Origin of the sequence: Renibacterium salmoninarum ATCC 33209 (assembly GCF_000018885.1) — a bacterium.
Lineage (GTDB): Bacteria > Actinomycetota > Actinomycetes > Actinomycetales > Micrococcaceae > Renibacterium > Renibacterium salmoninarum.
Map to the genome: position 1 here is coordinate 739,419 of NC_010168.1, position 225,055 is coordinate 964,473.

The 225,055-nt window shown below is 56.4% G+C and carries 230 protein-coding genes, 5 tRNA genes, 26 pseudogenes and 4 riboswitches (2 of these 265 only partly in view); of the genes and pseudogenes, 152 read left to right on the plus strand and 109 right to left on the minus strand.

From position 1 onward, the window contains the following. A protein-coding gene (locus tag RSAL33209_RS03745; RefSeq protein WP_012244310.1) for an agmatine deiminase family protein crosses the window boundary here: on the plus strand, positions 1-718 show its 3' portion. Its footprint begins 305 nt before the window's first position; only the last 718 of its 1,023 coding nucleotides appear in the window; its start codon lies beyond the left edge, outside the window; its stop codon occupies positions 716-718. A gap of 8 nt (positions 719-726) precedes the next feature. Here RSAL33209_RS03745 and RSAL33209_RS03750 read toward each other — a convergent pair whose 3' ends face one another. Together RSAL33209_RS03750 and alr are read right to left on the minus strand one after the other, a co-directional pair. Next, entirely contained in the window at positions 727-1,824 is a 1,098-nt protein-coding gene (locus RSAL33209_RS03750) for a D-alanine--D-alanine ligase family protein (protein ID WP_012244311.1), read from the minus strand. A 37-nt stretch (positions 1,825-1,861) separates the two neighbouring features. Beyond that, complete coding sequence (gene alr, locus RSAL33209_RS03755) at positions 1,862-3,019, minus strand: alanine racemase (protein WP_012244312.1); 1,158 nt, start codon at positions 3,017-3,019, stop codon at positions 1,862-1,864. Positions 3,020-3,125: 106 nt separating this feature from the next. Between alr and RSAL33209_RS03760 the strand changes: the two genes are divergently transcribed. Both RSAL33209_RS03760 and RSAL33209_RS03765 read left to right on the plus strand, forming a co-directional pair. After that, positions 3,126-3,575: a MarR family winged helix-turn-helix transcriptional regulator gene (locus RSAL33209_RS03760; RefSeq protein ID WP_012244313.1), complete on the plus strand. Its 450-nt coding sequence runs from the start codon at positions 3,126-3,128 to the stop codon at positions 3,573-3,575. A 72-nt stretch (positions 3,576-3,647) separates the two neighbouring features. Further along, positions 3,648-4,796 carry an MFS transporter gene (locus tag RSAL33209_RS03765; protein WP_080503860.1) on the plus strand — a complete coding sequence of 383 codons (1,149 nt, stop codon included), beginning with the start codon at positions 3,648-3,650 and terminating at the stop codon, positions 4,794-4,796. 26 nt (positions 4,797-4,822) lie between these two features. Here RSAL33209_RS03765 and RSAL33209_RS03770 read toward each other — a convergent pair whose 3' ends face one another. From RSAL33209_RS03770 to RSAL33209_RS03785, 4 genes are read right to left on the minus strand one after another with little or no spacing between them, the layout of a single operon-like run. After that, complete coding sequence (locus tag RSAL33209_RS03770) at positions 4,823-5,647, minus strand: ABC transporter permease subunit (protein WP_012244315.1); 825 nt, start codon at positions 5,645-5,647, stop codon at positions 4,823-4,825. Beyond that, positions 5,644-5,844 carry a hypothetical protein gene (locus tag RSAL33209_RS19520; protein ID WP_012244316.1) on the minus strand — a complete coding sequence of 67 codons (201 nt, stop codon included), beginning with the start codon at positions 5,842-5,844 and terminating at the stop codon, positions 5,644-5,646. The genes RSAL33209_RS03770 and RSAL33209_RS19520 overlap by 4 nt, the downstream gene beginning before the upstream one ends. A 39-nt stretch (positions 5,845-5,883) precedes the next feature. Continuing rightward, the gene (locus RSAL33209_RS03780) at positions 5,884-6,645 is read right to left on the minus strand and encodes an ABC transporter ATP-binding protein (protein ID WP_012244317.1); all 762 of its coding nucleotides are present in this window, start codon (positions 6,643-6,645) and stop codon (positions 5,884-5,886) included. After that, a complete protein-coding gene (locus RSAL33209_RS03785; RefSeq protein WP_114597567.1) occupies positions 6,642-7,319 on the minus strand; it encodes a TetR/AcrR family transcriptional regulator in 678 nt (225 codons plus the stop codon). The genes RSAL33209_RS03780 and RSAL33209_RS03785 overlap by 4 nt, the downstream gene beginning before the upstream one ends. A gap of 104 nt (positions 7,320-7,423) precedes the next feature. Then, positions 7,424-7,608, plus strand: a riboswitch (M-box (ykoK) riboswitch). Positions 7,609-7,690: 82 nt separating this feature from the next. Between RSAL33209_RS03785 and RSAL33209_RS03790 the strand changes: the two genes are divergently transcribed. Together RSAL33209_RS03790 and RSAL33209_RS03795 are read left to right on the plus strand one after the other, a co-directional pair. Continuing rightward, positions 7,691-8,401, plus strand: a complete 711-nt coding sequence (locus RSAL33209_RS03790) for an MgtC/SapB family protein (RefSeq protein WP_041684400.1) — start codon at positions 7,691-7,693, stop codon at positions 8,399-8,401. A 193-nt stretch (positions 8,402-8,594) separates the two neighbouring features. After that, complete coding sequence (locus tag RSAL33209_RS03795) at positions 8,595-8,972, plus strand: thioredoxin family protein (protein ID WP_041684402.1); 378 nt, start codon at positions 8,595-8,597, stop codon at positions 8,970-8,972. Positions 8,973-8,990: 18 nt separating this feature from the next. Here the strand turns inward: RSAL33209_RS03795 and RSAL33209_RS03800 are convergent, their stop codons facing one another. The 4 genes from RSAL33209_RS03800 to RSAL33209_RS03815 form a co-directional block, all read right to left on the minus strand. Beyond that, on the minus strand, positions 8,991-9,269 hold the full coding sequence (locus RSAL33209_RS03800; protein ID WP_012244321.1) for a putative quinol monooxygenase: 279 nt from the start codon (positions 9,267-9,269) through the stop codon (positions 8,991-8,993). Between the two features lie 4 nt (positions 9,270-9,273). Further along, a complete protein-coding gene (locus tag RSAL33209_RS03805; protein WP_012244322.1) occupies positions 9,274-9,675 on the minus strand; it encodes a DUF952 domain-containing protein in 402 nt (133 codons plus the stop codon). A gap of 52 nt (positions 9,676-9,727) precedes the next feature. Continuing rightward, positions 9,728-10,483: a DNA-3-methyladenine glycosylase family protein gene (locus RSAL33209_RS03810; protein ID WP_233494267.1), complete on the minus strand. Its 756-nt coding sequence runs from the start codon at positions 10,481-10,483 to the stop codon at positions 9,728-9,730. A gap of 208 nt (positions 10,484-10,691) precedes the next feature. Next, positions 10,692-11,828, minus strand: coding sequence for an SLC13 family permease (locus RSAL33209_RS03815; protein ID WP_012244324.1), 1,137 nt, complete (start codon positions 11,826-11,828; stop codon positions 10,692-10,694). A gap of 150 nt (positions 11,829-11,978) precedes the next feature. Between RSAL33209_RS03815 and RSAL33209_RS19125 the strand changes: the two genes are divergently transcribed. From RSAL33209_RS19125 to RSAL33209_RS03835, 5 genes and pseudogenes are all read left to right on the plus strand, one after another. Beyond that, entirely contained in the window at positions 11,979-12,101 is a 123-nt protein-coding gene (locus RSAL33209_RS19125; protein WP_267895924.1) for a hypothetical protein, read from the plus strand. Positions 12,102-12,256: 155 nt separating this feature from the next. Then, positions 12,257-13,424, plus strand: a pseudogene (locus RSAL33209_RS03820) (RtcB family protein). 151 nt (positions 13,425-13,575) lie between these two features. Further along, entirely contained in the window at positions 13,576-14,781 is a 1,206-nt protein-coding gene (locus tag RSAL33209_RS03825) for a M20 metallopeptidase family protein (protein ID WP_041684406.1), read from the plus strand. 2 nt (positions 14,782-14,783) lie between these two features. Next, entirely contained in the window at positions 14,784-14,999 is a 216-nt protein-coding gene (locus RSAL33209_RS03830) for a toxin-antitoxin system YwqK family antitoxin (protein ID WP_012244327.1), read from the plus strand. Between the two features lie 16 nt (positions 15,000-15,015). Then, positions 15,016-15,405, plus strand: coding sequence for a DUF4260 domain-containing protein (locus tag RSAL33209_RS03835; RefSeq protein WP_012244328.1), 390 nt, complete (start codon positions 15,016-15,018; stop codon positions 15,403-15,405). Here RSAL33209_RS03835 and RSAL33209_RS18015 read toward each other — a convergent pair. Together RSAL33209_RS18015 and RSAL33209_RS03840 are read right to left on the minus strand one after the other, a co-directional pair. Continuing rightward, complete coding sequence (locus tag RSAL33209_RS18015; protein WP_199533194.1) at positions 15,402-15,620, minus strand: type 2 periplasmic-binding domain-containing protein; 219 nt, start codon at positions 15,618-15,620, stop codon at positions 15,402-15,404. The two genes, RSAL33209_RS03835 and RSAL33209_RS18015, sit on opposite strands and share 4 nt — an antisense overlap. Before the next feature lie 5 nt (positions 15,621-15,625). Next, on the minus strand, positions 15,626-16,303 hold the full coding sequence (locus tag RSAL33209_RS03840; protein WP_012244330.1) for a LysR family transcriptional regulator: 678 nt from the start codon (positions 16,301-16,303) through the stop codon (positions 15,626-15,628). Between the two features lie 87 nt (positions 16,304-16,390). Between RSAL33209_RS03840 and RSAL33209_RS03845 the strand changes: the two genes are divergently transcribed. From RSAL33209_RS03845 to RSAL33209_RS03875, 7 genes are all read left to right on the plus strand, one after another. Beyond that, entirely contained in the window at positions 16,391-17,341 is a 951-nt protein-coding gene (locus tag RSAL33209_RS03845) for a DMT family transporter (protein ID WP_049758813.1), read from the plus strand. Positions 17,342-17,431: 90 nt separating this feature from the next. Beyond that, a complete protein-coding gene (locus tag RSAL33209_RS03850; protein WP_080503861.1) occupies positions 17,432-18,457 on the plus strand; it encodes an acyl-CoA desaturase in 1,026 nt (341 codons plus the stop codon). A 104-nt stretch (positions 18,458-18,561) separates the two neighbouring features. Beyond that, the gene (locus RSAL33209_RS03855) at positions 18,562-19,938 is read left to right on the plus strand and encodes a cystathionine beta-synthase (RefSeq protein WP_012244334.1); all 1,377 of its coding nucleotides are present in this window, start codon (positions 18,562-18,564) and stop codon (positions 19,936-19,938) included. Between the two features lie 86 nt (positions 19,939-20,024). Then, complete coding sequence (locus RSAL33209_RS03860; RefSeq protein ID WP_041685146.1) at positions 20,025-21,185, plus strand: cystathionine gamma-synthase; 1,161 nt, start codon at positions 20,025-20,027, stop codon at positions 21,183-21,185. A 333-nt stretch (positions 21,186-21,518) separates the two neighbouring features. Then, on the plus strand, positions 21,519-22,259 hold the full coding sequence (locus RSAL33209_RS03865; protein ID WP_049758814.1) for a S1 family peptidase: 741 nt from the start codon (positions 21,519-21,521) through the stop codon (positions 22,257-22,259). Positions 22,260-22,489: 230 nt separating this feature from the next. Continuing rightward, complete coding sequence (locus RSAL33209_RS03870; RefSeq protein ID WP_041684408.1) at positions 22,490-23,224, plus strand: S1 family peptidase; 735 nt, start codon at positions 22,490-22,492, stop codon at positions 23,222-23,224. 50 nt (positions 23,225-23,274) lie between these two features. Beyond that, on the plus strand, positions 23,275-24,012 hold the full coding sequence (locus RSAL33209_RS03875) for a S1 family peptidase (RefSeq protein WP_049758815.1): 738 nt from the start codon (positions 23,275-23,277) through the stop codon (positions 24,010-24,012). 74 nt (positions 24,013-24,086) lie between these two features. On the opposite strand, the gene RSAL33209_RS03880 is transcribed toward RSAL33209_RS03875, so the two are convergent. Genes RSAL33209_RS03880 through RSAL33209_RS03895 form a run of 6 tightly spaced genes read right to left on the minus strand, consistent with a single transcriptional unit; the run spans position 24,087 to position 29,657 of the window. Continuing rightward, the gene (locus RSAL33209_RS03880; RefSeq protein WP_012244340.1) at positions 24,087-25,268 is read right to left on the minus strand and encodes an acyl-CoA dehydrogenase family protein; all 1,182 of its coding nucleotides are present in this window, start codon (positions 25,266-25,268) and stop codon (positions 24,087-24,089) included. Further along, entirely contained in the window at positions 25,265-26,482 is a 1,218-nt protein-coding gene (locus RSAL33209_RS03885; RefSeq protein ID WP_012244341.1) for an amidohydrolase, read from the minus strand. The genes RSAL33209_RS03880 and RSAL33209_RS03885 overlap by 4 nt, the downstream gene beginning before the upstream one ends. Before the next feature lie 42 nt (positions 26,483-26,524). Further along, positions 26,525-28,342 (minus strand): glycoside hydrolase family 38 C-terminal domain-containing protein, encoded by a 1,818-nt coding sequence (locus tag RSAL33209_RS15920; RefSeq protein ID WP_080503754.1) that lies wholly within the window; start codon positions 28,340-28,342, stop codon positions 26,525-26,527. Next, a complete protein-coding gene (locus RSAL33209_RS17415; RefSeq protein WP_049758817.1) occupies positions 28,228-29,085 on the minus strand; it encodes a hypothetical protein in 858 nt (285 codons plus the stop codon). Before RSAL33209_RS17415 ends, RSAL33209_RS15920 begins: the two co-directional genes overlap by 115 nt. Next, positions 29,057-29,470, minus strand: a complete 414-nt coding sequence (locus tag RSAL33209_RS15930) for a hypothetical protein (RefSeq protein ID WP_049758818.1) — start codon at positions 29,468-29,470, stop codon at positions 29,057-29,059. Before RSAL33209_RS15930 ends, RSAL33209_RS17415 begins: the two co-directional genes overlap by 29 nt. After that, on the minus strand, positions 29,454-29,657 hold the full coding sequence (locus RSAL33209_RS03895) for a hypothetical protein (RefSeq protein ID WP_080503755.1): 204 nt from the start codon (positions 29,655-29,657) through the stop codon (positions 29,454-29,456). Before RSAL33209_RS03895 ends, RSAL33209_RS15930 begins: the two co-directional genes overlap by 17 nt. 70 nt (positions 29,658-29,727) lie before the next feature. On the opposite strand from RSAL33209_RS03895, the gene RSAL33209_RS03900 reads away from it, so the two are divergent. The 9 genes and pseudogenes from RSAL33209_RS03900 (at position 29,728) to RSAL33209_RS03935 (ending at position 41,621) form a co-directional block, all read left to right on the plus strand. Further along, positions 29,728-30,762, plus strand: coding sequence for a LacI family DNA-binding transcriptional regulator (locus tag RSAL33209_RS03900; RefSeq protein WP_041684411.1), 1,035 nt, complete (start codon positions 29,728-29,730; stop codon positions 30,760-30,762). Then, positions 30,759-31,688, plus strand: coding sequence for an ROK family protein (locus tag RSAL33209_RS03905; protein WP_041684413.1), 930 nt, complete (start codon positions 30,759-30,761; stop codon positions 31,686-31,688). The genes RSAL33209_RS03900 and RSAL33209_RS03905 overlap by 4 nt, the downstream gene beginning before the upstream one ends. Further along, a complete protein-coding gene (locus tag RSAL33209_RS03910) occupies positions 31,685-33,427 on the plus strand; it encodes a class I mannose-6-phosphate isomerase (protein ID WP_012244346.1) in 1,743 nt (580 codons plus the stop codon). Before RSAL33209_RS03905 ends, RSAL33209_RS03910 begins: the two co-directional genes overlap by 4 nt. A 293-nt stretch (positions 33,428-33,720) precedes the next feature. Next, positions 33,721-33,825, plus strand: coding sequence for a K(+)-transporting ATPase subunit F (gene kdpF / locus RSAL33209_RS16875; RefSeq protein WP_080503756.1), 105 nt, complete (start codon positions 33,721-33,723; stop codon positions 33,823-33,825). A 4-nt stretch (positions 33,826-33,829) separates the two neighbouring features. Beyond that, positions 33,830-35,478, plus strand: a pseudogene (kdpA, locus tag RSAL33209_RS03915) (potassium-transporting ATPase subunit KdpA). A 10-nt stretch (positions 35,479-35,488) separates the two neighbouring features. Further along, positions 35,489-37,628 (plus strand): annotated as a pseudogene (gene kdpB, locus RSAL33209_RS03920) (potassium-transporting ATPase subunit KdpB). 1 nt (position 37,629) lies between these two features. Further along, entirely contained in the window at positions 37,630-38,226 is a 597-nt protein-coding gene (gene kdpC / locus RSAL33209_RS03925) for a potassium-transporting ATPase subunit KdpC (RefSeq protein WP_012244353.1), read from the plus strand. Between the two features lie 141 nt (positions 38,227-38,367). Further along, the gene (locus RSAL33209_RS03930) at positions 38,368-40,941 is read left to right on the plus strand and encodes a DUF4118 domain-containing protein (RefSeq protein ID WP_041684415.1); all 2,574 of its coding nucleotides are present in this window, start codon (positions 38,368-38,370) and stop codon (positions 40,939-40,941) included. Next, positions 40,938-41,621, plus strand: a complete 684-nt coding sequence (locus tag RSAL33209_RS03935) for a response regulator (protein ID WP_012244355.1) — start codon at positions 40,938-40,940, stop codon at positions 41,619-41,621. The genes RSAL33209_RS03930 and RSAL33209_RS03935 overlap by 4 nt, the downstream gene beginning before the upstream one ends. Positions 41,622-41,748: 127 nt before the next feature. Here RSAL33209_RS03935 and RSAL33209_RS19945 read toward each other — a convergent pair whose 3' ends face one another. Further along, on the minus strand, positions 41,749-42,090 hold the full coding sequence (locus tag RSAL33209_RS19945) for an ArsR/SmtB family transcription factor (RefSeq protein WP_411740993.1): 342 nt from the start codon (positions 42,088-42,090) through the stop codon (positions 41,749-41,751). A gap of 12 nt (positions 42,091-42,102) precedes the next feature. Continuing rightward, positions 42,103-42,836, minus strand: a pseudogene (locus RSAL33209_RS18025) (DUF5937 family protein); the annotation flags it as partial. 202 nt (positions 42,837-43,038) lie between these two features. Here RSAL33209_RS18025 and RSAL33209_RS19525 point away from each other — a divergent pair. The 3 genes from RSAL33209_RS19525 (at position 43,039) to RSAL33209_RS19135 (ending at position 46,465) form a co-directional block, all read left to right on the plus strand. Beyond that, complete coding sequence (locus tag RSAL33209_RS19525) at positions 43,039-45,252, plus strand: PhzF family phenazine biosynthesis isomerase (protein ID WP_012244357.1); 2,214 nt, start codon at positions 43,039-43,041, stop codon at positions 45,250-45,252. A 99-nt stretch (positions 45,253-45,351) separates the two neighbouring features. Further along, positions 45,352-46,050, plus strand: a complete 699-nt coding sequence (locus RSAL33209_RS19130) for a serine hydrolase domain-containing protein (protein WP_012244358.1) — start codon at positions 45,352-45,354, stop codon at positions 46,048-46,050. Positions 46,051-46,114: 64 nt separating this feature from the next. Beyond that, entirely contained in the window at positions 46,115-46,465 is a 351-nt protein-coding gene (locus tag RSAL33209_RS19135; RefSeq protein WP_012244359.1) for a serine hydrolase, read from the plus strand. A gap of 33 nt (positions 46,466-46,498) precedes the next feature. Here RSAL33209_RS19135 and RSAL33209_RS15935 read toward each other — a convergent pair whose 3' ends face one another. Next, positions 46,499-47,431: an alpha/beta hydrolase family protein gene (locus RSAL33209_RS15935; protein WP_158539288.1), complete on the minus strand. Its 933-nt coding sequence runs from the start codon at positions 47,429-47,431 to the stop codon at positions 46,499-46,501. A 489-nt stretch (positions 47,432-47,920) separates the two neighbouring features. On the opposite strand from RSAL33209_RS15935, the gene RSAL33209_RS03970 reads away from it, so the two are divergent. The 4 genes from RSAL33209_RS03970 (at position 47,921) to RSAL33209_RS03985 (ending at position 50,876) form a co-directional block, all read left to right on the plus strand. Then, positions 47,921-49,822 (plus strand): DEAD/DEAH box helicase, encoded by a 1,902-nt coding sequence (locus RSAL33209_RS03970; RefSeq protein WP_114621291.1) that lies wholly within the window; start codon positions 47,921-47,923, stop codon positions 49,820-49,822. 275 nt (positions 49,823-50,097) lie between these two features. Further along, positions 50,098-50,499, plus strand: coding sequence for a LysM peptidoglycan-binding domain-containing protein (locus tag RSAL33209_RS03975; RefSeq protein WP_012244362.1), 402 nt, complete (start codon positions 50,098-50,100; stop codon positions 50,497-50,499). 166 nt (positions 50,500-50,665) lie between these two features. Beyond that, positions 50,666-50,737, plus strand: a tRNA-Thr gene (locus RSAL33209_RS03980). Between the two features lie 65 nt (positions 50,738-50,802). Then, positions 50,803-50,876 (plus strand) — tRNA-Met (locus RSAL33209_RS03985). 318 nt (positions 50,877-51,194) lie between these two features. Here the strand turns inward: RSAL33209_RS03985 and RSAL33209_RS03990 are convergent. Then, positions 51,195-51,761: a TetR family transcriptional regulator gene (locus RSAL33209_RS03990; protein WP_012244363.1), complete on the minus strand. Its 567-nt coding sequence runs from the start codon at positions 51,759-51,761 to the stop codon at positions 51,195-51,197. A 120-nt stretch (positions 51,762-51,881) separates the two neighbouring features. Between RSAL33209_RS03990 and RSAL33209_RS18545 the strand changes: the two genes are divergently transcribed. From RSAL33209_RS18545 to RSAL33209_RS04000, 3 genes are all read left to right on the plus strand, one after another. Then, the gene (locus RSAL33209_RS18545) at positions 51,882-52,415 is read left to right on the plus strand and encodes an NAD-dependent epimerase/dehydratase family protein (protein ID WP_233494269.1); all 534 of its coding nucleotides are present in this window, start codon (positions 51,882-51,884) and stop codon (positions 52,413-52,415) included. Beyond that, positions 52,387-52,776 carry a Rossmann-fold NAD(P)-binding domain-containing protein gene (locus RSAL33209_RS18550; RefSeq protein WP_233494270.1) on the plus strand — a complete coding sequence of 130 codons (390 nt, stop codon included), beginning with the start codon at positions 52,387-52,389 and terminating at the stop codon, positions 52,774-52,776. Before RSAL33209_RS18545 ends, RSAL33209_RS18550 begins: the two co-directional genes overlap by 29 nt. Positions 52,777-53,263: 487 nt before the next feature. Continuing rightward, the gene (locus RSAL33209_RS04000; RefSeq protein WP_199533198.1) at positions 53,264-54,316 is read left to right on the plus strand and encodes a lipase family protein; all 1,053 of its coding nucleotides are present in this window, start codon (positions 53,264-53,266) and stop codon (positions 54,314-54,316) included. 70 nt (positions 54,317-54,386) lie between these two features. On the opposite strand, the gene RSAL33209_RS04005 is transcribed toward RSAL33209_RS04000, so the two are convergent. Both RSAL33209_RS04005 and RSAL33209_RS04010 read right to left on the minus strand, forming a co-directional pair. Further along, on the minus strand, positions 54,387-55,412 hold the full coding sequence (locus RSAL33209_RS04005) for a nucleoside hydrolase (RefSeq protein WP_012244369.1): 1,026 nt from the start codon (positions 55,410-55,412) through the stop codon (positions 54,387-54,389). A 39-nt stretch (positions 55,413-55,451) separates the two neighbouring features. Beyond that, positions 55,452-55,839 (minus strand): annotated as a pseudogene (locus tag RSAL33209_RS04010) (glyoxalase superfamily protein). A 176-nt stretch (positions 55,840-56,015) separates the two neighbouring features. On the opposite strand from RSAL33209_RS04010, the gene RSAL33209_RS04015 reads away from it, so the two are divergent. From RSAL33209_RS04015 to RSAL33209_RS04025, 3 genes are read left to right on the plus strand one after another with little or no spacing between them, the layout of a single operon-like run. After that, a complete protein-coding gene (locus RSAL33209_RS04015; protein ID WP_080503757.1) occupies positions 56,016-56,921 on the plus strand; it encodes an HpcH/HpaI aldolase/citrate lyase family protein in 906 nt (301 codons plus the stop codon). Beyond that, on the plus strand, positions 56,899-57,804 hold the full coding sequence (locus tag RSAL33209_RS04020) for a DUF2797 domain-containing protein (protein WP_114597571.1): 906 nt from the start codon (positions 56,899-56,901) through the stop codon (positions 57,802-57,804). The genes RSAL33209_RS04015 and RSAL33209_RS04020 overlap by 23 nt, the downstream gene beginning before the upstream one ends. 46 nt (positions 57,805-57,850) lie before the next feature. Next, entirely contained in the window at positions 57,851-58,090 is a 240-nt protein-coding gene (locus RSAL33209_RS04025) for a DUF3188 domain-containing protein (RefSeq protein WP_012244373.1), read from the plus strand. 4 nt (positions 58,091-58,094) lie between these two features. Here RSAL33209_RS04025 and RSAL33209_RS04030 read toward each other — a convergent pair whose 3' ends face one another. Next, on the minus strand, positions 58,095-59,627 hold the full coding sequence (locus RSAL33209_RS04030) for an MFS transporter (protein ID WP_012244374.1): 1,533 nt from the start codon (positions 59,625-59,627) through the stop codon (positions 58,095-58,097). Positions 59,628-59,733: 106 nt separating this feature from the next. On the opposite strand from RSAL33209_RS04030, the gene RSAL33209_RS04035 reads away from it, so the two are divergent. The 6 genes from RSAL33209_RS04035 to RSAL33209_RS04060 all read left to right on the plus strand — a co-directional run bounded on the left by RSAL33209_RS04035 (position 59,734) and on the right by RSAL33209_RS04060 (position 63,874). Next, entirely contained in the window at positions 59,734-60,279 is a 546-nt protein-coding gene (locus RSAL33209_RS04035; RefSeq protein WP_012244375.1) for a TetR/AcrR family transcriptional regulator, read from the plus strand. A gap of 9 nt (positions 60,280-60,288) precedes the next feature. Next, positions 60,289-60,915, plus strand: a complete 627-nt coding sequence (locus tag RSAL33209_RS04040) for a hypothetical protein (RefSeq protein WP_012244376.1) — start codon at positions 60,289-60,291, stop codon at positions 60,913-60,915. Positions 60,916-61,158: 243 nt separating this feature from the next. After that, positions 61,159-61,605 carry an FAS1-like dehydratase domain-containing protein gene (locus RSAL33209_RS04045; protein ID WP_012244378.1) on the plus strand — a complete coding sequence of 149 codons (447 nt, stop codon included), beginning with the start codon at positions 61,159-61,161 and terminating at the stop codon, positions 61,603-61,605. Continuing rightward, entirely contained in the window at positions 61,605-62,033 is a 429-nt protein-coding gene (locus tag RSAL33209_RS04050) for a MaoC family dehydratase (RefSeq protein WP_012244379.1), read from the plus strand. Before RSAL33209_RS04045 ends, RSAL33209_RS04050 begins: the two co-directional genes overlap by 1 nt. Continuing rightward, entirely contained in the window at positions 62,034-63,083 is a 1,050-nt protein-coding gene (locus RSAL33209_RS04055; RefSeq protein ID WP_012244380.1) for a UDP-N-acetylmuramate dehydrogenase, read from the plus strand. It abuts the gene before it with no gap. Next, on the plus strand, positions 63,080-63,874 hold the full coding sequence (locus RSAL33209_RS04060; protein WP_012244381.1) for an SAM-dependent methyltransferase: 795 nt from the start codon (positions 63,080-63,082) through the stop codon (positions 63,872-63,874). Before RSAL33209_RS04055 ends, RSAL33209_RS04060 begins: the two co-directional genes overlap by 4 nt. A gap of 32 nt (positions 63,875-63,906) precedes the next feature. Here the strand turns inward: RSAL33209_RS04060 and RSAL33209_RS04065 are convergent, their stop codons facing one another. From RSAL33209_RS04065 to RSAL33209_RS04085, 5 genes and pseudogenes are all read right to left on the minus strand, one after another. Then, entirely contained in the window at positions 63,907-64,296 is a 390-nt protein-coding gene (locus RSAL33209_RS04065; protein ID WP_145962037.1) for a hypothetical protein, read from the minus strand. 48 nt (positions 64,297-64,344) lie between these two features. Further along, complete coding sequence (locus RSAL33209_RS04070) at positions 64,345-64,626, minus strand: hypothetical protein (RefSeq protein ID WP_012244383.1); 282 nt, start codon at positions 64,624-64,626, stop codon at positions 64,345-64,347. After that, entirely contained in the window at positions 64,623-65,507 is an 885-nt protein-coding gene (locus tag RSAL33209_RS04075) for an ABC transporter ATP-binding protein (RefSeq protein ID WP_012244384.1), read from the minus strand. The genes RSAL33209_RS04070 and RSAL33209_RS04075 overlap by 4 nt, the downstream gene beginning before the upstream one ends. Next, positions 65,504-66,160, minus strand: a complete 657-nt coding sequence (locus RSAL33209_RS04080; protein ID WP_012244385.1) for a SagB/ThcOx family dehydrogenase — start codon at positions 66,158-66,160, stop codon at positions 65,504-65,506. The genes RSAL33209_RS04075 and RSAL33209_RS04080 overlap by 4 nt, the downstream gene beginning before the upstream one ends. A 30-nt stretch (positions 66,161-66,190) precedes the next feature. Then, a pseudogene (locus RSAL33209_RS04085) lies at positions 66,191-67,456 on the minus strand (IS3 family transposase). A 687-nt stretch (positions 67,457-68,143) separates the two neighbouring features. Between RSAL33209_RS04085 and RSAL33209_RS04100 the strand changes: the two are divergent. Next, complete coding sequence (locus tag RSAL33209_RS04100) at positions 68,144-68,995, plus strand: winged helix DNA-binding domain-containing protein (protein ID WP_158541130.1); 852 nt, start codon at positions 68,144-68,146, stop codon at positions 68,993-68,995. A gap of 282 nt (positions 68,996-69,277) precedes the next feature. Beyond that, entirely contained in the window at positions 69,278-70,360 is a 1,083-nt protein-coding gene (locus RSAL33209_RS04105) for a fatty acid desaturase family protein (RefSeq protein ID WP_049759056.1), read from the plus strand. Positions 70,361-70,382: 22 nt separating this feature from the next. Here RSAL33209_RS04105 and asd read toward each other — a convergent pair whose 3' ends face one another. From asd to RSAL33209_RS04160, 13 genes and pseudogenes are all read right to left on the minus strand, one after another. Next, complete coding sequence (asd, locus tag RSAL33209_RS04110; RefSeq protein ID WP_012244392.1) at positions 70,383-71,501, minus strand: aspartate-semialdehyde dehydrogenase; 1,119 nt, start codon at positions 71,499-71,501, stop codon at positions 70,383-70,385. 66 nt (positions 71,502-71,567) lie between these two features. After that, positions 71,568-72,092, minus strand: a complete 525-nt coding sequence (locus RSAL33209_RS04115) for a dihydrofolate reductase (protein WP_012244393.1) — start codon at positions 72,090-72,092, stop codon at positions 71,568-71,570. Next, positions 72,089-72,892, minus strand: coding sequence for a thymidylate synthase (locus RSAL33209_RS04120; RefSeq protein ID WP_041684419.1), 804 nt, complete (start codon positions 72,890-72,892; stop codon positions 72,089-72,091). Before RSAL33209_RS04120 ends, RSAL33209_RS04115 begins: the two co-directional genes overlap by 4 nt. Further along, positions 72,774-73,652 carry a DUF1648 domain-containing protein gene (locus RSAL33209_RS16885; protein ID WP_012244395.1) on the minus strand — a complete coding sequence of 293 codons (879 nt, stop codon included), beginning with the start codon at positions 73,650-73,652 and terminating at the stop codon, positions 72,774-72,776. The genes RSAL33209_RS04120 and RSAL33209_RS16885 overlap by 119 nt, the downstream gene beginning before the upstream one ends. 9 nt (positions 73,653-73,661) lie before the next feature. Further along, positions 73,662-74,054: a GntR family transcriptional regulator gene (locus tag RSAL33209_RS04125; RefSeq protein ID WP_012244396.1), complete on the minus strand. Its 393-nt coding sequence runs from the start codon at positions 74,052-74,054 to the stop codon at positions 73,662-73,664. 231 nt (positions 74,055-74,285) lie between these two features. Further along, positions 74,286-74,438, minus strand: a complete 153-nt coding sequence (locus tag RSAL33209_RS17420) for a hypothetical protein (protein WP_155116071.1) — start codon at positions 74,436-74,438, stop codon at positions 74,286-74,288. Next, a complete protein-coding gene (locus tag RSAL33209_RS04130; RefSeq protein WP_041684421.1) occupies positions 74,419-74,718 on the minus strand; it encodes a hypothetical protein in 300 nt (99 codons plus the stop codon). The genes RSAL33209_RS17420 and RSAL33209_RS04130 overlap by 20 nt, the downstream gene beginning before the upstream one ends. A 6-nt stretch (positions 74,719-74,724) precedes the next feature. Next, positions 74,725-75,327, minus strand: coding sequence for a hypothetical protein (locus RSAL33209_RS04135; RefSeq protein WP_012244398.1), 603 nt, complete (start codon positions 75,325-75,327; stop codon positions 74,725-74,727). Between the two features lie 90 nt (positions 75,328-75,417). Next, entirely contained in the window at positions 75,418-75,744 is a 327-nt protein-coding gene (locus RSAL33209_RS04140; RefSeq protein WP_012244399.1) for a hypothetical protein, read from the minus strand. Positions 75,745-75,967: 223 nt separating this feature from the next. Next, positions 75,968-76,915: an NUDIX hydrolase gene (locus RSAL33209_RS04145; RefSeq protein ID WP_012244400.1), complete on the minus strand. Its 948-nt coding sequence runs from the start codon at positions 76,913-76,915 to the stop codon at positions 75,968-75,970. Further along, a complete protein-coding gene (locus RSAL33209_RS04150) occupies positions 76,915-79,155 on the minus strand; it encodes an RNA degradosome polyphosphate kinase (RefSeq protein WP_012244401.1) in 2,241 nt (746 codons plus the stop codon). The genes RSAL33209_RS04145 and RSAL33209_RS04150 overlap by 1 nt, the downstream gene beginning before the upstream one ends. A 73-nt stretch (positions 79,156-79,228) precedes the next feature. Next, the gene (mshD, locus tag RSAL33209_RS04155; protein ID WP_012244402.1) at positions 79,229-80,245 is read right to left on the minus strand and encodes a mycothiol synthase; all 1,017 of its coding nucleotides are present in this window, start codon (positions 80,243-80,245) and stop codon (positions 79,229-79,231) included. A gap of 124 nt (positions 80,246-80,369) precedes the next feature. Continuing rightward, positions 80,370-81,070: pseudogene (locus RSAL33209_RS04160) on the minus strand (winged helix-turn-helix transcriptional regulator). 190 nt (positions 81,071-81,260) lie between these two features. Between RSAL33209_RS04160 and RSAL33209_RS04165 the strand changes: the two are divergent. The 3 genes from RSAL33209_RS04165 (at position 81,261) to ygfZ (ending at position 83,891) form a co-directional block, all read left to right on the plus strand. Continuing rightward, a complete protein-coding gene (locus RSAL33209_RS04165) occupies positions 81,261-81,995 on the plus strand; it encodes a permease (RefSeq protein ID WP_041684423.1) in 735 nt (244 codons plus the stop codon). 164 nt (positions 81,996-82,159) lie between these two features. Further along, positions 82,160-82,792 carry a heme-binding beta-barrel domain-containing protein gene (locus tag RSAL33209_RS04170; protein WP_041684426.1) on the plus strand — a complete coding sequence of 211 codons (633 nt, stop codon included), beginning with the start codon at positions 82,160-82,162 and terminating at the stop codon, positions 82,790-82,792. A gap of 28 nt (positions 82,793-82,820) precedes the next feature. Further along, positions 82,821-83,891, plus strand: a complete 1,071-nt coding sequence (gene ygfZ, locus RSAL33209_RS04175) for a CAF17-like 4Fe-4S cluster assembly/insertion protein YgfZ (protein WP_041684428.1) — start codon at positions 82,821-82,823, stop codon at positions 83,889-83,891. 101 nt (positions 83,892-83,992) lie between these two features. Here ygfZ and RSAL33209_RS04180 read toward each other — a convergent pair whose 3' ends face one another. Both RSAL33209_RS04180 and RSAL33209_RS04185 read right to left on the minus strand, forming a co-directional pair. Continuing rightward, a complete protein-coding gene (locus tag RSAL33209_RS04180; protein WP_012244408.1) occupies positions 83,993-84,685 on the minus strand; it encodes a GNAT family N-acetyltransferase in 693 nt (230 codons plus the stop codon). A gap of 114 nt (positions 84,686-84,799) precedes the next feature. Further along, a complete protein-coding gene (locus RSAL33209_RS04185; RefSeq protein ID WP_012244409.1) occupies positions 84,800-85,822 on the minus strand; it encodes a 6-phosphofructokinase in 1,023 nt (340 codons plus the stop codon). A 202-nt stretch (positions 85,823-86,024) separates the two neighbouring features. Here RSAL33209_RS04185 and aqpZ point away from each other — a divergent pair, with 202 nt between their 5' ends. Next, entirely contained in the window at positions 86,025-86,801 is a 777-nt protein-coding gene (gene aqpZ / locus RSAL33209_RS04190) for an aquaporin Z (protein WP_012244410.1), read from the plus strand. A 46-nt stretch (positions 86,802-86,847) separates the two neighbouring features. Here the strand turns inward: aqpZ and RSAL33209_RS04195 are convergent, their stop codons facing one another. The 3 genes from RSAL33209_RS04195 to RSAL33209_RS04205 are packed head-to-tail and all read right to left on the minus strand — an operon-like array spanning position 86,848 to position 88,747. Next, the gene (locus RSAL33209_RS04195; RefSeq protein ID WP_012244411.1) at positions 86,848-87,096 is read right to left on the minus strand and encodes a PspC domain-containing protein; all 249 of its coding nucleotides are present in this window, start codon (positions 87,094-87,096) and stop codon (positions 86,848-86,850) included. 9 nt (positions 87,097-87,105) lie between these two features. Continuing rightward, complete coding sequence (locus RSAL33209_RS15940; RefSeq protein ID WP_012244412.1) at positions 87,106-87,402, minus strand: DUF3995 domain-containing protein; 297 nt, start codon at positions 87,400-87,402, stop codon at positions 87,106-87,108. 13 nt (positions 87,403-87,415) lie between these two features. After that, positions 87,416-88,747: a PspC domain-containing protein gene (locus tag RSAL33209_RS04205; protein WP_158539289.1), complete on the minus strand. Its 1,332-nt coding sequence runs from the start codon at positions 88,745-88,747 to the stop codon at positions 87,416-87,418. A gap of 125 nt (positions 88,748-88,872) precedes the next feature. Here RSAL33209_RS04205 and RSAL33209_RS04210 point away from each other — a divergent pair, with 125 nt between their 5' ends. The 6 genes and pseudogenes from RSAL33209_RS04210 to RSAL33209_RS04230 all read left to right on the plus strand — a co-directional run. Next, on the plus strand, positions 88,873-89,868 hold the full coding sequence (locus RSAL33209_RS04210; RefSeq protein WP_325050100.1) for an ATP-binding protein: 996 nt from the start codon (positions 88,873-88,875) through the stop codon (positions 89,866-89,868). 25 nt (positions 89,869-89,893) lie between these two features. After that, positions 89,894-90,082, plus strand: a pseudogene (locus RSAL33209_RS19530) (histidine kinase); the annotation flags it as partial. Next, positions 90,079-90,708, plus strand: coding sequence for a LuxR C-terminal-related transcriptional regulator (locus tag RSAL33209_RS04215; protein WP_012244415.1), 630 nt, complete (start codon positions 90,079-90,081; stop codon positions 90,706-90,708). The pseudogene RSAL33209_RS19530 and the gene RSAL33209_RS04215, both read left to right, overlap by 4 nt. A 388-nt stretch (positions 90,709-91,096) precedes the next feature. After that, positions 91,097-91,407, plus strand: a pseudogene (locus RSAL33209_RS17425) (transposase); the annotation flags it as partial. Between the two features lie 272 nt (positions 91,408-91,679). Further along, positions 91,680-92,753: an IS3 family transposase gene (locus RSAL33209_RS15945; protein WP_012243778.1), complete on the plus strand. Its 1,074-nt coding sequence runs from the start codon at positions 91,680-91,682 to the stop codon at positions 92,751-92,753. A 30-nt stretch (positions 92,754-92,783) separates the two neighbouring features. Then, positions 92,784-93,709 (plus strand): annotated as a pseudogene (locus RSAL33209_RS04230) (IS3 family transposase); the annotation flags it as partial. Between the two features lie 116 nt (positions 93,710-93,825). On the opposite strand, the gene RSAL33209_RS04235 reads toward RSAL33209_RS04230, so the two are convergent. Beyond that, on the minus strand, positions 93,826-95,010 hold the full coding sequence (locus RSAL33209_RS04235; RefSeq protein WP_012244418.1) for a pyridoxal phosphate-dependent aminotransferase: 1,185 nt from the start codon (positions 95,008-95,010) through the stop codon (positions 93,826-93,828). 178 nt (positions 95,011-95,188) lie between these two features. Between RSAL33209_RS04235 and RSAL33209_RS04240 the strand changes: the two genes are divergently transcribed. The 11 genes from RSAL33209_RS04240 (at position 95,189) to rplL (ending at position 101,791) form a co-directional block, all read left to right on the plus strand. Beyond that, a tRNA-Trp gene (locus RSAL33209_RS04240) sits at positions 95,189-95,261 on the plus strand. A 51-nt stretch (positions 95,262-95,312) separates the two neighbouring features. After that, positions 95,313-95,609: a preprotein translocase subunit SecE gene (gene secE, locus RSAL33209_RS04245; protein ID WP_012244419.1), complete on the plus strand. Its 297-nt coding sequence runs from the start codon at positions 95,313-95,315 to the stop codon at positions 95,607-95,609. Between the two features lie 74 nt (positions 95,610-95,683). Further along, positions 95,684-96,478, plus strand: a complete 795-nt coding sequence (gene nusG / locus RSAL33209_RS04250; RefSeq protein ID WP_012244420.1) for a transcription termination/antitermination protein NusG — start codon at positions 95,684-95,686, stop codon at positions 96,476-96,478. A 140-nt stretch (positions 96,479-96,618) separates the two neighbouring features. Then, complete coding sequence (gene rplK, locus RSAL33209_RS04255; protein ID WP_041684431.1) at positions 96,619-97,050, plus strand: 50S ribosomal protein L11; 432 nt, start codon at positions 96,619-96,621, stop codon at positions 97,048-97,050. Positions 97,051-97,153: 103 nt separating this feature from the next. Then, positions 97,154-97,861 carry a 50S ribosomal protein L1 gene (gene rplA / locus RSAL33209_RS04260; protein WP_012244422.1) on the plus strand — a complete coding sequence of 236 codons (708 nt, stop codon included), beginning with the start codon at positions 97,154-97,156 and terminating at the stop codon, positions 97,859-97,861. Between the two features lie 81 nt (positions 97,862-97,942). Next, positions 97,943-98,482: a GNAT family N-acetyltransferase gene (locus tag RSAL33209_RS04265; protein WP_041684433.1), complete on the plus strand. Its 540-nt coding sequence runs from the start codon at positions 97,943-97,945 to the stop codon at positions 98,480-98,482. Continuing rightward, a complete protein-coding gene (locus RSAL33209_RS04270) occupies positions 98,479-99,012 on the plus strand; it encodes a GNAT family N-acetyltransferase (protein ID WP_012244424.1) in 534 nt (177 codons plus the stop codon). The genes RSAL33209_RS04265 and RSAL33209_RS04270 overlap by 4 nt, the downstream gene beginning before the upstream one ends. Before the next feature lie 68 nt (positions 99,013-99,080). Beyond that, on the plus strand, positions 99,081-99,923 hold the full coding sequence (locus RSAL33209_RS04275; protein ID WP_012244425.1) for a GNAT family N-acetyltransferase: 843 nt from the start codon (positions 99,081-99,083) through the stop codon (positions 99,921-99,923). 75 nt (positions 99,924-99,998) lie between these two features. Then, entirely contained in the window at positions 99,999-100,166 is a 168-nt protein-coding gene (locus RSAL33209_RS17430) for a hypothetical protein (RefSeq protein WP_012244426.1), read from the plus strand. A gap of 497 nt (positions 100,167-100,663) precedes the next feature. Next, complete coding sequence (gene rplJ / locus RSAL33209_RS04280; protein WP_012244427.1) at positions 100,664-101,311, plus strand: 50S ribosomal protein L10; 648 nt, start codon at positions 100,664-100,666, stop codon at positions 101,309-101,311. 99 nt (positions 101,312-101,410) lie between these two features. Then, positions 101,411-101,791 (plus strand): 50S ribosomal protein L7/L12, encoded by a 381-nt coding sequence (gene rplL, locus RSAL33209_RS04285; protein ID WP_012244428.1) that lies wholly within the window; start codon positions 101,411-101,413, stop codon positions 101,789-101,791. Between the two features lie 136 nt (positions 101,792-101,927). On the opposite strand, the gene RSAL33209_RS04290 is transcribed toward rplL, so the two are convergent. The 4 genes and pseudogenes from RSAL33209_RS04290 to RSAL33209_RS16895 form a co-directional block, all read right to left on the minus strand. After that, positions 101,928-104,105 carry an endo-beta-N-acetylglucosaminidase gene (locus tag RSAL33209_RS04290; RefSeq protein WP_012244429.1) on the minus strand — a complete coding sequence of 726 codons (2,178 nt, stop codon included), beginning with the start codon at positions 104,103-104,105 and terminating at the stop codon, positions 101,928-101,930. A 119-nt stretch (positions 104,106-104,224) separates the two neighbouring features. Further along, entirely contained in the window at positions 104,225-105,145 is a 921-nt protein-coding gene (locus RSAL33209_RS04295) for a carbohydrate ABC transporter permease (RefSeq protein ID WP_012244430.1), read from the minus strand. A 2-nt stretch (positions 105,146-105,147) separates the two neighbouring features. After that, a complete protein-coding gene (locus tag RSAL33209_RS04300; RefSeq protein WP_012244431.1) occupies positions 105,148-105,792 on the minus strand; it encodes a carbohydrate ABC transporter permease in 645 nt (214 codons plus the stop codon). A 58-nt stretch (positions 105,793-105,850) separates the two neighbouring features. Continuing rightward, positions 105,851-107,116: pseudogene (locus RSAL33209_RS16895) on the minus strand (IS3 family transposase). 151 nt (positions 107,117-107,267) lie between these two features. Here RSAL33209_RS16895 and RSAL33209_RS04315 point away from each other — a divergent pair. The 5 genes from RSAL33209_RS04315 (at position 107,268) to RSAL33209_RS04335 (ending at position 112,343) form a co-directional block, all read left to right on the plus strand. After that, positions 107,268-107,528 (plus strand): DUF4235 domain-containing protein, encoded by a 261-nt coding sequence (locus tag RSAL33209_RS04315; RefSeq protein ID WP_012244433.1) that lies wholly within the window; start codon positions 107,268-107,270, stop codon positions 107,526-107,528. Between the two features lie 99 nt (positions 107,529-107,627). Continuing rightward, positions 107,628-107,739, plus strand: a riboswitch (TPP riboswitch). A gap of 37 nt (positions 107,740-107,776) precedes the next feature. After that, positions 107,777-108,382, plus strand: coding sequence for an ECF transporter S component (locus RSAL33209_RS04320; RefSeq protein ID WP_012244434.1), 606 nt, complete (start codon positions 107,777-107,779; stop codon positions 108,380-108,382). Positions 108,383-108,384: 2 nt separating this feature from the next. Continuing rightward, positions 108,385-109,890, plus strand: coding sequence for an ABC transporter ATP-binding protein (locus RSAL33209_RS04325; RefSeq protein ID WP_012244435.1), 1,506 nt, complete (start codon positions 108,385-108,387; stop codon positions 109,888-109,890). Beyond that, on the plus strand, positions 109,887-110,696 hold the full coding sequence (locus RSAL33209_RS04330; RefSeq protein ID WP_012244436.1) for an energy-coupling factor transporter transmembrane component T family protein: 810 nt from the start codon (positions 109,887-109,889) through the stop codon (positions 110,694-110,696). Before RSAL33209_RS04325 ends, RSAL33209_RS04330 begins: the two co-directional genes overlap by 4 nt. Before the next feature lie 99 nt (positions 110,697-110,795). Continuing rightward, a complete protein-coding gene (locus RSAL33209_RS04335; protein ID WP_012244437.1) occupies positions 110,796-112,343 on the plus strand; it encodes a UDP-N-acetylglucosamine 1-carboxyvinyltransferase in 1,548 nt (515 codons plus the stop codon). 107 nt (positions 112,344-112,450) lie between these two features. Here RSAL33209_RS04335 and RSAL33209_RS04340 read toward each other — a convergent pair whose 3' ends face one another. The 8 genes and pseudogenes from RSAL33209_RS04340 to RSAL33209_RS04375 all read right to left on the minus strand — a co-directional run bounded on the left by RSAL33209_RS04340 (position 112,451) and on the right by RSAL33209_RS04375 (position 118,551). Beyond that, positions 112,451-112,789, minus strand: a complete 339-nt coding sequence (locus RSAL33209_RS04340; protein WP_012244438.1) for a helix-turn-helix domain-containing protein — start codon at positions 112,787-112,789, stop codon at positions 112,451-112,453. A gap of 12 nt (positions 112,790-112,801) precedes the next feature. Continuing rightward, the gene (locus RSAL33209_RS04345) at positions 112,802-113,449 is read right to left on the minus strand and encodes a hypothetical protein (RefSeq protein WP_012244439.1); all 648 of its coding nucleotides are present in this window, start codon (positions 113,447-113,449) and stop codon (positions 112,802-112,804) included. Positions 113,450-113,525: 76 nt separating this feature from the next. Continuing rightward, positions 113,526-114,251 carry an alpha/beta hydrolase gene (locus RSAL33209_RS04350; protein ID WP_012244440.1) on the minus strand — a complete coding sequence of 242 codons (726 nt, stop codon included), beginning with the start codon at positions 114,249-114,251 and terminating at the stop codon, positions 113,526-113,528. 9 nt (positions 114,252-114,260) lie between these two features. Continuing rightward, positions 114,261-114,467: a hypothetical protein gene (locus RSAL33209_RS04355; RefSeq protein WP_041684438.1), complete on the minus strand. Its 207-nt coding sequence runs from the start codon at positions 114,465-114,467 to the stop codon at positions 114,261-114,263. A 143-nt stretch (positions 114,468-114,610) separates the two neighbouring features. Continuing rightward, positions 114,611-115,834: pseudogene (locus RSAL33209_RS04360) on the minus strand (O-succinylhomoserine sulfhydrylase). Then, positions 115,831-116,253 carry a rhodanese-like domain-containing protein gene (locus RSAL33209_RS04365; RefSeq protein WP_012244444.1) on the minus strand — a complete coding sequence of 141 codons (423 nt, stop codon included), beginning with the start codon at positions 116,251-116,253 and terminating at the stop codon, positions 115,831-115,833. Before RSAL33209_RS04365 ends, RSAL33209_RS04360 begins: the two are co-directional and overlap by 4 nt. Continuing rightward, complete coding sequence (locus RSAL33209_RS04370) at positions 116,250-116,462, minus strand: DUF1737 domain-containing protein (protein ID WP_041685181.1); 213 nt, start codon at positions 116,460-116,462, stop codon at positions 116,250-116,252. Before RSAL33209_RS04370 ends, RSAL33209_RS04365 begins: the two co-directional genes overlap by 4 nt. Positions 116,463-116,496: 34 nt before the next feature. Next, a riboswitch (SAM riboswitch) is annotated at positions 116,497-116,624 on the minus strand. Between the two features lie 61 nt (positions 116,625-116,685). Continuing rightward, entirely contained in the window at positions 116,686-118,551 is a 1,866-nt protein-coding gene (locus tag RSAL33209_RS04375) for an ABC transporter ATP-binding protein (RefSeq protein ID WP_041684440.1), read from the minus strand. 615 nt (positions 118,552-119,166) lie between these two features. On the opposite strand from RSAL33209_RS04375, the gene RSAL33209_RS15955 reads away from it, so the two are divergent. The 6 genes from RSAL33209_RS15955 to RSAL33209_RS17435 are packed head-to-tail and all read left to right on the plus strand — an operon-like array spanning position 119,167 to position 124,117. Continuing rightward, positions 119,167-119,766, plus strand: a complete 600-nt coding sequence (locus tag RSAL33209_RS15955) for a carbohydrate ABC transporter permease (protein ID WP_012244447.1) — start codon at positions 119,167-119,169, stop codon at positions 119,764-119,766. An 8-nt stretch (positions 119,767-119,774) separates the two neighbouring features. After that, on the plus strand, positions 119,775-121,085 hold the full coding sequence (locus RSAL33209_RS04385) for an extracellular solute-binding protein (RefSeq protein ID WP_012244448.1): 1,311 nt from the start codon (positions 119,775-119,777) through the stop codon (positions 121,083-121,085). Next, positions 121,075-122,010 carry a carbohydrate ABC transporter permease gene (locus tag RSAL33209_RS04390; RefSeq protein ID WP_012244449.1) on the plus strand — a complete coding sequence of 312 codons (936 nt, stop codon included), beginning with the start codon at positions 121,075-121,077 and terminating at the stop codon, positions 122,008-122,010. Before RSAL33209_RS04385 ends, RSAL33209_RS04390 begins: the two co-directional genes overlap by 11 nt. After that, positions 122,007-123,350: an MBL fold metallo-hydrolase gene (locus RSAL33209_RS04395; RefSeq protein WP_012244450.1), complete on the plus strand. Its 1,344-nt coding sequence runs from the start codon at positions 122,007-122,009 to the stop codon at positions 123,348-123,350. Before RSAL33209_RS04390 ends, RSAL33209_RS04395 begins: the two co-directional genes overlap by 4 nt. 38 nt (positions 123,351-123,388) lie before the next feature. Next, positions 123,389-123,946, plus strand: coding sequence for a siderophore-interacting protein (locus tag RSAL33209_RS04400; protein ID WP_012244451.1), 558 nt, complete (start codon positions 123,389-123,391; stop codon positions 123,944-123,946). A 33-nt stretch (positions 123,947-123,979) separates the two neighbouring features. Beyond that, positions 123,980-124,117: a siderophore-interacting protein gene (locus RSAL33209_RS17435; protein ID WP_012244452.1), complete on the plus strand. Its 138-nt coding sequence runs from the start codon at positions 123,980-123,982 to the stop codon at positions 124,115-124,117. A 7-nt stretch (positions 124,118-124,124) separates the two neighbouring features. Here RSAL33209_RS17435 and RSAL33209_RS04405 read toward each other — a convergent pair whose 3' ends face one another. The 7 genes and pseudogenes from RSAL33209_RS04405 to RSAL33209_RS16905 form a co-directional block, all read right to left on the minus strand. Beyond that, the gene (locus tag RSAL33209_RS04405; protein ID WP_012244453.1) at positions 124,125-124,904 is read right to left on the minus strand and encodes an alpha/beta hydrolase family protein; all 780 of its coding nucleotides are present in this window, start codon (positions 124,902-124,904) and stop codon (positions 124,125-124,127) included. 72 nt (positions 124,905-124,976) lie between these two features. Then, positions 124,977-125,822, minus strand: coding sequence for an aminodeoxychorismate lyase (locus RSAL33209_RS04410; protein ID WP_411740994.1), 846 nt, complete (start codon positions 125,820-125,822; stop codon positions 124,977-124,979). Beyond that, entirely contained in the window at positions 125,708-126,496 is a 789-nt protein-coding gene (locus RSAL33209_RS19950) for an LLM class flavin-dependent oxidoreductase (RefSeq protein ID WP_012244455.1), read from the minus strand. Before RSAL33209_RS19950 ends, RSAL33209_RS04410 begins: the two co-directional genes overlap by 115 nt. Continuing rightward, a complete protein-coding gene (locus tag RSAL33209_RS19955) occupies positions 126,493-126,963 on the minus strand; it encodes an LLM class flavin-dependent oxidoreductase (RefSeq protein WP_425313887.1) in 471 nt (156 codons plus the stop codon). The genes RSAL33209_RS19950 and RSAL33209_RS19955 overlap by 4 nt, the downstream gene beginning before the upstream one ends. 106 nt (positions 126,964-127,069) lie before the next feature. Next, positions 127,070-129,088, minus strand: coding sequence for an aminodeoxychorismate synthase component I (pabB, locus tag RSAL33209_RS04420; protein ID WP_012244457.1), 2,019 nt, complete (start codon positions 129,086-129,088; stop codon positions 127,070-127,072). Further along, complete coding sequence (locus tag RSAL33209_RS04425) at positions 129,081-129,611, minus strand: low molecular weight protein-tyrosine-phosphatase (protein WP_012244458.1); 531 nt, start codon at positions 129,609-129,611, stop codon at positions 129,081-129,083. Before RSAL33209_RS04425 ends, pabB begins: the two co-directional genes overlap by 8 nt. A gap of 78 nt (positions 129,612-129,689) precedes the next feature. After that, positions 129,690-130,955 (minus strand): annotated as a pseudogene (locus RSAL33209_RS16905) (IS3 family transposase). On the opposite strand from RSAL33209_RS16905, the gene RSAL33209_RS17440 reads away from it, so the two are divergent. Together RSAL33209_RS17440 and RSAL33209_RS04440 are read left to right on the plus strand one after the other, a co-directional pair. Further along, the gene (locus tag RSAL33209_RS17440; protein WP_258000504.1) at positions 130,949-131,197 is read left to right on the plus strand and encodes a hypothetical protein; all 249 of its coding nucleotides are present in this window, start codon (positions 130,949-130,951) and stop codon (positions 131,195-131,197) included. The pseudogene RSAL33209_RS16905 and the gene RSAL33209_RS17440 overlap by 7 nt on opposite strands. 187 nt (positions 131,198-131,384) lie before the next feature. Then, positions 131,385-132,152 (plus strand): SGNH/GDSL hydrolase family protein, encoded by a 768-nt coding sequence (locus RSAL33209_RS04440; RefSeq protein WP_012244462.1) that lies wholly within the window; start codon positions 131,385-131,387, stop codon positions 132,150-132,152. Positions 132,153-132,230: 78 nt separating this feature from the next. Here the strand turns inward: RSAL33209_RS04440 and RSAL33209_RS18035 are convergent, their stop codons facing one another. The 4 genes from RSAL33209_RS18035 to bcp form a co-directional block, all read right to left on the minus strand. Then, positions 132,231-132,605, minus strand: coding sequence for a hypothetical protein (locus RSAL33209_RS18035; RefSeq protein WP_199533199.1), 375 nt, complete (start codon positions 132,603-132,605; stop codon positions 132,231-132,233). Positions 132,606-132,615: 10 nt separating this feature from the next. After that, positions 132,616-133,053, minus strand: coding sequence for a metallophosphoesterase (locus tag RSAL33209_RS18040; RefSeq protein ID WP_199533200.1), 438 nt, complete (start codon positions 133,051-133,053; stop codon positions 132,616-132,618). A 33-nt stretch (positions 133,054-133,086) separates the two neighbouring features. Beyond that, positions 133,087-133,168, minus strand: a tRNA-Leu gene (locus RSAL33209_RS04450). 27 nt (positions 133,169-133,195) lie between these two features. Continuing rightward, a complete protein-coding gene (gene bcp / locus RSAL33209_RS04455) occupies positions 133,196-133,669 on the minus strand; it encodes a thioredoxin-dependent thiol peroxidase (protein ID WP_041685187.1) in 474 nt (157 codons plus the stop codon). A gap of 255 nt (positions 133,670-133,924) precedes the next feature. Here bcp and RSAL33209_RS18555 point away from each other — a divergent pair. Together RSAL33209_RS18555 and RSAL33209_RS19140 are read left to right on the plus strand one after the other, a co-directional pair. Then, positions 133,925-134,014, plus strand: a pseudogene (locus RSAL33209_RS18555) (MarR family transcriptional regulator); the annotation flags it as partial. Between the two features lie 86 nt (positions 134,015-134,100). After that, complete coding sequence (locus RSAL33209_RS19140) at positions 134,101-134,223, plus strand: hypothetical protein (protein WP_267895955.1); 123 nt, start codon at positions 134,101-134,103, stop codon at positions 134,221-134,223. Positions 134,224-134,254: 31 nt separating this feature from the next. Here the strand turns inward: RSAL33209_RS19140 and RSAL33209_RS04460 are convergent, their stop codons facing one another. The 3 genes from RSAL33209_RS04460 to RSAL33209_RS04470 all read right to left on the minus strand — a co-directional run bounded on the left by RSAL33209_RS04460 (position 134,255) and on the right by RSAL33209_RS04470 (position 136,909). Continuing rightward, positions 134,255-135,250: a Gfo/Idh/MocA family protein gene (locus tag RSAL33209_RS04460; protein ID WP_012244466.1), complete on the minus strand. Its 996-nt coding sequence runs from the start codon at positions 135,248-135,250 to the stop codon at positions 134,255-134,257. A 200-nt stretch (positions 135,251-135,450) separates the two neighbouring features. Then, positions 135,451-136,215, minus strand: coding sequence for a S1 family peptidase (locus tag RSAL33209_RS04465; protein ID WP_012244467.1), 765 nt, complete (start codon positions 136,213-136,215; stop codon positions 135,451-135,453). A 73-nt stretch (positions 136,216-136,288) separates the two neighbouring features. Continuing rightward, positions 136,289-136,909 (minus strand): S1 family peptidase, encoded by a 621-nt coding sequence (locus RSAL33209_RS04470; RefSeq protein ID WP_012244468.1) that lies wholly within the window; start codon positions 136,907-136,909, stop codon positions 136,289-136,291. Between the two features lie 456 nt (positions 136,910-137,365). On the opposite strand from RSAL33209_RS04470, the gene RSAL33209_RS04475 reads away from it, so the two are divergent. Continuing rightward, on the plus strand, positions 137,366-137,797 hold the full coding sequence (locus tag RSAL33209_RS04475; RefSeq protein ID WP_012244469.1) for a phosphatase domain-containing protein: 432 nt from the start codon (positions 137,366-137,368) through the stop codon (positions 137,795-137,797). A 68-nt stretch (positions 137,798-137,865) separates the two neighbouring features. Here the strand turns inward: RSAL33209_RS04475 and RSAL33209_RS04480 are convergent. After that, positions 137,866-137,938: transfer RNA gene (locus RSAL33209_RS04480), tRNA-Lys, on the minus strand. Positions 137,939-138,098: 160 nt separating this feature from the next. On the opposite strand from RSAL33209_RS04480, the gene RSAL33209_RS04485 reads away from it, so the two are divergent. From RSAL33209_RS04485 to metG, 11 genes are all read left to right on the plus strand, one after another. Beyond that, positions 138,099-139,043 (plus strand): 2-hydroxyacid dehydrogenase, encoded by a 945-nt coding sequence (locus RSAL33209_RS04485; protein WP_233496577.1) that lies wholly within the window; start codon positions 138,099-138,101, stop codon positions 139,041-139,043. 80 nt (positions 139,044-139,123) lie between these two features. Further along, positions 139,124-140,845 carry a dihydroxy-acid dehydratase gene (ilvD, locus tag RSAL33209_RS04490; RefSeq protein ID WP_012244471.1) on the plus strand — a complete coding sequence of 574 codons (1,722 nt, stop codon included), beginning with the start codon at positions 139,124-139,126 and terminating at the stop codon, positions 140,843-140,845. Between the two features lie 438 nt (positions 140,846-141,283). Next, a complete protein-coding gene (locus tag RSAL33209_RS04495; protein WP_012244472.1) occupies positions 141,284-143,182 on the plus strand; it encodes an acetolactate synthase large subunit in 1,899 nt (632 codons plus the stop codon). 3 nt (positions 143,183-143,185) lie between these two features. Continuing rightward, positions 143,186-143,698: an acetolactate synthase small subunit gene (gene ilvN, locus RSAL33209_RS04500; protein WP_012244473.1), complete on the plus strand. Its 513-nt coding sequence runs from the start codon at positions 143,186-143,188 to the stop codon at positions 143,696-143,698. Between the two features lie 43 nt (positions 143,699-143,741). Continuing rightward, on the plus strand, positions 143,742-144,767 hold the full coding sequence (ilvC, locus tag RSAL33209_RS04505) for a ketol-acid reductoisomerase (protein ID WP_012244474.1): 1,026 nt from the start codon (positions 143,742-143,744) through the stop codon (positions 144,765-144,767). Positions 144,768-144,905: 138 nt separating this feature from the next. Beyond that, positions 144,906-146,498 carry a phosphoglycerate dehydrogenase gene (gene serA / locus RSAL33209_RS04510; RefSeq protein WP_012244475.1) on the plus strand — a complete coding sequence of 531 codons (1,593 nt, stop codon included), beginning with the start codon at positions 144,906-144,908 and terminating at the stop codon, positions 146,496-146,498. Positions 146,499-146,545: 47 nt separating this feature from the next. Further along, the gene (locus RSAL33209_RS19145; protein ID WP_049758829.1) at positions 146,546-146,926 is read left to right on the plus strand and encodes an MFS transporter; all 381 of its coding nucleotides are present in this window, start codon (positions 146,546-146,548) and stop codon (positions 146,924-146,926) included. Then, entirely contained in the window at positions 146,919-147,479 is a 561-nt protein-coding gene (locus tag RSAL33209_RS19150; RefSeq protein ID WP_049758830.1) for an MFS transporter, read from the plus strand. Before RSAL33209_RS19145 ends, RSAL33209_RS19150 begins: the two co-directional genes overlap by 8 nt. Positions 147,480-147,655: 176 nt before the next feature. Continuing rightward, a complete protein-coding gene (locus tag RSAL33209_RS15970; RefSeq protein ID WP_145962158.1) occupies positions 147,656-147,901 on the plus strand; it encodes an MFS transporter in 246 nt (81 codons plus the stop codon). Next, the gene (locus RSAL33209_RS04520; RefSeq protein ID WP_012244479.1) at positions 147,898-148,638 is read left to right on the plus strand and encodes an ArsR/SmtB family transcription factor; all 741 of its coding nucleotides are present in this window, start codon (positions 147,898-147,900) and stop codon (positions 148,636-148,638) included. Before RSAL33209_RS15970 ends, RSAL33209_RS04520 begins: the two co-directional genes overlap by 4 nt. 60 nt (positions 148,639-148,698) lie before the next feature. Next, entirely contained in the window at positions 148,699-150,288 is a 1,590-nt protein-coding gene (gene metG / locus RSAL33209_RS04525; protein ID WP_012244480.1) for a methionine--tRNA ligase, read from the plus strand. A gap of 78 nt (positions 150,289-150,366) precedes the next feature. Here metG and RSAL33209_RS04530 read toward each other — a convergent pair whose 3' ends face one another. The 6 genes and pseudogenes from RSAL33209_RS04530 to RSAL33209_RS19960 form a co-directional block, all read right to left on the minus strand. Beyond that, positions 150,367-152,805, minus strand: a complete 2,439-nt coding sequence (locus tag RSAL33209_RS04530; RefSeq protein ID WP_041684445.1) for an ABC transporter permease — start codon at positions 152,803-152,805, stop codon at positions 150,367-150,369. A gap of 1 nt (position 152,806) precedes the next feature. Continuing rightward, entirely contained in the window at positions 152,807-153,565 is a 759-nt protein-coding gene (locus RSAL33209_RS04535) for an ABC transporter ATP-binding protein (RefSeq protein ID WP_012244482.1), read from the minus strand. A gap of 93 nt (positions 153,566-153,658) precedes the next feature. Further along, positions 153,659-154,383: pseudogene (locus tag RSAL33209_RS04540) on the minus strand (response regulator). A 31-nt stretch (positions 154,384-154,414) separates the two neighbouring features. Then, positions 154,415-154,912, minus strand: coding sequence for a sensor histidine kinase (locus RSAL33209_RS19535; protein WP_012244485.1), 498 nt, complete (start codon positions 154,910-154,912; stop codon positions 154,415-154,417). A gap of 33 nt (positions 154,913-154,945) precedes the next feature. Further along, on the minus strand, positions 154,946-155,131 hold the full coding sequence (locus RSAL33209_RS19540; RefSeq protein ID WP_325050102.1) for a histidine kinase: 186 nt from the start codon (positions 155,129-155,131) through the stop codon (positions 154,946-154,948). Then, positions 155,128-155,610: pseudogene (locus tag RSAL33209_RS19960) on the minus strand (DUF7134 domain-containing protein). Before RSAL33209_RS19960 ends, RSAL33209_RS19540 begins: the two are co-directional and overlap by 4 nt. A 172-nt stretch (positions 155,611-155,782) precedes the next feature. On the opposite strand from RSAL33209_RS19960, the gene RSAL33209_RS04550 reads away from it, so the two are divergent. The 7 genes from RSAL33209_RS04550 to RSAL33209_RS17445 all read left to right on the plus strand — a co-directional run bounded on the left by RSAL33209_RS04550 (position 155,783) and on the right by RSAL33209_RS17445 (position 161,481). Continuing rightward, positions 155,783-156,832 (plus strand): 3-isopropylmalate dehydrogenase, encoded by a 1,050-nt coding sequence (locus tag RSAL33209_RS04550; protein WP_012244489.1) that lies wholly within the window; start codon positions 155,783-155,785, stop codon positions 156,830-156,832. A 140-nt stretch (positions 156,833-156,972) separates the two neighbouring features. Beyond that, positions 156,973-158,085 carry a branched-chain amino acid aminotransferase gene (locus RSAL33209_RS04555; protein ID WP_041685193.1) on the plus strand — a complete coding sequence of 371 codons (1,113 nt, stop codon included), beginning with the start codon at positions 156,973-156,975 and terminating at the stop codon, positions 158,083-158,085. A 133-nt stretch (positions 158,086-158,218) separates the two neighbouring features. Continuing rightward, positions 158,219-158,989, plus strand: a complete 771-nt coding sequence (locus RSAL33209_RS04560) for a fumarylacetoacetate hydrolase family protein (RefSeq protein WP_012244491.1) — start codon at positions 158,219-158,221, stop codon at positions 158,987-158,989. Between the two features lie 25 nt (positions 158,990-159,014). Beyond that, positions 159,015-160,505: a glutamate--tRNA ligase gene (gene gltX / locus RSAL33209_RS04565; RefSeq protein ID WP_012244492.1), complete on the plus strand. Its 1,491-nt coding sequence runs from the start codon at positions 159,015-159,017 to the stop codon at positions 160,503-160,505. Continuing rightward, the gene (locus RSAL33209_RS19555) at positions 160,502-160,819 is read left to right on the plus strand and encodes an HAD family hydrolase (protein WP_325050105.1); all 318 of its coding nucleotides are present in this window, start codon (positions 160,502-160,504) and stop codon (positions 160,817-160,819) included. Before gltX ends, RSAL33209_RS19555 begins: the two co-directional genes overlap by 4 nt. After that, on the plus strand, positions 160,803-161,213 hold the full coding sequence (locus tag RSAL33209_RS19560) for an HAD family hydrolase (protein WP_325050106.1): 411 nt from the start codon (positions 160,803-160,805) through the stop codon (positions 161,211-161,213). Before RSAL33209_RS19555 ends, RSAL33209_RS19560 begins: the two co-directional genes overlap by 17 nt. Positions 161,214-161,325: 112 nt before the next feature. Next, entirely contained in the window at positions 161,326-161,481 is a 156-nt protein-coding gene (locus RSAL33209_RS17445; RefSeq protein WP_155116072.1) for a hypothetical protein, read from the plus strand. A 220-nt stretch (positions 161,482-161,701) separates the two neighbouring features. Here the strand turns inward: RSAL33209_RS17445 and RSAL33209_RS04575 are convergent, their stop codons facing one another. Together RSAL33209_RS04575 and RSAL33209_RS04580 are read right to left on the minus strand one after the other, a co-directional pair. After that, positions 161,702-162,064 (minus strand): hypothetical protein, encoded by a 363-nt coding sequence (locus RSAL33209_RS04575; RefSeq protein WP_012244494.1) that lies wholly within the window; start codon positions 162,062-162,064, stop codon positions 161,702-161,704. A 9-nt stretch (positions 162,065-162,073) separates the two neighbouring features. Beyond that, positions 162,074-162,550 carry a hypothetical protein gene (locus tag RSAL33209_RS04580; RefSeq protein WP_012244495.1) on the minus strand — a complete coding sequence of 159 codons (477 nt, stop codon included), beginning with the start codon at positions 162,548-162,550 and terminating at the stop codon, positions 162,074-162,076. A gap of 118 nt (positions 162,551-162,668) precedes the next feature. On the opposite strand from RSAL33209_RS04580, the pseudogene RSAL33209_RS04590 reads away from it, so the two are divergent. From RSAL33209_RS04590 to RSAL33209_RS04605, 4 genes and pseudogenes are all read left to right on the plus strand, one after another. Continuing rightward, positions 162,669-163,934, plus strand: a pseudogene (locus tag RSAL33209_RS04590) (IS3 family transposase). 69 nt (positions 163,935-164,003) lie between these two features. Next, positions 164,004-165,191 (plus strand): signal recognition particle-docking protein FtsY, encoded by a 1,188-nt coding sequence (gene ftsY / locus RSAL33209_RS04595; RefSeq protein WP_012244496.1) that lies wholly within the window; start codon positions 164,004-164,006, stop codon positions 165,189-165,191. Between the two features lie 222 nt (positions 165,192-165,413). Then, positions 165,414-166,715 (plus strand): annotated as a pseudogene (locus RSAL33209_RS04600) (ammonium transporter). After that, a complete protein-coding gene (locus RSAL33209_RS04605; RefSeq protein WP_012244499.1) occupies positions 166,712-167,050 on the plus strand; it encodes a P-II family nitrogen regulator in 339 nt (112 codons plus the stop codon). The pseudogene RSAL33209_RS04600 and the gene RSAL33209_RS04605 overlap by 4 nt, the downstream one beginning before the upstream one ends. Positions 167,051-167,155: 105 nt before the next feature. Here the strand turns inward: RSAL33209_RS04605 and RSAL33209_RS04610 are convergent, their stop codons facing one another. Next, on the minus strand, positions 167,156-168,568 hold the full coding sequence (locus tag RSAL33209_RS04610; RefSeq protein WP_012244500.1) for a glucose-6-phosphate dehydrogenase: 1,413 nt from the start codon (positions 168,566-168,568) through the stop codon (positions 167,156-167,158). A gap of 135 nt (positions 168,569-168,703) precedes the next feature. Here RSAL33209_RS04610 and ffh point away from each other — a divergent pair, with 135 nt between their 5' ends. Next, the gene (gene ffh / locus RSAL33209_RS04615; RefSeq protein WP_012244502.1) at positions 168,704-170,272 is read left to right on the plus strand and encodes a signal recognition particle protein; all 1,569 of its coding nucleotides are present in this window, start codon (positions 168,704-168,706) and stop codon (positions 170,270-170,272) included. Positions 170,273-170,292: 20 nt separating this feature from the next. After that, positions 170,293-171,012, plus strand: coding sequence for an alpha/beta fold hydrolase (locus RSAL33209_RS04620; RefSeq protein ID WP_012244503.1), 720 nt, complete (start codon positions 170,293-170,295; stop codon positions 171,010-171,012). Positions 171,013-171,135: 123 nt separating this feature from the next. Here the strand turns inward: RSAL33209_RS04620 and RSAL33209_RS04625 are convergent, their stop codons facing one another. Both RSAL33209_RS04625 and thiC read right to left on the minus strand, forming a co-directional pair. Beyond that, positions 171,136-171,795 (minus strand): hypothetical protein, encoded by a 660-nt coding sequence (locus RSAL33209_RS04625; protein ID WP_012244504.1) that lies wholly within the window; start codon positions 171,793-171,795, stop codon positions 171,136-171,138. A 369-nt stretch (positions 171,796-172,164) separates the two neighbouring features. Next, positions 172,165-173,905 (minus strand): annotated as a pseudogene (thiC, locus tag RSAL33209_RS04630) (phosphomethylpyrimidine synthase ThiC). Continuing rightward, positions 173,904-174,014, minus strand: a riboswitch (TPP riboswitch). It overlaps the preceding pseudogene by 2 nt. A 139-nt stretch (positions 174,015-174,153) precedes the next feature. Between thiC and RSAL33209_RS19965 the strand changes: the two are divergent. The 15 genes and pseudogenes from RSAL33209_RS19965 to RSAL33209_RS17745 all read left to right on the plus strand — a co-directional run. Next, positions 174,154-174,354, plus strand: a pseudogene (locus RSAL33209_RS19965) (GNAT family N-acetyltransferase); the annotation flags it as partial. Positions 174,355-174,382: 28 nt separating this feature from the next. Continuing rightward, entirely contained in the window at positions 174,383-174,562 is a 180-nt protein-coding gene (locus RSAL33209_RS18565; RefSeq protein WP_233494272.1) for a hypothetical protein, read from the plus strand. Positions 174,563-174,698: 136 nt separating this feature from the next. Continuing rightward, on the plus strand, positions 174,699-175,127 hold the full coding sequence (locus RSAL33209_RS04640) for a hypothetical protein (protein WP_041684448.1): 429 nt from the start codon (positions 174,699-174,701) through the stop codon (positions 175,125-175,127). Positions 175,128-175,306: 179 nt separating this feature from the next. Next, on the plus strand, positions 175,307-175,738 hold the full coding sequence (gene rpsP, locus RSAL33209_RS04645; RefSeq protein WP_041685195.1) for a 30S ribosomal protein S16: 432 nt from the start codon (positions 175,307-175,309) through the stop codon (positions 175,736-175,738). Between the two features lies 1 nt (position 175,739). Beyond that, the gene (locus RSAL33209_RS04650; RefSeq protein WP_012244509.1) at positions 175,740-175,982 is read left to right on the plus strand and encodes an RNA-binding protein; all 243 of its coding nucleotides are present in this window, start codon (positions 175,740-175,742) and stop codon (positions 175,980-175,982) included. A gap of 112 nt (positions 175,983-176,094) precedes the next feature. After that, positions 176,095-176,622 carry a ribosome maturation factor RimM gene (rimM, locus tag RSAL33209_RS04655; protein WP_080503763.1) on the plus strand — a complete coding sequence of 176 codons (528 nt, stop codon included), beginning with the start codon at positions 176,095-176,097 and terminating at the stop codon, positions 176,620-176,622. Then, positions 176,623-177,414, plus strand: coding sequence for a tRNA (guanosine(37)-N1)-methyltransferase TrmD (gene trmD, locus RSAL33209_RS04660; RefSeq protein WP_012244511.1), 792 nt, complete (start codon positions 176,623-176,625; stop codon positions 177,412-177,414). 220 nt (positions 177,415-177,634) lie between these two features. Further along, entirely contained in the window at positions 177,635-177,997 is a 363-nt protein-coding gene (rplS, locus tag RSAL33209_RS04665) for a 50S ribosomal protein L19 (RefSeq protein ID WP_041684451.1), read from the plus strand. A gap of 15 nt (positions 177,998-178,012) precedes the next feature. After that, positions 178,013-178,693, plus strand: a complete 681-nt coding sequence (gene lepB, locus RSAL33209_RS04670; RefSeq protein ID WP_012244513.1) for a signal peptidase I — start codon at positions 178,013-178,015, stop codon at positions 178,691-178,693. Further along, complete coding sequence (lepB, locus tag RSAL33209_RS04675; RefSeq protein ID WP_012244514.1) at positions 178,694-179,602, plus strand: signal peptidase I; 909 nt, start codon at positions 178,694-178,696, stop codon at positions 179,600-179,602. Positions 179,603-179,656: 54 nt separating this feature from the next. Beyond that, positions 179,657-180,310 carry a ribonuclease HII gene (locus tag RSAL33209_RS04680; RefSeq protein WP_012244515.1) on the plus strand — a complete coding sequence of 218 codons (654 nt, stop codon included), beginning with the start codon at positions 179,657-179,659 and terminating at the stop codon, positions 180,308-180,310. 7 nt (positions 180,311-180,317) lie between these two features. Next, positions 180,318-180,656 carry a DUF2469 domain-containing protein gene (locus RSAL33209_RS04685; RefSeq protein ID WP_012244516.1) on the plus strand — a complete coding sequence of 113 codons (339 nt, stop codon included), beginning with the start codon at positions 180,318-180,320 and terminating at the stop codon, positions 180,654-180,656. Between the two features lie 252 nt (positions 180,657-180,908). Next, entirely contained in the window at positions 180,909-181,265 is a 357-nt protein-coding gene (locus tag RSAL33209_RS04690) for a YraN family protein (protein ID WP_041685198.1), read from the plus strand. After that, positions 181,262-182,796 (plus strand): annotated as a pseudogene (locus tag RSAL33209_RS04695) (YifB family Mg chelatase-like AAA ATPase). Before RSAL33209_RS04690 ends, RSAL33209_RS04695 begins: the two are co-directional and overlap by 4 nt. After that, entirely contained in the window at positions 182,793-182,987 is a 195-nt protein-coding gene (locus tag RSAL33209_RS17745; RefSeq protein WP_041684453.1) for a hypothetical protein, read from the plus strand. The pseudogene RSAL33209_RS04695 and the gene RSAL33209_RS17745 overlap by 4 nt, the downstream one beginning before the upstream one ends. Here RSAL33209_RS17745 and RSAL33209_RS04705 read toward each other — a convergent pair. Then, positions 182,977-184,242, minus strand: a pseudogene (locus tag RSAL33209_RS04705) (IS3 family transposase). The gene RSAL33209_RS17745 and the pseudogene RSAL33209_RS04705 sit on opposite strands and share 11 nt — an antisense overlap. A gap of 154 nt (positions 184,243-184,396) precedes the next feature. Here RSAL33209_RS04705 and dprA point away from each other — a divergent pair. The 4 genes from dprA (at position 184,397) to RSAL33209_RS04730 (ending at position 187,680) form a co-directional block, all read left to right on the plus strand. Continuing rightward, positions 184,397-185,311 carry a DNA-processing protein DprA gene (gene dprA, locus RSAL33209_RS04715; protein WP_325050108.1) on the plus strand — a complete coding sequence of 305 codons (915 nt, stop codon included), beginning with the start codon at positions 184,397-184,399 and terminating at the stop codon, positions 185,309-185,311. Positions 185,312-185,376: 65 nt separating this feature from the next. Next, positions 185,377-185,976, plus strand: coding sequence for a dihydrofolate reductase family protein (locus tag RSAL33209_RS15975; protein ID WP_049758833.1), 600 nt, complete (start codon positions 185,377-185,379; stop codon positions 185,974-185,976). Positions 185,977-186,052: 76 nt separating this feature from the next. Continuing rightward, positions 186,053-186,979, plus strand: coding sequence for a tyrosine recombinase XerC (locus tag RSAL33209_RS04725; RefSeq protein WP_012244522.1), 927 nt, complete (start codon positions 186,053-186,055; stop codon positions 186,977-186,979). Positions 186,980-187,176: 197 nt separating this feature from the next. After that, the gene (locus RSAL33209_RS04730) at positions 187,177-187,680 is read left to right on the plus strand and encodes a DUF3145 domain-containing protein (protein WP_041685201.1); all 504 of its coding nucleotides are present in this window, start codon (positions 187,177-187,179) and stop codon (positions 187,678-187,680) included. A 109-nt stretch (positions 187,681-187,789) separates the two neighbouring features. Here RSAL33209_RS04730 and RSAL33209_RS04735 read toward each other — a convergent pair whose 3' ends face one another. The 5 genes from RSAL33209_RS04735 to RSAL33209_RS04755 form a co-directional block, all read right to left on the minus strand. After that, positions 187,790-189,025, minus strand: coding sequence for a beta-ketoacyl-[acyl-carrier-protein] synthase family protein (locus tag RSAL33209_RS04735; protein ID WP_041685203.1), 1,236 nt, complete (start codon positions 189,023-189,025; stop codon positions 187,790-187,792). Between the two features lie 127 nt (positions 189,026-189,152). Then, positions 189,153-189,398: an acyl carrier protein gene (locus tag RSAL33209_RS04740; protein ID WP_012244525.1), complete on the minus strand. Its 246-nt coding sequence runs from the start codon at positions 189,396-189,398 to the stop codon at positions 189,153-189,155. A gap of 129 nt (positions 189,399-189,527) precedes the next feature. Then, positions 189,528-190,589, minus strand: a complete 1,062-nt coding sequence (locus RSAL33209_RS04745; protein WP_012244526.1) for a beta-ketoacyl-ACP synthase III — start codon at positions 190,587-190,589, stop codon at positions 189,528-189,530. Then, positions 190,589-191,539, minus strand: coding sequence for an ACP S-malonyltransferase (locus tag RSAL33209_RS04750; protein ID WP_012244527.1), 951 nt, complete (start codon positions 191,537-191,539; stop codon positions 190,589-190,591). The genes RSAL33209_RS04745 and RSAL33209_RS04750 overlap by 1 nt, the downstream gene beginning before the upstream one ends. 113 nt (positions 191,540-191,652) lie before the next feature. Beyond that, positions 191,653-192,876: a PucR family transcriptional regulator gene (locus RSAL33209_RS04755; RefSeq protein ID WP_012244528.1), complete on the minus strand. Its 1,224-nt coding sequence runs from the start codon at positions 192,874-192,876 to the stop codon at positions 191,653-191,655. A gap of 250 nt (positions 192,877-193,126) precedes the next feature. Here RSAL33209_RS04755 and RSAL33209_RS04760 point away from each other — a divergent pair, with 250 nt between their 5' ends. Then, entirely contained in the window at positions 193,127-193,651 is a 525-nt protein-coding gene (locus RSAL33209_RS04760; RefSeq protein ID WP_145962042.1) for a hypothetical protein, read from the plus strand. 319 nt (positions 193,652-193,970) lie between these two features. Here RSAL33209_RS04760 and aceE read toward each other — a convergent pair whose 3' ends face one another. Then, a complete protein-coding gene (gene aceE / locus RSAL33209_RS04765; protein WP_041684455.1) occupies positions 193,971-196,724 on the minus strand; it encodes a pyruvate dehydrogenase (acetyl-transferring), homodimeric type in 2,754 nt (917 codons plus the stop codon). A gap of 288 nt (positions 196,725-197,012) precedes the next feature. Between aceE and RSAL33209_RS04770 the strand changes: the two genes are divergently transcribed. The 5 genes from RSAL33209_RS04770 to RSAL33209_RS04790 all read left to right on the plus strand — a co-directional run bounded on the left by RSAL33209_RS04770 (position 197,013) and on the right by RSAL33209_RS04790 (position 199,498). Continuing rightward, positions 197,013-197,435, plus strand: a complete 423-nt coding sequence (locus RSAL33209_RS04770; RefSeq protein ID WP_012244532.1) for a DUF3052 domain-containing protein — start codon at positions 197,013-197,015, stop codon at positions 197,433-197,435. A 13-nt stretch (positions 197,436-197,448) separates the two neighbouring features. Further along, on the plus strand, positions 197,449-197,973 hold the full coding sequence (locus tag RSAL33209_RS04775) for a peroxiredoxin (protein WP_012244533.1): 525 nt from the start codon (positions 197,449-197,451) through the stop codon (positions 197,971-197,973). A gap of 447 nt (positions 197,974-198,420) precedes the next feature. Next, positions 198,421-198,630 carry a hypothetical protein gene (locus RSAL33209_RS17750; RefSeq protein WP_145962159.1) on the plus strand — a complete coding sequence of 70 codons (210 nt, stop codon included), beginning with the start codon at positions 198,421-198,423 and terminating at the stop codon, positions 198,628-198,630. Next, complete coding sequence (locus RSAL33209_RS04785) at positions 198,631-199,194, plus strand: hypothetical protein (protein ID WP_012244535.1); 564 nt, start codon at positions 198,631-198,633, stop codon at positions 199,192-199,194. Positions 199,195-199,204: 10 nt separating this feature from the next. Next, entirely contained in the window at positions 199,205-199,498 is a 294-nt protein-coding gene (locus tag RSAL33209_RS04790) for a hypothetical protein (RefSeq protein WP_041684457.1), read from the plus strand. A gap of 225 nt (positions 199,499-199,723) precedes the next feature. Here the strand turns inward: RSAL33209_RS04790 and RSAL33209_RS04795 are convergent, their stop codons facing one another. Continuing rightward, entirely contained in the window at positions 199,724-200,797 is a 1,074-nt protein-coding gene (locus tag RSAL33209_RS04795; RefSeq protein ID WP_012243778.1) for an IS3 family transposase, read from the minus strand. A gap of 622 nt (positions 200,798-201,419) precedes the next feature. On the opposite strand from RSAL33209_RS04795, the gene RSAL33209_RS15980 reads away from it, so the two are divergent. From RSAL33209_RS15980 to RSAL33209_RS15995, 4 genes are read left to right on the plus strand one after another with little or no spacing between them, the layout of a single operon-like run. Beyond that, entirely contained in the window at positions 201,420-201,899 is a 480-nt protein-coding gene (locus tag RSAL33209_RS15980; RefSeq protein WP_012244537.1) for a type IV secretory system conjugative DNA transfer family protein, read from the plus strand. A 48-nt stretch (positions 201,900-201,947) separates the two neighbouring features. Continuing rightward, the gene (locus RSAL33209_RS15985) at positions 201,948-202,181 is read left to right on the plus strand and encodes a hypothetical protein (RefSeq protein ID WP_012244538.1); all 234 of its coding nucleotides are present in this window, start codon (positions 201,948-201,950) and stop codon (positions 202,179-202,181) included. Then, positions 202,150-202,890, plus strand: a complete 741-nt coding sequence (locus RSAL33209_RS15990) for a type IV secretory system conjugative DNA transfer family protein (RefSeq protein WP_049758834.1) — start codon at positions 202,150-202,152, stop codon at positions 202,888-202,890. Before RSAL33209_RS15985 ends, RSAL33209_RS15990 begins: the two co-directional genes overlap by 32 nt. 42 nt (positions 202,891-202,932) lie before the next feature. Next, entirely contained in the window at positions 202,933-203,343 is a 411-nt protein-coding gene (locus RSAL33209_RS15995) for a DUF4913 domain-containing protein (RefSeq protein ID WP_049758835.1), read from the plus strand. Between the two features lie 146 nt (positions 203,344-203,489). On the opposite strand, the gene RSAL33209_RS16000 is transcribed toward RSAL33209_RS15995, so the two are convergent. The 3 genes and pseudogenes from RSAL33209_RS16000 to RSAL33209_RS19970 form a co-directional block, all read right to left on the minus strand. Further along, positions 203,490-204,746 (minus strand): hypothetical protein, encoded by a 1,257-nt coding sequence (locus tag RSAL33209_RS16000; protein WP_049758837.1) that lies wholly within the window; start codon positions 204,744-204,746, stop codon positions 203,490-203,492. After that, positions 204,710-205,150 carry an AAA family ATPase gene (locus RSAL33209_RS16005; RefSeq protein WP_233494273.1) on the minus strand — a complete coding sequence of 147 codons (441 nt, stop codon included), beginning with the start codon at positions 205,148-205,150 and terminating at the stop codon, positions 204,710-204,712. The genes RSAL33209_RS16000 and RSAL33209_RS16005 overlap by 37 nt, the downstream gene beginning before the upstream one ends. A 41-nt stretch (positions 205,151-205,191) precedes the next feature. Beyond that, positions 205,192-205,539 (minus strand): annotated as a pseudogene (locus tag RSAL33209_RS19970) (AAA family ATPase); the annotation flags it as partial. Between the two features lie 143 nt (positions 205,540-205,682). Here RSAL33209_RS19970 and RSAL33209_RS04825 point away from each other — a divergent pair. After that, positions 205,683-207,359, plus strand: a complete 1,677-nt coding sequence (locus RSAL33209_RS04825) for an IPT/TIG domain-containing protein (protein ID WP_012243595.1) — start codon at positions 205,683-205,685, stop codon at positions 207,357-207,359. Positions 207,360-208,157: 798 nt separating this feature from the next. Here the strand turns inward: RSAL33209_RS04825 and RSAL33209_RS04835 are convergent. Further along, on the minus strand, positions 208,158-208,472 hold the full coding sequence (locus RSAL33209_RS04835; protein ID WP_012244544.1) for a recombinase family protein: 315 nt from the start codon (positions 208,470-208,472) through the stop codon (positions 208,158-208,160). Between the two features lie 81 nt (positions 208,473-208,553). Between RSAL33209_RS04835 and RSAL33209_RS04845 the strand changes: the two are divergent. Beyond that, positions 208,554-209,819, plus strand: a pseudogene (locus RSAL33209_RS04845) (IS3 family transposase). A 27-nt stretch (positions 209,820-209,846) separates the two neighbouring features. On the opposite strand, the gene RSAL33209_RS04850 reads toward RSAL33209_RS04845, so the two are convergent. The 3 genes and pseudogenes from RSAL33209_RS04850 to RSAL33209_RS04860 all read right to left on the minus strand — a co-directional run. After that, positions 209,847-210,200, minus strand: a complete 354-nt coding sequence (locus tag RSAL33209_RS04850; RefSeq protein WP_041684459.1) for a hypothetical protein — start codon at positions 210,198-210,200, stop codon at positions 209,847-209,849. A gap of 135 nt (positions 210,201-210,335) precedes the next feature. Continuing rightward, positions 210,336-210,590 (minus strand): hypothetical protein, encoded by a 255-nt coding sequence (locus RSAL33209_RS04855; RefSeq protein ID WP_012244548.1) that lies wholly within the window; start codon positions 210,588-210,590, stop codon positions 210,336-210,338. Positions 210,591-210,669: 79 nt separating this feature from the next. Further along, positions 210,670-211,563 (minus strand): annotated as a pseudogene (locus tag RSAL33209_RS04860) (SDR family oxidoreductase); the annotation flags it as partial. A 122-nt stretch (positions 211,564-211,685) separates the two neighbouring features. Here RSAL33209_RS04860 and RSAL33209_RS17455 point away from each other — a divergent pair. The 4 genes and pseudogenes from RSAL33209_RS17455 to RSAL33209_RS04870 all read left to right on the plus strand — a co-directional run bounded on the left by RSAL33209_RS17455 (position 211,686) and on the right by RSAL33209_RS04870 (position 213,317). Next, on the plus strand, positions 211,686-211,808 hold the full coding sequence (locus tag RSAL33209_RS17455) for a TetR family transcriptional regulator (RefSeq protein ID WP_012244550.1): 123 nt from the start codon (positions 211,686-211,688) through the stop codon (positions 211,806-211,808). Positions 211,809-211,902: 94 nt separating this feature from the next. After that, complete coding sequence (locus RSAL33209_RS19975) at positions 211,903-212,085, plus strand: hypothetical protein (protein WP_158539293.1); 183 nt, start codon at positions 211,903-211,905, stop codon at positions 212,083-212,085. 4 nt (positions 212,086-212,089) lie between these two features. Next, positions 212,090-212,248, plus strand: a complete 159-nt coding sequence (locus tag RSAL33209_RS16010; protein ID WP_155116073.1) for a hypothetical protein — start codon at positions 212,090-212,092, stop codon at positions 212,246-212,248. A gap of 86 nt (positions 212,249-212,334) precedes the next feature. Beyond that, positions 212,335-213,317, plus strand: a pseudogene (locus RSAL33209_RS04870) (aldo/keto reductase). 165 nt (positions 213,318-213,482) lie between these two features. On the opposite strand, the gene RSAL33209_RS04875 reads toward RSAL33209_RS04870, so the two are convergent. The 3 genes from RSAL33209_RS04875 to RSAL33209_RS04885 form a co-directional block, all read right to left on the minus strand. Beyond that, entirely contained in the window at positions 213,483-214,160 is a 678-nt protein-coding gene (locus RSAL33209_RS04875; protein WP_012244554.1) for an aldo/keto reductase, read from the minus strand. 220 nt (positions 214,161-214,380) lie between these two features. Continuing rightward, complete coding sequence (gene corA, locus RSAL33209_RS04880) at positions 214,381-215,376, minus strand: magnesium/cobalt transporter CorA (RefSeq protein ID WP_012244555.1); 996 nt, start codon at positions 215,374-215,376, stop codon at positions 214,381-214,383. A 14-nt stretch (positions 215,377-215,390) separates the two neighbouring features. Next, positions 215,391-215,861, minus strand: a complete 471-nt coding sequence (locus tag RSAL33209_RS04885) for an Lrp/AsnC family transcriptional regulator (RefSeq protein WP_041684461.1) — start codon at positions 215,859-215,861, stop codon at positions 215,391-215,393. 179 nt (positions 215,862-216,040) lie between these two features. Between RSAL33209_RS04885 and RSAL33209_RS04890 the strand changes: the two genes are divergently transcribed. The 3 genes from RSAL33209_RS04890 to RSAL33209_RS17460 all read left to right on the plus strand — a co-directional run bounded on the left by RSAL33209_RS04890 (position 216,041) and on the right by RSAL33209_RS17460 (position 218,218). Next, positions 216,041-217,276 carry an MFS transporter gene (locus RSAL33209_RS04890; RefSeq protein ID WP_012244557.1) on the plus strand — a complete coding sequence of 412 codons (1,236 nt, stop codon included), beginning with the start codon at positions 216,041-216,043 and terminating at the stop codon, positions 217,274-217,276. 143 nt (positions 217,277-217,419) lie between these two features. Next, entirely contained in the window at positions 217,420-218,034 is a 615-nt protein-coding gene (locus RSAL33209_RS04895) for an ArsR/SmtB family transcription factor (RefSeq protein ID WP_114597580.1), read from the plus strand. Beyond that, positions 218,027-218,218, plus strand: coding sequence for a hypothetical protein (locus RSAL33209_RS17460; protein ID WP_012244559.1), 192 nt, complete (start codon positions 218,027-218,029; stop codon positions 218,216-218,218). Before RSAL33209_RS04895 ends, RSAL33209_RS17460 begins: the two co-directional genes overlap by 8 nt. Before the next feature lie 23 nt (positions 218,219-218,241). Here the strand turns inward: RSAL33209_RS17460 and RSAL33209_RS04900 are convergent, their stop codons facing one another. From RSAL33209_RS04900 to RSAL33209_RS18575, 3 genes are read right to left on the minus strand one after another with little or no spacing between them, the layout of a single operon-like run. Continuing rightward, a complete protein-coding gene (locus RSAL33209_RS04900) occupies positions 218,242-218,742 on the minus strand; it encodes an Lrp/AsnC family transcriptional regulator (protein ID WP_041684466.1) in 501 nt (166 codons plus the stop codon). Positions 218,743-218,756: 14 nt separating this feature from the next. Next, positions 218,757-219,374: an NAD(P)H-dependent flavin oxidoreductase gene (locus RSAL33209_RS18570; protein WP_012244561.1), complete on the minus strand. Its 618-nt coding sequence runs from the start codon at positions 219,372-219,374 to the stop codon at positions 218,757-218,759. Between the two features lies 1 nt (position 219,375). Further along, a complete protein-coding gene (locus RSAL33209_RS18575; protein WP_244862351.1) occupies positions 219,376-219,744 on the minus strand; it encodes a nitronate monooxygenase in 369 nt (122 codons plus the stop codon). Positions 219,745-219,772: 28 nt separating this feature from the next. On the opposite strand from RSAL33209_RS18575, the gene RSAL33209_RS04910 reads away from it, so the two are divergent. Beyond that, positions 219,773-220,714, plus strand: coding sequence for an N-acetylglucosamine kinase (locus RSAL33209_RS04910; RefSeq protein ID WP_012244562.1), 942 nt, complete (start codon positions 219,773-219,775; stop codon positions 220,712-220,714). Here RSAL33209_RS04910 and RSAL33209_RS04915 read toward each other — a convergent pair. Beyond that, positions 220,711-221,715: a pirin family protein gene (locus RSAL33209_RS04915; protein ID WP_012244564.1), complete on the minus strand. Its 1,005-nt coding sequence runs from the start codon at positions 221,713-221,715 to the stop codon at positions 220,711-220,713. The genes RSAL33209_RS04910 and RSAL33209_RS04915 overlap by 4 nt on opposite strands. A 50-nt stretch (positions 221,716-221,765) precedes the next feature. On the opposite strand from RSAL33209_RS04915, the gene RSAL33209_RS04920 reads away from it, so the two are divergent. The 5 genes from RSAL33209_RS04920 to RSAL33209_RS04935 form a co-directional block, all read left to right on the plus strand. Further along, positions 221,766-222,248: an NUDIX hydrolase gene (locus RSAL33209_RS04920; RefSeq protein WP_012244565.1), complete on the plus strand. Its 483-nt coding sequence runs from the start codon at positions 221,766-221,768 to the stop codon at positions 222,246-222,248. 156 nt (positions 222,249-222,404) lie between these two features. Then, entirely contained in the window at positions 222,405-222,755 is a 351-nt protein-coding gene (locus tag RSAL33209_RS16015; RefSeq protein ID WP_012244566.1) for a ribosome small subunit-dependent GTPase A, read from the plus strand. A 3-nt stretch (positions 222,756-222,758) separates the two neighbouring features. After that, positions 222,759-223,253, plus strand: coding sequence for a GTPase RsgA (gene rsgA, locus RSAL33209_RS16020; protein ID WP_325050115.1), 495 nt, complete (start codon positions 222,759-222,761; stop codon positions 223,251-223,253). Positions 223,254-223,712: 459 nt separating this feature from the next. Continuing rightward, positions 223,713-224,780, plus strand: a complete 1,068-nt coding sequence (locus tag RSAL33209_RS04930) for an ABC transporter ATP-binding protein (RefSeq protein ID WP_041685213.1) — start codon at positions 223,713-223,715, stop codon at positions 224,778-224,780. 15 nt (positions 224,781-224,795) lie between these two features. Beyond that, positions 224,796-225,055 carry the start of an ABC transporter permease gene (locus RSAL33209_RS04935; protein ID WP_012244569.1) on the plus strand. The gene runs 445 nt beyond the window's last position, so 260 of the gene's 705 nt are visible here — the first part of the coding sequence; it begins with the start codon at positions 224,796-224,798; the stop codon falls past the right edge of the window.

Here is a 225,055-nt window from a genome sequence, read left to right on the forward strand (position 1 = left end):
CGTGCTGTGGCATTTCAACGGCTGGGGGCAGCAGGGCTGGGCGCAATGGGGCAAAGATTCGTTGATCAATGCCGAAGTTGCCAGGCTTGCCGGGGCTGTTCCAGTGCCGGCACGAATCGTCGATGAAGGCGGTGGCTTCCAGCTGGACGGCGAGGGTACAGTGCTGTTGACCGAAACGGTACAGCTGGATCCGTCGCGTAACCCCGGCGCGAGCAAAGCCGAAATTGAGTCTGAAGTCCATGAGCTTTTAGACACCCGGCATGCAGTATGGCTGCCGCGAAGTTTAGCTCGCGACACGCAAGCGCTAGGCACCAAAGGCCATGTAGATATCGTTGCCTCGATTCCAGCGCCGGGTACGGTTTTGTTGCACGATCAACAGAATCCTGCGCATCCAGATTTTGAGATTTGTGCGCAAATCCGCGCCGTTTTTGACGCCAGCACCGATGCCGCCGGACGGAAATGGAACATTGTCGCAGTGCCGGCGCCGCAGGTTCTCGAAGACGAATTTGGCTTCGTTGACTTCAGCTATATCAACCATTTAGTGATCAACGGTGCGGTTATCGCTTGCACTTTCAACGATCCGAACGATCAATCTGCGCTAGATATTCTGGCCGAGGCGTATCCGGGCAGGCAGATCATCGGCGTTGACGCCCGCGAAATATTTGCCCGTGGCTGCGGCATCCATTGCATTACCCAGCAGCAGCCAGCGCTGAATTAGTCAGCCTATCAGTGCGTTCTGGCCAGTGCTGTTTCGATTATGATGGCCACTAAGCCTTCATAATTAACCCCTGCTGCAGCCCAGATGCGTGGAACTTGTGAGTGCGAAGTAAAGCCTGGCAGCGTATTGATTTCATTCAGCGTGGCCGTGCCGTCATCATCGACAAAGAAGTCCACTCGGGCCAGGCCTCGGCAGCCAAGAGCGGTAAAAACGGCCTTAGCCTGGGCACGGATTGCGGCACTGGCTTCGTCGCCGATTGGCGCCGGGACCAAGAACCGAGTTTCGGTGGAGGAGTACTTGGCCTCGGTGGAGAAAAACTCTTCCTTACTGTCTGCAAGCACTTGCAGGCATGGCCCCACGATGACGCTGCAATCGGGTAGCTCAAGGACTCCGACGTCAACTTCCTTGCCCCGAACCTCGGGTTCGATCAAAACGTCTTGCTCAACCGGTCCGTGTGCGGCTAGTTTTACGGCATCTGCGAGATTGAGCTGTTCGGTGACTTTGCTGATGCCAAAACTGGAACCGCCACGCAAAGGCTTCACGAAAACTGGCAACTCAATTTTTGCCGACTTCAGCAGGTTTTCAGCCTGGTCCGGAGTCTCTGCGAGTTGATCGCGCAACGTGGCGTCAATAGTCAGGCCAGGTGCGGTGCGCACGCCCACGGTATGCGCAACCAATTTAGTGACTTGTTTGTCCAGACCGACGGCACTTGAAAGTACGCCGCTGCCAAAGTAAGACACTCCTACGGTTTCTAGGAAGCCCTGCAGCACGCCGTCTTCGCCGCCGGCCCCGTGCACCATCGGGATGGCCAAATCGCAGCTGCGTAATTTTTCCCAAGCCGCGGTGGTGCCAGGGACGCCGTCCACCGACCATTCGCCGTCGCTATCGATCAAGAAGAAGTGCACGCGGTGACCTAGTGCGGCTGCTGCCGCCCGAGTGCCTTCGGAGCTGGCCAGCGAGACGTCGTGCTCAGAGCTGACACCGCCGCCAATGACCGCAATGGTTTTGGCTGGTAGTTTTCTGGCATTAGCTGCTACTTGCTGCACTATTGCCGCGGTTGCGGCCTCGTCTTCAACCTGCGGACATACCATGTTCGAGTCGATCATTGCGTTGCGGTTCCCCTGCTTCAGGCGATTGAGCTGGTCAATTCTTGTCGTTGAGATAGCGTCGGGCGACGCGCGGACCTAAACCAGTGTAAATCTCATGCTCAATAGTTCCGGCCCACTGCGCCCATTCAAGCGCCGTCGGCTCACCGAGCTCCCCGGTGCCAAATATTAGCACTTGGTCACCCACCTCTAACTGCAGGTCACCGGTATCAACTACAAACTGGTCCATCGCAATGCGGCCCACAATGGGCAGCCGCTGGCCGCGGCAGAACACTGAGGCGCCCTTGATACAGCGCGGAATACCATCGGCATACCCTAGCGGTACCAGGGCAAGATTTGTGGCGCGGTCGGAAACCCAATCTCCGCCGTAGGAGACTGCGGAACCCGCGGGCACCCGACGGAACTGCATAATTCTTGATTCCAGCGTCATGGCAGGTTTCACGCCGACGCCGCGATCATCAATGCCATACAGCCCGGCACCCGCGCGGGATAAGTTGAGTTGTGCTGTGCCTGGGCTAGCTTTGCCGAATCGACCGACCGAGGCGGAGCTGGACAAATGCAAGTACTCCGGCTTGATGCCGAAGCTGGCGGCAACGGCAACTGCTTCGGTAAAGGCCTGGTATTGGATTCCATTTGCCTTTCCCTCAGCTTCGCCGGGGTCAGAAAGATGCGACCAAATCCCGGCAACATGCAGGCTCTTTGCCCAATCGGCGCTGCTGATCTCGGCTAGCAGCTGGGGCCATAACTCCACTGGGCTGCCTGCGCGGTGCAAGCCGGTATCGATTTTTAGGTGGACTTTCGCACTCATGCCTACTGAACTAGCCGCCTCGGCAATCCGGACTGCGTCTAACCGCGAGGAGATCGAAAGGTCAATGTTGGCTTCGATGCCTGGGTGGTAGTCAGTGTCTAGGGTGGCCAGCCAAGCAAAAATCGGTGCCGTGATGCCAGCTTCGCGAAGTTCCATCGCTTCGCTGAGATGGGCGACTCCCAGCCAATCAGCTCCGGCGCGCAGCATTGCATGGCTGATGGGGATCATGCCATGACCAAAAGCGTCGGCTTTCACGATTGCAATCAATTCGCGCTCGGCATCCGGCAGCGATTTCAGGAAACGTACGTTTGATTCAATGATTCCGAGGTCGACGGTTGCTGTGGCCAGGTCATGCTGAACCCGAGCGGTCGAAGGAATCCCGTTCATTCCGGAAACATATCACGACTGAAATACTCGGTATGCGGTACACGCCGGAGTCGCTTTGAGGTTCAGCTATTGTAGTTAGGCAACCAAACTGTTAGGATACCTAAGTATGAACGCAAAAGAGCCAGTAGACGTAGAACTAGCTTCCGCCTTTCGCAGTGCCCTGCGGCAGACAGTGTTCTTAACTCGCAAGCTCGACCTTGACGCGGATCTTACCGCCGCCCAGCTTTCAGTGCTGGATATGGTTGCTGACGGTGGCATGCGAGTTAGTCTCATTGCCGCGAATATGGGAGTTCGGGTGCCCAGTGCCACCGAACAAATCATCCGACTTGAGGCGGCCGGGATGCTGACGCGTGAATCGGATCCCACGGATTCTCGCGCTGTTGTAGTGCGTCTTACCTCAAAAGGTAGTGCAGCAACCGAAGCGTCCAATCGCCGTCGCAATGAATTGATGGCGGCGATTCTCGGTCGCTTAGAAACTCAAGAACAAGAGCTCCTCCGTGCCGCGCTACCAGTCTTTGCCAAGCTCAAGACTTACTTCGACGATTCAAGAAACTAGGCAGTCATTTTGTCCGTAGAACATTCATCACTTCAAGAAGCTGAGGAAACCCTTCACGAGGAAAAAGTCTCTATGCTGAGGCAGCCTGTGGCGGTTTGGGCTACCGCAATCGCCGCGGTCTTCGCCTTTATGGGTATTGGTCTAGTTGACCCGATCCTGCCCGCGATCGCTAAGAACCTGCAAGCAAGCACCTCCGAAGTTTCGCTGCTCTTCACCAGTTATTTCTTAGTCACCGCAATTGCCATGCTGATCACTGGCTGGGTATCGTCCCGGATTGGCGGTAAAAAGACCCTGCTCATTGGCTTGGGGCTCATTGTAATCTTCGCTTCGTTGGCGGGTCTGTCCGGCAGTGTTTCTCAACTTGTTGGGTTCCGCGCTGGTTGGGGGCTGGGCAACGCACTGTTTGTTGCGACCGCCCTTGCGGTGATCGTGGGTGTTGCTAGCGGAGGAACTGCTACCGCGATCATTCTTTATGAAGCTGCCCTAGGCTTAGGCATTTCGCTCGGGCCGTTGCTAGGAGCTTTATTAGGCGGCTGGCAATGGCGTGCACCGTTCTTTGGCACCGCCACAGCGATGGCAATTTCTTTCATAGCCCTGATGGTCCTGCTGCCTAAGATGCCTCGGCCCGCGGTAAAAACTCGGCTCCGCGACCCATTGCTCGCTTTAGGCCATAAAGGGCTTCGGTTTACCGCTGGCAGCGCATTGTTTTACAACTACGGATTCTTCACGATCCTGGCCTTCACGCCATTTATCTTGGGCATGGATGCTTATGGCATCGGGGCGGTGTTCTTTGGCTGGGGCATTTGTTTGGCCATCACTTCAGTCTTCTTGGTACCGGTTTTGCAGCGGCGATTCGGCACGGTAAACGTAGTTATTGCCACGCTTATTGGCCTGGCCATTGTGCTTGCTTTGATGGGTTTGGCGGCGGGGCATTCGGTGCCGCTGGTGGTAGTGATGGTGGTGCTCTCCGGGGCGTTGCTAGGTGTCAATAACACGTTATACACCGAGCTTGCGATGGGAGTTTCCGATGCGCCTAGGCCAGTAGCGAGCGCTGGTTATAACTTTGTTCGCTGGATGGGTGGCGCCTTGGCACCGTTTATCGCTGCGCAACTAGGGGAGCACTTCGGTGAGCAAGTTCCATTCTTTGCCGCCGGCGTCGCGATCGTGATCGGCATTGGCGTTGTGGTGATGGGCCGTAAGCATCTTACGGTTTCGCACTGATGGCCCATCACTGAACTCGTTGAAGGTTAGACGCCGACGTCGCGCTTGCGCAGTGCGAAGGCGGACACAATCAAGAACAGCAACGAGAGCCCGTAGAGGCCCAGGAACGGCCAACCTTCAAATCCGTTAGCCAACGGTTTAGCTGCGTAGGCCCAGCTATAAGGCGACACCGCGTGCAACCAGTCGAGATCCTTCGACTGGTTGCCCAGTGCGTTGAAAATATAGCCGACGACGGCAACAAAAGCTCCGGCCCCGACGCCCCAGATTCGGCGGCCGCTGAGTGCGCCAGCCATGAAGGCCGCTGAACCAGCGAGTAAGGCCAAGCCAGCGCATAGCGCGCTTCCTACGGCCAGATTGCCCAGGTTTAGGTTCAACTGTGCTGAATTATTTAGTGCGGAAATCACCAAAAATACCCAAACGCCCAAAAGCAAAATCTTCGCTAGCATCGCGGCGTACCGTTCAAAGACGATCTGCAAGCGCGTCACGCCGTGCGCCAGCGTCAGCTCCAGTTGACCGGCTTCTTCGTCGCCACCAATCGCAGCTGCTCCCCAACTAATCGCTGCGATGCACGAGAGTAAAAAGCCAATCAGGCCAAAGACCGTGGCTTGCACCCAGCCCGTGCCGGAGGATATGTCGTCGTAACCGATTGTTTTTGTCAGCTGCGCCGGGAGCGAGTTCAGCAATTGCTGCATCTGCGAATTTGTGCCCGCCATCGAAGGGTAGAGCGGCAAGTACAAGAACATTGCCGCACTGAGGCCAACGATCCAGCCGATAAGCGAGCGCCAAGTGTCCCGGAACGCTTTACCAAAAAGCGGCAACGGTGCGCGGCGAACTGAAGCGGTAGTGCTCATTTTGCACTCTCCTTTTCTGCTGAATTCTTCGCCGGATCTGAGGTGTACAGCTTCAAAACGGATTCCTCCAGGTCAGGCTCTTCGAGTACCAGGTCGGTCAAGGCCAGCGTCGAGAGTGCCTGGATCAGGGGCGGGATTTCGCCTTCGAGCGTGGCATTTGCTTCGACTGAATCTGGGGTTGAGTCGAAAGGTTTCACGCTGAGATTATTGACGCCGTCGAGCCCAGCGAGCCGGGCCTAAAGTTCGGTGATGGATATCCCGCTGGCGACCAATCTCAGATGTCTGATGGCTGAGGCGCGAAGTTGCTCAACGCCGGCAATCGTGACGATCTTGCCGTCCCGCAAAATTGCAACGTTGTCTGCAGCTTGCTGAATCTCGCTAATGACGTGGCTGGAGAGGAAGACACTTTGTCCGGCCTCGCGAGCTTCACATACTAGGTCCAGAAAGACTTGCTGCATGAGTGGATCCAGGCCAGAGGTCGGCTCATCCAAAACCAGCAGATCCGGTTGGTGCATGAAGGCCTGAACAATGCCAAGTTTTTGCTTATTGCCCTTGGAGAGCTTGCGCACGGGTCGATTGAGATCAACGCCAAGGCGTTCAGCAAGTTCCTCAATTTTTCCCTTGCGCACGGTTCCGGAGATATCCGCGTAATGCTGGAGTAGTTTTCGGCCCGTACTGCGTCCGTCCAGAATGAGTTCGCCGGGCAAGAAGCCGATCCGTCGTCGGAGTGCGGGGCCGGCTTCGCGAGGGTCTTCGCCTAGTACCACGGCGTGTCCTGAGCTGGGCCGAATGATGTCCAGCAAAGTGCGCATTGTGGTGGTCTTGCCAGCTCCATTTGGCCCGATGACGCCGAAGACGCTTCCCCGGGGCATGCTGAAGCTGACTCCTTTGAGAGCCAAATTATTGCCGTATTTCTTCGTCAGTTCGTGGGCTTCGATCGCATGATCTTGGCTCATTGCAGCCGGAGTATCGGTAGTGACAGTTGCGGTGTGGCTCATGATGCAGAGTCCTTTCGCGTGCTGGGCTGATCCCCAAGAGCTTGATCGACTGCCTGGAGGAAGACGTCGTTGGTGTAAAGGCCGTAGGTGTAGAGCTCCAGCATCGGCCGGGACATTCGTTTCATCATGTCTGGGGAAAATTCGTCGAAACCAAGGGCTCGGCCAAGGTAGGCGGGCATAGTCAGCATCGACATACTGGTCATGACGAGCATTGCGGCGGTTACCCGAACATCAGAGATTTCCCTCATGGTGCCGTCGGCCATGCCGGCTTTGAGAATTGCTTCGGTTTCATCGGTCATGATGTCCATGAACTTGCGGCCCGCAGGGGAGTCTTCCGCAATTGCTTTGCCAAGGTATCCGACGCTGTCGTTGTATTCGGCTGGATCTGCGAGGTACTCCCGGATGAGCCCTTGCAGGCCCGCCGGGTTGGTCTTGGCATTGGCGCGGGCCAGGAGCGCGGACAAAACGTAGTCATCGCAGATGGCTCGGAGTTTGTCCTTACTGCCGAAATGGTGAATGACCAGTCCTGGGCTGACTCCGGCCGCGCTAGCGATGCCGCGCACGCTAGTTTTCCGGAATCCGCCTTGCACGAAGAGGTGAATGGCCGCATCGCGAATTTTCGCCGGCGTATTGAGGTCCTCGCCCGGCGGTCGGGGTGTATATGTTGAACGCATGTTTAATATGCTAAACGCGTGTTCAGCTACGCGCAATACCCCTTTACGAATCCTTGATGCGGGATCATTTGACGCAACATGGATTTCTCTGTCACCCTGGATATGCAGCACCTCGTTAGGCGAGGCTCCTGCGCGAACACAGGCCACTGATCTGACGACATCGAGAGATGCCCAAGATCAGGACAGGCCGCCTCGGCTTAAGGGGCGGTCCCAAGTGGCTTCCGGTGCCAGTAAATATTGCCAGCCCAGATACGTCGCGCAGCGCCGAAGCTCTACGTGGGGGTGACTCTCAATTTTTCATGGACGCATCAGGTGTGCGCCCAAGTCTCCCGCGCTGTCGTGCATAAACGATCGATACGGAGGTGGACGCCATGGAATTCTTCGACGTGGTTCTGCGGATTTTGGCTGGCTTGGGCTTTGGCGCGTTGGTGGGCTTCGAACGGCAATGGCGAGCACGTCTGGCCGGCCTTCGTACCAATGCGTTAGTCAGCTTAGGCGCCGCGCTTTTCGTGATTTTTGGCGGCTACACCTTTACCGGTCCTGGCGCCGATCCCACCAGGGTGGCTGCGCAAATCGTCTCCGGAATTGGCTTCCTCGGCGCAGGCGTCATTATGAAACAAGGCGCAAATGTCACCGGCCTCAATACGGCAGCGACGCTCTGGGCCACTGCCGCCGTCGGCGCTTTGGCTGGTGCGGGCGAGTACGCAATTGCGGCAGCGGGCACGGTGGCGATCATGATCGCCAATATGTTGCTGCGCCCGCTCGGTCGGTTTATGGACAAAGGTCCAGAGGGTGGCCGCGAGCCCCAATCGGTTGACTATCTCTTTGAAGTTCGATGCGCTGAGGATGCTGAAGCGCACCTGCGCACCCTGATTGTGCACGCGGTAACCCTGCCGGAATTCAGGCTACGTTCGGTGCAATCGTCGGATACCGCAACTCCCGGCGAAGTTCGGATCGCTGCGGAACTCACCGCGCACGAGCGTGATGACCGGCAGTTGGAAGCGGCAGTGAGTCGGCTCAGCTTGGAGCCAAGGGTCACATCGGTGCGCTGGACCATCGCCGAGCCCGCCGTACTGGACTAATCTGAAGCCTCCCGTGCTGGCATCCCGCCCTCAGCCTTGCGCCGAGTGTCGAGTTGTGGCTGGTTTCGAGTCCCGAAACCAGCCACAACTCGACACTCGGCGCAAGGCTGAGGGAGAGGGGTGGCGGTGTTTTGGGGAATATCGAATCGCCGCCAACTGTTCAGCTGGGCATAGGAAAGGATACGTTGTAACCATGGCGACTATTGATATCACCGGTGAAACTTTCGGCTCTACGGTAGAAGGCAACGACATCGTGCTCGTGGACTTCTGGGCAGATTGGTGCCAGCCGTGTAAACGCTTCGCGCCCACCTACGATGCTGCTTCGCAAAAGCACGACGACGTCGTGTTCGGCAAGGTGGATACCGAGGCTGAGCAGCAGCTAGCTGCCGAGGCAAATATCACCTCGATCCCGAGGCTGATGGCGTTCCGCGAAAAAGTTCTGGTATTTGCGCAGCCAGGTGCCTTGAACCCAACGCAGCTTGAAGAAGTTATCACCGCGGTCAAAGCTCTGGACATGAAAGAGGTCCACGAGCATGTTGCGGCTCAGGCCGCTGAGGCTCAAGAAAGCTAACCAGGAAAGCTAAAAAACCTAGAGGCGTTCGAGCTTCACAGGCGCGGCTAGCAAGGCAGAGAGCGATTCGTTCAAGTCTTGCACGGCCGCGCCCTTTCCATGCGCCGATAGCGCTTCTTCCGAGGCCCATTGCTCGGTCAGCACAATGCGTTCAGGCGTGTCTTCGGTGACCTCATATTGGATGCAGCCTGGTTCAAGGAGAACCTGTTCAATGGCAATATCCAGCGCTAATCGGACGCGGAATTGCTCGCCATCGTTAGGGACGAAAGTTGCTTGGAGATTCACCATGTCGCTCATGAACTTAGCCTAGCTGTTGTGGCGGATTGTTCAGCACTCCGAGCCCGGTAAGGTCCGGCATTTGGAAATGTGCGCCGTCAAAACCGGCAGGCAGGGCAGCTTTCACCATGGCGGCTGTGATGGGGCCGTAGATATGTGGGTAGAGCTCTCCAGCGCCGCCGTCTTCCCATTTCACTTCGGTGCCGGCTGCATCAACCGCGGTTAGATCTACCACCAGCACGACGAGCTCTGCCGGATCGCCGGTGTAAAGAAATTCCGCCACGACCGGCAACTGAGCTGCGGTAGAGCCATGGATAAATCCAGTTTCATTCAGTGTCGCGCCACGGGTGGAGATTTGATAGCCCAGCGGGTTGGTCAGAGCGGCGGTCCAGTCGTGTAGCCGGGCAAGATGCAATATCGACGTCATGACGAAAGCCTAGCTCTAGGGCTAGAAAAGCCTCGACCCATGCCGGGAAGGGTCAGATATTTCGATAGTCGCGAACCGACATTCGTGGACCATGGCGCTCTTTGATGATTCCGGACAGATACAACATCCGAACCACTCGTTGACGGTGCCCGCGCCAGGGCTCCAGCAGCTCCATCATGGCGCTGTCATCAACCGGATTGCCGGTCAGCGCAATACCAACAAACCCGGCCAGATGGTAGTCGCCCACCGAGACCGAATCTGGATCACCGTGACTTGACTGGGTAACCTCTGCTGCGGTCCACGGACCAATTCCGGAGATGCTCATCAGACCCTTTGCGGCATCGATCGCGTTGAGCTCGCCAAGTCGTGCCAAACCGGGGGCGCGCTTCAAGGCGCGCATTATGGTGTCCGATCGTTGCGGCCCTACACCAGCCCGATGCCATTCCCAGGAAGGGATTAAAGCCCATTCCTCCGGGCGCGGGGCCAACCGCAACTGGGCCGGAAAACCTGTACTGTCCGCTCCCGGTGGGATGGAACCATATTTGAAAATCAGCCTTCGGTAGCCGCTGAATGCCTCTTTACCAGTAACTTTTTGTTCCAAAATCGCTGGAATCAAAGTATCCATGATGCGGCGGCTGCGCGGCAGGCGCAGGCCCGGATGCCGCCGTCGGGCAAGTTGGACGTGTTCCGGTAGCAATGCCTGGAACGAGGCGGAGTCGAACTCTGACCAATCATCATCAGCGCCAGCCATCGAGGGTGCCAAGGCCAATGCGGCATCAGCGCCAGGGCCAAAAGCTGTGACCTGCACCCCAGCGTGTTCTGCTGCATCCGCAAAGTCGTAGGCCCATCTGCGGTGTGGAATGCGAACCACCAGGCGCCGTGATGGAATACCGCGCAGGGATCGGAAGGACCTCTGCTAATAGCCCCAACGGTGGAATTGAGGTCGTAACTGCCCTGTGGATTCCAGAGCATTTCCCGAATCGTCATCGCGGCGCGCCTGCGCTAGCCCACAACACCTAAACGGCCAAAGGCAACATCACCAGAGCCATCAGCAAACCAAGGATCGCGAAGCGAGGCCAGGAGATTCGAACGCCAATGCTTTTGAGTCGTTCATGCCATAGCAGCGTCGCCAATGACGCCCAGGGGGTGATGAGCGGACCAAGATTGACGCCAATCAGCACCGCAGCTAGTCGCAATGGCGAGCCGGCGACAGGTTCCAAGGCCAAATATGCTGGCAAATTATTTACTATGTTTGCCGAAGTGGCGGCCAATCCGGCGAGTTGCAACAAGGCTAAAAAGCCGTTGCCTTCGCCGGCCGAATGGGAGAGTAGCGCAGGTAAACCACGCGCGTGCAGCGTAGCGACGATCAGAAATAGGCCAATCGTCAAAACAACCGGTCGCCAAGGCAACATTTGCCAAGACAGCGCCGCGCGACGACGAAAGAGGAACACCAACAAGAGCACGACGGCGGCCACTAATGCGGGGTACTCAACAGGAATGCCGCTGATCAGGGCTGGGAGCAACAACAGCAGGACGACGGCGCATACGATCAAAAGCGGTCGATCCGCCGGTTTGCTGACGGGGTCCGGCCGGTAGCTTCCCGTGAAGTCCTTCCGAAACAGAAGCCAAAGTGCCGCGACCGGAATCGCGATGCCGATAAGGGCCGGCGCCCACAGCAGATTAGCGAACTGCCACGGTGTCATGGCTAGCTGATGTTGCGCCAGTAGATTCGTGAGATTGGAAACCGGCAACAGTAATGAGGCGGTGTTAGCCAGCCATACCGTGGTCAAGGCGAAGGGCAACGGGCGAATCCCAGCGTGCATAGCCAGAAGAACCACGACCGGAGTGATGAGCACCGCAGTAGTGTCCAGGGATAAAAAGATCGTGCTCACGGTAGATAAGGCAACGACGAAGAGCCAGAGCACGATGATGCGGCCACGCCCAGAGCGGCCAGCTGTTTTGGCTGCCAACCAGCCGGTCAATGTCCGGAACACCCCGGCGTCGTTGGCCATTTCGGTCACTAACGTCATGGCGATCACGAACAGCAAAATGGGTACGGTGCGCTGCGCCAGCAGCAAAGCATCTGCAGTTGGCAGTAATCCGGTGAGGAGGCAAACAAGGCCAAGTAGCAGCACCACCCCCGTACCGCCCACGATCGCAATCCAACCTTCACCAGCGACATCTTGCCATGGAGCGCAGACAGCTAGAGAACTAGCGCGGGCTTCACAGCTTGTGCAGTTACTGGTACGGTAATAACTCCGTCGGTAGGCGGAACCCGAATGATGAAACGAAAGGAGCCTCCAATGAACTGCATGAACAACCTCACCGGATCGCCCCTAGGCGCCAAAAAACAAGCGGAACAGTTGCGAGAGCAATCGTTCAACGGCGTTCGCTTCGACGCATCCGGGTTATCGGCCACGGTCTAGACACAACAGACCAGTAGCCCCGTAACCAATTGAAGGTACGGGGCATTTTTCATTTTTGAATGCTGCTCGCTGCAGGTCAACAGAACTGGTTGGGCAGATGCTGGCCAGCGGCCTCGTACCTTTTCACTCAGAAAAATCTAGAGAGAATAAGGACCATGAAGAAGATCAATTCAAAGCTCTACAGTTGGGCGTCCATCATTGATGATGCGACGCTGGGGCAGGCCGAAACGGCCTCAACAATGCCGTTCATCTACCCACACCTGGCGTTGATGCCGGATGCGCACTTGGGTAATGGGGGCAACCGTTGGCTCGGTGATCCCTACCCTTGGCGCGATTATTCCGGCCGCCGTCGGGGTAGATATTGGCTGCGGCATGATCGCAGTCAAAACGCAGTTTCAGGCCAGCGAACTGCCCGAGGACCAGAAGATTTTGCGGGAACAGATTGAACGAGCTGTGCCGCTTTCCGCAGGCAGTTACAACCGCAAGGTTGTTGCCACCGCGGCGCGGCGGATTGAATCGTTGAAGGAATTGGCTGCGAAGGCCGATTTCGATCCGGGAAGTTACGCCGGGAATTGGGAGCTGCAGCTGGGCACGCTGGGCAGCGGGAACCACTTCATTGAAGTCTCCCTAGACGAGGACGACGGCGTGTGGTTGTTTTTGCACTCCGGCTCAAGGGGAGTGGGCAACCGGATTGCGCAGAAGCACATTAAGGAAGCACAGCGACTTGCCAAGCAGTATTGGATTGAACTTCCTGATCCAGATCTGGCCTATTTGGTAGAAGGGACGCTGGAATTTGCGGCCTATATTCGGCAGCTGAAGTGGGCACAGCAGTTCGCTTTGTTGAATCGGGAAGAAATGATGGACCGGGTGATCCGGCAGTTCTCCGATTGGGTAGGTGCTGCGGTTATTGAGCAGGATCGGATCAACTGTCATCACAATTTCACCGAAAAGGAAACGTATTTTGGAAAGTCAGTATGGCTTTCCCGGAAGGGTGCGATTAAGGCCAGCCCGGGCACCCCTGGGCTGATCCCGGGTTCTATGGGCACGGCGTCGTACGTAGTGGTTGGCAAGGGCAACGCGATGGGCATGGACTCCTCGCCGCACGGTGCTGCCCGGGAATACTCTCGGTCCCGGACTCGGAAGAGCTTTACCCATGACCAGCTGCGCGCTGCGATGGTTGGCATTGAATACCGGGATACTGACGCGTTTATTGATGAAATTCCGCAGGCATATAAGCCGATCGACACCGTGATGGCGGATGCTACAGATCTGGTGGAAATCAAGCACACCCTGCGGCAGATCATTAACGTCAAGGGTGACTAGCCGTTGCGCCACCCAAACCGGAAACGCTGCACCACTTTTCGGGGTTAAAACACCCTTTTAACCCCGAAAAGTGGTGCAGCGTTTCCGGTTTGGGTGGCATAGGCTGAGGGGGTTGCCACTGAAGCCAAATCTCTGCGAAGGAGCACTACGCATGACTACCCGCACTCAGGATCTTGCTGCTGGATTTTCCGAAGAAATCGTTGCCCTACGACGTGAATTGCACCAGAATCCGGAAATCGGGTTGGACCTGCCGGAGACTCAGCGACGGATTTTAGCGGCGTTGGAACCCCTTGACCTAGAGATCACGCTCGGTAAAGGGTTGAGCTCAGTCACGGCAGTGCTTCGTGGCGGTGCAACTTCTACGGGAGATCGCCCAGTAGCGCTGCTGCGTGGCGATATGGATGGCCTTCCGGTCGATGAACTTGTTGACGTTCCCTTCAAATCCACGAACGGCGCGATGCACGCCTGCGGTCACGATCTGCACGTTGCTGGTTTGGTCGGTGCCGCGAAGATTTTGCACGCGATACGCGATGAACTTGCTGGCGACGTTATCTTCATGTTCCAGCCCGGTGAGGAAGGCCCCGGCGGCGCAAAGCCGATGATCGATGAAGGCCTTCTCGACATTGCTGGTAAACGAGCCGATGCCGCCTATGGTTTGCACGTGATGGCGGATCATGCGCCGCTCGGAGTCTGGACCGGCCGGCCCAAAACACTTATGGCCGCGCCAGATACTTTGCACGTCAAATACATTGGTCAGGGTGGGCACGGTTCTACGGCCTTCCGGGCAAACGATCCGATTCCTGCGCTCTGCGAAGCGGTAACTGCGCTACAGACCATGGTCACCAGGCACTTCGACATCTTTGATCCGGTTGTAGTGACCGTGGGGCACATTGCTGGTGGCAGCAAAGAAAACATCATCCCGGATAGTGCGCAATTCAATGCGACAGTTCGCTCATTCAGTGCGGAGACTCGGGCAAAGGCCGAGCAGCTAAGTGTTCAGTTGCTCGAAGGTATTGCGGCCGCACACGGACTGAAATCGGAGGTCGTCTTCGAACACATCTACCCGGTTACCGTGAACGATGAGGCGGAATTCGCCTTCACCCGTGGCGTGATCGAAGAACTCTTTGGCGTCGAGCGCTTTCACCTGATGGAAAATCCGGATCCGGGCGGCGAAGACTTCTCGTATGTGCTCGAAGAGGTTCCTGGAACTTACGTCTTCTTGAGCGCTTGCGCCTTCGATTACCCTCAGGATGCCGATGGCAACCACTCACCGCGGGCCGCGTTCAACGACGTCGTGCTCGCGGACGGTGCCGCCTTACTCGCGGAACTTGCTGTGCGCCGAATCAATCGAAGCTAAACATGACCGCTGCGGAGGAGCACCTCGAATATCACAAAGGTGGCACCATTCATGCGCGTGGACAGACGGTCGACGGCGTTCCGGAGGGCTACTGGGAATGGTTCCGGCCAGACGGAGTGATTAAGCGTTCTGGCTACTTCACTGCGGGCGAGCAAAGCGGTGAGTGGACTACCTATGACAAAGACGGCGTGGTCTACAAAGTTACGCAGATGAAATGACCGGGGTGGTAGTCGGATGACGAAAATGGCGAAAATTCTGCGCCTTGAGGCGCTGCTCGTTGCTGCCGTCACCGTTGTGGTGTTCATCGCGCTCGGCTTTGGCTGGTGGTGGCTCCTAGTATTTTTTCTCGTCTTTGACCTTTCGGCGCTCGGCTACCTTCGTGGACCTCGGATCGGTGCATTCGCTTACAACCTGGTGCATAGTTATGCGGCGCCGGTGTTGTTGGCTGGAATCTACGCGGTGCTCCGAATGACTGGCCACGATCTTTGGCTGCTGGCATTCGCTTCCGGGTGTTGGATGTTCCAGGTCGCGGCAGACCGAGCCCTTGGCTATGGACTAAAGCACGACGATGCCTTCGAACATACGCATCTGGGCCTGATTGGAAAGAGTCGCCAAAAAACCTAGGCAGGAACTAGCTCGGCCGAGGCCAGTGCGGGCACGTCCAAACCATTGGTTGCGTTAATGAGCGCTTCGGTAAGTGGGTGCCATGGCCGGTTGACTGGCCGGGTCAACACGAGGTCGCGCGTTAATCTGGGTAGCAACGGCACTAACGTCAGGTCCGCCGAAAGCATGCCTTGACCCAGGCTGGGCATCACACCAACGCCGATGCCCTGCCGCACCAAACTTAAAACGTTGCCAATTCGCGCACTCGCTGAGTAGCGGTATAATGAATCCCGGCAAGTTCGTGGATTCTGCGCACCTGCATTTCACAACCTCCAGTGGAGGAAATGAGCCCATCCTCAAGCAGCTCAGCCAAAGTAATCCTGGCTTCCTGCGCCAGCGGGTGATCTTTACGGATCAAAGCTTGAAAGTCATCAGTAGCGAGCAGTCGGGATGCTTTGTGGCTCTCACTCGGATCAACAAGAATCGCGGCATCGACCAGGCCGGTTTCCAGCCAATCGGAGAGCTCTTCGTCGTCGCCTTCGTAAACTTGCACGTCTACCTCGGGCAACCTCGCCGCCCAAAGTTGCAGCAATCCAGGGAGTAGCCCCTGGCAGGCGGTGGGAACGGCAGCAAGTCGGACCATTCCGGAGTGCACGCCGGAATGGTCCCGAACGCTAGCCTCCAAAGCGTCGACGGCGGCGAGCACGGTCCGGGCGCGAACAATCAGTAAGCTGCCCAGTACGGTAGGGATAACGCCGTTCGCTCGGTCAAAAACCTGCCCGCCTACTTCGCGTTCCAGACTTGAAACAGCGTGCGAAACCGCAGACTGACTAATGCCTAGAGTATTCGCGGCGATCGAGAAACTATTGTGTTTGAGCACAGCCGTGAAAGCGCGAAGTTGAGCGATGGTCACTGCCATGAGTTCTCCTCATACCTGCATCAGTATTAGCTATTTGATTCATGCCTCTTGGGGTTCGATAATAGTCCTGAAACTAAGGAGCACACAATGGCTGGAAACCCGGTGGCAGCAGATCGAAAATCGTACACACTGTTCGCATTTTTAGGCCTCGCCATCGTTTGGGGCGGCAGCTTTTTGTTTATCAAAGTTGGCCTGCAAGGTCTTTCCGCGCCGCAAGTTGTCTTCGGTCGGATTGGCTTCGGGGCACTCACCTTAACCGCGATCATGGTGATTTCCAGGCGGCGCTGGCCCAGAGAAGGCTGGATCTGGGCGCATATGTTGGTTGTCGCGGTGAGCTTTTGCTTGTTGCCGTTCATGTTGTTTTCCTGGGCGGGTGAAAGTTTGCCGTCGGGGCTTTCCAGCATTCTCAATGCGACCACGCCGATTATGACCTTAGTTATCGCGGCAATCATGTTGCCCGCAGAGCGGTTGAGTCGGTTACAGATTGCCGGGCTTGGCCTGGGAATTTTGGGTGTGCTCCTCATCGTCGGACCGTGGGAACTGCTTTTGGACCCTGCGTTTTACCAATCGGTGCCCGCGCAGTTGGCTTGTTTGGGTGCTACAGCTTGTTACGGATTTTCACTCTGTTATCTGCGCAAGTTCATCTCTGGAAAGCATCCTTACGATGCGCCCACCATTGCCTCGGTGCAAATGGTCTTGGCGTTCGCCGTCGTACTGCTCATAACGCCGTTTACGATGCTGACGCCGATCGAGCTGAGCTGTCCAGTAGTTCTGAGTATTGCTGCCTTGGGTATTTTTGGTACCGGAATCGCTTACATTTGGAACACTTTGGTGATCTCGCGCTGGGGTGCGAACGCCGCCTCCACGGTGACCTATCTAGTGCCGGTTGTGGGAGTTCTTTTAGGCGTGTTGATTCTGCACGAAACATTGCATTGGAACGAACCGGTAGGTGGTGTGGTGGTGGTGCTCGGGATTTTGGTGAGCCAGGGACGACTCCGGTTGCCCAGCCGTAAAACACCGGTCGAAGTGCAGGTGTAGGCAGGCCCATCTGAACGGCCAGCAGTTTCGAATGGCTTCGGTGAACTGAGCGATGCTGCTCAGGCCTTTCCGTGAGCCGTGGAGGAACAAATGCGCCATCGAAACACTGAGTCGAAGACGGTGACTAAGCCCGGCTTTCGACCAGCCAAAGCAGAGTCAGCAGTTGATTTGGTTAGCCATGCGGTCGATGCGCCAGAGCAGACCGGGCCGCGGCCGATTATTCATGGCCCGCGTACCCTCACAGCCCAACTGAGTGTTTATGCCGGAGTCTTGTTACCGCTCATCGCCTTGATCGCGGCCATCCCGCTGTTATGGGGCCATGGGCTGGACTGGGTCGACGTCGGCCTGGCGCTGGTCTTTTATCTGATCAGCGGATTGGGCGTGACGATCGGCTTCCATCGCTATTTCACGCATGGCTCCTTTAAAGCCAACCGGACACTCCGGGCGGCGCTCGCGATCGCCGGCTCGCTCTCGGTGCAAGGCTCGATTATTACCTGGGTTGCGGATCACCGTCGCCATCATGCCTTTTCAGATACCGACGGCGATCCGCATTCGCCGTGGGCTTTTGGCACCTCGCCGTGGGCTTTGACTAAGGGCTTCTGGCATGCGCATATGGGCTGGCTTTTTGAGCGAGATGTGACTAACCGCAGCCGGTTTGCCCCGGACCTGTTGAAGGATCCGATGATAGTTCAGATCGACAAGCTTTTCCCGTTGTGGGTTGCCATAACGCTGTTCTTACCCGCGACTCTAGGTGGGATTATCAGCCAGAGCTGGTGGGGGTTCTTGAGCGCGTTCTTTTGGGCTGGTTTGGTACGTGTTGCAGTGCTGCACCACGTCACGTGGTCGGTGAACTCGATTTGCCACATGATCGGCGAGCGGCCGTACGCATCGCGAGACAAAGCGGCGAATTTCTGGCCGTTAGCGATCGTCTCGTTCGGTGAGTCATGGCATAACTCGCACCATGCGGATCCAACCTGCGCCAGGCACGGCGTCCGGCGAGGGCAGATTGATATTTCTGCCAGAACCATCTGGATCTTCGAGAAGTTCGGTTGGGCGACTAATATCAAGTGGCCTAACGCCGAAAGATTCGCCAAATTGAGCATTAAGGAACGTTAGATTCGGATTATGGTGTTTAAGCTGATTTCTTTGGTGTTTCTCAAGATGACTCCACGGCAGAAAGTTTTTGCTGCGTTGCGCCCGGGCCAGCTAGCGTTGGTGTTATGAAATACGCCAACTCGGTGCTTGACCTGATCGGCAAGACGCCACTGGTCAAACTCAATAAGGTCACCGACGGCATCAAAGCCACGGTTCTGGCCAAAGTCGAATACCTCAATCCGGGTGGGTCTGCGAAAGATCGCATCGCGGTCAAAATGCTGGACGAAGCGGCAAAAGCTGGGCTGATTGGCCCCGGTGGCACCGTCGTCGAACCTACCTCGGGGAATACCGGGGTTGCGATGGCGCTAGTTGCGCAGCAACGTGGCTACAACTGCGTCTTTGTGGTGCCAGACAAGGTCGCCGAAGACAAACGTGCAACCATTCGTGCCTATGGCTCAGAGGTTGTGGTCACGCCAACCGCTGTTGCCGCCGATTCGCCGCAGTCTTATTACGGCGTCTCAGACCGTTTGGCCGCTGAAATTCCGGGTGCCTATAAGCCGGATCAGTTCTCGAATCAAAACGGACCGCTGAGCCACTATGAAACTACCGGGCCGGAAATCTGGCAAGACACAGACGGGAAAGTTACCCATTTCGTAGCCGGCGTTGGCACGGGTGGCACTATTACCGGAACTGGGCGCTATTTGCGTGAAGTCTCCGCAGATAGGGCAAGCGGCGAGGTGCAAATTATTGGTGCAGACCCGGAAGGCTCGGTATATTCCGGCGGAACTGGGCGACCGTACTTGGTCGAGGGCGTCGGCGAAGACATTTGGCCCGGTTCATATGATCCTGCGGTGCCGCACGAGGTCATTGCCGTTTCAGACGCTGAAAGCTTTGCGATGACCCGACGGCTAGCCAAAGAAGAAGGTCTTTTGGTTGGCGGTTCCAGCGGCATGGCCGTGGTGGCTGCTTTGCGGGCGGCTCGAGATCTGGGCGAGGACGACGTCGTCGTGGTGCTATTGCCGGACTCTGGTCGAGGCTATTTGGCCAAGATATTTGATGATGACTGGATGCAGTCTTATGGCTTCCTCAAGACCACTGATGAGCCCGCGGTTGGCGAAGTTTTGCGCACTAAAACCGGTCAACTTCCAGACTTAGTACACATGCATCCGAACGAGACCGTCCGCGATGTCATCCGGTTGATGAACGAATACGGCGTGTCGCAGATTCCAGTGTTGACGGCAGAGCCGCCCGTGGTGATGGGCGAGGTTATTGGCTCGGTCGACGAGCGTGATTTGACTGCTAAGTTGTTCCGCGGTGAAGTAAAGATGACGGACAAAATCACCGAACATATGACTGCCACTTTGCCGATGATCGGTTCGTTGGAACCGATTTCGGCTGCTCGATCAAAGCTTCAGGACGTTGATGCGTTACTGGTGACATTTGTTGGCGCGCCAGTGGGAATTCTGACGCGGCAAGATTTGCTGTTCTATTTACAAGACTAAGCGCCCCCCTATTTCAAACGCTGCACCACTTTTGGGCCTTAAGGCCCAAAAGTGGTGCAGCGTTGGCAGAAAGAGAAATGATTTTCATGGATACCAGTAATCTTGGCTTCAACACCCGGGCGGTTCACGCTGGGCAGGAACCTGACCCGGTTACCGGCGCCGTCGTCGGCGGAATCATCCAGTCTTCAACTTTCGCCCAGGACGGCATTGGCCAGTTGCGCAACGGTTACGAGTACGGACGCGGCACCAACCCGACGCGTGATTCCCTGCAGCAGCAGCTTGCCGCCGTCGAAAAGGGAAAGCATGCCTTTTCTTTCTCCTCGGGTCTGGCGGCAGAAGACTCACTTATTCGAGCAGTACTGCGGCCAGGGGACCACATTGTCTTGGGCAATGACGCATACGGTGGTAGCTACCGGCTAATCAATCGTGTGCTTGGGCCGTGGGGAGTGCAACATTCGACGGCGAATATGGCTGACCCGGAAAGCGTGGCTGCCGCAACCACCAGTGCCACGAAGTTGTTTTGGGTAGAGACTCCGTCAAACCCGATGATGAAAATCACCGACATTGCTGCTTTGGCGGAAGTGGCTCACGCTCAAGGCGCTCTGCTTTTGGTCGACAACACCTTCGCCTCGCCGTACTTGCAGAACCCGCTAACCCTTGGCGCAGATATCGTGGTGCACTCCACGACTAAATACATCGGTGGGCACGCGGACGTTATTGGCGGTGCCGTGATCGTGAACGATGACGAGCTCGCGGAGAAAACCGGGTTTGTGCAGTTCGCGGTAGGCGCAGTTTCTGGGCCAATGGATGCGTTCTTGACCACGCGCGGCCTGAAAACTCTAGGTATCCGGATGGATCGGCATTCGTCGAATGCCTTGCAGATCGCCGAATGGTTGCAGGGCAGGCCAGGTGTAGAACGTGTGCTTTATCCAGGGCTGCAGGATCATCCTGGTCATGAACTTGCCGCGCGTCAGATGCGTAGCTTTGGCGGCATGATCTCGGTGCAGTTCTCCGGCGGCGCGGCGGTTGCACGCGCCGTGGCCGAATCCACCAAGTTATTCACGCTAGCTGAGTCGCTGGGCGGCATCGAATCATTGATGAACTATCCCTCGGAGATGACGCACGCTTCAGTGAAAGGCACCGAACTGGCAGTGCCAGAAAATCTCATCCGACTTTCAGTAGGAATCGAAGAAGCTGAAGATCTGGTAGCGGATCTCGATCAGGCTTTGACCGCCGTCACTGGCTAAACTCTTTTCTCGACCTCATCAAGCTATCAAGCAGGGCACAGTGTTTTTTGAAAAGACTGCGCCCTGCTTTGTGCCCAAATATCGGTAATAAATGTGGCGAAGTGTGAGTCAACTCACAGCTCGTTGTCAGCCTGAGAGGGCTTGACTGCGTAGCCCATCCTTATTGGTTTTGAGTTACCTGAAAATCGTTTCTGGTCATGAAATTACGGGGTAGCGTTCAAGCCGTGGGGCAAGAGTTAACGCTTGTTGCTTTCTCGTGTTGGAAAACCTTCCGGCCAACAAAGAGGTTTGCCGGAACTGATCATCCAAAAAATGACTAAGTCAAGGATAAGAATGAACAAGATCTTCAAGTCAGTCCTGGTTGGGGCTGCTGCAGCATCGATGGCATTCCTCGGCACGGGCGTAGCATCAGCCGCTCCGGTCGGCAACGGCAGTGCCACCCCCGACATTGTGGGTGGCACCAAGGCTCCTGCAACTCCGTGGGCCGTACAGCTGGTATTCGTCCAGAACGGTAGCAGCTATGGCTGCACCGGTGAGGCAATTTCCAAGGATTACATCCTGACTGCCAATCACTGCATCGACGGCATCTCTTCGATGAACGTCTACTACAGCAACAGCAACAGCACCGCAAACCGCGGAACCGCGATCAAGGCGGATAAGTGGACGACTTCGGGCAAGGGCGACGTTGCCCTGGTGCACCTGTCCGCCTCGAAGGACCTTGGTTCTTACCCCGCACTGGCTGACAGCTACACCGCCAAGTCCGGTGACGCGGGCAAGATCATGGGCTACGGATTGCGTGCAAACCAGGTTCGCCCGGACGGCTTGTACCAGGCCAACGTTAGCGTCCTAGGCGCTAGCAGAGATGCCTACAACGGCACCGCAGTACACATCAAGGGTGGCGATGGCGCTGCTAACCACAGCGATTCCGGCGGCCCCTTGATCATTGGTGGCAAGATCGTTGGCGTTTGCTCCACTGGCGACAGCAGCGATCCGGGTGCTGACATCCACGCAGGCAGTAGCTATGCGAACCTCACGGCTTCGCGTAGCTGGATCAAGTCCACCTCGGGCGTCTGATCCTTTAGAAGTAACACGTTGGTTGGCCTTACTGAAAAAGCAAGGCCAACCAACGGCACCAGGAGTGAGCTCCCGCCAATATTGATCTGAAACCATTCGTTTCTTGGTACGACGGTTGAGCCATTTCATTCAGCTTGACAATTTTCCAAAATTTCACGCGGTCATTACATATCGCACTCTAATTGCTGTGCCTTTTTATCAACTATCTGAACAAACAAAAAAGGATTCTCATGAACAAGGTAATCAAGTCAGTTTTGGTCGGTGCTGCTGCAGCTTCGATGGCGTTCCTCGGCACCGGTGTTGCCTCGGCTGCTCCAGTGGGCGGCGGTGCTGCTAGCCCGGATATTGTTGGCGGTACTAAGTCTGCGGCCACGCCGTGGGAAGTTCAGCTGATCTTCGTGCAGAACGGCAACACCTACGGCTGCACCGGTGAAGCCATCTCGTCCGAGTGGATCTTGACCGCTCAGCACTGCATTGACAGGACCTCTTCGATGAACGTTTACTACAGCAACAGCACCACCAACCGGGGCACCGCAATCAAGGCTGACAACTGGGTTGGTTCGGACAACGGTGACGTTGCGCTGGTTCACCTTTCCCAGTCCAAGAACCTCGGTTCCTACCCGACGGTTGCAGACAGCTACTCCGCAAATGCTGGTGATAAGGGCATCGTGATGGGTTACGGACGACGCGCAAATGCTGCCCAGTCTGACGGCCTGTACCAGGCAAATGTTCAGGTTCTTGGTTCCAGCACTGACGCGTACAACGGCACTGCAGTGCACATCAAGGGCGTCAATGGCGCATCCAACCACGGCGATTCCGGCGGCCCCTTACTCATTGGCAACCAGATTGTTGGCGTTTGCTCCACTGGTGACAGCAGCGATCCGGGTGCTGACATCCATGCAGGCAGCAACTACGCAAACCTGACCGATTCACGTCAGTGGATCTCTGACACCGCGGGCGTCTAGTCCAAGCGTTGGTTTCTTCCCACCAAGTTTTTCAAGATAAAGGGAATATCATGAAAAAGGTTCTTAAATCTGTTCTCATTGGTGCCGCGGCCGCTTCATTGGCTCTTGTTGGCGCGGGTGCGGCTACTGCAGCTCCAGTGGGTAGCGGTAGCGCTAGCCCGGATATTGTTGGCGGCACCAAGTCGGCTCCCACCCCGTGGGCTGTTCAACTGATCTTCCAGCAGCCCGGCGAATCTGGCAGCTTTGGCTGCACCGGCGAAGCCATTTCGTCCGAGTGGATCCTGACCGCAGGACACTGCGTCAAGGGCGATACCGGCATGAAGGTGTACTTCTCCAATAGCACGAGCGATCGTGGCGTCGGTATTGCGGTTGACGACTTCTACTCTCAGCCAGACAACGACGACGCACTTGTGCACTTGTCTCAGGCCAAAGAGCTGAGCGCGTACCCGACGATGACTGATGGGTACCAGATCAACACCAACGATGCTGCACTCATCATGGGTTACGGACGTCGGGCTAACAGCGTTAACTCAGATGGTCTGTACCAAGCCAAGATGAGGGTACCCGGCGCCAGCAGCGACACCGCTGGTGGCCCCGCGATCCATCTTCAAGGCATTAACGGCGGCGCAAACCACGGCGATTCCGGTGGCCCGCTGATCATTGGTAACAAGATCGTTGGCGTTGCCTCCACGGTTGATTCCGGGCCTGGTGCAAGCACCACCGGCAAGAGCAACTACGCGAGCGTGAGTGACGCTCGCGACTGGATCCAGAACACTACCGGTATCTGATTCCAGTAATCCCGACTGCGTAGCAGTTGCCAAGCCACAACGCGTTTGTGCTGGCAACTGCTAGGCAGCGTGGTTTAAGCCGAGTGGAACGCCGAATAACAAGTGAGGTATTGGCCCAAGATGAGTGTATGCACCTCGTCTGTGCCCTCATAGGTGCGTACAGATTCTAAATTGTTGGCATGCCGCAAAGGCGAGTAATCCAGCGTGATGCCGTTGCCGCCCAGAATGCTCCGTGCTTGGTGGCAAATCTCCAATGCCTCGCGGACATTATTGAGTTTGCCTACTGAGATCTGTTCCGGTCGCAATGTGCCTGCATCTTTGAGCCTGCCAGTGTGTAGCGCGAGTAGCTGGCCTTTTTGCAACTCGAGCATCATGTCCACCAGCTTTGCTTGAGTCAACTGGTAGGAGCCGAGCGGCGAACCAAATGGTTGCCGCTCGGCCGCGTACGCCAAGGCCACCTCGAAAGCATCTCGTGCCGCACCCATCGAGCCCCACATGATGCCGTACCGGGCTTCGTTCAAACACGAGAACGGCCCGCGGAGGCCTTTGGCCAACGGCAAGATTGCGTCTTCAGGCAGCTCGACCTCGTTGAACTGGACATCGCATTGGATAGAGGCCCGCATTGAAAGCTTGCCAGTGATTGGTTCCGCGCTAAATCCCGGGGTCGAAGTCGGTACCAAAAAGCCTCGTACGCCCTCCTCTGGCACCGCAGCCCAGATAATCGCGACGTCGGCTATTGAGGCCAGCCCAATCCAGCGTTTTGCGCCATTGAGCCGCCACCCCTCAGCGGTGCGTACCGCCGTCGTGCGCATTGCGCCGGGATCGCTACCGGCCTCCGGCTCGGTCAAAGCGAAGCAGCCAATCAGCTCACCACGAGCCATTGGCTGCAGATACTTTTCCTTCTGCGCTTCACTTCCCCATTTATGGATTGCGGTCATGGCGAGTGAACCCTGGACCGAGACGAAGGTTCGGATGCCGGAGTCGCCTGCCTCGATTTCCATGGCAGTCAGGCCGTATTCGACGGCGGAGGCGCCCGCGCAACCGTAGCCGTCTAAGTGCATACCCAGGACGCCTAGGGCACCAAGCTCGGGCACCAGTTCAAGCGGAAAATGGGCGTTATCGAACCAGCGCGCAATGTTCGGTTTAATCCGACGATCGGTAAATTCGCGGACCTTATCGCGTTGAGCCAGCTCGGCGTCGCTGAGTAGCGCATCGAGATTCAGCACATCGTGCTTGCCGCGAATATTCTCGCTCACAGACCGGTCATTTCGCGCGAAGCCACCACGCCTTGCCGAGTCTCCGCATCATAGTGATACACGGACTTACCAGCAATGAAGACTTGCTGCGCGCGCTGCATCACGTCCAGCGGATCGCCGCTCCAGAGCACAAAATCGGCGTCCTTGCCCGTTTCCAGCGAGCCAATTCGGTCCGCCAGGCCTAGTACTTTCGCCGGGTTGATCGTGATTGAACGTAGCGCGGTGTCCCGGTCCAGGCCTTCTTTGATGGCCAGCGTTGCTTGGTGCACCAAGAAATGAATCGGCACCACGGGATGATCAGTGATGATGGAAATTTCGACGCCGGCCGCCGCAAGTTTGCCAGGATTAGCCAGTGAGCGGTTACGCAGTTCCATCTTGGAGCGCGAGGTGAACAGTGGCCCAATCAGCACCGGAATCTTCTTTTCCGCGAGCATCGGTGCCAGCAAATGAGCCTCGGTGCCGTGATCAATAACCAGCTCGTAGCCAAATTCTTCGGCGATGCGCACTGCAGTGGCAATGTCATCGGCACGGTGCGCGTGCTGGCGCCAAGGGATTTCGCGACGTAGCACCATGCCGAGTGCTTCGAGCTTCAAATCCTTACCTTTGCGGTCCTTGGCCGGAGTATCCAAATAGTCGCGAGCTTCTTGAAAGGCCTTACGGATAACCAGTGCGGCGCCCAAGCGGGTGGACGGCGTCTGCTTCTTTTCCCCGTAGACCCGCTTGGGATTCTCACCCAAGGCTGCTTTCAAGCCACTAGGGCTACGCAGCACCATCTCGTCTACATAGCCGCCGTGTGTGTGCAGCGCGACTGCCAAACCACCCACCGGGTTTCCGGAGCCAGGATTCACATTGACCGTGGTGATGCCGCCGGCCAAGGCATCACCAAAACCCATTTCACGCGGGTTGATGGCGTCTAAGGCCCGGACCGCGGCCATGATCGGGTCGGTCATCTCGTTGGTGTCATTGCCCATCGCGCCTTCAGCCTCTTCGTGCACGCCCAAATGGGTATGCGCGTCGATGAAACCGGGCACCAGCCACTGCCCCTCCGCATCAATGACTTCGGCACCGCGCGGTGCTTTCAGAGAAAGGCCAATGTCGGTAATCTTTCCCGCTTTGACGATCACGCCGCCGTCGAACGCTTCTCCGGTGACCGGGACGATATGCGCATTAAAAATCGCAAGAGTTGAACTGGACTTGGTGGGCTTCGTGGGCACGATGGACCTCTCTGGTTGGCACTTTGCAGATGTTCTCCCAACCTACTCCGTCCGCAACTCCACCGCGAGAACGCCCGCACCGGATGAACTAATTCGGGCTTTGCCCGCCAGCACCTCCAACTCAGCCAATCGCTCGCCTAGGAAGTTGGTCCGGAAGGCGGATACCAGGCCAGGTAGGCCGATTTCGCAGCTGCCACCATCTGGATTGCTCCACAGTAGCCGGGCAACAACCGAACCATTCCCGGGCAGGACGTCAATGAGTTGGACCTGCTCGCTTTCAATTGTGAGCAGCTCTGCCGAGGTAGCGGCGGCCTTGCCGGGCAGCGCAATCAAGGGCTGGGCAAAGTCGGCTGCTGCATGCAGAGCCGCTACCGTGCTGAGCGGTTCACCAGCACTGATGCAGTAGCGGAAATCCATTTCGAAGGCTTGTTGCACTGGGAAATTGGTGTCCCAGATATTGTTATGGATCCATGAGTAGATAGTGCCGGGCTCGGTAACGGGGAGCGAGTTCGGGAACGGGATATAGGGCAGGCTGATGGTGCCAACTTCGACGAGTGGCGCCTCCGCAGTAGCCCAACCGATCGAGCACTCTGCGCCCTGGATTCTCGCCCAATGCCGGATTCCGTGCATATATTCGGCGCTACCGGGAATCGATGCGGCGCCGGGCTCGGCGAGGCCGCCAGCACTTTCAAGCAAAACGCGCGCGTTTTCGATGGCAAAGGGGAAGGCAAAGAAGGCGCTTTCTTTGGTGTAAGTCGATTCCTTAGAGACCCGATTGCGGATTTCCAATCGAGCCGCGCCGTGCGGAAGCGTGTAGGTGCTTTCAACCCAGTTGGCCCCTGGTGCAATCGAACGGACGGTGAGGTGGCGGCCCAGCGCTTCCGAGCTGGAGGTAATCAGTGCGGCAGCAGTGCTGATTGAGCGGCCGGCGAGCAAGGTGAGCTTTCCGGGTGTTTCGTATTGTTTGGAGCTATTGTGATTCTGTGCGCCAGCACTGGCATAGGTGTCGTAGACATATCCGTTGAAGCCGAATACGGCATCCTGATTGACCAGCTCTTTTTCCGCGCGCTTATCGAATATCGAGCTCACGGTTCCGGCGCGAGCATCGATCCGCACTGCAAAGAATTCGTTAGCTAGCAGGTACGGGTTTGCGCCGTCGGAGTGTTGAATTTCAACTGGCGTAGCCGGGGAATTTTGTGCCGGTTCCACCCGGATCGAGACGCTGCCGAGGGCCGGGATATTTTGCAGCGCAACGCGGACAGTACGGCCTAAGGACCTAAAGTTTTCTTGCTCTACGAGGTATTCGACGGGGAGCAAATTCTCATCGCGGAGGTCACGCACCGCAAGGGGCAGTTGCACTGGGAGGACGCTGTCCGAGAGGAAAAAATCGACTACGCCATTGCGGTTTTGGTTCGCCGTATTGAATACCGTGAACTCCAATGGATCCGCGGGGTCCAGTTGTGCCGCAAGGATTTCGCGTGACTGCGCCAGGGCGAGCTGGGATTCGTCAAGCGCTTCATAGGCTCGGGCGGCTTTCCAATGCCACTGGCGTTCCCCGGCTGATGGGCCGTGATCCTTGTGCAGCCACGAATCGGCAGCGCCCCAAGTGTGCTCATCCCAGAGCGCGAGCTGCCGATAGCCGCGCTCGGTATTGACCGTGGCAGTCTGGTTGGCCTCAGCGCCAAGGAGTTGACCAAAGCTTGTGAGCGTGTGTGCCTGCGCGAGCTGGCTCTGCGCTTGGCGGCTTAGCGCCATTTCCGAGGCCGCGGAACCGATGCCGTGGCCCCACCAGTCATTCCAGTCACCGGCAATATCTTCGATCTGCTCGCCGTGACGTTCTTGAACTTCTTCGAAGAACATTTCATTGGTGGACAGCCGGATTTTCGGGTAATCCCAAGCGTCGTTCCAAGCCGTAACCAGCTCACTGATCCGCCCGTTCGGCGGAGCGTTGTCCGCCCAGCGGCCCTGAAGTCGCAAATGTAAGACATCCAGCGGGTACGGAGCTTTTCCGCTTCAGCCACTTCCGGCAGCCACCCAAAAACAGTCTCGGCCACCAAGGGAAATGGCTTTGTTGCGAGGTTGCTCAGGTAGCAAGGCAGCACATCCGAGGCCGCCATCAGGTTTTCACTCAGACCAACCGTGTTGCCTTCCATATAGGAACCACCGTGCGGGCTGTCAGTGCGCCACACCAGGACGGAATTTCCTGCTGGGCCCAACCAGCGGAAGATCCGGGGCACCTTGAGCTCGCCAAATCCGTTCGGGTGTGATCGACCCGCCCAGTTATGCGCCACGGAAAGGTACTTGACGCCATTGGCGCCCAGTGCGTCCGGGAATCCGACGACGTGGCCGGGTACATCGGTTTGCATTGCAGCTTCGATTTTCAGGCCGTACTTGCTTCGGAGCTGCGAAGCTGGGCGGAGCAGTTCATGCAATTCGTCAGTAGAACAGGCTTCGGTGTGCAGGTTGAACGGCATTGCGGAAAACCCCAGCCGGCCTTCTTTGACGCGGCGGATCAGCTCTTCCGCTTGTTCGGGCGTGCGGTGCGCCAACCAAGCTTCGACGGCGTACAGCGCCTCATTCGTTCCAGCGAAACTTCGCCTCATCGGGCAGGTCGTCGGTGGCGCGCATCTGTGCCAATACCGAATCCAGGTATTCCAGGTGGTTTGCCCGGACGATGTGTTGTGGATCGGTGTAGCCAATGTCGTAATGCGAATGGTGGATTAGGTGCACTGACCAGCGGCGCTGCGGTACCAAAGTGAAGGGAATAGTGACCGGAACGCCGTCGAGATCGAATCTGAGCTCGGCCTCAGCACTTGCGGTGACGGCAGGTACCAAGACTCGCCAGGAGCCTTCTGGTGCAGCAGCCCAGCGCGGGGTTAGTTCTTCGCCGCTGATTATTACGCGAGTGTTCGGCAAAGTCGCCACGGCCGAGTCGCTGAAGGTGTCGTATGCGTCGTCGAACTGGTTCGTGTCATTGCCCTCGGGCAATGTCCAACCACTGCAACCGAACGGACTGGCGGAGTACGCCGTCGTCGGTGCGCAGCATTGGCTCACAGATGACACCAAGCGCGCGGCCGGCGATTGTCACCGTTGCCGTGGTCGAAAGTTCGACAATTTTCTGTCGTTGGGTTGAGATGTCCCAAACCTGGTCCGCGACCAAAGCGTGAGCGCGCATGTAGATCTCCCTGGAGCGTTCGATGAAAACTAAGCTGTGTCCGATTGACTTTGTGGTAACGTTACCATTCGTGAACAGAAAGACAAGCCCCACGATCAAATCGGTTGCCACGCTCGCTGGCGTGAGCCCGATGACCGCCTCTCGGGTGATTTCTGGCAGTGCTACCGTGAGTCCAGCGGCCGCCCAGAAAGTGCTTGCAGCCGCGGAACAACTGGGCTATCGCCGGAATGAGCAAGCTAGAGCGCTGCGCCCGGGCCAGAGCTCCGGCCTGATCGGCATTGCCATCACAAATATCGCCAATGCCTACTATGCGGATTTCGTCCTAGGGGCCGAAAGCGTGGCCAATGAGCACGGTAGAAGGATTTTGCTCGGCAGTAGCCGGGGTGAGCCGGAACGGGAAAAGCAACTGCTCGCAGATTTTGAAGGCCGCCAAGTTGAAGGGTTGATCTTGGTTCCCACCGATCAAGCGCCAAGCCCTGGGCCGCTTTCGGCGCCACGGGTATTAGCGTCGCGAACTCGGGCGGGCGGGAACGAAAGCGCTGTTTTGGTTGACGACGTCGGCGGCGCTCGCCAGGTGGTCACTGGACTGATCGACGCGGGTTGCCGCAGCGTTGGCTTTGTCGGCTCAACCTCAATGTTTACGGGCCGACGCCGGCACAGCGGATACCTGCAAGCGTTGGCTGAGCGCGGTCTAGTCGCGCGCGCCGAGCATCAATTGCTTGACGGCAACGCAGCTCAGCCGATCGAAGAAACGATTGCGGCCCTGCAAGCTCTGATGGCATCGCCGGAGCCGCCGCAGGCCTTGTTTTGTGCAAACAACGTATTCACTTCCGCGGCTTTACTGGCGATCCATCGAAATGCCGAGCAGAAAAACGCCGGCCGAGCGCCGCGGATGCTTGGTGGCTTCGATGCCCTCGCTTTGGCCGAGTTGAGCCCAGTGCCATTGCTATTGGCTGAGCACGATGGCCGTGAATTGGGCCGGCGCTCCGCGGTGAAACTCTTCGAAGCGTTGGCGCCGACTAAGCCGGAAGCCTCCGAGCAGCCTTCACCTGAAGCTGGTGCAGATGAGGTGCCGGTGTCCCTGAAATGGTTTGGAAAACCATGAGCAGCTCGGAAACGGTCAGCGCCGCATTAGCTTGGTCGGTGCTTTGTCTCGACTTTGGCGGCACCACGATCAAAGTGGCCCTCGCGCGCAATGGCGAGCTATTGGCCAGCACTGAAATTGGTGCGGTGCGCGAAATCGCCGAACTCACTGTGGTCGCTAAGCTTGCCGATGATTTGCTCCGCAGCGTGCAGCTGGACCGGGTTGCCGCCCTCGGAATGGCGCTGCCCGGCATCGTCGAACGAAACAGCGGGCTGTTACTTAGCGCCGCTGGAAAGTACGACTTTGCCGCGAATTTTAGCCTGCGAGATTGGGCCGAACAGCAATTTTGCGCTCCGGTCGCGATCGAGTTGGATTCCCGTGCCGCACTTGTCGGTGAGCTGGAATATGGCGCACTCCGCGGCGAAAAGGACGCTGCGTTATTGGTTCTTGGCACGGGGATTGGCGCCGCGGTGATGCTCGACGGCGTGGTGCTTCAAGGCAGTTCGGGCCATGCCGGGGTGCTGGGCGGTCATCTGCCCGTTGACGCTCGGGGTGAGCCTTGCCGTTGCGGTTCGTACGGCTGCGCCGAATCGGCAGGAAGTGGCTGGGATTTAGCGTCCTGGCCGCATCCGGCAGCGCCACTTGACTTGATTAGTTTGCTCCAGCTCATGGACGACGGCGATCTGCTGGCCGGGCGCTATTGGGACCGGCTGGTATCGGCATGGGCGCTGGCCGCGGTCGGACTGATTCAGAGTTTTGATCCAGCGGTTCTGGTCGTCAGTGGTGGCATGTTGCGGGCTGCTGATCGAATTCTGCCAGCGCTTCAGGAACAGATTGCGCCGCGGTTGTGGCCCAGCCTGAAAATGCCTGAGATCCGAGTTGCGAAGCAGCCAGAATTTTCGGTGCTACGCGGCCTAAATGTCCTAGCGGAGTTGAAAATAGCATGAGCCGAGTCCCAAATTACGACAGATTCCCTTCGATCCGGGTGCCCGGTGAGCATCTCGTGGCCGATGGTGCCGAGATTGCTAAGGCACTCGATGCTGCCGCGCGGGCCAAGGCGCTAAGTACTAGTACCTCTAGCGCTAACGACATGCAGCCGCTGCTTATCATCGATAGCTACCCTGGCGTTGAGCTCGATGAGCTGTTGCCCTGGGGTTCCGCACAGCTGCCGGAGTACGAAGTCATTGACCTTGAAAGTTCCGCAGCCCGCTCGGAACATGAGCTCGCTGAGCGCTTTGCGCCCTTTCTGACCGATGATCGTGTCTTCGGCGTGATGGGCCATTTCAGTATCGAATCCGTGTACCTAAGGTCCGCACTGACGCAACTCCAAAGCAAGCTGGCCAGTCGGGTTCGACCAACCGTCGTCGTTGGTTGGGGCGCGGCGCTGTGTGCCGATGCCGCGGCGGTGCTAGTTCTAGCCGATCTGCCCCGTTGGGAAATTCAACAGCGACAGCGTCGGGGTGCGAGCAATTGGCGGGCGGCTGCGGAGCCGGACAATCTCAAGAAATTCAAGCGCGGCTATTTCATTGAATGGCGCATTGCCGATCGGCACAAAAACGAAACAGTGATACCGGCCGCTGATTTCCTACTAGATACCGTGCGTGGTGTAAGTAATGCGTTATTGACCAGCGGAGCCGCCCTGCGAGCAGGGTTGCAGGCAGCAGTGCATCGGCCCTTCCGAGTGGTGCCATTTTTTGACCCGGGAGTTTGGGGCGGCCAATGGATGAAAGACACCTTTGGTCTAGCTTCAGATGCTGAAAACTATGCCTGGTGCTTTGACTGTGTGCCCGAGGAAAACAGCCTGCTTTTGGAAGTGCACAGCCTGGATGGCGCGGTGGCGAAGATCGAAATTCCGGCCCAGAATCTGGTTTTGCAACATCCCAGTGAACTATTGGGGGCGCTGACGCGCAGCCGCTTTGGTGCCGAGTTCCCGATCCGCTTCGACATGCTGGACACTATGGGCGGTGGCAATCTTTCCCTTCAAGTGCATCCGCTCACGGAGTACATCAATTCCCGTTTCGGTATGAGATATACCCAGGATGAAAGTTACTACTTGCTCGACGCGGAACCGGACGCCGTCGTCTATTTGGGCCTAACCGACTCCAGTATCCCGGCGGCTATGGCTACCGATTTGCGCGCGGCTCAAGCCGGGGAAGCGGAGTTTCCCGCGGCAAAACATGTGAATACTTTTCCGGCTCGCAAACACGACCATTTTTCGATTCCGGCCGGCACGGTGCACTGCTCCGGCGCCGGTTCAATGGTGCTTGAGATTTCTGCGACCCCGTACATCTTCACCTTCAAAATGTGGGATTGGGGCCGCCTTGGCCTGGACGGGCTTCCCCATCCGATCCACCTGGACCACGCATTGGCCAATCTGCAGTGGGATCGGCGCTCGGAGTGGACTCAGCAACATTTGGTCAACCAGGTCCAAGCTGTGGGTTCTGGTGCTGGCTGGGCAGCTGAAAGGACTGGCCTGGCGGAACTGGAATTTATTGAGGTAGTTCGTCATTGGTTCAGCGCCCCCGTACAGCACGACACTCGGGGGACTGTGCACGTGCTGAATCTGGTTGAGGGCGAGTCGGCCTTGGTGGAAAGCCCTAGTGGGGCCTTGCACCGTTTGAGGTGCATTATGCGGAGACGTTCATTGTGCCAGCGGTCGTGGGGCGCTATCAGATCAGCCCACTAGTACCTAATAAAGATGGTTGCTGTGCGACGGTAAAGGCATGGGTTCGAGGCACCGAAAGACCTTGGAGGCTTGCACGCGATAAGGATTGCGTAAAGGGTTCACAGCGAAGCGTAAAGGTCTTGTAAAGACCGGGTCTTATCGCGGAAACAAGGCGTTGCATAGAACTGCCGCCCCATTGGGCGGCGCACGTTTTCCGTGAAAGGACAGGACATGTCTGACGTAATCGTCGTCGTGATTTTCCTTGCTGCTGCCGCCGCCGTGATGTGGCTGGCGAAAGGGGTGGCCAAGCTCTAATGCCCGCCGTATCCGCATTGTTTGTTTGGGTGCCACTAGCAATCCTTGGATTAGCTCTGTGTGGTTACCTCATTGCTGCCCTGATTCGACCGGAGAAGTGGTAGCCCGATGACCTTTTCACTCGCATCTTTTCTGACTCAAGCGGCAATCCTGTTGCTGCTGCTCGCCGTGACGCACAAGCCCTTGGGTCTTTATATGGCCAGGGTTTTTGAGAGCAAAAAGAACTATCTGCCAGAACGGATCTTTTACCGGATCGCAGGGGTCGACGCCGGTACGGACCAGAAGTGGTCAACTTACCTACGCAGCGTGCTCGCCTTTTCCGTGGTCGGCATCCTCATTTGTCTTTCTCTTGCAGCGGTTGCAAGGATGGGGTGCGGGTCAAGGCGATCCGGTAGACCCATGGGTTGCCATGAATACCGCAATTTCCTTTGTCACCAACACCAACTGGCAAACCTATGCACCGGAAACTACGGTTGGCATCCTGGTCCAGATGCTGCTGCTAGCGGTGCAGAATTTCCTATCAGACGCTGTTGGTATTGTCGTGGCGATTGCGCTTGTTCGGGGGATCAAGCGCAGTAAGACCGATGAAATTGGCAACTTCTGGGTTGACCTGTCCCGGGCGGCATTCCGAATCTTGCTACCAATTGCCATTATTGGCGCGATAGTCTTCATCGCCACTGGAATTGTGCAGAACTTCAGCGGTACCTCGGTAACTAACGCGGCCCTTGGCGTGCAACAGCAAATCCCCGGTGGCCCGGTCGCCTCACAAGAGGCAATCAAGCTGCTGGGCACAAACGGTGGTGGCTACTTCAACGCCAACTCAGCGCACCCGTTTGAGAATCCGAACGCCTATTCCAATCTTTTCTCGGTCTTCCTGATCCTGGTCATCCCGTTCTCCCTGCCGTATACCTACGGTCGGATGGTCGGGCAGTAACGCCAGGGCTACACGATCTTGACTGTGATGGGCGGCCTTTGGGCGATCAGCACCGGGCTGATGGCCTGGGCGATGGCGGCGGCCAGCGCTTTGGGCTCCCTGGGTGAGGGCTTCGAACAGCGGTTTGGCCCGGCAGCCAGTTCACTTTTCGCCTCAGCAACTACGCTGACTTCCACCGGCGCGGTTGACGTTGCGCATGATTCCTTGCCGCCACTAGCTGGCGGCATGGCGCTGCTGAACATGATGCTGGGCGAAATTGCACCTGGCGGTGTGGGATCTGGGCTTTACGGCATGCTCGTACTGGCCATCATCTCGGTTTTTATCGCCGGGCTCATGGTTGGCCGTACGCCGGAGTTCATGGGCAAAAAAATCACTGCCAAAGCAGATGAAACTTGCCGCGATGTACATTCTGGTGACGCCAACTCTGGTGCTGGTATTCACCGGTATCACCATGCTGATTCCAGATCAGCTGGCGAATGCGCCGGCTAGCGGTCCGCACCAGTTCTCCGAAGTGCTGTACGCCTTCACCTCGGCGGCCAATAACAATGGTTCCGCCTTCGGTGGCATTACCAGTTCCGGGCCTTACTTTGCCACGCTGTTAGGCCTAGCAATGTTTTTGGGGCGATTCATTCCGATCGTCCTGGTACTGGCGCTCGCCGGCTCCTTAGCAAAGCAAAAAGTGGTGCCGGCGTCCTCCGGAACCGCGCCAACCCATGGGCCGCTTTTCGCCACGCTCTTGCTGGGTATCTCCGTGGTGCTCACCGCTTTGACCTACTTCCCGGCCCTCGCTTTGGGCCCGCTTGCCGAAGGCCTAGTGAAATGAAAACTGTGAAATGACAACAACTCTTACCCCAGCAGAAGCGTCTGAATCTGCTGCTCCTCATCGTGTGAAGGCACCTGCGAAACTTTCAGCAAGCGCCGTGAAATCGGCGTTACCGCTGGCATTCAAGAAGCTGTCACTGCGCCAAATGGTGCACTCACCGGTGATGTTCACGGTGCTGCTCGGCGCTGCGGTATGTACCGTAGTTGCGGTGCTGGCACCCAGTGATTTTAGTATCGCGGTGACCATCTGGCTTTGGCTCACAGTGCTCTTTGGCACCTTGTCAGAAGCGATTGCCGAAGGCCGCGGAAAGGCGCAGGCCGCGAGTTTGCGTGCTGGCCGAACGTCTGTGATGGCGCGGCAAGTTAAACTTGAAGCCGGTCGGGCTCCGGCCACAATGGCCGACTTGGCGCGAGCCGAGTTCGTGCAGGTGGCAGCGACCGACCTGACCGTGGGCGACGTCGTCGTCTGTTCTGCTGGGGACACTATCCCGTCAGACGGCGAGATTATCGCTGGGGTGGCCAGTGTGGACGAGTCCACGATCACTGGTGAATCCGCACCAGTTATCCGCGAATCCGGTGGCGACCGTAGCTCGGTCACCGGCGGTACGAAGGTGCTCTCCGACCAGATCCTGATCAAGATCACCGCCTCTCCCGGCCAAACCTTCATCGACCGGATGATCCGGTTGGTCGAGGGCACAACCCGGCAAAAGACGCCGAATTAAATCGCGCTGAATGTGTTGCTGGTTTCATTGACCATCGTGTTTGTGATCGTGGTGATGGCACTGGCACCGATGGCTTCGCTGGCCAACGCTGTGCCATCACCGATCATTTTGGTCGCGTTGCTGGTTTGTCTCATTCCCACCACGATTGGCGCCCTGGTGCCAGCCATTGGCATCGCTGGAATGGATCGTTTGGTGCAGCACAATGTGTTGGCTACCTCGGGCCGTGCGGTAGAAACCGCTGGTGACGTGGATACTTTGCTGCTTGATAAGACCGACACCATTACCTTTGGTAATCGTCGGGCCGTGGGTTTCTACCCCGTACCGGGTGTGAGTGCCGAAGAGCTGGTGAGCGCAGTACGGCTCTCCTCGCTTGCCGATGAGACTCCGGAAGGTCGCTCGATCGTTGAGCTGGCCGCACAACGTGGCGTCAACGAGCCAACGCTGGAATTCCTAGAGTCGCGGGCCAGGGTGGGTAGCTTGGACTTGCTGGCGGTTGAATTCACTGCGAGTACCCGGATGAGTGGTCTCGATTTGGTGGAAGACGGAAACCGCCGCGAGATCCGCAAGGGCGCCGCCTCCGCCGTCGAACGGTACGTTGCCGAAGCTGGCAATAAACTGCCCGAAGCTGCTGCGGCGCAAGTGCAGCGGATCGCTGAATCTGGCGGCACGCCGCTGATTGTGGCGGATAATGGCAAGGCGCTGGGCGTCATTGAACTGGCTGATGTGGTAAAATGCGGCATGCGCGAACGCTTCGAACAGCTACGCACCATGGGCATTCGGACCATCATGATCACCGGCGACAATAAGGTGACTGCTGCGGCAATTGCTGCCGAAGCTGGCGTTGACGACTTTGTGGCTGAGGCGACTCCGGAGGACAAGCTCGCGGTGATCAAGCGTGAGCAAGAAGCCGGGCACTTGGTGGCAATGACGGGGGACGGCACGAATGATGCCCATGCCCTCGCGGCGGCCGACGTCGGCGTGGCAATGAACTCCGGTACTCCGGCTGCCAAAGAGGCAGCCAATATGGTGGACTTGGATTCGGATCCAACTAAGTTGATCGACATCGTTGGCATTGGTAAGCAGCTGCTCATCACTCGTGGTTCGCTGACAACCTTCTCGGTGGAAAATGATGTGGCCAAGTACTTTGCGATTGTGCCGGCTTTGTTTGCCGCCGCGTTCCCTGGGCTGGGCCTGCTGAACATCATGGGCCTGTCCTCCCCGAACTCGGCGATTCTTTCCGCAGTGATTTTCAATGCTTTGATCATCATCTTGGTGCCGCTGGCCTTGAAAGGCGTCAAGTACCGCGCGGTGACCGCTGGCCAAGCGCTGGCTCGGAACCTGCTGATTTACGGCGTCGGCGGCTTGCGCACCGTTTATTGGCATCAAAATCATCGATCTGCTCATCTCACTCATTCCGGGGCTGAATTAATATGAATACCTTCACCTCTTATTTGCGCCAATTCGGTACCGCATTTCGGCTGTTAATTGCTGCCACGGTGGTCCTGGGATTGGGCTATCCGGCTGTGGTTTGGGGGATTGGCCAACTGGCATTCCCCAATCAAGCAAACGGTTCCATCGTCTCGGTCAATGGCCAACAAGCGGCGAGCTCGTTGATCGCCCAGTCGCCAAAAGATGGTTTAGGGCCGGAATGGTTTCACCCGCGGCCTTCAGCAGTGAATTGGGACCCGGCGTCGTCCAGAGCTAGCAACTTGGGTCCAAACGATCCGAAATTGGCCGAATCAATTGAGACATTGCGCGCGCAAATTGCCGAGGATGAGAACGTTTCGGAATCGAAGGTGCCGATGGATGCGCTAACCGCTTCCGGTTCCGGGCTCGATCCGCAGATTTCGCTGGCTTATGCACAATTACAGATTCCGCGAATTGCTGACAAGACCGGGCTTTCGGAGACTGCCTTGCAAGATTTGGTCAGCAAGAACACGACTTCTGAGCTGGAATCATTACTCGGTCAGCAATCAGTCAACGTGACAAAACTGAACATCGACCTAGCCGCAGCCGTCAAAAAATAGCCCACGTCCTTTCGCCCCTCCCCGTCGAGTGTCGAGTTGTGGCTAATTTGCACCGTTCAAACCAGCCACAACTCGACACTCGACGGAGGGTGGCGGGGCATAACGACGGCGGAAAAGGCGGGAATAGGTGAAGATGGGATCATGGCAAGAGGCACACTGCGGATTCTTCTCGGCGCGGCACCGGGAGTGGGCAAGACTTTCGCGATGCTCGAAGAGGCCCATCTCAAGATTGGCCAAGGCGTGGATACCGTGGTCGCCATCGCATTGCACCACGGCAGGAAAGACACCCAGGCATTGTTGGCCGGGCTAGAAGTTATCCCCACCAAACAAGTCGAGTACCGAGGTTCACACTTCGAAGAAATGGACGTCGACGCCGTATTAGAGCGAGCTCCGCAGCTGGCCTTAGTGGACGAGTATGCGCACACCGTGGTGAGCGAGCACGGAACCAAAGCTTCCAGGAAACGTTGGGAAGACGTCGAGCTGCTTTTGGACGCCGGAATTGACGTCATCTCCACACTGAACATTCAACACTTAGCTTCGCTTGGCGACGTCGTGAGCCAGATTACTGAAACAAAACAGGGTGAAACCGTCCCCGACGACATTGTTCGTCGCGCAGATCAGATCGAACTCATCGACATCTCGCCGGAACTGCTTCGTCAGCGACTCAGCGCTGGCAACATTTATTCGGCGGACAAAGTTGACGCTGCCCTGGCCAGCTATTTCCGGATGGGCAATCTCTCAGCGCTGCGCGAACTCGCTTTGCTTTGGCTCGCTGATCAAGTTGAAGATGGGCTCTCCGCCTACCGAGCTGACCACAGCATTGAAGCGAGCTGGCCCACCAGAGAGCGGGTAGTAGTCGGGCTCACGGGTGGGCCGGAGGGCGAAGTGCTCATTCGGCGGGCGGCCCGGATTCTGGCCAGAGTTTCCGGCGGTGAATTGTTGGGCGTGCATGTCAGAGCGTCCGACGGCGTGCTGGCGGAGTCGCCGCGCGAACTTGAGACACAGCGACAGCTGCTCAAGGATCTAGGCGGCAGCTATCACAGCGTCACTGGCGAAGACCAAGCACAGGCATTGCTTGACTTTGCGCGCAGAGTCAACGCGACCCAGCTGGTGGTGGGAACTTCTCGACGTCGGCCGCTCGCCAGGCTGGTCCGGGGTGCTGGCGTAGGCAGCAAAGTGGTACGCGGCTCGGGCGATATTGACGTGCATATGGTCTCGCACCCACTGGGCGGACGAGGCGTTGTCTTCCGCAAAGCCGGTGCGCTAGGCCGACGTCGGTTGATGCTTGGCTTCGCGCTGGCGATTGTGATTCCGGTGATCCTCGAATGGGCCTTAGTGCAATGGGTGCCGGATAGTTTCACCACCGAAACATTGATCCAGCTGACCGGTTGCGTCGTGGTGGCCGTGATCGGCGGACTGTGGCCCGCGCTATTAGCCGCGGTTTTTAGCTCGCTACTGCTGAATTTCTTCACTGCTGCCCCGATAGGCACACTGACCATTGCCGATCCAGAAAACCTTTTGGCGCTCATTATTTTCTTGATCGTTTCAGCCGTGGTCGCGGTAGTGGTTGACTTGGCTACTAGGCGGACCAGGGATGCCTTGCGGGCAGGTGCAGAAGCTGCCACGCTAAGCGAACTTGCGCGCGGTGCGGTAGCGGGTGAGGACTCATTACAGACGTTTTTGGACCAAGGGCGCGAGGCTTTTCGTGTTGATTCGGTGAGTTTACTGCTCAAGGACCCGATGACCACCAGCACCCCGGTCTGGCGCTTCGAAGCAGCTTCCGGCTTGAACCCGCCGGACAATCCGGAAACTTCAGACAACATCGAAGAGGTCCAAAACGAGCTAGTTCTGGCGTTGAACGGTCGGGTGCTGAACGTCTCTGACCGACGCCTACTTGCGGCCTTTGGTGCGCATCTATTGGCGTTACGGCAGCGCATTCAGCTCGACGCGAGCCGGCGCGATAATGTTCGTTTGGCCGAGGGCAACACCATGCGCACCTCAATTTTGCGAGCTGTTTCGCACGATCTGCGCACGCCACTTGCCGCGATTAAACTTTCCGTGAGTAGCTTGCGTCAAGACGGGGTGCGCTTTCCGCCCGAGGATGAAGCTGAGCTGCTGGCATCGGTCGAGACCTCGGCAGATCGTTTAGATGCCTTAGTGGGCAACTTACTGGATATGTCCCGAATTTCCTCCGATGCGGTTAACCCGTTGCTGGGGCCGGTTCGCTGGACCGATGCGATCGACGCCGCGCTGCAAGGCTTGCCTGAAGAGCAACTTCGGCTTGAGCTGCCGGCCAATATGCCTGCCATAGAAGCGGATCCGGGCATGTTGGAGCGGGTAATTGCCAATGTGGTGGAGAACGCGCTGAAGTATGCGCCAAACTCGGATTTGGTATTGCTCGGAACGGTTTCCGGCACACCGACAATTGCCGGGCAGCCGGCAAGTGAATTACGAATTGTGGACCATGGCCGCGGCGTCGCAGCCAAAGATGTGGTGGCAATGTTCCGGCCATTTCAAAGGCTCGACGACGTGCCGGACGGTTCCGGCGTCGGCTTAGGGCTAGCGGTGGCCAAAGGATTTACCGAGGCAATGGGCGGTGTGCTGACGGCGGAACAAACCCCCGGTGGCGGACTCACCATGGTGATGCGGTTACCGTTGAGTTCCGGCGCAGCAGAGGCCGTCAGGGCCACTCAGGTAGAAAGAAGCGTCAAATGACCACCGTGCTCGTAGTAGATGATGAACCGCAGATCCTGCGTGCACTGCAAATCAACCTGCATGCACACGGGTACACGGTGCACACCTCCGCAAATGGCACTGATGCCTTGGCCAGCGCCGCCGCGCACCCGCCGGACGTCGTCGTCCTTGATTTTGGCTTGCCGGATATTGATGGGCTTGAGGTGATCGCTGGGCTTCGTGGTTGGACCGCGGTGCCGATTATTGTGCTTTCTGCTCGGCATGCTTCCGAGGAAAAGGTAGCAGCGCTGGACGCCGGTGCAGACGACTATGTGACCAAGCCCTTTGGCTTGGACGAATTCTTGGCCCGCCTGCGGGCCGCGCAGCGTCGGGCAGAACAGGATACCGACGCCGGTGCCTCACCAACCGTGGCGACCGAAGATTTTGTGGTGGATTTGCAGGCGAAGAAAGTGCTTCGTGCTGGCCAACGGGTGCGGCTGACGCCGACCGAGTGGTCGATTCTGGAATTATTGGCGCGAAACTCCGGTCGATTGGTGTCTCAACAACAACTGCTCACTCAGGTTTGGGGACCGGCCTATGCAAAAGAAACTCAATACCTCAGGGTCTACATGGGTCAGCTGCGACGAAAGTTGGAGCCGGACCCGGCTAACCCGCGGCACCTGATCGCCGAAGCCGGTATGGGGTATCGCTTCGAGCCGTAGCCCGTTCTGAGTCGCCCCGGATGCATTTTCAGCTTTAGGTTGGTCTTCTAACGTGTTGGTGGGCCAACCCAAAGCTGAAAATGCATCCGAAAGCCGATGCCTGCCTGGTTGCCAGTTTGCCTGGTTGCTAGCGGAGCAGCGCGTCGATAATATCGGAGCCTAACCGGGCAGTGACCAGCACATCAACCTGATATTTTACGTAACGGCCTTCCCGCTTTGTGAACACCAAACCGGCATCTTTCAGAACTGCCAATTGCCGGGAAACCTCCGGTGCACTGAGCCGCCAGGTTTCGGCCAGCTCAATGGTGGTTAGCGGACTGCGCAGTAAGCTGCGGATAAGGCGGAGCCGCACGGGGTGATCTAGGGCGTGGATTTTGTCTTGGAGCGAATCGAGACCTTTGGCGTTAGGACTTGCTAGCCCTTCTGCCGGGTATTGAATGACCGGCCGCCAACCGGGTGCGTGCACCACCAATAAATGCGGGTGTCCGAAGGCGCTAGGTAAAAATGTCACCCCTTTGCCGACCGCCGAAGTGCCTTTGTCTTGCAGCTTATCCACCACAATGCGTTGGCCCGAACTGTCCAGTGTCACAGCGTCCGAAATAGCTCCGAGCGCACTAGATAGTCCGTTGTTGACCAGAAGATCATGCTTATGCCGAGCGTCTTGATGCAGGCTGCCCACCACTTGTTGCCAGGCATCGGCGAAAAAGACGCTTCGCAATCTTCCAGCAATTGACGCACCCAAGGCAGAACGGCTGCGGGGTTCGCGAGCACAAAATCGACAAATTCGAGTTGTCGCTGACCGCGAACGGTTGCCCGCTCCCGAGCGATCCTCCTGGCATTTTCATCTACCAGCGGCGACTTCAAGTTTTCTAGCAAGGGAACCACCCCGCTGCTGCTGGTGATCAGGGCCGCATTGACCCACGTTTCATCGCTCAAGCAGTCCAACGCATCGAGTTCATCAGCTAGCGATGCGCCGGGATTCGAGGGCAAGAGCATGTCCGCTCGCGACGTTCGCCATAAGAAATCGGCAGTCAGCATCCGATCCATCAGATCCGGTTCGATCAGCTCAATGCTGCGCCGAATCCAATCCTGTTGCGGGGCATGGTGAGCCGGTTCTACTAACAAATGTAGGGCTGATCCGAGTTCGGCCAACGGTGAGGGGGCGAAGAGGAAGCCTTCATTGGCGACGCCGGCGACGTCGATGGTTACGCTCATGTGATCATTCTGGTCCCGCTGCAACCGATAAGCACGTCAATTGACAACTTTTGCTAATCCATGTGCTTTGTACTGCTGCCAACACGATGGTTGATCTCATGCAAACCTAAACCAGCCCCATGGCACCAGTTTCCAAGCCAGAATCAGCCAAGTTGTCTCCGTTAGGGTTGCTGCGCGCGGCTGGCGCTACGCCGTCGCGATTTTGGGGTCCGCACTTGGCAGCGGTCTATTGCGACCATTCCTCTTGCTTTACGCGGCGGGCATCAGCCAACTGTCGATTGAAGTCGCCGGGCTGGCGCGATCTGCCGGCTTTATTGTGGGTCTTGCGGTTGTGCCGCGGGCTGGGCGCTGGGTGGACACCGGCGCTAGAACTCGGCCGATGATGGCGACCCTGCTCATTAGAGCGCTGGGCATGGCATCTTTGTTGCTCATCCCGGGCCCGGCTGGTTTTGTGATTACTTGTGTGTTGCAGGGCATTGGCAATCAAGCGGGTCCAGTGACACAGGGGGCCGTGGTGAGCAGCTTGAGCCGTGGTTTTGAACGGGATGCGGTGCTCGCTTCGATTCGTTCATTGGGCAATGCTGGGCTAGGTGCTGGGGCCCTGCTCGCAACCGTGGCAGCGGCCGCTGGCGGACTGGGTATGCAGTGGCTCGCGGCGGCAACCGGAGTGGCGTATCTGATTTCGCTTTTGTTGATCTCGACCGTAGCAATCCCGGCCGTCGATCTGGCAGCCAGCTCGCGCCGTCGGCATTTGGGTCCTTTGGACGAGGCAGACAAGCCGGCAATGCGGCAATTAAACCTCCTGAATGTGGCAAATCTTCCCTACGCTTTGTGCTTCGACATCCTAGAGGTCGCGTTGCCAGCGATTTTGGTGACCCAATTACTTGCCTCGGCGTCCTGGGCGTCTGGGATTTTTGTGGGAAATACCGTGCTAGTGATTGTGCTGCAGCTGCCCGTAGTGATTTGGATGGCCAGGCGCCAACGAAAAACGGTTTTCGCCCTGGCTGGTTTGGTCTTGAGTGTTTCGTATCTGGGATTCTTTGCGGCCGGGTCATTGGGCGGAAATGCTGGCGCGGCCGGTTTGGCTGCGGTCTCTGTGCTCTACACCTTGGGTGAAATTATGTATACCGGGGTCAATTCCGCATTGGTTATTGACGTCGCTCCGCCGCACCTGCTGGGCCGAGCCTTGGCTCGCTGGCAGCTTTCGGCCGGCTTCGGCAAAGCCGTAGCGCCATTTATCATCACGGTATTAATTGGCATCGGAACGGGCTGGCTTTGGCTGGTTTTGATTGCCGGCACTCTTGTTGGTGCAGTGTTGATCTATTTCTTGGCACCGTGTGACGCGCAACTTCGCAGCGTGGGATTGGCAGTTCGCAGCAACGACACGTCTAACAACAAAGCGGCCGACCGGCTTCGCAAAGCGCTGCGGCAACGCGAGCGCGAAATACTGCTGGCGGATTACGGCGCTATGGGAATGATCTGCCATTGCCGCGATGTTGCAAAGGACAGCAGAACTTGGTACTCAGAAAGGCGGCCAGCAATGGAGAATATTGTGAACTACGACGTCGAGGTCTTGCGGTTGAATGCCTTTGCCGCAAGTGCTGGCGGAGGCAATCCTGCTGGAGTCGTCTTGGACGCAAGCCAGTTATCCGCTGATCAAATGCAGGCGATGGCAAAACAGCTCGGCTACGCAGAATCAGCATTCGTCACCCAGATACCTCAGCCACCAACGGAGCTCACACCAGGCAGTGTCGGCATCAGGTACTTCAGCCCCTACGCCGGGGTACCTTTTTGCGGGCATGCAACGGTGGCGACGGCGGTAGCGCTCGCCGAGCGGTACGGCGTCGGCAGCTATCTTTTTGACACCAAGTCGGGCGAGATCAAGTTGGAAACGTCGCAGCACGGTGACTCGATCACAGCGTCCTTCACCAGCGTTGAGCCTAAGGGGACGGAGATTTCCGCTGAAGTATTGGCAACGCTACTTGAGCTACTAGGGCTGACGGCTGCCGATCTGCGCGTAGACTATCCGCCTCGGATTGCCTACGCCGGGAACCCGCATCCAGTCCTGGTAATTTCGGAAGATCTAATCTTTGACAGTTTTGAATTTGATCCGGCATTGATTCGGCAGCTCATGGACCAGCAGGGTTGGCCAGGCACTATTACGGTGCTCCGTCTGCTCAACGCGCAGACGTTTGAAGCGCGAAATCTTTTCCCGGTGGGAGTGATCACGGAGGACCCAGCAACCGGCTCGGCGGCGGCATCGGTTGGTGCCTATCTGCGCGCCCTTGGCTTGGTGCAGACGCCCACGCAAGTACAAATCCAGCAGGGCAGACATGTTGGCAGGCCCAGTATTCTTGAAGTAGACATCCCAGAGCATGGTGGAATTACGGTCACTGGTTCGGCCACGCAGCTCTAGCCGAAGTCGGTTCCAAGGTCTACGCTCTAGACCGTTCAGGCTTTTACATGGCTCGGAAAGTACTAGGCGGAAAGTAAACAGTCCGGGAAGTAGGCAAAAATGTCCGATTTTGACGCCGTCTGGAACTCGATTGACAGCGCGGTGGCTGCTGGTCATATGCCTGGCGCGGTAGCTGGCGTTCGCCGCAATGGGGTGACTGAATTCCACGCCGCCGGGTTCAAGGCCTTTGGATCCGACGAGCCAATGCAGGAAAACACGCAGTTCCGCATTGCCTCCTTGAGCAAGCTAATTGCCGGCGCATTGGGCGCACTGGTGTTGGATGAAGGCTTGATAGCTCTTGACGATCCGGTGTCAAAATGGTTGCCAGAATTCTCCGAACCACGAGTCCTCATTGACCCGGCAGGGCCGTTAGACAGCACCGTGCCAGCGGTTCGGCCAATCACGGTGCAACAGCTTTTCACCTTCACCATGGGCATCGGCGTGATTTTCGAGCCGACGCCGTTGAGCGAGGCAGTGCGGAGCGCAGGAATCGGTGCCAGCATCTTTCCGCCCGATATGACCGGGGATGAGTATCTGGCGAAGTTGTCCGCGTTGCCGTTGGCGCATCAACCAGGTGAGCGTTGGATGTACAACACCAGCGGTGATGTTTTTTCAGCGTTGGTGGCTAGGGCTGCGAAAAAGTCGCTGGGGGAGTTGCTGCGCGAGAAGATCACCGGACCGCTAGAGATGAATTCGACTGGTTTTTCGGCAATGCGGCTGACCTTGCCACCCAGTACTACCCTGACGCAGATGGCCTGACCGCTGTTGATCAGCCGGACGGCCGATTCAGTAAACAACCAAAATTTGAGACTTTGGCCGGGGGTTGGTCTCCACGGTCCCGGACTATTTCGCTTTCCTGACCGCTTTGGCTTACGGTAGTCTGCTGCCGGAGGCGCTGAAGAGCCAAATGCTCTCGGATCAGTTGAAACCCGAGCAGCGTGCAGGCGCGTTCCCGATCCTTGATTCTGCGGAAAGTTGGGGTTGGCAAATTGGTGTCAATATTGCGCCGGGGCAGCATTCCATGTCGGTTGGTAGCTATGGCTGGACGGGCGGTAGTGGTTGTAGCGCAGCGGTCGACCCAGCACGTGAGTTGATCGGAGTCGTGATGAGCCAGCGGGCGATGGCCACCCCAGTAGATAACTACGACTACTTTTGGGCTCCGCTGGCGGAGTGATTGGCAGAATAACCTTCGGGATAACGGACAGACTCAGGCAAAGCGAGCTAAAAACCCTTGCACCATGGGCATGAATCCGGGTGCCAATTGTGAGCTTCTGGACACTCCGGGCTTCAGTTCATCCAGGTACAGACCGTGATCGGCGCCAGGAAAAACGGCTAAGCCATGCGGATTTCCTGCAAGCGGATTCAGCAGCTGAGAAAACGCGACCACGCTTTGCGGAATGGGAACTAGCTTGTCGTCCGCGCCGAAGGTCGCAAGCACCGGGCAGTGGACCTTTGGTAACACCGCTTCCGGATCGAAACCTAAGTTTCGGGCCAGAAAGCTAAGCATTTCGACGTCGTCGAAGTATCGGGTTGTGAGCTGGTACCCAGGCTGGTCGATGAATTTGCGTTGCAGATCTAAGACCTGTTCGGCTGATTTATTGGCTAGCAGGAGTTGCGTACGTTCGTCGAGCCAGCTGAGGCCGGCGGCGATATCGGCAGCGTTTAGCTCGCTCGAGCGCAGGTCAGTTTCGATCCGGTACCGCTCTTGTTCGGCAGGGCTCACGCCGGGGCCCGAGACTGAGATCAGGAAGTCGACGTCGTCGCTCATGGCAGCGGCCAATAAGCTGATCCAGCCACCCTGGCTCACACCATAGAAACCTGTTTGACTGCCGTCCAGCAACGGATGCGCCTTGAGCGCTTTCAGTGCGGCTAGCGATTCTTCAGCGCCGTCGGGGAACGTTTGCAGCCGCCAGTCTCCGGGGGATTTGCCGCATCCGGGTTTATCCATGCTGAGCACAACGGCGCTAGCAGCCGCGAGCCGCTGCGGAGCCTCACCCCAACCGTCTGCGGTACCCTCGCCCGAGCCATCAACCAATACCAACCAGGGGAGCGGTCCGGGCAAGTCAGGGGTGTGGATCAAGGCATTCAGGGTGCCAGAGGCAGTGTTGACACTGAACTCTTCCACGGTGACGGGTTGCATAAATTGCAGCCTAATGGACATCTCGCAAGACATGGCCGGGAGTTGGTCCCGCTGAGCGCGCCTATTCAGTGGGATAAACCCGTTTGTCCCACTGGGAGTCCCAACTTAGTGGGACCCACTGCTCGAGGCAGCTCGACGACGGCGGGGATGGTCGAGGCGGTATTGGCGGAGCCAGACCTCGACTTTGCCGTGGGTCTTGAGCCATACTTCGACAAGGTGTTTCGCGTGAAAATTAGTGGTGTGCGCCATCTCACCTGGTCAGCTTCACCAGATTGTGCTGCCAGGTGCGGCTGATACCTTACAATTGAATAGACACCTTCTTACGGAATCCCTTATTCTTATCAGTTTCTTCCTGCCCAATTCTTGAGGCAGGAGTGTTCGTGTTGGGCCCCGCTTCATGCGGGCTTGTGCCTAGGGATAGCCGTGAGGTGAATGACTGGAAGCGTGACACAACGCTGTCCGGCCCTAGTGCAAATGAGGAATATCCCCATGTCCGAAAACACCCAAAATAGCTCTGCAGAAATTGAAAACTCGGCACCGGCTGAGACCGAAGAACAAGATGTACTCTTCACCGACTTTGGCCTTGATGGCCGAGTGCTTGCTGCTCTGAAAGATGTTGGCTACGAGAAGCCGTCCCCGATCCAGGCCGCAACCATTCCGGTGCTGTTGGAAGGGCGCGACGTCGTCGGCCTGGCTCAGACCGGTACCGGTAAGACCGCGGCCTTCGCGCTGCCGGCGCTATCGCGGATGGCAAACCTTCCGGCCACCAAAGACACTCAGATCCTGGTGCTCGCACCGACCCGCGAACTCGCGCTGCAGGTTGCCGAAGCATTTTCTTCCTACGCCGCGCACATGGACAACTTCAGTGTGCTGCCCGTCTACGGTGGCTCGGCTTATGGCCCGCAGCTGGCCGGTTTGCGCCGTGGTGCGCAGGTCGTGGTGGGAACCCCTGGTCGCGTTATCGACCACCTTTCCAAGGGTTCGTTGGACTTGTCCAACCTGCAGTACTTGGTCTTGGATGAAGCCGATGAGATGTTGCGGATGGGCTTCGCTGACGACGTCGAGCAGATCCTGGCTGAGACGCCGGAGGACAAGCAAGTTGCGCTGTTCTCCGCGACTATGCCGGGCCAGATCCGCCGAATCGCCAAGAAATACTTGAACAACCCGGCCGAAATCTCGGTCAAAGCGAAGACCACCACTGGCGAAAACACTCGTCAGCGTTACCTTCAGGTGATGGGCCCGCACAAGCTCGACGCGATGACCCGGATTCTTGAAGTTGAAGACTACGACGGCGTTATCGCCTTCGTGCGCACCAAAATGGCAACCGAAGAGCTTGCCGATAAGTTGAAGTCACGCGGCTACCGTGCGGCAGCAATCAACGGTGACATCCCGCAGCAACAGCGCGAGCGCACCGTTGAGGCACTTCGTTCAGGCAGCATTGACGTGCTGGTTGCTACTGACGTTGCCGCTCGTGGTTTGGACGTTGAGCGCATCAGCTTGGTAGTCAACTACGACATTCCGCATGATACGGAGTCCTACGTGCACCGTATTGGCCGTACCGGCCGTGCTGGCCGTTCAGGCGACGCAATCCTGTTCATGACCCCGCGGGAGAAGTACTTGCTGCGCGCGATTGAGAAGGCTACTCGTCAGCCGGTTGAGCAGATGCACTTGCCTAGTGCGGACACCATTAACAACCTGCGTTTGAGCAAGTTTGCCGATCAAATCACTGAGACCTTGGGTTCACAAGAACTTTCAGTTTTCCGTGAATTGATCAGCACCTATGAGCAAGAGCACGACGTTACGGCGGCAGAGATTGCTGCTGCGCTGGCCTACATGGCGCAGGGTGGCGAATCCTTGTTGGTCAAGGATCTGCCTGCGGCGCCGGAATACCAGAAGCGTGAACGCGCTAAGGACGGCTTCGGCTCGCGTGGTCCGACCCGCACCCTCACTGAAGGCAACGCGACCTACCGGATCGCCGTCGGCCGTCGTCAGCGGGTTATGCCCGGCTCGATCGTTGGCGCTATTGCCAACGAAGGTGGCTTGTCCTCTTCGCAGATCGGCGGCATCGATATACGTGCCGACCACACTCTGGTTGAACTGCCGGCTGAGCTGAGCAAGGATCAGTGGCGTGCACTGTCCAAGACTCGGATTGGCGGCGAGCTGATTCGTTTGGAGTTGGATTCCGGCCGCAAGCCGCGTTCCGAGCGTGAAGGCGAAGGCTTCAGCGGCGGTGGTGGCGGTGGCTACAAGGGCAAGCGTGAAGGTGGCGAGCGTAGCTTTGGTGCGTGTTCCACTGGCGGTGGCCACACCGGTCACGGCGCAGGGGACCGCAAGCCTCGCCATGGCAAGACCGACGGCGGTAAAGATTTCAACCGCAAGGGCAAGTGGTAATTAGCATTTGATGGAAGGCCGGTTGTTTCGACGATTTCGTTGAAACAACCGGCCTTTCGTTTTTGCGCTTCGGGCCCAAACCGTGAACTCGATCTGAACGCTTCATTAACGTTGGCGGGATGTTCCCGGTGAAAATCCATTTGTATGACGAAATCTCTTGGAACTCGCAATTTTGGCCCATAGCATCGGGTTGTCATGCGGACTGTATGACGTAACAAGTTCGACGACGACGAAGCTTTAGTTCGTCGAGCTCAGACGGTTGGAAAGTATTTCTTATGGGACTTTTCGATGACATCAAGAAGAATGTCGAAGATGTAGCCAAGAATGTGGGCGATGCAGTGGGGGACGTGTTCAACCCGAACCACGACCAGAACCAGTCCGAGCAGGCTCCGGCCGAGCAGGAATCCCCGGCAGCAGCCAACGACGACGTCGCTGCTGAGCCGGTTGCTGTAGACGCTCCGGTTGAGGTCGCACCCGTGGCTGAAGAAGTTGCACCGGTTGAAGCCTCTCCGGTCACTGAAGAGGCTCCTGTGGCCCGTCAGGTGACTGTTGCTGAAGGAGATAGCCTTTCCGCTATCGCTGAAGCTAACGGCGTGGACCTGCAGGCTCTGATCAGCACCAACGGCATCGAGAACCCGGACCTGATTTTCCCGGGCCAGGTTTTGACGCTTCCGTAGGTTTTTCGCGCAAATAGCAACGCAGGATTCCTCGCCAAAAGGCCCGTTCAAGGGGCTAGTAGATGGCGTGGGGATCCTGCGTTGCTGCTTGTGGAATCGCTTTTCTGGAAGTAGCATTTGGCCGATTTCCCCCAGGCGAAATCCACTGGTAAAGTATTCATCTGTTGCCCCCCTAGCTCAGTGGTAGAGCGCGTTCTTGGTAAGAACGAGGTCACCGGATCGATTCCGGTGGGGGGCTCGCAATGGGTAGGCTCGTGTCAAGACGGTTTTTGACCGGCGAAGACACGGGCCAATCCCATTTATGGCGGTGTAGCTCAGTTGGTTAGAGCGCACGACTCATAATCGTGAGGTCGGGAGATCGAGTCTCCCCACCGCTACCGACGGAAATCCGCGCAGTTCCTGGTTTTGGCCCGGAACTGCGCCGATTTTTTATGCCCGAACGGGCCTGAACCGTTCAAAAATTCGCCGTCACAACCCACCACAGCCGGAGCAAGATAACCTGGAAATATGAAGATCTATTGGAACGATCCAAGACGGCGACGGCGTTACCAGCACAATCGAGCTAGAGCGCGATAAGTACGACGAGCGGGCATTATCCGATTTACGCGCCGCAGTACCGCCAAACTCCACGCTGGTCCGCGTCGATAAAAACTAGTTGATGATTCAGCTTGTATAACTCAGCTGGTTCATACGCCCTAGCTGGCGTTTAGCTGGGCCTTTAAGGCATCGCGCAGCTCCGCGATGATCTGCTCGAATGTCATGGAGTTTTCAGCGCTAACCCAGCGCAGGAACGCTACTCGAAACAAGGACATACCCCAGCCGGCAGCAAGGCTCGCAACGGGCTCCGCTAGGCCGCGCTCGCGCAGTGCGTCAGACATTGCCGACGACAGCTGATCAAACTTGGTCAATTCACGTTCTTGCAATGCCGCCGTCGCGTCAAGAACGCTCTGTCGTTTCTGCGAGGATGGCCGCCGCGGCTCAAGATATTGCGCTACCGCTTGAAGCGATGCCAAAACGGCATCAAATGGATTCGCCTCCGGCGGCGAGCTCTGGATGGGCGACACAAATAGAGCCCGAAATTCGTCTTGACCACGAAAGAAAACTTCACGTTTATCAGCGAAATAACGGAAAAAAGTCCGTTCGGTAACGCCCGCACGCTCGGCAATTTCCGTCACCGTGGTTTGCTCAAATCCCTGCTCGGCGTAGAGATCCATCGCGGCCAGGTACAGTCTCCCGCCGGCGTCAGGTTCCCATCTGTTCATGCCTCGATATTACATCATGACAGTCACCGACATTAGTTGTATGGTTGATGTCAATGACTGACATTGATGAACTTTCGCGCATTCAGCGTGAGGCGATGCTCGGTCAGTAGGAGGCTTCTTATGCGGGTATTTGTTACTGGTGCTTCTGTCTGGATCGGTTCAGCAATCACTGCTGACCTTCTGGCTGCGGGCCATCAGGTGGTTGGCTTGGCTCGATCCGACGAGTCGGCTGCTGCGATCACGGCAGCCGACGCCGAAGTGCAGCGCGGCGATCTCACTGATTTGGCCAGCTTGCGAGCTGGTGCGGAAGGAGCCGACGGCATCATCCACACGGCCTTCATTCATGACTTCACCCTACACGAGGCAGCTGCGGCCGTCGACCTGGCAGCTGTCCAACTTTTCGGGGATCTGCTTGAAGGCACTGACCGTCCGCTGGTTATCGCCTCAGGAATGCTTGGCGCCGGGTCGCGTGAAACCGATATCCCTGATTCAACGTCTTTTCAGTCGCCCCGTCAGCTCACCGAAAAGGTTGTGCTGGATTTTGCGAATCGCGGTATTCGATCAGCAGTGGTGCGCTTGGCTCCTACAGTTCATGGCGACGGCGACTATAGGGTTCTTGCCGATTGTGATCAAGGGGAATCGGGAAAGCGGTAGCTCGGTCTATGTGGGCGACGGGAGTAACGTCTGGCCGGCGGTGCATCGCTTAGGCGCGGCGCACCTCTTCTGCCTGGCACTCGAAAATGCTCCGGCAGGTTCGGTCTTGCATGCGATCGATGACGAAGCGGTGCCGTTTAGGGATATTGCCGAGGTGATTGGGCGCCATCTGAATCTGCCGTTGCTGAGTTTGACCGCAGAGGAAGCTGTTGAGCGCTTTGGCTGGGTGGGTAGGTTTTTGATGTTTGATAAGCCTGCGAGCAGTGCACTAACCCGGGATTGGCTCGGTTGGAATCCGACTGGTCCGAAATTGCTCGAAGATCTTGAGCAGGGGCATTATTTCCGGGTCGAACAACAATAGAGCACGCCCAGGAGTGAGTTTTGGCCATTTTTAGTCGCATTAACTTTACTTTCCGTAAACCTATTGTCTCTTTTGCTACTGGTGAGTAACTTCGAAGGAAGTGTCGTGTTAACTAGGTCACATGACAGGAGTACAACGGAGACTTGCCAATGACGCTCAAATCTCGCTCCATCGCGACTGCCACCACTTTGTTCGTAGCCGCCGGGTGCATGCTCGCGGCCACGCCTGCTGCTCAGGCAGCATCAACTCAACCAGCTAGCAACGCAGCTAGCAGCTCAGCTTCCTTCTTCAAGTACGACGGCGCAAAGCCGCTGACAGATTATGCTCCAGGTGATGTGCTCAAAAGCCGCACCATCGCCTATCACGTGGCCGGATTTCCCATTCCGGTGAGCGTTGAGCAGGTGCTTTACCGCTCCACAAACATGTTGGGGCAAGCGGTAGCTAACGTCACCTCAATTGTGAAGCCCGCCGCCCCGGGTCCGCTTGAGTGGCTGAGTCCCTTGAAGGCCGTGGGAAGCTCGTTTCCTATCAGTCCTTCTATGATTCGCTCAATCCGGAAGACGGACCCTCGCGCGCGATTTCTGGCGATTTCAGCCTCGGTAGCCTGGTCGCTGGCAAGTCCAACGATGGCGCCATAATTCCCACTGCTGAGACCGCGATTATTGCGCCTTTGCTGTTGCAGGGTTACACCGTGAACCTGCCCGACGTCGAAGGCCAGACTGCAGAATTTGCGGCAGGACCGGCCTACGGCCAGTACACCTTGGATTCTTTGCGGGCCGCATATAACTCACCAAAGGCCGGCTTGAACAAGAACACCAAGACCGCAATGCTTGGCTACTCTGGTGGTGCGATTGCTACCAACTGGGCCGCGCAATTAGCTCCTACCTACGCCCCGGACGTCAACAAGAATCTGGTTGGTGCCACTGAGGGCGGTGTGCTGGTAGCCCTGGCACACAACTTGAACTACATCTCCGGAACCCCGATTTGGGCCGGCGTAGCTGCAATGGCGATCAAGGGTGTGGCTCGTGCGCTGAACCTTGATTTCACACCGTACTTGAACGCTAAGGGCGTCGAGCTGTTCAAAAAGATCGATGCGGCCTCAATTACCGAAGGCTTCATTATGGGTTCCGGCGTGAAATGGGAAGACATTGCAAAGCCCGAATACGCGAATCCCAACCGGATTCAGATCTTTGTCGACACTGTCAACAAAGTGAATATGGGCCAGTATGGTTCACCAACCATCCCGTTGCAGATCGCTCAGGGAGCTACCGGCGTGCTGGAAGGCACCCCGGGTGTTGGTGTGGGCGACGGTGTGATGATTGCCGGTGACGTTCGAGCAATTGCCAAGCATTTCTGCGCCAGCGGTACTCAAGTTCAGTACACCGAGCACTATTTGCTCGGCCATGTTGGTACCACTTTGGCCTGGTACCCGGGCGCACTGTCCTGGATCAATGACCGGTTTGCCGGAAAGACAGCTCCGAATAACTGCGCAAGCATCGCAGCTGGTAACTCCTTGGCTCCGGAAGTTCTAGCGCCGTAGTTATTACTGCCCTAGCTTTTTACCTTTGACTCGGCGTCGAACTCCCATTACCTCGGGGTTCGGCGCCGAGTCATATGCTCCGGGCTAGCTCGGCAACCCGGCGAATGAGGTCATCGAAAAACACTTTCGGTTCAGTTTTGACAGCAACCCAAGCGTTTTTGGGACGGCCCCATTGGCCCCGCCAATCAGCAATAGTTGCTCCTCGAGACAATGTGCCACCAAGTTCGACGTCGACGGTCGCCTGGCGCAATGTTGCCAACGAAGGGTCCAAGGCGACTGCTGCCGCGAACGGGTCGTGCATATGGCTGATATAGCCCTGCCCCTCCGCCGCGTGGAACTCGAAATAGAAGCGAATAGCATCGCTAAAATGCCGAACTAAAGGATTCGAAGCTTGGGAACGAGTTCCAGCAGGGTCGTCCTGATCTGGGGTTTCAACTGGAGTGCTACCCGCTGCCACCGCCAACTCGGCAAGATGCTGCGGCGTCATAATGACCGTTTCAGTCACATCAAGCGGGCAAATAATGGGCTGCCGCTCGGGTGGTAATACCGAAAAAGCGTCGAAGACGAGCTTTGCCGATTCTGGATCTACCGCGACATTCCACTCACTACAGGGCGTGGTGTTCCCCGGATAATTGAACGCACCGCCCATCACCACAAGACGTTTAAGCAGCAGTGGCAGCTCCGGCTCCAACTTGATCGCCAGCGCCAGATTTGTCAGCGGTCCGGTGACTAAGCCGATTACTTCGCCTGGCCGGGAGCGCACGGTATCGATCCACAGCTGAGTCGCATGCCTCGGTGAAAGCGGGGTAACTGGCGCCGGGAGCTCGGCGTATCCAATGCCCTGCGGTCCGTGCGTTTCTTCGGTTGTCATCAGGGGAGCGAGCAGTGGCACCTCGGCGCCAAGCGCCACCTCAATGCCAGTGCGGCCACAGAGCTCAAGCCAGGCCAAATTATTTATGGCAACTTGCTGGGCCGGCACATTGCCCGCGGTGCAACTGATGCCAAGGATTTCGGCGTCGTCGTGGGCAAGCAAATAGAGCAGGGCAAGTGAGTCGTCAATACCGGTATCGACGTCAATAAGCAGTGGGGCGCGCATAAACCAGTTCTAGCACCCCACTGCCACTTCCTGTGCGGGTTACTGCGTTTTGCTGTAATCCGGTAGTTCTTGAAGCGCCCAGGTATTGCCGTCTGGATCGGCGAAGTAGATGAAGCGTCCCCAAGCCATATCAGTGACCTCGCTTGTTTCTACGCCGCGACCGCGCAGCTCGGCAAAAGTTTCGTCGGCGTTCTCGATCACCATCATGACGCCTTTTTGCGTTCCGGGAGCCATTTCCACCACGCCTTGGCCTAGAACAATCGAGCAGGCAGAGCCTGGCGGGGTGAGCTGGACGAACCGGATATTTTCATCAACGCGATGGTCATGACCGGAATTGAATCCGACTTTGTCGACGTAAAAAGCTTGGGCTCGGTCAATGTCAATGTTCAATGTCAGTGACGGGAATCGGGACGACTTCGATTTTCATGGTGGATGACATGTGAACTGTCCGTTCTTGGAGTGATGAGATCAGCTTAGAAGCAGTAGCGGTCAGTTTCTGACCTCATGAAAATCTTTTTTGCGGCAACGCCTTTTCGTCCTTTCAGCACGTCATCTGGATCACGGAAATCGCAGCTCAGCCGCTTACAGCGTTACGGTAGATACATGTCTTCCCCCACCGAGGCTTATGGCGATACCGGCCTGGCCAATCAGAGTAAACCTTTGACTTCTCCGCTGCCTAGAATCCGCAATGTTCCGGCCGAAATCGCCCGATCTTGGCTGCTCGTTCCGGCAACTCAACCAGCGACATTCGATGCCGCAGTTGCTTCCCGCGCGGACGCCGTCGTGCTTGATATCGAAGATGCCGTTGACCCCTCGCACAAGTCGTCGGCGCGCAGCGATGTCATCCAGTGGCTTCAGAACGGCGGCGAAGCTTGGGTTCGCATCAACGATGCGAGCAGTGACTTTTGGGCGGACGACGTCGCCGGCTTGCGTGGCACGCCCGGATTGCAAGGCGTGATGTTGGCGAAGACCGAAAGTGCCGAGCAGGTCAAAGAAACGTATCACCGGCTCGATGGTAAAACTCGAGTGCTCGCACTCGTGGAATCCGCCGTCGGCATTGAAGAAGCTAATAATATTGCCCGCGCGGAGGGCGCTTTCCGGCTTGCTTTCGGCTCCGGAGATTTCCGACGCGATACCGGTATGGCGGCGGATCGCGAAGCAATGGCCTACCCGCGTGCCAAGCTCGTAGTTGCTAGCCGGGTGGGAAACCTGCCGGGACCGATTGACGGCCCAACGGTAGGCACCAACCACCCGATTCTGCGCGAACAATCTGCGATCACGGTATCGATGGGTATGACCGGCAAACTTTGCCTGCAAAGTGACCAGACTACGGTGATCAACGAAGTCATTTCGCCAGCACCTTCAGACGTTGTTTGGGCCACTGACTTCATGGCGGACTTCAACGCTCGCGGCGGCGTGATTCGGGACGGTTCGGACCTTCCTCGGTTGGGTCGAGCCGAGAAGATCTTGAAGCTCGCACTCGCTTTTGGCGTTCAGCCGGCCAGCTGAGGTGCTAGTCCGTGGGCTGGATTGGTCCGAGCGCGGAGTCAGGCTAAACGTCGTTGCAGAGCCTACGTCCGAGCTTCTGGCGCCCGGAAGTTTTTTGGGCTTCCGGGTGCTCGATGGTAGGAAGCACTGTCTGGGATTTAGCCAGATGCTTGGCGAGGCTGGCAGTAAGTCCGTGCCGTGCCCGGACGATTCGCTCGCCGAACGCGGCTATCAATGTGGGCCGTGTTTCGCTCGGGATGAGTTCCGGGCGATTCATGACATTCATCGGGGCGGCCAGGCATCGGCAGGGCTCAAAGCTTATGTCGCTCAGCCGCATTGGTTGTACATTGCCACCTTTGCGCGCGAAGCCAGCAAAGTGGGCACCGCTTCGCAATTGCGCAAATGGGCTAGGTTGGCCGAGCAGGGCGCGATCGCGGCGCAGTACATTGCGCTTGCCGACGACGGCCGGACGGTTCGATTATTGGAAGATTCGATCAGTTCTGGCTTAGGAATTCCGCAGCAGATCCGCTCAGCGAGCAAGTTCAGTGGCTTACTTACGCCCGATCCTTTGGCGCAAATCCTGCAGGCTAACGCTGAAGTGGCTGCTGCTGCCCGTGAGCATTTAGCCGGTATCGGGTTGCCAGGTTTTCAGCTTTCTGACGAGCAGTGGGAATTGCCGGAACACGGCAGATCATTGCTAACCGCTGGGCCAAGAATTGCCTATCCATTGCCTTCGAACGAAGGCAGCCATGGAATCCAGCTCAAGGGTTTGTTGGGCAGCTTCGCCTGGGGATGCGTGGAAGATCAGGATTTTCTGTTAGATCTGGGTGCGCTCAAAGGACGAATCATTGAGCTAGGCCAATTTGAATCTGAGCTTCCAGCCCTGCAGGATTCGTTGTTCTGAGCTCCCGTGCACTCAAGGCCTGCGCTAAGGCGAGTAAAGTTGGAGCGTGCTCAACGAATATTGGCAGACCTCAGGAATGGCTTACCGCATCATCGTATTTAGCGCGATGGGATTCATCGCGCTAGGGCTGATCTTGACGATTATTGGCGCGAATACTGGAAATAATGGCCTGATGTGGACCGGAATGCCTTTTCTAGGGCTCGGCACAATCCTGCACGTAGCGGGCATCGCGGCCCGCGGCCAAGAAGTACGCCGCAGACTCCGCGAAGCCGCCAAAAAGCCCTGACATGCTACGAGGCTTTCGCCGTCCTCAGCGTCAATACTGACACTGACACTGCCGCCAGCATCAAGACAAACCCCACAACGGCAATGACTACTGCCCCGTTGTCGAAAGCGTGCATGGCCGAATCGCGGAGTGCGCTCGCCGCATCGGCTCCTTGATTTTTGGCCACTTCAAGCGCGCCGCCAAGCGTGCCTTCAGCCTTTTCGGTCGCTGCGGCGTCGAGCCCCACAGGCAGTTGCAAGTGCGTGCGATAGACCGAGGCCAAAATGGAACCGAGCACGGCGGTGCCGAGCACTGATCCGAGTTCATACGCCGTCTCCGATATTGCTGAAGCAGCGCCGGATTTTTCTACCGGGGCAGAGGACAGGATGAGGTCGTTAGAAATTGTTTCAGCAACACCAACGCCCGCCCCCAGCACCATAAAAGCGATAACCAGCAGTGCAATAGGCGGTGGATTGAGGAAGGCCGTGAGGGCATAACCAACGGCGTTGAGTAACAGCCCGCCGGTGACTAGCCAAACCGGTTGCACAAAACGGGCGATCGGCACCACAACCAGGCCAGCCACCACGGCGAGGATCAACCCGGGCAATAGTGCTATTCCAGCTTGTGTGGGTCCCAGCCCTGCGACTAATTGCAAGTGTTGTGAGATGAAGAATAAGAATCCTACGAGCGAGAACACGCTGAGCAAATTCGCCAGCACACCGCCGGTGAAGACCGGATTCCGGAATAACTGCACCTCAAGCATTGGTGTTCGCTGCCGCAGCTGGCGACGAATAAACAACCACATGCAAAACAGGCCGACGGCGGCAGCCAGCACCGCGGTAGCGCTCAGTCCTTCCGATGCGAAAGTTTTAATGCCGTAGACCAGCGGCACCATTGCGGCAAACGAAAGCACAATACTGAGGGGATCAATCGGAGCCGGTTTCGGATCCCGGGATTCAGTGATGAAGATCGGGCCGAAGATCAGCAACGGAATCAAAACGGGCACGGCGAGCAGAAACACTGAACCCCACCAGAAGTGCTCTAGTAAAAAGCCGCCCACAATCGGACCGAGTGCGGCACCGCCGGAAAATGCTGCTGCCCAAATGGCAATTGCGGTTCGGCGTTGCCGGGGGTCCAAGAAAATGTTTCGGATCAGCGAAAGCGTCGAGGGCATGAGCATCGCACCGAAGAAGCCTAAGAGCGCACGGGCGGCAATAAGCCATGCGGCATTGGGTGCAAAGGCGGCCAACGCAGAGACTACGGTGAAGCCCGCGCCACCAATCAGTAGCAGCCGACGGCGGCCAACTCGGTCAGAGAACGAACCCATCGACACCAGCAAGCCCGCTAATACCAAAGGGTAAACGTCAACGATCCAGAGCAATTCTGGCCCGCTTGGTGAGAGCGTGCTGGAAATTTCTGGAATGGCGAAGGACAAAACAGTATTGTCCACTGCCACCAGAAGCACTGGAAGCATGAGTACGGCCAAGGCGAGCCAATTCCTGGCAGTCGCGCGCACGGGCGCCTGACCGTTCGTGGAAACTGGCGAAGTTGTTGACATTTTTGCTATTCCTCTTCATCATCGGCTTGAGAAATTAACTGTACCGTCTGGACGGTATATGATCAAGTAGGATCAGCAAACCGCACTGACAAGGGATGATTGGATCATGACTCGCACTTCTTCTGCTCGGGATCGCATACTGCAAGCCTTTGAGAATCTCCTCCTGAGCGACGGCGAACGCGCTGCCACTTTGGAGTCGGTCGCGGCAGCGGCTGGCGTGTCTAAAGGTGGGCTGCTCTACCATTTCGGTAGCAAAGAAGCGCTTGGCGAGGGTCTTATTGAAAAGTTTCTTCAGCTTGGTGCTGAAGACTTAGTAGCAATCAAAAACGCACCAGAAGGCGCGGCAAGTTACTATTTGCGAACGTCCGGGCAAAGCGATGCTTCCTTCGACAAGGTGCTTATTGCGGCCTTGCGACTGCCGCAAGGCCAGATGGAAGACGCGAAGGCCGCTTTTGCTGAGCTGCAGAAAGGCTGGTTCGACGCCATCCAAGCTGAAATTAACGATCTGGAAGTTGCGCAGGCGATCATGCTGATGGGGGATGGCATGTATTACAACGCCTCCTTACACGGCAGTTACCTGGGAATACCTGGGACAACCTATGAACAGAACCTTGCCGCGTTGCAGAATGTAGTCAATCGATTGCGAAAGTAGGTTGACTGAATGCTCTCTGCGAGCCGAAATCCAGTCTGGAGATGGGTAGCGATTGTCGTCGCGCTGCTGGTCTTGGTTGCTTTGATGGCGGCCTTCTTTTTATCGGGCACTGGTGGAGCTGGAAAGCCAGCGGCTGAATCGTCGTCGGCAAGCTCGGAATCGAATACCGCGCAGATTGGACCAACACCTACTGAAGAAGCCAGTCAGAGCGCGGCAATGATCGCGATCTTGCCAGCCAAGCCAATGCCGGATGGGCTGAGCCTGACTGGCCCGGGTACTTTGAGTGCGCAAGATCAAGCGCAGGTTGACAGCGACGCCAAATCACTCACCGTGACGCCAACGGGATGTTTACCGTTGTTACCGGTAAATCAGCGTATTTTCCGCATTGCTGGTTCACTTGGCCAGGCCCTCTATCTGGTCAAGGGTCCTGGACTGGCGGATGACAAAACTCGGGCGGCCTCCGGGACAATCACCGAATATGCTGACGTTACTTCGTCTGATGCCAAGATGCAGGAATTTGCTGCTGCCATGCCAGCCTGTGGTAGTGATTTTTCGGTGACAACCGCGGGGGTGCAAGGAGCTCAGACATTGCTGCCACAGACCGTTGAAACTCCCGGTGTGCAGTCCTTGTGCTAAAATCTCCAAATCAAAGAACTTCCGGGCCGCAGTACGGCAAGTAATGAGCTCATTTGTCATTTACGCTCACAGAACGTGATCATCACCGTGATGGAGACCAGCAATACTTTGAACCCGAGCGCTGAGGTTTTGGCGCAGTGGACCTCGCTCGTCCAGGCGCAAGCGAGCTCCTTGGCGAAGCTGGCGCAATGAGCTGTGCTGAACGGATAGGCTTGGTCAAGAATCACTAAGCCTACGAGAGACATGCCTGTCAATCCCGATCTACCCGGACGGGTTTATCCCGCCGCCGCGATCTACGACGTCGGCCGCGAGAAAATTCGCGAATTCGCGCACGCGGTCAAAGCGACTAACCCGGCGCACTTTGAGCTGGAAGCAGCAAGAGCCTTGGGCTACGCTGACCTCTTGGCCCCGCCGACATTCGCGATCATCGTTGCGCAGCGTGCCGATGCCCAGCTCATTGAGGACGCCGATTCGGGCATCGATTTTTCCAGGGTTGTGCATGGCGAGCAGCGTTTTACCCACCATCGACCAATCGTCGCTGGGGACGCTTTGCAGGCGGCCCTGCACGTGGATTCGGTACGCGCAATGGGTGGCGGCATTATGATCACCACTCGCGCCGAAATCAGCACGACGGCGGGCGAGGCTGTTGCCACCACGGTGTCCAAGATTGTGGTCAGGGGAGATGAGTAATGAGTAAACCAGATATTTCGACGCTGTCCGTCGGAGATTCAATTGGTACGCAGAACATTTCTTTCAGCCGGGCAGATTTAGTTCGCTACGCTGGCGCATCTGGCGATTTCAACCCAATTCATTGGAACGAGCGGTTTGCCCAGGAAGTTGAACTTCCTGGCGTGATTGCCCATGGCATGCTGACCATGGGTGCTGCGGTGCAGCTCGCCGTCGACTGGGTTGGCAATCCGGGTGCGGTGCTGGACTACCAAACTCGTTTCACCAAACCAGTGTTGGTGCCGGACGTCGAAGCCGGTTCAGTTATTGAAGTCAGAGGGGTGATCGGCGCACTCGATGTAGCGGCGGGCACCGCGCGCGTTGATCTCACGGTGTTGTTCAATGGTGAAAAGGCGCTGGTTAAGGCGCAGGCGATTGTTCGGCTTTCCTAAATGCTGCTTTCTGAACTGACAACGCTGGAAGCCGGCGGTGCTGCGGGAACTTTTGTGCGCGCTGAATCAGAGGCCGAAATTATTGCTGCAGTGCAGGCTGCCGACGCAGCCAAATCCGCACTATTGATAGTTGGCGGCGGCTCGAATTTGGTGGTAGCTGATGCTGGCTTTGACGGCACGGTGCTTCAGATCGCATCCACCGGATATCAAACTTCAGCGCAGGACAGCTCTGGTGGGGCTTCAGTTCAAGTGCAGGCCGGGCATCCATGGGATGACTTTGTTCATGAGTCGGTACTGCACGCATGGAGCTGCCTAGAAACATTGTCCGGTATCCCGGGAAGTACCGGGGCAACGCCGGTGCAAAATGTCGGTGCCTATGGTGCAGATGTCTCGCAGAGTATTGCGCTGATTCGAACTTGGGATCGCGAAGTTGCCGCGGTTAAAACCTTTACTAATTCTGAATTGAAATTCGGTTACCGAAATTCAATGCTCAAGCGATCGATGATAGATGGCTCGCCTCGCTACGTAGTGCTAACTGTGGAGTTCCGGTTGGCATTAGGCCGAATGAGTCAACCGATCCGGTACGCACAGCTTGCCGCCACTCTAGGTATCGAAGTGGGCGAGCGGGCCTACGCGCTGGAGGTTCGCGAAGCTGTTTTGGCCTTGCGTCGTTCCAAAGGCATGGTCAGCGATGCCGCCGACCGAGACAGCTTTTCCACTGGATCATTTTTCACAAACCCGATCGTTGCGCAGGATCTGGCCGCTGGTCTGCCAGCTGAGGCGCCGCAATTTCCTGTTGAGACTGTTGGGCTGGTTAAACTGAGTGCCGCCTGGCTTATTTCGCAATCAGGCTTCGACCGTGGTTTTGGCGCAGAACTAACTGGTGGCCGCGCCACATTATCTACCAAACACTCGCTGGCGATCAGTAATCGTGGCGGGGCAACTACCGCTGACGTCTTGGCCGTGGCGAGGGCCGTCCGAGCCGGTGTTTTTAGCCGCTTCGGTATTGAGCTGGAACCTGAGCCAGTACTTATTGGCTGCTCGCTATGAGTTCTGCGGCGACCGGCCGCTGGACGGCTGCGGCACGAGCTGCTGAGGCTGCGCGACCGGATGCCTTGTTCGACGACCCTTGGGCCGCCGAGCTGGCGGGTGATCTGGGCCGTGCGGCTTTGGCCGCCAGCGAGTCAGCTTCGGGCGGGCCGAATCCTTTCCTGCCAGTGCGCACCCGCTGGTTTGACGACGTCGTGGTTGCATCAACTGCGACTCAGATGGTCATCTTGGGTGCCGGGATGGACGCGAGGGCGTACCGGCTGAGCACGCCAAAGATTGTGTTCGAGCTCGATCTTCCGGAGACCTTTGAAGTCAAAGAGCCCATTCTTGCGAAAGGGCGTGCACTGGCTGATCGGCGAATTGTTCCGGTGGATATCCGTGCAGAATGGCTGGCTACGCTGCTGGCCGCCGGATTCGACCCGACTTTGCCGACGTTATGGCTCGCTGAGGGACCTTTCTTTTACTTGCCAAGTGACTTGGTGCAGGGCGTGTTGGAAGTTGCTGCGCAATCGTCTGCCGAAGGATCAGAGTTTGCTGCCGATGTTTTCGGCAGCGGGGTTTTGGAACTTGATGGGATGCAAAGCTATATAACTGCGAGGAAGCAACAAGGCGAGCCATTGCCTTTCAGTAGCGATGAACCCGGTGAGTTCTTTGCCGCGCACGGTTGGGCAGCGTCTTGTTCTGAGGTTGGATCGGCCGGCGCGAATTTTGGACGTTTGGCTGCTAGCGGTAACCCGGATCAATTCAAAAAGACAATGCGTAGTTATCTGGTACACGCTCGGAAAAACTGAGCGTATTTAAGGCCAACTGCGCCAGCTAGCTGCTACCGGTAGATCGTTTCTTGAACTCGGCGATATCCGATGATTGCCGCCGTCGTGCAAATCACAAAGTAGCCAGCCAATATTCCCAGGGCAAGCCAGGAAATGTTGCTACCTAGTCCCGAGGCGATCAGATCCGACCATGCACCCGTGGGGCTCCAGGTGTGCAATGGTTGCAGAACGCCGAAATCGACTGGACCGAATAGTCCGCCCAAAAACGACAACGGAAAGTAGATCAAATTAGCTATTGGTAGCGCGCCGCGCGCGGGCAACCAATAACCTAGGGCCAACCCAAGGCAGCCATGGACTAGTGCCCCACCTATTAGGGCAAGCAGGCCAAGTGACAGCGCGGTTGGCGTTGCCGTGGCAAATGCGCCGAAAAGCAATCCGATCACGGCGAACGGCAAGGCGAAAAGAGCTGCAAAGACAATTCCGGCAAGCAGCTAAGCCGCGATACGTTGCCGTGGGCTGGCAGGCAGCGAAAGCAAGTAAGCGTTCCAAGGATCGTTTCGGTTGGCGGCGATGCCAACGCCGAATTGAAACATCGCGGTGCCTAACATGGCAAAAGCCGCGTAATTGTAGAGCGTGTTGATTGCCGGCTGTTCGGTACGGAGCCCAACCGTCAAATAGAAAAGCACGGGGAATCTTGCCATTGGCAGCAAAAATGAAGGTAGCCGGACTAGCTCAAGCACTTGTAGCCGGACATATTCGACGAGATATTTCACACCTGCTCCTTTGCCAGCAGTTCGCTGACCGCGTCCTCAAGTGAGGACGGCGTAATTTGTAGTTTTGGCGCGCGGATCTCGGCCAGAAGCAACCGCGCCGCTTGGTCTGGTTGATGGGTGGTCAGCCGAAATCGTCCAGTACCGAGATTGGTTAGCGTTCCGAATGTCTCGATTCCAGCGGGCGGCTTCTCAGCGGTGAAACTGAGGTGACTCAAGTCCAAGGTGCTGCGAATAGATTCAGTGCTGCCATTCGCCAATCGACGTTCGTCTTTTATCAACGTGACAGTATCCGCAGCCGCTTCCACCTCGGCGTAGTCATGCGATGCCATGATGACGCAACGGCCTGCGGCCTGTTGTTCCAGAATGATCCGTCGCACAGCCGCGCGACCATCAATGTCTAGACCGGCAAGTGGCTCGTCCAAAATGAGAACTGGTGCGTTTCCGATCAGAGCCGCTGCGATTCCAAGCCGACGTCGTTGCCCACCAGATAAACTGCCGCACTGTTTGGCCAAGATTTTGCTGAGTTGCAAGTGTTCATCTAATGAATCGAGCTCAAGAGGGTTTGGGTAATGCATTGCTACAAACCTGAGCACTTCGGCCACTTTGAGCGTTGGTGGAAAAGACAGCGACTGTGGAACGCTGCCAATCAAGGTCGTTTGCCGGCCGCCGCGAACAACCGCTTGTCCCATGACTCTGACTTCTCCACGGCTCGCTGCTCGAACTTCGGTGAGGATGCTGAGCGCAGTTGATTTTCCAGCCCCATTAGAGCCCAAGAGACAGTGGATTCCGGGACCAAGATCGAGGGAGAAATTCTCTAATGCGCTTTTGTTTCGATACGACTTGCTGACGTGAAGCCAAGCAACCATTGGTTCTTTACTCATGAAGCTTGGCCCAATCCGCTCAGAGATGAGGTATCTTCGTAGCCGAAAGCCGCGCTGTAGAGCACCGACTGTTCGACGCCGTCTAAACAAAGCAATTCGTCCACTGCGTCGTCGATGAAACCGCCCACCGGGCAGCTCGCGACGCCTAACTCTTGAGCAACCATGAACATCGCTTGGGCTAAGTGCCCTGCTTCCAAGAGGGCAAAATGGTAGGCGCGCTGGCCATATTTGACCCGTTGTCGGGTGAATGATGCGATGAAGAAGACATGAAAAGCGGAGTCTTTGGCAAGGTTTTGAAAGACCAAAGTCTCTTTCAGGAATGCCCGGGGATCGGTAGAAATTCGCAGCTTATTTAGCCGAGCTGTGAACGGATCCAATCCATAGAATCCAGGGGCTAGCCCGGCTACGTCAACAACACAAAGGTAAATGTCGATGGGATACAGGGCACCCGCTGATGGTGCGCCACGACCGTGTTCGCTGCTAACGCAAGCGGCTTCAGACAAAATCTTGGCCAAGTCATGGAATGAGACTTCTTGCGATTGGAAGCGCTGAGCTGACCGCCTGGTGCGCAATACCTCACCGACCGGCGTCGGGCGTTTTACTTCTGGCAAGGCAATGTGATCGCTGCCGGCTAGTACCGAAGTTGGCGGCACTGAATCGCTCCGGTGTGTCCGGAGGGTTTCTCAGACGATGAGCCTGTCGGCGGCTGCCGTGCTCTGGTAGTGATTGTAGTAGTGGTTTTCTAGCTCTACTGGTGGGATGTCTCCGCAGTACTGGTAGAGCCTTCGGTGGTTGTACCAATCGGCCCATTCAGCGGTGCCGATTTCGACTTCTTCTAGAGTCCGCCAGGGCTTGCCGGGTTTGATCAGCTCGGTCTTATAAAGCCCGTTGATGGTTTCCGCCAAGGCGTTGTCGTAACTATCACCCACAGAACCGATCGAGGGGCGGATACCGGCCTGGGCCAGGCGTTCGGTGAAGGCCAAGGAGGCGTATTGAGCCCCGGCATCGTGATGATGAATCACCCCGGAAATCTCAGCCCCGGCCCGTTCACGACTCCAGATTGCCTGATTAACTGCGTTGAGCACTAGCACGGTGTTCATAGAAGCACTCGCTGACCAGCCCAGGATCCTCCGAGAGTAGGCATCGATCACGAAGGCAACATAGACCCACCCGGACCAGGTCGAAACATAGGTGAAATCATCTACCCATAGCCGATCCGGTGCCGTTGGTGTGAAATCACGGCGGACCAAGTCCTTCGCTCGGGCTGCCTTCGAGTCTTTGATCGTGGTGCGTTTGACCTTGCCACGGACCGCACCCTGTATGCCAAGTAACCCCATGAGCCGTTCTACCGTGCACCTGGCCACCGGCACACCTTCACGGTTCATCGCCAACCAGACTTTCCTGGTGCCGTAAACCCCGTAATTAGCGGCATACACCTTCTGGATCACGGGCTTGAGCACCTCATCACGTTGTTCTCGGTGAGATCGTGTTTTATCCACCCATTCGTAGTACGTGGACGGGGTGGTCTTCACCCCGTCCCAGTAAGCACCTGGCAGATCGACTCGACACCCCACCGCAATCCATTATTCTCGCGGTGACCGGCATGGTCCTTGATGTATTTCACGATCAGTGTTGTGGCGGTCGAGTTCGACCGCGAAAAAAGCTGAAGCACTCCGAAGGATCGCGTTCGCCCGTTTCAGCTCAGCGTTCTCACGCCGTAACCGTTTCAGCTCGGCCGATTCCGTGCTCGTTGTTCCAGTTCTAGTACCAACATCGATCTCGGCTTGCCGGACCCATTTACGCACCGTTTCCGGCACACCCACACCCAAAAGCTGGGCAACTTTTTGCATCGCCGCCCACTCCGAAGATGCACCCTCCATCTCCGCCACCATGCGCACCGTACGATCCTTCAACTCCTGCGGATACCGTGTCGTAGTTTTCCCTGCCATGTCCTGATCCTCTCAAACAAGAAAGTCTCCGGACACACCGGGGCGATTCAGTTGCGTAGGTGGCTTGCATCGGAAGATCAGTCCTTTCGTCGGAGGGGTGCTGCCAGATGAGGAACAGGAAGTCGAGCTGCACAGTGTCAGGCCGCCGTCCATGGTGATCGTGCGGGAAACTGATCCACTGAACTCAAATTCAAGTTCTTTGAGTACTTCGGGCATAACCGTTCCGGGTGTGGTGTCCGCGAGTTCGAGATGCTGGATGGAAAGAATCTCGGGAACATCCGAGACGGTTTGCGGCGTTGCTAGCTGATCCATGTTTCTCCTTGTTCGATTCTTTGACCGGGACTGCGCAGGAATGGGCACCTGAATCCGATAGTCCAGGTGCCCAAAAGTCAGTGAAACGCTCCGGTATATCTTCGATTGTCGAAGACCTCTCGGTGACTCTAATTAGTCTTTGACGAATCGTCAACTATTAAGGGACAAACTATTGAATTTGTGTTTAACTCCCGAGGCGCAAAGGTGCTTGAGTGGAGATTTTCCGCAAGGTAGTAGCCGTCTTGGTATCCAGATGGTTTGATGAACAGATGCGGGTTTCTCGTGCGGGTATAGCGAATATGCGACAGCATGCGCAGCTTCTACTCGGCGCCGGGGTAGCTAGTCCACGCGAGGTCGCAGAAAAAAATGTTGGCCATGCAGGGGCAAGATTTAACTGGCGTGCTGTACTCACTTGTTCTGCGTACCCGGGGCAAAGCATTGTCCGAAGTTCGAGAAGCATTCGACTCGGGACAGCTGGTTAGTTCCTGGCCAATGCGTGGAACGTTGCATGTGTGTCTTGCTAAGGACTTGCCCTGGATACTCTCGCTCACTGCCGAGCGAACACTTGCCTCAATGCTTGGCAGGCAACGCCAGCTCAACATCTCGGCAACTGATATTGCCGCAGTTCGGGAAACAGCCATTGACGTTACCGCCGGGAGCGGTGCTAGCCGCGATGAACTGTTCAGCGCTTTCGAAATGATCGGCCAAGATACCGGTGCACAACGCGGAATTCACCTGATCAACGTGCTCTGTATTCAAGGCCAGCTTGTCCAAGGTCCGTTTCGGGGCAATAAGCAGCTCTTTATGGTCAGTTCTGAATGGATTAAACAGCCCCGTCAACTTGAACGTGACGAGGCGCTTGCCGAAATTGCGACCAGGTACTTCCGTTCGCATGGACCAGCCACGCTCGCAGACTTTGCTTGGTGGTCCAAACTAACGCTGACTGACGCTCGACGAGCTTTGGCCGCGATGGACCAATCAATTGTGATGCTTGAGCATGCCGGAACTGAGTATTTTGTCGCAGAGGAGCTTCTTGCGCAATTACCGAGCGGCGTCGGCAGTCGTTCGGTCTTACTGCTTCCTGGCTTTGACGAAAATCTCTTAGGCTACGCTGACCGTTCCGCAGCGCTCGCTGCTGAACTCGCTGTTCGGATTGTTCCCGGGAATAACGGGATGTTCATGCCGACCATACGTTTATGGTGGCTCAGTGATCGGCACCTGGCGTAAGCCGAGTTCAGTAAGTGGCGCCCGCGCCGACGTCGAACTGGAGCCATTTGCAGAGTTGCCGCCAAGAGTTCTGGCAGCTGCCCGGCGCGCAAGCACAGCATATTTGCAGTTTCTGCACAGTTGAATCTTCTCTAGAAATCAGGCAACTCTTAGCTAGCTGATCGGGCCCCTACCCCGGTACGGGGGTGGATAGTTCGCCAGGGGGATGTGCCCGTACGAATGGTTTCCGTAGAGTCTGATATTCAGACAAAGTTTTCGAAGTTTCAACGGAAAGGCCGCGCTGTGACCCTCGCACCGACCGCACCACGTGTAAGTCCTGCCACCAACCGGCAGACGGCGGAGTTTATTGAGCTCGCCGAAAAAGTTCGGGCAACCGGGCTGATGGAACGTGATGTTGCCTGGTACATATGGCGGATGATTCGACTTGGCCTAGGATTTGCTGCCGTCGGTGTGATGTTTGTGCTGTTGGGACAGTCGTGGTGGCAGTTGTTGACCGCAGTCGCCTTCAGCGTGATGTGCGGAATGGCAGGCTTCTTGGCGCACGACGCAGCGCATCGACAGATTTTTTCCAGCTCGAAGGCTAACGAGTGGACCGGGCGCGTAGTCGGTAATCTATTTGTGGGTCTGAGCTACGGCTGGTGGATGAACAAACACGGTAAGCACCACGCCAACCCAAACAAAATTGGTTCTGACCTGGATATTTCTGCCGGCGTTGTGGTCTTTGATCCTGAGTCAGCCGCACAACGAACTGGCTTTGCTCGCTGGTTTGCCGCACATCAGGGTTGGTTTTTCTTTCCGTTGTTGACTTTAGTCACCTTGGATTTGCACATTAACGCGACCAAACGAGTCTTGAACCGCCAGGAGATCGTACCGAAGCGGGGCTGGGAAGCAGCTATGCTCGCCGTCCGATTGATCGGCGTTCCGGTAGCAGTGTTTGCCGTCTGCGGCTGGGGTATTGGTGCGGTAGTTTTGGCCGTGCACATTGCCACTTTCGGACTCTACTTTGGCGGAGTATTTGCGCCAAACCACAAAGGTATGCCTTTGGTTCCGAAGGACCTGAAGATTGATTTCCTCCGCCGCCAGGTCTTGATGAGCCGTAATATCTCAGGCGGTTGGTTGGTTTCGGTAGGTATGGGTGGCTTGAACTACCAGATCGAGCATCACTTGTTCCCCACCATGTCGTCGAGGAATCTTGCAAAAGTTCAGCCGATGGTTCGTGAGTTCTGCGCGGGAAAGCAGATTACCTACACGGAGACCACCTTGGTTGATTCATACGGGATTGTGGTTCGTTATCTCAACCGGGTAGGCCTGGGGCAGCGCGATCCCTTTGATTGCCCGCTAACGGCGCAGTTCCGCACCCGCTAGGCAAAAATGTAGCGCACGCAGCTTAGAGTGCGCCGGTTGCAATATTGACCATTCGACGCAGCGGCTCCGCGGCACCCCAGAGCAATTGATCACCCACAGTGAAAGCACTGATGTATTGGGGGCCCATTTCTAGCTTTCGAATTCTGCCAACAGGGATATTCAAGGTGCCGGAAGTCGCCACGGGGGTCAGCGATTTCATCGTTGCCTCCTTGGTATTTGGTACCACAGTCGCCCAGTCGTTATCAGCGGCCAAGATCCGCTCGATCTCTTCGACGGAAATATCTTCGCGTAGCTTGATCATCAGGGCCTGTGAGTGTGTGCGCATCGCGCCAATCCGCACGCAGAGTCCGTCCATCACCACTCGATCAGCGCCCGTCAGGCCCAAGATTTTATTCGTCTCGGCGTCGTTCTTCCACTCTTCTTTAGACTGGCCATTGCCCAGATCACCATCGATCCAGGGGATCAGCGAACCTGCCAGGGTGGCACCAAACTGACTTGAATCGACGGTGTGCTGGCTCGCGATTACCGCTCGGTCAATCTCTAAAATAGCCGACGCCGGATCTGCCAGTTTGGTAGCGACCGCACCATGGATCTCGCCAAATTGATTGAGCAACTCGCGCATGTGTTTAGCGCCGCCACCGGAGGCAGCCTGGTATGTCATCGAGGTCGCCCACTCGATCAGGCCGTTGCGGAAGAGCCCGCCGAGTCCCATCAACATGCAGGAGACGGTGCAATTGCCGCCAACGAAATCTCTTGTACCGTTAGCCAACCCCGCATCGATGACATCGCGATTGACTGGATCCAGCACAATGATGGAGTCGTCGTTCATTCTTAGCGTCGAAGCCGCGTCGATCCAGAGGCCGTTCCAGCCTCGAGCGCGTAACTGCGGATGCACTGCTGCGGTGTAGTCCCCGCCTTGCGCAGTCACGATGATTGGCAAGGCCGCAAGTGCGTCTATGTCAAAGGCATCTTGCAGCGTTCCGCTGTCTCCCTCGGCGAACGAAGGGGCCGCGCCACCGGTATTCGAGGTGGAAAAGAATGTTGGTTCAATGCGTGCGAAATCGCCTTCCTGCCGCATCCGCTGCATCAAGACTGATCCGACCATGCCACGCCATCCGACGTAGCCAACACGTTGACTCATCCTTCAATGGTACGGGGGACTGGGCTACCGAGCGAAGTAGATGAAGTGGCACATCAGCATGGCTAGCTAAGATTTTTGCCGGCGCCAGATCGTGAAACGGTAGCGTTCACCTTTTGTTGACTGATGCCAACCTGAAGCTGGATCCATCCGGTCAAGCGTCCAGCTGCCAGCAAGCTGCGGAGCGAAAGTATCTCCGGCGACCTGCGAATCAATGATCGTGATGCTCGCAACTTCGGCAAGCTCCAAGGTTTGTTCGTAAACCTGGCCACCACCAATAACCCAGATCTTCTCCGAACCCGGTGCGTCCCGGGCCAAAGCAAGGGCCTCATCCAATGATGAAACGGCTTGCGACCCTGCGGCTTCGGGCGTTGCTGCCCACTCAGAGTCAGACGTCAGCACAATATTGGTTCGATCCGGGAGCGGACGGAATTTGGCTGGGAAAGATAGCCAGGTCCGTCGACCCATGATGACCGGATACCCGGAAGTCATCTCACGAAAATAGGTCATGTCCTCCGGCACGCGCCAGGGCATGTTGCCATCAGAGCCAATGACACCACTCGGAGTTTGCGCCCAGATAACGCCAATTGTCATACTGCGATCGGTGCCTTGATCGTGGCGTGGTGCTGATAGTTCAACACTTCAAAGTCTTCAAAGTTGTAGTCGAAGATTGACGTGGGCTTCCGGTTGATCCGGAGCGATGGGTAGGGGAATGGTTCCCGGCTGAGTTGCTCTTCAACCTGAGCCAGGTGGTCATCGTAAATATGGGTATCGCCACCGGTCCAGATGAATTCACCTGGTTCTAGGCCGACTTGCTGGGCAACCATCAAGGCGAGGAGCGCATATGAGGCAATGTTGAAGGGAACGCCTAAGAACATGTCAGCGCTGCGCTGGTAAAGCTGGCAGGAGAGTTTGCCATCCGCAACGTAGAACTGGAAAAAAGCATGGCAAGGTGGAAGAGCCATCTTGGACAGTTCCGCGACATTCCAGGCCGAGACTATGTGCCGGCGAGAATCCGGATTGGCTTTCAACGCCTCGATCAGACTAGCAATCTGGTCAATATGTTGGCCGTCTGGTGTGGGCCACGAGCGCCACTGGACGCCATAGACCGGACCAAGCTCGCCGTCGTCGTCCGCCCATTCGTTCCAAATCTTGACGCCGTTTTCCTGTAACCAGTGGACATTGGAATCACCACGTAGGAACCAAAGCAGCTCCATGGCCACCGATTTGAAGTGCACGCGCTTGGTGGTGATCAGCGGAAATGACTGGGCCAAATCAAAGCGGATCTGGCGGCCGAATACACTGCGAGTACCGGTGCCGGTACGGTCCGATTTGGTGGTGCCGTTGGCCAGTACGTCGCGTAGCAAGTCTTCGTAGGGAGTCTGAACCGTCATGTTCTGATCCTATCCTCGGCTGCTGACAATATGGGTTCACTAAGGTAGTGCTTGCCCAAATTGAAAGCCCGATCACCACCACCGGAATTGCGCAGATACCGAGCAGAATGGCTTTGCCGCCTGGCCGGGCCCAATTCACTGTTGTACCCAAGCCAGAGCGTTTGGGCACAAAAACTTTTGTGTCGGCGGGATTGTTGTAGATCAAGCCGGCAGCCCAAAATCTCTCGTCATCGTATGATTCTGAGTTGTTTTTATCAGCGTTATCTGGCTGCGGATGTTTTAGCCGTTCAGCTTTGTGCCTTCGGTTTGCGAAGATCACGGCAATGATCAGGGTCAGCAGAACGAGTAGCAGAATCAAGAGGCCATTGACGGTGTTGCCGGTGCCGGCCCAAATTTGCATGCTGACTAGCCAGAAAACCAAAGAAAGTCCGATTGCTGTCACGCCAAGAAAGGTTTGGGTGGCTGCCAGTGCGAAATCTGTTACCGGGTTGGGCGCCCGGCGAATTCGAGGCATGACCATACTGATCAGCGTAAATAGCACCAAGATTCCGTAGCCAATGAATACCGCTGAAAATGCGGACGCGATGCTCTTGTCAGCGAAGCCGTTTGCTGTACCAGCGCCGTTCCAATGGACTGCGAAGCGTTCTGGCAGGCTCGGGTAACGCAATGCGCCATGCACGGTCGCCACAATCATGATCAAGAGCGCGACGGCAAGGAGCGCCCATGCCGGTCTGTTGGCTCTACTAATTTGTGCTGGCATGCTCTCAACCTAGCCTTTTTGTAATCTGCTGCGCAGTAAGTCGACGGTGATCTCCTGACCAAGACCGGCTGCCTGGCTGCTCAGGATAAGCTGCTCGATAGCCGCCAGCACGGAATCACGGTGCGCCGAGCTGAGCATGCTGAGTTGAGCGGCCGGCACCTGGGCTGCAACAACGGTGCCTGACCGTCGTCGGCTCTCAATGAGGCCTTGAGATTCTAACTCCTTATATGCCCGGGCTACAGTTCCTGCGGCCACGCCCAAGTCAGAAGCTAGTGCACGCACCGTTGGCAGGCGCGACTCGGCAGATAATTCGCCCAAAGCAATGAGCGAGGTGATCTGGGACCTAATTTGTTCGTAGGGCGGAGTGGGGGAGGACAGATCTACAGCTAGCCGGGGGCTCATCCTTCCGCTCGCTGGTTCTCAACGGTTATGGGAGTAGATCCCGGCGAAACTGCGCGTCGAGTAGGACCAGGGAAGATGGCAAGGAAGATCGCCAACAACGTAAGCGCAGCAAGCCCAAGCGGATAATTCTGCCCTGCACCTGGAAGAACTGATTCAGCGAGGCTCAGCAACTGAGCTGCGGACGCACATAGTGTCGCCGCAGTTAGCCGGATGGACCGAAACGCCGATACCTTACGCCATGTATCGTCCAGCGAAGCTGAGATATTCCTTGTCGTTGGCCGCAATCTCGCCACCGTGATGACTATCGCGCACATAAGCAAAAGCATCAAAGGCGCCCAGCGCGGCAGCGAGCCACGGGAGTTCTTTACCATTGAAATATTCCATATTGTTTTTGGCGAAGATACCGCAACTGACTAAAGATGCTGAGCGAGATAACGAGCGCCAGCAAAATCCACCAAGGAACAAGCTTCCAATTGCACTGCTTAGCCGGCAGCCAGCCGCCCCGCCGACGCAGATACTCATTGGCGGAGTCGCCAATGAGTAAGAAGAGTTGTGCTGCCAAGCCTAGGAAGAGCCAGCCCACTGACATTGAAAGCTGGCTGAGGTAATTGCCAGTTGCAGTCACGGTCCTCAGAGCCAAGAGCGCGCTTAAACTGACGCCCATAATAACTCAGATCCGAGCAGCATTACTAGATTCAATCGCGTCGAATTCGGCTTTGTGCTGGCGCCGTAGCAGGGAATCTAAGATCTCTTCAGCGGTATCGCGGCCATTGAGCGGATCAAGTTTTGGTGGTTGACTCGCGATCACCACAACGACGATCAAAAGACCAACGATTCCGTAAATCCCCTGCGGAACTGACCAGATACTGAGGGAGTCCGAGCCGCCAGGGGTCTCCAGCCCAGATCGCCGAGTGGCAAATTGCACGGCAAACGATGCCACTCCGCAGCTTAGGAGTGCGCCAATTCGCAACGCGCGGTTCATGGCAATTGTGCGCAGCAGGACGTTGTTGCTGTTACTAAGTCCCTGAAGCGGGCGACGTCGGGAGATCACGGACAAGGTCAAGATCATGCCCAGGGCCAAGACCAACAAAGCTGCCCAGAGAACAAATGCGAGTGCCCAACCGTCGATTCGGCCAGGTACAAACGAGCTGGAGAAGGTTGACGGGTTGCTTGGATTCGCAAGGTAAATTGATCGATCCACCGGACTGAAGCCGGGCAGCCAGAAGATTCCGGCGATGACTATGCCAGATCCGCACCAGATCACCGTGCTCACGAGCGCTAGTCTGCGCGGGAGGAAATTGTGAACCCGGCGTCTGCTGAGATCGGCCTGGCGGACCTGCCCCTGCGGCTTGGGGAAAGTAAATTAGCTTAGCACGTAGAGACCAACTGATAGCACAATTGGTAAAAGTACAACAAACAAGTTGTGCCAGGTTTGATCGGGGTAGCGCGAAGGGTCCCAGACCTTTGGCTGGTAGTTCCCATCAGCCAAAGAGCCGATCTGGCCAAGAGGAGTGTTGACGGTGGCCAGGCTTGCAAGGTATGCCAGAACTCCAGTCCAAAGCGCGTGGCCGTGGGCAGCATTTACCGGATCGGTGTCAGCTGGCCGCCAGCGAATCCAGTGGACGACGCCGTAGACCAACAGGCCAACTCCAATGACTAGGCCGAACTCTAAGCCATTGATGTTGAACATCGAGACTCCTTTGTGTCAATGTGTCAGTCATTTGATACAAAGCGAATTTCGTCAAGCGAATAGCAAAATTTTGCAATGCAGTCAGCCGCTCCATCCCGGACGTGCACGCCCGTCCAATGGTGCAGATTTCTGGGCAGGAAAGTTTCTACCCACCGACATGCTGAGGTGGACGGGTGTGCACGTACATGAGTGCGACTTCGGACTAAGCCCGGTAAGCTCAGGCTTAGTCCTCAAACGGTTTGTGTTGCTCCAAAGACACCACGCGATTGCCGGCAATTTGGCAAACGACCAATTCACCCGGGGCCAGATACGGATCGTCCACCGGTAACAGTGCTCGCAATTTCGGGCTCATGTACCGCGCCAGCTGTTTGAAAACGCTAGGTAGTGCGGGCCGATGCGTGCACAGCAGTACCGCTCGTTCCTTATCGAACAGCGTGTCTACCACTGCTGCGGTTTTCGCTGGCTTGCGCTGATGGTTGGCTTCGGTCAACGCATCGACCAGCTTGACCTTAGCTTCGCTCGCCTTGGCATAGGGCGAAATTGTCGCAATACAACGGACCCAGGGGCTGCTCACTATCCGGTCCGGACGCCAAGCAAACATTAGCCTTTTCACCGCAGCAGCTTGCCGTTGACCAGTTGCCGCCAATGGCCGATCGCCTTCGGCTCGCGTCCAGGACGAGCGCGGTTTGGCTTTGGCATGGCGCAAAATAATCAGCGGCCAAGTGCGCAATTCTTTACGTCGGTGCGCTTCTTCTAAAGCATCTAGCGGCTTGATATCAGTCGAGTTGCTCAATAACTGCCGGGCCCGATCAGGTGTGCACCAGAGCACGTCGTCGACTTCTTTGCGATCAGGAGCCGGTTTTTGATCAACGAGTTCGCACGCCCAGTAATAGACCAGTTTGAGACCAGAGGAAACCGGATAATCGGTATGCGGCAGCGGAATGCCTAAGCTGACCTTTACGCCAATTTCCTCGTCGACTTCGCGAATCGCAGTCTCTGGAAGTGTCTCGCCGGGATCTTGCTTGCCTTTCGGCCAAGACCAATCGTCGTATCGTGGCCGGTGGATCAGTAGCACCCAGAGTTGTTTCTTTTGGACTCGCCAACACAGTGTGCCAGCGGCCAATACCGCAAACGATTGCGCGGGAGCTGACGAGAGAGCGGGATCTTCCATTACCGGCGAACGGCCGATCGCTGACGGGAACGGCTAGCCAAAAGCCAGGACTGAACATCAATCAACGTGCCGCCCTCCGCATTGAGATGGTGCCTGGTCCATATCCCGTTCTGATCAAGGTGCCAGCTAGAGGTGCCAATGTCTACGTAACGGTCTAGAAGTGAAACCATCTCCGCCACGTCGTCCTGATTGGACAGCTGAACTAAGGCCTCAACTCGACGATCAAGATTCCGGTGCATCATGTCAGCGGAGCCGATCAAAACTACCGGATTTCCACCATTTCCGAATGCGAAGACCCTGGAGTGCTCTAGGAACCGGCCCAATACCGAGCGCACCGTAATGTTTTCGCTGAGACCAGGAACGCCTGGCCGCAGCGAGCAGATGCCGCGAACAATGACATCAACGCGGACGCCTGCCTGCGAAGCCCGGTACAGCGAGTCAATGATGGCCTCATCAACCATGGAGTTGACTTTGATCTGCACTTTGCCGGGCAGCCCTGCCCGGGCGTTGCTTATTTCCTTCTCGATTCGATCAATGAGGCCGGACCGTACCGAGCGGGGTGCCACCAGTAGCCGCTTGAAGGCGGACTTTGGTGCGTAGCCGGAAAGCTGGTTGAACAACCGAGTCAGGTCCTCACCCACTTGGTTATCCGCGGTAAGCAGGCCCAAATCTTCGTAGTAACGCGCAGTGCGAGGGTGGTAATTTCCGGTGCCAATGTGGCAGTAGCGACGCAGGCCGTCTTGCTCTTGCCGGACAACGAGCGAAAGTTTGCAGTGTGTTTTCAGGCCAACAATGCCATAAACCACATGCACGCCAGCCTGCTCAAGCTTGCGAGCCCAGGAAATATTAGCTTGCTCGTCGAAGCGCGCTTTGATCTCTACCAGAGCCAGAACCTGCTTGCCAGCCTCCGCTGCGTCGACTAGTGCATCAACAATCGGCGAATCGCCACTGGTGCGGTACAATGTCTGCTTGATCGCCTGGACCTTAGGGTCTGCGGCAGCTTGTTCCAAAAATGCTTGCACTGAGGTAGAGAACGAATCGTAGGGATGATGTAGCAAGATATCTCGACGGCGCATCGCGGCAAAGACGTTGGCGTCCTTGGATGTCTCCGATTCGTTGAGGTATCGCGAGGTGTGCGGAACCTGTTTGGGGTAGTGCAAGTCAGCACGGTCGACGGCGGCGATGACACTCAGACCGCGCAAATCCAGCGGCGCTGGCACGGCATAAACTTCCGATTCTTCGACGTCGAGCTCGCGAACCAACAGTGCGCGGATGTTTGGGTTGATATCGGTCGTGACCTCGAGCCGGACTGGCGGGCCAAAGCGGCGTCGCAAAAGCTCCTTTTCGAGCGCCTGCAGCAGATTCTCGGCGTCGTCCTCTTCTACCTCGAGGTCTTCGTTTCGCGTCACGCGGAAGGTGTGGTGTTCCAAAACTTCCATACCCGGGAAAAGCTGATCCAAGTGGACCGCAATAACTTCTTCGAGCGGAATGAAGCGCGCCACCCGGCCGGGTACAGTCCCTGCGCGCGGCCCGTCCACGGCGACCATCCGTGGCAGCTGGTCTGGAACTTTGACTCTGGCAAAGAGTTCCTTATCGCTCACCGGATTGCGCACGACGACGGCAAGGTTCAGCGATAGTCCAGAAATGTAAGGGAATGGGTGCGCTGGGTCCACCGCGAGCGGCGTCAGAATAGGAAAGACCTTTTCCGCAAACATGCTGCTCAGGCGGGTCTTGGCTGCATCGTCGAGTTCATCCCAACGAACTAAATGGAAATGTTCGTAGGCAAGAGCCGGTCGAATCTGATCGGCAAAAATGTGCGCATGCCGCGCTTGTAAGCGGTGAGCTTCTTCGCTGATCTGTTCCAAAACTTCGATCGGGCTGAGGCCAGCAGGCGAAGGCACTGCAAGGCCGGTCGCGATGCGACGCTTAAGCCCGGCGACGCGAACCATGAAAAACTCATCCAAGTTAGAAGCAAAGATGGATAAGAAATTGATTCGTTCGAGTAGCTGCAGATCCGGGTCTTCTGCCAACTGCAGCACCCGCGCATTGAATGCCAACCAGCTCAACTCGCGGTCTAGGAAGCGGTCAGCGCTAATTTCGCCGTCCGGAATCAGACTTGGTGCGAATTCTGGAATGTCGATGCGGTCTTGGGTGGCGCGCGCTGCGGGCACCTCTGAACTACCGAATCGATCGGATCCGCTACGAATGGTGATTGCTGCTCCCGTTGATTCGGCCTGCATGATTCCCTACTTCCCTGATGCTCAGTACAAGCCTACAAGCGGCGGGCCGGAGTTGTTCATTCGATGCGTTCAGCTACTGGAACTTGTTATTGCTATTTGTTGCAGAAGGGTAGGAATACATAGTGTCAGCGTCCCAACGGGCGAATCCGAGGCTTTGGTACAGGCTGACTGCTGCCGTGTTGTCGGCATCGACGTACAACATGATTGAGCTCAAGCCCTTTTTCTGTAAGTAGTCGATTCCAGCAAGAGTCAAAGCTTTGCCTAAGCCCTTGCCCTGTGCTGCCGGAGCGATGCCGACGACGTAGACCTCACCAATAGCCTGATGACCGGCCGGCGCAGCATGGATTTTAGTCCAGTGAAACCCCATGATTTGGTCTGTTTCGTCAACGGCAAGCAAGAATCCAGCGGCGTCAAACCACTGTTCCTCCATCAACGACTTCAGATCGGCCAGCGATGTTTCGCCTTGTTCGGGGTGATGAGCAAAAGCAGCGGCGTTGACCGCTAACCAAGCAGCTTCATCTTGATCTGGTACAAAACTGCGCAATGAAATATTCGTAGGCAAACTAGCGGCGGGCAGCTGATGACCGGCATCAAGAGCCAGTCGCAATCGCCGCAGGGCGCGGACTGCTTCGAAGCCAAACTGATCGGCAAGTTGTTGCGCTGCAGCATGGCTACCATGTGACCAGGCATTGAGCGACTCGAAGCCACGTGCTGATTGCAAACTTTTCAACAGGACTTGGCCAACGCCTTGATTCCGATACGTCGGGTGAACAACCAGCTCCAAGGTTCCGCTCGCCGGCTGCCCATCATGTTCCAGCACCACGGCGACGCCGGCGAGTGCTGCTGGCACCTCTGGCGCGGCGGGAACATAGCTCAGCAGGATCAATAGCGGGGCGTTAGCACTGCGTAATTGAATCAAAGTCTGGTCTGAAAACGGCGGATGTCCGTCAGTATCGATGGCAACTTCGGCCAGCTTGAGGATCTCTTGCAGCAGGTAAGTCTCCGGAGCAGCCCGTAAGACCTGAATCGGCCATTCGGTGCGATCTTCAGCGTGATTTGTTTGCGGAGGTGTTGCTGGCCCAGTCGTCATTCCTAGAGCCTAGCCGTGGCTGAAATTCAGGTATAGTTGTCGGACGGTCATCAAGACCGCAAGGGGGATGCGCCAGTGGGGTGCCGCGATACGTTCGACCCGTATGTCCTCCACCAATGGGTGCCTAAGCTTCTGAAAGTTCCTCATCTGGCACGCGCATTAGCGTCAATCGGTAACCAACATTTCGCACTGTGCTGATCAGATTCTCGTGATCTGAGCCCAATTTTGCGCGCAGTCGTCGAACATGCACGTCTACGGTCCTGGTGCCGCCGTAGTAGTCATAGCCCCAAACTTCATGAAGTAACTGGGCTCTAGTGAAGACCCGCCCCGGGTACTTCGCTAAATACTTGAGCAGTTCAAACTCTATATATAGGTCAGATTCAAGGCATTGCCGTTGACTCGCGCTGTGTAGGAAGACTCATCGATGACTACGCCGGCAGCCCGAATCTCGTTGCTGGTATCTTCGGTGACTTCTTGCGTCCGAGCAATAGCTAAGCGGAAACGCGCCTCAACTTCGGCCGGACCAGCCGAATCAAGCACAATGTCGTCGGCGGCCCAATTGGCAGAAATCACCGCCATGCCGCCTTCGGTCAGCACTAACAGCAGGGGAGCGCCGGGGCCGGTGGCTCGGAGAAGTTGAGTGAGTGAGCGGGCACCAACAAGATCTTTACGAGCATCTAGCAAGATAATGTCTGCCGGTTCAGCATCTAGTAACGCTGACGGCTCGGCCGGCAAGATGTGTACTCGATGATTGAGCAGCTCTAAAGCAGGCAAGATGTCCACCGAGGACCCGATGCTATTGGTCAGTATTAGGATGTGGGACATTCGTTCCTCCAATGTGCTCAGGCGCGCATCTTCGGGCGTCTTCGGCCTCCGGCCAAGGCTTAAGACGCCAAGGTTCGGTTCCGTATTGGATACGAGTATAGCGCTAGCTCATGGGCGCTTCTGCTGTGTGACTGGAGACGCGCGCCTATTCGGCAGGGCAGATCTTCGCCGAATAGGGCAGGATGAGTATGTGAAAAGTTGGAGTGTTGGCCTGACCGGTGTGCTGAGCCTGGTCGCGATTATTGCTGCCTCTTATGGGCCTTCAGGGCTTGCGCTCACAGTGGGCATTGTCTTTTCGGCACTCTTTGGCTACGGCTGGCCGCATTACTTGGCAATTCCGGCAAAAAAGACACTCGGCGCGGTCATCGCGATTTGTGGTGCGCTTGCCGTGTTCATTGCTAGATTCTCACCGGGTCCTGGTTATTTGGCCTGGTTGCCGGCCGTGATAGCGCTGGGCGTTGGTGCGGTGTTTGTCATTCAACTCATTCGAGGAACCGGGCAGAGCCACCGTTTAGAGTCCACTTTCGGCTGTGTAGCTGGCGTACTGATAGTTACGGTTGGTGCGGGCTGGATTGCGGCGCATCGCTTTACCGGCGAAAGCGCGATGACCTGGATTGCGGGGCTAAGCGCCGTCGTCGTACTGCTTTTGGGTATGATCCGGTGGCCGGATCGAATCATTGCGCCACTTGGCTTGGTACTGGGCGGCCTGGCTGGTCCGTTAGCCGCGCTGTTATTTTCCGATGTACATATTTTGCCTGCCGCGGTGATTGGCCTAGTTATTGCCGCGGTATTACTGAGCTTCCGACGACTGGCGAGTATTGCCTCGCCATTAGGAAACGTCGCCGGGAGCATCGCCATGGGACTAGCCCCGGTGCTGTCTTTGGGCGCGATGGTTTACTTCATCGACAAACTCTTATCGGCCTGAATTGCTACGTGCCAGCGCTGGTCAAATCTCACGATAAGATGAAGCCATGTCGACCCTTGGTTTGGAAATTTTCTTCATTGTCCTGTTGGTGATCGCTAGCCTGTCGATGGCTTGGTTCGCCGGGCTCGTTGTCTGGCGGTTGTTCAAAGGCCAGAAGTAACCACATGCCGGTTGAGATCCCTAGGGACCTGACTCCGGAGCTGGTGCCGCTTTCCTGGCTTCTAGGTCAGTGGGAGGGGCAGGGGCGCTTAGGCACCGGAGAAGCAGAATCAGAACACTTCTTCCAGCGTGTGACCTTTAGCTCCAACGGGCTACCGTATTTGGAATACGTTGCTGAAAGCTGGCTCACCGACGAAGAGGGCATGAAGTTACGCCCGTTGAGTGTGGAAATGGGCTTCTGGGCGCTTGACCGAAAACTCGGTGAAGCCGACGGCGGGCCAGGGTTAATCCCGGCAGATATCGTGCCCGCGCTGACCACGGCAGACGACGTCGAAAAATTGCGCAACGATACCAGTGGCTTCGACATCACCGCGACTATCGTGCACCCCGGCGGCATATCTGAGTTGTATTACGGCACCATCAAAGGTCCGCAGATCGAATTGTCCACCGATGCGGTAATGCGCGGTGCTGGCGCAAAAGACTACAGCGCGGCAACAAGAATTTTCGGTTTAGTCAACGGAGACCTGTTCTGGCGCTGGGATGTTGCTGCCGAGGGCAACTCGCTCGAGGCGCACGCCTCCGCAATCTTGAAGAAAACTGCAGCCCCCGAGTCAGCCGAACAGCGACCTTCGGAATAGTGCGGCCAAATTCTTGGTTGCCAACGCTATGACCTATCGTTCCGTAGTGCTCTCACGACCCGGTGCTGTCGCGGCCGCTGGCCTAGATTCCGGCGTAGCCGCGCATTACGGCGATCCGTTCCGCGAACAACGTGCACTCGCTGAAGGCAAAGCTCTTGTCGATCAATCTCAGCGCGGTGTAGTCACCGTGTCCGGACAGGACAGGCTGACCTGGCTGACCACCTTGTCCTCACAAGATGTGTCGAGGCTCAAAGCCGGAGATTCCGCGGAGTTACTGCTGCTGAGTGTGCAGGGACGCATTGAGTATGACATTCATGTGCTTGACGACGGCGAAACTGCTTGGTTGCTGGTCGAAGCTGCTGAGGCTTCGCCGCTAGCGGCATGGCTCAACTCAATGAAGTTCATGCTTCGAGTGGAGGTTAACGAGGTCTCGGAGGAGTGGGGCGTGCTTGCCTCGACCGCGGCGCTACTTGACGGCCAGCCGGTATGGCAAGATCCGTGGCCCGGCGTTGTGCCCGGCGGCTTTGCCTACTCGAGTCAAGAGGGTCACCCAGGTGTGGATCGGCCATGGTTCGAGTATTTGGTACCAATCGAGAAGCTGACCGAACTGATTGCTGAGCTTCCTCTTGCCGGGAGTTTGGCGGCCGAAGCCCTGAGAATTGCTGCCTGGCGGCCGCGGTGGGGTGCCGAGACGGATGAGAAAACCATTCCGCACGAGCTTGATCTAATGCGCACTGCGGTGCATCTTTCTAAGGGTTGTTACAAGGGCCAAGAGACTGTGGCTCGAGTGCACAATCTAGGCCACCCGCCGCGCCGATTGGTCTTTTTGCAGCTCGACGGGTCGCAGCACACATTGCCCGTGGTTGGCTCGGCGATTCAGAACGGCGAACGCCAAGTGGGTCTACTGACCTCAGTGGCGCAACATTACGAGATGGGCCCGATTGGCCTGGCAGTTATTAAGCGCAATACCGATGCCAACGCCGAGTTGACCGTACTTGACGACGGCGAAGCCTATGTTGCTGCGCAGGAAATTGTGGTGGCAACAGATGCTGGCCAAGTTGTTGGCAGGCAGACTAGTTTTCTCAAACCCGTTCGCTAATCTCCAACCAACCTATTTTCCAAACGCTGCACCACTTTTGGGCCTTAAAACAGGGTTTTAAGGCCCAAAAGTGGTGCAGCGTTTGTAGCTGGGGCGGAATGTTAGGGCTGAAGTAGTACCGAGGTTTGCAATCCGGCGGCGACGAAGCCCAACTTGGTGGCCAATGCCTGTGAGGCTTGGTTTGAAATCGAGACTCGCCATTGCGGAATGAGTCCGGCGCCGAGGGCCTCCTGGGCTGCAATACCTGCTACGGTCAGGCCGAATCCATTTCTGCGCATATCTGGCCGTACTAGCAAGCTCAAGTGCGCCAAAAGCCCTTGCCATTCCTGGTACCCGGCGCTAGCAAATGCCTCTTGCTCGGAAACGATCGTGAATTGGTGCGTGGTCTCGGCAATTCCAGATTCGTTGACGTCGTCCACAGGGCAGAGGGTAGAAAGCAAAGCCTTGTCCGCCGCTGCCAAAGAGACGGTAGTTTCCGTGCTGGGATCGATAATCTCCAGGTCGTCCGCAAACATCAGTTCAGCGGCGCCTAGACCGCGAGCGCCGTGATCTGCACCCAAACTCAACAGCGTGGAGTGTTGTACTAATTCTTCGTCGCTGAGCCCTGCTGCTCGGTCGAGGAACCATTGCGGTCCAAGCAGGGCCTTACAGTCGAATAGTTGGACAAAGGATCCGGTGCCAGAATCGGTCACCTTGGTGAGCCTGCCGCCCGGCTGAAATGCGCCGTCGTCGAACCCTAAGAGTCTTTCCCAAGCCAGTTTAACTATTGCGGCCGAGGCAGTTTCGAATGCCATGTTTTCCTTTGACGATGCTCTTCAACGCTGCACCACTTTTGGTCGTTATGAGCGTCCCATAACGACCAAAAGTGGTGCAGCGTTGAGATGTAGATGTAGATGTAGATGTGGGTGCTAGCCGAAAAGAATGGATGCTTCGTCGTAGCGGCTTTGCGGCACAGTTTTGAGATTGCCAAGCGCCGCCTCAAAGCCAACGTGCTGAATTTCGGTTCCAGTCAAAGACACCATAGTGTCCCAACGTCCCTCAACAACTGAATCGATCGCGGCCATACCCAAACGGGTGGCCAGCACGCGGTCAAAGGCGCTCGGCACGCCGCCGCGTTGAATGTGCCCCAAAATGGTGGCCCGAGTTTCGATGCCTGTGCGGGCTTCTAGCTCCGGTGCCAGTTGATCGGCAATGCCACCTAACCGCGGCCGGCCAAAAGTGTCCAGCCCACGCACTGAATGCGGGGATTCCAAGTGATCCGGTACGAAGCCTTCGGTAACCACCACCAAGGGTGCTCGGCCACGTTCGTGTGCTTCAGTGACCCAGCCAGAGATCTGCTCGACGCTGACCTTTTGCTCAGGAATCAAGATCGCATGCGCGCCGGAAGCCATTCCAGCGTGTAAGGCAATCCAGCCGACGTGCCGGCCCATGACCTCAGCAATCATGCAGCGGTGGTGCGATTCGCCGGTGGTACGCAGCCGGTCAATCGCCTCGGTGGCAATTTGGACCGCGGTATCGAAGCCGAAGGTGTAGTCGGTTGCGTCAAGGTCGTTATCAACAGTTTTCGGAACGCCAACTATTTTGAGGCCGACGTCGGTCAGCCGCTTTGCCGCTGCCAGGGTGCCCTCGCCGCCGATCGCGATGATCGCATAGATACCCAGCCGTTGCATATGAGTTTTGACGGCTTCTGGGCCGCCGCCGTCGAACGGATTAGTCCTAGAGGTGCCAAGAATGGTGCCGCCTTGTTTCGAAATGCCGCGCACGCTCTGCCGTGGTAGTTCCATGATGTCGCCTTCGACGACGCCACGCCAGCCATCGCGGAATCCAACGAACTCCTGGCCGTGTACTTTGATGCCTTTGAGCACCGCGCCGCGGATAACGGCGTTCAGCCCGGGGCAATCGCCACCGCTGGTCAGGATTCCAATCTTCATGCAGGCTCAATCCTCAAGTAAGTCGTGGGTAAGGGCTGAGCGCCCCATTGAGCTCTGTTGATGATTCTAGACAATTCTCTACGCTAGGTGTGACCTAGGCTACTTTTGTTGCGCATTTCCGATCTAATTGCCTGGAATCGCTAGAACTTTCGGCTATCTTCGAAAGTGGGGGATTTACAATCCCTAGCAGAAGGAAACTTCAATGGCTAAGCATGAAGAAGCTGAAATTGCGGTGACAAGCCCCGGGCCCACCGTTCTCAGTACCTTGAGCGCACGATGGGGAGCCGAAATTTTCGGCACCTTTCTCCTGGTCTTTGGCGGTGCTGGTACCGCAATATTCGCCGCAAAATTTGGCGGTGATGGAAATCCGCTTGGCGTTGGATTTCTAGGTGTGGCGTTGGCTTTCGGGCTGACTGTTTTGGCGGGAGCCTATGCGGTGGGGCCGATTTCTGGTGGTCACTTCAACCCTGCCGTGACCCTGGGCCTGGCCGCATCCGGTCGCTTCCCCTGGAAAGAGGTGCTGGGCTACATTGTTGCCCAGCTAGTTGGCGGTGTGATTGCCTCGGCTCTTTTGGCCGCGATTCTGGCCGGATCGAAAGAGGGCTTGCAATCGTCTTCCTTCGCTGGAGCTTCAAACGGATTCGCTGAAGGCTCGCCCAACGGGTTCTCGATGCTTTCGGTGATCCTGATCGAGGTCATTTTGACGGCGGTCTTTGTCTACGTCATCCTGGGCGTCACCAGCGCCCGTGCCGCAACCGGGTTTGCGCCATTGGCAATCGGACTGACGTTGACGCTCATCCACTTGATCAGTATTCCGGTGGATAACACCTCGGTGAATCCGGCTCGTTCCCTAGCAACTGCAATTTTCGGCGGCAGCGTGCCACTGTCTCAGCTTTGGGTATTCATCGTGGCACCTATTGTTGGTGCTTTGTTGGCGGGATTCACTTTCAAAGCGTTCTTTGAATCGGTCAAAAAGTAGTCCAACTAAATACAACGATTCGCTCGCGGACGGCGCGCCTGGATTTTCAGGCGCGCCGTTTGTTGAGCAACTGCTCCGTCACGATTGTCTGGTTCTGATCCGGTACCAGGAGCCACAGCGCGGCATACAGCACGAATGCGGGGCCAGGCAGTAAGCAAAGCAGCAGGAAGCCAATGCGCATCCAGGCAACATCAATTTTGGTCAAAGCCGCGACTCCGCCAAGGACGCCGCCAATCCAACGTTGCGGACCTCGACGTAATGGCTGATTTCGCAGCGCTTTGTAGATTGAATTCATCGATTCAGCCTACTCATTCCGGTCGTTGAGAAGCGCATCGTCAACGGCCGTATCGTTCTCGACTGCATCGGTGGGAACTTTTCGGCGCCGTTTTGAGAGCGCGCTGAATGCGCCGCCCAACAACAGCAGCAGACCAGCCACCAGCAGGGTGACAATGGCAACAAGCCTGGGGTCGAGTTCGACGGCGGTGTAGCGGGCCACCACGATCAGCGCGGCTAAGGCGATAAGCAGCAGGCCCCAGCCCAAGGTGCCAATCCGCACTGGGCGTACTTCTGGAGCTTTTATTGCGTTCGTCTCAGTAGTCATCGGTAGCGACCTTTCAGTTCGACCCGTTAGAGCTGATTCGCACATCGCCAACCGAGCCCTGCAACTGCAAGGTCAAGGCCGGGCCATTTGCGTTCGGATTCAGCACCAAATCACGCTGTGAATTACTTGCTTTCTGTCCGTTGATCCAGGTGTTAGGCAGCCACATCTGATTTTTGACCACCACCCGAATGTTGTCCGGAACTTTGATATTCGCCGACCCGGCATTGACCACAACTGGTACCGATAGGTCATTACCGATCGAGTTAAGCCCTTGCAAGTTGATGTTTCCCGTTGCGGCTGCAACGCTATAGCCGCTGCCGGTATCTGCTATTGATTGCGTGGTCCAATCGGCTGTGCGGGCAAAGACCCAATTGCTATTGCTGGGGATCACTGCGAAGAAGGCAGATACCAGGAGCGCAACTAGGGCAAAGAAACCTAATGCTCCAGAGCTGCGTCCACGCAGGGCAGCAACGACAATACCAACCCCACACACTGCGGCTGCCGAAGCCCAAGCGATTGGTGCTACAGGGCCGTTCAAAAAGCCCATAAGCTCCGCAAGAAGAACACCTCCTGCAACCAAGGCAGCAAGGCCTAAGGTTGCGCCAACTGTTGCAGCGCCCGGTCCGTAGCTACGGCGAACAGGCCTTGGCTGAAAGGTTGGCATCGTGAAGTTGCTTGGCTGGGCTGGCGTGGCCGGAGTGAATCCCTGATACGCCTGCGTCGGTGCTGAGAATCGTTGTTCAGCGGCCGGTCGATACGGAGTCGGGTACGGCGTGGTCATTTGCGCGGCTTCAGTTCCGCTATCGGCTTGGGCGTTGCCAGTCGGGGGAGTGGGCTGATGCGAGCGGCTCGATTTATTTGAATTCACCGCCCAGATGATCAGCCCGGCAATGCCCGCCAACCAGAGCAGCGGCCAGGGGAACCAGCCACCGGTGCCGAAGCTGAAGAACAGCAGGCCTCGCCACGCGGGAACGATCGCTAAACCTACGAAGATCGCTGCGCCAGTCATTCCAGCGCTCCAACGCCCCTTAGCAACTTCTTGGACGTGAATCCGACCGTCTGGCTCCGGAAGTAGCGCCCAAGTAACTCCGTAAGCAAACAGGCCAATTCCGAAGAAGATAATTGAAACTACCACAATGCCACGCACAATAACAGGATCAATGCCGAGCCGGTGCGCAATGCCACTGGCAACACCGCCAAGCCAACGATCTTGCCCGCGAACAATTTTCAGCGTGCGAATCCAGTCAAAGAAGTTTTTTGCCTGAGTGGCGTACTGCGAAGGTTGGGGAGTTTGTTGCTGATTTGGTGTGGCGGGCCCGCTAGGACCGCCGATGTTTTCACTCATAATCCAATCTTGGGCGTTCCAAAGCGCGCAAACCATCGGTGATCCCCCTGATTGAACCCTGAATCGACCCCGGAAGACCTAAGGTTGGCGACCAGGCATACTTGAATCGAGATATGGAAGCACGGATGTATCGCAGCAAAGCTCGCGTTCTCGCGGGCGTATGCGCGGGTTTGGCGCAACATCTTGGCTGGAGAGTTGCCGTGCTGCGCTGGGTATTCGTGTTGAGCACCTTGTTTTTCGGATTCGGTGCTTTGCTTTACGCCTGGTTGTGGATCATGGTGCCGGACGAATCAGGATCACCGACAAACCAACCAGTGCCTGACCTAGCCGCGACCGCAAAGAAACTTGCGGCGAATCCGGCGTTGTTATGGCGCCGTCGGGGTGTAAAAGAAGTTCTTATCGGCGCTGGCTTGCTCATCCTTGCAGGGCTGTTGGTTGCGCAGATTGTCGGTATCGATCTACAACTCGGAATTTTCGTGCCCTTGATCGTGATCGCTGCTGGCGCGGTTCTAGTTTGGTTGCAATTGGATGCATCGCGGCGGGCGCTGCTTTTGGACCGGGCGCAAGCTAATACCGCGCTCGGTGCTTTACGGCTGGCCGCTGGACTGTTGCTGGTAGTACTCGGGGTCATTGTGCTGGTCCTGGGTGGCGGCTGGGATCGAGTGCTTCCCGCGGTGGGAGCGGCATTTGCCGTGCTTGCCGGCGTCGGCTTAGTGATGGCACCTTGGGCAATTAGGGTCTGGCGCGACCTCCAGGATGAGCGAGCCGCCCGAGTCCGCGAAACCGAGCGAGCAGAGATCGCCGCACACCTGCACGATTCGGTGCTTCAGACCCTTGCTTTAATCCAGCGCCGAGCTGGCTCAGAACAGGATGTGTTGACGCTGGCGCGGGCACAAGAACGAGAACTGCGGGAGTGGATTTATCAGGACGCTAGCCGGCATCCGGGAGACTTAGTCGCTAGATTACGCGCAATTGCGGCCGAGCTCGAGGATGCGCACGCCGTGAGCATTGAACTTATCGCCGTTGGTGATGCCGCAATGGACAACAGGGTGGACGCCCTAGTGCAAGCGAGCAGAGAGGCGATGCTCAACGCCGTGCGCCACGGTCTCGGTCTACGTTGAAGCTGATGCGGAAACGGTCGAAGTTTTCGTCCGAGATCGAGGAAATGGCTTCGATCTAACGAATGTTCCTGAGGACCGATTAGGGGTCAAAGAATCCATCGTGGGCAGAATGAGTCGGCACAATGGCAAAGCGCGAATCAGCTCGTCCAGCTCCGGCACCGAAGTCCAACTGAGCTTGCCCTTGAAAGACGCCAACCACCAGGAGGAATCATGATCAACGTTGTGGTGGTAGATGACCACGCAATTTTCCGGTCCGGATTACGCGCAGATCTTGATCAAGATGTCTCTGTTTTGGCTGAGGCCGCGACCGTAGATGAGGCTGTGGCCCTGATTTCAACGCATCATCCCGAAGTGGTTTTGCTCGATGTGCATCTGCCGGGAGGCAATGGTGGCGGTGGGCGTGAAGTGATTGAACGCTGCGGCAACCCGGAGGTGAGATTTTTAGCGCTGAGTGTCTCTGATGCGGCCGAAGATGTTGTTTCGGTGATTCGGGCCGGTGCGCGCGGATACGTCACGAAAGCTGCTTCGGGAGCCGAGATTTCTGCCGCGGTGCGGACAGCGGCTAGCGGGGACGCTGTATTCTCGCCAAGGCTGGCCGGTTTCGTCTTAGACGCCTTCGGTGGTGCGGTGCCGGTAGATGATGAGTTAGACCGGCTCTCTGCGCGCGAACGTGAGGTAATGCGGCTTATCGCCAGAGGGTACAGCTACAAAGAGACGGCTAAAGAGCTCTTCATCTCTGTGAAGACCGTCGAAACCCATGTTTCAGCGGTGCTTCGAAAGCTGCAGCTCTCATCACGGCACGAACTAACTCGCTGGGCGGCGAACCGTAGGTTGCTCTAGCGTCTCAGAACACACCACGACTCAGAACACGCCACAACAGATTGTGGTGCTGGAGTGATCATTGTGGCTGTTGCGCAACCCAAATCGACTGAAATTGGCTCAATCTGTTGTGGAATGTTCTGCGGAGTTATCCACAGCTGGTGGCTAGCCCTTATTTACGCTGAGTTTTCTGGGTAAAACAATCTTATGGACCCGTGCAAAGTACTGGAAAAATTTGGTGGATCGGCTCGGTGGTCCCAACTGCGGACGGCGGGAGTGGCACGGAAAGCCTTGGTTGCAGCCGTTCTGTCAAAACAGATCCTTCGGCCGGCTCGAGGTGCCTCCGGCAGTGCCCTGTGTGAATCGCCCCGGTGTGTCCGGAGACTTTCTTGTTTGAGAGGATCAGGACATGGCAGGGAAAACTACGACACGGTATCCGCAGGAGTTGAAGGATCGTGCGGTGCGCATGGTGGCGGAGATGGAGGGTGCGTCTTCGGAGTGGGCGGCGATGCAAAAAGTTGCCCAGCTTTTGGGTGTGGGTGTGCCGGAAACGGTGCGTAAATGGGTCCGGCAAGCCGAGATCGATGTTGGTACTAGAACTGGAACAACGAGCACGGAATCGGCCGAGCTGAAACGGTTACGGCGTGAGAACGCTGAGCTGAAACGGGCGAACGCGATCCTTCGGAGTGCTTCAGCTTTTTTCGCGGTCGAACTCGACCGCCACAACACTGATCGTGAAATACATCAAGGTGAACCGTTACCGGTTTTATGCCGCTTCCTTTTGAGTTTGGAAGGAAGCATTGATGGTTATGAATCGGAAGTTTTCGCGGGAGGTTCGGGACAGGTCGGTGCGGCTGGTTTTGGATCATCTCCAGGAGTATCCATCGTTGATGGCTGCTTGTGCTGCTGTGGGCGGCAAAGTCGGGGTTGGGAAGGAATCCCTACGTCGTTGGGTGAGGCAGGCCTAAATTGATGCCGGGACCAGGGTAGGGATGTCCACGACGGAATCGGAGCAGGTACGTGCGCTCAAACGTGAGAATCGTGAGCTGCGTGAGTCGTTAGAGATTGTGAAGGCTGCGTCGGTTTTCTTCGCGGGGGAACTCGACCCCCGCGAAGCATTGATCAGGGGATTCATCGATGAACAACGCTTCCTTGGCTGGGCAGTCGAGGTGATCTGCAAGGTCCTGCGTGGCCAGGGCTTAACGGTCACTGCCCGGACCTACCGTAGTTGGAAGGTCTCCACCGCTTCGGTCCGGGACATGGCAGAGGCTTCGGTTATGGATGCGTTGCTAGGAACGGTAGGGACACCGGAGGGAATGTACGGGAGGAGGAAAATGACGGCTTGGCTGCGTCGGAAAGGATTCGAGGTCTCTTACCGGCAGGTGAACCGGCTCATGAGCTTGTTGAGTTTGAAAGGCCGGGTACGGGGCAAAGGTGTGCGCACCACGGTGCCGGACCGAAACCATGACCGTGCCCCGGATTTATTGGATCGGTGCTTCACCGCAGCTGGCCCAAATCAGCGCTGGGTTGCGGACTTCACCTATGTGCGCACCTGGGCAGGTTTCGTCTATGTCGCGTTCATCATTGATTGTTTCTCCAAGTACATCGTGGGCTGGAACATCTCCACGATCAAGGACACCGCCCTGGTGAGCACAGCACTCAGGATGGGCTTATGGCAGCGGACACGCACCAGGCATCCGGTCGCAGAAGGGCTGATCCATCATTCCGCCGCCGGGTCCCAGTACACTTCCTTGCATTTCGGGGAAACCCTGACTCTGGAGGGCATCGCAGCATCAATCGGCTCTGTCGGGGACGCCTACGATAACGCCTTGGCCGAGTCCACCATCGGCCTGTTCAAGACTGAAGCCGTCCGAGAAGATTCTCCCTTCCGCAACGGGCCGTTGAAAACCATCGATGAGGTTGAATGGGCCAGCTTGGCCTGGATCGATTGGTACAACAACGACCGCCTACACACCAGCATCGGAGACATCCCACCGACAGAACACGAAGTAGTGTATTACGCTAAAGAAACCATCCCGGCCCAACCGGTGCAGGGACTCGCATAAAAGCGGCAAGAAACCGGTAACGGTTCACAGGACCATGCCGGTCACCGCGAGAATAATGGATTGCGGTGGGGTGTCGAGTCGATCTGCCAGGTGCTTACTGGGACGGGGTGAAGACCACCCCGTCCACGTACTACGAATGGGTGGATAAAACACGATCTCACCGAGAACAACGTGATGAGGTGCTCAAGCCCGTGATCCAGAAGGTGTATGCCGCTAATTACGGGGTGCACGGCACCAGGAAAGTCTGGTTGGCGATGAACCGTGAAGGTGTGCCGGTGGCCAGGTGCACGGTAGAACGGCTCATGGGGTTACTTGGCATACAGGGTGCGGTCCGTGGCAAGGTCAAACGCACCACGATCAAAGACTCGAAGGCAGCCCGAGCGAAGGACTTGGTCCGCCGTGATTTCACACCAACGGCACCGGATCGGCTATGGGTAGCTGATTTCACCTATGTTTCGACCTGGTCCGGGTGGGTCTATGTTGCCTTCGTGATCGATGCCTACTCTCGGAGGATCCTGGGCTGGTCAGCGAGTGCTTCTATGAACACCGTGCTAGTGCTCAACGCAGTTAATCAGGCAATCTGGAGTCGTGAACGGGCCGGGGCTGAGATTTCCGGGGTGATTCATCATCACGATGCCGGGGCTCAATACGCCTCCTTGGCCTTCACCGAACGCCTGGCCCAGGCCGGTATCCGCCCCTCGATCGGTTCTGTGGGTGATAGTTACGACAACGCCTTGGCGGAAACCATCAACGGGCTTTATAAGACCGAGCTGATCAAACCCGGCAAGCCCTGGCGGACTCTAGAAGAAGTCGAAATCGGCACCGCTGAATGGGCCGATTGGTACAACCACCGAAGGCTCTACCAGTACTGCGGAGACATCCCACCAGTAGAGCTAGAAAACCACTACTACAATCACTACCAGAGCACGGCAGCCGCCGACAGGCTCATCGTCTGAGAAACCCTCAGGACACACCGGGGCGATTCAGATAGTGGTACCAGAGTGACAGAACTTGCTGCTGGGGCAAATTCTGACCGCTCAAGCTGGCTATCAGTTGTGGAGTGTTCGGAAAGCTAGGCCAAGAACTCTTGCAATCTACGTACACCCTCAGCCAGATCGTCGTCGCCCAGCGCGTACGACAAGCGCAGGTAGCCGCTAGGCCCAAAAGCTTCACCAGGCACTACCGCAACCTCGGTTTTCTCCAGAATGAGGTTGGCAAGCTCGGCTGAGCTGGCAACGTTCATTCGCTCCAACAACCCACGCACATCGGCATAAACGTAAAAGGCCCCGTACGGAGTAGGGCACTCAAGCCCTTGAATTTGGTTTAGTCCGGCGACAATCGCTTTGCGACGGCGGTCGAAGGCCACGCCCATATTACGCACCGCGTCCAGCGGGCCAGATACCGCGGCTAACGCAGCCCGCTGCGATAGATTGGCGACGTTCGACGTGGCGTGCGACTGCAAGTTGGTCGCAGCTTTGATGACGTCCAACGGCCCTACCATCCAGCCAACGCGCCAGCCGGTCATGGCATAGGTCTTTGCTACGCCGTTAACCAAGATCACCTTGTCGCCAAGCTCAGGCGCGGCTGCAGCGATTGAAGTGAAGGGTACGCCGTCGTAGGTCAGGTGTTGATAAATCTCATCACTGACTACCCACAGTCCCTTTGACGCAGCCCATTGGCCAATCGCTCGTGTCTGTTCTGGCGAGTAGACCGCTCCGGTTGGGTTGGAGGGCGAGACGAAAAGCAACACCTTGGTCTTTGGCGTCAGCGCAGCCTCAAGTTGTTCGATCGTGACCAAATAGCCTTGATCCGCGCCAGCGAAAACTTCTACCGGGACGCCATCGGCCAACCGGATAGCTTCTGGGTAGGTGGTCCAGAATGGGCCTGGAGCCAGAACCTCGTCTCCTGGATCAAGTAGCGTTGCAAAGGCTTCATAAACAGCTTGTTTACCGCCGTTGGTCACCAGAACCTGGGACGGTTCGACGGCGTAACCGGAGTCCCGTAGCGTCTGGGCGGCAATTGCTTCGCGCAGTTCAGGCAAGCCGGCCGCGGGCGAATAGCGATGATTCTTCGGATCTCGAGCAGCTTGGATGGCAGCTTCCACAATGTAATCAGGCGTGGGGAAGTCTGGTTCACCAGCACCGAAACTAATTACTGGTCGCCCTGCCGCTTTGAGTGCTTTGGCTTTGCCATCGACGGCGAGAGTTGCTGATTCGGCAATTGATCCGATGCGCTGCGAGACACGGCTGGAAGTCATGACGGTACCTGGAGTCCTTCGTTTCGGCGGGTGATACAGCCAACTTTAGGCGCTATTGATCCCGAGTTCGACGTCGACGCTCAGATTGCGTAGACTTATACCTCGGTGTTGAAATTACCATGATGGTTTGCGCCCTCATGGCTCTCACGAATGTGGGTTGAAATCAACGCACCAACCTAGGGTAGTGGCGCAATTGGTAGCGCAGCGGTCTCCAAAACCGCAGGTTGCAGGTTCGAGTCCTGTCTACCCTGCGCAATATGCACAACCCGTAGAATCCGAACTTCAAATCGAGTGAGGCACAGTTGACTGAAACAGCTGCCAGCAGCTCCCAAGGCCGTCCTGCTAAGAAATCTGGCAAGACTGGCGAGGGTGCCAAGTCCGGCAAGCCAGGGTTCTTCGGGTGCATCGCGCTCTTTGTCCGGCAAGTGATCGGCGAGTTGCGCAAAGTGGTCACCCCGACCCGTAAAGAACTAATCAACTACACAATCGTGGTCCTGGTATTCGTGATCATCATGATGGCGATCATTTGGGTTCTCGATTTTGCGTTCGGTTTTGGCGCAGGTTGGTTATTCGGCGGCGCCGGTCCGGTTGAAAAATAACTTCCTTTTGCGGATGTCCCGAAACTCGGGGCTAGAAACCTTGGGTAGTAAGCACTAAGAAAGCAGGAAGCACCTTGTCTGAGCAGGAGCTCGATATGACTGAACAGAGCGAAGAGCCCAGCGCCGAGCAGAATGCTGCCCAGGTTGAGGACGTCGATTCTGCTGAAGTCGACCAGGCTGACGTTGATTCAACCGAAGCTGACGAAGAGTCAGAGGCGGAAGAAGCCGAAGACGCCGAGGAATCTGAAGCGGCTGAAGCCGTCGATCCGGTCGAAGAATTTAAATCCAAACTTCGCCGCCAAGAGGGTGACTGGTACGTCATTCACTCTTACGCTGGCTATGAAAACCGGGTAAAAGCAAACCTGGAAACCCGTGCGCAGTCATTGAATATGGAAGAGCACATCTTCGAAATTCAGGTCCCGATGGAAGAAGTCGTCGAGATCAAGAACGCGCAACGCAAGGTAGTTAACCGCGTACGCATTCCCGGCTACGTGCTAGTCCGGATGGAGCTGACGGATGCTTCGTGGGGTGTTGTTCGCCACACTCCCGGTGTCACCGGTTTCGTCGGCAACGCGCACAACCCCGTTCCCTTGCGTCTAGACGAAGTTTTCTCGATGCTAGCGCCGGTCTTTGAAGACGAGCAGGCAGCAGAATCCGGTAAGGGATCTGCTACCAAAGCTGCGCAGGCACCGATCGCGGTGGACTTCGAAATTGGCGAATCTGTCATTGTTAAGGAAGGTCCGTTCGAGACGCTTCCAGCGACGATTTCCGAGATCAAACCCGAGTCGCAAACGCTGGTTGTTTTGGTTTCCCTGTTCGAGCGCGAGACTCCGGTTACGCTTTCGTTCAGCCAAGTCACCAAGATCTAGTAGACTTAATAGATTCGAAAAGACTTAGTCGTCACTCGCCATGCTTTAGGCGGGGGACGACGTCGGTCGTCTTGCCATGACGACCCCCCCCTCAGATGCGCTCCGGCAGCTGAGGACAGCAATTGAGAGAAGGACCTGAAGTGGCTCCCAAAAAGAAAGTCACCGGCCTCATCAAGTTGCAGATCCAGGCAGGCGCCGCTAACCCGGCACCGCCTATCGGTCCTGCACTTGGTCAGCACGGTGTTAACATCATGGAATTCTGCAAGGCGTACAACGCTGCGACCGAATCCCAGCGTGGAAACGTCATCCCGGTGGAAATCACGGTCTATGAAGACCGTTCATTCACCTTCATCACCAAGACCCCGCCGGCTGCCGAGCTCATCAAAAAGGCTGCAGGCGTTGCCAAGGGTTCAGCTACCCCGCACACCGTCAAGGTTGCCAAGCTGACCAAGGCAAAGGTAAATGAAATCGCAACTCAGAAGCTCGTTGATCTGAACGCGAACGACGTCGAGGCTGCGGCCAAGATCATCGCTGGTACCGCCCGCTCGATGGGTATCACCGTAGAGGGCTAATCCCTCCACGGACTAAAAACATATTGAAGCCACCTGTATCGGTGGCTGTGGCAGGGCCCAGCGCGGTCCGACAGACCACAACTGCACAAGGAGAAAGAGCAGCATGGCAAAGCGCAGCAAAGCATATGAGGCAGCAGTAGCCAAGATCGAAGAGGGCAAGTTCTACGCCCCCGCCGATGCGGTTACGCTGGCCCAAGACACTAACCCGTCCAAGTTCGACGCTACCATTGAGGTCGCGTTCCGCTTGGGTGTTGACCCCCGTAAGGCCGACCAGATGGTCCGCGGCACCGTTATCTTGCCGCACGGCACCGGTAAGACCGCCCGCGTCCTGGTTTTCGCAACCGGTGACCGCGCAGAAGCAGCTATTGCTGCAGGCGCTGACTTCGTCGGTTCTGACGATCTGATCGAAAAGATCGCCGGTGGCTGGACCGACTTCGACGCCGCAGTTGCGACGCCGGACTTGATGGGTAAAGTTGGCCGCTTGGGTAAGGTTCTTGGCCCGCGTAACTTGATGCCGAACCCGAAGACTGGCACCGTGACCGTTGATGTTGCTAAGGCTGTCAACGAGATCAAGGGTGGCAAGATCGACTTCCGCGTTGACAAGCACTCAAACCTGCACTTCATCATTGGCAAGGTGTCCTTCGGCGCCCAGCAGCTCGTAGAGAACTACGCCGCTGCTCTTGACGAAGTTCTTCGTTTGAAGCCGTCCACTTCGAAGGGACGTTACTTGCAGAAGGCAACCGTGACCACCACCTTCGGCCCCGGCATCTCCGTGGACCCGAACGTGACCAAGGTTCTTGCAGACGCATAAGCTACAAAATTTATTCACGAAGGGCCGGGAAGTGGAAGCTTCCCGGCCCTTCGTCATTCCGAATTGGATACACTCGATTTCATGCCTGACTCTCTTGAAGTCTTTCGTGCCGCGAGTACGGCAGACCTGGCCGCCGTCGTCGAACTTGCTGCTTTAACCTTCCCCTATTCGGCGCCAGCTGGTTCCGATCCAGCCAACATCAATTTTCATATTGCGAACTTCTTAAATGCGGAAAGATTCGCTGAGTACATCGCGCAAGAATCTGCACATTTGTCGCTGGCCGAAATAGATGGAGCATTGCGCGGCTACAGCTTGCTCCTAGTGCAGCAACCGCAAGATCCCGATGTGCGCAAAGCAGTATTGGCTAACCCAACGGCCGAATTGAGCAAATGCTACGTGCATCCAGAAGAGCACGGTTCAGGCCTGGCGGCGCGGCTTATGGTGCGAAACCTGGAGATCGCCAAGGCTGAAGGTGCGGCTACGGTTTGGCTGGGCGTCAGTAGCGTCAATGAGCGGGCCAAGCGTTTTTATCAAAAACAGGGCTTTAGATCAGTTGGGAAGAAATATTTCATGTTTGGCGGCGAACAAGAACGCGATGATGTCCTAGAGGTGGTCTTGTGACCGGAGCCGTGGAGATACGTCTGAGGACAGATCAAGACTTAGCGCCGATTTTGACCGTACTGGCCGTGTGTGCCGGCGACTCAGGCTACTTTGCGGACGACGACGGTCAATTGGTACCGCACGCGTTGGAATCTCTCGATGATCCGAGGTTCACCGGATCCTGGGTTGCTAGCATCGACGGCGAAGTTATTGGCCAAATTTCGATCATGCCGCTCGCGCTGAACGAAGACCCGGAATATCTGCCCTTTTGGTTGGCGGCAACTGCCCAGCCAATTGAGCGGCACGCGCTGATCAAAAGACTTTGCGTGCATCCGAAAGCACAAGGTCGTGGCGCCGCTAGTTTGCTGATGGAGACTGCGATGACGGAGCTAGCAGCCTCTGGTTTAATCGGCGTGCTAGACACTGCCTCGATCGCCCAGTCTGCAATGGCCCTCTACCGAAAACTTGGTTGGCGCGAAGTCGGCAGAACTAAACCAACTTGGACAGACGAACCATTCGATGCCGTGTTATTTGTACAGCCGGGCCATTAGAAAAAATTCGTGGGATCTGTAGCGAAATGGCTATGTTGCCAGAATCGTCCGGCTAGTAGGCTCGTTACATGACTTTCGAATTGATTATTACGCCGTTGCAGTTGCCGGACGCTCTTGATTCGGCAGATGCTACTGACTTTCACGAGGCGAGCGCGGCGATCGATGAGGTCAAATTGGAAATTTGGGGAAATCGCGACCGAATTTCTACGCCGGAGGCGCGTTTAACCAATTGGCGGGACAATGAATATTCCCAGAATCAAATGTTCCTAGGTCGCCTGGATGGCAAACTTGCTGGCTATGCCTCTGTGCATTTCTCTTTGAAAGATAACCTCAATACCGCTTATCTCTACGCTGCGGTATTGCCCGAGCACCGCCATCGGGGTTTCGGTAGGCAATTGTTAGCCAAAGCCGAACAATTTGCGGCCGAAAATGGTCGAACCGTAGTGCAGTCCAACACTGAGCATCCGTCTGGGTTCCCGTTTGAAGGGGCTTTGGTGCCCAAGCCAGGTAGCGGAGCCTTACCTGCGGATTCGGCAGGTGTGCTTTTCGCGCAAAAATATGGTTTCGAGTTGGAAATGGTTGAGCGGTTCAGCGAGCTGTCCGTGCCAGTTTCAGCTGAGAGACTGGCTGAGTTCCGTATCGCATCTCAGGCCAAGGCCGGGTCCGACTATCAGATTGTGTATTGGCATGACCGAGTGCCGGAAGAAATTGCGGAAGAACTCGCTAAAGCGTTGACTCAGATGACCATCGACATGCCCAGCGCTGGGCTGGAGTTTGAGGTAGAGCGTTGGGACGTTGCCCGGCTCCGCAAATCGGAGAAAGATAGTTTGGCTTCGGGCCAGCAATCCTTTGGCCTTGCCGCAATGCATGCACCTACCGGTGAGGTGGCGGCGTATACCTATATTCACTAAGATGCCAAGAATCCGGAAATCCTCTCGCAGGAGGACACCTTCGTTTTTGGCAACCATCGGGGAAAGCGCCTTGGCATGTTGGTCAAAGCCGCGATGCTGGAATACCTGGCTGAGGAACTGCCGCAAACTCGTAAGGTAATTACCTGGAATGCTGCTGAGAACGACTACATGTTGGCGATCAACATAGACCTGGGTTTCACACCCGCTGGTTACGACGGCGCGTGGCAGAAGGTGCTGCGTTGACCTTTGCTCTGGTTACCGAGGCGAAACGAAGAACTACTACTGCGGGGCGAACGATAGTTGGGAAGCAGGTTTGCGGGCAGCTCGGAAACGTTGGCAGGAGCTGGGGCTGATACACGCTGACAATGCTAAAGGAAAACGAGCCAATGCTCCGAATCAACCACGCAATGGGTTTCACAAAAGATAAGACCGTGCTTTGTCTAGATCTGAGGCTCTGAGACCGATCTTTCGCTGCCAGATAGGGTGATTTGGTGCACTTCGCGATGATGCCGTAAGCTTGAGCTACCAAAGACCGCCGGTTGATTAGTTGTGTGCGCTGAATCCTCGGTAAATACATCGATCCGAAAGTTCTCTTCTGAGAATGGCCTGCGCAGGTGAACGAAGCAATGTTCTCCGAAATGCTGAATGCACGTCGGATCGAGCTTAGCCCCGTGCATCTGCGCGGGGCATTGTTGTTGAAGGACCCGCTCCACCGGCATTGAAATCCCGGAAGGAGGGTTATGGCAACGCCGAACAAGGTGGCAGCCGTGGAGGAAATCACCACCGATTTCAAAGAATCCACCGCAGCAGTCCTGACCGAATACCGTGGGCTCACCGTTGCGAAGCTCAAAGAGCTGCGCGTATCCCTGGGCGCCGAGACCAAGTTCTCGGTCGTCAAGAATACGTTGACCGCTATTGCTGCGAAGGAAGCTGGTGTTGACGCTTTCGAAGGTCAGCTCGCCGGCCCGACCGCAATCGCGTTCATCAAGGGCGACGCTGTCGCCGCAGCAAAGAGCATGACGGATTTTGCTAAGACCAACAAGGAACTGGTTATCAAGACCGGTATCTTCGAGGGCAAGGCATTGAACGCCAGCGAGGTTGCCGCACTGGCAGCACTCGAATCCCGTGAACTGCAGCTGACCAAGGTTGCCAGCATCCTCAAGGCTCCGATTGCAGCAGCTGCGCGCTCCATTGACGCGCTGCGCATCAAGCTTGCCGAGGGCGCTCCGGCTGCTCCGGTCGAAGAGGCTGCTCCTGTAGAGGCTCCGGCCGCTGAGGAAGCTCCCGCTGAAGCTGCTCCGGCAGCCGAAGAGGTAGTAGTCGAAGAAGCAGCAGTAGCGGCCCCGGCCGAAGCTGCTGCTGAGACCGAGACTCCTACCGAGGCTTAGTCTCCGCGGGCGCAAGCCCTGGAACCAACCTGGTCCGCAACGGAATCAGGATTCAGACCCGGCCCACGCGGTCAAAGAAGAAGAGAAGGAGCGCCAACCATGGCAAAGCTCACCAACGACGAGCTCATTGAAGCTTTCAAGGAACTGACCATCATCGAGCTCTCCGAGTTCGTGAAGCAGTTCGAGGAGACCTTCGAGGTCACCGCTGCTGCTGTTGCAGTTGCTGGCCCCGCAGGCTGCAGCGGCGAAGCTGCTGCAGAGGAAGAGAAGGATTCCTTCGACGTTATCCTCGAATCCGCTGGCGAAAAGAAGATTGCAGTCATCAAGGAGGTGCGCGCGCTGACCTCCTTGGGCTTGAAAGAAGCAAAGGACGTTGTCGACGCCGCTCCGAAGGCTGTTCTCGAAGGCGCCACCAAGGAAGCTGCCGAGAAGGCAAAAGCTCAGCTCGAAGAAGCTGGCGCAACCGTTACCCTCAAGTAACTCAACGCCTGATTCAAGAAAAGCCCCGAACTCGCGATGCGAGTTCGGGGCTTTTCTTTGTGCTGCTCAACCTCGTCGAGTGTCGACTTATGGCTGGTTTGCGAGGGATTTACCAGCCATAAGTCGACACTCGACGCTAGAGCTGGAAAGTGGTCGTTGTGACGCTCGAGCGGGTTCCGCCTTTGGAGATGGCCTCTAGTGCGAAGTTAAGTGTTCTGTTGCTTGGAATAGCTACCCCCGTGGCAAAGAAACAGTCTCGGTGGCAGCGGCCAAGCCAGCTTCGGGTTTGGCCATCGACGACGAAGACGTCGTAGGCGTAGGCGTCCGAGCTCTTGTTCCAGCTGAAAAAGACGTCGGCGCCCTGACTCGTGGTGCTAGCCGAAGGCGCGGTGAAATTCTTCGGCGCAGCTGGGGCCGAGCCGCTGCCGCCAATCCGGACTTGGCCAAGGTTGAGGTCAAGAGCACCAGTCGCGGTGAACTTAAGGCTGATTTTCGCTACTTGGCCAAGTGAACTAGGCAGCGCGGCGGTGTATGCTGTCCACCCATTGACCGCCGGACCGCTAGCCGAAAGCGCCACGGGGCTGACCGTCGTCGGGCTGGCTTTTGGTACCAGGATCAGTGACAGGGCAACGGTCGACGCGGTCTTAGCCATAACTGTCACCGTCGCCGAAGGTGCGATTGCGAGGTCAGTTTTGAACAGATGCAGCGTGGTCTCTGGCTTATTGCCAGCGGTGCTTTGCACCCTTAGCGAATGCGAACCTTCCCACGCCGCCGTCTCGTCCAGGGTGACTTTGCTTGTGGTTCCGGCCTTATCGCTGGACCAGAACTGCCAGCTGAGTACCGGATCGGCAAGCCCTGCGTTTTTCCAGGGCTTGATTGCGGCACTCGCGCCTTGCAGATTGAAATAGGAGCCGACGCCGATGTTGAAGTTGGTATTGATCGGTAGCGATGAATAGGGCGACTTTTCCACGACCGAATGCGCGACGCCGTCGAAGCGATTGGTGTCCCAGGTGTTCTGCCGATATGGCTGGGTTGGTTCGCTAATCCGTCCGCTCTGCGCCGGATCACCCTTGGGCCCAGACCAGAATTTTTGTTCCAGATCGCGGAACAGCGAACGGCCCAAAACAGTCCGCGTTGTGCCGTCGCTGCAGCCGCGATTCCAGAATTCGCTAGGCACAAACATGCCCCAACTGACCGGCGGGTTCTTGCTCGGCGTAGCTAAACCACCAAAAATCTCGGAGGGGTTGAAGCCGCCTTGCTGGAACTCGGTAGTGCCGTAAGCCACTTTCTTCGCATCAAAGCCCTTGTCCATGAACGTTTTTGCGCTCTTGGTCAGATCCGGATCCGGCCCACCAGTGCCGCTAACACCCCATCCGCGCAGCCAGCCGTAGTTCATGAAAATCGAATCCATCAGAGGTTTTTGCGGGGTACCGAGCCAGCCGACGTTCTTCGAATTGATCATGTTTTGGTAGGACAACGAGCCGCTTTCCAGCATCGCATCGTAATACTGCAAGTAGCACTGCGGATCTTTAGATTTTAAATAGGCGACCATGGCCTTGAAAGCCTTGGCGTCCGTACCGGAGACCGTCGCTTCCTGATTCAAAAAGTAGCCGTCAAAGCCAAAGTACTTGCGGATCTCGATCATCTTGTCCGCGACGGGGTAACTGCCATCCGGGATCTTTTTGACGAAATCACTGAAGCTAGCGCCATCCCGAGGCCAGAACCAGCAACCAATCGACAGTGCACCGTTCTTATGTGCGGCCTCGGTCCAACCGGTATTGGGCACTTCGAGGACACCGTAAGTGCGGCCGGAAGCGTTCTTGTCCGCCACCTTGTCCGCGGGGACATTCGGTGTGAGTTGACCGTGCCAGCTGGAGAAAACATCCAAATACTGCCAGTAACGGAAAGTGTAGACGTAGGATTCATCGCCGATGGCGCGAGCACGTTCGTCGTAGATACTGCCACGGTAGTCGCCATCGATCGTAAGTACTTGCGTACCGGGATCGAGGGTCGGGTGCGCTTGGGTAGCGGCGAACGGCGCGATTCGAGCGGCGCGTGGGATGTGGCAGACAAAGTGCTTGGCATTCGGGTCAAGATCGGGACTCCAGCCCGTGATGTCGCTGGCCCAGAACCCGTACGACGCCGGCCCCGCCGGGATACCTCCACCCCGGCCGTCCGGCAGTACCGGGCCGGGAGCGTTCGGATCGGTCGGTTGCGGCACATCGGCGGCAAAGGCCGGGCTGGCACCCATGCTGAGCATACTGGGTGCCGCGATGGCCGCTGCCGCGCCTAGAGTTCCGTAGCGAATAAACATTGCCCGGCTGATACCAGTATTCGGCGCTGTGGAATGACCTGACTTTTCCTTTGGCAGGACACTCTCCTTGACGATGGATGATACGCCCCGACGCTGGAACGTAGCCGAGCTTTGGTGAATTAGCCTTTGACCGCACCCTCACCAACACCGCGGAAGAACCAGCGTTGTGCGAGCACAAAGACGATGGCGATGGGAATGAAGGCGATCATGGCACCTGCCGCGATCAGACGAGGATCGTTGCTGAAAGTGCCTTTGAGATATTGCAAACCCATGGTGAGCGTGAAGTTATCTGGTGTGTTCAAAACGATTAGCGGCCAGAGGAAATCGTCCCAAGTGCCAATAAAGGCGAAAATCAGCACAATGGCCAGCGTGCCCTTAACTGCGGGGAACCCGATGTAACGAATCCGCTGCCAGACATTGGCGCCGTCGACGATTGCGGCTTGATCGATTTCTTCCGGTACGCCCCGGAAGGCATTCCACATCAACAGAACGTTGATCATGCTGAGCATGCCTGGCAGGGCGACGCCGAGCAGAGTGTCCGCCAAGCCAATTTCTTTCACCGTGACGAACTGCGCAATGATGGTCGCCTCGCCCGGGAGCACCATGGTCACCAGGATGAGCCCAATAACCAGATTGCGTCCCCGAAATTTAAGGCGAGCCAGCGCAAATCCGGCCATAGTGCAGCCAATAACATTTCCGGCCACTACCAAAATGGCCACGATGACCGAATTGCCGATGTACTTCATCACTGGAATGGCATTGTTGACGGCACCGAAGTTTTCCACGGTTGGGTTTTGCGGAATGAGTCCGCTCGCCGCGCCGTAGATGTCCTCCGAAGGTGATTTGAGGGCCGTGGACAGTTGCCACAGGAAGAGACCAATACTGATCGCCAACACAATAAACAGCAGGACGTAACGAATGACCAGCTCACGCGGCGAGGAACTATTAAACCCACGACTGCGTGGCCGCTTTGGCCTGTTGGTGATCGATTCAGCGGCCAAGGCCGCCCGGCGGGAATCCTGTTCAGCGATATTTACCATGATTAGCTTTCCTTCCGGTTCTGCCGGGCCAGAATGAGCATCGGGATAAGGCAGACGAAGAACAAGACCACGGACAGCGCGGAGGCGTAGCCCAAATTACCGAGTAGTCCGCGCGCGTATTGTTGAATGATCATCACAAAGCTTGACGCGTAGCCGCCTGGCCCACCGGTGGTGTTGGTGAGGAAGTACGGCTCGGTAAAGATTCGCAGGGCCGATACGCAGATCATGATCGCAACCAAGATCATGGCGCCGCGCACGCCCGGCACCGTAACTGACCAAAACCGCCGCCAAGCTCCCGCACCATCCAGTGCGGCAGCCTCGTGCAGATCTTTGGAGACGTTGCCCAGGGCGGCGATGTAAATCACCATGTAGTAGCCCAGTCCCTTCCATACCGTGAGGCTGATTGAGCTAAAAACAACCAGCCAGCGATCAGTCAGAAAGGGAATTGGGCCCCGTACCCACTTCAGCGATTGCGCAATGTTGTTCACCACACCGCCGTCGTCTAAAACAAGATTCCAGAGCAAGGCGACGACGACGGCGCTCGCGATCACCGGCAGGTAGAACGACGTCCGGAAAAAGGTAATGCCAGGAATCTTCTTCTCGACCAGGATCGCAATTCCCAGCGGTAACAAGGTCAGAAGTGGCAAATTTAATCGCCCCGGTGAATCGCCCTGGTGAATCGCTCCGGTGTGTCCGGAGGGTTTCTCAGACGATGAGCCTGTCGGCGGCTGCCGTGCTCTGGTAGTGATTGTAGTAGTGGTTTTCTAGCTCTACTGGTGGGATGTCTCCGCAGTACTGGTAGAGCCTTCGGTGGTTGTACCAATCGGCCCATTCAGCGGTGCCGATTTCGACTTCTTCTAGAGTCCGCCAGGGCTTGCCGGGTTTGATCAGCTCGGTCTTATAAAGCCCGTTGATGGTTTCCGCCAAGGCGTTGTCGTAACTATCACCCACAGAACCGATCGAGGGGCGGATACCGGCCTGGGCCAGGCGTTCGGTGAAGGCCAAGGAGGCGTATTGAGCCCCGGCATCGTGATGATGAATCACCCCGGAAATCTCAGCCCCGGCCCGTTCACGACTCCAGATTGCCTGATTAACTGCGTTGAGCACTAGCACGGTGTTCATAGAAGCACTCGCTGACCAGCCCAGGATCCTCCGAGAGTAAGCATCGATCACGAAGGCAACATAGACCCACCCGGACCAGGTCGAAACATAGGTGAAATCATCTACCCATAGCCGATCCGGTGCCGTTGGTGTGAAATCACGGCGGACCAAGTCCTTCGCTCGGGCCGCCTTCGAGTCTTTGATCGTGGTGCGTTTGACCTTGCCACGGACCACACCCTGTATGCCAAGTAACCCCATGAGCCGTTCTACCGTGCACCTGGCCACCGGCACACCTTCACGGTTCATCGCCAACCAGACTTTCCTGGTGCCGTAAACCCCGTAATTAGCGGCATACACCTTCTGGATCACGGGCTTGAGCACCTCATCACGTTGTTCTCGGTGAGATCGTGTTTTATCCACCCATTCGTAGTACGTGGACGGGGTGGTCTTCACCCCGTCCCAGTAAGCACCTGGCAGATCGACTCGACACCCCACCGCAATCCATTATTCTCGCGGTGACCGGCATGGTCCTTGATGTATTTCACGATCAGTTTTGTGGCGGTCGAGTTCGACCGCGAAAAAAGCTGAAGCACTCCGAAGGATCGCGTTCGCCCGTTTCAGCTCAGCGTTCTCACGCCGTAACCGTTTCAGCTCGGCCGATTCCGTGCTCGTTGTTCCAGTTCTAGTACCAACATCGATCTCGGCTTGCCGGACCCATTTACGCACCGTTTCCGGCACACCCACACCCAAAAGCTGGGCAACTTTTTGCATCGCCGCCCACGCCGAAGACGCACCCTCCATCTCCGCCACCATGCGCACCGTATGATCCTTCAACTCCTGCGGATACCGTGTCGTAGTTTTCCCTGCCATGTCCTGATCCTCTCAAACAAGAAAGTCTCCGGACACACCGGGGCGATTCATGGTCTGCCTCCGCGCAGTTGGACTACAAAAACACCGTAAGCTGCGTTCCGCCTGCGCAGCTTGGCAAGCTGAAATAGGTTGAGGGAAGTAGGCTGGGAATATGAATCTGCTCTTCAAACTTTTGGCCACTGGAATTAGCCTCGGTGCAGGTTTTGCCGCGAATAAAATCGTGGACACCGTCTGGGCAAAAACCACCGGAAATGCGCCGCCAAAAGACGGTAAAAACTTGGAACACAGCCTGCGATCTGCGCTGACTTTTGCGATTGTCTCGGCCACTGTTGCGGCAGTGATTCAAACCGTGACCAGCAGGGGCACTCAGCGCGCGATGGCAAAATTCAACAAATCACGCGATCTGACCTAACCATTTCCGTCGAGTGTCGACTTGTGGTTGGTTTTGACGTCGTTTAACCGCCACAAGTCGACACTCGACGTCGGGTGGTGGGTGTAAACTTGCACAGCAATCAAACGACAGGGGAGCGCCGCCGCAGGGTGGGCGCTGAGAGTGCGGACAGCCGCAGACCCTCGAACCTGATCCGGTTAGTACCGGCGAAGGGAGTCGAGTGCTCTTCGGCGTACCGAATACGCCGCCCCTCCTGAAAGGAGGATCTCATGGCAACAAATCAGTCTTTAGCGGCGCGTTCTTCGTGGCGCGTAGTGGACATCGTGGTCGCTGCGGTGCTTGGCGTAGCCGTCGGCGGGGTCTTTTGGGCTTGGTCTGCGCTCTACGGGCCCGTATCAGCTGTGTTCACCGTCTTCCCGCCGCTTGGCGGCCTATACGGTGGCGGTTGGCTTATTGCTGGTGTTATCGGTGGTCTAGTAATTCGCAAACCGGGCGCAGCATTGTTCTGCGAGCTGATCGCGGCCGCGGTCGAAGGCGTTTTAGGCACTCACTTTGGCCTCACGGTGTTGCTCTCAGGGCTGGTGCAAGGCATTGGCGCAGACATTGGCTTCGCTATTTTCCGCTACCGACGTTTCACGCTGCCGCCCGCGCTGCTCGCAGGAGCACTGGCCGGCGCCGCGATGGGGTTGAACGACAACCTGATTTCCAACGTGGCTTGGGAATTTAGCTGGAAAGTGCTTTATTTCGTCTTTGCAGTAATTTCCGGGCTGCTCATTGCTGGCCTGGTTTCCTGGTTAGCCACACGCGGCTTGGCAAGGACCGGAGCGCTCGGAAATCTGTCCTCACGTAAGGCTGCAGCGGAGCCAGTGTTCTGAGAATGCCAGGATTCGGCAGTACGGCGACGACGGTCGCGCCGCTAAGCGTTGAGGCGACAGCTTGGGGTTGGCAACATGCCGATCGGCCGCAACCGGCACTAGCCGGCCTCGACGTCCGGATCGAACCAGGGGAACGAGTGTTGCTGCTGGGCCCATCAGGTGCCGGAAAGTCAACATTTCTTCATGCGGCTGCTGGACTGCTCGGCGATAATCTTGATGCGGAGGAAATTGGCTCGCTGCGCCTTTCTGGCGCTGCTCCAGTTTTGCAACGCGGCCGGGTTGGCTTGATGCAGCAAGATCCCGACGCTCAAGTTGTGCTCTCCCGAATTGGCGACGACGTTGCTTTCGGCGCCGAGAATCTGGCCGTGCCGCGCGATGAGATTTGGGCACGTGTGTGCTCCGCGCTAGCCGATGTAGGTCTCGATCTTCCTTTGGACCATCCCACCGGAAAGCTTTCCGGCGGTCAGAAACAACGGCTGGGTTTGGCCGGTTTACTCGCCATGCAGCCTGGGCTGTTGCTACTGGATGAGCCAACGGCAAATCTTGATCCCGCTGGCGTCATCGAAATTCGAGATGCTGTTTTGCGCTCAGTTGAGCACAGCGGTGCGACGTTAATCGTCGTCGAACATCGAGTTGCTGTTTGGCTCGAAGTTGTCGATCGGATCATCGTTTTGGGCGGAGCGGGTCAAGGGGTGCTGTTCGATGGGAGCCCAGCCCAGAGTCTTGATGTGCAGTCTCCCGCGCGTGCATCGCTGCGTTTAGCCGGAGTGTGGCTTCCTGACGAAATTCCAGCCACAAAACCGCGTCGCAATTCGAACTCGAATGCTCCGCTTTTACTGCGAGCAACCGAACTTGCCGTCTCCCGCAAAGCGCGGCGCCGTCGTCGTTCGAGTGCCCAGGTTGAACCGGTCGCGAGCGGAATTGATCTGCAGATTCAGGGCGGTCAAGCGCTTACGGTCTTTGGCCCAAACGGTTCAGGGAAATCGACCCTTGCCCTGACCATGGGTGGCCTATTGGCGCCAGCAGGCGGAGTGCTTCAGGCAACAGCGAAGTTGGCGGGCGGCGGCGCCGTTGAGCCGCTGCGTTGGAACAGTGCGGAGCTCATTGAACGAATCGGCACAGTCTTCCAGGAGCCTGAACACCAATTTGTCACCGGGACCGTGGCAGATGAGCTGTCATTCGGACCGCGGCTTTTGGGTCGGGGCGTTGAACGGGTGGATGAAATTCTTGAGCGGCTGCGGCTGAATCATCTACGCGAAGCAAACCCCTACACACTTTCCGGCGGCGAAAAGCGACGGCTTTCGGTTGCAACAGTACTTGCGGCGAGTCCGCAGGTATTGATCCTTGACGAGCCGACCTTTGGCCAGGATGCGAATACTTGGGCAGAACTAGCTGATCTGCTGATTGGATTGCTTGATGAAGGGGTTTCCGTGGTTGCGGTGACTCACGACGCCGATTTCGGTGCCGCAATTGGTGGCAGCAGCTTGGAATTGCAGGTTAGCCAATGAGCTTTGCCGGAGTCGAAACAATGAGTGCCTCCGGAGTTCGGGGACCGCTACTAAGCCGGGCCAACCCGCTGAGCAAATTACTGGCTGCACTGGCCTTGGCTGTCGCTTTGGTCCTGAGCCTAGATGTTGTCTCGGCGTCGGCAGCCTTAGTAATGGAACTGGCACTTCTACCGCTGGCCGGGCTTAGACTCCGAACACTATTCGTGCGAGGGTGGTCGGTGTTGCTGGCCGCGATAGCTGGCGGCTATGGCACCGCACTGCTCGCGGCGAAAACCGGCGCGGTGGTCTTGGACTGGGGGCCATTTCTACTTACCTCCGGTTCTTTGACGTCGGCGCTCGCCGTTGTATTGCGCAGTATGGCGATTGCGCTGCCGGGCATTCTCCTGCTGGTTTGCACTGATCCCACCGACCTGGCCGATTCCCTGGCTCAGCGGGCCAAGTTGCCAGCACGATTCGTTTTGGGCGCACTCGCGGCGATGCGGCTGGTCGGTCTACTTCTCGAAGAATGGCAAACGCTGGGCATGGCGCGACGTGCTCGCGGAGTGGGTAGTAATGCTGGAATTTTCGGTCGGTTGAAGGCTTCACTTGGTCAGGGGCTGGCTTTGTTAGTTCAGGCTCTGCGCCGGGCGGGAAGATTGGCAGTGACTATGGAGGCCAAAGGATTTGGTACCGCACCGCGCAGCTGGGCCCGGGAATCACACTTCACTGCTGTTGATAGCTGGGTTGCAGCTGGCTCGACGGCGATGATTGCCATATCGGTTGGCCTCGCGGTGATGTTAGGTAGCTGGAATCCTGTTTTTTGGTGACTGAATTTATGCCAAAATATCGCATGTAACGAATAGATCACGTCGAACTTCAAGTCTTAGAGTGTAGAATTGTCCATTTTATGCGATTTGTGATATTTTTTGTCTGTGACGACTGAAGTGCAGGAAACCGCAGAGACCGTAGCTCAAATCCTTCGTGATGCACGCTTGGATCGTGGCTGGACGCAAGGCCAGCTTGCTGCCGAACTGGGCACGAGCCAAAGTGCCGTGGCCAGGATGGAGCAAGGCAAACAAAATTTGAGCCTGAAGATGATCCAACGGATGGAGACTATTTTCGGGCACAGCATCGTCAATGTCGGCGGCGCAGTGAAATCGAAGATGACGCACCTTCGGGTTACTGGTGGGCATCGGCTATCTGGCGTCGTTGATGTCAATTCCTCGAAGAATGCCGGGGTCGCATTGCTTTGCGCCTCGCTGCTCAACCGGGGCACCACTACGCTGCGTCGACTCTCGCGGATCGAAGAGGTTAACCGGATTGTTGAGTTACTAACCAGCATTGGCGTTGAATGCACTTGGCTTAACGCCAATGACCTGCAAATCCGCCGTCCTGAGGTTTTGGATCTGGCTTCGATGGACGTCGAGGCAGCTCGGCGAACCCGCAGCGTGATCATGTTGTTGGGGCCATTGCTGGACGAACGCGGTTTGTACCGGCTGCCGTATGCAGGCGGTTGTGACCTTGGCACCCGGACCGTGGAGCCGCATATGCAGGCACTGCGCCAATTTGGCCTTTCAGTTGAAGCGCACAACGGCTTTTATGCGGTGCAAGCACCGCCGTCGGACCAACTGGACCGAACCTTTGTCCTGACCGAACGCGGTGATACCGTCACCGAAAACGCAATCATGGCTGCGGCGCTGCGCGAGGGTAAAACTGTTATTCGCAATGCCAGCCCAAATTATATGGTGCAAGACTTGTGTTTTTACCTCGAAGGTTTGGGTGTTTCGGTCGAGGGTATTGGCTCAACGACGCTCACAATTCGCGGCAAGGCGGAAATCGACGTCGATATTGAGTACGCGCCGTCAGAAGACCCAATCGAGGCAATGAGCCTGATTACCGCTGGTATTGTCACCGGATCGAAAGTGACGATCCGTCGCGTGCCAATTGAATTTATGGAAATTGAGCTTTCAGTACTTGAGCAAATGGGTTTCAAGTACAGCAAGACGGAAGAATATGTGGCCCGAAACGGGCGCACACGTTTGGCTGATATCACCACGAGGCCATCTGAGCTGAAGGCAGCGCCGGACAAGATTCACCCGATGCCGTTCCCTGGCCTGAACATTGATAACTTGCCGTTTTTTGCGGTGATTGCCTCTTGTGCTGAAGGCACCACACTGATTCACGACTGGGTATACGAAAACCGCGCAATTTATTTGACTGAGTTGAACAAGCTCGGTGCCAGGGTGCGGCTACTCGATCCGCATCGGATCGACGTCGATGGCCCGATTCGTTGGCGAGCTGCGGAAATTGGTTGTCCGCCAGCCCTGCGCCCCGCCGCCTGTATTTTGCTTGCGATGCTTGCGGCTCGGGGGACCTCGGAACTGCGGAACATCTACGTGATTGAGCGCGGCTATGAAGATCTCGCCGAGCGCCTCAACACCTTGGGTGCCGAAATCGAGTACTTCCAGGACTAGAGTCTTTCGCCAGCCCCGTTTCGGATAGCTACCCAGCATTGCGATAGCAACCTGACGTGGGTTCTTGTTATCTGAATACTGGGTGGCTATCCGAAACCGGGTCAAGTTTAGCTGAGTCGCAGCGCGATCCGGGCGCAGTTCAACCGAAATATGCCAGCAGGGTTTAACGGGTCGACGGCGAGTGCTTCGTGGAGTTCTGCGACTCGATGCTGAACCGTGGAGTGGTGCAGACCTAGCCGGGCCGCCGCCGCTCGAAGACTGGAGCTGCGGCATAGCGCATCAACGGTAGACAACGCCCAGGAGTGCTGCGAGACAAAGGCAGCGAGGGCTTCAACATCTGGGTCTAGGGCCAGTTGCGAGGCTGGTACTGTGCCCAAATGGCTTGCAGCACCAAGCTCAGTAGCATCGACAACTGGCTCGTCCGGGCTAGCGATGAGCAGAGCCACCAGCGCCGATTGCTATGATTCGCGCAGACGCGAGGGAAAGCTAGCTCGGCCGATGCCTAACGGAGTGCGCACTGTGTTGAAATCTCGGTCAAGCTGAGTGCTGATTCCGACCCTGACTAGCCCGTGTCGAGTACTCAGCACAGCCTGGTGAATCGCATCGGGCAAGCTGAATTCGACCCGGCAAGCGAGCACCTTGACCCGTTGCCCGTTTGGTAATTGCAATGCCGCAATAGCGGCAGCCCGATCAGATTCTGCCGTACCTTCAGCTAAGGCCAACTCTAGATACCGTTGCGGTTCACCGATCCGGCCTTTGGCGATGGCTATTGCTAGGCCCAACCGTTCTAGCACCAGAGCATCGTTGGCGTGTTCGACGCCGTCGCGCTCTAACCACAGCTGACCGCCGTCATCGAGCGTCAATCGTTGGCCGCCCTGATCGGGCGCGAAGTGCGGCGAGGTTCGTTGGCCATCAAGACTCAGCCGAATTGATCTGCCAGCGGCAGGTCGATAGCCGCAAGCACAACCGGTCAAAGTGACGGTTGCCCGCAATAGCGCCTCAACGCTGACTTTTCCATTGATGAGCGCCTCAAAGTAACTAATCACTTTGAGGCTTTGGCTAGCCTGGGGGTCAAGCGACTCTATTCGGCCGGTTAGTTCGTGCATCGCCGTTAGTTTACGCGCACTCAGACGTCCAAAATGCGGCGTAACCAGGAATCTCGGGCGGTTTGAGCAGTTTTACTTACCAAGGCGGTGCTAAACCTTTCCGATCCATGAAAAGCACCCGCCAAATGTGCAGTTCGGCCTGCACACCAGCGGCCCATAACCGGCTGGCGTAGTCGACCCCCTCATCACGGAAAACTTCGGCCGAACCGTCATCAATATAGGCAGACGGCAAGCCGCTGAGGTCAGTAGCCCTGGCAGGTGACGCGTACGGCGAAATCTCGGCGTCCTGGTGACCTTCACCAAGCAATGCGGCCCAGCCGAATTCATTGCTTTCTCGATCCCACTGGCCGAAGCCGGCGTACTGCTGGCTGGAGACGGTAATGTTCCGATCATCTAGCATTGGGCAGGCAAGCAATTGTCCAACTAGCGTTGGGCCTTTTCGGTCGCGGGCGATCAACGCGGTAGCGGCTGCGAGTCCGCCGCCAGCGCTCACTCCGCCAAGCAAAATACGCTGCGCATCAATACCTAATTCAGCCGCGTGTGTTACGCTCCAGAGCAAGCCGGCATAGCAATCTTCTACCGGAGCTGGATGTGGATGCTCCGGCGCTAAGCGGTATTCCACCGATATGAGCGTTACGCCATATTGTTCCACCCAGTCCACTTGTTGCGGTGTGATGGCGTGCCGATCGCCCACGATCATGCCACCGCCGTGAATGTAATAGAGCGCCGGTCGAGGCCCGCTGAACTCGGTGGAGCGGAGGACGAGCAGCTTGATTTCCGGTGCACCGTCAGGGCCGGGCACCTGGTATTCCTAGGTTTCAATAGCTCTGTCAGCGAGTAGTGCTTCAAGTTCGGAAGGTCCGTGTGTCGTGCGAATTTGCGCAACAAGTTCCGCGCTAAATGGTGGGATGGTGAGTTCTGGATTGGCTTGTAATAATGTGGCCAACTCGCGATCGTAGCGTGGTCGATTGCTGACATTGGCAGACAGCTCGGCTGGCTCAGAGCGTAGATCAGACACGTGAAATCCTTTGGTCAAGACGAGTTATTCTCATCATGCCACCCAGTGCGTCGGCGAGAGAACCGCCGTCGGAACTCAGTCTTTGCTCGAGTTACCGCCACCTGGCGGTTGGGCTCGCGTTGGTCCTGGCTATCCGAAACCGGTTAGAGGGTGGCTAGGGCCTGCGCTAGGTCGTTGCGCAGGTCGTTGAGGTCTTCCAGGCCCACGGAAAGCCGGACGACGCCGTCGGACAGCCCGATGGCGGCGCGACCCTCGGGACCCATCGCTCGGTGCGTCGTGGTCGCCGGATGCGTAATGAGCGATTTTGAATCGCCCAAGTTGTTCGAAATATCGATAATCTTCAGCGCGTTGAGCAGCGAAAACGCCTGGTCCTTGCCGCTGCTGCCGGTTGCCCCGCGCCCGTTAGTACTACGCAGCGCGAAGGTCAGCACAGTGCCGCCGGCTTTCATTTGAGTGGCAGCCAGCTCGTACTACGGATGCGATTTGAGCAACGGATACTTGACCCATTCGACCGCTGGCTGCTGCTCCAAAAACTCGGCCAGCGCTAAAGCCGAAGCGGATGAATGATTCACGCGCAATGCCATCGTTTCCAGGCCCTTGGTCAACACCCAGGCATTGAACGAAGACAATGAAGGCCCGGTGTGCCGCATGAGCTGTTTGACCGGCCCATCGATGAATTCCTTGCTGCCCAGAATCGCCCCACCCATCACGCGGCCCTGGCCGTCAATGTGTTTAGTGCCGGAATAAACCACGACGTCGGCGACTAGGTCGGTGCAGCGTTGCAGCAGCGGGGTGGCGAAGACATTGTCCGCAACGACAGTTGCGCCAGCGGCGTGAGCCAAATCGCAGACCGCCCGGATGTCTACAATCTCTTGCATCGGGTTTGACGGCGACTCGAAGAACACCGCATTAGTCGGCACCGAAAGCGCTTCACGCCATTGGTCCAGGTCCAGCCCGTCAACGAAGACCGTCTCCACGCCCCAGCGCGGCAGAATTTCATTTAAGATCACGAAGCAAGAGCCGAAGAGCGATCGCGAAGCGACCACGCGATCGCCAGCGCCAAGCAGCGCACCCAATGCGACGAATACCGCGGACATTCCGGAGGCAGTCGCGAAGCAGTCTTCGGTGCCTTCGAGCAGCCGTAACCGCTCTTGGAACGTTGCCACGGTGGGATTTCCATAGCGCGAATAGACGAAGCGCTCGTCCTCGCCAGTAAAGGCACGCTCGGCGGCTTCAGCGGATTCGTAAACAAAACCAGAATTGGTAAAAATCGGCTCCGACGTTTCAAAGAAACCGGTTCGATCTAGGCCGCCACGCACGGCCTGCGTATCCGCGGACCATTCAGCCGCTGCGGGATTGAAGCTCATTCGCTCTGACCCTCGTTATGAGTCGCACTGGTCCAGGGCAGCTTGCGATTCTTCCAACCGTTCACGGTGCGATCACCGTAGGAATTTGGCACGCCTTCAAAGCCTTCAAGCACGTTGTATGAGATAAATCCAGCCTCGGTAGCGGTTTCAGCGGCCGAGATTGAGCGGGCACCAGAACGGCAGAGGAAGACCAGCTCTGAATCAGCTGGCACCGCTGCTTTTAGCTCAGCAAGGAACGCGGTATTCCAGACATTTCCGGCCAAGTTCCACTGCACAAACTTCGGCTCGACGGCGATTGAGGAAGTGTCCGGAACGCCAATGATCTGCCACTCGGCTTCGGTGCGCACATCGACCAAGGTGGCGCCGTCGGCTACTTTCTGCCAAGCCTCTTCCGGGGTGAGGTCTCCCGCGTAGCTCATTGCGCGCCATCGCTCAGTGCGTTGGACTGGGCCGCGTTGAAACCGGGCAAAATCACAGCTTGCGCGGCGATCGCGGTGCCATCATTTGAGGTTACAGCGGGACTGCCGTAGAGCACATAGCCTTCGGCGAGTGCGTCAGTCACCCTCTGACAGAACGCATGATCATCCGGACCGGTTAATAACCGGTAGATTAGGCGGGATTCAGCCATTGAAGACTCCTTTTGCAGTGGGTGCAAGAAGGAGTGAATCCGCTTGCAACCCGTGAACGTTGCCGAGTAGTCACCTGAGGCACCCCACCGGAAGAGAGGGTTGCCGGACAGCAACTCAGGGCAATGCGACGAAAATTCCGAAGCGTGCTGGCGCTCGTTACTCGAGAGCAAAATTAGCACAAATGCGCTCGGCAACCGGCATAGATGTGACTTTGTTTCGTAGCTACTCAGAAGCGGAGTTGATTTGCTCCGAATACAGTGCGGCATAGCGCCCTGCGAGTGCGAGCAGCTCTTGATGGGCCCCGCGCTCCACAATTCGTCCTTGTTCCACCACGAAAATCACATCTGCCCCGACGACAGTGGAAAGTCGGTGCGCAATGGCAACCGTGGTGCGCCCATGCGAGGCAGTTTCCAAAGCTGCCTGCACTACGCGCTCCGAAATCGAATCTAGTGCACTGGTAGCTTCATCGAGCACCAAAACTGCAGGATCTTTGAGCAGCACTCTGGCGATCGCAATTCGCTGCTTCTCGCCGCCGGAAAGCCGGTAACCGCGCTCACCAACCAAGGTGGCAAAGCCATCGGGAAAGCTCATGATGGTTTGATAAATGTTTGCGCGCTGCGTCGCCTCGTGAAGTTCTGCATCAGTAGCCTCGGGCTTGGCGTAACGGAGGTTCTCGGCAATGGTGGCGTGGAAAAGATAGGTTTCTTGGCTCACAATGCCGATACGGGCAACCAAAGAGTCCTGCAAGAGATCCTTCACATCACTGCCGCTAAAACGGATCTGGCCGGAACTAGCTTCGTAGAGCCGGGGGATCAAATAAGAAATGGTGGTTTTGCCCGCCCCAGAGGATCCGACAAAAGCGGAAAACTGCCCCGGCTCAATACTGAAGCTGACGCCGTCTAGGGTGGGGCGTTCACCAGCCTGCGCATCTGGATAGGCGAAGCTGACATCTTGAAATTCAATGCGGCCCAGTTCGCTCAGTTCCCGCAACGGATGGGCGTCCGGACGATCTTCAATCGCCGGTTTGAGATCGAGATACTCGAAAATCCTGGAAAACAACGCGCCCGACGTCTGCAGATCAAGGGCCACCCGCATCAGACTCGTCAGCGGAAACAATAATCTCGCTTGGACCGTAGTGAACGCCACAATCGTTCCGGCGGTGATTGCTTGCGCGCCAGCATCAACCAGTAAGCCAGCCACGAAATAGACGATTGCCGGAATCGAAGACAAGAAGATCGTGACGATTGCAAAGAACCACTGACCGCTCATTGCTTGGCTTACTTGCAGCCGGATCTGGTTCTTGTTCTCGGCAGAATAACGCTGTACTTCAGCCCCTTGCATATTGAAGCTCTTTGAGAGCAATATTCCAGAGACGCTCAAAGTTTCCTGGGTGATGGCGGACATCTCGGAGAGTGATTCCTGGGTTTTTGTGGCTATCCGAGCACGAACCCGGCCCACTTTCCGTTGCGCGATGACCAGGATTGGCATCAAGACCACGGCGACTACCGTCAATTGCCAATTCAGCAGCAACATAGCCACGAATGCCGCGATTACGGTCACGGTATTGCCGAGAATCGCTGAAACCGTATTGGTCAATACGCTTGCCACGCCGCCGACGTCGTTTTGCAGCCGCGATTGAATGACTCCGGTTTTGGTGCGAGTAAAGAAGCTCAGATCCATCGCCTGTAGGTGCCCAAAAAGTCGCACGCGGAGTGCGCCCATGACCTGGTTGCCCACTGAAGCTGTGAGATATGTTTGCCAAACACCCAAGAGCGCCGAACCGATGTAAACCAGGATCATCGCACCAACAATGAGGCTCAAGACCGGCAAGTCCGGTTTGCCTGATCCAGGGAAAAGGCCGTCATCGAAGGCGCGTTGGGTGAGCAGCGGGGGTACTACCGAAAGGGCGGCCCCCACCAAAACCAGAACCGCCGTGATGACCAAAGCGCGGCGATGCGGAGCAAAAAGACTGTAGACCCGGCGAAACAGATGCTCGATGACTGGTGCCTGCGCATTAGCCGCTCGCTGAGCTTCCTCGTCGCCGCCGCTCAACCGTCCTCTGGCACCTACCGCTCGCATCCCGCTCATAGTCCAGAGCCTATCCTGCAGTGACGACAAGCTAGTCTTCAACTGCGTCGTGAGCTACCTAGCGAACTGCTGACAAAGTTTCCCTTGAATTCGCCCTGAAGCCTTGCGCCCGAAAGATGATGGACAGAGACTGAAATCTTGGTCGACGGCCGAGGGCTGTCGATTTTGAACAGCCTCATTTCACTGCCTTGGAGTGCCGCGTGGCTATAGCGCTGAGCAAAACCAGATCTGACCGATCTGGTGCAGCCAAAAACGGCTCCGCGAACGCTCGAATCCCCAAAATGCGTAAGTCCTCCGGTCTGCGTTCTCTGCTGGCCTACTTCTTCTTGTTGCCAGCGCTGGCGATTTTCGCGGTTTTCGCGATCGGGCCAACGGTCTTCACTTTTGTGATGAGCGGGTTCAAATGGAACTGGCTCAACGCATCGCAAAACAAGTTCAGCGGCCTGCGAAACTATCAAGACATGCTTGACGGTTCAGCCGATCCGCCGTTCTTTCAGACCCTCGGCGTCAGTGCATATTTTGTGCTGGCCATGGTGGTCGGCGGCACTGCGCTCTCGCTCGGTCTTGCCTTAATTACTGCGCACTGCGGCCCGGAGCTGGTCCAACCGAGTTTTTGTGGCCGCCCGCACTGCGGTCTTTCTAGCTCACGTCACGCCACTGGTTGCCACCTCAATTGTTTGGGTGTGGATCTTCAACCCGCGTTATGGGCTGGCGAACCTGGTGCTGAGCTGGTTTGGCATTCCGAATATTGATTGGCTAGGCAACTCGACCTTCGCGATGCCAGCGGTGATTATCTACTCGCTCTGGCACGAAATTGGCTTCATTACCGTAATTTTCTTGGGTGGTCTAACCACCATGTCGCCAGAACTTTCCGAAGCCGCCAAATTGGATGGCTGCAGCCGTTGGCAAGAATTCTGGTACGTGACTTTCCCGCAGCTGCGGCCGTTCATTGTATTTGTCGTGGTGATTTCTTCGGTGTCTTCGCTGCAGGCATTTACCCAATTCTTCGTGATGACCAATGGTGGCCCGGACGTAGCCACGCTTGGTTTCCAGCTCTACCAACAAGCCTTCGTGTTCCGGAAGACGGGGTACGCTGCCGCGCTCGCCGTCGTCCTTTTTGCCATCACTGTACTTTTGTCCATCCTGCAATTACGCAGTACTCGATCAATGAATAGCCGGTCTCTCGACCGGAAAACTCGCACTGAGAAAAACTAGGGAGAAGCATGTTTTTTGCAAAAAAGCGTTCGACGGCGGTCGGCACCTTCGCAGTGTTGGCAGCCAGCGCTCTGCTCGTGACAGCCTGCGGTGGCGGATCTACTGCGGCCTCTTCAAACACTCCGCCGACCGATTCAAAGGATCCGGTGACCATCAGCTTCATGCACGCGATGTCCACCGGGGCGTTGAAGACCTCCTTGACCAAAATCACCCAAGACTTCATGGCCAAGAATCCCAACATCACCGTGGATCTTCAGGAACAGCCGGATTACGCAACCCTGCAAACCAAAATCAATGCGCAGACCGCAGCCGGAACACCGCCAATGATCGCCCAAGTCTATAGCAACTTGGCCGATGAGTTTGCCAGCTCGAAAGTTATTGTGCCGCTGGACGACTATGTTTCGCAGAGTAAGGATTACGGCAACTTTTACGACGGCGTCAAGAAGGATCTCAAACTCACTGACGGCAAAACCAGGATGTGGCCGTTTAATAAGTCTGTGGTGGTTCAGTACTACAACCCCACGATGGTTCCGGAGGCTCCCAAGACCTGGGACGATTTCGCTACTGCCGCTAAGAAGGCATCTACCGGTAACGTGGTGGCGCTTTCAATCGACCCGGGAAACTCTTCTGGCCCGGCCGGCGGTACCGCATTATTTGAAATCATGGCGCAGTCTTTTGGCGATCCGGTCTTCGCTAGTGATGGCACTCCGCAGTTCACCAAAGACGGTGTGGTCAAAGCTTTGGATTACCTCAAGCAGATGAAGAAGGACGGCTCGCTCGCGCTAGGTACCAAGTACCCGGGACAAGCTGCTTTGGGCGGCCAAACCGGAGCCTTCGATATCTCCTCTGTGGCAAGCTACCAATTCAACAAAGCTGCGGTGGGGGATAAGTTTGCCATGGGCGTGGCTGCACTTCCTTCGGGCCCCGCCGGAACCGCGAATCAGCTGGCTGGCACCAAGATTGCGCTCTTTGATAAATCGACTGATGCGCAAAAGGCCGCTGCTTGGAAGTTCATGCAGTTTCTGACTTCGCCGGAAGAGATGGCGTACTGGTCCTCCACAACCGGCTATCTTCCAGTTTCCAAAGACACCTTGGATCAGCCGGTGTTTAAGGATTACGTGGCCAAGAACGCCTGTGTTGTTGAGGCGACTAAACAGCTTGACTCGGCAAGCTCGCTACCAGCGAAATCCTGGATCAACAAAGCCTCGGGACCGCTCACGCTCGCGATTCAAGATGCGATAAACAACGGCACCGACTCCAAGCAAGCTTTGGAAAAGGCGCAAGACGCTGCCCTGAAAGCACAAAAAGATGCATCCTAATCCCGTTGAGGGGTCGCAAAATGACGCTATTGTTCCCGCATTGCGTCATTTTGCGACCCCTCAACGGGACCGGCAAGCGGATCGGCGACGGCGCAGGCGGCCCGCCGAAAAGTTGAGTCGGGGCGTGCGGGTGCTGGCCGCCGTCGTGATTGGCTTTTTGTTTTTGCTTCCGGTGCTCTGGATGCTGCTCACCTCGGTATCGCTGGACTCGGATGTCTTCCAATTCCCGCCCAAGCTTTGGCCGGCCTGGGATTGGTCGAACTATGCACGAGCTTGGGGCAAGAGTCCCTGGCTACAGTATTTTGGCAACACGGTTTTCATCGCGGTCTGCGTGATTGTCTTGGTGCTGTTCACCTCGCTGCTTGCCGGGTTCGCCTTTGCGGTGATGCGGTTCAAAGGCCGTACAGCGTTATTTCTTGTGGTTATGTCGGTGATGATGGTGCCGCAAACCGTGTTGTTGATCCCGAACTTCCTGATCGCGCAAAGCACCGGTCTCTACGACACCTACTTGATTCAGATTCTGCCGTGGGGTGCCTCAGTATTTGGTATCTTTCTGCTCCGGCAGTTCTTCAGCACGCTACCCAAAGAACTCTTTGAAGCTGCAGAGATCGACGGCGCGGGGCCTCTTCGGATGCTGTGTTCAGTAGCTGCTCCGCTGGCTGCGCCGTCGTTAGTCCTCATCGGCTTGAACTCCTTCATGGGCACCTGGAATTCCTTCATTTGGCCTTACATCATGACCAAATCAGATTCAGTGCGGCCGATCGAAGTGGGGTTGCAAGCGTTCTATGGCTCGGACGGCACGGACTGGACTGGGCTCTGTGCTGCAGTTTCCTTTACCTCTTTGCCGATCATTATCTTGTTCTTGTTTTTGCAGAAGTATTTTGTTACCGGTGCATATGGCACCCAAGGGAGTGTTCGAGGATGAATGTCTCAGTCGAATTTTTCGGCGGATTACGCGTGATTGGCTCGTCAAAAATTATGGTGAGTACTCCCACAGCGCGAGTGCTGCTGGATTTCGGTCTCGACATCCCTGGCGAAGTGGATCTGTTCCGTGCACCGGTGCTTGAGCGTTCGGAACATCGGCTCCGGGATCGGTTGGCGGTTGGATTCGCCCCGGAAGTGCCTGGCATTTACGATCCGCTGCAATTGCCAGAAGATTCACCGTTGGGCCTTTCGGATAGCCGCGAAACGGCAATTTTTCTTTCCCATGCCCATATTGATCACGACGGCGCACTGGGTTTTGTGCGCCCAGAGTTACCAATTTACGCGCACCCGGATACCGCACGGCTAGAGGAAGCTATTGTGCTTGCCGGCACCGGCGTGGCGTTCAAAGTTCGAGCGATGCCGGCTGAGATCACTGTGGGTGATCTTCGCGTCGAGGCGATTCCGGTCGATCACGATATTCCCGGTGCTTGTGTGCACACGCCAGAAGGAACATTGGCCTATACCGGTGATCTGAATTTTCACCGTGACTCCGCTTTGCGCTCTGAAGCTTTTGTTCGAGCAGTTTCCGACGCGGATATGTTGGTTACCGAAACCACAATGCTCAGTTTTGTGCCAAGTGAAGACCAGCCGTTTGCGGCGCCACGAAGCGAAACTGAGGTTCTCACCGTGGCTGGCGACGCCATCGAGTCAGCGCCCGGGATCGCGCTTTTGAGCATGTATGAACGCGACGTTGAGCGGGCGCAACGGATCATCAATCTTTGCCGGCAAAAAGGCCGAGTGCTGGTCTGGCCGGGGCAACAAGCAGTGCTTCTGGCGAGTTTTGGCGTATCGGGCGTGGTCACTTGGGACAAATCTAGGCCGCAGCGCGCCGCGCACCGTGAAGCTCTGGTTCGGCTTGCCGTCGTCGCGCCGGAGCGGATGCCGCAACAGGTGAGCTTGCCTTCGGTGCGGGCTTCGCCGTCGAACTTTGTTGTGCAACCCGATGTGCAGGACGTACCTTCGCTGCTGGACCTGCCGTTGCAAAACTTACCGGAAGCCTCTGTGCCGTTTATCCACGCTCAAGGTGAACCGCTGGGCCCGTTTATGGCCAATTGGGCTACTTGGCTGGAGTGGTTGGAAAAACTTGGCATCTTGTTTGTTGCCGCTGGTTCTTCGGGGCACGCGACTGGTGAATCTCTGCACAAGATGGTGATGGATATTCATCCGGGCGTTGTGGTGCCAATTCACGGATTCCGGCCGGAGGCCTTGCAAGTCGATGTACCCACCTTGCTGCCGAACTACGGCGTCCGCTATCGGCTTGACGGAACCATACTCCAGTAGGTTAGGTTAGGATTACCTAATCTCAAAAGGAGTTTACTGTGGGGGAACGATACGAACGGGCGATCCTGAAGGTCTTTGGTGCACCAGATTTCACCCTGCGGGTCCGCCAGAGCGAGCTTATTGCGCCCCGGTTGCTAAAAGTGGACTTCGAGAGACCGGAGATGTTGCGTGCCGTGCAGACGCATCCGGGATTCTGGTTGCGGCTCTGGCTGCCAGGGGCGGATGGTAACTATCAGCGCGGATACACCGTAATCGACGCCGATCAAGAAGCGGGCACCTTCAGTGTTGAGTTCTACCTGCACGGTGCTGGCGGGGTAGCTGATACTTGGGCACAAGCGGCGCAGCCCGGCGATGAAATCGAAGCGTCGCTGTATGGAGGCAAGGAAAAGTTCGACGTCGGCAACGCCAGCGCGGTGTTGTTGGTAGGCGACTTGACCTCCTTACCGGCGATCAACGAGATCGCGGCTAAAACCCAGCTACCAACAACTGTTTTGCTCGAAGCCACGAATCCTGGTGATGAGGATTTCCCTACCACCTCACCGGATGCGCAGTGGGTGCCCCAGCAGCCGGGAAGCGCAAATACTCTGGCTGCCTGAGCCGGGCTGGACCTGACTGGGCATGCCTGTTTCGTGGCCGGCGAGACCTCGATGGTTCGCGTGGTCCGGAAGGAGATATTGGCCAAGGGCGCGGATAAGAAGCTGCTTAAAAGTGGTGGTTACTGGACGCGCGGCAAGTCAATGGGCACCGCCGCCAAGTCAGCTGGTTGAGACGACTTTAGCTCAGCAGCGGGGTGAGAACCTGCTCCCAGAGCTGTTTTCGATCTGCGCGGAAGAAGCCAAAGTGACCGATCCGTTGCACGGCTAGCTCAGCTGGTGTGAACCGAAGCATCTGCCGATTAGTCTCTGGATAGGCTGAATGTAGCGCGGTAATGCTAGTACCAGAAAGCAATTCATCGTCGGTGAATGAAAGCGAAACCAGTGGGATGTGCACAGCGGCGAATCGCGTGCGTAGCTCGGGCAGCTCGCCGAGCAGATAGTCCGGGTGCATGCACCATCTGGACCATTGCCGCATCATATTTGGCGGTAAGTCGCCAAGCACGCGTAGCGCACTACCAGGGTAGTAGCCAGTAAATTTGATCGCGATTGGAGCCAGCGCTTTCCACAGAACCGGCGCAATGAACTTCAACGCGCCGGGATTAGTTCGCCAATACCCGCTGCCTGCGGCGATGGTGATCGCCTGCTCCAAGTCTGAAAATGCGCTGAATGGCAATACTTGGCCGCCTAGACTGTGTCCAATCCAGGTAACTGGAGTTTTGGCCTGTGCTGATACCCAATCCAACACATTTGCTGCGTCCTGAGCCCAACGAACTACATCGGCCGTTACCTGGCGCAGTTGGCCGTCGCCAGAGACGCCGTAGCCGCGATAATCAAACGTCAAAGTGGCAATACCTTGTTCGCTAAGCCATTCGGCCAATGGCGCATAAAACCGCGACTTAGTAGCCATCGCTGGCACGATGATGACTGTTTTCGCACCGGTCCAGACGGGTGGAACCAATGGCCGCCAAGCAGCACGCCGTCGTCGGCCGGAATCTGGACTGATTCGATGGTTGCTAGCCTTTCTGAGCGATCAGTTCACGGTTGCTAACAAAGCGTTGAGCTCCGTGGTTAGTGCTGCATCCTGAGCGATATTTTTGCCGTCAATGGTGTTGACGGGTGCCAGCAGCCGAATGCTGGAAATGAGCCAGACGGCATCTGCGTCGAAAAGGTCCTCTGGCACGAGCGGCCCGTAACCTAGCTCCCAACCAGCTTCTTTAGCGGCAGCAAAAAGTGCGCCTTGGGTAGTGCCAGGAAGGATTCCAGAGTCTAGTTGGGTGGTGATAAGGCGCTTCGTGTCGCCTTCGCGATGCGCAATCAAGACCGACGACGTCGGCCCCTCCAAAACGCGCCCGTCAGCGCTCGTGAAGATGACGTCGTCGGCGCCGTTCTGGTGCGCATGACGCAAGGCTGCCATATTCACTGCATAAGAGAGTGTTTTGGCGCCAAGCAGCAACCAGGGTGCGCGATTGGCAAGACCTGAATCGTAGCCGCGATCTAGAAGCAACACAGCTAGCCCATTTTCACGCTGCGCTTTGCTGCTGGCGGGTAACGGCGAAACCTGAACCCACGCCGTCGGCTGGGTGGCTCCCTCAATGCCGCGGGTAACCAAGAGCTTGACGATCGCTTCTGCCTGGTTGAACTCGGCCAAGCCAGTGCTGATAGCGGTGAGCCACTGATCCGGGTCGGGGGCGTTGAGCTCCATCAACTTTGCCGAGGATGCCAACCTGGCCAAATGCGCCTGGACCTTGCGCGGCTGGTTGTCTATCGCCAACAACGACTCGAATATGCCGTCGCCGCGAGTTGCGCCGAGGTCGGTGGCGAAGAGCTGCGGCTCGGAGGCGTCGGCCAGCCGACCGGCGGAGTACCCGGAGTCGATGAAGACGAGAACTGTTTGCGGAGCGTGATCAGGCATGGAATCAGATTACTTCTTCCTTGCAAACTTATGTCCCCGAGTAAGCCCCAAAGCTGGGACATAAAACGCGGGAATGTTGAGCCCACTGAGGTGAGCCCAACATTCCGCCCCCAATAGCGAGTCGCGGTTAGTTGGTTACCGTGTTTGGCTGCACAACCGAGCTCAGGTGCCATGTGCTGAGCGAAAGATTCCAGCACATGCATGTTGTATTCGACGCCGAGCTGGGTCGGGATTGTCAGCATCAGGGTGTCGGCTTCCTGGACCGCAGAATCCTGCAGCAATTCCTCAATTAGCTGGTCTGGTTCGCCCGCATAGCTCTTGCCGAAAGTGGAGCGGAAACCATCGATGACGCCCACTTGATCAACGTCGCTGCTGCCGAAGTACATCCGATCTAGATCGTTCATGATCGGGAAGACGCTCCGGCTTACCGAGACTCGCGGAGTGCCCTGATGGCCAGCTTCTGCCCAAGACGCCCGGTATCGCCGGATCTGATCGGCCTGCAGCTCGTGGAACGCCATGCCGCCATCTTCGGTGAGCAACGTTGAAGACATCAGGTTCACACCCATTTTGCCTACCCATTCGGCGCTTTCCTGAACCCCACCAGATGCGATTTCGCAAGCCGGAAGAATGCGGTTCAATGCGCAAGAGTTTGCTGCCCAAGGGCGAAGCTCCGGTGGTTCGTGGTTCGTGGATCGGCTGGCGCCATGCCTTCGCCGTCAATAGCGCGGAGAAATAGCTCAAACTTGTCCCGAGCGATGTCTCCACCGCGAGGATCCTTGCTGCTGGTGTAGCCAAAAGTTTCGTAACCCCGCAACGCGGTTTCTGGTGAGCCGCGGCTCATGCCGAGCGCCAGCCGGCCGTCGCTGATCAAATCGAGCGAGGCGGTCTCCTCGGCAAGGTAGAGCGGGTTTTCGTAACGAAGGTCAATGACTCCGGTACCGACTTCAATCCGTTCGGTACGTACCGCGATGGCGCTCAACAGCGGAAACGGTGCAGATTTCTGGGTGGCGAAGTGGTGAACGCGGAAATATGCGCCATTGACGCCGACTTGATCGGCAGCCACGGCGAGGTCAATCGCTTGGTGCAGTGAATCTTTCGCGGTCACGGTTTGAGAGCCGCGACCTGGTCCGTAGTGTCCAAATGATAAGAAGCCAAAACCTTTCATGCCGACTATAACCATACGTTTGCATGTAATATTCCGCGCTCCAGGTTTAGCCGAGCGGAAACTCTAGACCCAGCGCGTTGAGCACGCCAAAGGCCTTGGTGAGGGCTTCTTGCCATTCCTCTTCGGGAGCGGAATCTGCTGTGATTGCACCGCCAACGCCGAGCGTTGCCAGCCCGTTGTCAATCACCAAAGTCCGGATAACCACTGAAAGATCCACGCCGCCGTCGCGCGAAAAATAGCCGATTGCGCCGGAATAGATTCCCCGCGGCTGGCCTTCTAACTCATCCAAGATCCGCATTGTGTTGATCTTGGGTGCGCCGGTCATTGATCCCGCGGGGAAGGCAACTGCAACAGCTTCTGCGCGGGATGCTCCGGTACGCAATTTCGCGGTTACCGTACTGACCATATGATGTATGCTCGCGTAACTCTCAATAGCGCAGAGCCGGTCAACTCGAACGCTGCCTGGCACCGCAAAATGGGAAAGATCATTGCGCATGAGGTCCACGATCATGATGTTTTCCGCACGGTCTTTTTCGGAAGCTTCAAGTTCGGCGCGAAGCGCTGCGTCTTTCAGCGGATCTGCATCTCGACGGCGAGTGCCCTTGATGGGCTCGGCGGTGAGAGTGCCGGCTCGGGTAATCTGCAGCAGCCGTTCCGGGGATGTGCTCAATACGGCGAGCTTGCCGAAGCGCAAATAGGCAGCGAACGGCGCCGGGCTCGCCGAACGCAACAATGCATAGAGCGCCAGTGGGTCAGCATTGAGCGGAAACTTAACCGCGGTGGTTAGGCAAATCTCATAGCTGTTGCCCTCGACAATTTCGGCCTGCGCCCGGGCAATTTTCGCTTTGTAGGCGCTGGCGGAATCCCGGACCGAAACTGCTGCGTTCACCGGTTCGGCCGCGAGCGTGACGCTTTTCGCACTTGCGGCTACCGCTGCCGCGACCTGATCGGCCCAACTGGGCTCATTTTCATCCGGGAGATTCAGTGCCCAGAGCAGCTTCTCTTGATGATCAATAACGACCGCGCGACCGGCGAAGATCAAATGGGCGTCTGCGCTAGTCGCGTTCTGATTGCTGCCACCAGTTTCGCGCTTCAACTCATAACCCAAATAGCCAATCCAACCTAGGGTGAAGGGGATCTCGGCAGAATCGTCCGAATCTTGAAACCCGGACCATTGTGCGTTGAGCCAGCGGAAGTACGCACCCGGCACGTGTGCCGTGATTCCGCGGAAGCGCTGGTGCGTCAGGCCTTCGGTATGCCAGGCAAATTGACCGGCCGGGCCGCCGTCGTCGGCCATGATGGAAAAGCGATTGCGGCTTCCTTTGGCTGCCGCATCCGAGCTGTCTAGCCACGCCGCATTTTCGGAGTCGCCGTAAAGTGTGTGGAAAAGCGTAAGTGGGTCCCCGTCGAAGGGCATGTTGGTGGTTTGAGTGGATTGCGCTCGGGCCGCCTGGATTTCCGGGGCCAGTAAGGCCGAAAACTGCGGCAAAGCGGTCAAGGCTTTCACCAGGTCGGCGGGCGCAACCGGCGAGTTCGCCACGATATCCGCCTGTTCAGCCGGGTGGTCGATGGCGAGCATCTCGGTTTCTTGGGCAGCCCAGAGCTCCCAACACGGTGCGTAGGTTTCGCCGTCGCGCGACAGCGCTCTTTTCTTGCGAACGTCGTCGGGGGCATCGACCCAAATCGCCACGTCAAGTAATGCTCGCGCGGCCGATTGCGCGGCACCAACTCCTTCCACAATCACGATTTCTGCGGCGTTAGTGAGCCTAGTTTCGCCGTCGAAATGGGCAGCCCAATCCCAGCTGGTCCACTGTGCATCGCGGCCAGCTGCGAGCGGCGTCAGCACAGTCTGCAAGTAGCGCTCGACGCCAGTCGCCAGGCCATTCCAACCTGGATAAATATCCTCTAAATGAAAGAGCGAGACTTTTCGATGCTCACGGAGCAATGAGGCGAGTTCCCCGGCGAGTGACGTCTTGCCGCTGCCAGATCGACCATCAATACCGATGATTACCGGCCGCGGCGAACTGCCTAGTTGAGATGGTTCCGTTGGTACAGGTTCAGACATGGTGCCGCGGATCGGCGGCACCGAGATGCTCAAGTACCCCAGGAATTACCGCGTCAATGAGTCGGTAGGCTTCTTCAAAGTCCTCGATGCCGCCATACCAGGGGTCGGCAATACCCAGTTCACCCGGCTCGGCAGCCGGATCAAATTCGCGTAATAACCGGACTTTCGCTCGGGTTGCTGCACTTGGTGCATGCTCGCGTAGCCAGTCGAAATGATCGGTATCCATGGCCAAAATCAAATCGTTTTCCACGAAATCGTGTGAGCTAATTTGCCGTGCGTGATGAACCTTGTTGCCGTCGTCAAAACTTGCGCCGTGGTCGATGCCGTCCGCGAGGCCATGGCTGATCAGCACGGAGGCCGCCCTCGGATCAATTGGGTTGCCCTGTTCCCAGGAGGTGGTGCCGGCAGAGTCGACGACGATGTCTGCCGTGCTGCCAACGGCATGGCGCAACATAAGCTCCGCCATCGGAGAACGGCAGATGTTTCCGGTGCACACGGTGATGATCCGGTACGTCTGGGTCATGTTTTCAGCTTACCCAGAACTGTGCGGCAGATGCTGGGCAACGGAGAGTTAATCGCTCCGGTGTGTCCGGAGGGTTTCTCAGACGATGAGCCTGTCGGCGGCTGCCGTGCTCTGGTAGTGATTGTAGTAGTGGTTTTCTAGCTCTACTGGTGGGATGTCTCCGCAGTACTGGTAGAGCCTTCGGTGGTTGTACCAATCGGCCCATTCAGCGGTGCCGATTTCGACTTCTTCTAGAGTCCGCCAGGGCTTGCCGGGTTTGATCAGCTCGGTCTTATAAAGCCCGTTGATGGTTTCCGCCAAGGCGTTGTCGTAACTATCACCCACAGAACCGATCGAGGGGCGGATACCGGCCTGGGCCAGGCGTTAGGTGAAGGCCAAGGAGGCGTATTGAGCCCCGGCATCGTGATGATGAATCACCCCGGAAATCTCAGCCCCGGCCCGTTCACGACTCCAGATTGCCTGATTAACTGCGTTGAGCACTAGCACGGTGTTCATAGAAGCACTCGCTGACCAGCCCAGGATCCTCCGAGAGTAAGCATCGATCACGAAGGCAACATAGACCCACCCGGACCAGGTCGAAACATAGGTGAAATCATCTACCCATAGCCGATCCGGTGCCGTTGGTGTGAAATCACGGCGGACCAAGTCCTTCGCTCGGGCCGCCTTCGAGTCTTTGATCGTGGTGCGTTTGACCTTGCCACGGACCGCACCCTGTATGCCAAGTAACCCCATGAGCCGTTCTACCGTGCACCTGGCCACCGGCACACCTTCACGGTTCATCGCCAACCAGACTTTCCTGGTGCCGTAAACCCCGTAATTAGCGGCATACACCTTCTGGATCACGGGCTTGAGCACCTCATCACGTTGTTCTCGGTGAGATCGTGTTTTATCCACCCATTCGTAGTACGTGGACGGGGTGGTCTTCACCCCGTCCCAGTAAGCACCTGGCAGATCGACTCGACACCCCACCGCAATCCATTATTCTCGCGGTGACCGGCATGGTCCTTGATGTATTTCACGATCAGTGTTGTGGCGGTCGAGTTCGACCGCGAAAAAAGCTGAAGCACTCCGAAGGATCGCGTTCGCCCGTTTCAGCTCAGCGTTCTCACGCCGTAACCGTTTCAGCTCGGCCGATTCCGTGCTCGTTGTTCCAGTTCTAGTACCAACATCGATCTCGGCTTGCCGGACCCATTTACGCACCGTTTCCGGCACACCCACACCCAAAAGCTGGGCAACTTTTTGCATCGCCGCCCACTCCGAAGATGCACCCTCCATCTCCGCCACCATGCGCACCGTATGATCCTTCAACTCCTGCGGATACCGTGTCGTAGTTTTCCCTGCCATGTCCTGATCCTCTCAAACAAGAAAGTCTCCGGACACACCGGGGCGATTCATGGCTCAAGGGTGATTGGAACTTGTCCGGACAATACATCACACCGACCGGAGCAAGCGCGCAGATCAAGTTTAACTATCACGCGAAGAACGTCTACATTGTGGTCGCTGGTGAGGGAAACATCACAGTGACGGACAACGGTTCAAGCAAACAGGTCAAAGTGAGTGGTACACCGACGTTGTATCCGATTTAGCAGAAAGACTCGCTAAGTTCTGGCGATCTCACGGTGGATCTGCCGCAAGGAATCCAAGCCTACTCATTCACCTACGGATAAATCTCGCGGAAAACTTGCTGGATGGATGCTGAGAATATCGCCAGTATCCATCCAGCGGGCACGCACGAACTATTGAGGTAAGCCAATAGTGAGCTAGCGTGGAAGGATGAAGTTGAAGCAGATGGTCGGAAAACGCTTGGTACGCCAACGCGTTACGCCGACCATTGTGCTGCTGACGATTCTGACAACTGCAATGACCGCCTGTGGGGTTGATGCATTGGGCAGCAGTACTGAAGGCACTGCGATCACCCTGAAACCCAGTAGCAGCGCGGCTACGCAGGGACCGTGCTGGGCGGACCGGCAACGAGCGCTACAGCCGGCAGAACTATATTTGGTTATCGGAGAATCAATCAGTACCGGATACCAAACCTCAGTTGAAGACTCTTGGCCCAACCTACTAGTACAAGATTTTGATCGGGTTGGTGAGCCCGTCACGGTAATAAACGCAGCCGAAAACGGTGCAGGGTATTTGGTTCCTGGCGCAGAAGGCAGGACGTTTGACGAGCAAGCGAAAGCGTCTGTTACCTCTGAAACAGCGGTTGTTGTGGTTTACGGCTCTGAAAATGACATTGGCGAAGACCTGTCAAAGATCAGCGACAAGGTCCAGTTGACTGCCGCTAACCTGCGGGAACAAGCGCCGGACGCAAAACTGGTTTTTGTTGGTCCGGCCTCCTACGACGCTGAAGTAGATCCCGAACTTCTGGCTATTCGCGATCAGATTCAAAGCGGCGCCCAAGAAGCTTCGGTAGAGTTCGTCGATCCGATTAGCGATCAATGGATTATGGGCAAGCGCGATGAGTTAATCGGCCCGGATGGAGACCCCCCAGTGTTGAGGGCCATGTCTACCTTTCGCAAAAATTTGAGGCAATCGTAGCGCCAATGCTCAATCTGTCGGCGCCGGTGCCCTGACGCGCCATCGTGGAGCTTACCCGTAGGGTGAAACGGCTAGATTTCAGAATTCGACTAGCAGGCACGGTCCGCCAGCAGGCAAACCGGCGTCAATGACGGTGACCAGGCCATCGGCATAATGTTTGGCCCCGGTGTTTTCTGCAGCTTCTTTTCCTTCGGATTCGCCAATGACACTGTGCCCGTGCATGATCCGACGACCACCAAATTGCTGCAACATTCCGTTGGCAGCAGCTGGCCCCGCATCTTCACGGAAGTCGTATCGACGAGTCAGATCTGACCAAAGTTGCCACAGCTCGGTTGGCTCATTCGACCGCAAAACTTGGCCGACACGTTGATTAACTTGCGCTACAGTCTGGCCCCATTGGCGATATCCGACGACATCGGAGTGCAGGAGGAGGTGCTCAGCTACTAAGGCCATAGCCGGCCGTCTAACTAGCCAATCGATATGGTGATCGGAAAGTTGCCATTGATTGATCGGAGCTCTGGCCCTGGTTGCGCGCCCAGGAGGCCTCGAAGGACCGCTCGCCGAGCGCAGTGAGAATTGGTGTTGCGCCAAAACGGTGCATGCCCAAAGCAAGAACTTCATGATTACCAAGAAGCGCTTGGACCTCGCCGCCGCTGGCTTGCGCTTCATCCGAGAGACGCATCAGGAGATCGACGACGCCGACGCCGTCGGGACCGCGATCGAAATAATCACCTAGGCACCAAAGCTGCTGGTTCCCGCCACTCCATCGCGCCGCGGAATCAACCAGACCGGCTTCGTGGAGTGCTTCGAGGAACTCGTTGAGATGTCCATGAATATCGCTGACCGCGAATCGGATGGGTGTTCTGGCCGCCCCAGCAACAAGCAGGCTTCTGTCAATCATGAGGTCCTTGCCTAATTTGTGAGGCAGTGGTTGTGCGCGAGGCGGGACTCGAACCCGCACGTCCTAAGACACCAGAACCTAAATCTGGCGTGTATACCAATTTCACCACTCGCGCCGTAAGTGTCGGCTAACCGACCGCCATCTAGTCTAGCCCGAGATCGCGTCGAAGTTTTGCAACATGCCCCGTGGTGCGAACATTGTATTGCGCCAAGAGCACAATTCCAGCCTCGTCAAGCACGAAAGTTGACCGAATTAGACCTTGATAGGTGCGACCATAGTTCTTTTTTTCGCCCCAAACCCCATAGGCCTCGGCCACCGAATGATCCGGGTCGGCGAGGAGGGTGAAATTTAGTGACTCGGCTTCGGTGAACTTAGATAAGGCGCTAACTTCATCAGGTGAAATTCCTACAACGGCGTATCCTGCTGCAGCAAGTGAACTCAGATTATCGCGGAAATCGCAGGCTTCTTTGGTGCATCCCGGGGTGGATGCAGCAGGGTAAAAATAAAGCACCGTTTTGTGGCCGGCGAAGCTCTTGAGCGAATGGCTCTGTCCGTTCGCATCGGTGAGGTTGAAAGCCGGAGCGGCATCTCCGGAATTGAGACGTGGTGTAGTCATAACAGACTCCTTCGAGCGAAGCGGTTGATTGAACTTCAGCATATCGTGAGACAAGATAGTAAGTAGCCTTATCTTATGTTGGTTTCAACTGTCAATTTGAGGGCTATGCTTTCCTCATGCCAGACACGGACCGGTGGCCAACTGCTGACCACGGCTGCGCGGCTTGTAGAGCACGATTGGAATGAGAGATTAGCCAGCATTGGTGTGACCCATGCTGGGATAATTGCCCTTGACGTGCTCGCTTCCCGAGGTCCAATGTCGCAGGCAAAGCTTGCCTCTTGGGCAAGAGTCCAAGCGCAGACCATGGGTAAAACTTTAAGCCGGCTTGAACTTCGTGGCCATATCCAACGAATTCGGAGTACCGAAGACCGCCGGAGCCAATTGGTTTCATTAACTGCTGAGGGTCAAAGGTTCTGGGGCAAGCGCAAGAAATGGAATGTGGCTTGCTGGACGACACCGGTATGGACGATGCTGACCTGCGAGATATGTTGCGTCAGATCATCACCAATTTGGGTAAATCTCAACTACCGAATGCCGACTCAGTTCGCTCATGAGCCAGAATTCGCTAGCTGACCCAGCGGCCAGCTAGCTCAGAAGGGCCTCAACAACCTTCTGTACACCAAATGCTTCTTCGAAGCTGGCTAGATTGGGTCGTTCAGCTCCCCGAATTGCAGCTGCGAAAAGTGAGAGTCGAGTATCCTCGCCACCTCGATTGGCGGGAAGCTCAACTGGTTGCCAGCCGTTACCTTGGTGCTGAGACAACTTTCCGCAGTCCTTGAGGAGATACGAGCGCTCGGTTCCCCATAGATACCATTCGTAATTCTCATGGCTTGCGGCACCCGCCGAGGCATGAATCTGCACCGGAACGTCGTCGGCAGTCAGCAACGCCGAAAGCCAAATTTCGGATCCGCCATCGTCGGGAAAGCGGACGTCGTGGGCTTTAACATCCAGAGTGCCCAGCATGCGTTGTGTCAAATAGATGAAATGGGAGAGTACCTCGCGGATAAAGCCGCCCTGCTCTCGCTCTGCGAGCCAGCCAGCGTGACTTTGGAATTCGCGGGGCCACTGCGGAAACTGCAGGCGGATTTCGGCGCCGCGCAGCTCGCCAAGTTCGCCAGCCCGGATGCTTTGTTCCAGGTGGATGATCGAGTTGCGGTCTGAGAGCGCAAAGTTGACGGCGCAGATTTTCCCGGACTCTTTAGCCGCCTCGACCATAGCCTGTCCTTGATCGAGTTGAATCGTCAGAGGCTTTTCGCAAAATACATGTTTTCCCTGAGCCAACGCCGCTAGCGTGAGCGTGGCATGTGATTCTGGTGGCGTAGCGATGTAAACGGCGTCAATCGAGGGGTCAGTGAGCACCTCGTCGGCGCTGGCAACGGTGCGCAACCCCGAGATGAGTGTCGATGCCGAGGCTCTGGAAGCGGCGTTGGAATCTGCTGCGACGGCAACGTCAAAGTCTGCGTGTCCAATTGTTGCTTCCAAGAGCTTGCTGCCCATCGCGCCAAGGCCAATAACGCCCAGTGTCAACTTTGACGTTGCTTCAGTTGCTTGCTCGTCTACGGGGTTGATGTGTGAAGTCATACCGATCCTTATGAAACCGAGGGGAGGATCTACGTGGTCGTCGAGATCCGCTGCCTCTCTAGCCTAGTGGGCTGCTGGGCGGGCGACGGTGCTGAGGTCATAAGACGAGGTCATATTACGAAGGGTACCGCCTTTGCAGACGGCACCCTTCGTATTGTTTAGTCCTACTAACTACTGTGTGCTGATGACTCGCGGCGGAGTTACTTCGCGACTACGCCACTTACGCTCTTGATCCACGAGGCGGATGCCGGAACCGAGGCGTAGAGCACATTGCCTTGCGGATCTCCGCTATCGCTGTCGTTAACCGGGCCAGAGCAGACGCCTACGACCTTGCCATTGACGATCAGCGGTCCACCAGAGTCACCGTAGTAAGCCTGACCGGAGTTGCCCTTTTGTGAGATTGCCGGGCCAGGCCAGTGGCTGCTATCCAAACCGTTGATCGTGACGCTAGCGGTCTTCAACTTCGACGGCAACGACGTGCCAGAGCCTTGCGCTCCCCAGCCGTAGATATCGCCCGGGTTGCCAGCGGAAGGATTGCTTGCACCTAGCGGCGCATAGCTGCCCTGGTACGAGGTCTTTAGCTCGATCAGGGCAACATCACCTTGGCTCCACGAAGAAACGCTCTTAGCCGCGATTGACGTACCGCCACCCAGGCTGGCACTGCCGACTCGCACGGACATCTGCGAGGCCGATTTGCCTTCAACACAGTGCTTAGCAAGTAGCACCCACGTTGGTGCGATGATCGAGGCCGAGCAATTGAACCGACCGGTGACGTATTGCTGAGTAGCGAAGGGAACCTTGGAGAAATCTGCCGTGGAGCCAGCAATAATCCGCGGGCTAATTCCACTGGCAGCTTTTACTGCCGGGGCAGGTGCCACAGTAGTGCTGGCGGAAGCAACTGTTGCACCAGTCAATGAAAGCACAGCGACAGTTCCGAGCGTTGCAATCAATTTAGTGAATTTCATGGAAAGCCTTTCTCCCGAATATTGAATGATTAATATGCAGAAACGGCATCTTTGCCGAATATTTGCATGAAAACTACTTTACGATGACGCCACTTACCGATTTAATCCAGTTTGCTGCATTGGGCACTGAGGTGTAGTCCGAACGTGAATTCGGATTATTTCCTTGGCTATAGCTCGTTGAAGCAACGCCAACAAGTTTGCCACCAACAATCAACGGTCCACCGGAATCACCTTTCCAAGCTTGTCCGTTGATTCCAGTGTGGTAAATCGAACGTCCACCATCGTTATCTGATCCGAATCCAGAGATCCGGACGTTAGCAGTTTTCAATTTTAGTGTTTCGCGGCCCCAACCATAGATAGCGCTATTGCTACCAACACTGGGCTCCGTCGTCCCGAGCGTCGCGTAGGTAGTGTTGTAGGGCTTTGAGAGCTCCACTAACGCAAGATCGCCGTCGGACCAAGTGACAGTGCGCTTTGAAGTGACGACAGTTCCTTGTCCCAGAGTGCCGCTTCCGACGCGGAAGCTGATCGTTCCGCCACCTACGCAGTGCTTTGCGGTCAGTACCCAGGTTGCGGAAATGACCGATGACGTGCAGTTGAATTGGCTGTTAGCCAAGAGCTGCGAGGTGAACGGAACCGACGAATAATCTGCAGTGCTGCCGCCTACGATGCGCGGTGAGGGTCTGGTCTCCATTGACCGGTGCGGCTGTTGCGGCAGTTGATCCTGCTAACAGCGCCATGCTTGCCACCGCAGTTACGGCAATAGTTTGGCGAATTTTCATGTTTCTCCTTGATTGGACGGTTGTTTTCAGCTGAGCAATCAATAACAGAACCATTACCTATTTTGTGCAAAATGGAAATGGCGCTCGAACAATTAGATGGCCTATAGCAATCAAATATCTAATTAATATGTTCGGGTGAATTCAACCCAATCAGTAACGGAAATTCGCGTCAAGGCTTCCAGGCGTATATCAAGGTAAAAATCAGGGTTCTTTCAGGAAGCGAGCCTAGTTTCTGATGCTTCAATACCTATTAGGTTTGGATTAGTCGGAATAAGCTGGGCGGAGGGCGTCGTCGATCCCTCGATGATGAAGCTCATTTTTAGCCAAAAATTTAGCCGACGATTTAACCAAAGACGAAGGGGTCGAGGATGCAGGAGCGGGATGCGGGACTTCCAGCGGTTTATCTTGTCGACATTGACGGCACGGTGGCGCTTTTTAACGGTCGAAACCCTTATTACGAAAGCCGCGTTAGCTCCGATTTGCTGAATGAACCGGTCGCGGAAGTATTGAAATCTTTGCTGGCTACCGGGGAGAAGCTGATCTTTATCACCGGAAGGACGGACGCTTCCGCTTTAGACACTGCGCAGTGGCTAGCACGCCACGGCCTTGAGAATCTGGCAATTCATCATCGCGCAGGCGGCGACGGGCGTCAGGATGCGGTGGTGAAACGGGAGCTATTCGAGCAACATATTCGCGGACAGTTTAGAGTCAAGGCGGTCTTTGATGACCGGCAACAGGTTGTTGATATGTGGCGGGAGCTCGGCCTGACAGTTTTTCAAGTTGCGCCAGGAAACTTCTAAACGATCTGATCATCGTGACCAAAAACAAAGGTCCCGATCACTTTTTCGTGATCGGGACCTTCTCGCTGTGCACCCCCCGGGACTCGAACCCGGAACCCATTGATTAAGAGTCAATTGCTCTGCCAGTTGAGCTAGAGGTGCAATACTATTGCGGCCACTTTCAGACTGTTTTAGCAGTCATTCTGTGATCCGCAACGACACATAATACTACACGGTTTTTGAACCACTGTGAAATCAGGATTCGCATTCCGCGACAGCTGTGCTCGAAGCCACTAAAGTGCTGCTGGTTAGAAATCATATCTTGATCCGAAACGTCCTGCTGCCGTCCGAAGAACTGTTGACATCGATTCAGCCCGTGCCTGACGGGCTGAATGTCGCGGTCTGGAACCTCGATGAAGCCTCGGCGCCCTTCGCGTCGGAGGAGGTCGACGCCGTCGTCCTTCCCTACGTGGGCGCTCTGGCGCCGTATCAAAAGCGGCTCGCGGATTTTCCGAATTTGAAGTTGGTGCAAACGCAGACGACTGGGTTCGACGGCGTAGCCAACCTAGGTGGTCCCCAGGTTGCTATCTGCTCAGCAGCTGGCGTGCACGCCGCTTCAACGGCAGAGTTGGCCATTGGGCTAATTTTGGCCTCATTACGGGGCCTAGACGTCGCGGCCCGAGACCAGCCCCATGCGCTTTGGCGACATGAGCGTCGAACTTCACTTGCTGATCGAAAGGTCTTGCTGCTCGGAGTAGGTGGCATTGGCCGGGAGATTGAGCATCGGCTAAGGCCTTTTGAAGTCTCGATAACACGCGTTGGCCGGACTCGTCGCGAAGATGAGCATGGCACGGTACATAGCTTTCAAGAACTGCTCGAACTCGCGCCGCAACACGATGTGCTCATCGCTGTCGTTCCTCTGACGGAGGAAACTACCGGTCTTGTGGGCGAAGAGCTGTTGGCAAAACTTCCGAATGGTGCCTTGGTGGTAAACGTTGGTCGTGGTGCTGTGGTTGATTCAGACGCGTTGACCGTCGAGGTTTTGTCCGGAAGGTTGCATGCCGCGTTAGATGTTTTCGATCCGGAACCCATACCGGCAAATCATCCACTGTGGCGCGCACCAAAAGCTTTCATCACGCCACATTTGGGCGGAGATTCGAGTGCTTTCCCGCGGAGAATTGCTGAGTTTCTCCAGAAGCAATTGAACTCTTTTGCGCTCGGAGAGCTGCCAGCAAATTTGGTCCGAACAGGTTTTTATCAGGAATAAGCCAGCTAAAACTGCGTCATAGAACGGTCCGCTTTGTGGACGCTTTCGCATGCTGCGATGCACAGTCATAGACTCTGCTCATGAGTGTGGAAACCAGTAGCGAAACCGGCAACAAACCAGATATCAAACCGAGAAGCCGCATTGTCACCGACGGAATTGCCGCCGCGCCTGCTCGAGGAATGCTCCGAGCCGTTGGCTTTGGCGACGAGGACTTTGCGAAGCCGCAGATTGGCGTCGCGAGTTCGTGGAACGAAATTACCCCCTGCAATCTCTCCCTTGATCGGCTGGCCAAAGCCGTCAAAGAGGGCGTGCATGCCGGCGGCGGCTTCCCGATGATCTTTGGCACAATTTCGGTGTCCGATGGCATTTCGATGGGGCACGAAGGTATGCACTTCTCGCTTGTCTCCCGCGAAGTGATTGCTGACTCGGTAGAGACTGTTATGCAAGCAGAACGCATCGATGGCTCGGTGCTGCTTGCTGGCTGCGATAAGTCATTGCCGGGCATGTTGATGGCCGCAGCCCGGCTCAATGTGTCCAGTGTTTTCCTCTACGCCGGCTCAATCATGCCCGGCTGGGTCAAGCTTGAAGACGGCACAGAGAAAGACGTCACGCTTATTGACGCCTTTGAAGCTGTCGGTGCCTGCGCAGCCGGCAAAATGTCGGTGGGGGATCTAGACCGAATCGAACGGGCAATTTGTCCGGGCGAAGGTGCCTGCGGTGGTATGTACACCGCGAACACTATGGCCTGTATTGGCGAGGCCTTGGGTATGTCCTTGCCTGGCTCGGCTGCGCCGCCAAGTGCGGACCGCCGTCGCGATATGTTCGCGCACCGTTCTGGCGAGGCTGTTGTTGAGTTGCTCCGCCGGGGCATTCGCTCGCGCGACATCATGACCAAGGAAGCCTTTGAGAACGCGATTGCGGTCACGATGGCTTTTGGCGGCTCCACGAACGCAGTGCTGCACCTACTTGCTATTGCTCGTGAGGCCGAGGTTGATCTGCAGCTTGAGGACTTCAACCGAATTGGTGACAAGATCCCGCACCTCGGCGACCTCAAGCCTTTTGGCCGATACGTGATGAACGACGTCGACCGGGTGGGCGGCGTGCCGGTGATAATGCGCGCGCTGCTCGATGCCGGGCTACTGCATGGTGATGCCTTGACCGTGACCGGTAAGACTCTGGCCGAAAATCTTGAAGCGATCAATCCGCCAGATCTGGATGGCAAGATTTTGCGTGCGTTGGATAATCCAATCCACAAAACTGGTGGGTTGAGTGTGCTCAAGGGCTCGCTTGCACCTGGCGGCGCCGTGGTTAAGACCGCCGGGTTCGACGCCGAGGTTTTCGAAGGCCCGGCTCGGGTTTTTGAACGCGAACAAGGCGCACTCGAAGCGCTTAAGGCTGGCGAAATCAAAGCGGGCGACGTCGTCGTGATCCGCTATGAAGGCCCTAAAGGTGGGCCGGGTATGCGCGAAATGCTCGCCATCACTGGCGCGATCAAGGGCGCTGGCCTGGGCAAAGACGTGTTGTTGTTGACCGACGGTCGGTTCTCCGGAGGTACAACGGGTCTGTGCATCGGGCACGTGGCGCCGGAAGCTGTCGACGCCGGGCCAATCGCCTTTGTGCAAGACGGCGACCTAATCCGGGTTGATATCCCCAACAAGAGTTTCGATCTCTTGGTTGACGAAGCAGAGCTGGAAGCTCGGAAAATCGGTTGGGAGCCGTTGCCTGCTCGCTTCACTAAAGGCGTGTTGGCTAAGTACGCTAAGCTTGTGCACTCGGCTTCCGAAGGCGCATACTGCGGCTAAACCAAAGTTATGCCCACTCGTAACGCCCTGGGCGGGGACATAAGTACTTATGTCCCCGCCCAGGGGCTAGAGATGGGACATAAGTGTGTGAAGTCCGCGCTGGGAAAGGTCAGCGAGTGTCCATTAACCGGATATCATGTCCATATAATGAGACCAGTAGTGGCCCGGTTGACACTCGGCGGCGAGACGGGAAAACTACAGGTATGCAGATCGGAATTCTTGTCGTACTTACCAAGCGCGTGACGGCCTAGCCCACAAGGCAAACCGTCCGGCTGGTAACAGTCCGAGCTGCATAGCACGCGCAAACCCCTCGCAGAGCCCACCGGCTGGAGGGGTTTTTTCGTTTCCGAACAAGGCTTGATCGAAAGTCAGATTTACCGTGCGATACCGGATCGCTAGTGCAGGTTGCTGCAATAGCGAAAACGAAGGAAGACTCACATGAGTAATGGTTCGACCATCAGCCCGGCGTTGATGGCCAGCAAGCCGCACCCCGCGGCGAAGAACGACCCGAATGCCAAAGCAGATACTGCTAAGGCCGAAGCGGCTGCTGCTGCCTCGCCGGTTCAAGGACTCAACCGAGTTATTGAACCGATTCAGATGAGCGGGTCTCAGGCCATTGTGCGTGCCCTTGAAGAGCTTGGTGTCACCGATATTTTCGGTCTCCCCGGTGGAGCCATTCTGCCAACTTACGATCCGCTCATGGCATCGGATATGAACCACGTGCTAGTTCGACACGAGCAAGGTGCCGGACACGCCGCCGAAGGCTATGCGATGGTGACTGGCAAGGTAGGCGTTTGTATCGCGACGTCGGGGCCCGGTGCAACCAACCTCGTAACGGCAATCATGGATGCGCATATGGACTCAGTGCCCATGGTCGCGATCACCGGGCAGGTGGCCTCAGCGGTCATTGGCACTGATGCTTTCCAAGAATCTGACATTATGGGCATCACGATGCCCATCACGAAACACTCCTTTCTGGTCACCGACCCCGAACAGATTCCGCGAGTGCTTGCCGAGGCATTTCACCTAGCCGGAAACGGGCGACCCGGTCCGGTGCTGGTAGACATTGCCAAGGACGCACAACAGGCGCAGATGACTTTTTCTTGGCCGCCGACGATCGATTTGCCCGGGTATCGCCCGGTCTTTCGCGGTCACTCCAAGCAATTGCGTGAAGCAGCGAGATTTATTGCTGAGGCGAAGAAACCAGTTCTCTATGTGGGCGGTGGCGTTATCAAAGGCCATGCTTCGGTGGAGCTGAAGGCGCTAGCAGAGCTGACGAACGCACCAGTTGTTACGACGTTGACCGCGCGTGGTGCCTTTCCGGACTCACATCCGCAACACGTCGGAATGCCGGGCATGCATGGCTCGGTTTCCGCGGTCACGGCGCTGCAGCAATCGGATCTGCTGATCACTTTGGGCGCTCGATTTGATGACCGCGTCACGGGAATTTTGGCGAGTTTCGCGCCCGGGGCAAAAGTTATTCACGCAGATATTGACCCGGCTGAAATCTCCAAGAATCGCACGGCAGATGTGCCAATTGTCGGCTCGGTCAAGGAAATCATTCCTGATCTGGCCGAGGCCGTTGCGGCCGAGTTTGCCGAAGTGGGCACACCGGATCTGACTGAATGGTGGGCCTTCCTCAACAACCTCCGCAGCACCTATCCGTTGGGATGGACCGAACCGGAAGACGGCCTGATTTCGCCGCAGAAGGTTATCCAGCGCATTGGTGCCTTGAGCGGCCCCGAAGCGATCTATGCCTCTGGCGTAGGTCAGCATCAGATGTGGGCTGCGCAATTCATCAAATATGAGCGACCGCATTCTTGGCTCAACTCCGGTGGTGCCGGCACGATGGGTTATTCGGTGCCGGCCGCGATGGGCGCCAAAGTTGGTGACCCCGACCGGGTGGTTTGGGCGATCGACGGCGATGGTTGTTTCCAGATGACTAATCAGGAACTTGCCACTTGCCGGATCAACAATATTCCTATCAAAGTCGCCATTATCAATAATTCATCCTTGGGCATGGTGCGGCAATGGCAGACCTTGTTTTACGAGGGTCGCTATTCAAACACTGATCTGAATACGGGTCACAACACCATCCGGGTGCCGGATTTCGTAAAGCTTGCCGAGGCTTACGACTGCGTGGGTCTGCGTTGCGAACGCGACGAAGATATCGATGCGACCATTCAGAAAGCCCTGGCGATCAGTGATCGACCGGTAATCATCGATTTTGTGGTTAGCCCAAATTCTATGGTCTGGCCGATGGTTCCAGCTGGCGTGAGCAATGATCAAATTCAAGTAGCTCACAATTTGACTCCGCAATGGGAAGAGGAGGACTAGAAAATGGATCGGCACACACTTTCAGTCCTGGTGGAGGACAAGCCCGGTGTACTAACCCGGGTAGCTAGTTTGTTCGCCCGTAGGGCCTTCAACATCAATTCGCTCGCCGTCGGCCCGACCGAAGTACCCGGAGTTTCGCGGATGACCGTGGTCGTCGATGCGCCGGGTGATTTGATTGAACAAGTAACCAAGCAACTCAATAAATTGATCAATGTGATCAAGATCGTTGAACTGGTTAAAGAATTTTCCGTGCAACGAGACCACATCCTGGTCAAAGTGCGCGCCGACGCGGCAACAAGATTGCAGGTCACCCAAGCTGCAGATCTATTCCGCGCTTCAGTGGTGGATGTTTCGCAAGATTCACTCATCATCGAAGCCACTGGCCATCCGGAAAAGCTCACCGCGCTTTTGAACGTGCTGGAACCGTTTGGAGTGCGCGAGATCGTGCAGTCCGGCACTTTGGCCATCGGACGGGGATCCCGTTCCATGAGCGACCGGGCGCTGCGAAGCGCCTGATGATATACAACACACAGGAATACCTAATGAGGAGCATTACACCGTGACTGAACTGTTTTATGACGACGACGCCGATCTGTCCATCATCCAGGGCCGTACCGTTGCCGTCATCGGCTACGGCAGCCAGGGCCACGCCCACGCCTTGAGCCTGCGGGACTCCGGCGTGGACGTCCGAGTAGGACTTGCCGAAGGTTCGCAATCGCGTGCCAAAGCGGAAGCTGAGGGCCTGCGCGTACTCAACGTCGCTGAGGCTGTCGCTGAGGCGGATGTCATTATGGTCCTTACTCCCGACCAAGTGCAGCGTCATGTTTACGCTGAGTCGATCGCTGCTAACTTGCAGGCCGGTGACGCCTTGTTCTTCGGCCATGGTTTCAACATCCGCTACGGTTACATCCAGCCGCCGGCCGACGTCGACGTCGCCCTGGTTGCGCCGAAGGGGCCGGGGCACATTGTGCGCCGCGAATTCGAAGCTGGCCGAGGTGTGCCGGACTTGATCGCCGTCGAGCAGGATCCTTCCGGAAACGCTTGGGCCCTGGCGCTTTCTTACGCCAAGGCGATTGGTGGCACCCGAGCAGGGGTTATCAAGACCACCTTCACCGAAGAGACCGAAACCGACCTGTTCGGTGAGCAAGCGGTGCTTTGCGGCGGCGCTTCGCAGCTCATCCAGTATGGCTTCGAGACCTTAACCGAAGCTGGCTATAAGCCGGAGGTTGCTTACTTCGAGGTCTTGCACGAGCTCAAGCTGATCGTGGACTTGATGGTTGAAGGCGGCATTGCTAAGCAGCGCTGGAGCGTTTCTGATACGGCTGAATACGGTGACTACGTTTCCGGCCCGCTGGTGATCGATGCGCACGTCAAAGACAATATGAAGGCTGTTTTGAAGGACATCCAGGATGGCACCTTCGCGAAGCGATTCATCGACGACCAAGACGCGGGCGCGCCCGAGTTCAAGGCGCTGCGGGCCAAGGGCGAGCAGCACCCTATCGAGACGACCGGTCGCGAACTGCGCAAGCTGTTCTCCTGGATCCAGAACGACGATGATTACACCGAGGGCTCGGTAGCCCGCTAGCAATGTGGGCATGATTGCCCGCGTTTGCTATTCCCTTACGGCGAAGAGGCCGGGTCTACACGTAACACTGTGGGCTCGGCCTTTGCCATATCAATAGACTCGTCCTAGCCATTCCGCCTTAACTGCTGAGGAACCCCTGTGACCGCCAAGCCTGTAGTCCTGCTCGCTGAAGAACTTGCCCCCGCAACTATCGAGGCCCTGGGCCCGGATTTTGAGATCCGGCACACCGATGGTGCTGATCGATCTCAACTGCTCTCGGCGATTGCCGACGTCGATGCAATCTTGGTCCGTTCCGCAACCCAGGTCGACGCCGAGGCAATTGTTGCCGCTAAGAAACTTAAAGTTATTGCTCGGGCTGGCTTTGGCCTGGATAACGTCGATATCAAGGCTGCCACCCAGGCCGGTGTGATGGTAGTAAATGCGCCAACGTCAAACATTGTCTCTGCTGCTGAACTAACAGTTGGCCACATACTTAGCTTGGCCCGGCACATTCCAGCAGCTAGCGCAGCGCTCAAAGCAGGGGAGTGGAAGCGCTCAAAGTACACCGGAACCGAGTTGTACGAGAAGAAGGTCGGCATCATTGGCCTTGGCCGAATCGGTGCGCTAATTACCGCACGATTGCAGGCTTTCGAAACTCAGATTCTTGCTTACGATCCATACATCACTTCAGCCCGGGCCGCTCAACTCGGTGTGCAGCTGGTGACTTTGGACGAGCTATTGGCACAGTCGGACTTCATCACGATCCACATGCCTAAGACGCCGGAAACTGTTGGCATGATTGGCCCCGAAGCATTCAAAAAGATGAAGAAGAGCGCCTACGTAATCAACGTGGCCCGCGGCGGATTGATTGATGAATCGGCGCTTTACGATGCGCTACAGGCGGGCGAGATTGCCGGTGCTGGCATTGACGTTTTTGTCAAAGAACCCAGCACCGATCTGCCGTTCTTTGGCTTAGACAATGTTGTGGTCACCCCGCACCTGGGCGCATCGACAGATGAAGCGCAGGAAAAGGCCGGCATCTCTGTTGCCAAATCTGTGCGGCTTGCCCTGGCTGGTGAGCTGGCGCCAGATGCAGTCAACGTTGCCGGTGGCGTCATCGATTCCGAGGTCCGGCCTGGAATCCCGTTGATTGAAAAACTGGGTCGAGTCTTTACCGCGTTGACGCACGCTTCAGTTACCCAAATCGACGTTGAAGTAGCTGGCGAGATTGCCAGTAAGGACGTGAAGGCGTTGGAGCTCGCGGCACTCAAAGGAATCTTTACCGACGTCGTCTCTGAGCAGGTTTCCTATGTCAACGCGCCAGTACTGGCAGAACAGCGCGGCATTAACGTCCGGCTCATCACCACAGACGAGGTCGAGGACTACCGGAACGTGCTCACCCTACGCGGTGCCCTTTCTGACGGTTCGCAAATTTCGGTAGCTGGAACCCTCACCGGCCCTAAGCAGACCGAGAAGCTGGTCGGGGTAAACGGCTACGACGTCGAGATTCCGATGAGTGAGCACCTCATCGTTCTGGTTTACCAGGACCGTCCGGGTGTTGTGGGTACCGTGGGTGGAATCTTGGGCGAAAAGGGCATCAATATCGCTGGGATGCAGGTTTCCCGTGCTGATGATGGCAATCAAGTGCTTTGCCTTCTCACGGTAGATAGCGCGGTGCCGCAAGATGTGCTCGATTCCGTTCGCGACTCCATCGATGCCAGTACCGCCCGCGAGGTTGATCTGGAAAGCTAGCCAATAGTTCGACGGCGATCGAACTATTTCGGGTGCAGGATGGATTCATGACCATTGCAGCGCCTAGAACAGTCGGAGTTAGCCGGACCTGGTTTGGTCTCATCGCGCTGTCTTTGGCTTTTGGCCTGGTGCAACTAGATGCCTCGATTGTGACCGTTGCGCTGAATACCATTCGGGCGGCTTTTAGCGGCGGGCTCTCTGCTGCGCAATGGGTTCTGGACGGATACACCGTACCGTTTGCCGCAGCTATGCTCACCGCTGGAGCCCTGGGCGATCGGCTTGGACATCGAAAGATTTGCGTCGGCGGATTTGCGCTATTTGCCGCTGCCTCAGTGCTCTGCACCCTCGCCCCGGATCTAACTTGGCTCATCGCAGGGCGGGTCGTACATGGCTTGGGCGCCGCAGTCTTCGCTTGCATTAGTGAGTGATTTGTTCCCGGATTCGGCTGCTCGTGCTCGCGCCTTAGGTATTTGGGGTGGCGTGGCTAGCGTGGGATTCGCGGCTGGTCCTTTATTGTGCGGTGCGCTGATCAGTAGTTGGCATTGGTCCGCCATTTTCTGGATCAATCTGCCCTTGTGTTTGCTCATCGGTTCGGCAATTTGGTTTAGAACTGAGGAATCGCCGAGGCGAGCTCGACGGCTAGATCTGCCAGGAGCGCTACTTGGCACCGTGGCGTTAGCATCGTTAACGGCAGCGATTATTGAGGTCGCTAGCGCGGTGTGGCTCAGTGCAGCGCTCCTTGTGGTTGCCCTGCTCAGCGGGATTCTGTTCGCGTTAGTTGAGCGGCGGCAAATTGAACCGATGATTCCCGCCGGACTTTTTAGAAGCCATGGTTTTAACTGGGCAGTTGGTACGGGGTTCCTTTTCAACTTCGCACTATATGGCAGCCTGTTTGGAGTTGCCCTGACCTTTCAGACGAAGTATCAACTGGGGCCGTTAAGGCAGTGGTCTTGCGGTACTACCACTTGCCCTATTGGTTAGTTTTGGTGCTACAGCGAGCGGATTTATCACCTCCAAGCTAGGCGCTAAGGTGCCGATGTTGTTGGGCTTTAGTGCTGCAGCTGTCGGCGCAACCGTCATCGCCATTGGTGATGGTGTCTCCTCGGTTTCTCTGATCATGGTGGGCCTAGGCTTATTTAGGGCTGTGTTCTTTTGCCATGCCTGCTATGACTTCAGTAGCCCTTTTTTGGGCACCGGCGGAACATCGAGGTCTAGCCAGCGGGGTGCTCAATACTTCTCGTCAGACTGGCGGCGCAATTGGCATCGCCTTTTTAGGTGCGGTGATTGGTATCGCAGGATTCGCTGGATTGGTGCTGGCTATGGTCATTGTGGTGATCTGCTACGCGATGGCCGTGCTGAGTACACTTCAAGCTACGCAATCGGAGGCTAAGGCGGATTCATGACGGGCGAAGCGGATCTTTCTCGAGTAGGTGAACTGTTTGCAGACAGAACTCGAAGTCGAATGCTCATGGCACTAGCGTCGGGCAAGGAACTTCCAGCAAGCGTCTTAGCCAGCGAAGCCGGGGTTACTCGTTCCACGGCGAGTAGCCACCTGAAGAAGCTTTCCGACGGCGGCCTGCTCGCGGTCGCAGTGCATGGTCGAAATCGCTACTACCGCTTGGCTGATCAACAAGTTGCAGAAGTAATTGAGAAGCTATTAGAGCTAGCACCGGCCGAGCCAATTACCTCGTTACGGGCAGAAACTAAAGCTGCCAAACTTCGGTTAGCCCGAACTTGTTACGACCATTTTGCCGGCAAACTCGGAGTTGCGGTGATGGAAAGTATTTTGCGGCACGGCTTTCTTCAAGGCGGCGACGGGCGATACCGGTTTGAGTCTGCCCGCGAAGATCGCCCGGCAAGTCCTGGTAGAGACATCGATTATCAGATCACGTCGGCAGGTGCTGATTTTTTTGCCACATTGGGTGTGCAGCTAACCAATTCTGGCCGGCCGCTAGTTCGCTACTGCATTGATTGGACCGAGCAACGCCATCACGTGGCAGGCCAGTTGGGGCGCGGAATCTTTGATCGGTTCCTTGCCGAGAACTGGATCGTGCGCAGAAACACGGGCAGGGCTTTGCAAGTTACTGACAGTGGTGTGAAAGCGCTCAAACAGCATTTCGACGTCGTCTGGTCAGGCTAATCCGGCGCGTCACAAAGTCATCTTTCGACAAGGCGCTAGCGCTACGGGTACTTTCAATAGGTGACTGAGTCTTCTAATAAACGCCCGTACTACCTCACTACGGCCATCACCTATCCCAACGGCGTGCCGCATATCGGCCATGCCTACGAATATGTTTCTGCTGATGCGCTGGCTCGATTCAAGCGTTTAGACGGATTCGATGTCTTTTACATGTCCGGCACCGATGAACACGGCATCAAGGTTCAGCAGGCAGCGGAGAAAGAGGGCGTAACGCCGCTTGAGCTGGTGGACCGCAATTCCGCTGCGATTCGTGCCGTGCACGATCTAGTAGAAAGCAGCTACGACCGGTTCATTCGTACCACCGAACCGGAACACTATTTAGCGTCCCAAGAGCTCTGGCGCCGGATGGAAGCTAATGGCGACATCTATCTAGATAAATACACTGGCTGGTATTCGGTACGTGACGAAGCGTATTACACCGATGAGCAGACGGAACTGCGGGCCGATGGCATCCGATACGCCATCGAAACTGAGACCGAGGTGACCTGGACCGAGGAAGAATCCTATTTCTTCCGGCTTTCGAATTATCAAGAGAAACTTCTGGCCCTCTACGAAGCCCAGCCCGAATTTGCTGCGCCGCAATACCGGTTCAACGAAGTGATCAGCTTTGTGAAATCTGGTCTGCAGGACTTGTCGATTAGCCGCACCTCATTCAACTGGGGAGTGCCTGTTCCCGGAAACGATAAGCACGTCATGTACGTGTGGGTCGACGCACTGACTAACTATTTGACCGGGGCAGGCTTTCCCGATGAGAGCTCATCGCAGTGGAAGTATTGGCCGGCCGATGTGCACATTATTGGTAAGGACATCTCTCGGTTCCACGCGATCTTCTGGCCTGGATTCCTCATGAGCGCTGGCCTGCCGCTGCCGAAGCGTGTGATGATTCACGGATTTTTGTTCAATAACGGCGTCAAGATGTCCAAGTCCTTCGGCAATGTTGTTGCGCCAGCCGATTGGGTCGCAGCTTATGGCGTTGACGCCGTCCGGTTTTTCTTCCTTCGCGAAGTTTCCTACGGCCAAGATGGCAACTACAGCCATGAAGCGATAATCAGCCGGAAGAACTCAGATCTAGCAAATAACTTAGGCAATCTCGCGCAGCGCTCGCTGTCTATGGTGGCCAAGAATTGCGACGGCGTAGTGCCCACACCGGGCGAATTCAGTTCGGCAGACCAAGCTATTCTTGCCAAGGCGCAGGCATTGTTAGCGGCCAATCGGGCCAGCTACGAGGTGCAGGAATTTCACCGCGCGCTGGAAGCGATTTGGGCTGTCCTGGGTGATACCAATGCCTACTTTGCCGACCAGGCTCCCTGGGTGCTCCGGAAAACCGATCCGGAGCGGATGGCTACGGTGCTCTACGTGACGCTTGAAGTTTTGCGGATTGTAGCTTTGCTGATTCAGCCGGTTATGCCAGGATCGGCAGCTAAATTGCTGGACGTTTTGGGAGTGTCGGCGGCTGAAGGCGCGCGAGACTTCACCGCCGTCGAAACTCCGCTGGTCGCTGGCACGGCGCTACCAGCGCCGTCGCCAATCTTCCCGCGTTACGAAGAGCCCGCCGAAGCCTCAGCCCACGGCAAACCCCAAACACACTAACAAACGCTGCACCACTTTTGGTCGTTATGAGCTCCTCATAACGACCAAAAGTGGTGCAGCGTTTGTTAGTGGTGCGGGTTATTCGGTGGCTAGACCTTCTACGGGGGAAAGTCTTGCTGCGCGCCGGGCGGGTACAACAGAAGCAGCTAGGCCAGCCACGGCTGCGATGCCCACCACAACAAGCAGCTCTAACCACGGCACATTGGGTAGCACAGTGGCAAAGCTACCTAGTGCGGATTGGGTACCCAGCCAGCCGTACAACGTACCGAGGGCGACGCCGATCAGAGCTGCCACCCCGGCAATCAACACGGCTTCCAAGGCGAGCATGCTGCGTAGGCCCCGTCTAGTCAGTCCAAGTGCCCGAAGTAGCGCATTCTCTCGAGTCCGTTCCAAGACCGACAGCGAGAGCGTATTGGCCACGCCGATCAGCGCAATCAATACTGCGATTCCGAGTAATGCTGTCACCACCAGGAGCAAGATGTCGATGACCTGGTTGAAAGACGCTTTCTCCAATGCTCCGCCATTGACGGCGGAATCTTGGACGCCAAGTGTTTTGGCCACTTGTCCACGTAAATCCAGAATCTGGGCACCGCTCAACCCCGGCACCAACTTGATCCAGGCTTCAGCTTTGGCATCGGCAGGCGCTGGAATTGTAGCTAAATTGACCATCGAACCAAAGGTTCTAGAATTTGAGGCAGCAACGGGAAGTTCCTTGCTGCCATTAGGCAAGGTGATGCTTTTCGAAGTGTCAGTTGTGGACTTAGGCATGAGCAGTTTGCCCGGCTGCACACGGTTACCCTCCGCGCTAATAACTGCCGCAGCATCCGCCGAAGATATGCCAAGGACGGGAACGTTCGCTCCTTGATTATCAATGGTGCCGACGATCGGCAGTTGTGCTACTGCGGCGACGCCGTTGACTGATTTCAACGCAGCGATCTGGCCGGGTGTGTAGTGCCCGGCGTCGGCAGTGACATCCACTGGATAGCGATCGTCCAAGGTCGAACTAAAAGCGCTCCGAGCCGTTGAAGCACCCGTCAGCATAATTGACACCAGGGTAACGCCAATGAGTAAAGCGGAAGCAGTCGCGGTTGTCCGTCCTGGACTGCGCACCGCATTGAGCGCGGCGAGCTTGCCCGGAACGCCAGCTGGGGCAGCCAACTTGCCAAAGGTCGCAACCAGTCGCGGGATGAAGAGCGAACCGCACAGAAGGACGCCGAAAAAGGTCATTGCGCCACCGGGCAGAGCAAATGCGAGATTCGTTGAGATTGCGCCCGCTGCTAAGAGCAAGCCGCCCAAACCAATCAGCAGTCCGCCGATCGTCAGTCGGACTTTGCCGCCGCGATTACTCAGAGCAGCATCTTCGGTCGGTCGCATTGCTGCCAACGGGGCGACCGAAGTAGCTGCGCGGGCTGGGATCAAAGCGGCACCGATAGTGAGGAGGATTCCGACGACGAGCCCAATAACCACGGCCTGCCAGTTGGCTTCAAAAGTGGCAAAATGGTTCTGGGGCATGCTGCTGATCCATTTGATCAATAGCGCCATTCCGGCCAGCGCCAGTGTAACTCCGGCCGCCGAGGCGATAAACCCGACAACGACTGCTTCGACCAGTATCGAGTTTCGGATCTGGCTCTTTTTGGCTCCTACACAACGCAACAAAGCAAGTTCTCTTGTCCGTTGCGCGACCAAAACTGAAAAGGTGTTTGAGACGACCAACACCGCGAAAATAATCGCGATGGCAGCGAAAGCGAGCAGAACCAGCGTCAGACTGTCATTCCCGCCGGTAAAGCTCTTCATGACGGTGTTGGTCTCTTCATCCGCGCTTCGCACGGTAGCGTCGGCATATCCCGCGCCGTTCAGGGCTTGCGAAATTTCAGCGCGTTTGGCATCGGAGAGGCCGCCGTCGAGCTTGAGCTGGATGTTGGCGTAACTCATTGGTGTGCTTGCTAGCGGAGCGACTGTTTGTGAGGCAGTAAGCAACTGGGCGGAGCCAGATGACATGGGGTCCGCGCTGGGCTGCATAATTCCGGTGATTTTGACTGGTGCAGATTGACCGTCGGAACTAGTTATTGTCAGTTCGGATCCGAGCTGGAGCGAATTGCGCTTTGCTGTTTCTTCATCGATTACTGCTTGGCCAGGCGCAGTAGGAAAAGCGCCGGAAAGCAATGTTGATGCCTCTAAAGCTTGGTCAGCGGGAGAGTTCTTGAGCAGCGCGTTGAAACTGCCTGATTCGGCTTTAGCTTGAACGGAAAGACTGATCTGGCCATAGCTTGCGGCAACGCCCGGAATCTTCTCCGTGGCCTTGAGTGCTTCGGTATCGAGCGGCTTGCTCTTGCCGCCAGTCACCACGGCGTCGGCTTTTGCAAAGGACTGGCCAACACTGGCTTTTAGCGTCGCTTGGGTCGAGGAATTGACCAACAGAGTGGCAACCAAAAAAGCGACGGCGAGCAACACAGCCAAGGCGATAGCGACGAAGCGTCTGGCGTGCAATCGGACTTGGGCGAATGCGATTTGCAGCATTTTAGGCCCCAAAAGTTGCCAGTGCGGCAAGTACGGTTCCGGGAGTTGGATTGCTCAGTTCGCCAGCCAATTCACCATCGCTGAGCAGCACAACGCGGTCGGTGTAGGAAGCCGCAATCGGATCGTGCGTGACCATGATGATGCTTTGGCCCATTTCCTGTGAGGAACGGCGCAACATGCCGAGCACCTCGGCGCCAACGCGTGAGTCCAGGTTGCCGGTGGGCTCATCAGCAAAAATCACCTCGGGCCGGGTCAGCAATGCTCGGGCGACGGCGACGCGCTGCTGCTGACCACCAGATAGCTGATACGGACGGTGCTTGAGCCGGTCAGTCAGGCCCAGCGTTGAGGTGATGAAGGTGAACCAATCCTTGTCTACGCTTCCGTTCGCCAGCGCGACCGGCAGGGTGATGTTCTGCTCAGCGGTCAGGGTAGGCACCAAATTAAAGGCCTGAAAAATGAAGCCGATTCGGTCCTGACGCAGGGCCGTTAGCTGGCCATCGTCAAGTTGAGTGATGTCGGTGCCGCCAAGGTGAATGCTGCCGCCGTCGACCGAATCCAATCCTGCGAGGCAATGCATCAGCGTGGACTTGCCGCTACCGGAGGGGCCCATGATTGCAGTGAACCGAGAGCGGTCAAAATCGATGTCTACATCTTTTAAGGCGACGACCGCAGTCTCACCTTTGCCGTAGTGTTTGCGCAGGCCGCGGGCGGAGACCGCCGTGCCTTGGTGAGTGTATTCGCGTTCAGTCAAAGTCGTCATACATCAAAACTACGGAGCGCCGAGCGCAAGCGAATCGGGCTACGGGGTGATTCAACGAGCGGGCCAGCGCCGACGACTCAGACCCTGGTATGACTAGTTTGGCGTGACGGCACCGGTTTCATAGGCAATGACCACAATCTGCACTCGGTCGCGTGCACCCAGTTTGCTGAGGATGTGCCCCACATGCGTTTTTACGGTCGCCTCAGAAAGGAATAGATTGCTGGCAATTTCCGGGTTGGAATAACCTTGCGCGATGAGCAGGAATAGCTCGTGTTCCCGTGCGGTCAAGCTCTGCACCGCTTGTTGATGCTCATCTTTGGCCTGGCCTGGCTCGGCGCAGAGAGCATTGGTGCAACATGGTCCAAAAGTCGGCGAGTAGTGGAGGGTGCAATAACTGCATCGCCGCGATAGACGGTGCGAATTGCGTCTAGCAGCTCTTCCGGCGGCGCATCTTTGAGTAGGAATCCGCTGGCGCCAGCCTGGATTGCGGCCAAAGCATATTCGTCTAAGTCAAAAGTGGTCAGCACCACTACCTTCAGGGCCGCTAACCGTGATCCAGGTGTTGCGGTGCGGACGCGTTCCATCAATCGCCGAGTAGTTTCGATGCCATCCATACCGGGCATCCGAACATTCATCAGCACGACGTCGGCCACGGTCGCGGAGAGCGCGGAGAGCGCCTCGCGGCCGTCTCCGGCTTGTATCACCACGTCGAGGTCCGATTGTGAGTTGATCAGCATCGTGAATCCAGAGCGGACCAATTGCTGGTCATCAACGAGGGCCACCTTGATGACTTCGGGCTCATCAGTCGAGGAGTCCAGGTTGCTTTGCTCTTGTGCGGAATCGCTCACGTTAGGCCTCTGTATAGGGAATGAATGCGTTGATGCAGAACCCGCCGCCGGGCTGTGCTTTGGCTTCTAGGCTTCCATCGTAAAGCTTGACCCGTTGGCTCATCCCGCGCAGGCCATTACAACCGCCAGCTGCAGGTGGGTCTGCGGCAGCGCCGCGACCGTCATCTTGCAATGTCACGGCTAATCCACGGGACTGCCAATCGAGACTGACTACGGTATGAACTTGCGGCCCAGCGTGTTTTAGCACGTGGGTAAGGCCCTCCTGGACCATCCGGTAGACCGTCAACTCAGCGCCGCCGGGCAACGCTCGCCGAGCCTGACCAGACGGAGTGAACTCGGCCGAAAGTCCAGCGGCTCGGAAGCCCAGAAGTAGCTCATCTAGATCGGTAAGGCTCGGCAACGGTCGGTAGGACGTCGTTTCGTCGCCGCGGAGCACGCCGAGCAGACGACGCATTTCACTGAGCGAGGTACGGCCAGTTTCGGCGATGGTTCGTAGCACTCGGGTTGCCGCCGTGGGGTCTTGCTCGGCCGCTTACCGCCCGCCGTCGGCCTGGGTAATAATCACCGACAGTGAGTGCGCCACAATATCGTGCATTTCGCGGGCAATATGGGCGCGCTCATCGCTCGCGGCAAGGTCTCGCTCTTGCTGTTGTTCAATTTCCAGCCGCCTAGCCCGGTTTTCTAAAGCTTGTTCACGGAGTCTGCGTGTTCTGGTCAAGTCACCGAGAGTCCAGCTGAACAAGACCCATGGAACCAAATCATGAGCACCAAGATCACTTGATAGGGCAAATTGGCAATGGTGAACGGGCTGCCGCTGGTGTCTCTGGCAGCGGCGTAGAAGCGGGTAATGAGCAGGATTGCGCCGAGCAACGCCAAGCCAAGACCGCCAAGACTGGCCCATCGCGGCGCATAGGCGGCCAACGAATAAACTACGAGGATCACCGCGACGTCTGCGAACAGTGGTGGGGCGCCAAGGGCTCACTGCGTTAGCGCGACGGCGGCGAGGATAATTCCAGCGGCCACTGGGCGGGTACGTCGCCAGGCCAGCGGAACAACCAAGAACGTTGAAACAATAAACGAGGGAATACTGTTGCCAAGTACGGAAAGCGCAGTAAATGCCCAAAGCACAATAATGCCGGCGAAATCCACCGCAAAGCGATGGCTCCGGAACCACTCGTAGATTTTGTGCATGACCATGGTTAACGACTTTACGGCGCAAGGTGCCGGCAAAGCATCCTGCCACGGTCTGAAACCTGGTTAGCTGCCTGAATAGTCGCGGCTTGGCGTGCTGGCGTCCTACCGAATAGCACAGTGTCCGAAAGGTGAGACGTTTTGACCAGCATGTGGATGCTTTGGTTAAGCTAGAGCGATGAGTATCGATTTGGCAGTGATCCCTGGCGACGGCATCGGTCCGGAAGTTGTCACTGAGGCCCTGAAAGTTCTTCAGGCAGTGGTGGTTCCTACTGGCGTTGAACTCAAGCAGACTGAATACGCGCTTGGTGCTCAGCACTGGCTTGAGACGGGGGAGACGCTTTCCGAGGAGACGTTAGCGTCGCTACGCCAGCACGATGTGATTCTGTTTGGTGCGGTTGGCGGAGCGCCTGGCGATACCAGAATTCCATCAGGACTCATTGAGCGCGAGATGCTGCTTAAGATTCGCTTTTCCTTAGATCACTACGTCAACTTGCGGCCATTTAAGCTTTATCCAGGTGTGCCAAGTCCGCTGGCTACGCCCGGAAAGATCGACTTTGTGGTGGTGAGGGAAGGTACCGAGGGGCCGTACGTCGGTAACGGTGGTTCGCTGCGCAAGGGCACCGACCAAGAAGTTGCCAATGAGCTTTCGGTCAATACCGCCTTTGGTGTACAACGAGTGGTCCGGGACGCTTTTCGCCGGGCCAGCAAGACCGAGCGTAAAAAACTCACCTATGTGCATAAACACAACGTTCTGGTGCATGCCGGACATTTGTGGAAGCGGACGGTCGAATCGATTGCCACTGATTTTCCGGAAGTTTCGGTGGATTACCTGCACGTAGACGCCGCCACCATTTTCTTTGTGACTGATCCCTCGCGTTTCGATGTGATTGTTACCGACAATCTCTTTGGCGATATTTTGACGGATCTCTCCGCAGCAATTACTGGCGGCATTGGTCTGGCAGCCTCGGGCAATATCAATATGGATCGAACTGCCCCTTCGATGTTTGAACCGGTACACGGATCCGCGCCGGATATTGCTGGCCAGCAAAAGGAGGATCCGACGGCGGCAATTCTGTCCGCTGCCATGCTGCTTGATCACTTGGAATTTCCGGAACTGTCAGCGAAGATCTATGCGGCGGTCGAGGCCGACGTCGCCACCCGAGCAGAGCTGGGCAGCAGGACTACTGCGGCGATTAGCGATGCGATCGTCGCCAGATTGGGCTGAAGCCCGAATCGGAATATCGATAGGTCCAATGTCGCCATTTTTGCTGCACTTTTGGGCCAACTTGCGGAGTACAGTTAATCCTTGATAACCCGATACAAGCCATCGTGAAGCATCGCAATGCGACATCCCGTGGAGGAATCATGACTCAAACAGCGACCGAATTAGCCTTCGCTCAGCAGCTCTCGGAGAACCCGAAGTCTGCTCAGGAACGGGAAACTATTCTTGCTAAACCCGGATTCGGAGACTACTTCACCGACAATACCGCCGTCGTCGATTACACCGCGACCGCGCCGGGTGAGGGATCCTGGCATAACGCTCGGATTGAGCCCTATGGCCCGATCTCGCTAGACCCGGCCGCATCCGTGCTGCACTATGGCCAAGAAATTTTCGAAGGGCTTAAGGCGTACCGACACGCTGACGGTTCGGTTTGGACCTTCCGCCCGGAGCGCAACGCTGCGCGACTGAATACTTCTGCGCAGCGCTTGGCGTTGCCGCAGCTGCCTGAGCAGGTCTTCCTCGACGCGATTGCTGGCGTCGTGCAGGCAGATCAGGAATGGGTGCCGTCAGGTGATGGTGAAAGCCTCTACCTGCGTCCCTTCATGATTGCCACCGAAGCTTTTTTGGGCGTGCGAGCTGCTCGCGAAGTTTCCTTCCGGGTCATCGCTTCGCCTGCTGGTAACTACTTCGGCGGCGAGCTGAAGCCGGTGTCGATCTGGATTTCACGTAACTACGCTCGCGCTGGCCGCGGCGGCACTGGCGCTGCCAAATGCGGCGGCAATTACGCAGCTTCACTTTTACCGCAACTTGAGGCTCAAGCGCACGGCTGCCAGCAGGTGCTGTTCCTTGATCAGGAGAATAGCAACGCCGTCGAGGAATTGGGTGGCATGAATGTGTTCTTTGTGATGAAGGACGGTTCGCTGGTTACTCCGGCTCTTTCCGGCAGCATTTTGGAAGGTGTTACGCGGTCTTCGGTGTTGCAGTTGGGTCGCGACCGTGGCTTGGACGTTCAGGAGCGCACCATCACGCTGGATGAATGGCGCGAGGGCGTCAATTCTGGCGAGATCGCTGAAGTCTTTGCCTGTGGCACAGCAGCTGTTATCACGCCGATCGGCCGTCTGCTGGACGAGAACGAAGAAATCGGTTCTGCGGACGCGAAGGCGGGCGAGGTGACTTTGAGCATCCGTGCGGAACTTCTTGGCATTCAGACCGGTGCTGTTGAGGACAAGCACGGCTGGTTGCGCCGCTTGGTCTAGGTCGTTGACCGCACCCCTCCAGAACCGCACCACCCCATTTCAGATAGCAAGACGACTCTGCGTTAGCAAGAAGCCCAGCTTCCTTGCTAACGCAGAGTCGTCTTGCTATCTGAAACCGTGAAATAGTTGGCTCATGCGTATAGCCCGTTTTGTTTTGGATGCTGATCCCATGTACGGCGTAGTTGATGCCGCCGGTGAAACTGTGACCGTGATCAAGGGAGATCCCTTCTTCAACGGCGTAGAGCCAACAGGGGAGACCCACCCGTTAGAGGATGTCCGGTTGTTGGCACCCATCATTCCGCGCTCCAAAGTTGTTGGCATTGGTCGGAATTATGCTGAGCATGCCAAGGAATTGGGCAACGAAGTACCGGCCAGCCCACTCATGTTCCTCAAGCCAAATACCTCGGTGATTGGGCACAACGATCCGATTGCGCTGCCGGAATTCTCCGAAGAGGTCTCCTACGAGGCTGAGCTCTGCATCGTGATTGGCCGCATTTGCAAGGACGTGCCTGAGGACCGCGTGGACGAAGTGATCTTTGGCTACACCTGTGGCAATGACTTGACTGCGCGCGATGCGCAACGCAAGGACAACCAGTGGGCCCGAGCAAAGGGCTTTGATGGATCTGCTCCGCTAGGGCCGTGGATTGAAACCGAGCTCGACGTCGAAGACTTGGCTGTACAAGGCAGGCTCAACGGCAAAGTGGTCCAAGACGGTCGCACCGACCAGATGATTTGGGGCGTCAAGGCGCTGGTTTCGTATGTCTCGCAGGCATTCACGTTGTTGCCGGGCGACGTCATCATGACCGGTACGCCGGCCGGCGTCGGCCTAGTCACTGAAGGTGACCGCTTCGAAGTTGAAATTGAGGGGATCGGTACGTTGTCCAATCTCATCGTCCGCCGATAATACCCAGACTAAAGCTGAGAGCATCATGACTATTCCCCTTATTGACGCGGCGACTCCGGTCCGCGTCCGTTTTTGCCCGTCACCTACTGGAACCCCGCACGTCGGCCTGATTCGCACGGCGTTGTTCAACTGGGCTTATGCTCGGCATACCGGTGGCAAGCTGGTTTTCCGCGTGGAAGATACTGATGCTGCACGCGATAGCGAAGAGAGTTACCAGCAACTGCTCGATGCGCTGAACTGGATGGGCATTGACTGGGATGAGGGCGTAGAGGTAGGCGGCCCGCACGAACCGTACCGTCAATCGCAGCGGAGCGAAATTTACCAGGATGTCATCGCGAAATTGCGTGACGGTGGATTCGTTTACGAATCATATTCGACACCGGATGAGATTGAGGCGCGACACAAAGCTGCCGGGCGTGACCCAAAGTTGGGCTACGACGGCTTTGATCGAGATCTTTCGGCAGAACAGATTGCTGCGTTCAAAGCAGAAGGCCGTGAAGCTGCCTTGCGGCTGCGGATGCCCGATGAAGACATCACTTTCACCGACCTGGTCCGCGGCGAAATCACCTTCAAGGCTGGCTCAGTGCCGGACTTCGCCGTAGTGCGGCCAAACGGTGCGCCGCTGTACACGCTGACGAACCCGGTAGACGACGCATTGATGGGCATTACCCACGTTTTGCGTGGCGAGGACATCTTATCCTCCACACCGCGGCAAATAGCCCTGTACCGGGCGCTACACGCCGTGGGCGTGGCTGACTATCTGCCGGAATTCGGCCACCTGCCCTATGTCATGGGCCAGGGCAACAAGAAGCTGTCCAAACGCGATCCGGAATCTAGCTTGTTCCTGTTGCTCGAATGGGGCTTTATCAAAGAGGGTTTGCTGAATTACTTGGCGCTGCTGGGCTGGTCGCTTAGCGCGGATGAAGACATTTTCACGGTTGAGGAACTAGTCAAGGCCTTTGACGTGCACGACGTGTTGGGCAACCCGGCTCGCTTTGACGTAAAGAAGGCTGAGTCAATCAACGGAACCCATGTGCGGTTGCTTGCGCCAGAGGATTTCCGAGGCCGACTTGTGCCGTACTTGCAGGCCGCTGAGTTGGTTAGTGCGGAGCTCACCGAACGGCAGTCTGCCGTTTTGACCGAAGTTGCGCCGCTGGTCCAGGAACGGATACAGCTGTTGGCTGAAGCGCCGGCGATCTTGCGTTTCCTTTTCGTTGCGGACGACGACGTCGAACCCGCCGAAGATGCGCTGAAGGGACTGCCCGAGAATTTGGTTGAGGTGCTGGATGCGGCGATTACCGCCGTCGAGCCGTTGACTGAGTGGAACGCTGAGACCATTCAGGACGCGCTGCGTACTGCCTTGATTGATGATCTGGGCCTCAAACCACGATTGGCCTTTGGGTCGGTGCGTACCGCGATGTCTGGCCGACGGATTTCGCCGCCGCTGTTTGAATCGATGGTGATCTTGGGCAAGGAATCTTCGCTGGCTCGGTTACGCAGATTCCGAGACCGATGACATTTGGTGCGCCCATTCGGGCAGTACTTTTTGATATTGATGACACGCTAGTTGACTGGCGTTCAGCCACGGAGCTGGCAGTGCAAGCGATTAGCTCGGAGTTTGTTCCCGACCTTTCAGCTGAGGACTGGGGAAGATTCAACGTGATTTTCCGAGTTGATTCGGCCGGGTTCTACCAGGCGTATCTTGACGGCAAATTGGGTTTCGTTGAGCAGCGAATCGCTCGGGTTCAATTGGCCTTTGCTGAAGTTGGCGGACGGCTGCCAGACGAAGTGGCGGAGCAATGGAATTCTGCCTATGGAGGCGGAGATTAATAGCCGATGGGCACCGTACGCTGATGTTTTGCCGCTACTAGATGCCTTGGATACTTTAGGGATTCCGTACGGCGCTGTGAGCAATAATGTAGCCGATTATCAGCGTCGGAAATTGGACCTGGCTGGCTTGCAACGAATTTCCGTTTTGGTTGGCACCGACACGGTGGGCGTGCCCAAGCCGGACCCAGCGATTTTCCACGAGGGTGCCCGGCAACTTGGATTAGAGCCTGCCTTCACTTTGTATGTGGGGGACAACCTGGTGATTGACGCCTTAGGTGCTGCGTCGGCAGGCTTGCCGTCGGTGTGGCTCAATCGGGATGGCGGCATTGATGAGCAGCGGGATGGACCGCAGATGACGAGTCTCGATGAGCTGCTTGGGCTTTTAGGCGAGTAACTTATTCGCTGCCATTTCCGCTTAATAACTACAGATCTCTTGAATTAGAGATTGAGAATGGCTATTTTAAATGATATTTCCACTAAACAGTGGACTTATGGGAGGAAAAGCCATGAAAAAGGTATTTGCTACTTTAGCTGTTGTCGCGGCGGTGGCTGGACTGTCGGTAGTGACAGCCAGTAGCGCTCAGGCCAAAGCGGACTTTAGCTGTGTGAACTCGGGTGCATCGGGTCAGGGCTGGTCGTACGAAATCATCCGCTGCCGATAATTTACCCAAGGGAGGCTTCGCCGGTTTGCTCCGACGGAGCCTCTTTTGTGGGTTGGAATTTGGTTTCTGACGATCTGACTGGGTTGTTTCTGATTTGCTGCGAACACTTCACAACAGATAGCGGCGCGGTTGTGACTGGAAGGGCTGCTGAGGCTGTTATCCAGTAGCCGAGATGCGCTATGTGTTGTGGCGTGTTCGGCCACAACGCGACAGATGATTTCTAGGAGATTTTTCCTCGCCTTCGCATGACGATGGAGAGGATGCAGCCGATCAAAATAATCGCGCAAATGATGATGCCGATTAGGCCGCCCGCACCACTTGGGCTGATAAAGGTCGCCTGGGTCTTGAGCTGGTTAGCGCCCTCATCGAGCGCTTTCGCGCCGGCTATTAGTCCCTTATTCTGGTCAGGATTAGTGATGCCATCCGCTAGCTGATCAGTGCCGTCAGCAAGCTTCTTGGAACCTGGAGCTAAGCCTGGCTGCGTCGGATCAGAAGGATCCTTGTACATGCCGCTGAGTAGCTGGTTGGTGCCGTCGGCAAGCTTTTGGGTTCCTTCCTTGAGCCCGTATGGTGATTCGCTCAACGGGTCGGTTTACATGCCTTGAAGTGCTTGGGCAGTGCCATCGGCTAGGCGTCCGGAACCGTTAAGCAGGTTTTCCTGGCCGCCGTTGTCTCCGTTGATGCCGTACTTTATCTGTTCGACGCCGCTGGCAAGGCTTGGCTTGCTGGAGGTGCCTTCGATGACTCCGGAGTAGAGCTGGTTGACGCCGGCAACTAGGCTGGGCTTTGTGGCTGTGCCTTGGATAACGCCTGCGTAAAGCTGGTTCACACCAGCTTGTAAAGCAGGGGTGCCATCAGGACGAGGACCTACAACGCAGGTCTTGAGCTGGGCGATGCCATCGACCAGGCTGGGGTTGCCGGGAGTGCTTGGCCCTGCAACGCCTGCCTGAAGCTGAGCTACGCCGTCGCGAAGACTAGGGGTCCCATCAGGTCGTGGGCCTAGGACACCTGCGTAAAGCTGTTGGACACCGGCTACAAGGCTACGTTTCCCGTCAGGTCGTGGCCCCAAAACTTTATCGTAAAGCTCTTGAACGCTCTCTTTGACACTGGGTTCTTCTTTCGTTCCGGGGCCAATACTGAATCGCCCCGGTGTGTCCGGAGACTTTCTTGTTTGAGAGGATCAGGACATGGCAGGGAAAACTACGACACGGTATCCGCAGGAGTTGAAGGATCATACGGTGCGCATGGTGGCGGAGATGGAGGGTGCGTCTTCGGAGTGGGCGGCGATGCAAAAAGTTGCCCAGCTTTTGGGTGTGGGTGTGCCGGAAACGGTGCGTAAATGGGTCCGGCAAGCCGAGATCGATGTTGGTACTAGAACTGGAACAACGAGCACGGAATCGGCCGAGCTGAAACGGTTACGGCGTGAGAACGCTGAGCTGAAACGGGCGAACGCGATCCTTCGGAGTGCTTCAGCTTTTTTCGCGGTCGAACTCGACCGCCACAACACTGATCGTGAAATACATCAAGGACCATGCCGGTCACCGCGAGAATAATGGATTGCGGTGGGGTGTCGAGTCGATCTGCCAGGTGCTTACTGGGACGGGGTGAAGACCACCCCGTCCACGTACTACGAATGGGTGGATAAAACACGATCTCACCGAGAACAACGTGATGAGGTGCTCAAGCCCGTGATCCAGAAGGTGTATGCCGCTAATTACGGGGTTTACGGCACCAGGAAAGTCTGGTTGGCGATGAACCGTGAAGGTGTGCCGGTGGCCAGGTGCACGGTAGAACGGCTCATGGGGTTACTTGGCATACAGGGTGCGGTCCGTGGCAAGGTCAAACGCACCACGATCAAAGACTCGAAGGCGGCCCGAGCGAAGGACTTGGTCCGCCGTGATTTCACACCAACGGCACCGGATCGGCTATGGGTAGATGATTTCACCTATGTTTCGACCTGGTCCGGGTGGGTCTATGTTGCCTTCGTGATCGATGCTTACTCTCGGAGGATCCTGGGCTGGTCAGCGAGTGCTTCTATGAACACCGTGCTAGTGCTCAACGCAGTTAATCAGGCAATCTGGAGTCGTGAACGGGCCGGGGCTGAGATTTCCGGGGTGATTCATCATCACGATGCCGGGGCTCAATACGCCTCCTTGGCCTTCACCGAACGCCTGGCCCAGACCGGTATCCGCCCCTCGATCGGTTCTGTGGGTGATAGTTACGACAACGCCTTGGCGGAAACCATCAACGGGCTTTATAAGACCGAGCTGATCAAACCCGGCAAGCCCTGGCGGACTCTAGAAGAAGTCGAAATCGGCACCGCTGAATGGGCCGATTGGTACAACCACCGAAGGCTCTACCAGTACTGCGGAGACATCCCACCAGTAGAGCTAGAAAACCACTACTACAATCACTACCAGAGCACGGCAGCCGCCGACAGGCTCATCGTCTGAGAAACCCTCCGGACACACCGGAGCGATTCACGCTGATTATCGGCGGCTGCGTTATGAGAAGCTTGGTGAGTGAATGACATTTGGCTTCTGATTCTGTACATCGTCGTCGGACTTGCCGTGCTTGGCAGCCTGCTGGCCGTCTTCCTCAAGACCTCGCGCAATAGGAACTCCTATAGTGCTACCAGAGACGCTAACGACCCTGCTCCCGGCGGAACGCTTACTGAAGATCGCGATGCCACTGGCGAAAGCTCGGTGCCGCCGGTCTTGGTCGAAGAATCAGACGAAGGTTTGGTTGTCTTTCCCGGCGACGGTACGGCAATCGTGGAGACGCCGGAGCCGCCAGCGGGTCGGTTACAACGTCTGCGCGCGCGTCTGTCAAAGTCAAACAATGCCCTAGGCAAGGGACTTCTCGCACTACTTTCCAGCGACAAGATTGATGAAGGCGTTTGGGAAGAGCTCGAAGAAACGCTGCTGCTTGCCGATATCGGCACACAACCTAGTCTTGAATTGGTAGAGATTTTGCGCGAACGCGTCAAGATCATGGGTAGCCGCAGCCCGCAAGAAGTTCAGGCGATGCTGCGTGAAGAACTCATCAAACTAGTTGACCCAGGCATGGATCGCTCGTTGGCTGTCAGCCGCCAAGGTGAGCTTCCCGCCATCGTGCTAGTGGTCGGCGTCAATGGCGTTGGCAAAACCACCACGGTAGGTAAGCTCGCGCGCGTGTTGGTCGCTGAGGATAAAGATGTACTGCTCGGCGCGGCAGACACTTTCCGCGCCGCGGCTGCCGAGCAGCTGGCTACTTGGGGTGCGCGAGTAGGCGTGCCAACGGTCAAGTCCGACGTCGACGGTGCTGACCCGGCTTCGGTGGCTTTCGAAGCCGTGAAGTCTGGCATCGAGCAAGAAGTCGATGTGGTGATGATTGATACGGCTGGCCGCCTGCAAAACAAGGTCGGATTGATGGACGAGCTTGGCAAGGTCAAGCGCGTCATTGAAAAACTTGCCAATGTTGGCGAAGTGTTGCTGGTTCTGGATGCGACCACTGGTCAGAACGGTTTGACGCAGGCAAAGGTCTTTTCTGAAGTAGTCGATATCACCGGCATTGTGCTGACCAAACTGGACGGCACTGCTAAGGGCGGCATCGTCGTGGCGATTCAAAAGAGTTTGGGCGTACCGGTCAAATTAGTTGGCCTTGGCGAAGGTGCTGACGATCTTGCCCCGTTTGATGCGGAGCAATTTGTGGACGCAATTCTGAACTGAGCCTATTTGGCAGCTCTAGACATCGAATTTACCTGTTCGAAACATCAGCGTGACGCAGCATTTACGCCCGGTTGCCCCTTGTAACCTCGCTGCAATATAGATCCCTTTTAGGTGAAACACGATTTCGCCAGACTCAAAGGCAACAGTGACGCCGCCTCCGCGCGGCGTGTTCAATCACTGACGCACTAGATGAGAAATAATTGGGAAAGGGGCGCGGCATTCATGAATGAAGGTGATACCGCTTGGGTGTTGGTTTCAGCAGCACTGGTTCTGCTCATGACGCCCGGACTGGCGTTCTTCTACGGGGGGATGACGCGGTCCAAGGGTGTACTCAACATGATGATGATGAGCTTCGGAGCAATCGCCTTAGTCGGCGTGCTCTGGGTTCTCTAAGGTTACTCGGCGGCCTTCGGCACCGACGTCGCTGGTGGCCTGCTGGGCAACCCATTCGAAAAGTTTGGGCTGAACGGCATTCTCGAAACCGGTGACGGCATGCCTTTGGTTGGCACCATTCCGGAAATTGCCTTCGTTGGTTTCCAGGCGGTGTTCGCAATCATTACGGTGGCGTTGATCTCCGGCGCAATCGCCGACCGCGCGAAATTTGGTGCCTGGATGTTGTTCGCTGGCATCTGGGTCACGGTGGTCTACTTCCCGGTGGCGCACTGGGTCTTTGACTTCAATAAAGATGCGAACGGGAACCCGATTGGTGGCTGGATCGGTCAGGGCCTCGGCGCAATTGACTTTGCCGGTGGTACCGCCGTTCACATCAACGCGGGTGCTGCTGCGCTTGCGCTGGCATTGGTCTTGGGCAAACGCCTTGGCTTTGGTAAGGATCCCAGCCACCGTCCGCATAACTTGCCGTTTGTGATGCTCGGCGCCGGTTTGCTCTGGTTTGGCTGGTTCGGTTTCAATGCTGGCTCGGCTCTGGCCGCCAACGGCGTTGCCGGTATTGCTTGGATTAATACCTTGGCTGCGCCGGCTGGTCTGGTGGCTATTACGCCAGCGGCAGTTGCTATCACTCCGGTCTGGTCAATCGTTCTTGGCGTGCTAGCCGGAGTAGTTTGTGCCCTAGCTGTTGGTCTGAAATACAAGCTGGGTTATGACGACTCACTTGACGTTGTTGGGGTGCACCTAGTTGGTGGCTTGCTGGGCACACTGTTTATCGGCTTTGCAGCAAACCCCGGATCGCCGGCAGGTGGCACTGGGGTGTTCTACTGCGGTGGACTTGAGCTATTGGGTAAGCAAGCCATCGGTTCCTTTGCCGTGTTGATCTACTCTTTCGTAGTCGCCTTTATCGTGGGTTGGATTATCAACAAAACCATGGGGTTCAGGGTCTCGGAAGAGCACGAAGTCAATGGCATCGATGTTTCAGTTCATGCCGAGACTGCCTACGAATTTGGTGGCAGAGTGGGCAGCGCATTCCATCCCTTGGATGAGGCGCTCCGCCGACGGCCGGCTGAGTCCGAGTCTGTGGTGCCAACACCTGCCAAGAGCACGGACGAGAACACTAGGGTGGAAGCATGAAACTCATCACAGCGATCATTCGTCCGGAGAAGTTTGACGACGTTCGTGGCGCTTTAGAGAGCTATGGTGTGCAAGGCCTCACGGTCAGTGCGGCTAACGGTTATGGGCGTCAACGTGGTCACACCGAGGTCTATCGGGGTGCCGAATACGTGGTTGATTTGCTGCCCAAGATTCGGATAGAAGTACTTGCAACAAATGATCAGGTAGATGACATAGTCGACGTGATTATTTCGAGCTCGAACACCGGACGGGCTGGCGATGGCAAAGTCTGGACCGTTGATGTTTATGAAGCTGTCCGAGTGCGTACCGGTGAGCGGGGTACTGCTGCAGTCTGACCGGTACTCATTCGGTTTGAGATAGCGAGACGACGTGGGGCTAGCCAGAAAACATGTTTCCTAGCTAGCCCCACGTCGTCTCGCTATCTCAATTGCGTTCCGGGCCTAGGCAGGTTCGCTACTAGTAGGCCAACTCGCTGGCCCCGAACTTCCGGCGGCGTAGTCATCCATCGGAATTTTGTTTGCCTGCCAAGCTTTCAACGTTGGTTCAACGATTTGCCAGCACAGCTCGGCAGTATCACCCCGGACCGAGAGTAACGGATCGCCCTTGAGCACGCCGTCGAGCATTTCACCATAGGGCAGCAACGGATCGCCAGCTAGATCCGCTTCCAGCCGAACCCGGTTCAAGGTGAAGAGATCGCCAGGTCCATTGACATCGAGGTCTAGTCGAAGCGTGTCGGGTCCAAAACCGATGTGCAGTCGGGTAGGCGAGTCGGTGCCAAGGAATCCAGTGGGCAAATGCGGCACGGACTTGTACGTGATGATCGCTTCTTTACGGGCTTTACCTAAAGATTTACCCGAGCGCAGCGTGAAGGGCACGCCAGCCCAACGCCAGTTAGCAATTGAAACTTGAACTTCAGCCAGCGTCTCGGTGTTATTTTTCGGGTCAACGCCGGATTCGCTCACGTAATCAGGCACCTTCCGTCGGCCAATTTTCCCGGCAGAATAGCGGGCTCGTCGACTGTTCTTTGGCTCCGCAGTGCTGGCCCGCAGTACGGTGGCAATGCCATCGCGCACGTCTTGCTCGCTGAGGGTAGCCGGTGGCTCCATGGCGACGATTGCCATGATCTGGAGCAGATGGCTTTGGATCATGTCGCGCAGCGCGCCAGCCCGGTCGTAATATCCAGCCCGGTTTTCCAACGTGAGGTCCTCGTCGAAAACGATCTCTACTTTCTCGATGTGATCCGCATTCCAGAGTGGTTCGAGAAGTCGATTCGCAAAGCGAAGGCCCAGAATATTGAATACCGTGGATTTGCCAAGAAAATGATCCACCCGATGAATATGGTCTTCAGGTACCAGCGCAGCGAGCGTCTCATTGAGTCGATCCGCAGATTCGACCGAGGAACCAAATGGCTTCTCCATCACTAGCCGAGTTTCTGCCGGCAGGTCTGCCGCGGTCAAAATTTCGCAGGCACGCTGGCTCACCGCAGGCGGTAAGGCGAAATAGACTGCAACTGGCCCGGTCAACTTTGCTAGTAACGCGGGCAATTCACTCGGCGCCGTGACATCAATCTGGTGGTAGACGCTGGTCTTTTCGACCTTTGCTAGCGCGGTGCGACCAGCTGCATTTGCCTCCTTGGCAGCATCGCCGAAGACTCTGCTGACTCTTTTGTCCCAAGGCTCAGCGGGTGCGTCGCCGGTGCCAGCACCAACCACAGTCAGGTTTTTTGCTCGCCCTGCCGCGATCAACCGCGCGACGCCGGGCAGTAGCAACCTTCCGGTCAGGTCGCCAGAGGCACCCAGGATGAGCAGAGTTCGGATACTGCCGGTTTCAGAATTTCGCTTTGTTTCAGCCACCTACCCAGCATGTCACTTTCGCTGCCAGATTGGCAGGGATCAATCTGGCAGTTTGATCCGTTGACCTTGGTATCCTTGATAGTTGATCCACTCAAAGCTTTAGACTTCTTAGACCTCTTCGAAAGATAACCTCTGGTGTTCAATTCACTTGCTGATCGGCTAGCCGCAACCTTCAAGAATCTTCGTGGCAAGGGCAGGCTTTCCGAAGCCGACGTCGATGCCACAGTCCGGGAGATTCGGCGCGCCTTGCTCGATGTGGACGTCGCGGTGCCTGTGGTGCGCGAATTCACCGGCAAAGTTCGTGAACGTGCCATGGGTGCGGAGGTCAACGCCGCACTGAATCCGGCGCAGCAGATCGTCAAGATTGTTAACGAAGAACTTGTGGCAATTCTTGGTGGGCAGACCCGTCGGATTCGTCTGGCAAAGAACCCACCGACGGTCATCATGTTGGCTGGTCTCCAGGGTGCTGGTAAAACGACTTTGGCTGGAAAGCTTTCTAAATGGCTTAAGGGCCAGGGGCACTCACCGCTTTTGGTGGCAGCGGATCTACAGCGTCCTAACGCGGTCAAGCAGCTGCAGGTCAACGGCGAACGGGCCGGTGTGCGGGTCTTTGCCCCGCATCCTGGTGTTTCTTCCGAATTTGAGTCTGCTACTGGTGACCCGGTTGCGGTAGCACAAGCAGGCTTGGCCGAGGCACGCAGCAAGCTGCACGACGTCGTCATCGTTGATACCGCCGGTCGCTTGGGTGTTGACGCAGAATTGATGCAGCAGGCCGCAGATATTCGGGCAGCGATCTCGCCGGACGAAGTGCTCTTCGTCATTGATGCGATGATCGGCCAAGATGCGGTTGCTACCGCGCAGGCCTTCGATGAAGGTGTGAATTTCACCGGCATCGTGCTCTCAAAGCTCGACGGCGACGCCCGCGGTGGTGCCGCACTTTCGGTGGCAACGGTCACCGGCAAACCGGTAATGTTCGCCTCGACCGGTGAGTCGCTAGATGACTTCGAAGTCTTCCATCCTGACCGGATGGCCTCGCGCATCCTTGATATGGGCGATGTCCTGACGCTCATCGAGCAGGCAGAGAAGAACTGGGACAAAGATGAAGCCGCTCGGATGGCGAAGAAATTCGCTGACCAAGAGGATTTCACACTCGAAGACTTCTTGGCTCAGATGAACCAGATTCGCAATATGGGCTCGATGAAAAAGATGCTCATGATGATGCCGGGCGCGCAAAATATTCGCCAGCAGCTTGAGCAGTTTGATGAGCGCGAGATTGACCGGGTCGAAGCAATTGTTCGTTCGATGACGCCGCATGAGCGTGTTGCGCCCAAGATCATCAATGGTTCACGCCGGGCGCGCATCGCACGTGGTTCAGGTGTGCACGTTTCCGAGGTCAACGGTCTGTTGGAACGTTTTGGCCAAGCGCAGAAGATGATGAAAAAGATGGCTTCTGGCGGCGGTATGCCTGGCATGCCAGGTATTCCTGGTGCCGGTGGTGCGCGTAAGGGAGCAAAAAACGCGCCCAAAAAGAAAGCCCGGTCAGGAAATCCAGCCAAGGCCGCCCAGCAGTTGCGCGACGCTGAGGAGAAGCGATCTGCGAAGAGCAGCGCACCCACTGGTGCTGCCTTTGGCGCGCAAAACCAAGAGTTCGACCCAACGGCCATGAATTTGCCCAAGGGTTTTGACAAGTTCCTCGGCAAATAGAAGCGGGCTGAACCAGGCTATTGGCTGTTACTTCTAGCTCGTCTAGGCGCGTTGTCTTTGTCCACGGCAGTGGGTTCTTCGGTGCTGCGGCTTGGCCCGCACAACATGTGTTGGCAGGCAGCTTCGATTGCCTCTTTGTACGCAGGTCGGGCTTCGATGCGGTGCTGGAGCCGTTGCCCACCGATTTTGTTGCCGATGCGCAAATAGTCATTGACAATCTGCAGCTCGATGGACAACAAGGCGGTCACGTCGTCGCGCATGCTCAAGGTGCGATCTCGGCAATGATGGCGGCAGTCCAGCGTCCAGACTTGGTCCATTCGCTGACCTTGTGTGAGCCGGCATGTCTGTCATTGACCAAGGACTTACCGGCAACCGCTGCGCATATGAAGCTTATGCAGCCAGTCTTCGATCAGCGGGCCACGCTGGACGACGTCGGCTATCACCGTCAGTTCGCTCAGCTTGCGTTTGGTGAGGCCGCTCGAGTTTTAGACCCGGACGACGCTGAGGCTTTACGTTCCGCGCATCGGCTTCGCTTGCAGGCGCCAGCATGGGCGGCCCCGCTCGATATTGTGCCTGGCGTACCCACTCTGGTACTCACCGGTGGCTGGGAGCCTATGTATGAAGAAGTTGCGGAATATCTCTCCAGCACTGGGGCGCAGCATCTGGTGGCGGGCGGCGGCCACCGACCGCAAGATACCGAGAACGGTCAGCGAGCGATCAAAGAGTTTTTAGCCGCTTAGCCGCCGCGTCATGTGCTCCGCGTCATTTGCATCACATCAGGGAGCTCAGCGCTTCACTTGTGCGCAGATAAGCGGGGTGGAGCGATCCAATACCCGGCTTATCTGCACACAAGTGGCGTACAGTTAGTCCAGCGGGCAACCAGATCGCACGAGTGCGGCTCGAACTTTGGCCACTGCGTATGCTCCTTGTGCTTGCAAATCTGCCGCAGTCAACCTAACTATCGTCCAACCCGCGTGCTGCCAGCCGTCGTCCCTTGCGATGTCCGCTGCTAGCTGATTTCGGCTGCGGTGATGATCGCCTTCGTACTGGATCACAATTTTGTAGTTGATGTAGGCCAGGTCTGCCCAGCGGAGTGGACGGCCATCGATTTCGTCGTCGAGCGAATGATTTACCGTGGGCTCCGGTAAGCCCGCCGCAATCAAGCGCAGCCTGAGTCTACTTTCCTGTGGTGAATCCACACCGGGACGTATCTTTGCTGCGGCAGCACGACGTAGTACGTTGGCTTTCGCCCGTACTGGTAGCAGCTCGGTGAGTTCCGCCACGCCACACAACGCTTTGCGGTGCTTGCCGAAATCCCGCGAGCGTGCGCGTACTAGAAAATCGCCAGCGACCACAAGATCTTCCTCGGTCAGAATGGTTGCTAGATCGCGCCACGTTCGCTCCGGCGTCGTAAGCCAAACTCCGCGGCGAAAGGTAATTTCGTTTCGCTCGATTCGTAGTCGATGACCGTGGACGCCCTTTCGCCGCGGTTGGGCAGCGGGCTGCCTACGACTGATATCCAATTCCGCTCTGGCTTCGAGCCAGTAGGGCAGGGGAATCTGCCAGAGGATCGCGGCCGTGACGTGGCTTGCGAACGCTCCAGGGTTGCCGCCAGATGGCTTTGGACTAGCTCGGACAACTTCGCATCAGAGCCTTTGACTATCCGTAGCCCCCTGCTGGGGATCTCTAAATCAGCGGCGGTGCTCCGAGACCGCGAAACGCCAAGTTCTTTTGCTTGGGCCAAGGTGAATGCGGGGCGGGGAAGTTCTTGAGGTAGCTGGTGGCGTCGCATCACCACAGTTTACCGCCGAAGCCCGACGCTATCGGTCACTTGTGCGCAGCTGAGCCGGGTTCTGTGGATAAACATCCGACTCAACTGCGCACAAGTGAAATTAGGACCGGGATTCCGAGTAAATTTCCTTACCGGCAGCGACGAACTCTTCGGACTTTGCCCGGAGACCAGCCTGCATTTCCTCGATCGAGGCCACTAACGTTGCTTGTGCTGCTGCGCCACCAAATTCTGCGCGAATGTCTTGAGAGATTCGCATTGAGCAGAACTTTGGCTCGCACATTGAACAAAAGTGTACGGTTTTCGCCGGCTCAGCAGGCAAGGTCTCGTCGTGGAAGGCTTCTGCCGTGGCCGGATCCAGCGATAACGAGAACTGGTCCCGCCAACGGAACTCGAATCGTGCTTTGGACAGCGCATCGTCGCGCAGATGTGCGCCAGGATGTCCCTTCGCCAGATCTGCGGCGTGTGCAGCAATCTTGTAGGTGATAACGCCGGTCTTAACATCGTCTTTGTTCGGCGAACCCAAGTGCTCCTTGGGCGTCACGTAGCAAAGCATCGCAGTGCCGTAACGAGCAATCTCGGTGGCACCGATAGCCGAGGCGATGTGGTCGTAGCCCGGTGCAATATCGGTGACCAAAGGTCCCAGTGTGTAGATAAGGGGCACCCTTGCAGAGTTCCTGTTGCCGTTCAACGTTTTCCCGCACCAGGTGGAAGGGAATATGGCCTGGCCCCTCGACCATCACCTGGACATCGAATTCCCAAGCCCGCACCGTCAGTTCGGCCAGGGTATCCAACTCCGCGAACTGGGCGGCGTCGTTCGCGTCTGCGGTGGCACCTGGCCTCAGGCCATCGCCTAGGGAAAACGCGACGTCGTACTGAGCAAAAATCTCACAGAGCTCGTCATCGTGCGTATAGAGGAAATTCTCTTGATGGTGAGCTAAACACCAGCCCGCCATAATCGAACCGCCGCGGGAGACGATGCCGGTCACGCGGTTTGCCGTCAGCGGCACGTAACGCAGCAGCACCCCGGCGTGAATGGTCATGTAATCAACGCCTTGTTCGCATTGCTCAATCACGGTGTCTCGGAAGATCTCCCAGGTCAGCGCCGAGGCATCACCATTGACCTTTTCTAGCGCCTGGTAGATCGACACAGTGCCGATCGGCACGGGGGAGTTGCGGATAATCCACTCGCGCGTGGTGTGAATATCGTCGCCGGTAGACAGGTCAATGACTGTGTCCGCACCCCAGCGGGTGGCCCACTGCATTTTGTCGACTTCTTCAGCAATCGAAGAGGTCACCGCAGAGTTGCCGATATGGGCGTTGATTTTGACCAAGAAGGCCTTGCCGATGATCATCGGCTCAGACTCGGGGTGATTGATGTTGTTAGGGATGATCGCTCGACCGGCAGCCAGTTCGGAACGCACCAGCTCGACGTCGCAGTCCTCACGTAACGCGACAAAACGCATTTCTTTGGTGATGACGCCGGCGCGAGCGTAATGCATTTGGGTCACGCGTTTGCCTGGCAACGCGCGCCGTGGTTCCGGTTTGGCACCTTGCCATTCGGCAGAGGCCGCGCCTCGGCGCACCGCTGAGCGTCCGTCGTCGGAAAGATCTCGACGCCGGCCCTGATAAATTTCGACGTCGCCGCGCTCAGTGACCCAGCCAGCGCGAAGCGGCGGCAGGCCACGAACAGGATCGCTGCCGGGACCGGCCGTGCGGTACGTGATGAAGTCCGGATTAGCGCCTTCTGGCGAATCATCGAGCGCGATTCGTGTGACGGGAACGCGCAGCTCACCGTCGTTAAGAAAATCCAAGGAGTGGGCAGGGTGATTTTGAGCAGAAATGAAGGTATTTCCTACTTCCTTCGCCGGAATAACCCGGACAGGTTCGAACGGTCGCAGGCGGTATCAGCCCGATCTCAGCCCTTTGCCAAGGGCACCCGTGTGGATGCTCCGAGGTTAGCAGACTGAACACCAAGAACTCTGATCCGCAAGGCTAGGCTGGTGCTATGGAGTTCAAGATTCGGCCAGCGCGAGCAGAAGACTACGAGAAGCTTCCTGAGATCGAGACTGCGGCAGACGCCGTGATTAACATGGTTGGGCTACCTGAAGCAAGCTCCCTAGCAGAATATCGGCAAGGAAAGTTTGTTGCGGTTGCGCAGAGATCCGGGAGGCTTTGCGGGCTAGCCAGAGTTGATGAGGTCGACGGACAAGCCCATTTGGAGCAGATTTCGGTGCTCCCAAGCGACTCAGGTCAAGGGATTGGCCGGGCGTTAGTTGAAACCGCCAAAACCTTGGGCACGGAATGCTGGTTATCGGCAGATGACGCTATGTACCTTCCGCGATGTATCTTTCAACGCGCCGTTCTATGCGCGATGCGGCTTTGCAGTGCTGGAAGAACCTGCGAATCAGTTGTTAGCCCTGCGTCAACGCGAACGCGAACTCGGTCTTGACGGGCTGGGGGTTCGGGTTGCAATGATGACAGATTTAGCGCTGGCATAACAAGAAAACGATATGCCCGGCGCAACACGACCAATAGCAGGATAGGCAAAGGTTCGTAAGCTCCGAATCTCCAGATACTGTGGACTCGACGGAGGCCCGAACACCGGACCTCAAACGATCCATGGGAGGCCATGCCATGTCCACCAATCAGCTGTTCATTGCTACCCACCACGAAGCCAGCCGTTTTGCCCGAGGAAACGGCTCGGCACCGAAAAATCTCATTGATTTGGGTGAAGCCACGGATCTTGACCTTGAAGTTCTTGGCGAGCTAGCGGTAAAGACCGTCCACGCAACCGGCACAGAGACCGCGCTAGGAATGGTTGATGTTGATCTTGACCAACTTATGGTGCTTCCTGATGCACTAGTGGAAGTTTTCGCTGAGCTGCCCACCTTGGAAGATCAGGAAGAAGTTACCGAGCTAGCGGCGGCTTGGGCGGCTACTGAAGAACTCGCCAGCACCGTCGAGGTAGCTGAGCCACTCTTACGAAGCATCGCGGGCTTGGCCGCCCAGGTTATCGCAGCGGATGAAGATGCCAGATTGACGCTGTATTACATCACAGCGTAAGAACTGCCCGGCTGAAGTTCGCATGCTGCGGAAGCATCTGGCATAATGAACAGGTACTCGATCCGCGCAGCCCCTCTCTCTGCGTGCGCATTGTGTCCTTTAGAACCCTCAGATCGGCCCGCCCCACGGGAGCGTGACACGGGGTTCGACTCGTTTCAGAAACAGGAGTGACCACAAAAGTGGCCGTTAAGATTCGCCTTAAGCGCTTTGGTAAAATGCGCGCCCCGTACTACCGCATCGTCGTTGCGGACTCACGCACCAAGCGTGATGGCCGTGCCATCGAAGAGATCGGCAAATACCACCCGACCGAAGATCCCTCGTACATCGAGGTTAACTCAGAGCGCGCTCAGTACTGGCTTTCCGTCGGTGCACAGCCTTCTGAGCAGGTTGCACAGATCCTGAAAATCACCGGTGACTGGCAGAAATTCAAGGGCCTCACCGGCTCTGAAGGCCGCCTGAAGACCAAAGCCACCAAAGACGCTTTCGTAGCGCCGGAGAAGAGCTCGGTCATCACCAAGGAAGCTATCACCCCGAAGAAGAAGGTTGCAGAAGCCGCTGAAGAGCCGGCTGCTGCAACCACTGAAGCGGCAGAAACCACCGAGGCTGAGTAATTTGTTGGCCGAGGCTTTGGAGCACCTGGTACGCGGTATCGTAGACAGCCCCGATGATGTGAGCGTTGCCGCTCGCAATAATCGGCGTGGCGAGACCTTGGAAGTTCGGGTTCACCCGGATGACCTTGGTCGAGTAATCGGTCGTCAAGGCCGAACCGCTCGCGCCTTGCGAACGGTTGTTGGCGCGTTTTCCGGTGGCGACCAAGTCCGAGTCGACGTCGTCGACACGGACCGGCGGCGCTGAGCTCAGCGTAGCCTCGCGGTAAACAGCTAAGATTGTGGCTCCGGCACTGAAAAGTGTCGGAGCACTTTCATTTCCAACCCAATTTCATCTTCAACCCAGCATCAGGAGAAGCATGCAAGTCCACGTTGGACGCATCGGCAAACCGCACGGCATTCGCGGCGAAGTCACGGTCGAGGTCTTGACTGATACCCCGCAAGAGCGATTCTCCGCGGGTGCCGTTTTCAGCACCGAACCGACTTCGGCAGGGCCGCTGACGGTAGAAACCGCGCGTTGGAACAAAGACATCTTGTTGTTGGGTTTTGAAGAAGTCAATGACCGCAATCGCGCTGAGACACTCCGTGGCACTCGACTGATTTTCGAAACGGATTCGGTAGCGTCAGATGAATCCGAATCGGATTCTTGGTACGAACACGAATTGATTGGCTTGGAAGCCCGAGTTGGCGATCAAACGGTCGGGAAGGTCTCGGCGCTCAACCCGATGCCGGCCCAAGATCTCTTAGTAATCACCACAGCCGCCGGCGAAGAAGTGTTGGTCCCATTTGTTGCCGAGATTGTTCCTGAGGTGGATATTGCGGCTGGGTTCATCCGGTTAGTACCACCAGGTGGGCTATTCGACATTAACCGCAAGGACGCAGAATAGATGCGTCTTGACGTCATTAGTATTTTTCCGGACTATCTGGCACCGCTTGAACTGTCACTGATCGGAAAAGCGCGACAAGACGGATTGTTGGAGCTAAACGTCCACGATCTGCGAGCGTTCACGACCGATCGGCACCGTACGGTGGACGATACTCCTTATGGTGGTGGTGCCGGGATGGTGATGAAGCCCGAACCCTGGGCCCTAGCTCTGGCATCTGTTGTTGAGCCAGCGGCGAAAAGTAAACCGGTCTTGATTGTTCCCTCGCCTGCTGGTGAAGTTTTTAACCAGCGGATCGCTGAAGAACTCGCGGCCGAATCTCATCTGGTCTTCGCTTGCGGGCGGTATGAGGGCATTGATGAACGGGTGGTGGACTGGGCCCGTGAGTCGTTTACTGTTCGTCCCATGAGTTTGGGCGATTACGTGCTCAATGGGGGCGAGGTGGCGGTTATGGCCATGGTCGAAGCAACCGCCCGTCTTTTGCCGGGAGTAGTTGGTAATCCCGACTCGCTGCTAGAGGAGTCCCACCAAGATGGCCTCTTGGAATACCCGGTTTACACCAAACCTTCAGCTTGGCGTGGTGTTGATATCCCCGCCGTGTTGTTGAGCGGAAACCATGCCAAAATTGCCAGATTTCGCCGGGACGAACAACTTCGCCGAACCGCGCAGCGCAGGCCAGACCTGTTAACGCAGCTGGATCCAGCAATTCTTGATCGAGCGGATCTGGCGGTATTGCGCGAGTCTGGTTATTTAACGGTCGACGGCGTCTTGACTAGGACTTCCGAACTGGGCTGAATTGGTCCTCACTAGTGTTCATGTGGCAGAATTAGTACTTGTGTTTGCTGGGTTCTTCCTACCACAGGGGGATAGTGCCCACAAAGCGAACGCTCCGGTCGGGCCGTCCCGTGCTCAGACCGGCTAAACAATGCTCCGGAAGCGAAGTTTTTGACTTGTCTCGACTTTGACTGCCGTCATCAAAAGTGAATGACCTGTGGCGTTCGCCAGGAGTTGCAGAATGCACATCCTAGATTCATTAGACGCAGCCAGCCTGCGTAGCGATGTTCCCGAATTCCGCGCCGGAGATAACCTCAAGGTGCACGTGAACATCATCGAAGGTAACCGCTCTCGTGTCCAGGTTTTCCAGGGCTTCGTGCTCGGTCGCCAGGGCGACGGCGTGCGTGAAACCTTCACCGTTCGCAAGGTCTCCTTCGGCGTCGGTGTAGAGCGTACCTTCCCGGTACACTCACCGATCATCGAAAAGATCGAGGTCGTCACCCGCGGTGACGTTCGTCGCGCGAAGCTGTACTACATGCGTGATCTGCGAGGCAAGGCTGCGAAGATCAAAGAGAAGCGTGATAACGCTCCTACCAAGAAGTAGTCGGCGGATTTTCGTTTGACATCAAACACTGAGCGCCGACCCAGGAAACTGGGTTGGCGCTTTGTTTTGCTCGCCGTCGCCATCGCGGTTGTTCTGAGTGCGCTGATTCGCGCATTCTGGGTAGAGGTCTATTACATCCCCTCTGATTCGATGGACCCACAATTATTAGTGGGGGATCGAGTTGCGGTTTCGCGTACTGATTACACCTTTGGTCCGATCAATCGCGGCGACATCGTGGTTTTTGATGGCCGAGGTTCGTTCGATCCGCTGAATTCTGGTCGTGGTCCCATCGTGGATGCACTTGCCGGAATTGGCGAGTTTTTTGGTGTTGCCGGTAGCGATACTGTGTATGTGAAACGAGTCATTGGCGTTGCCGGTGATGAGGTAAAATGTTGCACTGTTGATGGAAAACTCACAGTCAACGGCGAAACTCTTGTTGAACCCTATGTATTTCCGGGGGAGGATCCCAGCACAATGTCTTTTGATGTTGTGGTGCCGCAGGGTAAGTTGTGGCTGATGGGTGACCATCGATCAGTGTCTTCGGATTCTCGTTCTTTGCTGGGTAAGCCTGGTGGTGGACTGGTTTCGGTAAATAAAGTGATCGGTCGCCCAAGCCAAATTCTTTGGCCGTTCAATCGGTTTGGAACGGTTCCGCGGACTTTTATTGGTCCTGAAGTTCAGAAAGGCGCACAGTAGATGTCGCACCCCACGCCGGAAACGGCTCAAGAACCTACGCCGGAGACTGGCCATGGCCGACGTCGTGCTGACGCCGAGAACGATCTAGAAAAAGAGCAGGCTACGGTGCCCACCTCAGTTGAACCTGACGAAGGATTCGACCCAGCGGAATCTGCACAGCGCAGCGAAGCAGCCGCGAAAAAAGCCGATCCGAAACGTAACGGTGCCTGGTCTTGGTTTAAAGAGATCGCGATCGTCATCGTCATTGCGCTGATCTTGTCATTTGTGATCAAAACATTCTTGTTCCGCGCTTACTACATCCCGTCAGATTCAATGAACAACACTTTGTTGAAAGACGATCGGATCTTCGTCAACCTACTTGTGCCGCACCCATTTGCGCTGCAACGTGGCGACATTGTGGTGTTCAAGGACACGCAAGGCTGGCTGCCGCCCGCGCCGGAAAAATCCGTGAACTGGGTCAAAGAGTCGCTGACGTTCATCGGATTAATGCCGGATGAATCGCAGCAGCATTTGGTCAAACGCGTTATTGGTCTGCCAGGGGACCATGTCATTTGTTGCGATGCGCAAGGGCAAATCACCGTCAACGGTAAGGGCCTGGTTGAACCGTATCTTTACCCCGGAACCGATAATATGGCCGGCCCTAACGCAATTTTCGACGTCACGGTTCCGGCGGGAAAAATTTGGGTCATGGGCGATAACCGAAATAACTCGGCCGACTCACGGTGGCATCAGAGTTTGAACAGTCAAGGCTTTATCGACCAGAACGACGTCGAGGGTGCAGCTGGACTGTTAGCTTGGCCGCTGAATCGTTGGACGGTGTTGGGCAACTACCCAGATACTTTCCGGGATGTCCCGGCGCCGACGTCGACGCCAGTTTCCAGCCCGGATCCAGTTCCGACTGGGAAGTAACCGGTACCGAAATCTGAATCAATCGCTCCGACGCTAGCCTTTGAGCGGTCGCTGATGACCGCGGGAATCAGGTTTGTTGCTGGTGCCGATGAAGTTGGCCGCGGTGCGCTTGCGGGGCCAGTGAGCGTTGGCATGGTTGTTGTTGATGCTTCGGCGCAAAAACCGTTGGCCGGTGTGAAGGATTCTAAACTGCTCTCAGCTCAGGAACGCGAGAGTCTGGTGCCCTTGATCAAACACTGGGCAGTCGGTCATGCGGTGGGTCATGCCTCTGCCGCTGAAATTGATGCGGGCGGACTGACCTCAGCCCTCCGGTTGGCTGGCACTAGAGCTTGGAATCAGCTTTTGGCGGCGGGAGTTCGAGCTGAGACTGTCATTTTGGATGGAAATCACAATTGGCTCGCCAGCGCGCAACTGAGCATCTTCGATACGCCGACGGCGGATGAAGAGCTCGGTGTTGATGTGCCGGTTCAGACCAAGATAAAAGCTGATCTCAGCTGCCTAAGTGTTGCGGCGGCGAGTGTATTGGCAAAGGTAGAGCGAGACGCGATTTTGATTGAGTTAGACGCAGCCAACCCTCAATTTGGCTGGAAGATCAATAAAGGTTACGCGACTGCATCGCACCGCAACGCCATTGATTTGCACGGTGCAAGCCAGTGGCATCGGATGAGTTGGCGTCTAGGCAGCGCCGTACGAGCGGATAGGGCATGATGGTTGAATGAGCGCCGAGGATCTTGAAAACTACGAAACCGATATGGAATTACAGCTCTATCGGGAGTATCGCGATGTAGTTGGTTTATTTACCTATGTGGTCGAAACGGAGCGAAGGTTTTACTTGGCGAACCACGTCGATCTACAGGCAAGATCTGCAGACGGTGAAGTGTATTTCGATCTAACTTTGCAAGATGCCTGGGTTTGGGACGTCTATCGATCGGCTCGATTCGTCAAAAATGTTCGAGTCATTACCTTCAAAGATGTCAACGTTGAAGAGCTTGCCAAAAGCGATGATTTGGAATTGCTCAAAGCCTCCGATCTTGGCAACGATCTAGGGAATTGAGCTAAATCCCCGCCAATGAGAACCCCGAAGCCGTAGCTCCGGGGTTCTGAAGATGCGTTCAACGCATCTTCAGGCTAGCAGGAATTAAACATATGCGACAGACTGTTTCCATTATTTGTTGAACTTTCAGTTGCTGCGGCAATCGAAGCAACTTCCCCTCCACAGGTAGTGAATCTGCTGCAGTTTTCCACATTCGTTGGCCCACGCTCCTTTTTGCCATTCCTCGGTAGTTTTGTCTTGGATGCTTGGCAGATGAGAACGAAAATAGAGCTTGGTAAGCTTGGCGAGAACCTTGCCGCGGACTTCCTTGAACGCAGAGGGTTTCGAATTGTTGATACCAACTGGCGTTGTCCCAGCGGCGAAATAGACCTAGTTGCATTCGACGGCGAATTCTTGGTGATAGCTGAGGTCAAAGCGCGGCGGAGCTTGCGTTACGGGCATCCCTTTGAAGCGATTACTGATGCGAAGTTGCGTCGGTTGCGAACTTTGGCAGTGCTGTGGGCTAGGCATCACGGATTTTTCTCGTCGCCCATCAGGATAGATGCTGTTGCGGTACTGATCCCTCAAGGCGAAGAGCCTCGTCTGGAGCATCTTAGAGGTCTCGGATGACGCTGGGGCGCTCGTTTTCAGTAGCTTTGGTCGGACTCCGAGGTCACATCGTTGAGGTCGAAGCAGATATCGGGCAGATGTTGCCTAATTTCCAGCTTTTGGGTTTGCCTGATGCCTCATTAGTTGAGGCGAAGGAACGAATTCGTGCGGCGGCACATAATTCCGGAATTCCTCTGAGTCGGCGGAAAATCACCGTGAATCTTTTGCCGGCATCGTTGCCCAAAAGAGGCAGTACTTTTGATCTGGCCATCGTAATGGCCGCACTGCGAGCGGCAAACGATGTGCGTGACCCGGGTCGAACGGTGTTTTTGGCTGAACTAGGTCTCGACGGACGGCTCCGCCCCGTTCGCGGAATACTTCCTTCCGTGGTTGCAGCGGTCAAAGCAGGGTACGAGCAATTCGTGGTGGCGCCCGGCAATGTGCGCGAAGCGCAGCTGGTGCCTGGGGCAAGTGTCCAAGGATTCGATTCCTTGGCGCATGTGGCCTTGAGCTTCGGGGCGAATGCCACGGAATTAGTCCTCCAAGATTGGCCAAGTTTTGACGAAACAGTGCCAAATATTGAGAGTGCTAAGGAACTAGATTTGGCTGATGTAGCAGGGCAGCCGGGGGCGAGGGCAGGCCTCGAAGTCGCGGCAGCTGGCAGGCACCATCTGCTTCTTGTCGGCCCGCCGGGTGCTGGAAAGACGATGCTGGCTGAACGGCTACCTGGCATACTTCCAGATCTTGATGATGGCCAAGCGATGGAAGTAACTGCCATTCATTCGATTGATGGATTGGCGGGTGGGCGAACCGAACTTATTCGCAGACCTCCGTTTGAATGCCCTCACCATACGGCGAGCACTGCGTCAATTATTGGCGGCGGCTCGGGCATGCCGCGCCCCGGTGCGGCGTCGCGAGCGCATCGGGGCGTGCTTTTTTAGACGAGGCGCCAGAATACGAACGTCGGGTCCTAGATGCGTTGCGTCAGCCGTTAGAAAGCGGGGAGCTCGTCATTCACCGTTCCGCCGGGGTGGCAACCTACCCGGCACGATTTCAGCTTGTTCTTGCCGCTAATCCTTGTCCTTGCGGGAATGCTAGCGGAAAGGGTCTGGAGTGTAGCTGCACACCAATTGCTCGCCGAAGATATTTCGGCAGACTCTCAGGGCCGCTTTTGGACCGGGTTGATATTCAAATGAACGTCAACAGACTTTCTCTGGCTCAACTATCTTCACAGACCGGCGGAGAGCCAAGTGCTGCGGCCGCGGGCAGGGTGCTTGCTGCTCGGGAGCGAGCCATCCGGCGGCTTTCGGCCTTCGAGCTAAAGTTCAATGCCGAGGTCTCAGGCCGAATCCTAAGGGGCCCGCTGAGATTGACTGAGTCGAGCACCCGAACTATTGATTTTGCGCTTGAACGAGGGAGCTTGACGGCACGTGGTTATGACCGGGTGCTTCGAATCTCGTGGACCTTGGCAGATCTGGCTGACCTCGATCGTCCGGGAACAGATCAGATTGGCCAAGCTTTAGAGATGCGAAATCAAGGCGCAGCTCGATGACCCGGGCTGATTCACGACTGGCACGAGCAGCGCTGAGCCGCATTATGGAGCCGTCTGATCTGCACGGATTAGCAGTCATTCGGGTGCTTGGTCCTTGGGAAAGTATGCGCATCATCAGCGGAAATGCTCAGCTGCTCTCCGCGCAGGAAGTGAATCGCTCCGGTGTGTCCGGAGGGTTTCTCAGACGATGAGCCTGTCGGCGGCTGCCGTGCTCTGGTAGTGATTGTAGTAGTGGTTTTCTAGCTCTACTGGTGGGATGTCTCCGCAGTACTGGTAGAGCCTTCGGTGGTTGTACCAATCGGCCCATTCAGCGGTGCCGATTTCGACTTCTTCTAGAGTCCGCCAGGGCTTGCCGGGTTTGATCAGCTCGGTCTTATAAAGCCCGTTGATGGTTTCCGCCAAGACGTTGTCGTAACTATCACCCACAGAACCGATCGAGGGGCGGATACCGGCCTGGGCCAGGCGTTCGGTGAAGGCCAAGGAGGCGTATTGAGCCCCGGCATCGTGATGATGAATCACCCCGGAAATCTCAGCCCCGGCCCGTTCACGACTCCAGATTGCCTGATTAACTGCGTTGAGCACTAGCACGGTGTTCATAGAAGCACTCGCTGACCAGCCCAGGATCCTCCGAGAGTAAGCATCGATCACGAAGGCAACATAGACCCACCCGGACCAGGTCGAAACATAGGTGAAATCATCTACCCATAGCCGATCCGGTGCCGTTGGTGTGAAATCACGGCGGACCAAGTCCTTCGCTCGGGCTGCCTTCGAGTCTTTGATCGTGGTGCGTTTGACCTTGCCACGGACCGCACCCTGTATGCCAAGTAACCCCATGAGCCGTTCTACCGTGCACCTGGCCACCGGCACACCTTCACGGTTCATCGCCAACCAGACTTTCCTGGTGCCGTAAACCCCGTAATTAGCGGCATACACCTTCTGGATCACGGGCTTGAGCACCTCATCACGTTGTTCTCGGTGAGATCGTGTTTTATCCACCCATTCGTAGTACGTGGACGGGGTGGTCTTCACCCCGTCCCAGTAAGCACCTGGCAGATCGACTCGACACCCCACCGCAATCCATTATTCTCGCGGTGACCGGCATGGTCCTTGATGTATTTCACGATCAGTGTTGTGGCGGTCGAGTTCGACCGCGAAAAAAGCTGAAGCACTCCGAAGGATCGCGTTCGCCCGTTTCAGCTCAGCGTTCTCACGCCGTAACCGTTTCAGCTCGGCCGATTCCGTGCTCGTTGTTCCAGTTCTAGTACCAACATCGATCTCGGCTTGCCGGACCCATTTACGCACCGTTTCCGGCACACCCACACCCAAAAGCTGGGCAACTTTTTGCATCGCCGCCCACTCCGAAGACGCACCCTCCATCTCCGCCACCATGCGCACCGTACGATCCTTCAACTCCTGCGGATACCGTGTCGTAGTTTTCCCTGCCATGTCCTGATCCTCTCAAACAAGAAAGTCTCCGGACACGCCGGGGCGATTCAACCTGAGCGCCGAGTCCGGTGCCGTTTGGAAGGGCATCGACGATTGCTTGAAACGCTGGAGTCCGAGGCTTCCGCAAGTCGCCGCTGAACGTGATCTGACTACCATGGCCTCGATAGGGGGCGGCCTGCTAATCCCTGAAGATGCCGCTTGGCCGGCAGGATTGAAGGATCTCGGGCTGGCAGCACCTATCGGTTTGTGGTTTCGCGGTACATCGGGACTGCCAGCATTATCGGATTGTGTGGCTGTGGTGGGTTCGCGAGACAGTACTGCCTACGGGAATGCCGTTGTGGCAGACATCGCACATGGACTAGCCGTAAGGCGGAAAACAGTGCTTTCAGGCGGTGCTTATGGCATCGATGCTGCCGCAAACCGGGCTGCCCTTACGGCGAAATCAGCCGAAAGCGTCGCGACGATTGCGGTGATGGCCGGTGGGCTTGACCGCTTCTATCCGGCCGGGAACGAGCTCCTTTTGCGTGAAATATCGCAAAGTGGGCTTCTTCTGGCCGAAGTTCCGCCCGGCTGTAATCCGACGAGGTATCGCTTTTTGCAGCGGAATCGACTTATCGCGGCGTTGAGCTCGGCTACCGTGGTTGTCGAAGCGCGATGGCGTTCCGGCGCATTGAATACTGCTCATCATGCCGCGGAGATGGGACGTCATGTTGCCGCAGTACCGGGTTCGGTTTATTCAGCGAATTCGGCTGGTTGTCATCGATTGTTGCGCGAAGGCGCGGCTGTATGCGTTTCGGATGCTGCTGAAATCTGTGAGCTCATTTCACCTAGCGGTGTTTTGTCACCGATGCATATTCCAGATCGTGCTGAACACGACGGGCTACCCGCCGAGGATTTGCTGCTTTTAGATGCTTTGCCAGTCCGCAGGGGGAGCAGTGTGGAAAAACTTGCCGGTGTTGCCGGGCTTGATGAAGCTTCTGTTCGAGCTGGCTTGGGCCGGCTCGAACTTTTGGAGCTTGCCAAACGGTCGGAGAACGGCTGGTTGCGGCGCAGACCGAGTTCAACCTGAGCCGTGAAAAAAGCCGAGCCGACCGGGATCTTGTCCGAGAGGGCGAGGAGTTCTAATGTTTGCGCATGGGTAAGTTGATTTTGACAATGCACACTAGCGCGGATGGCTTCGTGGCAACTGGGGACGGGAAAATGTGGCCGACTTTCGGTTGGCCTGCCGAAGCACAGAGCTTGGTCAACGAGCTGTATGCAGATGTCGAAGCTGCTATTTATGGTCGAGGAATCTATCAGACGGTCATTCCGTTTTGGACCGACGTCGCGATTAACGGTGTGCCTCATGGCGCGCCGTTAGGCGAGTTCGATCTGGATTTTGCAAGGCTGCTTTTGCCCGTTCGAAAATACGTAGTTTCTAGAACCTACGAGCCGCAAGAACCAGATACAACAGCGATTCGAGCTAACATCGCCACCGAAGTCGAACGAATTAAGGCAGGGACGTCCGGTGCTGTAGTTCTGCTAGCTGGCGGCGCAATTACCGCTGAGCTTCTCAAAGCCAAATTGATCGATGAGATTCTTCTACTGACCGGACCGGTACTCCTCGGCAGTGGAAGACCCTTGGCTGACCTATCCGAGCCGATCCCGCTGAGCTTGTTGAGCGTTGACACCTTTGCCCCGAAATGTGTGGTTTCGAGATATCGCATCGAAGCGGATTTTCCAACGCAGCGCTAACAATCGGAACAACTCATGCTTAGCTCTTGCGGCGATGCGGCTTGAATGAATGCGTTTCAGCGCGCAGAGTATGTGAGTGAACGAGTCCGAACTACCCGTTGAATTCAATCGAATTCTCTCTGCGTTCAATCAGCACTTGCGCGCCGAGCGTGCTCGGTCAGAGCACACAATCCGGGCCTATTCGGCAGATGTAGAAAGCTTGATGTACTACGCGATTGCCGCCGGCGTTCGGTCAATAGATGAGATCGACTTAGCCACTATCCGAGAGTGGCTAGGCGAGCAAAGTTCAGATGGCTTAGCCCGTTCAACTCTCGCACGTCGCGCAGCAAGTACTCGGACGCTGATGTCCTGGGCGCTTCGCGAGGAATTAATATCCGTAGATCCCACGCTACGACTCAAAGCGCCAAAGCGGCAGAAGACGCTGCCGGGAGTTTTGCAGCAGAATCAGATGGCTCGTATGCTCGCTGATTTAGCATCAGCGGCTGAAGAAGGATCGGCAGCTGCATTGCGGGACCTAGCCATTGTCGAGTTACTTTACGCGGCAGGATTGCGTGTGGGCGAATTGGCTGGACTTGATCTTGACGATCTCGATTTCGAACGCCGAACAGTCGTAGTGCTTGGTAAAGGAAATAAAGAGCGGAGCGTGCCTTTTGGTCAGCCCGCGGCTAGAGCGCTTCAGGCTTGGCTCCAAACTGGTCGACCGGCGTTTTATCGTGAGGGAAGCGGCGCTGCACTTTTTTTAGGCACCCGTGGCGGTCGGATCGATCAACGGCAGATCAGATCCGTCGTTGGAAGCCGTTTTGTGGCTTTGGGAGATACTTCTGCGACAAGTCCGCACGCCCTGCGACACACTGCAGCAACTCATTTGCTCGACGGCGGCGCAGATTTGCGCGCGGTACAAGAGATTCTGGGCCACTCGTCGCTGGCAACGACTCAAATCTATACTCATGTCTCGGTCGATCGTCTTCGGTCGAGCTATCAGCAAGCGCATCCGCGAGCCTAAGTTCCTGAGTCGTGGCGAAATCGAATTTCATTGAAGAAATTTCGTGATTGTTATTTCGCTGGCGTTATTGACTTAGATGCGGCACAATTGCAATAGATCCAAACATGGGCAACTGTCTAAGACAGCGTTGTCAATGCAAGGATGTTTCATTCTGGTAGGTCGTTGGGGAAGACGCATCTACAGCTATGGAGGATGGAATGTCTGTTGTAATGGCACGTGGAGTGCTTTTCGTGCACTCTGCCCCCACTGCGTTATGCCCACATGTCGAGTGGGCCATTGGTTCGGTGCTGGATAAGCGCACCGATCTTGAGTGGACCTCTCAACCTGCCGCCCCCGGATCATTTCGCGCAGAGCTCTCTTGGGTAGGCCCGCAAGGCACTGGCTCGCTGCTTGCTTCAGCTTTACGTGGCTGGGCACACCTTCGCTACGAGGTCACCGAGGAGCCTAGTGCTGGCGTAGATGGTGGGCGCTGGTCCCACACTCCTGAGCTGGGCATCTTTCACGCGGTAACCGATGTGCACGGAAACATCATGGTCTCAGAGGACCGTATTCGTTATGCCTACGAATCTGGGGCGGGCGATCCAGCTCAGGTTTATCACGAGCTTTCGCTCGCCCTCGGTGAAGCCTGGGATGAAGAGCTCGAAGCCTTCCGACATGCAGCTGAAGGCGCGCCCGTCCGCTGGCTCCACCAAGTTGGATAGCGCCCTCATCGCTTTTAGATAGTAAGACGACTTGGGGATAGCCAGAAGTACTACATTCTGGCTATCCCCAAGTCGTCTTACTATCGCGAACGAGGTTTTCCGTAAATTTTTAGTAGTTACGGACCACGATCACGGCGTTATGTCCGCCAAAGCCAAAGGAATTGCTCAGGGCGACAATATCGCCGCTAGGCAAATCTCGAGAAGTCGTCACCACATCTAGCGGGATCTCTGGATCTTGCGTCTCCAGGTTAATCGTCGCTGGCGCTTTGCGATCGAATACTGCTTTCACGGTCAAAACAGCTTCGACCGCTCCGGATGCACCCAGGAGGTGTCCCATCTGGGATTTCGTCGCGGAAACCGCGATGTTGTCCACATGGTCTCCGAAAGCCGCGCGCAGGGCGGTGTATTCGGGCTTATCTCCAACCGGCGTCGAGGTGGCGTGTGCGTTGACGTGTACTACATCTTGCGGCAGCGCACGGGCGTCGAACAGGGCGGCTTTGAGCGCTCTGGTGGCTCCCAGGCCTTCCGGATCCGGCGCGGTGATGTGATAGGCGTCTGCGGTGACCGAAGTGCCAGCGAGTTCGCCGTAAATTCGAGCGCCGCGTGCCAAAGCGTGTTCCTCGGCCTCAAGCACCAGGGCGCCAGCACCTTCACCCATGACGAAACCGTCACGGTTGAGGTCGTATGGACGAGACGCGTGTTCCGGATCGTCATTTCGACGCGAAAGTGCTTGCATCGATGAAAATGCCGCGAGCGTCATCGGGTGAATCGCAGCCTCGGTACCACCGGCCACCACGATGTCGGTCTTACCTGAGCGAATCAACTCAAGCGCTTGATGAAGAGCTTCTGTGCCAGAAGCGCAGGCAGATACTGGAGTGTGTGCACCGCCTCGAGCTCCGAGATCAAGGCTCACTGCCGCGGCTGCACCATTGGGCATCAACATTGGCACGGTCATTGGCAGTACTCGTCGAGGTCCGCGGTCACGCAATGTATCCCAGGCATCGAGAAGCGTCCAAACTCCGCCAATTCCGGTAGCAAATGCAACGGCAAACCGATCCTGGTCAACTTCTGGATTACCAGCATCCGCCCAAGCTTCGCGGGCAGTGATTACTGCGAATTGGCTCGAGGGGTCAAGGCGTTTCGCCTCGACTCGGCCCAAAACCTCGGTGGCAGGAGTGGATGCGCGGGCTGCAAAGGTAACTGGCAGCTCATATTGACTTACCCAATCGTCAGTCAGCGTGCGCGCGCCGGAAACGCCAATCAAGGCGTTCTGCCAGGTTGTCTTGACGTCACCGCCAATCGGCGTGGTGGCGCCGAGTCCGGTGATGACTACTTTGCGGGGCATCTGATTCACTCTCTTGGGTGTCTAAAAACTCGTGGGGCTTGCGGCAAACGTCTTAGAGACGCGCCGCAAGCCAGCCGCCGAGCAGTATTGCTTCGAATTGCTCTAAATCGTGTGGAGTGCGAAAGCCTTATGCCTGCGCACTTGCGATGTAGCTGACTGCGTCGCCCACGGTCTTGAGGTTTTTGACTTCCTCATCCGGGATGCGAACGCCAAACTTTTCCTCGGCGTTGACCACAATGGTCATCATCGAGATGGAGTCGATGTCCAAATCGTCGGTGAAGGACTTGTCCAACTCGACGGCTTCTGGCGCAAGGCCGGTCTCTTCGTTGACGATTTCAGCCAAACCGGCCAGGATTTCTTCGTTGCTAGCCATTAGTGGCTCCCTCTCTCGGTGTCTGCCCGCTCTATCGTAGGCGGGCAGTGTTGATCAAACCACGGTTGCGGCTTGAAACGCGACCTCTGCGGTGCATGTTGCGCCAAAAAGACCGTCAAAATCATGAATTTACGGCAAAACCACTACTTGAGCACCGAAAACTAGGCCAGCGCCAAAGCCAATCTGCAGCGATAGTCCACCGCTCAGTTCCGGGTTCTCTTTCAAAAGTCGGCAGGAAGCCAGCGGGATTGACGCGGCCGAAGTGTTTCCAGTGTCTTCAATGTCACGCGCAACCACAACGTGCTCTGGCAGCGCCAATTCCTTGACCAAGGAGTCGATGATCCGCATATTGGCCTGGTGCGGGACGAACGCGGCCAAATCGGCTGCAGTAACCCCGGCGGCTTCTAGGGCCTGTTTGGCAACCTTGGCCATTTCCCAAACGGCCCAACGGAAAACGGTCTGACCGTCTTGACGCAAGGTCGGCCAAAGGCTGATTTCTGTTTCAGCAATTGCCGCTGCAGCTAATTTACCGTCGTTCTTCGCCGCGAGTGTTGCGTCTCTGACTTCGAGTAATGAGTGCGTCATGCCAATGGCATCCCATTTACTTCCGTCTGAACCCCAAATGGTCGGTCCGATTCCTGCCTGATCCGAGGGCCCAATGATTGCCGCACCGGCGCCGTCGCCAAGGAGGAACGAGATGGTGCGTTCGTGGTTTTCGATCACATCGGAGAGCTTTTCGACGCCGACGACCAAAACATAATCGGCTGCGCCAGAACGAACTAATGCGTCGGCTTGGCCGATTCCGTAGCAATACCCAGCGCAGGCCGCCGAGATATCGAAAGCTGGTGCAGGAGTTGCGCCAAGCCGCTCAGCAAGCAGCGATGCTGCAGAGGGGGTGGCGTACTGATGAGTCACGGTAGATACGATGACGGCGCCAAGCTGCGATGCCTCGATCCCTGCATTACTCAGGGCTTCGCGAGCGGCCGACTCTGCCATTTCCACCACGCCAATTTCGCGCGGTGCACGGAGCCTAGTCACAATGCCCGTACGTTGCCTGATCCACTCGTCAGAAGAATCGATCCATTGGCAGACGTCGTCGTTGGTCACGACGATCTCAGACCGGTATGAGCCCAGTCCCAGAATACGAGTATGTGCGCGCAGTGCTGATTGTTTCAGCGCAGGAGTTGCCACTACGATCCTTTGTTCGTTTCGGATGACGATTTCTCGGAAATTGCGATCAACTCGCGAGCAGCGTCTAGGTCCGCCGGTGTCTTTACTGCAACGGTAGCAATACCTGGCATTGCCCGCTTGGCTAATCCAGTGAGCGTGCCAGCGGGGGTTAGCTCAATCAGTGTATCGACGCCGAGCTCGAGCATGGTCTGCATGCACAGATCCCAGCGGACCGGACGAGACACTTGATCAATTAAACTTTGCACGGCTTGCTTACCAGAGGTGAGCGCGGCGCCGTCGTGGTTAGATAGCAGCGTTACCAGTGGATCTTGCGGATGCAGACGAGGCTGGAGCTCCTCTAAAACGCCAACGGCGGATTGCATATGAATCGTGTGGAAAGCGCCGGCAACCTTCAGGGCAATGACCCGTGCCTTAGCTGGTGGAGTGGCAGCCAAGGCTGCAAGCTGCTCAAGAGTGCCGGCCGCAACTGTTTGACCGGTGCTATTCATATTGGCGGGTGTGAGGCCAGCAGCCGCAATTGCTTCAAGGACTTCGGCAGGATCCCCGCCGACGACGGCGCTCATCCCGGTTGGCGTGGCGGCAGCAGCTATGGCCATGTTGTTGGCGCGTTCGCGAACAAAAGTCATCGCCTCGCCTTGGCTAAGCACACCGGCTAGCGCAGCGGCAGTAATTTCACCAACGGAGTGTCCAGCCAAAACTGCAGGCGCGGTGGCTTGGTCGCTGCCAAGAAGTGCTCGAGCCGCGATCAGTCCGGCCGCTACGATGAGTGGCTGAGCTACTGCGGTGTCCTTGATAGTTTCGGCGTCGGAGGTGGTGCCGTGGGCGATTAAATCGATGCCGACGGCGTCGCTCAAGTTGGCCAGTTGCTCCTGAACTCCGGGTAATTCAAGCCAAGGGCTGAGGAAGCCGGGGGACTGGGCGCCCTGTCCAGGGTAGACTATTGCAAGCACGTTATCTAGCTTTCCAAACTCTGGTCGATTTATCGGTGTCTTGGAACACCAAGCTCACGATGCCATATTGTAGAAAATCTACAAAACTAGCGCGGTTACAGCAATAAATGAGCTTAGCTTTTAGTGGAGTTCCGATCATTCGCGGTCTTTAGCGGAGTTGCGAGTCGCCCAACGGCGAGTGCTGTCTGCAAAACGAAGGCTTCTCTTGGCAACAGCGGGTCCCATCCAGTGACATCAATGACCTTTCGAAGTCGGTACCGAACGGTATTGGCATGGATAAACAACTCACGGGCGGTAGCTTCGAGTGAATGTCCCAAGGAGAGATACGCGCTGAGGGTCTCTACTAGCCCGTTAGAGGCAGAAAGAAGTGGGCGATATACATTGCGGACTAGCGCGCGCTTTGCGTCGTCGTCGCCATTCATAACTCGCTCCGGCCAAAGATCGTTTGCGGCAACAGGACGTGGCGCCTGGGGCCAGGACCGGACAGCAGCGAGCCCAGCGAAAGCCGCGCGCGCCGAATTGCTTGCCTCGACTAGCGATGATGCTTCGGGGCCATAAACCACAGGACCAGTGCCAAAGAGTTCGCTGATTTTTGTGTAGGCGGATTCCTGGTCAGTCACGCCACCCAACACGACAATGAGGCGATCACCTTGAATGCCTACCAGGGCGTCTTCTGCGTGCCGACTTGCCATCCGGCGCAGCTCGTTGACGAATCCTTGGCCGGCGCCAGCTGGTGAGGCGCCAACCATTACGGTGAATCGGTCGTTTGATTTCCAGCCCAGTGCAGCAATTCGGGAGCGGAGCGCATCGGTGTTCTCACCGCGTAAGATTGCGTCCACAATGAGCGACTCCAATCGGGTATCCCAGGCCCCACGAGATTCCGCTGCCCGCGCATAAACATCCGCTGCCGCGAAAGCGACCTCGCGGGCGTACCGAAGAACAGCTTCCCGCAACGGTGCTTCATCGCCAGGTGCGGCAAGCTCGGGTACTTGATCTTCCACGACTTGGACCACTATCCGGATCAGTTGAAGCGCCTTTTGCAAGCTGACTGAACTGGTTAGCTCGGTGGGGGCATTTCCAAAAACATCGGTCAAAACCCAACCAGGAGAAGATGGCCGCTGGTAGTAACTCACAAAGGATGCGATGCCATTCTGAGCCAATAATCCCAAGGCACTTCGTTCTTCCGCACCAAGCCTGCGGTACCAGGGAAGTGATACGTCAAATTGGTGTGTGGTCGCCGTGGAAAGGGCGCCGATACGTTTGCGCAGCGTGGCAAGGGTTTGCTCGTTGCTAGGTGCAATAGCGGGCGTGCCGACGGTGTTTTTCGGAGATGGCATGAATTGAGCATACGGTGCATATTGTAGGAAATAAACAACGCACTGGCACTTTTAGGTGAATTTTAGCCATTTGCTTGGTGAAGTTCTACAACTCTAGTAGATATTGGCGTCGAGCGACGTGGGCGATGGGCCAAAAGGAGCTGGTAGATGATCTAGATTTTCCAGTTCCGCTGGCTATACTCTGGCGTATAAACCTGATCGAAATAGGTCTATTACAATCATATTTCGTCATAAAATGAAAGAGAATGCCATGCCAAAAACAGCTCGTGCAGCACTTTCTGCGATCGTTACCCTGTTTCTCCTTTTTGCTGTATTCCCTAGTTCAGCGTCCGCGCAAACATTCGGCGGAAACGTCGGCTTCGATTGGAAGATCGATAACGCGCCAGCCGCGGGGCTGACGGATATCATCTTCAGCACCAAGTTCAACCCGGACACTGCCCATGTAGCGGGAAACTATGTGGCGGACCAGTTCCAGTTCCAAAACCAAAACGACGTCGACTACATGGGTTTGCAACCCCGCGCCAATCAGAACGGCCAGCAAATTCTGCATGCCGCTTTCTCCAGTTTTCTCGCTGGCACCACTTCCACTGATTCACAGTGCAGTGATGGTGCCGACGGCGGCTCTGGGGTTAGCTGCGCCGTTGATTTTGCTGCCGACTACAGCCACGGCTATACCTTGACGGTCGCCCGTTCCGGTACGGACACCTGGAGGGGCACGGTGAAAGACGTCGTGACCGGTACCAGCACGCACATCGGAACTTATGTATTGCCGTAAAATAGTGGCAATCCGCGTTCCTCGCAGGGAGGGTTCCTCGAGAACTACACCACGCAGAGTTGTTCGACGGTGCCGAGGGCTGATGTTTCGGTCGGCGCGCCGACCACCTCGACCGGGTTGACCGGAAAGTCTTATAACGCCCACGAATACGGCGATTGCCTCGGCTCAGCTGACTACAGCTCGAGCGTAGTGGGCAATGGGCTGCGAATTCAGCGCGGCTGGAAATAGCCCGTTAAAGCTAAACGCTGCACCACTTTTGGTTGTTATGAAGCGTTCATAACAACCAAAAGTGGTGCAGCGCTTTACTAGAGTGGAGCTTTTAGCTGTCGCCACCTGCGTTGCCGGTGGTGCCGGCATTGACGTCAAGCAAGCGGTACTTCTCAATTGCCTGAATCGGGGCCTGTGCATCGACCTCGCCACGGCGTGCCAGCATCTCAAGAGCACGCACCACAACTGAATGCGAGTCGATCTTGAAGAACCGACGAGCTGCTGCACGGGTGTCGGAGAATCCGAAGCCATCGGCACCCAAGGTAGCGAATTCGTTCGGGACAAACTGACGGATCTGATCTGGAACAGCCTTCATATGGTCCGTTACGGCAACAATCGGACCAGTAGCTCCAGCGAGTTGTTCCGTGACAAACGGCGTCCGTACCGGTGCAGCCGGGTTGAGGAATTGCTCTTCCTCGGCCGCTAAACCGTCGCGACGCAACTCGGTCCAAGAGGTAACCGACCAAACATCAGCGGAAACTCCCCATTCATCGGCCAGAATCTTCTGGGCCTCGAGTGCCCACGGTACGGCGACTCCACTCGCGAGTAGCTGAGTGCGCGGACCGTCAACCTTGGCTGGTGCCAAAAGGTAGATGCCCTTGACGATGCCCTCGACGTCGAGCTCCTCCGGTGCGGCAGGCTGAAGCAACGGCTCGTTGTACACCAAAAGGTAGTACATGACGTTGCGCTCTTCTTCGGTGAATGAAGAATTTGTCCCGTACATCCGCTCCAGGCCACTTCGCACAATATGGCCAATTTCGTAGCCGTATGCCGGGTCGTAGCTGATCACAGCCGGGTTGGTCGAGGCAAGAATCAAGGAATGCCCATCGGCGTGCTGCAAGCCTTCGCCAGTCAGTGTGGTTCTACCAGCGGTTGCTCCTACAACGAACCCACGGCTCATTTGATCTGCCGCTGCCCACAGTCCGTCTCCAGTGCGTTGGAAGCCGAACATCGAGTAAAAGACATAAATCGGGATCAACGGCTCGCCGTGCGTCGCATAAGCGGTACCAGCGGCAGTGAAGGCGGCAACCGAACCGGCCTCGTTGATGCCGGCATGCACAATTTGGCCGGAAGGAGATTCCTTATAAGCCAAGACCAAGTCCCGGTCAACGGACAGGTAGTTCTGCCCCTTAGGGTTATAGATCTTGGCCGTCGGGAAGAAGGAGTCCATACCGAAAGTACGGGCTTCATCCGGAATGATCGGCACTACGCGCTTACCGAATTCCTTGTCTCGCATCAGGTCTTTGAGTAACCGGACAAACGCCATGGTCGTTGCGGCCATCTGCTTTCCAGAACCGCGGTTTGCCACCTCATAAGCTTTGTCGCCGGGCAAAGTTAGCTCGGTGTGCTTATGACGTCGCTCGGGAACAAATCCGCCCAGAGCCAGGCGTCGCTCCATGAGGTACTTGATCTCCGGAGTATCCATACCTGGGTGGTAGTACGGGGGGTGGTAAGGATTGGCCTCAAGCTGCTCGTCAGTGATCGGGATCCGCAAGTGGTCGCGGAAATCCTTGAGATCCTGCAGGGTGAGCTTCTTCATCTGGTGCGTCGCGTTGCGACCTTCGAAGTGCGTGCCCAAGCCGTAGCCCTTGACCGTGTGTGCCAGGATGACTGTCGGTTTACCCTTGAATTCGACGGCAGCCTTGTACGCTGCATAAACCTTGCGGTAATCGTGGCCGCCGCGCTTAAGGTTCCAAATATCTTCGTCGGTCATGTCCGCGACCATCTCTTTGGTCTGCGGTGACTGGCCGAAGAAGTGTTCGCGAACGAATCCGCCCGACTCGGCCTTGTAGGTCTGGTAATCGCCGTCGACCGTGGTGTTCATAATGTCCACCAGTGCGCCATCATTGTCTTTTTCAAGCAATGAATCCCACTCGCGGCCCCAAACGACCTTGATCACATTCCAGCCCGCGCCGCGGAAGAAGGCTTCAAGCTCCTGCATGATCTTGCCGTTGCCGCGTACCGGTCCATCCAAGCGCTGCAAGTTGCAGTTAATCACGAAGTTAAGGTTGTCCAGCTTGTCGTTGGCTGCGAGTTGAAGCAAACCACGGGATTCCGGCTCGTCCATCTCGCCGTCGCCCAAGAAAGCCCAAACCTGGCTCTCGGAGGTGTCTTTGATGCCGCGGTTTTCAAGATAGCGGTTGGACTGGGCCTGGTAGATCGCGTTCATGGGGCCAATGCCCATGGAAACCGTTGGGAATTCCCAGAAATCTGGCATGAGCCGCGGGTGCGGGTAGGACGAAAGACCGTGGCCTTCTTTGGACTTCTCCTGCCGGAACCCGTCCAGGTCCTCTTCGCTCAATCGGCCTTCCATGAAGGCGCGAGCGTACATGCCCGGGGAGGCGTGACCCTGGAAATAGATCTGGTCTCCGCCCCCCGGGTGGTCTTTGCCTCGAAAGAAGTGGTTGAAGCCCACTTCGTAGAGGGTCGCCGCACCGGCATACGTTGAGATGTGACCGCCAACTCCAATGTCTGGCCGCTGGGCGCGATGAACCATGATCGCGGCATTCCAACGTAACCAAGCACGGTATTTACGCTCAATTTCCTCGTCGCCGGGGAACTCAGGTTCCTGGTCAACGGGAATGGTGTTGACGTAGTCCGTGGTAGTCACCATGGGTACGCCAACGCTCTGAGCTCCTGCGCGCTGAAGCAGCGATCGCATGATGAATTGTGCGCGTTCTGTGCCCTGCTCTTTGATCAACGAGTCGAGGGATTCAATCCACTCGGCGGTCTCGTCCGGATCACGGTCAGGCAACTGATTAGTCAGTACGCTCAGAATCTGAGAATTTTCTTCTCCAGCAGCCACATCCAACCTCTCTTGTGCAGCACCACCTGATAGGCGGCATCGTCATAGGACCTGCGTAATGTGAGCGCAGGAATCCAATAACTACTCTAGACCGATGCCGGGCAGGATGCGTAGCCGAAGCCCTACTGTGAAGCCTCGAATTCTGAGCATTTGCGTAATGACGGATACAGATGCTTGAAGCGACGCGGGTTAGGGTGTTGTCTTGTGATAATGCACATAGTGCGTTGATTCGATTTGAGTTGACGAGCATTGGGCTAAATAACAGCAGGAAGGTTCAGGAGGATAACCGTGGGTGAGGCCGAAACCGGCACAACGGACGATAACGTGGCGGTGCGATTGGGATTTAAGGAAGGTGAGCTTGTCAAAGAATTCGGTTATGACGAGGACGTCGACTTCGACCTCCGCGCTGATATCGAAGATTTGTCGGGTTCAGACCTGATCGAAGAAGAAGAACATGAAGTCGTGGACGCGATCGTGCTTTGGCATCGGGCCGACGACGACGATCTGGTGGATGTTTTGATGGATTCCCTTACTTCGTTAGAGGAAGGCGGAGTCATCTGGGTCTTGAGTCCAAAGTCAGGTCGCGATGGCTATCTCCCGCCAGGAGACATTCAGGAAGCTGCCCCAACAGCTGGCTTGCACGTCACCAGCACCGTGGGCGTATCCGAAGATTGGGCAGCCACCAGGCTGGTACCTCGTCGGAATAAATAGGACCCGGCTGTCCATGCTGGGTTCGAATCGAACTGACAATGGCGGACTTGAAGTAGGGGAACTCGTTCCTGACTTCGAGTTGCCGAATCAGTTTGGCGAACCAATACAGCTTGCCGCGCAGCGCGGGAAAAATGTCTTGCTGGTCTTCTATCCTTTTGCCTTTTCTAGTGTCTGTACGACGGAGCTGAACGAGCTTGCAGAGCGATCTGCCGAGTTGATCCGCGCGAATACCGTGCTGTTGGCGGTATCGGTTGATAGTAAGTACAGCCTGCGCGCGTACTCGCAGGCGCAGAAAATTTCCTTTGACTTGTTGAGCGATTTTTGGCCGCACGGGGCCGTAGCGCAAAAATTCAGGGTATTCGATTCCGTTCGCGGGATGGCCCAGCGTGGCACTTTCGCGATTGATGCTCTTGGCAGGCTCAGATCCAGCTTCTTTTCCGAATCTGGGCAGGCCAGGCCGTGGCAGGAATACCAAAAAGCGTTGGACTTGTTGGCTATCGAGGGGTCGCTGCAAAAAACGGACTTTATTGTGTCGTAAGGAAGCGGACGGCGGTTTTGCCGGTTCGGTGGTCGCGTTTGCTTATCCAGCTGATTCCGGTGGCACCTGGATCAGCTTCTGTGGTGTGGGTTCCGGTCGAAAACCGGTTTGAAATATCCAGAATCCAAGGAAAGGATTCTTACGATGATGCGCACGGAAAATAGTGGCCCAGAAAATAGGTACAGTGTTTTCACAGGCCGGAAGGCCTGTGAAGGCTCCTCGGCGGGGCGGGGAAGCCCGCCGGGTGTGAGAAAAAAGGAAGACCCCGCGACTGTTTCGGCCTCGAAAACGGAACCAGTCGCGGAGTCTTTACCAACACCAAAACGAACCATTTCTTCGAACAAGAAGGACGCATTTAATGTTTAAAAATCGTAGCAGAGTTTTCTCGGTAGTGGCCGTGGGTACCGTGCTAGCCGCTGGCGCGGCCTGATGCTTCGTCTAATTTTTTTGGTTGTTCGGTTTTCTTCGTTGCCGGTCCGGTTGGCCGCATCGCGGGCGCGGCGACCTGGTGCTGGCCGTTGGTTTGCTCTGGTTGTTTTGCTTTGGTCTGTTGGCGGTTTCTCCATGTTGGCGGTGGCGTTGTTTCCGTGGTGGTCGAAGGTTTTGGCTGATGGATTCGGCGCGTTGTCCTCGTACATTAATGCGGGCGGCCACTAGATGGCTGGCAAGGTTGCTGGTGGTGTTGCCGTGTTGGCGGTAGCTGTGCCGATTGGTTTGGTCTTGTCGTTGGTGGTGTTTTTTGGTGGTGCCGGTGCGGCGAATGCTGATTGTACTGGTCCTGCGGTGAAGGTCGATGCCGGCACTATTCCGGCCTCGATGGAGACACCAACCGGAACCTATCGGCATGAGCAGTTGTTGAATGCGGCGGCGGTCCTTAATGCTGGTGCAGGACATAAACCGGTGTTGTCTTTGCGTGGACAGGAAATTGGCGTTATGACGGCGTTGGGTGAGTCGTCGCTGGTTAATGTGGATCATGGGGATGCGGCTGGGCCGGATTCGGTTGGTTTGTTTCAGCAACGAGATTCGTGGGGGTCGCGGGCGGATCGTTTGGATCCGTTTAAGGCTGCTGGTTTTTTCTTTGATCGGCTATCAAAGCTGGAGGGCTGGGAGGCGATGGAGCCTTCTGCGGCAGCGCATGCTGTCCAGCGCAATGCTGATCCGGGCCATTACAAGCGCTGGTGGGCTACGGCGGTGCAAATTTCTGAGAAGCTTGCCGACTGAGCAGGAGCGAATGAAAGCTCGTGGTTTCGTTGAACGGGCTGGCATGGTTTTCGCCGGTGTACTACCACGAGCGGAAATGGACAAACTCACCGCCGCCGTCCCACTATCGAAAGCAGAAAAGGACCGCCTCGTCTCTTGGGCCGACCCAGGGTCGTGGACTGGTACCGGCAAAGCCGCCAGACCAGGCCTGGGCAAGTTCCTCATCAAAGTCGGTGGCAGGCCAGGGATCCCCACCCAGCTGCATCTGACCCAGGTCGAAGCGGACCTGAACGATACAAACAAGAAATGGGTGATGAGGGCATAAAAAATGCGCCCAACCAGGAGGGCGCATTTTTTATGCCGGAACGGCTTTAGCCGATCGGAGCCGGGAAAGGAATAACGTCCGGGCCGTACATCGGGGAGAGGGGAATGTAAGTTAGGAGTCATTTGAATGCACCTTAACTTTCTTGAGTAAAAAACTGTATCTATAGTTCACCGATTCGCTGGTGGCGATCCGTTGAACTGAACCGTTACCGGTTTCTTGCCGCTTTTATGCGAGTCCCTGCACCGGTTGGGCCGGGATGGTTTCTTTAGCGTAATACACTACTTCGTGTTCTGTCGGTGGGATGTCTCCGATGCTGGTGTGTAGGCGGTCGTTGTTGTACCAATCGATCCAGGCCAAGCTGGCCCATTCAACCTCATCGATGGTTTTCAACGGCCCGTTGCGGAAGGGAGAATCTTCTCGGACGGCTTCAGTCTTGAACAGGCCGATGGTGGACTCGGCCAAGGCGTTATCGTAGGCGTCCCCGACAGAGCCGATTGATGCTGCGATGCCCTCCAGAGTCAGGGTTTCCCCGAAATGCAAGGAAGTGTACTGGGACCCGGCGGCGGAATGATGGATCAGCCCTTCTGCGACCGGATGCCTGGTGCGTGTCCGCTGCCATAAGCCCATCCTGAGTGCTGTGCTCACCAGGGCGGTGTCCTTGATCGTGGAGATGTTCCAGCCCACGATGTACTTGGAGAAACAATCAATGATGAACGCGACATAGACGAAACCTGCCCAGGTGCGCACATAGGTGAAGTCCGCAACCCAGCGCTGATTTGGGCCAGCTGCGGTGAAGCACCGATCCAATAAATCCGGGGCACGGTCATGGTTTCGGTCCGGCACCGTGGTGCGCACACCTTTGCCCCGTACCCGGCCTTTCAAACTCAACAAGCTCATGAGCCGGTTCACCTGCCGGTAAGAGACCTCGAATCCTTTCCGACGCAGCCAAGCCGTCATTTTCCTCCTCCCGTACATTCCCTCCGGTGTCCCTACCGTTCCTAGCAACGCATCCATAACCGAAGCCTCTGCCATGTCCCGGACCGAAGCGGTGGAGACCTTCCAACTACGGTAGGTCCGGGCAGTGACCGTTAAGCCCTGGCCACGCAGGACCTTGCAGATCACCTCGACTGCCCAGCCAAGGAAGCGTTGTTCATCGATGAATCCCCTGATCAATGCTTCGCGGGGGTCGAGTTCCCCCGCGAAGAAAACCGACGCAGCCTTCACAATCTCTAACGACTCACGCAGCTCACGATTCTCACGTTTGAGCGCACGTACCTGCTCCGATTCCGTCGTGGACATCCCTACCCTGGTCCCGGCATCAATTTAGGCCTGCCTCACCCAACGACGTAGGGATTCCTTCCCAACCCCGACTTTGCCGCCCACAGCAGCACAAGCAGCCATCAACGATGGATACTCCTGGAGATGATCCAAAACCAGCCGCACCGACCTGTCCCGAACCTCCCGCGAAAACTTCCGATTCATAACCATCAATACTTCCTTCCAAACTCAAAAGGAAGCGGCATAAAACCGGTAACGGTTCAGTTTACCAGGCACGGCCAAGGTGCCGGGTTCCCGGCAGGGGTGTATTGGTGCCTGTTCGCCATGGTTGTTGTGGCGGCAGTTTTGCTGCACGCACATAAGTGGGCCATGGCCCGGCTGAAAACAAAATACCCGCTACCGGCGGCACCATCGGCAACCAACCAGCCGCCTACTGGCGGCGGATCGTGAGCGCAACCACGAAACGAAGAAATCCCGGCGGCGGGGCGAACATGGCCGTGCTTTATCTAGCCATGTTCGCCCCGCCGCTTCCGCCGGTTTATACCTGTTTGTTTGGCTAGGAACTATATGGTCTGGACAGAAATTCGTTCCAGTTAATCCGTTTAACCTGGCCGTAGATCTCCTCCAAGGCAAACGTGTCTGGTTGCCGCAATCCTCAACCGCCGCCGTGTTGATCGGTGCGACTCTGGTCGTTGTCCTGACGCTTTGGTTAGTGGTCAAGGTTCGCAAACGTTCCGGTTCAGTACCGGTAGACCGTGCAGCGACCCATATGGGTCGTGGCGGCCGGATTCGGGCTTTACTCCGGCCAGCGGTAGCAGCGAAAGCGAAACGCTTCGGCATGGACCAGAAAAAGCATCCTGGCCTAGAAGTCGCCCGGACAGTTACCGGCAACCTGCCACTGCATTCGTCCTGGGAAGATACGTGCCTGGATATTCGCGGACCAAGAACTTCTAAAACAATCTCCAGGGCCATACCGGCGGTACTGAGCGCTCCTGGCGCGGTGGTGGCAACCTCGAATAAAACCGACCTCGCCGACGCTTGCACCGGGCCACGGGCGAAGGTCGGCACGGTCTGGTTGTTCGATCCGCAAAACCTCCGCAACACCGCGACGGAACCTACCTGATTCTACAATCCGCTAGCAGCTTGCAACACACCTGAGGCGGCGCACGAGTTGGCAGAATTCTTCAACAAAACCGGCCAAGAACTAGGCTCGCGCGGCGACGACCCGTTTTTCGCCGCCGCAGCGGTAGATCTTTTATCCGATATGTTCCTGGCCGCGAACGTAACCGGCCAAGGCCTAGGCACCGTTTTCGGCTGGCTCACCAGTTTCGAAGCCGCTGAGGAGGCGGAAGTAGCGCTCAAAACCTTTAACTATGGAAGCGCAAAGCAAGCGGTTGGCAAGTAACCGGACGTTAACAGAGAAAACCAGGGACGGTGTTTACGCCAAAGCACGGCAGGTTCTTTCTTTCGCTGCTTCGCCATCGTTGTTGGCTTGGTGCGAACCGGGCCAAGCCAAAGAGCCGTTCGATCCAGTCGCGTTCGTAGGATCCACCGACTCGTTGTTTCTGCTTTCCCAAGAAGGTACCGGCAGTGCCGGACCAATTGTTGCCGCACTGGTGAAGGCTGTTTTGTCGGCGGCGGAGAAGAAAGCAGCCACCAACGGTGGACGGCTACCAGTGCCACTGGTAGCGGTTTTGGATGAGGCGGCGAACATTTGCCGGATACCAGAACTGCCCGACAAATATTCGCACTACGGCTCGCGTGGGATCATGCCGATCACGATCCTGCAATCGTACGAGCAAGGCGAAGAAGCCTGGGGGAGGGCCGGTATGGCGAAACTGTTCTCCGCCGCGAACCTGACCACCGTCGGCGGAAGCATCACCTCCACCGATTTCCTTAAACGAGTCTCCGATTTAATCGGCACCTACCAGTACAACGAACGTACTGTTTCCTACAATTCCGGTGGACAAGGACGCCCAGGCGGAACGTCTATCGGAAGCCAACGACATACCGAAAACATTCTCGAAGTTTCCGACCTTGCCGCGCTACCGGCAGACCGGATCGTCGTTATTTCCTCGGCCTGCCCGCCAGTATTAGCGAAAACCACGCCATAGGTTTAAAAACAGACAGTTGAAACAACGAAAGGAAACAACGTAATGGAAGCCGACCTTGCAGACAGCAGCATCGATACCGCCACCGGCGAAATTACCGAACAACGACCGGAAAACATCTTCGATGCACCGGCAAAGCAAAAAGAACTCAACGTTTTTGTGGAAGCGATTCGGCAAATTGTTCCGGCATGCGGCGAATGGCCGAAATGGTGCAACCAGTGGCAGGAACATCCAGAAGCCGTCCAACGCTTCCATGCTTTATTCCTTGCAGCCGGGCAAGTACAAAAGAAAGAAATTTCTTTATCGGCGTGGTGGCTCGAGCACTGGGACAGACACAAGTCAGCTTTGTTCGATACCTACGGCGTGTTCCGCCGGTGCAGCCCGGAAGACCATACCGACAATCCGTATCCATCAATGCGGAAAAAACAGGCCGCCAATCCAGCCGCCACCGCTTAGAGCTCGGCGGCGTTCTGCTTGCTATATGACATGGCTGGGGTGTTGGCGCGGGCGCGTGCTTGTCGCGCCTACTCAGCCACCCATTTAGGGTCTTGCGATAATTCAAATTGCTTGTCGGACCATAATTCGGAGTCCTCGGAGCCGAGTTAGGGCTTTTTCGGTTCCTCTCCAAGAGAGTAATATTCGCGCGCTTCGGTTTGGCCTTGTTCGGCTTTCTCAAGCTCGACGATGTTGGCTTCCGCCTCCACGACCTCTGGGTGCTCTTTCAGAAACCGTGGAATCGGCGTATTTTGCTCCGCGTACCGTTCAGCAACATGCCGGACGGTCTTCTCATCGAGTGGCACCGGAACGGCTTCGCCTATCTCGGTGCGGAAATCTTTCTTCGCTGTTTCGAACGCGGCAGCTGCTTTCTTCCGACTAAAAACACCAGCCTGTTCCGCATGAGCCTTGGCTTCTCGTACCGGGAGAATAGCGGCCTCATACTCCGCCAACGCCTCAGCCCGACTGGTTTCCTGGAGGGTCTTAATCGTCTGCTGAAGTTCTTCCCGCGCAGCATAGATGCGCGCCCGGGCGGCCTCGAGATCGTCCAGCCAGCGTCCGGCGGAGCGCAGTCCGGAGGCCTCGCACCGTTCTTTGTGCTGGTCGTACTTTTCCTTCTCCGCGTAGTAGCGCGCCCATTCGGCTTCGCGGCGTTGCTCACGAATCGTTTCCTCTGGCGCAACTGCCGCCTGGTCCGGTAGATGTTGCTGGCCGGAGCTGTACAAATCCAGTCCAGCAATTTCTCGCTCCACCGCGATACCGGCTTTTTCCAGCCCACGATCCGCACGGTCAGTAGCCATCATCTGAACAAATTGTTTTTGCGCGTCCTGGGCATCGGTGGCGACCATGTGCAGCGTGTTTGCCTGTCGGCCACGAGTCAGACCAACATAAGCCGCTGCGGCGTCCATGCCGTTACCGGCATATACGGAACCATGAGCCACTGTCGTGCCTTGAACGCCGTACACGGTGCTGGCGTAGCCAAGATGCGTATTCTCGTTCACATACTCAGCTGGCAGGCGCTTGTTCTGGGCTTTACTGTTTCCGGCTTCCCGGACGTTCACTGAGCCGTCGGAGCGGACTTTGGCTACCTCGTAGAGTTCACGGTTGGCAACGCCAAGGTCGGCATCATTTTTGCGGACTTGGATGACATCGCCGTGGCGTAGGCGGATTTTGTCCATTCCGGCCACTTCGTACTTCGCGACCCGTGTCCTGCCGGTAGCTGCCATCTCGGCCTGGATGGCCTCGTTCAGTGTTTTTGCTTGCTCGTTCGTCGCTGCCGCCACCGCTACCGATTCGCCAGCACGAACAGACCGTGCCGCATCAGCGGCTATCGCTGCAAAAGCTGCTTCCTCGTCGGGGTGCAAAACAATGTTTCCGCGCCCGTGAAGAGTTTCGAATAGTTCAGCTGGATTCTCCCTGTCCCGCAACTGGATCGACAGGTCTGCGTATTCTTGGTCGGCGAATCGGCGAATCGGTGGACCGTGGCCATGTCCACCACATTCTCGCCGACAGCCTGCACAGCGGTGTCGAGCACACCGCCACGACCGACCGCCGGCAACTGCGCACGGTCACCAACCATCACCAGCGACGCACCATGTTCTTCGACCAGTTCGGTCACCGCTCTGGCAGTGTCCTGATCCAACATCCCGGCCTCATCAACGACCACCACCGTCGAAGCCGAGAGTTGTTTGTCCTGGTGTGGGCCTTCAAAAATTTCACCAGTACTCGTATCGGCCTCAACCAACCCCCAGCCGGTGGAACCGGCCATTGGCGTTCCACCGGAACCCATTGGCATACAACAACGTAATGCACGCTAGAAGCCTCCGCGCCGGTCGCGGCCTGAGCTTCCTGCGCCGCTTTCAACGTCGGAGCAACCACGACCATGGACCGGCCCTTGACCTCCAACCCGGTCTTCGCAGCGGCTAGGACCGTGGTTTTCCCCGAACCGGCAGCACCCTCAACAACCACCAACCGGGCCGCGCCCGTGATCGCTGCACAGGCTTGTTTCTGCCCGGCATCCAACCCCTCCGGCGGAACAAAAGCGGCCCCCGTATGGACACGAACCTCCGCCTGCACCAACACGGCCAACCCAGTCCGAACAGCATGCTCCGTATCAATCACATGCTGGGAGGTGAAATGCCGAACGAAATCCGGCACAAACCCGTCCAGTCGCGGATCAGCAATAGATTTACGTTCATCCGGCAGCAATCCCGGCCACCTCGGCCACAAACGAGCCGATTTGTTCCCGGTTTTCGACAACGGGATGGCTTTCGCTGGTGCGCTGTGGTAAAATAAAAGCTATGAAAATAAAAAAAATTTTAGCGCTGACTGCAGTCACTGCAGTCACTTTTTTTGGGGTGGCTCCTCTTGCGCAAGCTTCGCAAGGTGAAGGGAATTCTTCCACTTCAACAGTACAAGGCTTCAGCAGTGTTAACATTTTTCAACAGGGTGGTTATTCTGCTTTCTTTCACGAGTTAAGGCCTGACGGGACCTCCAGCGCCGCAGGAGGACCAGTTGCAGCTGGTGGCTCTTATAGTTCTGGTGATTTAGGTAAAAAGGGCTTCGAAGACGGAGATCTTGTTGTTCCCGTAGTAAACGCGGTTTTTGGAAATGAGCAAAAAGGAAGCTCCTTTGTTTATAACAAAGATGGTCCTGCCAAGGAACTGAAAGTCTGGGGGACGACTCTAAACGTAGGTTTCGGGTGTAACGATAATGCGCCATCCCCAATGGGATGTGGCCCGGCAAATAAACCTGTTGCATCCGGACTTCAGCCTCCGGCGGGTCCTCTTGGCGGCGGTACTGTGGTGAAGGTGGATGGCAGCAACCTATTCGGCGCATCGCAAGTCTCCTTTGGAGACAAACCGGGAACGGACATTGCCGTCGCTCAGGATGGTAACTCGTTGACTGTAAAAACACCAGCAGTAGATGCCGCTGGCCCGGTAAAGGTTACAGTCACTAACCCCGGTGGGGAGACGGTAACGTACGAGAGTTTCCACTACTTCGGAAGCGCCCCGACAGCAGCAACTCTCGAGCCTAAGACTGGGCCTCGTGACGGCGGTACTGTGGTGAAGGTGAATGGCGGCAACCTATTCGACGTATCGAGAGTTACCTTCGGAGACAACGAGGCAACGGAAATTCACATCGCGCAGGATGGCAACTCGTTGACTGTAAAAACACCAGCAGTAGATGCCGCTGGCCCGGTAGAGGTTAAAGTCTCTACACCTAACGGTTCCGCAACAGCAACTGACAAATTTGAATACGTGGGTAGTGACCAACACCCAGATATCCATGCACCAGATGGAGCAACTCCGGTTACTGGTAAATGGTGGTCTGGCGACAACAACACGTATGGTGGATGGTTCAAGGACGGCCAATGGGTACTGCAAAAGCCAAATGCTGGTTCCGTTTCAGTTGCTTTTGGTAATCCCGGTGATACTCCTGTCACAGGTGACTGGGATGGTAAAGGTCGATTTGGTATTGGCGTTGAGAGAGGCGGCCAATGGTATCTATCGAATGCTGGAACTTCTATTGGTAAAGTAACAGCGATCGTTGCTTTTGGTAATCCCGGTGATACTCCTGTCACAGGTGACTGGGATGGTAAAGGTAAAACATCGATTGGTGTGACACGGTCTACTGCTAATGGATTAGAGTGGTATATTACATCAGATCTAACCACTGCCAATCCGCCTGTTTCCTATCATTTCATATTCGGAAATTCTACTGATGCCCCAATTACTGGGAACTGGATCGGGACTGCAAAAACCCAGGTTGGGTTACATCGTGAGAATAGTATTTTGATTAGTTACGATGCCCAGACTGTTGCCTCAACCCATGTCTTTGGTAATGCTGGGGATGTTGCGGTAACTGGTCAGTGGAATGGTGAGGGTAAGACGAGTTTCGGTGTTTTTGAGCACTCCTCCGGAGCTTGGAAACTATCTAATGACCTTAGCGGAAAAATAGATATTACCTTTAACTAAGGTTTATTAAATCCTTAAATGAAAAAAGCCCATCCACTGGATGGGCTTTTTTCATTTAAGGATTTAATAAACCTTAGTTAAAGGTTGTTGGCTTTTTAGGTAACAGGTGTTGATTCAGGTAAGACGGCAACGCCGGATGCATTCTGTAAGAAGTCTAGAAACTAGTCTTCATGGCGGCTTGGCGACTATTAAAGAAAGCCACAAACCGTCTGCTGGGCCTGCGCAGGCTGGAAAACTGTTGGAGAATTCACTGGAGGATCGGTTTTGAGGTCTGCGATGTGTTTTCCATCAAACGTGGGCCAAGCCCCCAGAACACCATTTACCAGTAACCGGAGTTGCTCCATCTGGTGCATGGATATCTGGGTGTTGGTCACTACCCACGTATTCAAATTTGTCAGTTGCTGTTGCGGAACCGTTAGGTGTAGAGACTTTAACCTCTATCGCGATGTGAACGTCCGTTCCCTGGCAGGACCATATTTTTTATAAACAAAAGAAGGTCCTTTGACCGCGTCGGGATTCCCATCAGGCTTGAATTCTTGGAAGTAAGCAGAATAACCACCATGTTCGAAAATGTTAACTCTGCTGTAGCCTTGAAGCGAGTTAAGGGGGCTGATGCAGGTTTGATGGGGTATTTCACCACTAGCCCTCAACCACAAAAAAAATTACCGCTGGTCTCTGTAGTTGGTTAGACTGCAACGAAGTTATAGGGGTCGCTGCAGAAAACGGACTTTATTGTGTCGTAAGGAAGCGGACATCGGTGGTTCTGGGACACGTTGGAGTCCGTTCTCCGGGCCAGGACTAACCATTGCTCTGTTTGATTATTCGTCGGCCTTGAGGGCGGAGCTCGCCGGTGGGTGAGACGTATCGGTAGAGGGTTTGGCGGGAAACACCGATTTCCTTGGCGAGATTCCCGATATGAGTCTCGGGCTGGCCCATGGCAGACATCGCGAGTCGGATCTTCGCTGGCGTCATCGTGAAGGGCCGTCCGCCCTTGCGTCCCCGGGCCCTGGCTGAAGCCATGCCGGCTTTGGTGCGTTCGGAAATGAGTTCACGTTCGAACTCGGCAAGTGCGGCAAAGATGCCGAAGACAAGCTTCCCTGCCGCCGTTGTCATATCGATTGCCGCCCCTGCCCGGTTAGGACCCTGAATCGCCCCGGTGTGTCCGGAGACTTTCTTGTTTGAGAGGATCAGGACATGGCAGGGAAAACTACGACACGGTATCCGCAGGAGTTGAAGGATCGTACGGTGCGCATGGTGGCGGAGATGGAGGGTGCGTCTTCGGAGTGGGCGGCGATGCAAAAAGTTGCCCAGCTTTTGGGTGTGGGTGTGCCGGAAACGGTGCGTAAATGGGTCCGGCAAGCCGAGATCGATGTTGGTACTAGAACTGGAACAACGAGCACGGAATCGGCCGAGCTGAAACGGTTACGGCGTGAGAACGCTGAGCTGAAACGGGCGAACGCGATCCTTCGGAGTGCTTCAGCTTTTGTCGCGGTCGAACTCGACCGCCACAACACTGATCGTGAAATACATCAAGGACCATGCCGGTCACCGCGAGAATAATGGATTGCGGTGGGGTGTCGAGTCGATCTGCCAGGTGCTTACTGGGACGGGGTGAAGACCACCCCGTCCACGTACTACGAATGGGTGGATAAAACACGATCTCACCGAGAACAACGTGATGAGGTGCTCAAGCCCGTGATCCAGAAGGTGTATGCCGCTAATTACGGGGTTTACGGCACCAGGAAAGTCTGGTTGGCGATGAACCGTGAAGGTGTGCCGGTGGCCAGGTGCACGGTAGAACGGCTCATGGGGTTACTTGGCATACAGGGTGCGGTCCGTGGCAAGGTCAAACGCACCACGATCAAAGACTCGAAGGCGGCCCGAGCGAAGGACTTGGTCCGCCGTGATTTCACACCAACGGCACCGGATCGGCTATGGGTAGATGATTTCACCTATGTTTCGACCTGGTCCGGGTGGGTCTATGTTGCCTTCGTGATCGATGCTTACTCTCGGAGGATCCTGGGCTGGTCAGCGAGTGCTTCTATGAACACCGTGCTAGTGCTCAACGCAGTTAATCAGGCAATCTGGAGTCGTGAACGGGCCGGGGCTGAGATTTCCGGGGTGATTCATCATCACGATGCCGGGGCTCAATACGCCTCCTTGGCCTTCACCGAACGCCTGGCCCAGACCGGTATCCGCCCCTCGATCGGTTCTGTGGGTGATAGTTACGACAACGTCTTGGCGGAAACCATCAACGGGCTTTATAAGACCGAGCTGATCAAACCCGGCAAGCCCTGGCGGACTCTAGAAGAAGTCGAAATCGGCACCGCTGAATGGGCCGATTGGTACAACCACCGAAGGCTCTACCAGTACTGCGGAGACATCCCACCAGTAGAGCTAGAAAACCACTACTACAATCACTACCAGAGCACGGCAGCCGCCGACAGGCTCATCGTCTGAGAAACCCTCAGGACACACCGGAGCGATTCAGTCCACCACGGCGTCGAACATCAAAAGCGAAACATTCTGTTGCAGCCGCATCGCATCTTCTTGCGCATCGGAGAATCGAAAGAAGATTCCGGCGCTCCGGGCCAGCTCCCGATTATTCGAGGTGAGAAGTCGCCAAGCAAAGACGCGATCCACATCTAAGTTGTCCATGAAGTTCTGCGGTTCAACGACCTGCCAGTTTGGATTTGATGTCTCTGCGTTGACGCCATCTGCTGTGGCGAATCCACCGATTAGCTGCCCTTGCACCACTCGGTTTCGGTGCCGAAGCCAGCTATGTAAAACAAGGTCCTGGGCGTTGCCGAAAGAGGCGATCATGATGCGCACGACAGACATGGAGGCACTCCGAATATGGCCGAAAAAAGAAGAAGCTCCCAAGGCTTCTAACCATTGGGGGCTTCGCTGAATTCGGCACCAGGCTTACATTAAGAAAGCGCGTCCGGTGGGTTAACTTTGTCGCTCAGGAAATCCTCAGCTGGCGCTTGGCTGCTTCACGATTCGAATCTGGTCATCGGCGAGGAGCATCGTGCGGCCTTGACCGTGATCCAGATGTATCCAGACCACCGAAAAATCTGCGGTGTGCTCGTCGACAACGCCAACTGAACTGCCACCATGGGGGTATTCCAGCCGAATTCGGTCACCGGGCCGAAGCTTGGTAAGCAGGCCGTCCTTAGTCCGAAAGTCTTCGATGTGCTTCTGCTGCGAAACTATATTGCTGTGTTTCATAGCGCCTCCCCAAGCGATGGTCTTTGTTCAATATGCAATGAATCGGAGCCTAGCTGACGGGGATGAACTGCTGGTGAACTCAGGCAGGCAGCTTAGTGTGGGTGAGAGTTTCGGCAACGTTCCAAAGTCTGGCGGCTACCTCGTCATTACGCATGGTGCGATTCAATCCGGCGACTCCGGTGGGGCCAACCAAGCCAAACTTTCCGGAGGGGCCGTAATAGCCTTTGTTGATTGCATCGGGGCTTGTTGCCGCATAAAGCATTGGCTCTGCGCCTTGTTCCACATCTTGTGAAGGCAGAATATTGAGCCGAGTGAACCAGGCGTTAGCAGGCTTCTCGGGGCCCAAGCTGGCGCCAGCCGTCTGTAGGTTGGTGTTGGTGTATTCGGGGTGCGCGGCATTGCTCATGAGGTTCCAGTTCCGCGCCAGTGCGACGTCGGCCAGGCGGCGAGCCAGCATCAAATCGGCCAGCTTAGATTGTGAGTAGGCCGGGACGCTGCGGTAGCGACGTTGCCAGTTGAGGTCATTGAAGTTGATACGGCCAATGTTCGCCATCCCGGAGCTCATCGTGGTGATTCGAGGATCTTGGGCTTTCAGAATCAGTGGAAGCAGCCGATTGGTCAGCGCAAACGGCCCCAGGAAGTTACTGCTGAATTGCAGTTCAAAGCCGTCTTTTGTCTCGTTCCTCGACGGCGGAGTCATCACACCTGCATTATTGAGCAGCAGGTCAATTGGGCGGTCATCGGCGAGCAATCCACTCGCGAAATCTTCGACGCTGGCTAGATCGGCAAGGTCGACTCGTCGAACTTGCAATTGGGCCCCCGGATTAGCGCGTCGAATCTCAGCAGCGGCAGCCTCACCTTTTTCTGGGCTGCGGACTGCCATGATGATCATCGCCCCGGCTGCGGCGAGACGCTTGGTGGCTTCTTTGCCGGTTCCGGAGTTCGCTCCGGTGATTACCGCAAGCTTTCCGCTCTGATCTGGGAAATTCTACATGATTTCCGAGCCTTTCCAAAAGTTTCTAAACTGGTTGGTTGATAATCTAGTAAAGTCCGGTCTCACTTGTTTGTCAACTAACCAGTTAGTAATATGTTGTTATGGCTAGAGATGCACAGGCAACGAAGCAACGACTGTTAGAAGCTGCTGTCCAAGAATTCTCCCAGTACGGCATTGCTGGCGCCAGGGTGGATCGAATCGCGGCCGTGGCCGGTATCGAATAAGGTACAGATTTATACCTAGCCTTTGCTTCCAAAGACGGGCTTTTTGATGCAGTTTTTGACGCCATGGTGATCGCGTTGATTGACGAGGTGCCGATTGATCCTTCGGAATCTTTCTGGCTATGCGGGGAGGCTGTTTGATTTTTCACTGGCTAAATCGGAGAAGATGCGTCTGGTGTTTTGGGACCAGTTAGAGCGCCAAGGTAAGGGAATTCGCAGTACTGAAAGTGCTGGCCGCGGGTGCGTGCAAAGAAGCTGCGCTGAAGCAGGTACAAGCTGAAGGATTGATCTCAGACCAATTGACTGCGCAGACGCTGCACCTGATGATCAGTGCCTTGGTGACGCAAGCAGTGTTTCAACTGCAGCCTGGCCACGGAACTGCCGAACGCAAGTCGCTGCGCGCTTCTGTGCTGACCGCCGTCGGGCTGCTTAGCAGACCTTAATTTTAGTTCTTTATCGCAGGGGCTTGCGTTGGAGTGCACTCCAAGTCGTAGCGTGAAGCTATCGATACTTCAGCGAAAGGAACGCCATGAAGAAGATCGCATTAGGCTCACAGGGCCTAGAAGTTTCACGGCTCGGATTGGGCTGCATGGGCATGAGTGCGTTTTACACCGGAGCGGGCAAGGACGACGCCGGCGCAACTAAGACGATTCACCGGGCCTTTGACCTCGGCGTAACTTTTTTGATACCGCCGAGATCTACGGTCCGTACACCAACGAAGAGTTGGTGGGTGCGGCGTTGGCGGACCGGCGCGATCAGGTGGTCATCGCCACAAAGTTCGGCAATATTGATCATGCAGCTGGCAGCGTGCGTGGGTTGACTGGCAAACCGGAAAATGTGCGCGTAGCGGTTGAGGGTTCACTTAAGCAGTTGGGTACGGATTACATCGATCTGTTTTACCAGCACCGAATGGACCCGAATACGCCGATCGAAGACACCGTTGGTGAGTTGGCCAAGTTGGTTGACGAGGGGAAGATTCGTTACTACGGGCTCTCTGAGGCGGCTCCGGCGACCATTCGGCGTGCGCATGCAGTGCACCCGGTAACTGCTTTGCAGACCGAGCACTCGTTGTGGTCTCGGGATCCGGAGGCGGAAATCTTGCCGACCGTTCGTGAGCCGGGCATGGGGTTTGTACCTTACTCACCACTTGGCAGGGGCTTCCTGACTGGCGCAATTCGGAGCCTTGACCAGCTAGATGAGGATGACTTCCGGCGGGCGAACCCTCGGTTCGCCGGTGAGAATTTGCAAGCAAATATCGCTTTGGTTGAGCAGGTCGATGCTGTTGCGGCGGAGATTGGTGCGACGCCGGCACAAGTCGCCTTGGCTCGGTTATTGGCGCAGGGTGATGACATCGCGCCGATTCCTGGTACTCGGCAAATTAAGTACTTAGAAGACAACGTTGGTGCGGATGAGCTGGTGCTTTCCGCTGCACAGTTGGAGCATCTTGATTCGCTGCCAGCGGCGGCGGGGGAGCGTTACCCGGAAGCTGGCATGGCAGTACTGAATAAGTAGTTTGCTCTTCCACTTGTGCGCAGTTGAGTAGGGTATCTCGGTGAAATACCCTACTCAACTGCGCACAAGTGGCAACGAAGCCAGCCGGAGCGACGAAGTCGCCCCCCCCTAAACGTAAAACGTGGGCGCACCTCGAAAGATGCGCCCACGTTTTACGGCTAAAGATTACTTCGCTACGTGAACTTCGTCCGGGTGCGAGCCGACTCGGCCGTCTTTATCAAGTGCGTCGATGGTGGCGATTTCAGCATCGCTCAACTCGAAGTTGAAAACGTCAATGTTGGCGGCAATCCGCTCTGGAGTGACCGACTTGGGGATCACCACGTTGCCAACCTGAATATGCCAACGAATGATGACCTGGGCTGTGGACTTGCCATGTGCCTCAGCAATCGCAGCCACTGCCGGGTCTTCAAGCAAGCTACCTTGTGCAAGCGGGCTCCAGGCTTCAGTGTGAATGCCGTGCTCTTTGCCGAACGCGCGCAGCTCACGCTGTTGCAGGTTCGAGTGTAGTTCGATCTGGTTAATCGCCGGAACTGTGCCACCCAGATCGATGATCTTCTGCAACTGGTCCGTTTTGAAGTTTGATACGCCAATAGCCTTGGCTTGGCCCGAGGCGTAGATTTCCTCGAAGGCTCGCCAGGTGTCCAAGTACAGATCGTGCTTCGGCTTTGGCCAGTGGATCAGGTAAAGGTCTACGTAATCCAGGCCCAGCTTCTGAAGGCTCGCTTCAAAGGCGGCCAAAGTCTTTTCGTAGCCTTGTTCCACGTTCCACAATTTGGTGGTCACGAAGAGCTCGCTGCGGTCTACACCGGATTCGGTGAGGAACTGGCTGATCGCCTTGCCCACACCTGCTTCGTTTCCGTAAATTGCTGCGGTAGCCCGAGTTCAGCGCGCTCAGCACGGCTGCGGTTGCCTGATCATCCGGCACTTGCCAGACGCCCAAACCGAGCTGAGGCATGCTGACGCCGTTATTTAGGGTGACGTTGGGAACGTTCACAGTCACAGAGATCTCCTTGATTGTTGCTTACTTAAAGCGGCAACTGACATGTTTGGCGAGATATTCCGCCTACAACCACTTCTTCCGTTTAAAGATCAGATACATTCCGCCAGAGAGCAAGATCATGACGGCAATAGCATAGGGGTAGCCGAACTCCCACTTGAGCTCGGGCATCACGTCGAAGTTCATGCCATAGACGCTGGCCACAAACGTTGGCGCGAAGAAAATTGCCGCCCAGGACGAGATTTTCTTGACCTCTTCGTTTTGTTTCGTGCCAGCTTCGTTGAGTCGATTCGCAGTCAGGGTGCCATCAACGGTCAAGGCGTTTTGCAGCAATTCGCGGAAGCCGTTCGCCTTGGTGGTCAGTCCCACCACGTGATCTTCAACATCGCGAAGGCTGCGCTGCAATTCAATATCAATATCGTATTTTTCAAACCCTGACTTCAACGCCGCGATGATGCCAATCAACGGGTTCAAGGCGCGTTGGAAAAGAATTACTTCACGAGAAAGCTTGTAAATACGGCGGGAAACATTGGGATCGCCAGCAAAGAGCTGGTCTTCAATCTCATCAATATCGTTTTCCAACCCAGCGACCACGGGCGCGTAGTCGTCAACGACCTGGTCCAGAATCGCGTACAAAACCGCCTCTGGCCCCAAAGCCAGCAGTTCGGGCCTAGCTTCCAGCCGCCGTCGAACTTGGGCGACGCCGGAGGTCTCAGCGTGCCGGATGGTGATGACAAAATCCTTACCGGTGAAGATATGCAGCTCGCCGAATTCAACTTCTTCTTCGGCATCGATGTACCTGGCTGGTCGCAAGACGGTGAAAAGGTTGTTGTCGTAACGCTCAATCTTGGGCCGCTGATGCGCCGAAATTGCGTCTTCTACCGCCAGCTCATGCAAGCCAAATTCGTCGGCGACCGAAGCCATTTCCTTGGCGGTGGGACGGTAAAGCCCAATCCAGGCCATTCCGCCGCGCTCGGCAAGAGTCTCGTAGGTTTGCTGCAAGCTCGCCGGATCTGCGGTCCGCCGGCCCTGGACATATACGGCGTTGTCGATAATGGTCACGGTCTATTATCTGCTTATTTCGCGGCCAAACCATGCAGCAACGGCTCAACCCGATAGGGGATGTGTTCGTGCAGTGCCAGCGAGGTTTCAGTTCGGATCACGCCGCGAATTCTCAACAACGCGCGCAGGGCGCTCTGCAGATGCTGTACATCGCGAGCGGCCAACCGGCACCAGACATCGCCCCGGCCAGAGATCTCATGGACTTCAAGTACCTGGGACTGCTTGCGCAACGCGGTCACCACGCTGTCGAGCTCGCGGTGACTGACCTCAATGGTCACGAAGGCGACCACATCATAGCCGACGACGGCGAGGTCAACTTCCCGGCCGCCGCTGCGGATCGCGCCGGACTTGAGTAGGCGGCGGATGCGCGATTCTGCAGTATTGCGCGCCACACCAAGCCGATCGCTCAATTCGCCGATCTGGGCTCGCGGATCATTGATCAATTCCAGCAGCAGCGCAAGGTCCGTGGCATCGAGTTGATTCATATGTTCAGTATGCACCCTGTTGAAAAGCTCAAATTGATCAAAATCATCAATTTGAATGTAAATGAAGCGCTCACTAATCAGCTAGGCCACAGTCTAATGATTGAAAGCACCAAAAATGCTTGAATTTTTTGTCATCATAATGTGATCGGGAACACATTACCATTATTTCGGAACTCAGAATGCGTTCGGCCGTGGCCGGCAGCAAAGGCTGGGACGCTTCGAGAACCGCTCGGCTAGCCCTGGCCGGCGTCGCACTTTTCCTGATTTTAGTGGGCGCAAATTTGGCAACGCCGCTGTATCCGTTGCTGCAAGCATCCCTGGGTCTGGGCTCTTTTGGTGTGACTGTCGCCTTTAGCAGCTACGTCCTCGCGCTGATTGCCGGATTGCTCATTGCCGGGCACTGGTCAGATCACATTGGTCGCCGCGCAGCCCTGTTACTCGCTGTGCTTCTGGGCCTTGCTGGTGGGCTGCTCTTTGCGAACGCTCAAGACCTGCTGATGCTTTCGGCCGGCCGCGCGTTACAAGGCTTAGGCGTTGCTTTGGCAACCGGCGCGAGTTCGGTCGCGCTGCGTGAATTATTGCCAAGTCGACCTGAATGGGCCTCGCGCTTCACGCTGCTGGCATCCTCAGATGGCGTGGCCGCTGGTCCGGTCATTGGCGGCTTGCTTTCCTTACTTCCAGAGCCCACAAAGACGCCATTCCTGGTGCATGCCGTGCTGCTGGTGTTGCTGTTGGTGCCGTTGGTGCTTTTGCGGGCCCGTCCAGCGATTGGGCTGGGTAGTCGATTGAGTAATGGCGAGGATGCTATTTCGGCATTCAAAGTGCTTGCGCCCCGACGTCCGGCGATTTCGAAGGCAGCCCGCAGCCAATTCTGGACGGCGTCGGCTGTTGGATTTTTGAGTTTTGCGGTTTTCGGATTCTGTCTTTCGCTAGCACCCGGCTATTTCGCTCAGATTGTCGGTGTTGACTCCCGACCGTTGATTGGCTTGCTTGCCGGCATGACCTTGGCTTCGTCTGCGCTCAGCCAGCTGATTCGAGTTGGCGGCCGTCTCTTGGCTCCGCTGAGTCTCGGCATCATGGCAGTGTCGGTGGCACTTTTGGGTGTTGCTGGCGCCTTCGGTATTGCTTGGCTCCTGATTGCGTCCAGCATTACCGCCGGGCTGGGGCAGGGGCTCGCTTTCCGGGTGGTTTTCAACCAAGTCTCGCTTGCCGTCGAGCCAGCGAAACACGCTCAGATTGTGAGCGCGGTGTATGTACTGACCTATCTTGGCAGCGCAGTTCCCGTTCTAGGCTTAGGTTTTGCCGCGGCACAGTGGGGGCTACCGACGGCGATAATTGGCTTTGTTATGTTGATTTCATTGGCGCTCATGGTGCTTGCTGGCGTTGTGCTGAATTGTGTTGCACGCCCGAGTTAACAGGGGCAAAATAATCGCAAAGAACTCTTTGCAAAGTAAGTGTTGCAAAGAGTTATTTGCAAGCCTAGAGTCTTCCTACGAGCACTCCAGCTGTTGTCCGGAACTTGCCAAACAGTTCGGTTTCTCGACCGAGAGACCTAGACATGGCATCTTTGAAAGCACTCGCACACCCCTTGCGTGTGCACATCCTGGAATCCTTGTCTCGCTTCGGCCCGCAGACGGCGTGCAGCCTGGGGAAGATTCTCGACGAATCCAGCGGTTCCACCAGTTACCACTTGCGTCAGTTAGCCAAACACGGATTTGTGCAGGAAATTGAAGGTAAAGGAACCGCTAGGGAGCGCTGGTGGCAGCGAAGTGCTGGTGGTTTCAACGTTCCGTCATCGAAGTCATTCAGCAATCCAGAGATGATCGAGGCTACCCGGCTGATCAACAACAATGTTGCAGCGTATCGGTCAGAGTTGCTCGCTGACTTTATGGCGCATGGTGACGATGTGCTGAATCTTGAATGGGCTGAGGTGAGCTCAATAGGTACTTCAACACTGCCAATGAACGCGACGCAAATGGCCAAGTGCGTCGAGAAAATCAACGAATACTCGCGAATGCTCATCGATCAGATCAAAGCCGATGGTGAGCTTGAAGGCCAACGAGCGGTACAGATTCATATCAACGCGTTCCCGATCTTGGATCCACAGCTAGATACTTTTCCTGCTGAAGAGCAGGCCCCATCAAACACTTCTTTAAGGAGCAATCATGAATAAGGACCGGCTGCCACGTCGCAGGCGCAGCGTCATCGCATCAATTATGGATTCCACCGGCATCGCGCTTCAAGACTGGGCTAATCGGCACGATCAACGGCCGATTGATTTGACCGTTTTCCGGGAAAAGGCAGACACTGCTTCGGAACGGCTACAAGCTCAGATGCATATTCAGAATCTGCGCTAACAACCAAAACAGGTTATTCGGGTCTAGAGCGGGCCCGGATAACCTGGCATCTGCTCGAAAACCAAGGTGGTTTCGGTGTTTCCAACTACCGGATCAGTCGTCAGGTTGTCCAGCACCCAATCCCGAAGCGCGCCAGCGCTTGGCACCGCGATATGCAGCAAGTAATCGACCGAACCTGAGGTATGAAAAGTGGTCAAAACCTCAGGTAACTTGGGCACGGTTGACGTGAAGCGATCTATTTCGACTCGATCGTGAGCACGGAGTTGAACCGCAATCAAAGCTTGAACTGATCGTCCAATCGCGGAAAGATCAACTTGCGCTGAAAATCCGGTGACGGTGCCACGTTCGATAAGGGCTCGAGTTCGCATCAACGCGGTAGACGGCGCGATTCCGACAGCATCGGCCACGTCTCGGTTCGTGATCCGGGCGTCGTCGATGAGTAAGTCAACGATCTTTCGGTCGATTTCATCCAAAACATCTGCTCCGGAAGCTGACTCACGTCTGGGTTGATTGCTCTGCGCCATAGTAGTCACCCATCTTAGTCGAGAAGCCTGGCAAGGATGCTCGCCGTCGAACCAGATTGTACCGAGGAGAACTCGGTTCCGGCCCAAAGGTTAACTTCCTGCGGATCCCCGGCTGCTGCAGCAGCTGCGCGTAATGCCGACGTCAGATGGTGGATTTGCGGGTAGCCTTCGGGCGCATCCGCATGATCCCGCATAAATCGATTCTCCAGCCCTCGCACCCATCGGCCACTAAACACCCGAGTTCGCACGGTGTTTGTGAACTCTTGTCCAATCAAAGCGGCGCGGTGCACGGGTTTTGTGCCAGCTTCGTCAGCACACAGAAACGCGGTGCCAAGCTGAGCTGAAACGGCGCCGTTCTGCAGTGCATCGGCAACAGCCGCCTTGCTGCCCAATCCGCCCGCCGCGACCATCGGCAGTTTGCTGGCCTGAGAAATCGAGCCCAGAAGCTCTGCCATTGACCCAGAACCGGTGGGTTGCTCGCGATCAAAGCGCGCCAAATCAAGGAAAGCGCCGCTGTGACCACCGGCATTGGGATGTTGTACAACCAAGAAATCAACCCCACACTCGACTGCTGCCTGCGCCTCTTCAGCACTGGTTACGGTGGCACCAGTAGTAGTACCCCGTGAACGCAATTCATGGATTTCTGCAGCTTGCGGTAGGCCAAAGGCATAATGACACCACCGGAACTGGGCTTGTTAAAAGCAGCTCGACTTTCGACTGCCATGCGTCGTCGTCTGCGGTTGCTCGCAGCGCTGGTAACTCAATGCCATAACGCTCAGCTTCGGGCAGCAAAGTTTCTCGATACGCCGCCAAGGCGGCTGGCTCGGCATGACGCCCATCTGAGACAAAAAGATTGACGCCAAAATGCTCGGTTTTTGCCCGAACTTCGCTAATCTGATCGGCCAGCGTAGCCGCGGTTTTGTAACCAGCAGCTAGGAAGCTCAAGGCGCCCGCCTGTGCCGCAGCAATCACGAGTTCCGGGGTGCTCGGGCCGCCTGCCATCGGCGCCACGATTATCGGTGATAAAAACATGAGGCTCCTGCCAACTATCCTTAGGGACGTGAGTTCAACTTCTATACCGCCTACAGCCATCATCGGCCTGGACATCGGCGGCAGCAAAACCCGTGGCATTCTGTGGCATGACGGCGTGGTGATCGCCGACGAGCAAACTGGCAGTGCCAACGTTCAAAACGTCAGTATCGACGAGGCCAGGCAGAATCTGCAGAAACTTTTTTCGCTGCTACCAACCGACGGCGTCGAGCAAATCTTCGCTGGCTCTGGCGGTATCGATACCGAAGCGGATGCCGAGGCGTTAGCTTCATTGATTCGGCCACATGTGCCCGGAGTGCCGGTAACCGTGGTGCATGACACTCGGCTGCTGTTGGCAGCTGGACATGCCAGCGTGGGTGTTGCGGTGATTGCTGGAACCGGTTCCGCGGCCTGGGGCATCAACGACGCCGGAGCGCAGGCGCGCGCCGGTGGCTGGGGCTACTTGCTGGGCGATGAAGGCAGCGGCTACTGGTTTGGCCGTGAAGCAGTGCGACATTCTTTGCACCGAATGAACTTAGGGCTGTCACCCGATCAGCTGACCGTCTCGCTCTTGGAAAAATGTGGCCTCAAAGAGTCCGGCGAACTCATTGCGCATTTCCATTCCGGCACCTCACGACGCTACTGGGCATCAATGTCACCGCTGATTCTTAACGCTGCGTTACAAGGTCATCCGGAAAGCTTGGCGATGATTGAGCAAGCTGGCACAGATCTGGCGGCATTAGCAGCTCAAGTTGCCGAGCAACTGGCCTTGTCGGGGCCAATCGTGCTCGGCTCAGGATTAGGCATGCACCAACCGCCGTTGCAAAAGGTCTTCCGAGATCAGTTGGCTGCGCGGGGCTTCCACGAAGTTCGAGTGCTAGATCAAGATCCGATCTTCGGCGTGCTGGATTTGGCCTTACAAGCTTCTGTCAGCAAAAATTAGCTGGGCTTTGCGGAAGAATTTCGACGGCGAGGCGTTAGTTTCACCGTCGGCAACGGGGGTGCGGGAATCCAGCCGGCTTCAGAGCCAGCATCCGGCCTGTGACCGGCAACTGTGGGAAACCGTGCGGATTGAGCCTGCCAATCCGCACGAGCCGTTTCAATTTCCTCTTGGCTACGCGTCACAAAGTTCCACCACATGAGCAGATCTTCGGTGAATGGTTCGCCACCAATCAGCACGAATCTTGCAAACTCATTCACCTGGACAGCCAACTCGCTCCGGCCGGCGCCTAAGTAGGCAAGTGGGCCAGGAACCAGTGTTTCACCGTCAATTTGGAGTTCGCCATCGAGCAACAAAATTGCGTGCTCGACATCCGGCTTGATTGGCAGCGAAGACTTTCCAGCGCTCGCGGTGATCTCAGCACCAACAATCGGGGTGAATACGGTTGCTGGCGAACGGTGCCCCGCGAGTTCGCCGAACAATACGATGACGCGCAGTGAATCGCAACTGAACTGCGGCAGTTCGCGATGTTGTTCGAAAAGTGCTGGCCCGTGCCGAGAATCCTCGGGAAGAGCGACCCAAAGTTGGAGCCCGCGCATGCTTTTTGCTTCGGAGTCACTGTCCGCATCGCCGAGCCAAGAAAATTCACTGTGCGCAACGCCGTCGCCAGCTGTCATGAGGTTGAGCTCTCTGGCACGCAGCAGCACGTCTGAGCCAAGAGAATCCCGATGTCGGATGACGCCGGCGAGCGGCCAGGTCACGGTCTGCAAGCCAATATTCGGGTGCGGAAGCACCGACATGTGGGGTTCTGCGGGGCCAAAACTGTCTAAGAAACACCACGCGCCGACGGTTGGCATCCCGCGTTGTGGCAATGTTCGGGACACCGTCACGCCGCGTACCCCGCCAAGCGGAACATCTCGGGCAGGCCACAATTGCACGCATTGGGCAGCTGCTGGATTTGCGGGGCACGGCGTCGGCAACGGGTTTTCCTGGGTATCGCTCATAACTGAAGTCTAAAGACAGGGATCTGATACCTGCTGTTTAGGATGGGCTTATGCCTCTTGAATTCGACACTCGTCCCGCCGCTTACGCGGTAATTGTCCGCGAGGAAGAGATCCTGCTTGCCTATTGGGTAGAGAACGGGCAAGAGGGCTGGACGATGCCTGGCGGCGGTTTAGACCTTGCCGAGCACCCGGTAGATGCCACGGTTCGAGAGGTTTTCGAAGAAACTGGCTATCACGCGGAAGTTGATCAAATGCTTGGTGTTGACGTGGCGTACTGGCCGGAAGAACGCCGTCATGATGGTGAACAGCGTCCATTGCAGTCCGTGCGGATGCTCTTTGCAGCTCATATTACTGGCGGCGAGCTCACCGCAGAGCTCAACGGGACCACAACCCATGCGGTCTGGATACCGTTGGCCGACGTCGAGTCGTTAAACCGAGTCTCGTTGGTCGACATTGCCATCCGGTTGTGGCGAGAACAGCCAGCGACTGGCAAATTATTGGCACAAACTGCTGCTGAAAACTCTGGAAAATGAGCCGGATAGGCACTAACATTTGAGCTAACTGCACTCAGAGGAGGTGGCCGCTATGACTGTTTTTGAGATGAATCTTGCCTTCATTCAGCAATCCGCCTCCGCTGCAGCGCGCCGCTAACTAGCCGCGCCAGGGGGCTTTTACCCCAAGGAATCATCATGACCTCGTCCATTGTGGACAATCTGAAAAATTATGGCTTCAGCGACGCTATTGCTGAACAGCTCAACGAAAACGAACTACCCGCACGTGTGGTGCGGGTAGACCGCCTTTTTCTACAACTTGTTAACGAGAACGGCATCACTATGGTGCCGTATCCGCACGACGGCGGGCCCGTTGCCACCGGGGATTGGCTTGCATTGACCTCTGATGGACCAGGCGAGCTCGCGGTGGCGCGGATTTTGCCGCGGATTTCGCAATTGGTGCGCAAGGCTGCCTTCGACAACTCAAGCGATTCGCAGCTATTAGCCGCGAATATTGATCTGATTGGCATCGTGGTGCCAATTGATTGACCAGTGTCTGCAAACCGAATGGAAAGGATGCTAGTCGCGGCATGGGACTCCGGCGGTACGCCTTTGATTGTGCTGACGAAAGCCGACCTTGGCAACATGATCAATGGGAATCAAGACGTGGTCGCCGACGTGGTTCGGTATAGCGCCGGGGCAGAGGTATTCACCACGAGCTCCGAACTAGGCGATGGCATCGAGGCTCTCCGTGAACGTATTCGCGCCCATGGCGGCCTCGATTACCGTGCAACGCTGACGCTGCTTGGGCCCTCGGGTGCCGGCAAGTCCAGTCTGGTGAATGCCCTCATTGGTGACGATATTCAAGACACCAGAGAAGTGCGCGAAGGCGATTACAAAGGAAAACACGCCACATACCGCGCGAGAGCTGGTTCCCTTGCCCGGCAGCGGTGTGCTCATGGACAGTCCGGGTGTTCGTGGATTTGCGGTATTCGACGCAGAAGATGGCATAAGCGCGGTCTTTGGCGACTGCCAGCATCTTCCTGAACCAGGGTGCGCTATTCAGGAAGCGATATCCACTGGCGAGCTGGAACCAAGACGTTTGTCGAGCTTCCAAAAGATGCAGCGGGAAATGACCAGACTTGCCGCGCGAAAGGATTCCCGTGAGGCTGCGGTTGCCCGTGCTGGCATAAGGAATCAAGGACGGGACTATAAGAATTTCAAGAAAATTCGTGAACGGGCCCAACCTGGTCGCCGTTAGCTCCGAAATAACTGGGGATGGTTTGTGTCGGCTGAGGAATATTACGGTGCGGGTACAGATTTAACTCCAAGGGCGGAAGGGGTTCATATTGTCGGTGCGGCTGGCTAGACTCGACAGAACGCGCGGCCTGAGGCTGCTCCGCTTGACTGATCTTGATCGCCAACAGTGAGGGAACTACACCTATGGCAACCGTACAGTCCGCAACGACGCATGCCTCGGGCCAGGTTGGCTCCGGTCCGGAGCCAATGATTGTCTTCGACTCGGTGACGAAGCGATACGAAGGCGGTCAATCTGGCTTAGCCGCTGTAGACAATCTTTCGATGACCATCAACAAAGGATTGATTACCGTTTTCGTGGGCCCTTCTGGCTGCGGAAAAACCACCTCGCTGCGAATGATCAACCGAATGGTAGATCCAAGCAGTGGTTCGATCACGGTCGACGGCCAAGATATTTCAAGTGTTCCAGCTCCGGCACTGCGCAGATCGATGGGTTATGTCATGCAGTCTTCGGGGCTGCTACCGCACCGAACGGTCATCGATAACGTCACTACCGTTTTGCGGCTGAATCGAGTGCCCAAAGCACAAGCAAATGCCCGGGCGCACGAACTTCTGGATACCGTGGGACTTTCGCAAGCCTTCGCGAAGCGCTATCCCAGCCAACTTTCCGGCGGCCAACAGCAGCGTGTTGGTGTGGCCCGGGCGCTAGCTGCCGATCCGCCTGTGCTGTTGATGGACGAGCCATTCAGCGCTGTGGATCCAGTCGTTCGCGCAGAACTTCAGGAGGAGTTACTTCGACTACAGCGAGATCTAGCGAAAACAATTGTTTTCGTAACGCACGACATCGACGAAGCGACCATTCTTGGTGACAAGGTAGCCGTCTTTGCAGTAGGCGGTAGATTGGCGCAATACGCGACGCCGGAGGAGATCTTGCGCGCACCGGTGGATGACTTCGTTGCTGGCTTTGTTGGCAAAGATCGCGGATTTCGACACCTGTCCTTCAACGATGGATCCCCAGTACCAATCCACCCGGTGGCCACGGTCCAAGAACCGGGAGCTGTCAACGAATGGACGCTCTTGGTCTCTGCGGATAGACACCCCTTGGGCTGGCTTTCACCAAACAGTCCCGGAGACCTGGTACCGGGCGGATCGCTGTTCCAACACGGGGAGACGCTGCGCCGCGCTCTTGACGCCGCACTCTCGTCACCGGCTGGTCTTGGCGTAGTCGTAGACGAGGGCGGCGCGGTTGCTGGCGTGGTCAAAGGTGCTGAAGTTTTGGCAGCGATCGAGCAAGCGCGTCTTGCCCGTGGTGCGTGAGCGGAGGCTGAGGCAATGAACTGGGTACTTAACAATGTCGATTTGATCCTGACAAGTACTGCTCTGCACATCTATCAATCGGTCTTGCCGTTAGTTTTTGGCATCATTATTACTATTCCGCTCGCCCAACTGGCTAAGAAAAGCGGCATTGCTCGGGCCATCATTTTGCCGCTGGGCTCACTATTGTTCACGATTCCTTCGCTGGCGCTTTTGGTTGTGCTTCCGGCATTCTTGCGGCTGCAGATTTTAGACCCGGCCAATGTGATTGTGGCGTT

Coding starts and splice junctions, on each gene's coding strand:
- RSAL33209_RS03750 (WP_012244311.1), bottom strand. CDS start 1,824: ATGATCGACTCGAACATGGTATGTCCGCAGGTTGAAGACGAGGCCGCA.
- alr (WP_012244312.1), bottom strand. CDS start 3,019: ATGAACGGGATTCCTTCGACCGCTCGGGTTCAGCATGACCTGGCCACA.
- RSAL33209_RS03760 (WP_012244313.1), top strand. CDS start 3,126: ATGAACGCAAAAGAGCCAGTAGACGTAGAACTAGCTTCCGCCTTTCGC.
- RSAL33209_RS03765 (WP_080503860.1), top strand. CDS start 3,648: ATGCTGAGGCAGCCTGTGGCGGTTTGGGCTACCGCAATCGCCGCGGTC.
- RSAL33209_RS03770 (WP_012244315.1), bottom strand. CDS start 5,647: ATGAGCACTACCGCTTCAGTTCGCCGCGCACCGTTGCCGCTTTTTGGT.
- RSAL33209_RS03780 (WP_012244317.1), bottom strand. CDS start 6,645: ATGAGCCACACCGCAACTGTCACTACCGATACTCCGGCTGCAATGAGC.
- RSAL33209_RS03785 (WP_114597567.1), bottom strand. CDS start 7,319: ATGCGTTCAACATATACACCCCGACCGCCGGGCGAGGACCTCAATACG.
- RSAL33209_RS03790 (WP_041684400.1), top strand. CDS start 7,691: ATGGAATTCTTCGACGTGGTTCTGCGGATTTTGGCTGGCTTGGGCTTT.
- RSAL33209_RS03795 (WP_041684402.1), top strand. CDS start 8,595: ATGGCGACTATTGATATCACCGGTGAAACTTTCGGCTCTACGGTAGAA.
- RSAL33209_RS03800 (WP_012244321.1), bottom strand. CDS start 9,269: ATGAGCGACATGGTGAATCTCCAAGCAACTTTCGTCCCTAACGATGGC.
- RSAL33209_RS03805 (WP_012244322.1), bottom strand. CDS start 9,675: ATGACGTCGATATTGCATCTTGCCCGGCTACACGACTGGACCGCCGCT.
- RSAL33209_RS19125 (WP_267895924.1), top strand. CDS start 11,979: ATGAACTGCATGAACAACCTCACCGGATCGCCCCTAGGCGCCAAAAAA.
- RSAL33209_RS03825 (WP_041684406.1), top strand. CDS start 13,576: ATGACTACCCGCACTCAGGATCTTGCTGCTGGATTTTCCGAAGAAATC.
- RSAL33209_RS03830 (WP_012244327.1), top strand. CDS start 14,784: ATGACCGCTGCGGAGGAGCACCTCGAATATCACAAAGGTGGCACCATT.
- RSAL33209_RS03835 (WP_012244328.1), top strand. CDS start 15,016: ATGACGAAAATGGCGAAAATTCTGCGCCTTGAGGCGCTGCTCGTTGCT.
- RSAL33209_RS03840 (WP_012244330.1), bottom strand. CDS start 16,303: ATGGCAGTGACCATCGCTCAACTTCGCGCTTTCACGGCTGTGCTCAAA.
- RSAL33209_RS03845 (WP_049758813.1), top strand. CDS start 16,391: ATGGCTGGAAACCCGGTGGCAGCAGATCGAAAATCGTACACACTGTTC.
- RSAL33209_RS03850 (WP_080503861.1), top strand. CDS start 17,432: ATGCGCCATCGAAACACTGAGTCGAAGACGGTGACTAAGCCCGGCTTT.
- RSAL33209_RS03855 (WP_012244334.1), top strand. CDS start 18,562: ATGAAATACGCCAACTCGGTGCTTGACCTGATCGGCAAGACGCCACTG.
- RSAL33209_RS03860 (WP_041685146.1), top strand. CDS start 20,025: ATGGATACCAGTAATCTTGGCTTCAACACCCGGGCGGTTCACGCTGGG.
- RSAL33209_RS03865 (WP_049758814.1), top strand. CDS start 21,519: ATGAACAAGATCTTCAAGTCAGTCCTGGTTGGGGCTGCTGCAGCATCG.
- RSAL33209_RS03870 (WP_041684408.1), top strand. CDS start 22,490: ATGAACAAGGTAATCAAGTCAGTTTTGGTCGGTGCTGCTGCAGCTTCG.
- RSAL33209_RS03875 (WP_049758815.1), top strand. CDS start 23,275: ATGAAAAAGGTTCTTAAATCTGTTCTCATTGGTGCCGCGGCCGCTTCA.
- RSAL33209_RS15920 (WP_080503754.1), bottom strand. CDS start 28,342: ATGTTCTTCGAAGAAGTTCAAGAACGTCACGGCGAGCAGATCGAAGAT.
- RSAL33209_RS17415 (WP_049758817.1), bottom strand. CDS start 29,085: ATGAGGCGAAGTTTCGCTGGAACGAATGAGGCGCTGTACGCCGTCGAA.
- RSAL33209_RS03895 (WP_080503755.1), bottom strand. CDS start 29,657: ATGCGCGCTCACGCTTTGGTCGCGGACCAGGTTTGGGACATCTCAACC.
- RSAL33209_RS03905 (WP_041684413.1), top strand. CDS start 30,759: ATGAGCAGCTCGGAAACGGTCAGCGCCGCATTAGCTTGGTCGGTGCTT.
- RSAL33209_RS03910 (WP_012244346.1), top strand. CDS start 31,685: ATGAGCCGAGTCCCAAATTACGACAGATTCCCTTCGATCCGGGTGCCC.
- kdpF (WP_080503756.1), top strand. CDS start 33,721: ATGCCCGCCGTATCCGCATTGTTTGTTTGGGTGCCACTAGCAATCCTT.
- kdpC (WP_012244353.1), top strand. CDS start 37,630: ATGAATACCTTCACCTCTTATTTGCGCCAATTCGGTACCGCATTTCGG.
- RSAL33209_RS03930 (WP_041684415.1), top strand. CDS start 38,368: ATGGCAAGAGGCACACTGCGGATTCTTCTCGGCGCGGCACCGGGAGTG.
- RSAL33209_RS03935 (WP_012244355.1), top strand. CDS start 40,938: ATGACCACCGTGCTCGTAGTAGATGATGAACCGCAGATCCTGCGTGCA.
- RSAL33209_RS19130 (WP_012244358.1), top strand. CDS start 45,352: ATGTCCGATTTTGACGCCGTCTGGAACTCGATTGACAGCGCGGTGGCT.
- RSAL33209_RS15935 (WP_158539288.1), bottom strand. CDS start 47,431: ATGCAACCCGTCACCGTGGAAGAGTTCAGTGTCAACACTGCCTCTGGC.
- RSAL33209_RS03970 (WP_114621291.1), top strand. CDS start 47,921: ATGTCCGAAAACACCCAAAATAGCTCTGCAGAAATTGAAAACTCGGCA.
- RSAL33209_RS03975 (WP_012244362.1), top strand. CDS start 50,098: ATGGGACTTTTCGATGACATCAAGAAGAATGTCGAAGATGTAGCCAAG.
- RSAL33209_RS03990 (WP_012244363.1), bottom strand. CDS start 51,761: ATGAACAGATGGGAACCTGACGCCGGCGGGAGACTGTACCTGGCCGCG.
- RSAL33209_RS18545 (WP_233494269.1), top strand. CDS start 51,882: ATGCGGGTATTTGTTACTGGTGCTTCTGTCTGGATCGGTTCAGCAATC.
- RSAL33209_RS04005 (WP_012244369.1), bottom strand. CDS start 55,412: ATGCGCGCCCCACTGCTTATTGACGTCGATACCGGTATTGACGACTCA.
- RSAL33209_RS04015 (WP_080503757.1), top strand. CDS start 56,016: ATGTCTTCCCCCACCGAGGCTTATGGCGATACCGGCCTGGCCAATCAG.
- RSAL33209_RS04030 (WP_012244374.1), bottom strand. CDS start 59,627: ATGTCAACAACTTCGCCAGTTTCCACGAACGGTCAGGCGCCCGTGCGC.
- RSAL33209_RS04035 (WP_012244375.1), top strand. CDS start 59,734: ATGACTCGCACTTCTTCTGCTCGGGATCGCATACTGCAAGCCTTTGAG.
- RSAL33209_RS04040 (WP_012244376.1), top strand. CDS start 60,289: ATGCTCTCTGCGAGCCGAAATCCAGTCTGGAGATGGGTAGCGATTGTC.
- RSAL33209_RS04045 (WP_012244378.1), top strand. CDS start 61,159: ATGCCTGTCAATCCCGATCTACCCGGACGGGTTTATCCCGCCGCCGCG.
- RSAL33209_RS04050 (WP_012244379.1), top strand. CDS start 61,605: ATGAGTAAACCAGATATTTCGACGCTGTCCGTCGGAGATTCAATTGGT.
- RSAL33209_RS04055 (WP_012244380.1), top strand. CDS start 62,034: ATGCTGCTTTCTGAACTGACAACGCTGGAAGCCGGCGGTGCTGCGGGA.
- RSAL33209_RS04060 (WP_012244381.1), top strand. CDS start 63,080: ATGAGTTCTGCGGCGACCGGCCGCTGGACGGCTGCGGCACGAGCTGCT.
- RSAL33209_RS04075 (WP_012244384.1), bottom strand. CDS start 65,507: ATGAGTAAAGAACCAATGGTTGCTTGGCTTCACGTCAGCAAGTCGTAT.
- RSAL33209_RS04100 (WP_158541130.1), top strand. CDS start 68,144: ATGCAGGGGCAAGATTTAACTGGCGTGCTGTACTCACTTGTTCTGCGT.
- asd (WP_012244392.1), bottom strand. CDS start 71,501: ATGAGTCAACGTGTTGGCTACGTCGGATGGCGTGGCATGGTCGGATCA.
- RSAL33209_RS04115 (WP_012244393.1), bottom strand. CDS start 72,092: ATGACAATTGGCGTTATCTGGGCGCAAACTCCGAGTGGTGTCATTGGC.
- RSAL33209_RS04120 (WP_041684419.1), bottom strand. CDS start 72,892: ATGACGGTTCAGACTCCCTACGAAGACTTGCTACGCGACGTACTGGCC.
- RSAL33209_RS16885 (WP_012244395.1), bottom strand. CDS start 73,652: ATGCCAGCACAAATTAGTAGAGCCAACAGACCGGCATGGGCGCTCCTT.
- RSAL33209_RS04125 (WP_012244396.1), bottom strand. CDS start 74,054: ATGAGCCCCCGGCTAGCTGTAGATCTGTCCTCCCCCACTCCGCCCTAC.
- RSAL33209_RS17420 (WP_155116071.1), bottom strand. CDS start 74,438: ATGGAATATTTCAATGGTAAAGAACTCCCGTGGCTCGCTGCCGCGCTG.
- RSAL33209_RS04130 (WP_041684421.1), bottom strand. CDS start 74,718: ATGGGCGTCAGTTTAAGCGCGCTCTTGGCTCTGAGGACCGTGACTGCA.
- RSAL33209_RS04140 (WP_012244399.1), bottom strand. CDS start 75,744: ATGTTCAACATCAATGGCTTAGAGTTCGGCCTAGTCATTGGAGTTGGC.
- RSAL33209_RS04145 (WP_012244400.1), bottom strand. CDS start 76,915: ATGGAAGATCCCGCTCTCTCGTCAGCTCCCGCGCAATCGTTTGCGGTA.
- RSAL33209_RS04150 (WP_012244401.1), bottom strand. CDS start 79,155: ATGCAGGCCGAATCAACGGGAGCAGCAATCACCATTCGTAGCGGATCC.
- mshD (WP_012244402.1), bottom strand. CDS start 80,245: ATGACGACTGGGCCAGCAACACCTCCGCAAACAAATCACGCTGAAGAT.
- RSAL33209_RS04170 (WP_041684426.1), top strand. CDS start 82,160: ATGCCGGTTGAGATCCCTAGGGACCTGACTCCGGAGCTGGTGCCGCTT.
- ygfZ (WP_041684428.1), top strand. CDS start 82,821: ATGACCTATCGTTCCGTAGTGCTCTCACGACCCGGTGCTGTCGCGGCC.
- RSAL33209_RS04180 (WP_012244408.1), bottom strand. CDS start 84,685: ATGGCATTCGAAACTGCCTCGGCCGCAATAGTTAAACTGGCTTGGGAA.
- RSAL33209_RS04185 (WP_012244409.1), bottom strand. CDS start 85,822: ATGAAGATTGGAATCCTGACCAGCGGTGGCGATTGCCCCGGGCTGAAC.
- aqpZ (WP_012244410.1), top strand. CDS start 86,025: ATGGCTAAGCATGAAGAAGCTGAAATTGCGGTGACAAGCCCCGGGCCC.
- RSAL33209_RS04195 (WP_012244411.1), bottom strand. CDS start 87,096: ATGAATTCAATCTACAAAGCGCTGCGAAATCAGCCATTACGTCGAGGT.
- RSAL33209_RS15940 (WP_012244412.1), bottom strand. CDS start 87,402: ATGACTACTGAGACGAACGCAATAAAAGCTCCAGAAGTACGCCCAGTG.
- RSAL33209_RS04205 (WP_158539289.1), bottom strand. CDS start 88,747: ATGAGTGAAAACATCGGCGGTCCTAGCGGGCCCGCCACACCAAATCAG.
- RSAL33209_RS04210 (WP_325050100.1), top strand. CDS start 88,873: ATGTATCGCAGCAAAGCTCGCGTTCTCGCGGGCGTATGCGCGGGTTTG.
- RSAL33209_RS04215 (WP_012244415.1), top strand. CDS start 90,079: ATGATCAACGTTGTGGTGGTAGATGACCACGCAATTTTCCGGTCCGGA.
- RSAL33209_RS15945 (WP_012243778.1), top strand. CDS start 91,680: ATGTCCACGACGGAATCGGAGCAGGTACGTGCGCTCAAACGTGAGAAT.
- RSAL33209_RS04235 (WP_012244418.1), bottom strand. CDS start 95,010: ATGACTTCCAGCCGTGTCTCGCAGCGCATCGGATCAATTGCCGAATCA.
- rplA (WP_012244422.1), top strand. CDS start 97,154: ATGGCAAAGCGCAGCAAAGCATATGAGGCAGCAGTAGCCAAGATCGAA.
- RSAL33209_RS04265 (WP_041684433.1), top strand. CDS start 97,943: ATGCCTGACTCTCTTGAAGTCTTTCGTGCCGCGAGTACGGCAGACCTG.
- RSAL33209_RS04275 (WP_012244425.1), top strand. CDS start 99,081: ATGACTTTCGAATTGATTATTACGCCGTTGCAGTTGCCGGACGCTCTT.
- RSAL33209_RS17430 (WP_012244426.1), top strand. CDS start 99,999: ATGTTGGTCAAAGCCGCGATGCTGGAATACCTGGCTGAGGAACTGCCG.
- rplJ (WP_012244427.1), top strand. CDS start 100,664: ATGGCAACGCCGAACAAGGTGGCAGCCGTGGAGGAAATCACCACCGAT.
- rplL (WP_012244428.1), top strand. CDS start 101,411: ATGGCAAAGCTCACCAACGACGAGCTCATTGAAGCTTTCAAGGAACTG.
- RSAL33209_RS04290 (WP_012244429.1), bottom strand. CDS start 104,105: ATGTTTATTCGCTACGGAACTCTAGGCGCGGCAGCGGCCATCGCGGCA.
- RSAL33209_RS04295 (WP_012244430.1), bottom strand. CDS start 105,145: ATGGTAAATATCGCTGAACAGGATTCCCGCCGGGCGGCCTTGGCCGCT.
- RSAL33209_RS04315 (WP_012244433.1), top strand. CDS start 107,268: ATGAATCTGCTCTTCAAACTTTTGGCCACTGGAATTAGCCTCGGTGCA.
- RSAL33209_RS04320 (WP_012244434.1), top strand. CDS start 107,777: ATGGCAACAAATCAGTCTTTAGCGGCGCGTTCTTCGTGGCGCGTAGTG.
- RSAL33209_RS04325 (WP_012244435.1), top strand. CDS start 108,385: ATGCCAGGATTCGGCAGTACGGCGACGACGGTCGCGCCGCTAAGCGTT.
- RSAL33209_RS04330 (WP_012244436.1), top strand. CDS start 109,887: ATGAGCTTTGCCGGAGTCGAAACAATGAGTGCCTCCGGAGTTCGGGGA.
- RSAL33209_RS04345 (WP_012244439.1), bottom strand. CDS start 113,449: ATGCACGAACTAACCGGCCGAATAGAGTCGCTTGACCCCCAGGCTAGC.
- RSAL33209_RS04365 (WP_012244444.1), bottom strand. CDS start 116,253: ATGAGCTACGCGGGAGACCTCACCCCGGAAGAGGCTTGGCAGAAAGTA.
- RSAL33209_RS04370 (WP_041685181.1), bottom strand. CDS start 116,462: ATGGCTGAATCCCGCCTAATCTACCGGTTATTAACCGGTCCGGATGAT.
- RSAL33209_RS04375 (WP_041684440.1), bottom strand. CDS start 118,551: ATGAGCGGGATGCGAGCGGTAGGTGCCAGAGGACGGTTGAGCGGCGGC.
- RSAL33209_RS04385 (WP_012244448.1), top strand. CDS start 119,775: ATGTTTTTTGCAAAAAAGCGTTCGACGGCGGTCGGCACCTTCGCAGTG.
- RSAL33209_RS04390 (WP_012244449.1), top strand. CDS start 121,075: ATGCATCCTAATCCCGTTGAGGGGTCGCAAAATGACGCTATTGTTCCC.
- RSAL33209_RS04395 (WP_012244450.1), top strand. CDS start 122,007: ATGAATGTCTCAGTCGAATTTTTCGGCGGATTACGCGTGATTGGCTCG.
- pabB (WP_012244457.1), bottom strand. CDS start 129,088: ATGTCTGAACCTGTACCAACGGAACCATCTCAACTAGGCAGTTCGCCG.
- RSAL33209_RS04425 (WP_012244458.1), bottom strand. CDS start 129,611: ATGACCCAGACGTACCGGATCATCACCGTGTGCACCGGAAACATCTGC.
- RSAL33209_RS04440 (WP_012244462.1), top strand. CDS start 131,385: ATGAAGTTGAAGCAGATGGTCGGAAAACGCTTGGTACGCCAACGCGTT.
- RSAL33209_RS18035 (WP_199533199.1), bottom strand. CDS start 132,605: ATGGCCTTAGTAGCTGAGCACCTCCTCCTGCACTCCGATGTCGTCGGA.
- RSAL33209_RS18040 (WP_199533200.1), bottom strand. CDS start 133,053: ATGATTGACAGAAGCCTGCTTGTTGCTGGGGCGGCCAGAACACCCATC.
- bcp (WP_041685187.1), bottom strand. CDS start 133,669: ATGACTACACCACGTCTCAATTCCGGAGATGCCGCTCCGGCTTTCAAC.
- RSAL33209_RS19140 (WP_267895955.1), top strand. CDS start 134,101: ATGGAATGTGGCTTGCTGGACGACACCGGTATGGACGATGCTGACCTG.
- RSAL33209_RS04460 (WP_012244466.1), bottom strand. CDS start 135,250: ATGACTTCACACATCAACCCCGTAGACGAGCAAGCAACTGAAGCAACG.
- RSAL33209_RS04465 (WP_012244467.1), bottom strand. CDS start 136,215: ATGAAATTCACTAAATTGATTGCAACGCTCGGAACTGTCGCTGTGCTT.
- RSAL33209_RS04470 (WP_012244468.1), bottom strand. CDS start 136,909: ATGGAGACCAGACCCTCACCGCGCATCGTAGGCGGCAGCACTGCAGAT.
- RSAL33209_RS04475 (WP_012244469.1), top strand. CDS start 137,366: ATGCAGGAGCGGGATGCGGGACTTCCAGCGGTTTATCTTGTCGACATT.
- ilvD (WP_012244471.1), top strand. CDS start 139,124: ATGAGTGTGGAAACCAGTAGCGAAACCGGCAACAAACCAGATATCAAA.
- RSAL33209_RS04495 (WP_012244472.1), top strand. CDS start 141,284: ATGAGTAATGGTTCGACCATCAGCCCGGCGTTGATGGCCAGCAAGCCG.
- ilvN (WP_012244473.1), top strand. CDS start 143,186: ATGGATCGGCACACACTTTCAGTCCTGGTGGAGGACAAGCCCGGTGTA.
- RSAL33209_RS19145 (WP_049758829.1), top strand. CDS start 146,546: ATGACCATTGCAGCGCCTAGAACAGTCGGAGTTAGCCGGACCTGGTTT.
- RSAL33209_RS15970 (WP_145962158.1), top strand. CDS start 147,656: ATGCCTGCTATGACTTCAGTAGCCCTTTTTTGGGCACCGGCGGAACAT.
- RSAL33209_RS04520 (WP_012244479.1), top strand. CDS start 147,898: ATGACGGGCGAAGCGGATCTTTCTCGAGTAGGTGAACTGTTTGCAGAC.
- RSAL33209_RS04530 (WP_041684445.1), bottom strand. CDS start 152,805: ATGCTGCAAATCGCATTCGCCCAAGTCCGATTGCACGCCAGACGCTTC.
- RSAL33209_RS04535 (WP_012244482.1), bottom strand. CDS start 153,565: ATGACGACTTTGACTGAACGCGAATACACTCACCAAGGCACGGCGGTC.
- RSAL33209_RS04550 (WP_012244489.1), top strand. CDS start 155,783: ATGAGTATCGATTTGGCAGTGATCCCTGGCGACGGCATCGGTCCGGAA.
- RSAL33209_RS04555 (WP_041685193.1), top strand. CDS start 156,973: ATGACTCAAACAGCGACCGAATTAGCCTTCGCTCAGCAGCTCTCGGAG.
- RSAL33209_RS04560 (WP_012244491.1), top strand. CDS start 158,219: ATGCGTATAGCCCGTTTTGTTTTGGATGCTGATCCCATGTACGGCGTA.
- gltX (WP_012244492.1), top strand. CDS start 159,015: ATGACTATTCCCCTTATTGACGCGGCGACTCCGGTCCGCGTCCGTTTT.
- RSAL33209_RS19555 (WP_325050105.1), top strand. CDS start 160,502: ATGACATTTGGTGCGCCCATTCGGGCAGTACTTTTTGATATTGATGAC.
- RSAL33209_RS19560 (WP_325050106.1), top strand. CDS start 160,803: ATGGAGGCGGAGATTAATAGCCGATGGGCACCGTACGCTGATGTTTTG.
- RSAL33209_RS17445 (WP_155116072.1), top strand. CDS start 161,326: ATGAAAAAGGTATTTGCTACTTTAGCTGTTGTCGCGGCGGTGGCTGGA.
- RSAL33209_RS04605 (WP_012244499.1), top strand. CDS start 166,712: ATGAAACTCATCACAGCGATCATTCGTCCGGAGAAGTTTGACGACGTT.
- RSAL33209_RS18565 (WP_233494272.1), top strand. CDS start 174,383: ATGACGCTATGTACCTTCCGCGATGTATCTTTCAACGCGCCGTTCTAT.
- RSAL33209_RS04640 (WP_041684448.1), top strand. CDS start 174,699: ATGTCCACCAATCAGCTGTTCATTGCTACCCACCACGAAGCCAGCCGT.
- rimM (WP_080503763.1), top strand. CDS start 176,095: ATGCAAGTCCACGTTGGACGCATCGGCAAACCGCACGGCATTCGCGGC.
- trmD (WP_012244511.1), top strand. CDS start 176,623: ATGCGTCTTGACGTCATTAGTATTTTTCCGGACTATCTGGCACCGCTT.
- rplS (WP_041684451.1), top strand. CDS start 177,635: ATGCACATCCTAGATTCATTAGACGCAGCCAGCCTGCGTAGCGATGTT.
- lepB (WP_012244514.1), top strand. CDS start 178,694: ATGTCGCACCCCACGCCGGAAACGGCTCAAGAACCTACGCCGGAGACT.
- RSAL33209_RS04680 (WP_012244515.1), top strand. CDS start 179,657: ATGACCGCGGGAATCAGGTTTGTTGCTGGTGCCGATGAAGTTGGCCGC.
- RSAL33209_RS04685 (WP_012244516.1), top strand. CDS start 180,318: ATGAGCGCCGAGGATCTTGAAAACTACGAAACCGATATGGAATTACAG.
- RSAL33209_RS04690 (WP_041685198.1), top strand. CDS start 180,909: ATGAGAACGAAAATAGAGCTTGGTAAGCTTGGCGAGAACCTTGCCGCG.
- RSAL33209_RS17745 (WP_041684453.1), top strand. CDS start 182,793: ATGACCCGGGCTGATTCACGACTGGCACGAGCAGCGCTGAGCCGCATT.
- dprA (WP_325050108.1), top strand. CDS start 184,397: ATGGCCTCGATAGGGGGCGGCCTGCTAATCCCTGAAGATGCCGCTTGG.
- RSAL33209_RS15975 (WP_049758833.1), top strand. CDS start 185,377: ATGGGTAAGTTGATTTTGACAATGCACACTAGCGCGGATGGCTTCGTG.
- RSAL33209_RS04730 (WP_041685201.1), top strand. CDS start 187,177: ATGTCTGTTGTAATGGCACGTGGAGTGCTTTTCGTGCACTCTGCCCCC.
- RSAL33209_RS04735 (WP_041685203.1), bottom strand. CDS start 189,025: ATGCCCCGCAAAGTAGTCATCACCGGACTCGGCGCCACCACGCCGATT.
- RSAL33209_RS04740 (WP_012244525.1), bottom strand. CDS start 189,398: ATGGCTAGCAACGAAGAAATCCTGGCCGGTTTGGCTGAAATCGTCAAC.
- RSAL33209_RS04755 (WP_012244528.1), bottom strand. CDS start 192,876: ATGCCATCTCCGAAAAACACCGTCGGCACGCCCGCTATTGCACCTAGC.
- RSAL33209_RS04760 (WP_145962042.1), top strand. CDS start 193,127: ATGCCAAAAACAGCTCGTGCAGCACTTTCTGCGATCGTTACCCTGTTT.
- RSAL33209_RS04775 (WP_012244533.1), top strand. CDS start 197,449: ATGCTGGGTTCGAATCGAACTGACAATGGCGGACTTGAAGTAGGGGAA.
- RSAL33209_RS04785 (WP_012244535.1), top strand. CDS start 198,631: ATGGCTGGCAAGGTTGCTGGTGGTGTTGCCGTGTTGGCGGTAGCTGTG.
- RSAL33209_RS04790 (WP_041684457.1), top strand. CDS start 199,205: ATGAAAGCTCGTGGTTTCGTTGAACGGGCTGGCATGGTTTTCGCCGGT.
- RSAL33209_RS04795 (WP_012243778.1), bottom strand. CDS start 200,797: ATGTCCACGACGGAATCGGAGCAGGTACGTGCGCTCAAACGTGAGAAT.
- RSAL33209_RS15990 (WP_049758834.1), top strand. CDS start 202,150: ATGGAAGCGCAAAGCAAGCGGTTGGCAAGTAACCGGACGTTAACAGAG.
- RSAL33209_RS15995 (WP_049758835.1), top strand. CDS start 202,933: ATGGAAGCCGACCTTGCAGACAGCAGCATCGATACCGCCACCGGCGAA.
- RSAL33209_RS16005 (WP_233494273.1), bottom strand. CDS start 205,150: ATGGCCGGTTCCACCGGCTGGGGGTTGGTTGAGGCCGATACGAGTACT.
- RSAL33209_RS04825 (WP_012243595.1), top strand. CDS start 205,683: ATGAAAATAAAAAAAATTTTAGCGCTGACTGCAGTCACTGCAGTCACT.
- RSAL33209_RS04835 (WP_012244544.1), bottom strand. CDS start 208,472: ATGACAACGGCGGCAGGGAAGCTTGTCTTCGGCATCTTTGCCGCACTT.
- RSAL33209_RS04850 (WP_041684459.1), bottom strand. CDS start 210,200: ATGTCTGTCGTGCGCATCATGATCGCCTCTTTCGGCAACGCCCAGGAC.
- RSAL33209_RS04855 (WP_012244548.1), bottom strand. CDS start 210,590: ATGAAACACAGCAATATAGTTTCGCAGCAGAAGCACATCGAAGACTTT.
- RSAL33209_RS17455 (WP_012244550.1), top strand. CDS start 211,686: ATGGCTAGAGATGCACAGGCAACGAAGCAACGACTGTTAGAAGCTGCT.
- RSAL33209_RS04885 (WP_041684461.1), bottom strand. CDS start 215,861: ATGAATCAACTCGATGCCACGGACCTTGCGCTGCTGCTGGAATTGATC.
- RSAL33209_RS04890 (WP_012244557.1), top strand. CDS start 216,041: ATGCGTTCGGCCGTGGCCGGCAGCAAAGGCTGGGACGCTTCGAGAACC.
- RSAL33209_RS04895 (WP_114597580.1), top strand. CDS start 217,420: ATGGCATCTTTGAAAGCACTCGCACACCCCTTGCGTGTGCACATCCTG.
- RSAL33209_RS17460 (WP_012244559.1), top strand. CDS start 218,027: ATGAATAAGGACCGGCTGCCACGTCGCAGGCGCAGCGTCATCGCATCA.
- RSAL33209_RS04900 (WP_041684466.1), bottom strand. CDS start 218,742: ATGGCGCAGAGCAATCAACCCAGACGTGAGTCAGCTTCCGGAGCAGAT.
- RSAL33209_RS18575 (WP_244862351.1), bottom strand. CDS start 219,744: ATGGCAGGCGGCCCGAGCACCCCGGAACTCGTGATTGCTGCGGCACAG.
- RSAL33209_RS04910 (WP_012244562.1), top strand. CDS start 219,773: ATGAGGCTCCTGCCAACTATCCTTAGGGACGTGAGTTCAACTTCTATA.
- RSAL33209_RS04915 (WP_012244564.1), bottom strand. CDS start 221,715: ATGAGCGATACCCAGGAAAACCCGTTGCCGACGCCGTGCCCCGCAAAT.
- RSAL33209_RS04920 (WP_012244565.1), top strand. CDS start 221,766: ATGCCTCTTGAATTCGACACTCGTCCCGCCGCTTACGCGGTAATTGTC.
- RSAL33209_RS16015 (WP_012244566.1), top strand. CDS start 222,405: ATGACCTCGTCCATTGTGGACAATCTGAAAAATTATGGCTTCAGCGAC.
- RSAL33209_RS04930 (WP_041685213.1), top strand. CDS start 223,713: ATGATTGTCTTCGACTCGGTGACGAAGCGATACGAAGGCGGTCAATCT.